The 199,383-nt window shown below is 56.5% G+C and carries 196 protein-coding genes, 1 tRNA gene and 2 pseudogenes (1 of these 199 running past the window's edge); 105 read left to right on the top strand and 94 right to left on the bottom strand.

Annotated elements, in window-relative coordinates:
• Positions 1 to 428 precede the first annotated feature (428 nt).
• On the top strand, positions 429 to 941 hold the full coding sequence (locus AC2FFP_RS12000) for a carboxymuconolactone decarboxylase family protein (protein ID WP_496767320.1): 513 nt from the start codon (positions 429 to 431) through the stop codon (positions 939 to 941).
• A gap of 215 nt (positions 942 to 1,156) precedes the next feature.
• On the opposite strand, the gene AC2FFP_RS11995 is transcribed toward AC2FFP_RS12000, so the two are convergent.
• On the bottom strand, positions 1,157 to 1,477 hold the full coding sequence (locus AC2FFP_RS11995; protein WP_496844605.1) for an acyl-CoA thioesterase: 321 nt from the start codon (positions 1,475 to 1,477) through the stop codon (positions 1,157 to 1,159).
• A gap of 294 nt (positions 1,478 to 1,771) precedes the next feature.
• Between AC2FFP_RS11995 and AC2FFP_RS11990 the strand changes: the two genes are divergently transcribed.
• Positions 1,772 to 3,328 carry an AMP-binding protein gene (locus AC2FFP_RS11990; RefSeq protein ID WP_496881072.1) on the top strand — a complete coding sequence of 519 codons (1,557 nt, stop codon included), beginning with the start codon at positions 1,772 to 1,774 and terminating at the stop codon, positions 3,326 to 3,328.
• 464 nt (positions 3,329 to 3,792) lie between these two features.
• Positions 3,793 to 4,071, top strand: coding sequence for a hypothetical protein (locus AC2FFP_RS11985; RefSeq protein WP_496881071.1), 279 nt, complete (start codon positions 3,793 to 3,795; stop codon positions 4,069 to 4,071).
• 470 nt (positions 4,072 to 4,541) lie between these two features.
• Here AC2FFP_RS11985 and AC2FFP_RS11980 read toward each other — a convergent pair whose 3' ends face one another.
• From AC2FFP_RS11980 to AC2FFP_RS11945, 8 genes are all read right to left on the bottom strand, one after another.
• Positions 4,542 to 5,687 (bottom strand): serine hydrolase domain-containing protein, encoded by a 1,146-nt coding sequence (locus tag AC2FFP_RS11980; RefSeq protein ID WP_282119703.1) that lies wholly within the window; start codon positions 5,685 to 5,687, stop codon positions 4,542 to 4,544.
• Positions 5,684 to 7,774: an acetate--CoA ligase family protein gene (locus AC2FFP_RS11975; protein ID WP_282119702.1), complete on the bottom strand. Its 2,091-nt coding sequence runs from the start codon at positions 7,772 to 7,774 to the stop codon at positions 5,684 to 5,686. Before AC2FFP_RS11975 ends, AC2FFP_RS11980 begins: the two co-directional genes overlap by 4 nt.
• Positions 7,771 to 8,931 (bottom strand): acyl-CoA dehydrogenase family protein, encoded by a 1,161-nt coding sequence (locus tag AC2FFP_RS11970; protein WP_199913573.1) that lies wholly within the window; start codon positions 8,929 to 8,931, stop codon positions 7,771 to 7,773. The genes AC2FFP_RS11975 and AC2FFP_RS11970 overlap by 4 nt, the downstream gene beginning before the upstream one ends.
• A 12-nt stretch (positions 8,932 to 8,943) precedes the next feature.
• Positions 8,944 to 9,741 carry an ABC transporter permease gene (locus AC2FFP_RS11965; RefSeq protein ID WP_108862254.1) on the bottom strand — a complete coding sequence of 266 codons (798 nt, stop codon included), beginning with the start codon at positions 9,739 to 9,741 and terminating at the stop codon, positions 8,944 to 8,946.
• Positions 9,738 to 10,586 carry an ABC transporter permease gene (locus AC2FFP_RS11960; RefSeq protein WP_058272685.1) on the bottom strand — a complete coding sequence of 283 codons (849 nt, stop codon included), beginning with the start codon at positions 10,584 to 10,586 and terminating at the stop codon, positions 9,738 to 9,740. Before AC2FFP_RS11960 ends, AC2FFP_RS11965 begins: the two co-directional genes overlap by 4 nt.
• A 62-nt stretch (positions 10,587 to 10,648) precedes the next feature.
• Positions 10,649 to 11,755, bottom strand: coding sequence for an extracellular solute-binding protein (locus AC2FFP_RS11955; protein WP_058272769.1), 1,107 nt, complete (start codon positions 11,753 to 11,755; stop codon positions 10,649 to 10,651).
• Between the two features lie 78 nt (positions 11,756 to 11,833).
• The gene (locus AC2FFP_RS11950; protein WP_496881070.1) at positions 11,834 to 12,835 is read right to left on the bottom strand and encodes an ABC transporter ATP-binding protein; all 1,002 of its coding nucleotides are present in this window, start codon (positions 12,833 to 12,835) and stop codon (positions 11,834 to 11,836) included.
• A complete protein-coding gene (locus tag AC2FFP_RS11945; RefSeq protein ID WP_058272684.1) occupies positions 12,828 to 13,718 on the bottom strand; it encodes a beta-keto acid cleavage family enzyme in 891 nt (296 codons plus the stop codon). Before AC2FFP_RS11945 ends, AC2FFP_RS11950 begins: the two co-directional genes overlap by 8 nt.
• 120 nt (positions 13,719 to 13,838) lie before the next feature.
• Here AC2FFP_RS11945 and AC2FFP_RS11940 point away from each other — a divergent pair, with 120 nt between their 5' ends.
• Positions 13,839 to 14,894 carry a GlxA family transcriptional regulator gene (locus AC2FFP_RS11940; protein WP_282119700.1) on the top strand — a complete coding sequence of 352 codons (1,056 nt, stop codon included), beginning with the start codon at positions 13,839 to 13,841 and terminating at the stop codon, positions 14,892 to 14,894.
• Here the strand turns inward: AC2FFP_RS11940 and AC2FFP_RS11935 are convergent.
• Genes AC2FFP_RS11935 through AC2FFP_RS11920 form a run of 4 tightly spaced genes read right to left on the bottom strand, consistent with a single transcriptional unit; the run spans position 14,891 to position 19,179 of the window.
• The gene (locus AC2FFP_RS11935) at positions 14,891 to 15,841 is read right to left on the bottom strand and encodes a 3-hydroxyacyl-CoA dehydrogenase NAD-binding domain-containing protein (RefSeq protein ID WP_282119699.1); all 951 of its coding nucleotides are present in this window, start codon (positions 15,839 to 15,841) and stop codon (positions 14,891 to 14,893) included. The two genes, AC2FFP_RS11940 and AC2FFP_RS11935, sit on opposite strands and share 4 nt — an antisense overlap.
• Positions 15,838 to 16,641 carry a carnitinyl-CoA dehydratase gene (locus AC2FFP_RS11930; RefSeq protein WP_108862257.1) on the bottom strand — a complete coding sequence of 268 codons (804 nt, stop codon included), beginning with the start codon at positions 16,639 to 16,641 and terminating at the stop codon, positions 15,838 to 15,840. Before AC2FFP_RS11930 ends, AC2FFP_RS11935 begins: the two co-directional genes overlap by 4 nt.
• A 4-nt stretch (positions 16,642 to 16,645) precedes the next feature.
• Positions 16,646 to 17,686, bottom strand: coding sequence for an LLM class flavin-dependent oxidoreductase (locus AC2FFP_RS11925; protein ID WP_282119698.1), 1,041 nt, complete (start codon positions 17,684 to 17,686; stop codon positions 16,646 to 16,648).
• Between the two features lie 11 nt (positions 17,687 to 17,697).
• Positions 17,698 to 19,179 (bottom strand): aldehyde dehydrogenase, encoded by a 1,482-nt coding sequence (locus AC2FFP_RS11920; protein ID WP_282119697.1) that lies wholly within the window; start codon positions 19,177 to 19,179, stop codon positions 17,698 to 17,700.
• 142 nt (positions 19,180 to 19,321) lie between these two features.
• Here AC2FFP_RS11920 and AC2FFP_RS11915 point away from each other — a divergent pair, with 142 nt between their 5' ends.
• Genes AC2FFP_RS11915 through AC2FFP_RS11900 form a run of 4 tightly spaced genes read left to right on the top strand, consistent with a single transcriptional unit; the run spans position 19,322 to position 23,225 of the window.
• Positions 19,322 to 19,720 (top strand): RidA family protein, encoded by a 399-nt coding sequence (locus AC2FFP_RS11915; RefSeq protein ID WP_282119696.1) that lies wholly within the window; start codon positions 19,322 to 19,324, stop codon positions 19,718 to 19,720.
• Positions 19,713 to 20,513 carry an alpha/beta fold hydrolase gene (locus AC2FFP_RS11910; protein ID WP_496707697.1) on the top strand — a complete coding sequence of 267 codons (801 nt, stop codon included), beginning with the start codon at positions 19,713 to 19,715 and terminating at the stop codon, positions 20,511 to 20,513. Before AC2FFP_RS11915 ends, AC2FFP_RS11910 begins: the two co-directional genes overlap by 8 nt.
• A complete protein-coding gene (locus tag AC2FFP_RS11905) occupies positions 20,510 to 22,609 on the top strand; it encodes a CoA transferase (protein ID WP_282119694.1) in 2,100 nt (699 codons plus the stop codon). The genes AC2FFP_RS11910 and AC2FFP_RS11905 overlap by 4 nt, the downstream gene beginning before the upstream one ends.
• 13 nt (positions 22,610 to 22,622) lie before the next feature.
• A complete protein-coding gene (locus tag AC2FFP_RS11900) occupies positions 22,623 to 23,225 on the top strand; it encodes an amino acid synthesis family protein (RefSeq protein ID WP_496770597.1) in 603 nt (200 codons plus the stop codon).
• A gap of 579 nt (positions 23,226 to 23,804) precedes the next feature.
• On the opposite strand, the gene AC2FFP_RS11895 is transcribed toward AC2FFP_RS11900, so the two are convergent.
• On the bottom strand, positions 23,805 to 24,974 hold the full coding sequence (locus tag AC2FFP_RS11895) for an AraC family transcriptional regulator (RefSeq protein ID WP_496881069.1): 1,170 nt from the start codon (positions 24,972 to 24,974) through the stop codon (positions 23,805 to 23,807).
• On the opposite strand from AC2FFP_RS11895, the gene AC2FFP_RS11890 reads away from it, so the two are divergent.
• From AC2FFP_RS11890 to AC2FFP_RS11870, 5 genes are all read left to right on the top strand, one after another.
• On the top strand, positions 24,949 to 26,322 hold the full coding sequence (locus tag AC2FFP_RS11890) for a metal-dependent hydrolase family protein (protein ID WP_170568146.1): 1,374 nt from the start codon (positions 24,949 to 24,951) through the stop codon (positions 26,320 to 26,322). The two genes, AC2FFP_RS11895 and AC2FFP_RS11890, sit on opposite strands and share 26 nt — an antisense overlap.
• 183 nt (positions 26,323 to 26,505) lie before the next feature.
• Positions 26,506 to 27,900: a metal-dependent hydrolase family protein gene (locus AC2FFP_RS11885; RefSeq protein ID WP_496881068.1), complete on the top strand. Its 1,395-nt coding sequence runs from the start codon at positions 26,506 to 26,508 to the stop codon at positions 27,898 to 27,900.
• 119 nt (positions 27,901 to 28,019) lie between these two features.
• On the top strand, positions 28,020 to 28,421 hold the full coding sequence (locus AC2FFP_RS11880; RefSeq protein WP_496881067.1) for a hypothetical protein: 402 nt from the start codon (positions 28,020 to 28,022) through the stop codon (positions 28,419 to 28,421).
• Between the two features lie 26 nt (positions 28,422 to 28,447).
• The gene (locus AC2FFP_RS11875) at positions 28,448 to 29,620 is read left to right on the top strand and encodes a dipeptidase (protein WP_170568149.1); all 1,173 of its coding nucleotides are present in this window, start codon (positions 28,448 to 28,450) and stop codon (positions 29,618 to 29,620) included.
• Between the two features lie 76 nt (positions 29,621 to 29,696).
• A complete protein-coding gene (locus tag AC2FFP_RS11870; protein WP_496881066.1) occupies positions 29,697 to 30,950 on the top strand; it encodes a carbohydrate porin in 1,254 nt (417 codons plus the stop codon).
• Positions 30,951 to 31,405: 455 nt separating this feature from the next.
• Here the strand turns inward: AC2FFP_RS11870 and AC2FFP_RS11865 are convergent, their stop codons facing one another.
• Entirely contained in the window at positions 31,406 to 32,284 is an 879-nt protein-coding gene (locus tag AC2FFP_RS11865; protein WP_496844603.1) for a LysR family transcriptional regulator, read from the bottom strand.
• Between the two features lie 75 nt (positions 32,285 to 32,359).
• On the opposite strand from AC2FFP_RS11865, the gene AC2FFP_RS11860 reads away from it, so the two are divergent.
• Positions 32,360 to 33,277, top strand: coding sequence for a DMT family transporter (locus tag AC2FFP_RS11860; protein ID WP_496881065.1), 918 nt, complete (start codon positions 32,360 to 32,362; stop codon positions 33,275 to 33,277).
• 208 nt (positions 33,278 to 33,485) lie between these two features.
• Here AC2FFP_RS11860 and AC2FFP_RS11855 read toward each other — a convergent pair whose 3' ends face one another.
• The 4 genes from AC2FFP_RS11855 to AC2FFP_RS11840 all read right to left on the bottom strand — a co-directional run bounded on the left by AC2FFP_RS11855 (position 33,486) and on the right by AC2FFP_RS11840 (position 37,605).
• Positions 33,486 to 34,265, bottom strand: coding sequence for an IclR family transcriptional regulator (locus AC2FFP_RS11855; protein WP_496739001.1), 780 nt, complete (start codon positions 34,263 to 34,265; stop codon positions 33,486 to 33,488).
• A gap of 11 nt (positions 34,266 to 34,276) precedes the next feature.
• A complete protein-coding gene (locus AC2FFP_RS11850) occupies positions 34,277 to 35,635 on the bottom strand; it encodes a TRAP transporter large permease (RefSeq protein WP_170561336.1) in 1,359 nt (452 codons plus the stop codon).
• Complete coding sequence (locus tag AC2FFP_RS11845; RefSeq protein WP_496725939.1) at positions 35,635 to 36,300, bottom strand: TRAP transporter small permease; 666 nt, start codon at positions 36,298 to 36,300, stop codon at positions 35,635 to 35,637. Before AC2FFP_RS11845 ends, AC2FFP_RS11850 begins: the two co-directional genes overlap by 1 nt.
• A gap of 66 nt (positions 36,301 to 36,366) precedes the next feature.
• Positions 36,367 to 37,605: a TRAP transporter substrate-binding protein gene (locus AC2FFP_RS11840; protein ID WP_496725938.1), complete on the bottom strand. Its 1,239-nt coding sequence runs from the start codon at positions 37,603 to 37,605 to the stop codon at positions 36,367 to 36,369.
• A gap of 109 nt (positions 37,606 to 37,714) precedes the next feature.
• Here AC2FFP_RS11840 and AC2FFP_RS11835 point away from each other — a divergent pair, with 109 nt between their 5' ends.
• The 14 genes and pseudogenes from AC2FFP_RS11835 (at position 37,715) to AC2FFP_RS11770 (ending at position 53,929) form a co-directional block, all read left to right on the top strand.
• The gene (locus AC2FFP_RS11835) at positions 37,715 to 39,310 is read left to right on the top strand and encodes a GMC family oxidoreductase (protein ID WP_496881064.1); all 1,596 of its coding nucleotides are present in this window, start codon (positions 37,715 to 37,717) and stop codon (positions 39,308 to 39,310) included.
• 785 nt (positions 39,311 to 40,095) lie between these two features.
• A complete protein-coding gene (locus AC2FFP_RS11830) occupies positions 40,096 to 40,965 on the top strand; it encodes an AfsR/SARP family transcriptional regulator (RefSeq protein ID WP_496767329.1) in 870 nt (289 codons plus the stop codon).
• Positions 40,966 to 41,253: 288 nt separating this feature from the next.
• On the top strand, positions 41,254 to 42,216 hold the full coding sequence (locus tag AC2FFP_RS11825; RefSeq protein ID WP_496881063.1) for a hypothetical protein: 963 nt from the start codon (positions 41,254 to 41,256) through the stop codon (positions 42,214 to 42,216).
• Entirely contained in the window at positions 42,213 to 42,704 is a 492-nt protein-coding gene (locus tag AC2FFP_RS11820; protein ID WP_496725934.1) for a hypothetical protein, read from the top strand. The genes AC2FFP_RS11825 and AC2FFP_RS11820 overlap by 4 nt, the downstream gene beginning before the upstream one ends.
• Positions 42,701 to 43,516 carry a hypothetical protein gene (locus tag AC2FFP_RS11815; protein WP_496725933.1) on the top strand — a complete coding sequence of 272 codons (816 nt, stop codon included), beginning with the start codon at positions 42,701 to 42,703 and terminating at the stop codon, positions 43,514 to 43,516. The genes AC2FFP_RS11820 and AC2FFP_RS11815 overlap by 4 nt, the downstream gene beginning before the upstream one ends.
• 12 nt (positions 43,517 to 43,528) lie before the next feature.
• Positions 43,529 to 43,930: a hypothetical protein gene (locus AC2FFP_RS11810; protein ID WP_496767340.1), complete on the top strand. Its 402-nt coding sequence runs from the start codon at positions 43,529 to 43,531 to the stop codon at positions 43,928 to 43,930.
• A 171-nt stretch (positions 43,931 to 44,101) separates the two neighbouring features.
• A complete protein-coding gene (locus AC2FFP_RS11805; RefSeq protein ID WP_496844599.1) occupies positions 44,102 to 44,614 on the top strand; it encodes a helix-hairpin-helix domain-containing protein in 513 nt (170 codons plus the stop codon).
• Between the two features lie 2 nt (positions 44,615 to 44,616).
• A complete protein-coding gene (locus tag AC2FFP_RS11800; protein ID WP_496767344.1) occupies positions 44,617 to 46,377 on the top strand; it encodes a S8 family serine peptidase in 1,761 nt (586 codons plus the stop codon).
• 101 nt (positions 46,378 to 46,478) lie between these two features.
• Positions 46,479 to 47,714, top strand: coding sequence for a tyrosinase family protein (locus AC2FFP_RS11795; protein ID WP_496767346.1), 1,236 nt, complete (start codon positions 46,479 to 46,481; stop codon positions 47,712 to 47,714).
• A gap of 29 nt (positions 47,715 to 47,743) precedes the next feature.
• Positions 47,744 to 47,833: pseudogene (locus AC2FFP_RS11790) on the top strand (IS5/IS1182 family transposase); the annotation flags it as partial.
• Between the two features lie 706 nt (positions 47,834 to 48,539).
• The gene (locus AC2FFP_RS11785) at positions 48,540 to 49,289 is read left to right on the top strand and encodes a Tll0287-like domain-containing protein (RefSeq protein ID WP_496725928.1); all 750 of its coding nucleotides are present in this window, start codon (positions 48,540 to 48,542) and stop codon (positions 49,287 to 49,289) included.
• Positions 49,290 to 49,390: 101 nt separating this feature from the next.
• Complete coding sequence (locus tag AC2FFP_RS11780; RefSeq protein ID WP_496844597.1) at positions 49,391 to 51,991, top strand: response regulator; 2,601 nt, start codon at positions 49,391 to 49,393, stop codon at positions 51,989 to 51,991.
• An 18-nt stretch (positions 51,992 to 52,009) separates the two neighbouring features.
• The gene (locus tag AC2FFP_RS11775) at positions 52,010 to 52,375 is read left to right on the top strand and encodes a response regulator (RefSeq protein WP_496725926.1); all 366 of its coding nucleotides are present in this window, start codon (positions 52,010 to 52,012) and stop codon (positions 52,373 to 52,375) included.
• Between the two features lie 6 nt (positions 52,376 to 52,381).
• Positions 52,382 to 53,929 carry an adenylate/guanylate cyclase domain-containing protein gene (locus AC2FFP_RS11770; RefSeq protein ID WP_496881062.1) on the top strand — a complete coding sequence of 516 codons (1,548 nt, stop codon included), beginning with the start codon at positions 52,382 to 52,384 and terminating at the stop codon, positions 53,927 to 53,929.
• 609 nt (positions 53,930 to 54,538) lie between these two features.
• Here AC2FFP_RS11770 and AC2FFP_RS11765 read toward each other — a convergent pair.
• Positions 54,539 to 55,441 (bottom strand): LysR family transcriptional regulator, encoded by a 903-nt coding sequence (locus AC2FFP_RS11765; RefSeq protein ID WP_496767352.1) that lies wholly within the window; start codon positions 55,439 to 55,441, stop codon positions 54,539 to 54,541.
• Positions 55,442 to 55,563: 122 nt separating this feature from the next.
• Between AC2FFP_RS11765 and cuyA the strand changes: the two genes are divergently transcribed.
• A complete protein-coding gene (cuyA, locus tag AC2FFP_RS11760) occupies positions 55,564 to 56,577 on the top strand; it encodes a D-cysteate sulfo-lyase (RefSeq protein WP_496767354.1) in 1,014 nt (337 codons plus the stop codon).
• Positions 56,578 to 56,580: 3 nt separating this feature from the next.
• A complete protein-coding gene (gene cuyB / locus AC2FFP_RS11755) occupies positions 56,581 to 57,297 on the top strand; it encodes a cysteate racemase (protein WP_496767357.1) in 717 nt (238 codons plus the stop codon).
• A 143-nt stretch (positions 57,298 to 57,440) separates the two neighbouring features.
• Here the strand turns inward: cuyB and AC2FFP_RS11750 are convergent, their stop codons facing one another.
• Complete coding sequence (locus tag AC2FFP_RS11750; RefSeq protein ID WP_496767358.1) at positions 57,441 to 58,325, bottom strand: LysR family transcriptional regulator; 885 nt, start codon at positions 58,323 to 58,325, stop codon at positions 57,441 to 57,443.
• Positions 58,326 to 58,592: 267 nt separating this feature from the next.
• On the opposite strand from AC2FFP_RS11750, the gene AC2FFP_RS11745 reads away from it, so the two are divergent.
• The 5 genes from AC2FFP_RS11745 to AC2FFP_RS11725 all read left to right on the top strand — a co-directional run bounded on the left by AC2FFP_RS11745 (position 58,593) and on the right by AC2FFP_RS11725 (position 65,414).
• Positions 58,593 to 59,558, top strand: a complete 966-nt coding sequence (locus AC2FFP_RS11745; RefSeq protein ID WP_496767362.1) for an ABC transporter substrate-binding protein — start codon at positions 58,593 to 58,595, stop codon at positions 59,556 to 59,558.
• Between the two features lie 96 nt (positions 59,559 to 59,654).
• A complete protein-coding gene (locus AC2FFP_RS11740; RefSeq protein WP_496767364.1) occupies positions 59,655 to 60,719 on the top strand; it encodes a quaternary amine ABC transporter ATP-binding protein in 1,065 nt (354 codons plus the stop codon).
• Positions 60,716 to 62,266, top strand: coding sequence for an ABC transporter permease subunit (locus AC2FFP_RS11735; protein ID WP_496767366.1), 1,551 nt, complete (start codon positions 60,716 to 60,718; stop codon positions 62,264 to 62,266). Before AC2FFP_RS11740 ends, AC2FFP_RS11735 begins: the two co-directional genes overlap by 4 nt.
• A complete protein-coding gene (locus tag AC2FFP_RS11730; RefSeq protein WP_496725917.1) occupies positions 62,263 to 62,982 on the top strand; it encodes an alpha/beta fold hydrolase in 720 nt (239 codons plus the stop codon). Before AC2FFP_RS11735 ends, AC2FFP_RS11730 begins: the two co-directional genes overlap by 4 nt.
• Before the next feature lie 377 nt (positions 62,983 to 63,359).
• Positions 63,360 to 65,414: an adenylate/guanylate cyclase domain-containing protein gene (locus AC2FFP_RS11725; protein ID WP_496767367.1), complete on the top strand. Its 2,055-nt coding sequence runs from the start codon at positions 63,360 to 63,362 to the stop codon at positions 65,412 to 65,414.
• Between the two features lie 280 nt (positions 65,415 to 65,694).
• On the opposite strand, the gene AC2FFP_RS11720 is transcribed toward AC2FFP_RS11725, so the two are convergent.
• From AC2FFP_RS11720 to AC2FFP_RS11705, 4 genes are all read right to left on the bottom strand, one after another.
• Positions 65,695 to 67,122, bottom strand: coding sequence for a CAP domain-containing protein (locus tag AC2FFP_RS11720; RefSeq protein WP_496881061.1), 1,428 nt, complete (start codon positions 67,120 to 67,122; stop codon positions 65,695 to 65,697).
• A gap of 252 nt (positions 67,123 to 67,374) precedes the next feature.
• A tRNA-Arg gene (locus AC2FFP_RS11715) sits at positions 67,375 to 67,451 on the bottom strand.
• Positions 67,452 to 67,472: 21 nt separating this feature from the next.
• A complete protein-coding gene (locus AC2FFP_RS11710) occupies positions 67,473 to 67,949 on the bottom strand; it encodes a GNAT family N-acetyltransferase (protein WP_496767372.1) in 477 nt (158 codons plus the stop codon).
• Positions 67,950 to 68,261 (bottom strand): ETC complex I subunit, encoded by a 312-nt coding sequence (locus tag AC2FFP_RS11705; RefSeq protein ID WP_109312827.1) that lies wholly within the window; start codon positions 68,259 to 68,261, stop codon positions 67,950 to 67,952.
• A gap of 154 nt (positions 68,262 to 68,415) precedes the next feature.
• On the opposite strand from AC2FFP_RS11705, the gene AC2FFP_RS11700 reads away from it, so the two are divergent.
• From AC2FFP_RS11700 to AC2FFP_RS11685, 4 genes are all read left to right on the top strand, one after another.
• Positions 68,416 to 68,895: an SRPBCC family protein gene (locus tag AC2FFP_RS11700; RefSeq protein WP_496767374.1), complete on the top strand. Its 480-nt coding sequence runs from the start codon at positions 68,416 to 68,418 to the stop codon at positions 68,893 to 68,895.
• A gap of 80 nt (positions 68,896 to 68,975) precedes the next feature.
• Positions 68,976 to 71,162, top strand: coding sequence for an excinuclease ABC subunit UvrB (gene uvrB, locus AC2FFP_RS11695; protein WP_496767376.1), 2,187 nt, complete (start codon positions 68,976 to 68,978; stop codon positions 71,160 to 71,162).
• A 63-nt stretch (positions 71,163 to 71,225) separates the two neighbouring features.
• Positions 71,226 to 71,906 carry a hypothetical protein gene (locus tag AC2FFP_RS11690; protein WP_496881060.1) on the top strand — a complete coding sequence of 227 codons (681 nt, stop codon included), beginning with the start codon at positions 71,226 to 71,228 and terminating at the stop codon, positions 71,904 to 71,906.
• Between the two features lie 117 nt (positions 71,907 to 72,023).
• A complete protein-coding gene (locus AC2FFP_RS11685; RefSeq protein WP_496844591.1) occupies positions 72,024 to 72,731 on the top strand; it encodes an ORF6N domain-containing protein in 708 nt (235 codons plus the stop codon).
• Here the strand turns inward: AC2FFP_RS11685 and AC2FFP_RS11680 are convergent.
• The 3 genes from AC2FFP_RS11680 to AC2FFP_RS11670 form a co-directional block, all read right to left on the bottom strand.
• Complete coding sequence (locus AC2FFP_RS11680; protein WP_496844590.1) at positions 72,728 to 73,081, bottom strand: MmcQ/YjbR family DNA-binding protein; 354 nt, start codon at positions 73,079 to 73,081, stop codon at positions 72,728 to 72,730. The genes AC2FFP_RS11685 and AC2FFP_RS11680 overlap by 4 nt on opposite strands.
• A gap of 50 nt (positions 73,082 to 73,131) precedes the next feature.
• The gene (locus AC2FFP_RS11675; protein ID WP_170414756.1) at positions 73,132 to 73,422 is read right to left on the bottom strand and encodes an antibiotic biosynthesis monooxygenase family protein; all 291 of its coding nucleotides are present in this window, start codon (positions 73,420 to 73,422) and stop codon (positions 73,132 to 73,134) included.
• A gap of 97 nt (positions 73,423 to 73,519) precedes the next feature.
• The gene (locus AC2FFP_RS11670) at positions 73,520 to 73,951 is read right to left on the bottom strand and encodes an excalibur calcium-binding domain-containing protein (RefSeq protein ID WP_496767385.1); all 432 of its coding nucleotides are present in this window, start codon (positions 73,949 to 73,951) and stop codon (positions 73,520 to 73,522) included.
• 114 nt (positions 73,952 to 74,065) lie between these two features.
• Between AC2FFP_RS11670 and AC2FFP_RS11665 the strand changes: the two genes are divergently transcribed.
• Positions 74,066 to 74,569, top strand: coding sequence for a HugZ family pyridoxamine 5'-phosphate oxidase (locus AC2FFP_RS11665; protein ID WP_496881059.1), 504 nt, complete (start codon positions 74,066 to 74,068; stop codon positions 74,567 to 74,569).
• Here AC2FFP_RS11665 and AC2FFP_RS11660 read toward each other — a convergent pair.
• Both AC2FFP_RS11660 and AC2FFP_RS11655 read right to left on the bottom strand, forming a co-directional pair.
• Positions 74,554 to 74,961 (bottom strand): universal stress protein, encoded by a 408-nt coding sequence (locus AC2FFP_RS11660; RefSeq protein WP_496725906.1) that lies wholly within the window; start codon positions 74,959 to 74,961, stop codon positions 74,554 to 74,556. The two genes, AC2FFP_RS11665 and AC2FFP_RS11660, sit on opposite strands and share 16 nt — an antisense overlap.
• Before the next feature lie 65 nt (positions 74,962 to 75,026).
• Entirely contained in the window at positions 75,027 to 75,353 is a 327-nt protein-coding gene (locus AC2FFP_RS11655) for an antibiotic biosynthesis monooxygenase family protein (protein WP_058278712.1), read from the bottom strand.
• 143 nt (positions 75,354 to 75,496) lie between these two features.
• On the opposite strand from AC2FFP_RS11655, the gene AC2FFP_RS11650 reads away from it, so the two are divergent.
• Entirely contained in the window at positions 75,497 to 76,159 is a 663-nt protein-coding gene (locus AC2FFP_RS11650) for a hypothetical protein (RefSeq protein ID WP_496778850.1), read from the top strand.
• Positions 76,160 to 76,180: 21 nt separating this feature from the next.
• Here the strand turns inward: AC2FFP_RS11650 and AC2FFP_RS11645 are convergent, their stop codons facing one another.
• The 3 genes from AC2FFP_RS11645 to AC2FFP_RS11635 all read right to left on the bottom strand — a co-directional run bounded on the left by AC2FFP_RS11645 (position 76,181) and on the right by AC2FFP_RS11635 (position 80,418).
• Positions 76,181 to 78,469 carry a glycosyl hydrolase family 28-related protein gene (locus AC2FFP_RS11645; protein ID WP_496844588.1) on the bottom strand — a complete coding sequence of 763 codons (2,289 nt, stop codon included), beginning with the start codon at positions 78,467 to 78,469 and terminating at the stop codon, positions 76,181 to 76,183.
• 228 nt (positions 78,470 to 78,697) lie between these two features.
• Positions 78,698 to 79,861 carry a tyrosine-type recombinase/integrase gene (locus tag AC2FFP_RS11640; RefSeq protein ID WP_496881058.1) on the bottom strand — a complete coding sequence of 388 codons (1,164 nt, stop codon included), beginning with the start codon at positions 79,859 to 79,861 and terminating at the stop codon, positions 78,698 to 78,700.
• The gene (locus AC2FFP_RS11635; protein ID WP_496881057.1) at positions 79,858 to 80,418 is read right to left on the bottom strand and encodes a hypothetical protein; all 561 of its coding nucleotides are present in this window, start codon (positions 80,416 to 80,418) and stop codon (positions 79,858 to 79,860) included. Before AC2FFP_RS11635 ends, AC2FFP_RS11640 begins: the two co-directional genes overlap by 4 nt.
• Positions 80,419 to 80,546: 128 nt before the next feature.
• Here AC2FFP_RS11635 and AC2FFP_RS11630 point away from each other — a divergent pair, with 128 nt between their 5' ends.
• The 4 genes from AC2FFP_RS11630 (at position 80,547) to AC2FFP_RS11615 (ending at position 84,472) form a co-directional block, all read left to right on the top strand.
• Entirely contained in the window at positions 80,547 to 80,750 is a 204-nt protein-coding gene (locus tag AC2FFP_RS11630) for a helix-turn-helix domain-containing protein (RefSeq protein WP_496881056.1), read from the top strand.
• A 65-nt stretch (positions 80,751 to 80,815) separates the two neighbouring features.
• Entirely contained in the window at positions 80,816 to 81,028 is a 213-nt protein-coding gene (locus tag AC2FFP_RS11625) for a helix-turn-helix domain-containing protein (RefSeq protein ID WP_496881055.1), read from the top strand.
• A gap of 142 nt (positions 81,029 to 81,170) precedes the next feature.
• The gene (locus tag AC2FFP_RS11620; protein WP_496881054.1) at positions 81,171 to 83,513 is read left to right on the top strand and encodes a DUF3631 domain-containing protein; all 2,343 of its coding nucleotides are present in this window, start codon (positions 81,171 to 81,173) and stop codon (positions 83,511 to 83,513) included.
• A 479-nt stretch (positions 83,514 to 83,992) separates the two neighbouring features.
• Entirely contained in the window at positions 83,993 to 84,472 is a 480-nt protein-coding gene (locus tag AC2FFP_RS11615) for a hypothetical protein (protein ID WP_496881053.1), read from the top strand.
• Between the two features lie 47 nt (positions 84,473 to 84,519).
• Here AC2FFP_RS11615 and AC2FFP_RS11610 read toward each other — a convergent pair whose 3' ends face one another.
• Positions 84,520 to 85,872: a hypothetical protein gene (locus AC2FFP_RS11610; protein WP_496881052.1), complete on the bottom strand. Its 1,353-nt coding sequence runs from the start codon at positions 85,870 to 85,872 to the stop codon at positions 84,520 to 84,522.
• Positions 85,873 to 86,197: 325 nt separating this feature from the next.
• Between AC2FFP_RS11610 and AC2FFP_RS11605 the strand changes: the two genes are divergently transcribed.
• The 4 genes from AC2FFP_RS11605 (at position 86,198) to AC2FFP_RS11590 (ending at position 87,663) form a co-directional block, all read left to right on the top strand.
• A complete protein-coding gene (locus AC2FFP_RS11605) occupies positions 86,198 to 86,443 on the top strand; it encodes a hypothetical protein (protein WP_496881051.1) in 246 nt (81 codons plus the stop codon).
• On the top strand, positions 86,440 to 86,601 hold the full coding sequence (locus AC2FFP_RS11600) for a hypothetical protein (protein WP_496881050.1): 162 nt from the start codon (positions 86,440 to 86,442) through the stop codon (positions 86,599 to 86,601). The genes AC2FFP_RS11605 and AC2FFP_RS11600 overlap by 4 nt, the downstream gene beginning before the upstream one ends.
• 33 nt (positions 86,602 to 86,634) lie before the next feature.
• Entirely contained in the window at positions 86,635 to 86,850 is a 216-nt protein-coding gene (locus AC2FFP_RS11595; protein ID WP_496881049.1) for a hypothetical protein, read from the top strand.
• 450 nt (positions 86,851 to 87,300) lie between these two features.
• Positions 87,301 to 87,663, top strand: a complete 363-nt coding sequence (locus AC2FFP_RS11590; RefSeq protein WP_496881048.1) for a hypothetical protein — start codon at positions 87,301 to 87,303, stop codon at positions 87,661 to 87,663.
• A gap of 236 nt (positions 87,664 to 87,899) precedes the next feature.
• Here AC2FFP_RS11590 and AC2FFP_RS11585 read toward each other — a convergent pair whose 3' ends face one another.
• From AC2FFP_RS11585 to phhA, 9 genes are all read right to left on the bottom strand, one after another.
• On the bottom strand, positions 87,900 to 88,742 hold the full coding sequence (locus tag AC2FFP_RS11585; protein WP_496881047.1) for a hypothetical protein: 843 nt from the start codon (positions 88,740 to 88,742) through the stop codon (positions 87,900 to 87,902).
• A 329-nt stretch (positions 88,743 to 89,071) separates the two neighbouring features.
• Entirely contained in the window at positions 89,072 to 89,266 is a 195-nt protein-coding gene (locus AC2FFP_RS11580) for a hypothetical protein (protein ID WP_496881046.1), read from the bottom strand.
• A gap of 31 nt (positions 89,267 to 89,297) precedes the next feature.
• Positions 89,298 to 89,906, bottom strand: coding sequence for a hypothetical protein (locus AC2FFP_RS11575; protein ID WP_496881045.1), 609 nt, complete (start codon positions 89,904 to 89,906; stop codon positions 89,298 to 89,300).
• The gene (locus tag AC2FFP_RS11570; RefSeq protein ID WP_496881044.1) at positions 89,906 to 90,955 is read right to left on the bottom strand and encodes a zinc-ribbon domain-containing protein; all 1,050 of its coding nucleotides are present in this window, start codon (positions 90,953 to 90,955) and stop codon (positions 89,906 to 89,908) included. Before AC2FFP_RS11570 ends, AC2FFP_RS11575 begins: the two co-directional genes overlap by 1 nt.
• 18 nt (positions 90,956 to 90,973) lie before the next feature.
• Positions 90,974 to 91,261: a hypothetical protein gene (locus AC2FFP_RS11565; protein ID WP_496881043.1), complete on the bottom strand. Its 288-nt coding sequence runs from the start codon at positions 91,259 to 91,261 to the stop codon at positions 90,974 to 90,976.
• 554 nt (positions 91,262 to 91,815) lie between these two features.
• Entirely contained in the window at positions 91,816 to 92,217 is a 402-nt protein-coding gene (locus tag AC2FFP_RS11560; protein WP_496778854.1) for a DUF4864 domain-containing protein, read from the bottom strand.
• A 48-nt stretch (positions 92,218 to 92,265) separates the two neighbouring features.
• Positions 92,266 to 93,840, bottom strand: a complete 1,575-nt coding sequence (locus tag AC2FFP_RS11555) for a lysine--tRNA ligase (RefSeq protein ID WP_496881042.1) — start codon at positions 93,838 to 93,840, stop codon at positions 92,266 to 92,268.
• A 121-nt stretch (positions 93,841 to 93,961) separates the two neighbouring features.
• Positions 93,962 to 94,315 (bottom strand): 4a-hydroxytetrahydrobiopterin dehydratase, encoded by a 354-nt coding sequence (locus AC2FFP_RS11550; protein ID WP_496725901.1) that lies wholly within the window; start codon positions 94,313 to 94,315, stop codon positions 93,962 to 93,964.
• 7 nt (positions 94,316 to 94,322) lie between these two features.
• Entirely contained in the window at positions 94,323 to 95,123 is an 801-nt protein-coding gene (gene phhA / locus AC2FFP_RS11545) for a phenylalanine 4-monooxygenase (protein WP_496767398.1), read from the bottom strand.
• Between the two features lie 108 nt (positions 95,124 to 95,231).
• On the opposite strand from phhA, the gene AC2FFP_RS11540 reads away from it, so the two are divergent.
• Positions 95,232 to 95,699, top strand: coding sequence for an Lrp/AsnC family transcriptional regulator (locus tag AC2FFP_RS11540; RefSeq protein WP_496767400.1), 468 nt, complete (start codon positions 95,232 to 95,234; stop codon positions 95,697 to 95,699).
• 81 nt (positions 95,700 to 95,780) lie between these two features.
• Complete coding sequence (locus AC2FFP_RS11535; protein ID WP_058273455.1) at positions 95,781 to 96,203, top strand: tellurite resistance TerB family protein; 423 nt, start codon at positions 95,781 to 95,783, stop codon at positions 96,201 to 96,203.
• Between the two features lie 2 nt (positions 96,204 to 96,205).
• On the opposite strand, the gene dacB is transcribed toward AC2FFP_RS11535, so the two are convergent.
• The 3 genes from dacB to AC2FFP_RS11520 all read right to left on the bottom strand — a co-directional run bounded on the left by dacB (position 96,206) and on the right by AC2FFP_RS11520 (position 98,870).
• Positions 96,206 to 97,684, bottom strand: a complete 1,479-nt coding sequence (dacB, locus tag AC2FFP_RS11530; protein WP_496725898.1) for a D-alanyl-D-alanine carboxypeptidase/D-alanyl-D-alanine endopeptidase — start codon at positions 97,682 to 97,684, stop codon at positions 96,206 to 96,208.
• Between the two features lie 65 nt (positions 97,685 to 97,749).
• A complete protein-coding gene (locus AC2FFP_RS11525) occupies positions 97,750 to 98,370 on the bottom strand; it encodes a nicotinate-nucleotide adenylyltransferase (protein ID WP_496767402.1) in 621 nt (206 codons plus the stop codon).
• 32 nt (positions 98,371 to 98,402) lie between these two features.
• Positions 98,403 to 98,870 carry an MOSC domain-containing protein gene (locus AC2FFP_RS11520; protein WP_496767404.1) on the bottom strand — a complete coding sequence of 156 codons (468 nt, stop codon included), beginning with the start codon at positions 98,868 to 98,870 and terminating at the stop codon, positions 98,403 to 98,405.
• 103 nt (positions 98,871 to 98,973) lie between these two features.
• On the opposite strand from AC2FFP_RS11520, the gene AC2FFP_RS11515 reads away from it, so the two are divergent.
• Positions 98,974 to 100,260: a KAP family P-loop NTPase fold protein gene (locus tag AC2FFP_RS11515; RefSeq protein WP_496767406.1), complete on the top strand. Its 1,287-nt coding sequence runs from the start codon at positions 98,974 to 98,976 to the stop codon at positions 100,258 to 100,260.
• 88 nt (positions 100,261 to 100,348) lie between these two features.
• Positions 100,349 to 102,004: an energy-dependent translational throttle protein EttA gene (gene ettA / locus AC2FFP_RS11510; RefSeq protein WP_496738966.1), complete on the top strand. Its 1,656-nt coding sequence runs from the start codon at positions 100,349 to 100,351 to the stop codon at positions 102,002 to 102,004.
• A 240-nt stretch (positions 102,005 to 102,244) separates the two neighbouring features.
• On the opposite strand, the gene AC2FFP_RS11505 is transcribed toward ettA, so the two are convergent.
• Positions 102,245 to 102,601 (bottom strand): hypothetical protein, encoded by a 357-nt coding sequence (locus AC2FFP_RS11505; protein ID WP_496844583.1) that lies wholly within the window; start codon positions 102,599 to 102,601, stop codon positions 102,245 to 102,247.
• 218 nt (positions 102,602 to 102,819) lie between these two features.
• On the opposite strand from AC2FFP_RS11505, the gene AC2FFP_RS11500 reads away from it, so the two are divergent.
• Positions 102,820 to 102,948: a hypothetical protein gene (locus AC2FFP_RS11500; protein WP_496767410.1), complete on the top strand. Its 129-nt coding sequence runs from the start codon at positions 102,820 to 102,822 to the stop codon at positions 102,946 to 102,948.
• Between the two features lie 175 nt (positions 102,949 to 103,123).
• On the opposite strand, the gene AC2FFP_RS11495 is transcribed toward AC2FFP_RS11500, so the two are convergent.
• Positions 103,124 to 103,333 carry a hypothetical protein gene (locus tag AC2FFP_RS11495; RefSeq protein WP_496738963.1) on the bottom strand — a complete coding sequence of 70 codons (210 nt, stop codon included), beginning with the start codon at positions 103,331 to 103,333 and terminating at the stop codon, positions 103,124 to 103,126.
• Between the two features lie 326 nt (positions 103,334 to 103,659).
• Here AC2FFP_RS11495 and AC2FFP_RS11490 point away from each other — a divergent pair, with 326 nt between their 5' ends.
• Positions 103,660 to 103,866, top strand: a complete 207-nt coding sequence (locus AC2FFP_RS11490) for a cold-shock protein (RefSeq protein ID WP_058273677.1) — start codon at positions 103,660 to 103,662, stop codon at positions 103,864 to 103,866.
• A gap of 178 nt (positions 103,867 to 104,044) precedes the next feature.
• Entirely contained in the window at positions 104,045 to 104,605 is a 561-nt protein-coding gene (locus tag AC2FFP_RS11485; protein WP_058278724.1) for a L,D-transpeptidase, read from the top strand.
• A gap of 5 nt (positions 104,606 to 104,610) precedes the next feature.
• On the opposite strand, the gene AC2FFP_RS11480 is transcribed toward AC2FFP_RS11485, so the two are convergent.
• Positions 104,611 to 105,225 (bottom strand): SOS response-associated peptidase, encoded by a 615-nt coding sequence (locus tag AC2FFP_RS11480; protein WP_496767412.1) that lies wholly within the window; start codon positions 105,223 to 105,225, stop codon positions 104,611 to 104,613.
• 4 nt (positions 105,226 to 105,229) lie between these two features.
• The gene (locus AC2FFP_RS11475; RefSeq protein ID WP_496725891.1) at positions 105,230 to 105,856 is read right to left on the bottom strand and encodes an arylesterase; all 627 of its coding nucleotides are present in this window, start codon (positions 105,854 to 105,856) and stop codon (positions 105,230 to 105,232) included.
• A gap of 66 nt (positions 105,857 to 105,922) precedes the next feature.
• On the opposite strand from AC2FFP_RS11475, the gene AC2FFP_RS11470 reads away from it, so the two are divergent.
• Together AC2FFP_RS11470 and AC2FFP_RS11465 are read left to right on the top strand one after the other, a co-directional pair.
• Positions 105,923 to 106,618: an ABC transporter ATP-binding protein gene (locus AC2FFP_RS11470; RefSeq protein WP_496706040.1), complete on the top strand. Its 696-nt coding sequence runs from the start codon at positions 105,923 to 105,925 to the stop codon at positions 106,616 to 106,618.
• The gene (locus tag AC2FFP_RS11465; RefSeq protein ID WP_496881041.1) at positions 106,615 to 109,143 is read left to right on the top strand and encodes an ABC transporter permease; all 2,529 of its coding nucleotides are present in this window, start codon (positions 106,615 to 106,617) and stop codon (positions 109,141 to 109,143) included. The genes AC2FFP_RS11470 and AC2FFP_RS11465 overlap by 4 nt, the downstream gene beginning before the upstream one ends.
• Here AC2FFP_RS11465 and AC2FFP_RS11460 read toward each other — a convergent pair.
• Complete coding sequence (locus AC2FFP_RS11460) at positions 109,140 to 109,592, bottom strand: RrF2 family transcriptional regulator (RefSeq protein WP_496881040.1); 453 nt, start codon at positions 109,590 to 109,592, stop codon at positions 109,140 to 109,142. The two genes, AC2FFP_RS11465 and AC2FFP_RS11460, sit on opposite strands and share 4 nt — an antisense overlap.
• A gap of 95 nt (positions 109,593 to 109,687) precedes the next feature.
• On the opposite strand from AC2FFP_RS11460, the gene AC2FFP_RS11455 reads away from it, so the two are divergent.
• Entirely contained in the window at positions 109,688 to 110,257 is a 570-nt protein-coding gene (locus tag AC2FFP_RS11455; RefSeq protein ID WP_496778871.1) for a gamma-glutamylcyclotransferase family protein, read from the top strand.
• 50 nt (positions 110,258 to 110,307) lie between these two features.
• Here AC2FFP_RS11455 and gltX read toward each other — a convergent pair whose 3' ends face one another.
• Positions 110,308 to 111,633, bottom strand: a complete 1,326-nt coding sequence (gene gltX, locus AC2FFP_RS11450; RefSeq protein WP_496778873.1) for a glutamate--tRNA ligase — start codon at positions 111,631 to 111,633, stop codon at positions 110,308 to 110,310.
• A gap of 60 nt (positions 111,634 to 111,693) precedes the next feature.
• Positions 111,694 to 112,128 carry a DUF1801 domain-containing protein gene (locus AC2FFP_RS11445; protein ID WP_496881039.1) on the bottom strand — a complete coding sequence of 145 codons (435 nt, stop codon included), beginning with the start codon at positions 112,126 to 112,128 and terminating at the stop codon, positions 111,694 to 111,696.
• 116 nt (positions 112,129 to 112,244) lie between these two features.
• Between AC2FFP_RS11445 and AC2FFP_RS11440 the strand changes: the two genes are divergently transcribed.
• Positions 112,245 to 113,177 carry an MBL fold metallo-hydrolase gene (locus tag AC2FFP_RS11440; protein WP_496767422.1) on the top strand — a complete coding sequence of 311 codons (933 nt, stop codon included), beginning with the start codon at positions 112,245 to 112,247 and terminating at the stop codon, positions 113,175 to 113,177.
• Between the two features lie 4 nt (positions 113,178 to 113,181).
• Here AC2FFP_RS11440 and AC2FFP_RS11435 read toward each other — a convergent pair whose 3' ends face one another.
• From AC2FFP_RS11435 to AC2FFP_RS11425, 3 genes are all read right to left on the bottom strand, one after another.
• Entirely contained in the window at positions 113,182 to 114,510 is a 1,329-nt protein-coding gene (locus AC2FFP_RS11435; RefSeq protein WP_496881038.1) for an NAD(P)/FAD-dependent oxidoreductase, read from the bottom strand.
• 154 nt (positions 114,511 to 114,664) lie between these two features.
• Positions 114,665 to 114,949 carry a hypothetical protein gene (locus tag AC2FFP_RS11430; RefSeq protein WP_496725882.1) on the bottom strand — a complete coding sequence of 95 codons (285 nt, stop codon included), beginning with the start codon at positions 114,947 to 114,949 and terminating at the stop codon, positions 114,665 to 114,667.
• A 285-nt stretch (positions 114,950 to 115,234) separates the two neighbouring features.
• On the bottom strand, positions 115,235 to 116,893 hold the full coding sequence (locus tag AC2FFP_RS11425; RefSeq protein WP_496767428.1) for an NAD+ synthase: 1,659 nt from the start codon (positions 116,891 to 116,893) through the stop codon (positions 115,235 to 115,237).
• Positions 116,894 to 117,040: 147 nt separating this feature from the next.
• Between AC2FFP_RS11425 and AC2FFP_RS11420 the strand changes: the two genes are divergently transcribed.
• Complete coding sequence (locus AC2FFP_RS11420; RefSeq protein WP_496778880.1) at positions 117,041 to 118,498, top strand: 2-isopropylmalate synthase; 1,458 nt, start codon at positions 117,041 to 117,043, stop codon at positions 118,496 to 118,498.
• A gap of 5 nt (positions 118,499 to 118,503) precedes the next feature.
• On the opposite strand, the gene AC2FFP_RS11415 is transcribed toward AC2FFP_RS11420, so the two are convergent.
• Positions 118,504 to 119,169: an SDR family NAD(P)-dependent oxidoreductase gene (locus tag AC2FFP_RS11415; RefSeq protein WP_496725879.1), complete on the bottom strand. Its 666-nt coding sequence runs from the start codon at positions 119,167 to 119,169 to the stop codon at positions 118,504 to 118,506.
• A 288-nt stretch (positions 119,170 to 119,457) separates the two neighbouring features.
• Here AC2FFP_RS11415 and AC2FFP_RS11410 point away from each other — a divergent pair, with 288 nt between their 5' ends.
• Entirely contained in the window at positions 119,458 to 121,032 is a 1,575-nt protein-coding gene (locus AC2FFP_RS11410; protein ID WP_496778882.1) for a 2-isopropylmalate synthase, read from the top strand.
• A 55-nt stretch (positions 121,033 to 121,087) separates the two neighbouring features.
• On the opposite strand, the gene AC2FFP_RS11405 is transcribed toward AC2FFP_RS11410, so the two are convergent.
• The 3 genes from AC2FFP_RS11405 to AC2FFP_RS11395 form a co-directional block, all read right to left on the bottom strand.
• Positions 121,088 to 121,585, bottom strand: a complete 498-nt coding sequence (locus tag AC2FFP_RS11405) for a DUF2141 domain-containing protein (protein ID WP_496767436.1) — start codon at positions 121,583 to 121,585, stop codon at positions 121,088 to 121,090.
• An 18-nt stretch (positions 121,586 to 121,603) separates the two neighbouring features.
• Positions 121,604 to 122,503 (bottom strand): sterol desaturase family protein, encoded by a 900-nt coding sequence (locus AC2FFP_RS11400; protein WP_496767438.1) that lies wholly within the window; start codon positions 122,501 to 122,503, stop codon positions 121,604 to 121,606.
• 176 nt (positions 122,504 to 122,679) lie between these two features.
• Positions 122,680 to 123,471 carry a 23S rRNA (adenine(2030)-N(6))-methyltransferase RlmJ gene (locus AC2FFP_RS11395; RefSeq protein ID WP_496767441.1) on the bottom strand — a complete coding sequence of 264 codons (792 nt, stop codon included), beginning with the start codon at positions 123,469 to 123,471 and terminating at the stop codon, positions 122,680 to 122,682.
• 155 nt (positions 123,472 to 123,626) lie between these two features.
• Between AC2FFP_RS11395 and AC2FFP_RS11390 the strand changes: the two genes are divergently transcribed.
• From AC2FFP_RS11390 to AC2FFP_RS11365, 6 genes are read left to right on the top strand one after another with little or no spacing between them, the layout of a single operon-like run.
• The gene (locus tag AC2FFP_RS11390) at positions 123,627 to 124,673 is read left to right on the top strand and encodes a rod shape-determining protein (RefSeq protein WP_039523195.1); all 1,047 of its coding nucleotides are present in this window, start codon (positions 123,627 to 123,629) and stop codon (positions 124,671 to 124,673) included.
• A 59-nt stretch (positions 124,674 to 124,732) separates the two neighbouring features.
• A complete protein-coding gene (gene mreC, locus AC2FFP_RS11385; protein ID WP_108860807.1) occupies positions 124,733 to 125,635 on the top strand; it encodes a rod shape-determining protein MreC in 903 nt (300 codons plus the stop codon).
• Positions 125,628 to 126,164, top strand: coding sequence for a rod shape-determining protein MreD (locus AC2FFP_RS11380; RefSeq protein ID WP_496778884.1), 537 nt, complete (start codon positions 125,628 to 125,630; stop codon positions 126,162 to 126,164). The genes mreC and AC2FFP_RS11380 overlap by 8 nt, the downstream gene beginning before the upstream one ends.
• Complete coding sequence (gene mrdA, locus AC2FFP_RS11375) at positions 126,161 to 128,110, top strand: penicillin-binding protein 2 (RefSeq protein WP_496844568.1); 1,950 nt, start codon at positions 126,161 to 126,163, stop codon at positions 128,108 to 128,110. The genes AC2FFP_RS11380 and mrdA overlap by 4 nt, the downstream gene beginning before the upstream one ends.
• A complete protein-coding gene (gene rodA / locus AC2FFP_RS11370) occupies positions 128,107 to 129,246 on the top strand; it encodes a rod shape-determining protein RodA (protein WP_058273483.1) in 1,140 nt (379 codons plus the stop codon). The genes mrdA and rodA overlap by 4 nt, the downstream gene beginning before the upstream one ends.
• A gap of 15 nt (positions 129,247 to 129,261) precedes the next feature.
• Complete coding sequence (locus tag AC2FFP_RS11365) at positions 129,262 to 130,194, top strand: 2-hydroxyacid dehydrogenase (RefSeq protein WP_496778887.1); 933 nt, start codon at positions 129,262 to 129,264, stop codon at positions 130,192 to 130,194.
• A gap of 5 nt (positions 130,195 to 130,199) precedes the next feature.
• Here AC2FFP_RS11365 and AC2FFP_RS11360 read toward each other — a convergent pair whose 3' ends face one another.
• The 6 genes from AC2FFP_RS11360 to AC2FFP_RS11335 all read right to left on the bottom strand — a co-directional run bounded on the left by AC2FFP_RS11360 (position 130,200) and on the right by AC2FFP_RS11335 (position 136,790).
• A complete protein-coding gene (locus AC2FFP_RS11360; protein WP_496767449.1) occupies positions 130,200 to 132,215 on the bottom strand; it encodes a M3 family metallopeptidase in 2,016 nt (671 codons plus the stop codon).
• A gap of 105 nt (positions 132,216 to 132,320) precedes the next feature.
• Entirely contained in the window at positions 132,321 to 133,370 is a 1,050-nt protein-coding gene (locus tag AC2FFP_RS11355; RefSeq protein ID WP_496767451.1) for a HesA/MoeB/ThiF family protein, read from the bottom strand.
• Positions 133,370 to 133,825, bottom strand: coding sequence for a dUTP diphosphatase (dut, locus tag AC2FFP_RS11350; protein ID WP_496767453.1), 456 nt, complete (start codon positions 133,823 to 133,825; stop codon positions 133,370 to 133,372). The genes AC2FFP_RS11355 and dut overlap by 1 nt, the downstream gene beginning before the upstream one ends.
• Before the next feature lie 15 nt (positions 133,826 to 133,840).
• The gene (gene coaBC, locus AC2FFP_RS11345; protein WP_496767456.1) at positions 133,841 to 135,037 is read right to left on the bottom strand and encodes a bifunctional phosphopantothenoylcysteine decarboxylase/phosphopantothenate--cysteine ligase CoaBC; all 1,197 of its coding nucleotides are present in this window, start codon (positions 135,035 to 135,037) and stop codon (positions 133,841 to 133,843) included.
• 62 nt (positions 135,038 to 135,099) lie between these two features.
• A complete protein-coding gene (locus AC2FFP_RS11340) occupies positions 135,100 to 135,915 on the bottom strand; it encodes a ChaN family lipoprotein (RefSeq protein ID WP_496767459.1) in 816 nt (271 codons plus the stop codon).
• Positions 135,912 to 136,790: an RNA polymerase factor sigma-32 gene (locus tag AC2FFP_RS11335; protein WP_496738943.1), complete on the bottom strand. Its 879-nt coding sequence runs from the start codon at positions 136,788 to 136,790 to the stop codon at positions 135,912 to 135,914. Before AC2FFP_RS11335 ends, AC2FFP_RS11340 begins: the two co-directional genes overlap by 4 nt.
• A gap of 49 nt (positions 136,791 to 136,839) precedes the next feature.
• Between AC2FFP_RS11335 and cobU the strand changes: the two genes are divergently transcribed.
• Genes cobU through AC2FFP_RS11315 form a run of 4 tightly spaced genes read left to right on the top strand, consistent with a single transcriptional unit; the run spans position 136,840 to position 140,490 of the window.
• Entirely contained in the window at positions 136,840 to 137,412 is a 573-nt protein-coding gene (cobU, locus tag AC2FFP_RS11330; RefSeq protein ID WP_496844564.1) for a bifunctional adenosylcobinamide kinase/adenosylcobinamide-phosphate guanylyltransferase, read from the top strand.
• Positions 137,409 to 137,987 carry a histidine phosphatase family protein gene (locus tag AC2FFP_RS11325; RefSeq protein WP_496767461.1) on the top strand — a complete coding sequence of 193 codons (579 nt, stop codon included), beginning with the start codon at positions 137,409 to 137,411 and terminating at the stop codon, positions 137,985 to 137,987. The genes cobU and AC2FFP_RS11325 overlap by 4 nt, the downstream gene beginning before the upstream one ends.
• 58 nt (positions 137,988 to 138,045) lie before the next feature.
• Complete coding sequence (locus AC2FFP_RS11320) at positions 138,046 to 138,930, top strand: glutathione S-transferase (protein WP_496767462.1); 885 nt, start codon at positions 138,046 to 138,048, stop codon at positions 138,928 to 138,930.
• Positions 138,931 to 138,975: 45 nt separating this feature from the next.
• Entirely contained in the window at positions 138,976 to 140,490 is a 1,515-nt protein-coding gene (locus AC2FFP_RS11315; RefSeq protein ID WP_496844562.1) for a YifB family Mg chelatase-like AAA ATPase, read from the top strand.
• On the opposite strand, the gene gshB is transcribed toward AC2FFP_RS11315, so the two are convergent.
• The 3 genes from gshB to rsmI form a co-directional block, all read right to left on the bottom strand.
• Positions 140,487 to 141,419, bottom strand: coding sequence for a glutathione synthase (gshB, locus tag AC2FFP_RS11310; protein ID WP_496844561.1), 933 nt, complete (start codon positions 141,417 to 141,419; stop codon positions 140,487 to 140,489). The two genes, AC2FFP_RS11315 and gshB, sit on opposite strands and share 4 nt — an antisense overlap.
• A 61-nt stretch (positions 141,420 to 141,480) precedes the next feature.
• The gene (locus AC2FFP_RS11305) at positions 141,481 to 141,852 is read right to left on the bottom strand and encodes a YraN family protein (RefSeq protein ID WP_496844560.1); all 372 of its coding nucleotides are present in this window, start codon (positions 141,850 to 141,852) and stop codon (positions 141,481 to 141,483) included.
• A 1-nt stretch (position 141,853) separates the two neighbouring features.
• Complete coding sequence (gene rsmI, locus AC2FFP_RS11300; RefSeq protein ID WP_496844559.1) at positions 141,854 to 142,711, bottom strand: 16S rRNA (cytidine(1402)-2'-O)-methyltransferase; 858 nt, start codon at positions 142,709 to 142,711, stop codon at positions 141,854 to 141,856.
• Positions 142,712 to 142,799: 88 nt separating this feature from the next.
• Between rsmI and AC2FFP_RS11295 the strand changes: the two genes are divergently transcribed.
• Genes AC2FFP_RS11295 through murJ form a run of 3 tightly spaced genes read left to right on the top strand, consistent with a single transcriptional unit; the run spans position 142,800 to position 148,289 of the window.
• A complete protein-coding gene (locus AC2FFP_RS11295; RefSeq protein ID WP_282120139.1) occupies positions 142,800 to 143,972 on the top strand; it encodes a penicillin-binding protein activator in 1,173 nt (390 codons plus the stop codon).
• A 7-nt stretch (positions 143,973 to 143,979) separates the two neighbouring features.
• A complete protein-coding gene (locus AC2FFP_RS11290; RefSeq protein WP_496881037.1) occupies positions 143,980 to 146,751 on the top strand; it encodes a [protein-PII] uridylyltransferase in 2,772 nt (923 codons plus the stop codon).
• On the top strand, positions 146,748 to 148,289 hold the full coding sequence (gene murJ, locus AC2FFP_RS11285) for a murein biosynthesis integral membrane protein MurJ (RefSeq protein ID WP_496767476.1): 1,542 nt from the start codon (positions 146,748 to 146,750) through the stop codon (positions 148,287 to 148,289). Before AC2FFP_RS11290 ends, murJ begins: the two co-directional genes overlap by 4 nt.
• Here the strand turns inward: murJ and AC2FFP_RS11280 are convergent, their stop codons facing one another.
• Positions 148,290 to 148,976 (bottom strand): rhomboid family intramembrane serine protease, encoded by a 687-nt coding sequence (locus tag AC2FFP_RS11280; protein ID WP_282120136.1) that lies wholly within the window; start codon positions 148,974 to 148,976, stop codon positions 148,290 to 148,292.
• A gap of 86 nt (positions 148,977 to 149,062) precedes the next feature.
• Here AC2FFP_RS11280 and trpS point away from each other — a divergent pair, with 86 nt between their 5' ends.
• From trpS to AC2FFP_RS11215, 13 genes are all read left to right on the top strand, one after another.
• Positions 149,063 to 150,091: a tryptophan--tRNA ligase gene (gene trpS, locus AC2FFP_RS11275; protein ID WP_496767478.1), complete on the top strand. Its 1,029-nt coding sequence runs from the start codon at positions 149,063 to 149,065 to the stop codon at positions 150,089 to 150,091.
• A gap of 59 nt (positions 150,092 to 150,150) precedes the next feature.
• Positions 150,151 to 151,014: a branched-chain amino acid aminotransferase gene (locus AC2FFP_RS11270; protein WP_496767480.1), complete on the top strand. Its 864-nt coding sequence runs from the start codon at positions 150,151 to 150,153 to the stop codon at positions 151,012 to 151,014.
• 65 nt (positions 151,015 to 151,079) lie between these two features.
• Positions 151,080 to 151,535: a universal stress protein gene (locus AC2FFP_RS11265; RefSeq protein WP_058273504.1), complete on the top strand. Its 456-nt coding sequence runs from the start codon at positions 151,080 to 151,082 to the stop codon at positions 151,533 to 151,535.
• Positions 151,536 to 151,544: 9 nt separating this feature from the next.
• Positions 151,545 to 152,138, top strand: coding sequence for a 2-hydroxychromene-2-carboxylate isomerase (locus tag AC2FFP_RS11260; protein ID WP_496767483.1), 594 nt, complete (start codon positions 151,545 to 151,547; stop codon positions 152,136 to 152,138).
• 69 nt (positions 152,139 to 152,207) lie between these two features.
• Positions 152,208 to 152,771 (top strand): NifU family protein, encoded by a 564-nt coding sequence (locus AC2FFP_RS11255; protein WP_058273506.1) that lies wholly within the window; start codon positions 152,208 to 152,210, stop codon positions 152,769 to 152,771.
• A complete protein-coding gene (gene tsaB, locus AC2FFP_RS11250; RefSeq protein ID WP_496725852.1) occupies positions 152,761 to 153,345 on the top strand; it encodes a tRNA (adenosine(37)-N6)-threonylcarbamoyltransferase complex dimerization subunit type 1 TsaB in 585 nt (194 codons plus the stop codon). Before AC2FFP_RS11255 ends, tsaB begins: the two co-directional genes overlap by 11 nt.
• A complete protein-coding gene (locus AC2FFP_RS11245; RefSeq protein WP_496725851.1) occupies positions 153,345 to 153,758 on the top strand; it encodes a GNAT family N-acetyltransferase in 414 nt (137 codons plus the stop codon). The genes tsaB and AC2FFP_RS11245 overlap by 1 nt, the downstream gene beginning before the upstream one ends.
• A gap of 159 nt (positions 153,759 to 153,917) precedes the next feature.
• Positions 153,918 to 154,916 (top strand): BMP family lipoprotein, encoded by a 999-nt coding sequence (locus tag AC2FFP_RS11240; RefSeq protein WP_282152454.1) that lies wholly within the window; start codon positions 153,918 to 153,920, stop codon positions 154,914 to 154,916.
• Between the two features lie 89 nt (positions 154,917 to 155,005).
• Complete coding sequence (locus tag AC2FFP_RS11235; RefSeq protein ID WP_496767489.1) at positions 155,006 to 156,535, top strand: ABC transporter ATP-binding protein; 1,530 nt, start codon at positions 155,006 to 155,008, stop codon at positions 156,533 to 156,535.
• 1 nt (position 156,536) lies between these two features.
• Entirely contained in the window at positions 156,537 to 157,631 is a 1,095-nt protein-coding gene (locus tag AC2FFP_RS11230) for an ABC transporter permease (RefSeq protein ID WP_282152456.1), read from the top strand.
• Complete coding sequence (locus tag AC2FFP_RS11225; RefSeq protein ID WP_496767491.1) at positions 157,631 to 158,599, top strand: ABC transporter permease; 969 nt, start codon at positions 157,631 to 157,633, stop codon at positions 158,597 to 158,599. Before AC2FFP_RS11230 ends, AC2FFP_RS11225 begins: the two co-directional genes overlap by 1 nt.
• A gap of 346 nt (positions 158,600 to 158,945) precedes the next feature.
• A complete protein-coding gene (locus AC2FFP_RS11220; RefSeq protein WP_496767492.1) occupies positions 158,946 to 159,866 on the top strand; it encodes a sulfite exporter TauE/SafE family protein in 921 nt (306 codons plus the stop codon).
• A 2-nt stretch (positions 159,867 to 159,868) separates the two neighbouring features.
• A complete protein-coding gene (locus tag AC2FFP_RS11215; RefSeq protein ID WP_496767494.1) occupies positions 159,869 to 160,633 on the top strand; it encodes a TIGR02186 family protein in 765 nt (254 codons plus the stop codon).
• Between the two features lie 7 nt (positions 160,634 to 160,640).
• Here the strand turns inward: AC2FFP_RS11215 and AC2FFP_RS11210 are convergent, their stop codons facing one another.
• The 7 genes from AC2FFP_RS11210 to AC2FFP_RS11180 all read right to left on the bottom strand — a co-directional run bounded on the left by AC2FFP_RS11210 (position 160,641) and on the right by AC2FFP_RS11180 (position 167,554).
• Positions 160,641 to 161,369 carry an SDR family oxidoreductase gene (locus AC2FFP_RS11210; protein ID WP_496767496.1) on the bottom strand — a complete coding sequence of 243 codons (729 nt, stop codon included), beginning with the start codon at positions 161,367 to 161,369 and terminating at the stop codon, positions 160,641 to 160,643.
• Positions 161,366 to 162,898: an ATP-dependent DNA helicase gene (locus AC2FFP_RS11205; protein ID WP_496881036.1), complete on the bottom strand. Its 1,533-nt coding sequence runs from the start codon at positions 162,896 to 162,898 to the stop codon at positions 161,366 to 161,368. The genes AC2FFP_RS11210 and AC2FFP_RS11205 overlap by 4 nt, the downstream gene beginning before the upstream one ends.
• Before the next feature lie 60 nt (positions 162,899 to 162,958).
• Positions 162,959 to 163,597: an acyl-homoserine-lactone synthase gene (locus AC2FFP_RS11200; protein ID WP_496738923.1), complete on the bottom strand. Its 639-nt coding sequence runs from the start codon at positions 163,595 to 163,597 to the stop codon at positions 162,959 to 162,961.
• An 84-nt stretch (positions 163,598 to 163,681) separates the two neighbouring features.
• Positions 163,682 to 164,401 carry a helix-turn-helix transcriptional regulator gene (locus tag AC2FFP_RS11195; RefSeq protein ID WP_496778913.1) on the bottom strand — a complete coding sequence of 240 codons (720 nt, stop codon included), beginning with the start codon at positions 164,399 to 164,401 and terminating at the stop codon, positions 163,682 to 163,684.
• Positions 164,340 to 164,558 carry a hypothetical protein gene (locus AC2FFP_RS11190; RefSeq protein WP_058278773.1) on the bottom strand — a complete coding sequence of 73 codons (219 nt, stop codon included), beginning with the start codon at positions 164,556 to 164,558 and terminating at the stop codon, positions 164,340 to 164,342. The genes AC2FFP_RS11195 and AC2FFP_RS11190 overlap by 62 nt, the downstream gene beginning before the upstream one ends.
• A gap of 207 nt (positions 164,559 to 164,765) precedes the next feature.
• Positions 164,766 to 166,052, bottom strand: a complete 1,287-nt coding sequence (ccrA, locus tag AC2FFP_RS11185) for a crotonyl-CoA carboxylase/reductase (RefSeq protein ID WP_496725843.1) — start codon at positions 166,050 to 166,052, stop codon at positions 164,766 to 164,768.
• A gap of 113 nt (positions 166,053 to 166,165) precedes the next feature.
• Entirely contained in the window at positions 166,166 to 167,554 is a 1,389-nt protein-coding gene (locus AC2FFP_RS11180; protein WP_496767502.1) for a 1-acyl-sn-glycerol-3-phosphate acyltransferase, read from the bottom strand.
• A gap of 141 nt (positions 167,555 to 167,695) precedes the next feature.
• On the opposite strand from AC2FFP_RS11180, the pseudogene AC2FFP_RS11175 reads away from it, so the two are divergent.
• The 3 genes and pseudogenes from AC2FFP_RS11175 to deoD form a co-directional block, all read left to right on the top strand.
• Positions 167,696 to 169,666, top strand: a pseudogene (locus tag AC2FFP_RS11175) (protein meaA); the annotation flags it as partial.
• 124 nt (positions 169,667 to 169,790) lie between these two features.
• The gene (locus AC2FFP_RS11170; protein WP_496734370.1) at positions 169,791 to 170,105 is read left to right on the top strand and encodes an H-NS histone family protein; all 315 of its coding nucleotides are present in this window, start codon (positions 169,791 to 169,793) and stop codon (positions 170,103 to 170,105) included.
• 24 nt (positions 170,106 to 170,129) lie between these two features.
• Complete coding sequence (gene deoD / locus AC2FFP_RS11165; RefSeq protein WP_496725840.1) at positions 170,130 to 170,840, top strand: purine-nucleoside phosphorylase; 711 nt, start codon at positions 170,130 to 170,132, stop codon at positions 170,838 to 170,840.
• 554 nt (positions 170,841 to 171,394) lie between these two features.
• On the opposite strand, the gene AC2FFP_RS11160 is transcribed toward deoD, so the two are convergent.
• The gene (locus AC2FFP_RS11160) at positions 171,395 to 172,174 is read right to left on the bottom strand and encodes a succinate dehydrogenase iron-sulfur subunit (RefSeq protein WP_058273522.1); all 780 of its coding nucleotides are present in this window, start codon (positions 172,172 to 172,174) and stop codon (positions 171,395 to 171,397) included.
• A gap of 163 nt (positions 172,175 to 172,337) precedes the next feature.
• Here AC2FFP_RS11160 and AC2FFP_RS11155 point away from each other — a divergent pair, with 163 nt between their 5' ends.
• Entirely contained in the window at positions 172,338 to 173,393 is a 1,056-nt protein-coding gene (locus tag AC2FFP_RS11155; protein ID WP_496778917.1) for a glycosyltransferase family 4 protein, read from the top strand.
• Between the two features lie 6 nt (positions 173,394 to 173,399).
• Here AC2FFP_RS11155 and AC2FFP_RS11150 read toward each other — a convergent pair whose 3' ends face one another.
• The 9 genes from AC2FFP_RS11150 to AC2FFP_RS11110 all read right to left on the bottom strand — a co-directional run bounded on the left by AC2FFP_RS11150 (position 173,400) and on the right by AC2FFP_RS11110 (position 180,226).
• Positions 173,400 to 173,693, bottom strand: a complete 294-nt coding sequence (locus tag AC2FFP_RS11150) for a hypothetical protein (RefSeq protein WP_496881035.1) — start codon at positions 173,691 to 173,693, stop codon at positions 173,400 to 173,402.
• Between the two features lie 346 nt (positions 173,694 to 174,039).
• Positions 174,040 to 175,848: a succinate dehydrogenase flavoprotein subunit gene (gene sdhA, locus AC2FFP_RS11145; RefSeq protein ID WP_496767513.1), complete on the bottom strand. Its 1,809-nt coding sequence runs from the start codon at positions 175,846 to 175,848 to the stop codon at positions 174,040 to 174,042.
• A gap of 24 nt (positions 175,849 to 175,872) precedes the next feature.
• Positions 175,873 to 176,244 (bottom strand): succinate dehydrogenase, hydrophobic membrane anchor protein, encoded by a 372-nt coding sequence (sdhD, locus tag AC2FFP_RS11140; protein ID WP_496767517.1) that lies wholly within the window; start codon positions 176,242 to 176,244, stop codon positions 175,873 to 175,875.
• 11 nt (positions 176,245 to 176,255) lie between these two features.
• On the bottom strand, positions 176,256 to 176,639 hold the full coding sequence (gene sdhC / locus AC2FFP_RS11135; protein WP_496767521.1) for a succinate dehydrogenase, cytochrome b556 subunit: 384 nt from the start codon (positions 176,637 to 176,639) through the stop codon (positions 176,256 to 176,258).
• Between the two features lie 200 nt (positions 176,640 to 176,839).
• Positions 176,840 to 177,502 carry a DUF1194 domain-containing protein gene (locus AC2FFP_RS11130; RefSeq protein WP_496767523.1) on the bottom strand — a complete coding sequence of 221 codons (663 nt, stop codon included), beginning with the start codon at positions 177,500 to 177,502 and terminating at the stop codon, positions 176,840 to 176,842.
• A 57-nt stretch (positions 177,503 to 177,559) separates the two neighbouring features.
• Positions 177,560 to 178,588, bottom strand: a complete 1,029-nt coding sequence (locus AC2FFP_RS11125) for a MaoC family dehydratase (protein WP_496767526.1) — start codon at positions 178,586 to 178,588, stop codon at positions 177,560 to 177,562.
• On the bottom strand, positions 178,588 to 178,794 hold the full coding sequence (locus tag AC2FFP_RS11120) for a DUF1737 domain-containing protein (RefSeq protein WP_496767528.1): 207 nt from the start codon (positions 178,792 to 178,794) through the stop codon (positions 178,588 to 178,590). The genes AC2FFP_RS11125 and AC2FFP_RS11120 overlap by 1 nt, the downstream gene beginning before the upstream one ends.
• Positions 178,795 to 178,807: 13 nt before the next feature.
• The gene (locus AC2FFP_RS11115) at positions 178,808 to 179,362 is read right to left on the bottom strand and encodes an NnrU family protein (protein ID WP_496767534.1); all 555 of its coding nucleotides are present in this window, start codon (positions 179,360 to 179,362) and stop codon (positions 178,808 to 178,810) included.
• Between the two features lie 6 nt (positions 179,363 to 179,368).
• Positions 179,369 to 180,226: an HpcH/HpaI aldolase/citrate lyase family protein gene (locus tag AC2FFP_RS11110; RefSeq protein ID WP_496767537.1), complete on the bottom strand. Its 858-nt coding sequence runs from the start codon at positions 180,224 to 180,226 to the stop codon at positions 179,369 to 179,371.
• A gap of 170 nt (positions 180,227 to 180,396) precedes the next feature.
• Between AC2FFP_RS11110 and AC2FFP_RS11105 the strand changes: the two genes are divergently transcribed.
• Positions 180,397 to 180,696 carry a hypothetical protein gene (locus AC2FFP_RS11105; RefSeq protein WP_496881034.1) on the top strand — a complete coding sequence of 100 codons (300 nt, stop codon included), beginning with the start codon at positions 180,397 to 180,399 and terminating at the stop codon, positions 180,694 to 180,696.
• Here AC2FFP_RS11105 and AC2FFP_RS11100 read toward each other — a convergent pair whose 3' ends face one another.
• The gene (locus AC2FFP_RS11100) at positions 180,697 to 181,452 is read right to left on the bottom strand and encodes a sulfite exporter TauE/SafE family protein (RefSeq protein WP_058273684.1); all 756 of its coding nucleotides are present in this window, start codon (positions 181,450 to 181,452) and stop codon (positions 180,697 to 180,699) included. It lies immediately after the preceding gene.
• Between the two features lie 160 nt (positions 181,453 to 181,612).
• On the opposite strand from AC2FFP_RS11100, the gene mdh reads away from it, so the two are divergent.
• The 10 genes from mdh to lpdA all read left to right on the top strand — a co-directional run bounded on the left by mdh (position 181,613) and on the right by lpdA (position 193,073).
• Positions 181,613 to 182,575: a malate dehydrogenase gene (mdh, locus tag AC2FFP_RS11095; RefSeq protein WP_058273532.1), complete on the top strand. Its 963-nt coding sequence runs from the start codon at positions 181,613 to 181,615 to the stop codon at positions 182,573 to 182,575.
• A 363-nt stretch (positions 182,576 to 182,938) separates the two neighbouring features.
• Complete coding sequence (gene sucC, locus AC2FFP_RS11090; RefSeq protein ID WP_058278788.1) at positions 182,939 to 184,132, top strand: ADP-forming succinate--CoA ligase subunit beta; 1,194 nt, start codon at positions 182,939 to 182,941, stop codon at positions 184,130 to 184,132.
• An 83-nt stretch (positions 184,133 to 184,215) separates the two neighbouring features.
• Positions 184,216 to 185,097 carry a succinate--CoA ligase subunit alpha gene (sucD, locus tag AC2FFP_RS11085; RefSeq protein ID WP_496725829.1) on the top strand — a complete coding sequence of 294 codons (882 nt, stop codon included), beginning with the start codon at positions 184,216 to 184,218 and terminating at the stop codon, positions 185,095 to 185,097.
• Between the two features lie 120 nt (positions 185,098 to 185,217).
• Complete coding sequence (locus AC2FFP_RS11080) at positions 185,218 to 185,802, top strand: hypothetical protein (protein ID WP_496881033.1); 585 nt, start codon at positions 185,218 to 185,220, stop codon at positions 185,800 to 185,802.
• A 34-nt stretch (positions 185,803 to 185,836) separates the two neighbouring features.
• Entirely contained in the window at positions 185,837 to 186,379 is a 543-nt protein-coding gene (locus tag AC2FFP_RS11075) for a DUF805 domain-containing protein (RefSeq protein WP_496725827.1), read from the top strand.
• Positions 186,376 to 189,333 (top strand): 2-oxoglutarate dehydrogenase E1 component, encoded by a 2,958-nt coding sequence (locus tag AC2FFP_RS11070; RefSeq protein WP_496767546.1) that lies wholly within the window; start codon positions 186,376 to 186,378, stop codon positions 189,331 to 189,333. The genes AC2FFP_RS11075 and AC2FFP_RS11070 overlap by 4 nt, the downstream gene beginning before the upstream one ends.
• 3 nt (positions 189,334 to 189,336) lie before the next feature.
• Complete coding sequence (gene odhB / locus AC2FFP_RS11065) at positions 189,337 to 190,851, top strand: 2-oxoglutarate dehydrogenase complex dihydrolipoyllysine-residue succinyltransferase (protein WP_496767547.1); 1,515 nt, start codon at positions 189,337 to 189,339, stop codon at positions 190,849 to 190,851.
• 2 nt (positions 190,852 to 190,853) lie between these two features.
• The gene (locus tag AC2FFP_RS11060) at positions 190,854 to 191,123 is read left to right on the top strand and encodes a hypothetical protein (protein WP_058273540.1); all 270 of its coding nucleotides are present in this window, start codon (positions 190,854 to 190,856) and stop codon (positions 191,121 to 191,123) included.
• Between the two features lie 82 nt (positions 191,124 to 191,205).
• The gene (locus tag AC2FFP_RS11055; RefSeq protein ID WP_496881032.1) at positions 191,206 to 191,595 is read left to right on the top strand and encodes an MAPEG family protein; all 390 of its coding nucleotides are present in this window, start codon (positions 191,206 to 191,208) and stop codon (positions 191,593 to 191,595) included.
• An 89-nt stretch (positions 191,596 to 191,684) separates the two neighbouring features.
• A complete protein-coding gene (gene lpdA / locus AC2FFP_RS11050; RefSeq protein WP_496881031.1) occupies positions 191,685 to 193,073 on the top strand; it encodes a dihydrolipoyl dehydrogenase in 1,389 nt (462 codons plus the stop codon).
• 19 nt (positions 193,074 to 193,092) lie between these two features.
• On the opposite strand, the gene AC2FFP_RS11045 is transcribed toward lpdA, so the two are convergent.
• A complete protein-coding gene (locus AC2FFP_RS11045) occupies positions 193,093 to 193,671 on the bottom strand; it encodes a TetR/AcrR family transcriptional regulator (RefSeq protein WP_496881030.1) in 579 nt (192 codons plus the stop codon).
• A gap of 102 nt (positions 193,672 to 193,773) precedes the next feature.
• Here AC2FFP_RS11045 and AC2FFP_RS11040 point away from each other — a divergent pair, with 102 nt between their 5' ends.
• Positions 193,774 to 194,367, top strand: a complete 594-nt coding sequence (locus tag AC2FFP_RS11040) for an NAD(P)H-dependent oxidoreductase (protein ID WP_496767555.1) — start codon at positions 193,774 to 193,776, stop codon at positions 194,365 to 194,367.
• A gap of 126 nt (positions 194,368 to 194,493) precedes the next feature.
• Here the strand turns inward: AC2FFP_RS11040 and AC2FFP_RS11035 are convergent, their stop codons facing one another.
• The 5 genes from AC2FFP_RS11035 to AC2FFP_RS11015 form a co-directional block, all read right to left on the bottom strand.
• Positions 194,494 to 195,531 (bottom strand): sterol desaturase family protein, encoded by a 1,038-nt coding sequence (locus AC2FFP_RS11035; RefSeq protein ID WP_496778933.1) that lies wholly within the window; start codon positions 195,529 to 195,531, stop codon positions 194,494 to 194,496.
• Positions 195,532 to 195,618: 87 nt separating this feature from the next.
• The gene (locus tag AC2FFP_RS11030; protein ID WP_496778935.1) at positions 195,619 to 196,224 is read right to left on the bottom strand and encodes a pyridoxamine 5'-phosphate oxidase family protein; all 606 of its coding nucleotides are present in this window, start codon (positions 196,222 to 196,224) and stop codon (positions 195,619 to 195,621) included.
• Positions 196,211 to 196,951 carry a lysophospholipid acyltransferase family protein gene (locus AC2FFP_RS11025; RefSeq protein ID WP_496844547.1) on the bottom strand — a complete coding sequence of 247 codons (741 nt, stop codon included), beginning with the start codon at positions 196,949 to 196,951 and terminating at the stop codon, positions 196,211 to 196,213. Before AC2FFP_RS11025 ends, AC2FFP_RS11030 begins: the two co-directional genes overlap by 14 nt.
• Positions 196,951 to 197,850 (bottom strand): cell division protein FtsX, encoded by a 900-nt coding sequence (locus AC2FFP_RS11020; protein ID WP_282120101.1) that lies wholly within the window; start codon positions 197,848 to 197,850, stop codon positions 196,951 to 196,953. Before AC2FFP_RS11020 ends, AC2FFP_RS11025 begins: the two co-directional genes overlap by 1 nt.
• Positions 197,847 to 198,524 carry a cell division ATP-binding protein FtsE gene (locus AC2FFP_RS11015; protein WP_496725816.1) on the bottom strand — a complete coding sequence of 226 codons (678 nt, stop codon included), beginning with the start codon at positions 198,522 to 198,524 and terminating at the stop codon, positions 197,847 to 197,849. Before AC2FFP_RS11015 ends, AC2FFP_RS11020 begins: the two co-directional genes overlap by 4 nt.
• Before the next feature lie 184 nt (positions 198,525 to 198,708).
• Between AC2FFP_RS11015 and AC2FFP_RS11010 the strand changes: the two genes are divergently transcribed.
• A protein-coding gene (locus tag AC2FFP_RS11010) for a zinc-ribbon domain-containing protein (RefSeq protein ID WP_496844545.1) crosses the window boundary here: on the top strand, positions 198,709 to 199,383 show its 5' portion. It continues 45 nt past the right edge of the window; the window shows 675 of its 720 coding nt (coding positions 1–675); it begins with the start codon at positions 198,709 to 198,711; its stop codon lies off the right edge, out of view.

The following is a 199,383-nucleotide window of genomic DNA, read 5'->3' as shown; positions in this document are numbered from 1 at the left end:
GCAGATCGCCTTGGCCCTGGACAATCTGGAAGCCGTAATCAAAGGCGCCGGCATGGATCTGAGCAATGTCGTCAAGTAGTCAACAATAAGGAGGGCCGATGTCCGCTATGCGGAGAGGCTGTGTGAAAACTCGGGCCCACGAACTCTCTCGTCGCGCTCGTTTTCAGCGCCTGTGCGAATGGTCTCTCATAAGCGCGAGAGAATGCACATAAAAGGAGTTTTCGGCATGTTTCGCCGAACGGTCAGAGTTTTCACACAGCCTCCGGACTAAGCAGTCATTTGTCGATCAAGCGAATACTGTTAGACTTAAATCCATGCGGCCATCCGGGCAACACGTACGCCTAGGCATCATTGTTTTTAGAGGTCATCAATTGAAGAGGCTATTTCCATCCCTTCCCGAGGACGCAACGCTTGGCAGCGTCTTTCAAATGTTTCCGGACAAACTTTCACTCTGGTGCCAGTACGAGAGCCTTGTGATGCGAGGAGCGAGTGAGCTTTCCGCCTCCGAACGAGAGTTAATTGCTGCATACGTTTCCGGGTTGAATGCCTGCTCCTATTGTCACGATGCGCATACTGTATTTGCCCACGCCTACGGCATTGATCCAAAACTGGTTGAAGCGCTGATGGAAAACCTTCATTCAGCGCCCGTCGATCAACGATTCAAGCCCGTCCTGGCTTTTGTAAAAAAGCTCACGCTATCGCCTTCCCGTATGACCGAGGCGGACGCACGGGCAGTCTATGAAGCCGGGTGGTCGGAGAGTGCGTTGTTTGATGCGGTACAGGTTTGTGGTGTGTTCAACTTGGTGAACCGCCTAGTTGAGGGGACAGGTATAAGCAAAGTTGCTCGGGACCCTGAAACGATTGATGGGGAAACCGTCGCAAAGTTGACCAGTACGTCATTCTATACTGACTTCGGCAGGGCCAACGGGCTCGATGTGTGACCAAATGGGTTGGCTTGGGGCTCCGAACCGGAGCTTTGAGAAAACCCAACCGTACGTGATGCGAGTCCAGCAAAGGATGCAAAGTTCGGTAGTGCCGATGGTTCAGAAGTTTATGTCTCTGGTTCCAACCAATGTGCCGCTGTTAAACGGACCTCGTCTGGAATCTCAGCAGCTCTCCGGGTCTCTAGGCTCAATAGAACACATTTGAAAACTGTCTAGAAAGCGATGGTTTCTCCTTCTGACCTGATAAGCTGATGTCTAAATGTCATAGACTTGGAGCCAATCTCGATGACAGATGTCTCCAACCTTATCGCATCACCTGCAGACAGTTCGGCACGAAAGTCGCTTTGTGCGTTGACGACGGCAAATGAAAGTCGTCGACCGTCTCGCATATCATTTGCCGTCAGTCCCATTTCCGATTGGATGGCAAAAACACCGTCTGAGCAGGCAGCAAAGTAACGGGACACGTTCATGTGACCGAGAGAATCACAGTCAGACGGGTCAACTACAGAGCGAAAGGAAATCATCGCTGGCATCAACTCACTCCCAGATATAGTTCGGGGATCATACAGTCCTGGAGGCCTCCGACAAAGATCAGTTCTGGGCTCAAAGCAGACTTCTGAGTGATTTTGTCGGATGTCAGCTCAGAGACGGAAATGAACCCGTGTCAAGAAACGCCAAAACTGACGCGAGCACTGGTCAGCTAACTGACCAAAACACAAGGATTGCAAACCGAGCCCAACCAGATCTCAGTTAAATACTGAGGTATGCTCCACAGCATTTGGGTGTAAACTCCTTTGGGTGCAATATCGGCTCGGAGGACCAGATTCATGACCATCCACAAAAGCGCCTATCCGGATATCGCTCTAACTGAAAAAACGGTTACTCAGCGCGTTTTCGAGGGAATCGATCCAGAGAAGAAGATATTAATCGACGGTCCATCTGGGCGTGCAGTGACCGGCGCACAGTTCGTGAGCGACGTCAAAGCTATAGCTGGTGGACTTGAGGCACGTGGATGGGGCGCAGACAAAATCGTCGCTTTGATGGCTCCGAATATTCCGGAATTCTGTATCGTTTATCATGCTTCAGCCTGGGCAGGCGGAACTGTAACAACAATCAACCCAACCTACACCGCTCATGAAGTTAACCACCAGCTTATTGATGCTAAAGCCGACGTCTTGGTCACTATCGCTGCGTTCGCTGACACTGCAAGGGAGGCTATATCAGGCACTTCCGTCAAAGAAATCGTTATTATGGGTGACGCCCCTGAAGGAATGATCCCGCTTTCCGAGGTAGTTGGCACGCCTATTGGGGAACAGGCACCAGTTGATGTAAGTACGCATGTGGTTACGCTGCCCTACTCCTCTGGTACAACCGGCCTGCCGAAGGGCGTGATGCTGACCCACCGCAACTTGGTAGTCAACATTGACCAAACCCTGCGTTTGGCCGATGTCACAATGGGCGAATTGACGGTCGCTTTCCTTCCGTTCTTTCACATCTATGGCTTACAAGTTTTGCAGAACATTTACCTCGCCGCGGGTGGTGGGTTGATCACCATGCCACGCTTTGACATTGAGATGTATCTAAATCTGGTCACCGAGTATCAAACTCCGAGACTCTGGATCGTGCCGCCTGTGGCGCTGGCGCTGGCAATGCATCCAATTGTCGATAAGTTTGACCTTTCTCATTTAGAACAGGTCAATTCCGCGGCAGCACCACTGGGTGCCGATGTGGCAGAAGCGATGGCCAAGCGGCTTGGAACCAACGTCACGCAAGGTTATGGCATGACAGAACTCTCACCCGTTAGCCATGTATCCCCATTCGGGAAGGGCAAACCCGGCGCGTCCGGCGTAGCGCTACCAAACACCGAAAGCCGGATTGTTGATCCCGAAACCCACGAGGACCTGCCTCTGGGACAGGACGGCGAACTCTGGGTGCGCGGACCTCAAGTTATGAAAGGATACCTCAACAACCCAAATGCCAGTAAAGAGGCCATCGTCGAAGACGGCTGGCTCAGAACTGGCGATATCGCGCACTTTGACGAAGAGGACTACCTCTTCATTACTGATCGCCTTAAGGAATTGATCAAATTTAAGGGATTTCAGGTTGCGCCTGCCGAGTTAGAAGCGGAGCTAGTCTCTCATCCGGCTATCGTCGATGCTGCAGTAATTGGTATACCCAATGACGAGGCGGGCGAGTTGCCTATGGCCTTCATCGTTCCTCCACCGGGCCAGGCTGCGCCAAGTCTAGAAGAAGTGCAGGACTACTTAAGTGATCGGCTTGCCCACTACAAACAAATACATCTTATGCATGTCGTTGAGGAGATTCCGAAGTCCGCCTCCGGTAAAATACTTCGACGGCTACTAAAGGATAAAATGGTTGCGTGATGAGCACGAACAAATCGAAACGATGACTCCTACCTTTGGTGGTACTATGCCATTCGTCGCGACTTACTCAGTGAACCGCACGAGCTATTACTACGCACTCATATACTAGGTGATTGATACGTCAATACCGGCCTTTCGTCTTGTCGCTTACGCTTTTGAGTACGCTTTGATAGAACGCGCCTTGCGCATCTTCGCCCATGGGCCCGACGACGCATTCCCACTCCAATTTTAGTGCTCCTGCGAGTACGATTTGCCGCGCTCTTTCAGGCGGTGCGGTTTCGTCAGTCGTTCCATTCATACAATCGTGAAAGGCTGATGAATATCGAACGGCCGCCCCTCTAGTCGCTCCATCGCGAAGTGCCTACTGATTAAGAATAGATAACGTTCGCGCAATCCTTAACAAAGCTTCGAGCACCAACTCCATTGTACTTCATATCACTGGATTAAAAGGGTTTTGTCGCAAAATGGTTTATGAAATCGGTGTAGACATGGCGCTCTCAGCCATGAATGTATCTTCGGTTGTAAGTGAAAGAGATGACCAACTCTACGCAATGGGAGTCTTTGAGGCGATGGGACTTACACCTCGTGAAGCCGCCTTAATAATTCTAGCTAAAGATAGTGAATATGTTAGGCCCAAGGAAATGGAAATATGTATCAAAAAATGGGCGCGCGAAGGAAGTTTGAACCCGACAGAACCTGCTGTCGCCAGTGCGCTTTCGAGGCTTGGCTATAACGAGATTTAAGTATCCGACATAGTCTCACTTATTCAGATGCCTCAAGTTTGCAATGTGGACCGCGATGTGATCCGGGGGACAAAGCTGGACGAGTTTCATTGCGGTCCTTTCTGTTATTTTATGTGCCGCTCCTGCTCTGCGGACAAAGCGTTCTTCGAAACAGGCCGCAGCGAACGGCTGGTGTGAGCCCAAGAATACCGGATGCTGCACCTCGCACCAATGGCTTGGAATCGCGGAAAGCCGACATTGGCTCCAATCAAGGCGGCACATTACCGGGCATTCATTTGTGATGCCCAAAAAATTTCTGATTTCAACGAACCGGTCGTTCGTTCATGAATCTCAGAGCTTCGCAAGAGGTAGCCTGAAAACAGAAGGATACACACGCGCTGCGTCAGGAAAAGTGTTCTTCCAGATGTCATTTATGATAACGGGCGAACTTGGAAAAGATGGCGCGAGACATTTGCTACTATACCTGAATCCTATGCGGTTTCGGCGCAGCAGACGTGTCGCAGAACCTGCGCGACGTTGCTCATGAAGGTGTCATCATACCCGGCGTCGTTTTCGAGAACGCTCAGGAACGCGCATGACGTGCCAGTGACCGTGTCCACCATCAGGAACTGGCCACCGTAACCGGCATGCGCAACCACCCGTCCGTCGGTCATGATATGGTTGGAGTAGCGCAGCCATTCTTTTGGCGGTGTCAGAGATGGTGCTGAGCGGGTCAGGCTTTGGCGGAGGAAATTTGCATTGGCACATGCGTTTCCAGACAGATCAAGACCGCCGCGCGCAAGAAATAGGCCAAACCGTGCGAGATCCCGAGCACTCAGGCAACCCCCACCGGAAAAGGCAGGGAAACCATCTTTGCTCAGGCTGATGTGAAAGGCGCCCTCGTAACCAACGGCATCTGCAATCCGTTCAATTTGTGCTGTAAGTGGGACGGGGCAAACCTGCGCTGCGATCAATGTCAGCACATCTGTGTTGGCCGACTTGTACTCCGCTACTGTTCGCGCCTCTGTCTCTCTGAACCCCCTAATTCTGGAAGCAAAGTCCTTGAGCGAGATTTCCTCCTGATCCTCGGTGGGTAGGCGCCAGCCCAGGGCAATCTCTTCATCATAGCAATCCGCATGCGGGTCATCATAGTCTTCGGTAAAATCATTGCTGACTGCCATATCCAGGAGAGCCTGAACGTTAACCTCGCGGTAGCCAGATCCAATATCGGGCAAATACTGTGCAACCTTTGCGTCAGGCGAGACGAACCCTTGGCCGATCAACTGTCCCATAATCAGGTGAATGTGCAGTTTTGTAATGGATTGGATCGAATGCGGTCGGTCTGTCCCAAAATCTGGTGCGGCCTGTTCCATGATCACCTGCCCGTCCCGTAGGCAGCAAAACGCAGAGAAGGCGGGATGTGCCAGAAGGTCCGCCAACGCGGGCACGGTTGCTGTCAGGTCCTGGTGGGCCTCTTCGAGCATCAACACATTTCGCGAACGCACCATCAGGGTGCGTCGGAACAGGCGGTGCGCGTTGTGAAATCCATGGCGGCGGTGGGCAGGCTGATTCCAACGCTGCTTGTTGTCTGGCCCCACGGTCAGATCGGGGTTGGGGGCTACCTTCAACCTGCTCATGTGCAATTCTCGTGGATCAACGCGTCGACGGCGACAACGTGGTCAGCATAGACAAACATCGGATTGATCTCAATTTCGCTGACCTTTTCGCGGGCCTGCAGGAAAGCATCACAAAGGTCGTTCAGCACGGTGACCACCTTGTTTATATCGGCGCGTGGACGGCCTCGAAAGCCTTCCAACAGGTGAAAAATCTTGAGCGATTTCAGAGCACTGGCGATATCGTCCTGCGTGGAGGGCAGAAGGACCGTTGTGGCATCCCCAACCAGTTCGGTCAAAACTCCGCCACTGCCCAGCACCAGTGCTGCGCCAAACTGCGGGTCATTGCGCAAGGTGACAATCATCTCTGCAACAGGCGTGGGCGACATGGCCTCAATCAGGTAGCTATCGCTCACGGCCTGCTTATCATAGGCAGTGACAGCCGTGTTCATTTGATCAAGTGCTTGCTTTAACGCGGCGCCATCGGCAATGCCCAGAGCAACCGCGCCTGCCTCACTCTTGTGGGCCAGCCGGGTAGACATCATCTTGAGCGCGACCGGATAGCCGATCTTTTTTGCGGCCACCTCGGCTTTTTGAGCCGTCGTTGTCCGGCCCGAAGGGACCGTGAAACCGCGCTCTGCAAGCCAGGCCTTGCCCGCGTCCTCAGTCAGCATGCCGAGTGAGCCAGGCGGGGTTCCGGCAATCAGTGGCTCCGGCCTTGTCGCCAGAATGCGATTACGTCGCGCGGCCCAAATGCTGGCGCTTTGCATGGCGTTGAGCGTTTCGTGAATGCCCTGCATCGGCGCGACTCCGATCGAGATCAGATAACGGCGGGTGACCTTGTCCAGATTCTCCGGCAGGGTCGCACAAATCGCTGCCGGGATTCCGCGATCGCAGGCAGCCTGTGCAAAGGCGCTGGCATCGTTTTGGTAATAGATCTTGGAGGCATCTAGCCCTTCTGCAGGATAGTCCTGCACCAGAACTGCCGCTTCGGCCCCTACGGCGTCCATCGCTTTGACGAAGACCGGATAGGTCAATTCGGCCTGCCCCCAGATCGGTGTGGTGTAATCCAGCGGGTTTGACACTGTTGCGATGTCTGGCAGCAGATCCACCAGGGCCGCATGCTCCGTTGCGCGGACAGCCGAGAACGTGAGCCCGATCTTTTCCGCGTGATCGGCCAGCATCGTCGCGCCGCCCCCCGAACAGGTGAAACCCGCAACGCTTGGCCCCTTGGGCGCGCCGACCACACAAAGGTACTTCAGCGTTTCCAGAAACTGCGCGGGGCTGGTGACACTGATCACGCCCGTGCGCGCAAACAACGCCTCATAGAGCGCGTCTGACCCCGACAGCGATCCCGTGTGACTGACAGTCAGAGCTGCGCCGATTGAAGAGCTGCCTGTCTTGAGCGCAACCACAGCCACGCCTCGCTCAATGGCTTTCAGGGCGGCGCGTTCAAAGGCGGGAATATCTTGAAGGCCCTCAATATGCAGCCCGATAGCACGCACTGCCGGGTCATCAGCGAAGGCGTCAAGAAAGTCCTCTAACCCCAGAACCGCCTGATTGCCTGCCGATACCATATATGCCAGTGGCAAGGAGCGCGCAGACATGGTGATGTCAGAGGAAAACATGCCCGATTGGGTGACAATCGCTGCACCGTAACCGGGTGACCAGCCACCGTGTTCGAAAGACCAAAGTGCTGCGTTGTCGATGTAGTTGATCAAACCGTAACAATTGGGACCGATGAGGGCCATGTCACCGGTTGCCTCGATCAGCGCCTGTTCTGCCGCCGCATCGCCGGTTTCCTTGAATCCTGCAGAAAAACAGACCACGCCACCGACGCCCATCTCAGCCAATTCGCCCAATGCGGCGACAATACCACCTGCGGGAATGGCCAGATAGACAGCATCAGGCGCTTCAGGCAGATCAGCGATACAGGGCACGCAAGGCACCCCCTTCAGATCTGTTCGCCTGGGGTTCACCGCCCACATTTGCCCTGCAAACCCACGCCTGCGCGCCTCTCTTACGGCAATGGTCGCATCCCGCCCGCCGATAAAAGCGATGGAGCGCGGCTTGAGAAGCCGCTCAAAGTTGGCGCGTCTCTTTGGGGTCATGCACCCAGGGGCCGCAGGATGGAGCGTGTGATGATGTGGCGTTGAATTTCAGAGGTGCCGTCCCAGATCCGCTCAAGTCGGCTGTCGCGCCAGAAGCGTTGGATCGGCATTTCCTCCATCAGCCCCATGCCACCGTAGATCTGCACCGCATCATCGGCGATCTTGCCCAGCATTTCTGAACAAAAGACCTTGATCATCGCCGCATCCGCATCGCTCATCACGCCCTGTTCGGCACGCGCCACGGCGTCTTTGACCATTAGGTCGGCTGCGCGCAATCCAATAGCGCCATCTGCAAGCCGGAAACCGGTGGCCTGAAACGCCCCGATGGGTTTGCCAAACTGCTTTCGGGACGCGGCCCATTCGGTGGCCATCTCCAGTATGCGCTCCGCCTTGCCACAACAGGTCGCCCCCACCCAGATGCGCCCCATGCCCAGCCATTTGCCAGAGAGTTCAAGACCACGCCCTTCTTCCCCCAGCACCTGCCCCGGACCAAGGCGCACATTATCGAAGTGCAGTTCAAACGTCTTGTAGCCGCGATAGCTGACACATTTGGTGCCTTCGCGGCAGTCAAAGCCCGGTGTGCCAACGTCCACCAAAAAGGCCGTCACCCGTTTGCGCGGTCCACGTGGCGTTTCGTCAGCACCCGTCGCAGCAAAAACGATCGCAAAATCGGGCATACAGGGGCCAGAGATGAAATGCTTTGAACCATTCAGGATCCAGTCATCTCCATCCCGCCGGGCGTTGGTTTTCATACCCATTACGTCCGACCCCGCGTCCGGTTCCGTCAGGGCGAACAACTCTCGTTTTTCACCGCGCACCGCGGGGAAAAGGTAACGTTCGCGCTGATCGCCCTCGCAAGCCATGAGCAGTTCCGTGGGACGCGCAGCCCAGCTTTGCAGGGCATGGCTGGTCTTGCCGTACTCGCGTTCAATCAAGGACATAGGCCCGTAACCAAGGCCTCCGCCCCCGACCTCTTCGGGCAAGTTGCAGGCAAACAGTCCCAACTCCTGGGCCTTCGCCTCAATCTGACGGCCAATCTCTTCGGGGACATAGCCCATCTGGTCCACTTCCTCCTCGTGTGGATACATTTCTGTTTCCACAAAGCGGCGGACGGTGCTGATCAGCAGGTCGGTTTCAACACTGGCTTCCATGTTCATAAGGCGCCTCCTTTATGGGGCTTCGGACTTGTCGTTACGACGGGACATGATCGAAAAGATCACGAAGGCAATAAGCGTGATGGCGATCAACACCACAGCGGCGGCGGCTACCGTCGGATCGGTGTTTTCGCGGATGCCGTTCCACATGCGGCGCGGCAGGGTGTAGACGGTGTATTTGGAGATGAACAGCGTCACGACAATTTCATCCCAGCTGAGAATGAAGGCAAAAAGCGCTCCGGCAAAGACCCCCGGTTTGATTGAGGGCAGGATCACCAGGCGCATTGTGGTCCAGTTCGAAGCACCAAGGTTCTTGGAGGCTTGTTCCAATTTGGGATCAAAGGTCGCCAGCGAGGCGCTGACTGTGATCAGCACCATGGGGGCTGCCAAGATCGTATGCGCGAGGATCAGCCCGGCGTAGCTGTCCAACAGGCCAAGCGGGATCCACAGTCGATAGAACGCCATGGCAGAAATGATCTGCGGGATGATCAGCGGCAGCAGCAGGAAGGCGCGCATCAGCTCGGAATACTTTGAGGATACCCGCCACAGGCCAATGGCACAGAGCGTGCCAAGGAATGTTGCCAGCAGTGAGGTCGAGACTGCGATCACGCCACTTTGGAAAAAGCTCGACAGCCATTCCTCGGAAGTGAACAGCTTTTGAAAATGGCGCAGGGACAATTCGCCCTTTGGCATAGACAGAAAACGCTTTGGCGTCAGTGATACGGGAATGGCGATCAGCGCGGGCGTCACCAGAAACAGCAACAAAACCCATGCGCCCACGCGGTTGAACTTGGAGAACAGACCTGATGTCATCGTGCAGCCCCCCCAAACACGGTGCTGAGCTTCATGAAACGCGACATGATCCACAGCATCGCCAGAACGCCCGTCAGCATGATTGCCGCCAGCATCGCGGCTGTGCCCCACTTCAGGGTGACCAGCAATTGCACAGAAATGTACTCTGCCACCATGAGCACTTTGCCACCGCCTAATACGGCAGGGGTGACGTAAAACCCAAGGCTCAGGATGAAGACCAGCAGGGTCGAAGCCACCAACCCTGGCAGGGTCAGTGGCAGGTAAATGCGCCAGAAGGTCTGCGTGCTGCTGGCGCCCAGATTGCGCGAGGCATCCATCACACGCGTATCAAGCGATTGCATCGAGACCAGCAGTGGCAGTACCGCATAGGGGATCATGTAATGCACCATGCCGATCAGCACGCCCAACTCATTGCGCATAAAGGCGATGGGCTCGGCAATCAGTCCAATGTTTTCCAGCGTACCGTTCACCAACCCTTTGCGCCCCAGCAGCATCAGCCAGCTAAAAGTGCGCACAAGGATGGAAATCCAAAAGGACACAAGAAGCAACGTCAGCATATAGTTCTTCTGGCGTTGGTGGCAGTGCACCATGGCATAGGCGATGGAATAGCCCAGCGTGACACTGAACATCGTGGTGATGATGCAGATGCGCACCGTAGTCCAGACAATGCGGATCAGCGCATCGCTTTCCGCCAGTTTGGCGTAATTACTCAATCCAGGTTCCGGGTCCGTGACGCTGAGCCACAGGATGTTCAGGATCGGCCCCAGATAGAGCGCTATGACCATCAGCATCAAAGGTGCGATGATCAGCCAGCCGGGGTGGATATGTCGGGTGAAGGCTTGCATGAAATGTCCTGGGCCAAATCGATGGCCGCCCGCAGGAAGACACGGGCGGCTATCAGGCGTGTTTAGCTGATCGCCTCAAGGAAGGCGTTCACCGCATCACCGCCGTTTTTCCCCCACCAGTCGGGATCGTTATAAACGATTTTGTCGATGTTCATTGCCGAGGTGATCGCATAAGGCTGCTGATCTTCGGGGATCTGGCCGAAGGCTTCGGGGTTAGAGGGCGTCATACCAAGGCAATCAAGCAGCGCCAGCTGTGCAGGCACCTCTTGCGCTGTGGCGATGAAGTCCATTACGGCCGCACCTGCGGGGTTGCCCTTGGGCACGATATAGGCCCCCGGCATCGCCATGGCCTGATTGTTCACCAGCTTGTAGCGCCCATCGGTGTCATTTTCGATGTTACGTCCCCGGTTCTGCCAGACCATGCCGAGCGAGACTTCGCCATTCACTACCATGGAATGCGCCTCGGACCCTGAGCCCCAGTAAAGGCTGTTGTCCTTGATCGATTTGATCTTGGCGAGGGCGCGATCCATGTCCAACGGGTAAAGCGCATCGCCCGCAACGCCATCCGCCATAAGTGCTGCTTCGAGCGAGCCATTGGCCCATTTGTACAGCGAGCGCATGCCCGGGAATTTGGCGGTATCAAAGAAATCCGCCCAGTTCTGCGGGGGATTATCGCCATAGGCTTCGGTGTCATAGACAAAGGCATAGCCATAAAGGATGATCGAAACCCCATATTCCAGCGCATAGCCTGGCAGGGTCTTTTCCTTGGAAACAACAGAGTAATCAATTGGTTCCAGATGGCCTGTTGGCCCAAGGGACACGGCATTGAAAAGGTCTGCGTCCGCAACGTCGGCAGTGACATTGCCGCTGTCGACCATTTCCTTGATCTTGCCTTCCAGAGGGCCGGAGGTGTCAAATTTCAGTCCCTTGCCAGTCTTGGCGGTGAAGGCATCGCCAATGGCGGAGCCGTGGCATTCTTCAGACTGGCCACCCCAGTTCCACATCACCACGTGATCAGCAGCGGCTTCGGCATCACCTGCCATCACGGCGCTCATCGCCACGCCCGAGGCACCACAAAGCGCCAGGAACGTGCGGCGATCCATGCGGCCTTTCTTGTAGGCCTGCGCGCTGTCTTGCAGCATCTCTTTCTTGAATTGTCTATCGTGCATTTTCATCCTCCTATTGGGTTCGGGAGTTCCCGGACTTTTGCTCAATGGCACCTTTTGGCGGCACACGTTTTTGGGGCTTTAGCCCGTTTGTAATTCCACAGCAGCTTCGTCTTTCCACAACAGGTCCACGGTATCGCCTTCGTTCAAGGCTTCGCTGTTGCGCCAGACATCGATGTCCACTTCGATTTCGGTACCATCGCTGGCATCCACGATGACGCGCTGCATTGAACCAAAGTAGGTAATAGAGCGCACCACCCCACTCGTCTGTGCCTCCGCATGGCCCGCGCCTTTGCGCAGGTCGATTTTTTCGGGACGCAGGGCGTAAGTTTTGCCGTCTTGCTGAATGAAGTTGGATTTGCCCAAGAAACTGGCCGTGAACTGGTTCACTGGCCGCTCATAGAGCTCCTGAGGCGTACCAATCTGTTCAATCGCCCCGTCGCGCATGATCACGATGCGGTCCGACATGGACAGCGCTTCTTCCTGATCATGGGTGACGTAGATGAAGGTCGTGCCAACTCGGCGGTGAATATCCTTGAGTTGCTCCTGCACCTCGACCCGCAGTTTCTTGTCAAGCGCGCCAAGCGGTTCGTCCAACAGCAACACCGGTGGCGCAAAACACAGCGCACGTGCCAGCGCGACGCGCTGTTGCTGCCCGCCGGACAGCTGCCCCGGCTTGCGATCCGCGAAATCCTGCAGCTGAACCAATTCCAGCATCTCGTCGACCCGCGCCCTAATCTCTGACGTGGGACGTTTGCGCACACTCAAGGCGTATCCGATGTTGTCTCGCACGCTCATATGGGGGAACAGCGCGTAGCCCTGAAATACCATGCCAAAATTGCGTTTTTCCGCGGGGGTTTGCGCGATGGAGGACCCATCCAGCGCAATGTCCCCTTCAGAGATATCGAGGAACCCCGCGATCATCATCAACAGCGTGGTCTTGCCCGACCCCGAGGGGCCCAGCAGAGTCAGAAACTCACCTTTCTGAATATCCAGACTGATGTTGTTGACTGCCCGTAATGTCCCGAACAGTTTCGAGACATTACGCACCTGCAAACTGCCTGTATCGGCGAGGTCAGCCATCCGCGCCTCTCAACTTCAGCTTGTTGCGCGCCTCTTGCGGGGTCAGCACACGCCCCCCCATGCGCTCAATGATCTCGCGGGCACGGGTGACAAGCTGGCCGTTGGTCGCCAGAACCCCGCGCTCCAAATAGATGTTGTCCTCCAGCCCTACGCGCACATTGCCACCCAACGCGACAGAGGCCGCTGCCATGGGCATTTGACCGCGTCCAATCCCGAAGCTGGCCCAGCTGGCCCCGGCAGGCAGTTGCGCTTTCATGGCAGCCATGGTTTCGACGGTCTGATCCGCGCCCCAGGGAATGCCCAGACAAAGCTGGAACATGGGAGGCGCATCAATCAGCCCCTCATCCACCATCGCCTTGGCGAAGCGGATATGGCCAAGGTCAAAGACTTCCAGTTCCGGCTTCACCCCCCATTCCTGCACCAATGCCGCCATACGCCGCAGTGTTGGCGGGGTAGAGATATAGATCATGTCCGTGTCAGAGAAATTCAGTGTCCCGCAATCCAGTGAACATATATCGGGCAAGCATTCCTTGATGTGAGCGAGCCGTTCCTCGGGGCCGATCATGTCCGTGCCGGGGCCCGGCATCGCTGGGTTGGCCGGGTCCGAGATCCAGTCGCCGCCCATCCCGGCGGTCACATTGATCACCACATCGGTGTCACTGTCGCGCACCCGGTCCACGATTTCCTTGAAAAGCTTCGGGTCGCGTGAGCCTTGGCCCGTCTCGGGATCACGCGCGTGAATATGCGCGGCGGAGGCCCCTGCCTTGGCCGCCTCAATCGCCGCATTAGCGATCTCTTTCGGCGTGACGGGCACATGCGGACTTTTGCCCGTGGTATCGCCCGCGCCAGTCACGGCGCAAGTCAGGACAACCTCATAGTTCATCTGGCAAACCCCCTATTTTTTTCAGCTTGACGCGGGAAAGGGTAAGAAAGATGTCGATTATCCGACAGTCTTTCGGCTATGCTGGCGAAAAATCGCACTATGCAATCTGGACTTTAGCTCATGCAAATCGACATGACCCAGCAGACGCCCCGCGCTGTGCATCATGCCATTTTTGTGGTGGTCCCACGGTTCAACATAACCACATTGATCACCATGACCGAAACGATGCGGATCGCGAATTATCTTTCGGCAGAGCCCCTGTTTTCTTGGGACATCGTGTCCTTTGACGGCACTGAAATCGTGGCCAGCAATGGCATGACAACCCGCGTTTCAGCAGAGCAGGACAACCTGCCGCCAGCGGATTACATTTTTGTTTTGGGCAGCTGGGGGACGGAGCATTACGATAACCGCGCGCTTACCGCTTGGCTGCGCAAGCGCGCGCGGGCGGGGAGCAGTATCTGCGGGGTTGAGCTTGGCTGCTATATTGTCGCGCGGGCGGGTCTGTTGGACGGAAAGCCGGCGACGATCCACTGGTCCTGGCTCAGCGGTTTTCGCGAAAGCTTTAACCGGGTGGATGTGCAGGAATGCCTGTTCACCATCGAGGGCAAGATCATGACCTGCTCGGGTGGGCTCGCGGGCGTGGATCTAATGCTTCGTTTGATCGAGCGCACCCATGGCAGTGGCTTTTCGGGCGAAATTGCCGATCAAATGTTGCATCACCCGATCCGCAACGCGGGTGCGTCACAGCGGTCCACCATGGGGCGCAGCACGGAGACCATGCTGCCGCTGGTGCGTGAGGCGATGACGCTGATCGAAGGGAACATAGAAGAACCGCTCAGCGTGCCGGAGATCGCTGATAAGCTGGATGTCTCGCAGCGACAGCTAGAGCGGAAATTCAAGAAACACGTCGGTTGCACTGTGGTGCAGTTCGGTTTGTTGCGACGGTTGCAGAATGCGCGGTTGCTGCTGATCTCCACCGATCTCAGCGTGCGCGAGATTGCCACCGCGTCAGGGTTCAACACCCTGTCCCATTTTGCCTATTCCTTTGGCAAATTCTTTGGTCGCCGCCCTTCGGAATACCGAGAGGCATGGCCTGCAAATGAACCGGCGCCGAGTTGGCCCGGTTCCCTGTCAGATTTCCTTTCAACGCTTAAGGAGATTCCGGGCCGTCCCTAATCCAACCGCGCCTCGCGCAACGCGCGCAACACTGCGACAATCTCTCGATCGCGCTGCGCGGCCATATCCTCAAAGTGGCGATCTCCGGCGATGTCATTGCAACCATCGACCATGCGGCCACGCAGCTCTCGGGTGAGTTCTGGTGCCTCCAGCCGAGTCCAGGGCAGCTTTAGCGCGGGGCCAAACTGATCCAGATTGGTCGCCATGCCGCCCGCGCCACAGGCCACGTGAAAGGCCATACACTGACCTTGGGACACCATGCGCGGCGCAGGCCCATTCATCAAGGCAATGTCGATGTCTTCCGGCGTCGCCTCGCCATTGGCAACCATGTGCAAGGCCTCGCGCCAGAGCGCTTCTTGCAGGCGCGTCGCGACGAAGCCGGGGATTTCTTTTTTCATCAACAGCGGCGCTTTGCCCGCAATTTCGTAAAACTTCCCGGCCCATACCACGGCATCCGGCGCAGTTTTGTCACCGCCCACAATCTCGACCAGCGGCAGCAGGTAGGGCGGATTGAACGGGTGTCCGATCACGCAGCGTTCAGGGGTCGCGCATTTGGCTTGGATCTCGCTCATTGTCAGACCGGAGGTTGAGGAGCCGATGACAACGTCAGGCGGCAGCACCTCTCCCATCTGTGCGTAAAGCGATTGTTTGATCTCCAACCGCTCCGGTGCACTTTCCTGCACGAACTGCGCACCCTCCAGCGCCTGTTCAAGGTCGGTGACAATGCGGAGACGGTCCAAAGACGCGCCCTCAGCCAGCCCCAGATCCGTCAGACTGCCCCAGGCGGTGTTGAGGATCGAATGGAATGCTTCAGTTTCACTGGTGTCATGCAGATAGGCCGTCACATCATAGCCACGGGCCAGAAAATGCGCCGCCCAGCCGCCGCCAATTGGGCCCGCGCCAATGCTGGTGATGCGGGTGACGCTGATAGGATCAGGATACATCATTCACCTTTGAAGTTGGGTTCGCGCTTTTCCACGAAAGCCGCCACCCCTTCGGCAGCATCATCTGATTTGAGCATCTTGCGATAGATCGGCATCGGGTCCGTGCGCATCTTGTGAAACGCCTGCTCCAGTGGCACGCATTCGATTTCGCGCTGCACCTCTTTGACGGATTGCATCGCAAGCGGTGCCGACCAGGCAATCGAAGCCGCCCATTCGCGCGCAGCATCCATCAACTGCTCTTTCGGCACCACCTTGTTGACCAGCCCATAGTGCGCTGCTTCCTGCGCGGTCATGCGGCGGCCCAGCAAGAACATCTCCATCGCAATGTTGTGCGGAATGCGGCGCGGCAATCGTTGCAGCGCGCCCGCGTCCGGCACGATGCCTAGGGGCATTTCCGGCAGCCCGAATTCCACGTGATCGGCGGCGATCAGCAGGTCGCACCCCAACGCCATCTCGAACCCGCCACCAATGGCCAACCCATTGATCGCAGCAATTACGGGCTTGTTCAGCGCCCAGTTTTCAGTGAGCCCGGTGAAGCCGCCAAAGCCGTAGTCATCGGTCTCCCACCAATTATCGAGCTGCATCTCTCCGTCATTGAGCGCCTTTAGGTCCCACCCAGCCGAGAATATCTTCTCTCCACCACCGGTCAGGATCGCGCAGCGCAGATCCTTGTCTTCGTGCAGCTCCTGAAAGGCTGCAGCCAGCGCCTGTGACGTGGGCACATCAATGGCATTCACCTTGCCGCGCTCCAGCGTGACTTCCAGAACATGACCCTCGCGGTGAACCTTAACGCCGTCTGACATCTGCTTATCCCTCTTTGAATTCTGGCATTACTTCGTTGACGAACATGCGCAGGGATTTCTGTTGTGAAGCGTGATCGAGCCCCATGGAGGCGTAATAGATGTACTCATTCACACCCAGCGCCTGATAGCGCTTCAGCTTTTCGATGACCCGGTCGGGAGAACCGAACATCAAGTTCTCCTCCAACATCACGGGGTCGTATTGTTCCCGTCCCTCCAGTTCATCCAGCGGGATGGAGGCGGGGAAGCCGTCCTTCACATCGCCCAGATTGCGAAACAGGTTTTCGAACTGGCTCAGCAGGCGGCGGATCGCCCGCATCGCGTTTTCACCATCGGCTGCGTTGTCATAAACGCATGAATGGCGCATCAAGGCGAAGCGTGGCACCCAGCCGTTGTCGGCCTTTTCAATCGCCTCATCCAGTTGTTTCTTGTAGAGTTCGGCCTCTGCAAAGGGACGTGTGAACGGCCAGCAGTTCACATGGCACCTTTCCCGCATAGCGTAGTCATAGGTGATGGGTGAGCGCGCAGAGACCCAGACCGGCACCTCCTTCTGAAGCGGCTTTGGCACTGAGGTCGAGGTCGGGAATTGCCAGTATTCCCCGTTGTGTTCGTAGTCGCCCTTCCAAAGCTCACGCACCGCAGGCAGCATTTCCTGCATGTAACGCCAGGCATCAGATTGCTTGAGCCCCGGTCTCATTCGGTCAAACTCGCGCTGATAGGCCCCCGAACCGATGCCGAATTCCAACCGCCCGCCGGTGATCAGATCGGTGAACGCCGCTTCGCCCGCCAGGTTGATCGGGTGCCAATAGGCCGCCGTCGCAACGGCCGTGCCCAGACGGATGCGGCTGGTTTCGGCAGCCCACCAAGTAAGGATCTGGAAAGGGTTTGGCGCGATGGTCATTTCCAACGCGTGGTGCTCGGCGGCCCAGACGATATCAAACCCACCCTCTTCGGCGATCTGCACCATCTCCAGCGTGTGACGGGCGACATCCTGCATGTCCAGATTGTCGTCGATCCGCTCCATGTTCACGGCAAGTTGGAATTTCATTGTTCTCTCCCTCAACGCATTACAAACGGATTGGCCATCGGTTCATCAGACGTGTTCATCCAGATCGTCTTTGGGCGGGTATAGTCGTAGATCGCCTGGAACCCGCTTTCGCGGCCATATCCCGATCCTTTGTTGCCCCCGAACTCCGCAATCGGAGACACCACCCGATAGGTGTTCACCCAGACGATACCGGCACGCACTGCCCCCGCCATGCGCAGGGAGCGCGCGCTGTCGCGGGTAAAGATACCTGCTGCCAGCCCATGTTCGCTATCATTGGCCAATGCGAGCACCTCTTCCTCGGTTTTGAACCGCTGCACCGACAGAACCGGGCCAAACAATTCAGTGTCGACAATGCGCAGATCCTGACGAGGGACTTCGATGATCGTGGGTTCATAGAACAGGCCAGACATCCCCTTTGGCTGCTTGCCGCCGACCAGCACTTTGCCGCCTTCTGTTTGGGCATGCGCCACTTCTCGTTGGATATGCTCTAACTGTCCGGTGGTGCACAATGGCCCCATCTGGGTCTCATCCGCCAGCGGGTCCCCAATCACGATCTGGCGGGCCAGCGCGGTCATCTGCTCAAGGAATTGATCGGCAATGTCTTCGTGCAGGTAAAGCCGTGACCCAGCCACACAGCTTTGCCCCGTGGCGCCAAAGATGCCCGCGATAGAGGCGTTTACAGCGCTTTCGATATTGGCATCGTCAAAGACGATGAACGGGGATTTGCCCCCCAATTCCAACGACACTTCGGCAAAATTTCGTTTGACGTTCTCCAGCACATGCCGCGCGGCATTTGGCCCTCCGGTAAAGGACACACGGGCCACGAGCGGATGACCTGTGAGCGCACGGCCGCAGGGCTCCCCATGGCCGGTGATGATGTTGACGACGCCGGGGGGAATGCCCGCCTCTTCAATCAGCTTACCAAACTCCAGCATCGCCGCACTGGCATGTTCAGAGGCTTTCAGCACGACGGTATTGCCAGCCGCAAGCGCCGGGCCAATCTTGACGGCCACCAGAAACAGTTGCGAATTCCACGGCACCACGGCAGCCACCACCCCAAGGGGTTCACGCCTCGTGAAGACGAACATGTCGGGTTTGTCGATGGGCAGTGTTTCGCCGCTGACCTTGTCGGCACAGCCTGCAAAGAAGTGAAAGAACTCGGCGATATACGTCGCCTGCCAGCGGGTCTCCTTTAGCATCTTGCCGGTATCAATGGATTCCGTGCGCCCCAATGCTTCTGAATGTTCCGCCAGCAGATCGCCCAGCTTGCGCAGGCACTTGCCCCGTTGCGTCGGCGTCATGCCTGCCCAGGGTCCGGTTGTGAATGCGGCATGTGCGGCCTCAACTGCACGGTTCACGTCAGCCTCGGTCGCTTCGGGCACACGGCTCCAGACGTTGCCATCAGCGGGGTTCACGCTGTCAAAGGTGCCGCCGTCCTCTGCATCACACCACTGTCCGTCGATCAGCATTTGGTAGTTGGTGATTTCACCCATGGCCTGCATCCCCCCTCTGTTACCCTCTCATTCATCTCCGCTTTTGCGTCACATGTGCACGAAATTACGACAAAGGTTGTCGAAAAATCTGAAAGCGCTTTTGATGGATCAAGGCAGGCTTGCCGCAAGGGAGGCCGTATTTATGGCGAAGAAAAAGCAAGTGATTGGCGGCCCGCTTGAAATTGGCGGGCGGGTCTTGTCCCTGTCGCGTGCCATACGGGCGGGTGATTTTGTGTATCTGACCGGGCAAATCCCCATGAAAGATGGCGCGCCTATGACCACCGGCACGGTAAAGGAGCAAACCCGCGCCGTGCTGGATGACATCACCGCCACGCTGGCGCTGGCGGACTGCACCCGCGATGATGTGATCAAAGCGATGGTTTGGTTGCGGGATCGCAGCGACTTTCCCGGTTTCAATGCGGTCTACGGGGAGTACTTTCCAATAGAACCGCCCACTCGGTCGGCGGTGGTCAGCGATCTGCTGGTCGATGTCCGGGTAGAGGTCGAGGTGGTCGCCTACCGCCCGTTAGACGATGCTTAAGGCGCCTGATGGTACTGCCTACAGCTGGGCTGGGCCTGGGGTTGGGCCGGTCGTGGTGATGATCCACGGCCTGGGTCTGAACCATGACTGTTGGCAGTGGACGACCCCCGCGCTGAGTGATCAATACCGCGTGCTGCACTATGACCTTTTCGGACATGGACAAAGTACACCGCCGCCCGCGAGGCCGAGTCTATCGCTGTTTTCGGATCAACTGGCGGCCCTACTGGATCACTGTGATGTCCGCTCAGCGACCTTGGTGGGGTTTTCCCTTGGCGGCATGATCGCGCGTCGGTTTGCGCAGGACCGTCCGGCCAGGGCGGACGCACTGGCAATCCTGCACTCACCCCACAAACGCACCGATGCGGCTCAGGCTGCTATTCTAAAACGTGTCGATCAAGCCCGCCGAGACGGACCACAAGCCACTGTGGAGGCCGCGTTGGAACGCTGGTTTACGGCAAATTTCCGACAGGCCAACCCGGCAATGATGGACACCGTGCGCGGCTGGGTAAAGGCAAACGACATTAGCATTTATCACACGATCTATCGTGTATTGGCGGATGGCATCGACGAAATCGTGGCCCCAACGCCGCCCATCAGCTGTCCTGTACTGGTGATCACCGGCGACGAAGACTATGGCAACGGCCCCGAAATGACCCGCGCCATAGCCGCAGAGATTGAGCAATCAAAGGCTGTTATCCTTTCGGGTCTCCGTCACATGGCGCTGGCCGAAAACCCCGACGCCGTGAACGCCCCCCTGCGCGGCTTTCTTGATGGTCTGGAAATGGCCATATGAGCACACAAATCCTGAAAGGTCTGCGCGTGCTGGATCTGAGCCGCATGTTATCCGGCCCTTACTGCACCATGCACCTTGCGGATCACGGTGCAGAGGTGATCAAGATCGAAGCGGGTACGGGCGATACGAGCCGTGGCAATGGCCCATTCCGCGACGATGATCCCGATCACAACTGGGCCGGTTACTTCGTCAGTTTGAACCGCGGCAAGAAGAGCATCCAACTGGACCTGAAATCAGATGGGGGAAAGAACCAGTTTCGCGCGCTTGCCGCCACTGCGGATGTCATTGTCGAAAACTTTCGGCCCGGCGTGATGGATCGCCTGGGCCTTTCTTATGAAACACTCGCCGAGCTGAACCCAAGAATCGTCTATGCGGCAATCAGAGGATTTGGCGATCCGCGCACAGGGACAAGCCCATATGCGCACTGGCCGTCCTATGACGTGGTAGCGCAAGCTATGGGCGGATTGATGTCCATCACCGGGCCGAACGCCGACAGCCCCACCAAGACCGGCCCCGGCGTCGGCGACATCTTCACCGGCATGATGATGGCTTTTGGCATCATGGCCGCCTTGCGCGAGGCGGAAGCAACCGGCAAAGGACAGTTCGTCGACGTGGCCATGTACGACGCCATGATCTCTTTGTGCGAGCGCATGGTCTACCTTCATGATTACACCGACAAGGTGCCGGGGCCCGAAGGCAACGGGCACCCCTTTCTCAGCCCGTTCGGATTGTACCCGGCAGCGGACGGGCACGTGGCGCTTGGCATCGTCGACGATGCGTTTTGGCGCCGTTTGACTGAGCTGATGGGGAAGCCTGCCCTTGGTACTGATCCCCGGTTTGCCTCGCGCAGCGCACGGGCTGCCCACGCGGGTGAGGTTGACCGCCTGGTCTCAGGCTGGTTCTCAAAGCTGAGCAAAGCTGAGCTGACCAAAACACTGGGCGGTGAGGTTCCCTTTGGCCCATTAAACACCATTCAGGACATTGCCCGCGACCCCCATATCGAGGCTCGTAAAATGCTCACACAGGTGCACGGCCCGGATGCTGAAACGAGGCCCTGGACGGTTGCCGCCAACCCGCTGCGCTTTGGCGCGCACGGGCATGGGACATTGAACCCGCCACCCGCTCTGGGGGCGGACAATGACGTGCTTGAGACCCTGACGCCAACCTCATCACCCATGGCACCGGAAACCAAGCGCACCCTGCGCGACGCCTTTGGGCGTTTCGCCACGGGGGTCACGGTTGTCACGACCCGCCAGTCTGACGGCACGCCGCGTGGCTTTACGGCAAATTCCTTCTCTTCTGTCTCGCTCGACCCACCACTCTTGCTGGTCTGCATCGGCAAGGCTGCACTTTCCTGCGACACATTCGCAACCTGTGATCATTTCACGGTCAACATTCTGGCAGATGATCAAAAGGAGGTTTCGGGCCTCTTTGCCTCGCAGTCGCCAGAGAAGTTCAACAGCGTCAAATGGCATCCCAATGCGCAAGACATGCCCGTTATCGATGGTGCCCTTGCCAGCTTTGGCTGCGCGCAACATAGGCTGGTGGATGCAGGGGATCATCTGATCCTTATTGGTTGTGTGCTCGACTTCGAGACATCCGATGGGGATCCTCTGGGGTACTACAAGGGCGCATACTTTGATCTTGGGTTGGACCGTGCGGTGACCGAAGCAGCAACCAAAGGTGATGTGACAATCGCGGCTGTTTTGGCACACGAAGGCGGGTTGCTGCTGAAAGAAGAGGCTGACGGAAGTGTGACGCTGCCATCCGCGTCCTCGACACAGGCCTTACTCAAGGCTCTGGGCGATGAATTGATGAAGGCAGAATTGACGCAACTTTATGCTGTCTATCAGGTCACGGAAACGGGTGCGCAACGCATCGTCTATCACGCGCGCGTGCAGGGCGATGCCGATACCGGGTTGACGTTTTTCTCCCTTGATATCTTGCCACTGTCGCGGGTGTCCGACGATGCCGAGCGTTCTCTCTTGCGCAGATACGCGCAAGAGCACCGGCATGGCACCTTCGGCATATATCAGGGAACCGAAGTCGAAGGCGTTGTGCACAGACTGTCCGGAAATCACAAATATCACATCTGACAGGAGAATTCCCATGATACCCGAACTGCGCAAAGTCATTACATTTGACGAAGACATCCATACCGAAGGCGGACGTGCCTCTGACCCTGTCTTGCGCATGATCGGAGTGGCAGCCGTAGTGGAAAACCCCTGGGCGGGGCGTGGGTTCGTCGAAGACCTGCAGCCAGAGATCCAGCGCATGGCTCCCGTTCTGGGCAAAATACTGACCGATCGCCTGATTACATTGGCAGGTTCGGGCGACGCAATAGAGGCCTACGGAAAAGCCTGCATCGCCGGAACCAGCTGCGAAGTGGAGCACGCTTCGGCGCTGATCCACACTTTGCAGTTTGGCAATTTCTACCGCGAGGCCGTTGATGCCAAAAGCTATCTTGGTTTCACTAACACGCGCGGACCGGCAAACACCCAGATCCAGATCCCGTTGATGGACAAACATGATACGGGTCGGCGCTCGCATTATCTGACCGTTCAGTTTTCCATCTATGACGCACCTGATGTGAATGAACTTGTCGTCGCATTGGGGGCCGCGACCCGAGGACGTCCACATCATCGTATCGGAGATCGATATTCTGATCTTGCAGCCTTGGGGCGCGACGTAGAGAACCCTGCCGGTGTTTGAGCAGACGCGATCTGCACGCGATCAAACCAAGGCGTGCAATGACCTCGCCCAAACTATAGAGGTGGGTTTGGACTACCCTAGTGGGAATTTCCCAAGCTATGAATAAAAAGGCGAACGTCGGCTTCGGTGGCTCGATAGTTGCCCATCGCCCTCGCAGCGAAAGGCCACTTTAGCCCGACGTGCTTTTCGCTGCGGGTGCAAAGCACATGAAGCGGTCATTGAGAGCGAAAAACTTAACGGCAGGTCTGTCCGCATATCGGTCATTTGGCGAAAAACGCTCAAAGTCTGCTGTGCAGGACAAAGCCACCATTTGATCAATGACCGCTTTCCAGAAGTGCGCTTCGTTCGCGGGCTTAGCGTATTTGTTGGATCGTTTGAAAGCTGCGGGGGCCGTATCAGCCCATATCCGAAACGCCCGTGAGAAGCCTGTTGAGTCGGTATGGCCGAGTCTTTACGCTTTTCGCGGCGTTGAAGTCCCACGGAAAAACGCCGGATATCCGAAGCGAGCCAACGCCTGCAGTAAGTTGGGACTTGCGTCGTCGCTTATGAATCTTGGAGCGGTAATCTTTAGCTTAACGATCAGTCAGAGTTGCATATCTGATTGCGTTTCTTGAATTCATTCGGAGTCATCCCGGTCCATCGCTTGAAACTCCTGTGAAAACTGGGTTGGTCCAGAAGCCCAACACTTTCACCAATTTCTTTTATCGAAAGTTGGCTGTTTACAAGCAATGTCTTCGCTCGCTTCGCCCGACATCTTTCCAGTTCTGCTTTGAAGCTTGTACCATTGGCTCGGAAGGTGCGTTTCAAACGGTCGGGGCTTTGCGAATACAACTCGGCAAACCAGTTTAGGGTGGCAGGTTGCTTGTCGAGATGCAGTTCAAGCAAATCGCGGGTTTGCTGAAGAAAGTCGTCGGCGCCTGTGACGTTCTCCGGGAGATTCTGGCTTTGCCCACCCCCGGACCGAAGCAGCAACCAGTTCGCTGGAAACTCGATGCGAGCGCCCAAGCGATTGGTCTGGCGTACCGAAATCTCCTTTTTCTGCCAATCAGGTATGCAATCAGGTTTGCAAACCCAGAAATGTAGCTTTTTGGAATCCCAGTCGGGACCGCAGACGGATCGAACTAGTCGAACCATAAATCCCAGATAATAGCCGTCGACTTGGCCAGGTGGAGAAGATGGCTTGAATGTGCGTTTTGCATCTAACCTGGCGACATGACCGTCGGTCTCGAGATTGTAGGTCGCCATGGACGAAATCCTGCCCACGTCCACAACTAGCGATATCAAAAGGTCACCGAGCGACGCGCTTTGAGTTTCAAGGATCGACAGGTTGGGCAATGTCTTGAGAGCCGCATTCGCACCGACGTCAAACCCCAAATGCGGGTTACTCAATGCCTTCGCGAAATTGTCGATCAGATCGTACCAATGCTGCCCTGCCATGAACGCTTCGCCGCGCTGCACGTCCTTCAGACTGAGGCCGGATGGCTCAAGAAATTTGTCAACTTCAAGGCCATGGCTGAGGGCAAGGGACACAAAAGGTTGCGCCATCGAGCATTCAACAGTTGGGAGTTTCATTTGTCGACCCGAACACTCACAGTTCAATTTTTTCATTCGCATTTTCGAGCATTTTTTTATGCATTTCAACCACAATGCTAATGACAGTCTGAGCGCCACACGCAAAGATACAATCGTGCAGAGCAGTGCATTGCCACGAAGGAACTCCAAAATGTTCAAAAGTTTAACGGTCGCCACTTTTCTTTCAGCGGTCGCAACATATTCATTTGCTCAAGAGGAAAGCTTTCCGATCCTCTTCACCAACGTGCATGTCTTTGACGGCGTGAACGAAGAGCGGATCGAAAATGCCAATGTTCTGGTGGTTGACAACCTGATTGCCGAAGTTTCGACCGAGCCTCTGGCTGTAGCGAATGTCCAGATCATCGACGGCGGTGGGCGCACGTTGATGCCGGGTATGCATGACCAGCACGTGCATCTTACAGTATTCAATCCGCTCAGCGACGGGTTACGCCAGAATATCACGCCCTTTCATCTTGGCGGCGTCGCCACGATCCGGTCCCAGCGCATTCTCATGAACGGGTTCACAACCGTGCGCGACCTTGGAGGACCGGCCAAATCCATCGCCCGCATAATTGACACCGGAATGTTTCCGGGCCCACGTATCTATTCCTCGGAAGCGTTTATCACCCAGACATCCGGCCATGCTGATTTCCGCAAACTAAACGACCGGCATCCCACATTGTCGGGTCAGGGGCCGTCGCATTGGGTCGAAACGGACATGAGCTTTATCGCCGACGGACCTGAGCAAATCCGAATGGCTGTGCGTGAAAACCTGCGTCGCGGGGCAACCCAGATCAAGATCATGGTCAGCGGCGGGGTTACGTCAGAGTTCGATCCGCTGCACTCACTTCAGTATCAGGCTGACGAGATTCAGATGGCGGTCAAAACGGCCGCGCAGTGGGGCACCTATGTCACCTGCCATGTGTTCACCGAACAGGCGATCCGCAACTGCATCGACAATGGTGCCAAGACGATTGAACACATCCCGTTCCTAACCAAGGAGGCTGCCGAGATCATGGTCGAAAAGCAGATCATGTTCGCGACGGCGGTGGCCCCGGTCTACTCGGTGACCACCGAACAAGCTGAAGCCTTTTACACGCCAGCGTCCTTCGTGAAATGGAAAAGTGTGCGGGATGCTGCGGCCAATATGATCGAAGTGATCCAGACGACGCCGGGCATGATTGATCTCTACACACTGGGCACAGACCTTGTGAACAACTGGGATCAGACGCTTGAGCAGGACAAGAAGATGAACGACGAAATCGGATATCTGCACGAAGCGGGTTTCAGCGCATATGACATTCTGCGCATCGCAACGTCGAACGGCGCCCGCATGAACCAACTGACCGGCTTGAACAACCCGTATCAAGACGGCCCCCTCGGCGTGGTCGAGGAAGGTGCCTATGCCGATCTTCTGCTGGTCGATGGCAACCCGCTGGAGGACATCCTGCTGCTGGCCGAGCCGGACGCCAATCTGAAAATCATCATGAAAAACGGCGTGATTTACAAGAATACACTCGATTGAGTGTCGCGCGGGGTGAATTAACCTCGGCACCCCGCGCACCCCGATAGCGGAAGGGAAAGGAAGCCTATGAAATACCTCGGCAAATCTACAATGATGGCGAGCGCACTGGCTCTCACAACAAGCGCGGCTTTTGCACAAGAGGCCACAGGTGACATCCCCCCTGTTACACTTTTCAAGAATGTGATGGTTTTTGATGGAGTGAATGACGGACTCAAGGACGTCGACGTGCTCGTGGTAGGCAACAAGATTCACAAGATTGACGCTGACATTCCTGAGGGCGGGAAGTGGGAAGTCGATGTGCGCACCGGGGGATCCAAGCGGTTGCCTGATCCAGTCGGCGGCATCGACGGCTACTCCTTCACCGTTCAAACGGAACGCGGCATCGAGACCAAAGAAGTGGATGTGACCGTCATTGACGGAGACGGTCGTACGCTCATGCCTGGACTTATCGACAGCCATGTGCATGTGAACATGTACAAGAACGGGACTATCCCGGGGCTTCAGGACACCACATGGGAAGAGATTGGCGCACGTGCTGCCGCATTCGCGCAGGAAATGTTGGCGATGGGCTTTACAACGGTTCGCGATATGTGCGGCGCTCATGGTGGGCTGAGAGCGGTTATTGATGAAGGATCACTTCCCGGCCCAAGAATTTATTCCTCCGGCGCATGCCTTAGCCAAACGGGCGGACACGGCGACTGGGGTATCGCTGGTCAGCGCAAGAACGAGAGCAATCTTGAGCGACTGGAGATCACCAGATTGGTGGACGGGCCCGCCGAGGTGCTTCAGGGTGCGAGGAGGAATTTTGCTTTAGGGGCAAACTATCTCAAGATCATGGTCAGCGGTGGCGTGACATCGATCAAGGACCCGATATATCAGTCTGCTTTCACAAACGAAGAGATTTCTGCTGCAGTAGAGGTTGCAGGCGATATGGACTCATACGTCGCTATGCACGTATTTATGGACAGCGACCTGTCCCGTGCGCTCGATCTTGGTGTCAAAGTGGTAGACCACGGCCTGACCATTACCGAACCGACGATGCAGAAGCTGGTCGAAAAAGAGGCGTTCTTTTCGCCCAACCTGACTGCGCTTGCGCCCGAAGCTCTGGAACACCCGATGCATCAGGACCCGACTTTCCCGCCGACGGCGAAGTTTCTGTGGTTGCGGGAAAACAGCAAGCAGCTGATGGATCTTGTAAAAAAATACAAGCCGAAGATGGTGTTCGATTCCGATTACGTGCTTCTCACGGGTGTCCCTTATCGCCAGTCAATGGATTTTACGAAGGCGTTTGTCGCGCGTGAGTTTGGCAACCTCTGGGCATTGCAGATGATGACCTCAAATGGTGGCGAACTGGCGGCGCTGACCGGGCGAGGAAACCCTTACCCTGAAGGCAAGCTTGGTGTGATCGAAGAAGGCGCCTACGCCGACATTCTGATCGTAGACGGGAACCCACTTGAAGACATCTCGGCCATCGGCGCGGTGGACACATGGTTTGATGCGCCGCCACGCGGGCAGGATGTCCCAAGCATTCGAATGATCATGAAAGACGGCGTGATCTACAAGAACACGCTGGAGTGATAAGCAGAGGTTTTTTGTACTCTGCCTATGCCTGCGCCGGATCGCGCCTTTTTTGGCGCGAGCATCCAAACAGTAGCCTGTTTCGTCTCGCCGCAGGCTCAGCATTGAAAGGACGCACAATGAAACATCTTATGCTGGGCGCTCTTCTGGCGGGATACGCCACATTGGTCAATGCAGAAGACAGCCAAAACATGCGCACATTTCTCTTCATCGGCACGTCCAACAGTGCCGCGTGGGAAATGCAGATCGCAAATCCAGGTGATCGCGCAGCTAGCGTCAAAGGTGGAATTGAGGCGCTTGGCGGGGAGCTTCTCAGTTACTACTGGGGCCTCGGAAACGGGAAAAACCACATCACCGTTTCGCTACCTGACGATCCCACGTTCATTCAGGCGTTTTACGTCAGCCGTCTTGGGGATGGGCTGCTCGATGACTACCAGATGATCGAACTGATGAGCAGCGCGGACATGGCCGAAGCGTTGTCCCGCGTACCTGAGATCAAAGCGCAGGATGATCTGAAGTAACGGGTCGTGAAAAAGGAGATGAAAGCATGAAAAAGGTTACCAAACTTGCTCTTGCAGCGGTGGTTTTGAGCGGTCCGGTTTTTGCACAAGCACCGCCAAGCGAAGAGGAAATCGCCGCGCGTATCGAGAAACTTGTGGAAATGGCTGATCCCCGCGGGGATGAGGCGAGGCAGGGCGATTTGGCATATCGGGAGCGGTATGTCGACGCCCTAATGATCGATGCGCTTGCGGTCGGCTCGCCCGGGTTCGAGAGTATCGACTTCCTGCTCAAGGATTGGGAGAGCCTTGCCAATCATTACGAGGAGTATGGATACGCTGCGTTCAGCACAACGATATCCAACGGCTCCGAAGGTGCTCTCGCCGTTCTCGAACGGATTGATGTCATGAAGGCGTGGATTGACGAAAACTCTGACCGTTTCACGCTGGCGACGACAGTTCAGGATTTGATTGATGCCAAGGAGGCAGGCGTTGTTGCTGTGATGCTGAACTCGCAAAGCATGGATATGCTCGACGAGGATATCGCGAACGTTCAGCGCTATTGGGATCTCGGAATCCGCCAGATGAATTTTTCGTACAATCAAACCGGCCCCTATTCTGCTGGTATGGTCGACAATGACCCCTTGGCGAGTGACATGGGCGTTACCGAGCTGGGCGCAGCTGTGGTCGCCGAGATGAACCGTGTTGGCATGATCGTCGATTGCTCACACTCTTCATGGGAAACTTGCATAGAAGCAGCAGAGCTTACCACCAAGCCGATGATGATTTCGCATAGCAACTCGTACGCGTTGTACGAGAACCTTCGAAATGTATCGGATGAAGCAATCCGAGCCGTCGCTGCTACCGGTGGCGTTGTATGCGTGAATTTCCTTGGTGGCTTTCTGAATGGGCAAGTTCAGGCTACGCCGGAGGCCATTGCCAAGCATATCAACTACATCGGTCAACTTGTCGGAAAACAGGCAACCTGCTTCGGCGTCGATTATGTCGAGAACTATGCCGTCGCACTTGGTCCAATTATTGGGAATCCCGAAAAGTACCCGCCGGAACAGGGATATGGTCTGCCAACTCAGATGGCCCCGCCCGCCGACGCATGGGCGGTTTCCCGAGTTCTGGAGGAACAGCACGGTTGGAGCGAGAGCGAAATCCGCGGATTGATGGGTGGCAATCTGATGCGCCTTTATGAAGCGAATTGGGGAGAGTAGGTCGCTTTGAAAATATGCCGCGCACGGGCCGGTTGATTCGTGAATGACCCGCTGCCACCCTAAACGAAGGACGAGTATGACCAAGAAGCACATCAAAATAGTTGCTTTCTTATTTGCCGGTGCCATCGCTTCGGGCGCGTCAGCCCAAGAAAACAGCACGGTACGGCAGTTGGAGGCGGCTGCCACCGCATCGCTTGGGGGGCCAGCGTCGGCTCAGGCGCAATTAGAGCAGGACAGGCTCCGGCGTCTTGAGGATTCCAGATTGCCGGGGCTGGATCGGTTTTTCGATCCCCTCGAACAGTCGCGCGAGGCTTTTGCCAAACGCACTGGGTTGAATTTGTCCTTCGACTACCAAGCGCTCTACCAGAAGTCTTCAGACAGCCTGAGTGGCACCGACGAGGCCGCTTCGGGGCAGGCGCGGATCATTGGCAACTGGGAATTGCTGAATCGTGGGACCGACAATGCAGGCAGTTTCGTCTTTATCCTCGAAAACCGTCATCGTTTGGGCACGGATATCGCGCCGGGCAGTCTCGCGGGCGAAATTGGGTATCTCGGTGTCACGGCAACGACATTCAGCGACACGGACTCTACACTGTCGGTCGCGTATTGGTCGCAGGCCCTGTCCGGGATCAACGGAGGCTTCGTGGCCGGTCGCATTGACCCCGGCGACTATTCCGATATCCTTGGCTACGTGAACCCGCGCACGACTTTTTCGAATTTTTCAATTCTGTTCAGTCCAGTCCTTCCCATTCCCGATCCTGGCTTTGGCGTTGCTGGCGGAGGTTACTTTACAGATCAGATCTATGCGCTTGGCTTGGTCAGCGATGCCAATGGATCATTGACGGATGTAGACTGGTTTCCCGGCGGTTCGGAGTTTTTCACCTACGGTGAGATCGGCTGGACGCCTGCCAGAGACCAGCGATACCTCACCAATGTTCATCTCGGTGTATTCCATGTGGATGACAGAGATGACGCTGGTGTGCCCAGCAGTCTCGGAGCGATGCTGTCAGGCAATGTGACCCTTGACGAAAGCATTATGCTGTTCGGTCGCCTTGGCTGGTCCGACGGCGATGCCCCGATTGCCAGACGTGCGGTCAACGCCGGGGTCATGTGGCGCCCCGGGTTTTATGACGACTTGATCGGGTTTGGCGTGACGGTCGCCGACCCATCCGATCAAAACCTTGACACGCAAACCACCGTCGAAGCGTTTTATCGCTTAGATATTTCCGACAACCTCGCGCTTACGGCAGATGTCCAGTATCTGAACAATCCCGGCTTCACCGATGATGATCCTCTGGTGTTCGGGCTGAGGTTGAGATTCAACTTATAAGACAGAAAAAACACGAAACCTCATCCTCATACTTGGTATTCTGTAGGCCAGCTTCCGCTGATTAACCCGCCCGTCAAGTCAATGCAGAGTTGCAGGCTAATTATGATTGGAAGGCTTCTCTGACAAAGTTGAAAACTCCGTTTTCGAGAAGCTTGTCACAGTTTTAGCAACACAGGTTCGCGTTGAAAGCCGAATGTAGCGTAACTCCCTTTCGAAACCCGGTGCTCAAAACCACAACCGTAGCCCGAGTTCAGTGAGAGAGAGGGCAAAGCAGACGTTCGCAACCTATCCTCCAGCGGCAAGTTTGGGCTCACAGCAGACATTCGATAGTCAACAATGAGGAACACCGATGTCCGCTGTGCTGGGCAATCCTCTAGTTCAAGAGGTGTTTTCTTATGTTCGAATTGAATCAAAAGTTCAAATCGAGATGTCGCTTCTTTCCCTTGCACACGTCGTCAAAGATCGTCTCTACTTTCTTTTACGACCTCAACAAAAGCGACCGCCGCAGGGGATGGTGTTGCGTGCGGATGCATCGCTAGCCCAATCTTTCGTGTCCTGACTGAATTGAGCGGTTTGCTGACCCAGCCCTCTTTTCCGTTCGTTGGCGGCAAGGCCATCTCGGCCACGACCGAGACGCCTTGATTGCGTGCCACCATGGTCAAAGTACTTAGCATCTGCGATGTCCGATACCGCACATTTGGGCTAAGACGGGACTGCGTGAACAGACGACGGATGATCCGGGCAGAACCAGAACCCGGCATGATGAATGGCATTTCGCACAGTTGCTCCAATCGGATTGAGGATTGCTTGGCCAAAGTATTATCAGCAGCAACCAAGGCGACAAACTGGTCCTGTGCCACAGGCCAGGTCCGGAAGCGTTCATCTGGTAACACGACAAAACCAAGATCAATGCGCCGGTCTTCGATCCAACGGATAATCTCATCGTCAGCGGCTTCTTCAATCAGTACTTCGATACCGGGATGGGCAGCATGAAATGCTTCGAGAAGGCGCGGCAATATCTGCAATGATGACGTTGCACCAAAAGACCCAATGCGCAGTCTGCCGGTCTGCACTCCACGATATTCCGAGGCCTCCTGATGCATAGCGTCGGCTAGCCCAAGAATTTCGCGTGCGCGGGATAGAAGTCGTTCGCCCAACGGGGTCAGTTCGATTGGGGAGACGGTGCGATTAAAAAGCGTGATGCCAAGCTCATCCTCAAGACTCTTGAGGGCATGAGACACTGCGGGCTGACTTATCCCAAGTCGCAATGCAGCAGCCGTAAACCCGCGCGTTTCGGCAAGAGTGACAAAAATATCAAGCTGGCCAAAAGTCATAAGTAAATACTCATTTGACTATAACATAGTATAACTGAAATTCGGCATGGGCAATCCGATGTTTTAGGTGTTTCCATGTCCCAAGCCCTGTCATATCCCATAGCGTCGCAGAGCGCTTTGCTTTACGTCCGGCTCTCAATGGTGGCCTTCCTGTGGGGCGGCACATTTGTTGCCGGCCGCGTCGTTTCGGGTGAAATGCCCCCTCTGGTCGCGGCAACTGCTCGGTTTGGCCTGGCGTCTCTGGTATTGCTTTATCTTGTCTGGAAAGCGGAAGGTGGTTTGCCCCGCCTCACCTGGCGGCAGAGCGTGTTGATGGGGCTTCTGGGACTGTCCGGCGTCTGCCTTTACAACCTGTTCTTCTTTGCCGCTCTAGCTGAGATGCCAGCTTCGCGAACGGCACTGTTTGTTGCCTTCAATCCGATAGCCGTGGCTCTAGCCGGGGGGCTGATTACGCGACGGCTCCTACCGATTGCGCAAGTTGCCGGGATTTGTGTGGCACTAGCCGGGGCCGTGATCGTGATTAGCGGAGGGGACGTTGCCGGACTGATGACTGACGTCCGGCAGAGTTTTGGGCAGGGAGAATTGTTCATGCTGGCAGCGGTGGGTAGTTGGGTGGGCTATACGCTTCTTGGACGCAAAGCCTTAGGAAGCCTCTCGCCACTGGCGGCAACCACCTGGGCTGCACTAATTGGGTTTGTGTTTCTGGTATTGGGGTTGCCGCTCGCCGGTCCCGTGCAACTGTCGCAATTGCCCACGTTCACCTGCACTTTGGCCATCATCTATCTGGCCATTGGTGGAACAGTCGTGCCATTTGTTTGGTACTATCGGGGGGTACACTCGCTTGGACCTGAGCGTACGGCAGTATTCACCAATCTCGTCCCCGTCTTCGGGGTAGCCCTTGGGGCGGCTATCTTGCGCGAACCGGTTGAGGTTTCCATGCTGGTGGGCGGTGCGCTGGTGATAGCCGGAGTTTCACTCACCAACCGAGGATGACATTATATATGCCAAGAAACAGGCGGCTAGACAGTTTTTCGTAGATTGATTGCTGGCTGTCGCAGCGGACCTCAACGTGTTCAAACATCCGGGGCAATAACGGTAGATCGTTGCTTGGCCGAGGGCCGAAATCTCCCAAAGGGTAATTGGCAGAAGAAACGATCAGATTTGTGTCGCTTCAAAGGGCAGCTTAAATCCCGACGCTTTTCTATGACGAAAGCAATCCCGATAATTTGCTTGCTCCAAACTGCAAGAGCGACAGAAACTGCACTAAACTTTGCATTTCGTGACGCTGGGTTGGCGCGTGAACAGACAATGTTGCCACAAGCCGATTGTGTTTATCCAGGACGGGGACAGCTATTGCGGTCATCCCGGGCATGAATTCCTCGTCGTCCGTTGAGTATCCTTTTTGGGCGATACCCAAGATTTCTGCGCGCAATGCTTCTGGGTCAGTTATTGTTTTTTGGGTGTTCGGGTTCAGCTTACGGGCGGAAAGAAACCCATCCAGCGTGTTTTGACGAAGCGTGGACAGGTACATCTTTCCGCTGGCAGTGCAATGAAACGGAACCTGAGTGCCAATCGGCAATTGAATCCTCAAGGGCCATTCCGTTTCCACCCGGTCCAGATAAATCATTCCTTCCCGATCCGGGATGGCGAGGTTGCAGGTTTCGCCAATTTCGTCGGCGACGCCCCGAAGGATCGCGAGACGAGCAGTTCGAAGATGCTCCGATGACACCGTGTTTACCGAAAGCTCTCGCAACCGTGGTCCGGGTCCATACGATCGGCCATCGAGGTCTCGTTGAAGGAACCCTTCGGCCTCGGCCGTTTGCAGCAACCGATGGACCGTTGGTTTTGCCAGACCCAATGATTCAATCAGGTCTGACGGTTTGACTGCGACACCGCGCCTTGCAACCTCTTCAAGGAGAAATAGCAAACGCAGGTTCGTCGGGATTTGGGTTTCTTTCTCTCGTGTATCTGCGTTTGCCATTCCGCTAAACTCTAGTTGTTTGGCAGAAGTATCAAGGCCAGATCAGGCACCAGAGAAACCAAAATCCATACAGAGAGCAGAGCCACAAGGTACGGAACGGTGTAGCGCAGCAACCGGAAGTACGGCACGCCTGTCACACCTGACGCAACATAGAGGTTCAGACCATAAGGCGGCGTGATAAACCCAATCGATGCACCCACAAGGAAGATCACCGAAAAGTGGATCGGGTCCACACCCACCGACGCAGCAATTGGTGCGAGGATCGGCGCAAGGATAATCGTCACGGGCAAGCTTTCCAGCACCATGCCTGAGAAGAAGACAATGACCATCGATGTGAACAGAACCGCGTAATATCCCCCCATCGAAGTCACGAAATCTCCGATCGTTTGTTGTGCGCCAAGCAACGACAAGATCTGTTGCATGACAACCGAGATCGCAATCAGAGGGGCCAGAATGCCGGTGATCTGGGCCGAACGGATCACGATCGAAGGTATCTCAGGGATCGTAAACCCTTCTACGACGAACATTTCAGCAAAGCTCTTTTCGGTGGGTGAAACATCGTCGCGCGCACCCATTATTCTGTTGATCGGATAACTGACCAATCCGGCGATCACACAGAAGCCAACTGTGACGCCCGCAGCCTCGGTGGGGGAGAATTTGCCAGTATAAATGCCCCAAAGCACAAGCCCGATGGCAAAGAACCCAAGCCAGGCGCCAAAGGCGGTTTTTAGGATCCGGTTCAGTTGCAGCGGGATCAAGTGGCCCCAGCCGTTGATCCGGCAAATGATCCAGCATGCAAACTGCATGCCAAAGACCATCAGCGCGCCAGGCAGGATACCGGCGACAAACAGCTCGGAAATAGGAAGGTTCATCAAGAACCCGTAGACGATAAAGATGATGGATGGCGGGATGATGATCCCGACCGTACCGCCCGCCGCCGCCGTGGCCGCGCTAAAGCGTTCGTCGTAGCCGCCTTTAACCATCTCAGGGTGCAGCATTGAACCGATGGTTGCGGTCGTTGCAGAGTTCGACCCGGAAATCGCCGCAAACAATCCACATGCCCCAAGCGATGCCATAGCCAGCCCGCCGCGTATCCAGCCTAAACAGGAATAGGCAAAATCACTCAGCCGCCGCGCGATCCCCGACTTGTTGATTAGGTCCCCGGTCAGGATGAACAGCGGCATCGCCAACAGGGCGAAGCCTTTGTTGAACACGTTCAGCAGCTCTGCACCCATGTTGTCGAGTGTCAGGCCCAGAACGAATGAGCATCCGATCACCCAGTATCCGATGACAAGCAGTACCGGTACGCCCAACATGAACAGAAACGTCACGCCCAGCGAAATAAGTGTAACTAAAGTTCCGTCTGTCATCAGTCTGCCCCTATCACGGCCTGCTTGATCAGCGGCTCTCCGGTTTTCCAGTTGTGCAAGTCGTCAGCAAGGTTTTGAAACACTCGGCCAACCATCAGAAAGAAGGACACGGGCGCGGCCAACAGAAACCACCACTGCATGATGTTGTCTGTCCCAAGCACGATCTGGAAGTTCGAGGCCGACAGCGCCACGAGGCGTGTTGTGGTCACGATGACGATTACTGCAAAGATGAACCACAAAATGGCATCCAAAAACAAACACGCCAGTTGACCGCCGCGTGGCATCGCGGTGCGAAACTCGCTGAAGCTAAGATGCGTGCGCAAGCGGACATTATAGGACGCACCAAACCAGGCCATTATCATGAACAGAAGCGGAGGAATGGTGGTGGACCAGGGTTCCTGATCGTTGAAGACAAAGCGATCAATCACACCCCAGAAGATGATCAACGCAATGGCCAGATAGGAATAGACCATGATCGACCGTTCGAAGTGGCGTTCAACAAAGGGCACTTTGCGATAGATCAGCATCACGAGAAAACCGCCGAGCGCAGCGGCAACAGTGCCGACAACCCAGGCGGCGTCAGATTCCAATGCGGATTGGATTTCGAATGAATCGCGAGTGAGCAAGGCGCTGAAAATTGCCCCGATATCTGCCCAAAATGACATGAACCCCGTCCTCCCAGTCGGTGTTTAGAGAAACCGGCCCACGAGGGGCCGGTTCGAAATGTTAGATCAGGCCGCGCCTTTCCACCAACGGCGGGGCTCAACGTTTTCGGGCAGTGTGTCTGCCGGAATTTCGCGCGCGATGTCGTAGATTTCCTGATAGGTGTCGATGCCACCTGCCCATTTGTTCAGTCGCTCACGCCACTGCGCCCATGGTTCAGGATTGAAGTTCGGCGCGCACATCTCTTCGGCCAGCTTGATCTGATCGTCAGCCAGGAACGCCGCACGAACACCGTTTTCGGCAAAGATCGTGTTGGGCAGCTGCGGATCCGAGAAACCGACCGTGTTCAGCAGTGCAGCTTCGTTCGCACCCTGAATAAGGGCCTGTGTGAAATAGGACGATTCCATAACGGCGTCCTGCAGCTCTCCACCTAGTCCGTCGAACACCTTGGCTGACATCGACGTGTGTTCGGTTCCGCAGAAGAACTTGAGGTTCACAGATTGGGAAACGACCGGAGCCATGTTCGCGTATGCAACGGCTGATGCCCAGGTCTCCGCCCCGTCAATCAGGCCGGTTTTTAGGGCATCCAGGGTTTCTTCCCACGCCACCGGTACCGGATTCAGGTTCAGTAGCTGCATGGCGATCCGGCCTAGCTGTGTCCCTGTCACACGGTTCTTTGTCCCGAACAGTTCTTCCAGTTTGGTGACTGTAGGTTTGTCAGAGAAGGTCGAGCCCATTTGCAGGCCGCGCAGTTCACAATGGGTGAACAGGAACTTCAGCCCGTGGCGCTTTTCGAGGGGGTCTCGCAGAATGCGCTGGCTTTCGGGACTGTAGAAGAAATGATATTGGGCCGCCCTGCTGGGGAACATATAGGCATAGTCCAGCACGTTCAGATATGGCGCACCGCCCGCAGAGTTCTGGGTCGACGCCGCATAGATGTCGACGATTCCCTGCTGCGTCTTCTCAACACAACTCAGCTGTCCGCAGATCTGGTTGTCGCCAATGAACTCGATCCGAATCTCACCGTCTGTGCGTTCTTCCAGATCTCGGGCGAATTCGATGGCCCCTGCCCGTTCGATCAGCAGGTTGCGCGTATTGAAACCTGATGCACCGAATTTCAGCGTGTGCTTGGGTTCTTTCGAGAACCTTTTTTCATAAGTTGATTCTGCAGCTTGCGCCAAATTGGCCAAACTCATTGCGCCGCCAAAGCCACCCGCTGCCAGCAGCGTTGAACTCATGCCATAGCGCCCGGCTACACGGAAAAAATCCCGCCGTGAGACACCGCTTAGTTTCTTACCGATCTCCATTGCTTACCTCCCTGATCGCAATTATTGAGACGTTTTGTATCAAAAAATGCTAGTATAGTTCCAGCAATTTGCATAGTGTTTTTTTCAGTTACCTTGGGAGGAGACCGTCATGGAGGTGGATTATGCAGTCGTCGGAGCAGGCTCTTCGGGCTGTGTCATTGCCAATCGGCTAAGCGCTGACCCCAGCACAACAGTGGCATTGTTGGAAGCTGGCGGACCTGACACCAACCCGTGGATTCACATACCGGTTGGATACTTCAAAACCATGCATAACCCTTCATTGGATTGGTGTTACCGCACTGAACCAGATCCGGGTTTGAATGGACGCTCGATCGATTGGCCGCGCGGAAAGGTCCTTGGTGGATCATCCTCGTTGAACGGGCTTTTATATGTTCGCGGTCAGAAAGAGGACTATGACCGCTGGCGTCAGATGGGCAACGTTGGCTGGGGATGGGATGACGTCTTGCCTCTGTTCAAACGCAGCGAGGATCAGGAACGCGGCGAAGACGCGTTTCACGGTACGGGCGGCCCGCTGTCGGTATCCAACATGCGCATTCGGCGACCAATCTGTGACGCCTGGGTCGCCGCCGCCCAAGAGGCGGGTTACCCGTTTAATCCTGACTACAACGGGGCCGATCAGGAAGGCGTTGGCTACTTTCAACTGACCACTCGTAATGGTCGTCGTTGCAGTGCCGCCGTTGCATACCTCAAACCGATCAGGAACAGGCCGAACCTGAACATCATTACCCGAGCATTGGTGACCAAGGTCGAACTGGACGGAAAAAAAGCAACCGGACTTCTTTATCGCGACCGGTCGGGTGAAGTGAAGTTGATCAAAGTGCGCCGCGAAATCATCTTGTCCGGTGGTGCCATCAACTCACCTCAGATTTTGATGTTATCAGGCATCGGAGATCCAGATCATCTGAAGGCCAACGGCATTGAACCCGTTCACTCGCTACCCGGCGTCGGCAAAGGGCTGCAGGATCACTTGCAGGCACGCCTGGTTTTCAAATGCAACGAGCCAACGCTGAATGATGAAGTGCGTAGCCTGTTCAATCAGGCGCGGATCGCGCTGAAATACGCACTATTCCGGGCCGGACCTATGACAATGGCGGCCAGCCTGGCCACCGGATTTCTGAAAACCCGCCCCGAAGTTCAGACTCCTGACATTCAATTCCACGTTCAACCCTGGTCTGCCGACAGCCCCGGAGAGGGCGTGCACCCGTTTTCAGCCTTCACAATGTCCGTCTGTCAGCTGAGGCCGGAAAGCCGCGGAGAACTGCGTCTGGATGGCCCCGATCCGGCCAGTTACGTCAAGATCATTCCAAACTATTTGTCGACGGAAACTGATTGCACAACGATCGTCGACGGCGTGAACATCGCGCGGGACATCGCCCGGCATAATCCACTGGCTTCTAAGATTTCTGAAGAGTTCCGACCAACCTCGGATCTATCGCGCGATGACTATGAAGGCACTCTAAATTGGGCGCGCTCGAATTCTGTCTCAATTTATCACCCGACAGGCACCTGCGCGATGGGCACCTCGGAAAGCTCTGTTGTGGACCCAAACCTGAAGGTCAAAGGGATCGAAAATCTGCGCGTCGCCGATTGCTCAATCATGCCGGAAATCGTCAGCGGCAATACCAATGCGCCAGCGATTATGATCGGAGAAAAAGCCAGTGAGTTGCTAAGCGCAAACAAGTGAGTTTTGGGCACTACGTATCGTTATGCCGGTCCGACATAGGTAAGTTCCGCAAGTTGGGACACGTCGCAGAAATTGGCACAAACACGCACGTTGATCGCGGTACAACGAAAGTCTGCTTTGAATCGTTTAGCTATACGGATCAAAAAGCGGCTTACTTGTTGGACAGAAATACAGAGATGGCATTGAGAATGCCAAGGTCGGCCTTTTGACCAATATGATTGGAAAGTTAGTCACGCTGTACTGCTCAAGATCGACGACAATGGGTAATGGCTGTCTGCAACCGGCTGAGACTTATTTCTTTGGGCCGCGACCGTAGGAAAAGAGCGCGGTTGGAATGTAACAGTTTTTGAAACAAAAGCTGGTGAAACCGAGTTGCGGAATTTCGAGTTTCCTTAACAAGATCAGTATCTGAAATGAGTGAGTTATCGCTGAAGTCAGATTGCAAAATTGATATCGCACAAACTTTACGGTAGGGATGACTACAATAATTGAATGAGGTCTGCAGGTGTCGGGAACCCATCCATCTCCGACTGGTCTCATAAAAAAATTTCCAACAGTCCGGACTATCGAGGGCTGAGGCTTCCGTAAACGTTGCACTCATTTTGACGACGATCCGCAAACATCGTTCAGCTTTGCTTTACTTGGTTTTTTGAAGCCCAGTTCCCAACCAGCATCAGATTGAGTGCCGGAACCAATGGGACATTTGACCTTTGGATATGGCTTCGCTCTCACCGGTTTTTCGCCTCGTTGATAGGTCCGGAGGCAATAAGAAGTAGAGTATTGTCATGTCTGGCATGGTTCGTGTTCTCGGCCGCGTAGAGATACAAGCTCAAGGTGGTGAAAACCTACCAATTACCAGTATCCGCTCGAAAGAGCTGATTGCGGCCTTGGGGAACCGCCCGGGGCATCCGGTTGAGCGCCGTCAGGTGATGTCCTGGATCTGGCCTGACAAGGATCCAGACAAAGCACGGCGCGCGTTGAACACCGAGGTCTGGCGCCTGAAGAAAGTAGTGGAAACGGCAGGTACTGACCCTTCTGCGCTTATTGATTCAACACCTCGAACACTGACTTTGCGCAATGATGCCGGCTATATCGTTGATATCGACATGCTGGCCCAGGGCGGGAACACTGCGCTTGAGAGTCTTCTTGCAGGTGAAATCCAGATCGGGCGTTTTGCAGAAGGGGTGGAAGCTGAATGGGTAGAAGAGTTGCGCCACGAGACGCAGGCGCGGATATTCAGGTTTCTGAAAAAGACGATCGAGGCCGCGTTGGAAACCAATCGACTGGCAGAGGCTCGATGGGTCGCAGAGAAGTTCCAGCGCGACAATCCCTATGACGAGGCCGCGACGCGCTGGCTGATGAAGATTGACATGATGTCTGGCCAGAATGGCAACGCGATCCAGCATTTCAACATACTCAAAACCGTTCTGAGCGATGAGCTTGGTGTCGTCCCGTCACCGGATACGGTGGCTTTGGCGCAAAAGCTTCAATCGGCAGATCTACCGGTGCCCAGGCCAGGTTTCAGGTTTGAGCCGGCAACTGATCCGCGCATCAGAGCGGCCTTGCGGCGCGTTGATGCGCTCCACGGGTTGGTGAGCGAGTTACGGCTAGAGTTGTCAGCGTTGACAGACGAGTTAGACCGCTTGGACGAGTGAAACTGCCCTAGCATACTTTCCAAGCCTCTTTTGCTGCGAGATATCGCCCCCCACTCACAAACTAAACAACGTCGTCCCGAAGTCGCCAGTGTTGAGGCGATGCAGGCCAGTCCCGAAAAGGCTGATCTACCTGCTCTGAATGCCTGTGCCAGCGGCCGTGTCCTTTTTTCCGCCCAGCTCCTTCGCTCCCACTAAGGTTTTTTCTCAAACCTCCTTTTGTGATCGTTTGCTTGATTGCGTCGTGATTGGCCTGTGATTGCGCCATGCAATGTCTGGGAAGAACGGCAAATGCTGCGCAAGAGAGCAAGGGTGATCAACATGTCCCGCGATGCACGAAACCGGTTTTGGAATGCACCGGCTGAAGACGATTTTGAAGACTTCTTTGACGAAGAGTTCGCGCCAGAGTTTATCGATGCTGATAGCGCGTTCCCGGAGGAAATGGAAAGCGACGCCGAGTGGGGCGCGATTTTCGACGCAGGCTTCTCGCCGGAAGATGTCGCGCGCGAGGCTTTTGCCGAGATTGCTGATGCCCACGACACTGAGGTCAACGAGTTTCTTTTTCAGATGACCGAAGGCATGAGCCCCGAAGAACTGGAGAGCTTTTGGCGGGGCCTGGCCCGGTTCGGGCGCAAGGCGCTCAAGGTTGCGGCACCAGTCGTACGCACCGTCGCCCCGGTGGTTGGCACAGCGATCGGCGGCCCGATCGGCGGTGCTGTTGGTGGATTGCTTGGTCAGGGCGTAGGCGCACTTGCCGGGCAGCTCGGATCGCGTGGGCGGTCCAGACGTGGGCGCAGACGGCCTTCGCGGCGTGGGCGTTCGGTGATGACGCGCAGACCTGCGCGTGGTCGAGTCCGTCGCGCACGTCCCAGAAGACGCGGACGCCGCAGAGCAGGGTTGGCATCGATCGGTCAGCAGGCAGGAGCCATTCTACGAAATCCACAGATTCAGTCGATTTTGGCGGGCCTCATTGGCGGGCGCTCGCGCGAAGTCGTAGGCCGTTCGGGCGAGACGATGTCTGGACCCGTTGCAATCGCAGGGCTTATTGAAGGGTTGACCGAGGCGCTAAGCGAAGCAGAAGCCGCTGGAATCGACCTTGATGATTTTTCCGCAGATTTCGAAGCGGAGGATTTCGAAAGCGCTGCAGATGCATTTGCGCTTTTGGTGGAAATGATTGGAATTGACGAGGACGCCGGCGAGCGTGCCGGCCCCTGCCCCGAGACCGGTGAAGCCATTTGCCGGTGCAACACATGACCGCGCTCAACGAAATACTGCTAAAGGCGCTGACGAGTTCGGGTGAGATCGACCAGGCAGAGATTCTGGCGCATCTCACCGGGGCTGCTCAGGCAGAACAGCCTCACGAAACGCCTGCAGCTATTGATCTTGATGCTTGGCGCGAAGAGGCTGCCCGATCCGAGAAGGTGATCGAAAGCATGAGTGCACAGCTCGACATGCTGGCCTGTGCCTTAGGCGCGTGCCCGTCATGTTGGGGCGACAGCGAAGACTGCGAAGACTGTGGCGGGCAAGGTGCCGGAAGCCCCGGCACATTCCTACCCGACCCTGATTGTTTCAGGGCTTTGATTGTCCCGGTTCTCGAAGTGATGGTGGACCAAGGAAACCGTCGCCGCCGTCCCAGACGGCGTGCGAGGCGGCGTCCTTCGCCTCACGTCTCCGACAAGGTGGCGCATCCATTGACCATAGACGCCACGGTCATTCAACAGAAGGAAAGGTCTGACCCATGAGCTCATCAGGATTGATGGAACAGGACGATCTTTTGCGATTTGCGCTCGCTCAGAGCCAAGTCGCGGAGTTCGACGACGATGATGATGAAGATTTCGACGATGATGACGAAATGTTCGAGTTCGACGACGACGATGATGAAGATTTCGACGACGATGACGAAATGTTCGAGTTCGACGACGACGATGATGAAGACACCGACATGCTGGACATGGCTGATGACTTCGAAAGCGACGGCGAGGACTTTCCTGAACGCCGTCGCCGCCGTCGCCGCCGCCGTCGCTCCTTCCGTCGCCCGCGATTTCGCAGGTTCAGCCGCCGGCGTCGCATGGGCAAGGTCAAGGGGTCACGCTCGACCACAATGCGTGGGCGAAATGGCCGCCGCATGCGGGTGCGCTTTGGCAAGAGCTTTGCCACATCGGCAGAGGTAAACAAGCTGATCGCTTCTACCAACAAACGGTTTGCAGCCGCCATGAAGGAGCGAAAGGCGAACCACAACGCTCTATCCAAGCGAATAGCGTCTGCCACGAAGAACTTAGACGGCAAGGTTTCGTCGCTGCGCAAGTCGGTCAAGACACTTGAGCGGCAAGCCCAGACTTCCAGCCTCTTGGGGCTGTTAGGTGGTGCACCAAAGGCCGAAAAGATCAAGCTTTCGGGTGCAGCGGCAGGGGCTCTTGCTGGTCAGGAGATCGATGCCGAGATCACGTTCAAGAAGCAGGACATCCTGTTGCCGATCCTGGCTTCCGGCGCGTTTGGCAAGTCAGGCGGCGGGGATGACACGCTGATGTACGCCCTTCTCTTGGGCCGGAACTAAGGGGGTGAACAAATGCGACAGAAAGCACTACTGAATATCGTAGCCACACGCGATCTGATCCCGGATCTAACGACCGAGGCATTTCTGGCCTCCCGTGATGGGGTGCTCGGTGTCATGGGGCTCCAGCGTATCGCAGAAAGCCACGCCGAAGTGACCAAGGCGCGCGACACCGCCCTTGGAGAGGCTTCCAAATGGTACAAGGCATTGGAGAATGGCGTGAGGCTGCTTGAGCAGATGCCCGGTGGCACAGCGGTCACGCCAGCTCAGGTAGATGCGCTTGTTCAGCGGCTCGCTGAAACAGTGGCGCTGGATCCCGACAAACGGCCTGACGGTGTTGGAGATCCAGACGACGACGATCCTCAAAACCCACCTGCTGGTGGCCCCGGAGATTTATCCAATCCCGATCCTGATTGATTATCAAATGCTTTCAGACAGGGCGGCGCTGTCGCCCTGTCTTTCTTTTACGCAGGAGGACCGGCCATGTGCGGGTGTCAGTTGATACGTCTGGAGGATGTTAAACCGGTTGCACGGCACAAGCCCCTGAAACCTGGTGACTTCGGCGGGCCTTTGAAATCGTCGCCGCCAGTGCCCAAACCGCTTCCAAAAGGTCGGTTCTTTAGCTCGGGAAAATTGCCCAGGCCGCGCGCGACGATCGAGGCAGTGGCCACCGCTTTTCGTGCGCGAGAGGCCTTCGCGCGGGTGATGCAGCTTTTTCGTCAGCACAAGATCGAAAACGATGATGTTGACCAGGTGGCCCGCGCCATTTTGGCGGTGCCCGAGATGAGCCGCGACGAGATTGCAAAGACTCTTGGTGTTTCGGTCGATCAGATCGAAGAACTAAGCGCGGGCCTGAAAGCCCACGAAACTGCACTTCATGACGCATTAAAGAGTTTGCGAGCGTCAGAGCATCAGTTGACGACGATTAAAGGGATAGGCCCGAAAATTGCCAAACGGCTTCGGGAACATGGTGTCAAAGACTTGCGCCATCTCGCAGGCATGGACGATGCCGCTGTCGAGGCATTGGATCGGGATATCGATGCGCCCACTCAGGCCAAGAGCTGGCGCAACGAAGCACAGCAGATCCTCGAGGAACCCTAGCCATGGACCCGGCGCTGCGTGAACTTCTGGGCAGCGGGCGGCGGCGCGACAGCGTCGAGGCGATCCTCCGCCTGCACCCTGGAGCCAAAGTGCCAGAGAAATGGGTCAGACCGGTGACACGGTTCGGCGACATTCTGACGGTTCGGCTCAGGCGCGGCGACATTTTCCAAGTTTGGTCGCACCCATCGGTAAAATCACTGAAAGCAGCGCGTGTCTTTGGGCAAAGTCGAGAGACACCTCCAACGCCTGAGGTGTTTTCGCGTACGCGCGCGCCCACCCGTCAGGCCCACCCGCGCCACCGTGGGCAAGGTGTTGTGCTTGGAGTGATCGATTGGGGGTTTGATATTGCTCATCCGGCCTTTCGAGACGCCGCAGGTCAAAGTCGGGTACTGGCATTGTGGGATCAACGTGAACCGTCGCGCGGCGTGCAGCCGAAGCCATACGGATACGGTCGCGTCATTACCCGGCGAGAGATCGACCGAGCACTTACAACGTCTCGGCCCTATGAACGCCTTGACTACCATCCCGGTGACGCGGATCGGGGGCGGGGCGCGCATGGAACGCACGTTGCGGATATTGCTGGCGGTTCGCCGCGTTCAGATGGTGAAGGCGGATTGGCCCCAGAGGCTGATCTGGTGTTCGTACATCTCTCGGCGGCGCGTCTGGGCGGGCTTTCAGATCTTGGAAATTCTGCGCGGATCATCGAAGCGGTGGATTTCATTCGTCGCCTGAGCCGGGGGAGAGGTTGCGTCATTAACATGAGCCTCGGTCGACAGGGAGGAGCAAAGAACGGCACCAGCCTGGTGGAACGTGCACTTGATGCCTTTGTCACTGAGCGGGACGATGCAGCTATTGTGCAATCTGCAGGCAATTATTTCCTGGCCAATTGTCATGCCGCAGGAGTGCTGCCTCCGGGCCATATGCGCTGGATCGGGTGGGATATTTCCCGTCACGACCCAACCGACAATGAGATGGAGATTTTTTATTCGGCGCGCGACCGGATGCGTGTAAGTCTGCGGCCGCCAGGACAAGAGGCGATTACGGTCCCCTTGGGTGACACACGCAGCCTTCGCGACGTATTTGGGCGCGAAATTGCACGGGTTTATCATCGCGCGCTTGAGCCGAACTCGGGTGATCATCACTGCGATATTTTTGTCTACGCGAATGCACCCGGCGGGCGCTGGACAGTGGAAATCAGCGCGGATGTCGTAACCGACGGGCGCTATGACGTCTGGATCGAGCGGGACGGCTCTGGCCCGCGCCGTCAGTCCCGATTGGCCCCCGGCGAGGCCGATCAGACCTGCACCATCGGGTCGATCGCTTCGGGCTACCACTCAATCGTAGTCGGCGCCGCGCAGCAAGGCCGGGTGGGCGCTCGGCCTGCGCGTTTTGCCTCGGCTGGTCCCACCCGCGATGGCCGGACAAAGCCGGACGTTGTGGCACCTGGTGTGGCGGTGCGGGCCGCCCGCAATACACCGCTTGGCGAATCCCACCCGCGACCACGTCATACCCATATGTCTGGCGCAAGCCAGGCTGCCCCGTTTGTCGCGGGTCTTTTGGCAGCCTGTTTATCGGCTGCTGGCCCGGGGCAAGGCATTCACGATTTACGCAGAATGATCATTGGTACCGCCCGCCCGCAAGCGGCGCACAAGCTGGTTGACCGTCTGCGTCTGGGTGCGGGTCTGGTCGATCCGCAAACCGCGCTTCGTGTTGCTGAGCACAGTTCCTCACACCCCATAAGAGACAGAGGATTGGTACGATGAAATATGACAGAAGTTCATTCGGACATCGCAGACGCACCTATCGGCGCGGACGAATGGGAACTGCTGAGGCCGGTGGCCATGCTCATCATGGGGGGCACTCCATGACCTTTTGGGTTGATCCCAATCTTATGCGAGACAGGCCAGCGGAAGTGCGTGGATTTGAAGAATCCGGGCCACGCCAATTTACCCATTCGCGATTCAGAAACGATAGCTTTCTGACCCAGGTCCTGAATGGTCGACGTACCATGCGACGTGGGGCACGAGGCGCGTCTGTTCGCAAGGTACAGCAAGCGCTGATCGATCTTGGTTTCCAACTTAGGTTCGGCGCAGATGGTGATTTCGGGCGCGAAACAGATCGAACTGTCCGGGCTTTCCAGACAAATGTCAGAGCGCACAATTCCAGCTTCCTTGTCGATGGAATCGTGGGCGAGAATACCATTGCGGCCCTTGATGCGGCAATCAATCGCTTGCGGTTGCGAAAGGATGTCACTGCGCTGACCGCGACGGAGCAGGCCGCACTTGCTGGAGCGCTTCAGGCGCTGAATGCTGCGGATGAACGCAGGCAGTTCGTCGTTGACCATGCAAGGAGGGCTATCCATGGAAACGCAGGGTTCCTGCCCTGGCACAGGCAGTTCATCCTGAATTTTGAAAGCCGTCTGCGCCGCCATGATGACCGCGTGTCGCTGCCTTACTGGAACTGGTTCACTGACCCCGGGCAACGCGGAGGTGTGCGTATGTGGAACCGCGCGATGGAGCGCATATTGGGTGGCGATGGAGATCGGACCAGACCGGGGAATCGCCGCATCGGCTTTCCTGTCGTGTCAGGACCAATTGGGAGTGGATGGTCAAGCTTCACCGCGACTGGATCAGTCGATGAACCTTTTCTGCGAAGGGTATTTGGGGAACATCGCGGACGACCAAGCGGAGGCGTAACCCGCGCCCGTGTGATGCGGGAAAGAGTGTACGACGTGACGCCATTCGACTCGAGCGACCGACGCGGCTTTCGGCATGTTCTTGAATTTGGCCCGCATGGCGCCGGGCATATGTGGACCGGCGGGCAAATGGCCGATATCACACTGTCGCCAAATGACCCGGCGTTCTTCTTCCATCACTGCATGGTGGACAAAGTCTGGGCGGACTGGCAAGCGGGGAAACCGGCGGCTGCGGGCTATTTACCCAATACTCCTGTGGGTTCGGTGCCGGGGCGGAACACTTCTATGGAGGTGTTTGAAACCAATCGGCCAAGCCCTGGCAGCGTGACGCCTGCAGCGACACTGGATCTCACCAACCAAAGCGATAATCTGGGAAATACAGGGCTCTTGGTTCGGTACGTGTGAAAGCCGCATTGAGTTCTTGGATTATGTATTGGAGGCGAATGGCAACCCGCTATGCCCGGTGCACCAAAACCTTCTTTTCTGCTATCGCTCTCGCGGCAACCGTCATCTATTGGGCATGACGATTGATCGTAGTACGTCGAATGTGTCTTGAGTTCAGGATGCTGCACCGTGGGCCAACGTTCGACATGGAAACAAAAGCATGGGTCCAAGCCTCCAGTTGAACCCTGCCGCCTCTTCGGACACGCCCCACAGCTTTGTTATGACCGCTTATTCGTCAGCGTGGGGATGCAGAGTGCCTTTACCCTCTTGAAATCAAGCCGGAAAGCGATGCGGTGCGATTTAGCTTTTTTGATTTCGTTGCATATTCAGTAACCGATGAAATGTTTGCTCAACATTGCGATCATGAAGATTCTGAGGGTGATTGGCTTCAAATCTTTTCGAAGTCGTTCTTCATAGAATTTGTGGAACGAAGTACTTGGGCGACGCCAGAATTCCCCGGCAAATTGACACACTATCAGATCAATACACTTGATCACACGATTAACATCGCAACGCGCTACTCTCCTGAAATTCTCAAATTTGCACATTGAGGCAAAGTAAGTTCGGACCCGGTGCAGACGTTCACCAAATTTCGCTCACCATCTGATTTGCGGGCAACGTTGTTTGGCGTACCAGCGGCGCGGTTACCAGATCGACCGTCGCCTATTACAATCCAATTTTGGCTGTACAAATTCGGGCGGGCCGAATTCCTAGGACAGTTTGGAGTTTTTTTGCTACCCTAGCTTATTGTCACTGCACTTGGCTTTGCGTGGGGGCGCTGGTCTATTGAAAAAACCAATTTTTACAGCAGCGGTCATTTTGAGTACATTTTGTCCGCTTAGTTCAGATGATGTAGCGGCGGAAACCGCAGAAGAAGTTGAGACGGGCAACCGACTAGCAGCGGTGTTGCGAGCCGGTAGAAGTGTCGTGTCGAACAGTCAGGACCTAATCAACAATCCGGATGTCACGGACAAAGGGCTGTCCGGTGAAGTGTTTTACGAGAAAGTTATTGAGGCCTACTCGGAGGCTAACGGTGAACCACCGCTGCATGATGGGCTGGACCCACTAGAGCGTAAACTTACAGAAACGCAGCTGGACGCTATGGTCACGGTAATCGACGCAAACCAAGAGATAATAAATGCCGAGGGAGTGGCATTTAAAGGATTTATTCCAGCCGTATTTGCGCGGCTGGTAAATGAACAGTTCGCAGATGAAATTGGCACGTCTGCTGTGGTCAAGGTAACGGCGCCCTCGGAACTTGTCCGCAATCGCATGGCCCGTCCGGATTCCTGGGAAAACGCGATCATCGAGGAAAAGTTCAAGGACTCCTCTTGGGCCGAAGGGCAGCCATTTTTCGAAGAAACTGACGTTTCAGGAACACCCGCTTTCCGTATGCTGATCCCCGAATACTACTCTGAGTCCTGTCTTTCATGCCACGGATCGCCAGCGGGTGAAACGGATGTGACCGGTTTCCCAAAGGAAGGTGGGCAACTTGGGGATCTGGCAGGTGCAATCAGCATAACCCTTTTTAGATGAAACAAGATTCTGGTTTGAGTAACAATTGGAAGTGGGTGTCCGAAAACACTATTCCGGTGCGCATTGGGTCACTGTCAGCGCTATTGTTAACCGCTTTGGTCGTGAGCACCATTGTGATGGTCTACGATCTGGCGCGTAACCAAGCCCGCATACAAGACGCAAATACTGAGTTTCACCGGCTGGAAGTAGCTGGCCAGGCCGACCGTCATTTTGGCGAGATGAGGTATTGGCTGACGGATCTTTCTGTCAGTTTACTGACCCTTTCGGAGCGGCGCGCCAACGAAGCAAGGACGATGCTCAATAGCAGCCTCGAACAGCTCGCCGCTTTTGCACCAAAGTCCGCAGCCAGTGTACAAGAGCAGGCAAACTCCTACTACGAAACTTCTATGCAAGCAGCCGATGCTTACACAGATGGTAACCGGGTGCTGGGAAACACTCTACTGGCACAGGCCCGAGTGGCCAGTGATGCCGTCGACAAGACGTTGACGCAATTGGTCGATGACCTATCTGAAAGCGCCGACCGAACCAGAAATGAAGCAACGGTTGCCGCCAAGGCTGCGATGAACCGAGCGATCATTGCGTGTGTCGTCATTGTGATATTGGGAGCGCTTCTTACGTGGCGCGCTCTGAGGTCGATCGTTGTGCCGCTGCATGCAATCAACATCGCGATTTCAGGACTGATCCGGGGTGAACGGGATGTTACTCTGCCGCCCGAAGGCCCTGATGAGCTGGGCCGGATGTCCCAAGCGCTAAGAGCGCTTCGCGACAGCCAGGACAAACGGCGCGAACTAGAAGAAGAAGCGCGTGCGCAGCGCAATACGATTCTGACAGCAATTGAAACAATTCCAGACGGATTTGCGTTGTTCGACAACGAAGACCAACTCATACTCTTCAATGACCGGTTCCGCAGCATTTTTGCACATGTAGACGACATACTTGGGCCGGGCACGCGGTTCGAGGATATCTTGCGGCTGCAACTGGAACGAAAATCGGTTGATACCGATGGTGTGCCTGACGAAGAGTGGATTAGCAGCCGGCTTGCACGACATCGCAGGCCTGACGGAGATCGCCAAGAAGTCTTGCTGGGTGGCGCATGGATTCAGGTGTCAAAACGCCAGACCCCCGACGGGGGCACGGTCGCTGTTTACAGCGATATTTCTGACCTTAAGTCCAAACAGGAACAACTTGAAGAAGCCAACGCGCAGGCGATCGCTGCCAGCTCTGCAAAAAGCCAGTTCCTGGCTTCCATGAGCCACGAGTTGCGCACTCCTTTGAACGCGATCATCGGTTATAGCGAAATGCTGTCCGAGGATGCGCAGGACATGGGATTCGAGACTGCGACGGATGACCTGGAGAAGATCATGGCATCCGGGCGACATCTGCTCTCGCTCATCAATGACGTTCTTGATCTGTCCAAGATCGAAGCGGGCAAAATGGAAATGTACCCGGAACGCTTCGCACTGCGGCCCTTGTTGGACGAAGTCGCGTCGACCGTGGTTCCCTTGGTGAGCAAGAACAGAAATGAACTGGTTCTCTCTTGTGATCTCGCAGACACTGACGAGATCGAAACTGATAAAACCAAGCTCCGGCAGAACCTTTTCAACCTGTTGTCCAACGCGGCGAAGTTCACCGAAGGTGGTAAGATTGAGCTTCTCGTCTCTAAACTCCGGAAAAATGATACAGATTTCTTTCGATTTGCGGTGCGAGATCAAGGTATCGGAATGACGCCGCAGCAACGCGACAAGCTGTTCCAAGCGTTCGTGCAAGCTGATCAGTCTACTACGCGGAATTTCGGAGGCACAGGGCTAGGGCTCGCCATTGCGCAGGAATTTACGCGTATGATGGGCGGGCATATTACTGTCGATAGCAAAGAGGGTGTTGGATCGACCTTCTCTTTCGAAATCCCAGCCCGCTACGATACCATTTCTACGTCGACTAACGAATACAGCGAAACGTCACCGGACACTGCTTTGGGCCGCGTTCTGATAGTGGATGATGAAGAAGACGCACGGAACGCGGTGGCAAAAATCGTGCGCGAGGAGGGGTATGATGTCTTGCTGGCATCGAACGCAGCGGCGGGCATGGAAATCGCGCGCTCGCAAAAGCCTGACGTCATTCTTCTGGACGTTATCATGCCTGAACGCGACGGCTGGTCTATGTTGAAGGAACTCAAGGCAGACTCGAAGCTGTGCGAAACGCCCGTTGTCCTAGCCACGATTGTCGCGGATCGCGACATGGGCCTTGCCTTCGGAGCGATCGAACACCTAATTAAACCAATTGATCCAGCGCGGCTGATCGCAACGTTGGATGCTATCGCCTCCGGACGCGACAAGGACGTGCTGATCGTTGACGACGATATGTCAACGCGAAACCTGTTTCGCCGCATCCTAACGCGCAACGGATGGACGATACGCGAGGCGGCAGACGGTCACGGCGCGCTCAGCCAATTGAAATCCAAAAGACCGACACTGATGGTATTGGACATTATGATGCCGAATGTGGACGGTTTCGATGTTCTCAAAACGGTTCGCACAACTGATGAGCTTGCAGATTTGCCGGTTATCGTAGCCACGTCCAAGGACCTGACGCGGGACGAACTGGATTGGTTGAAAGCCCATTCAGATGAGGTCATCCGCAAAGGAGATACCGGTCGAGGTGATCTGATTGCGGCACTGAAACGCCAGTTACAAGATTATTCATAAGTCGGAAAGATTAAGGCGATGGCAAAGATACTTATTGTGGAAGACAACGATATGAACCTCGATATGCTGTCGCGCCGGCTGCAGAGAAAAGGCTACGAAACCGTATCTGCCCGCGATGGTCAGGCCGGCGTTGAACAAGCCCTATCGGATAAACCGGATCTGATTTTAATGGACATGAGCCTGCCCGTAATCGACGGGTGGGAGGCGACCAGACAGATAAAAGCAAACCCAGATACAAACGCTATCCCAGTTGTCGCTTTGACCGCCCATGCGATGCAGAGTGATCGTGACAAGGCCATGGATGCCGGTTGCGACGAATTCTATACCAAACCGATCGAACTGCCCGGGTTGCTGGAAATTATTGAAAAACTGCTGGACGGGTAGCGCGGCATGGTTTCAGAGACCCGAAAAGACAAGTTGGCATTAGCCACCCGCATTTCCCAGAACCTCAATGGGCCGTCAGAAGCGATTGTTGGGTTTCATAATCTGCTGATCGAGGAAGTACGCAGATCAGGACCAGAGGCTGCGCTAGAGGATTTGCAAAAGATTGGCGCCGCCGCCAGCAACCTTGTTCAGTTGGTCGAACTGTTAGGGAAAAGTGCGCACCAAGTCACCGCCGACAAAGACGCGCAGGCAAAATTACGGCATGATTTACGCTCTCCGATCAATGCGATCATTGGGTATTCGGAAATGGTTCTGGATGATTTCGAGGCAGATCTGAAGCCTTCCGCTTGCAGCGACATAAACGCGATCCTGAGCGAAGCGCGCAAGCTGGCGCTACAGATCGACAGCACCATCAGTGATGCAGACATTCAGAATAACGCTGAGGACAGTGACCGGGATCAGGAAATTGCGGCCAACCTTGAACGCAGCCTTGCGAACTCTGATGCCGGTCGCGAAACCCTGACCGGACGTATCTTGGTGATTGATGACGAGGCGGCCAATCGGGAAATCCTGACCAGGTTACTAGAGCGCAGAGGGCATAGTGTGCGGTCCGTCGGCTCGGCCAGGGAAACTTTTGAGGCACTAAACCGCGAGGGATTCGACCTTGTTCTGTTGGATATTCTTATGCCAGAGGTGAATGGCATCGATGTCCTCGAAAATATGAAAAAAGATTCGTCTTGGCGCGAAATACCCGTAGTCATGGTTTCCGGTCTTAACGAGACCGACGCAATCGCCAAGTGCATTAGTGTCGGCGCCGAGGACTATTTGCCAAAACCTATCGACCCAGTGTTGCTGCATGCGCGCGTCGATGCCTGCATGGAACGCAGCCGCTGGCGCGCTAAGGAATTGGCGCTCGCAAATGAGATAAAATACGAACGTGACAGGGCAGACAAATTGCTACACTCGATGCTGCCCGCGCCAGTTATCAAACGCCTAAACGATGGTGAGACGAACATCGCTGATCGCTTCGCTGGCGCAACCATAATATTCGCGGATATCGTAGAATTCACTCCGCTGGTTGCCCGCATGGACGCTGGTGACTTAATCCGGGAATTGTCAAAATTGTTTACTGCATTTGATGACCTGGCAACCCTGCACGGCATCGAAAAAATCAAGACAATTGGAGACGCCTATATGGCGGCATCGGGGATCCCCGTGCGACGCGAAGACCACGCGCTGGCGGCAGTAGGCTTTGCACGTGACATCCTAAGGAAGATGTCTGACAGCACAGTAAGCAGCGCGGGGCTGCAAATCCGCATAGGTGTCCATACCGGACCAGTCATTGCCGGTCTGATCGGGCGAAAACGGTCAATTTATGATGTATGGGGAGAAACCGTGAACCTTGCCAGCCGTCTCGAGGCCACAGGCAGGTCGGGGCACATCCACATCTCTGCCCAAACCAAAGATGCGCTGGGTGACCATTTGCCCAACGCGGAAGCGCAAACTCATTTTGTCAAAGGAGTGGGTGAGATAACATCCTACTTCGTATCCTAAGGCTTGTAATGCAGCATTGCGTCCTAATCGTTTCGGCGGTTTGATAGTTGAAAACGTCGAATTGGAACTTCGCCGTTCGGCCCAATTTGTGCTGCTAAAATGGGATGATTGCGGTCCAAAACCCTATGCTCAGTATCCACTGAATACCGTTAGGCTTCATTATCCCCGCTTCGAATTTCGAGCGGTGAACATGACTGATCCTGCGATCCGCCATACCCGCCCACAACGACAACCCGACAGTGACGCGAGACACTTTCACTGAATGCTTCCTCACCCCTGAGGCCCGCTTTGAGTCCAAACTAACGGCTTCTACGGTGTGAACGAATTGGCGCAAACCATTACGATTCAGACATTCAAACCTTTAGCCCTGGCCGGGAGAACACCCACTGTTAAAATGATACAGTTCCATTTATTCGCCGCATTTCTGCGCGTCAGTTCAGGGCGCTCCAGGCACCCCAAGTTTTTGTACTTTTCAGCGATGTATTGCCATCCATTCACCCGAATTTTTCGACCTCTATTATCCGTTCTTATTAGTTCCATTTGTTGCGCCGACGATCCCGGTATTCTGACGTACATCTTGCGCAACGAAATTTTTCGTCTACTCGATCGTCAGTTTCCCACTGTCGGGAGTTGTAGATGTTGGGCAAGACGCTGCCATGCCCGTTCAGCATGCTCGGACTGCGCCTCGCGGAGACGTACCAGGCGAATAATCAGAAGTTGCGAAGGTAAGACGTCGTCGATCCGCACCAACCGCCCTTGTGAAAGGTGTTCGACAATCAAGGAGTGCGGCAGCCAGGCAACCCCAATATCCGTTAGCACCAGTTGCAACACCGCCAGTGTCAGGGCGGTTTCGGCGGCCATTGACACGGTGGTGTCCTTGGGCAGGCGCGGATTGATCATCCGGGCGAAAACCTGCCCCAAAAAGACCTCTGACGGGTAGCTAATCGTTGGAAGAACCGCTGAATTGGCCTTGTTGCGGCCGTTCGGCGTTGCGACCGGGATCAAAAGGTCCGTTCCAAGATCCACCGTTTCAAAGGCATTAACCGGTACGGGTGCATCATCACCCGGAAGCGCATACATGATCGCAAAATCGACCTCTCTGGAGATCAAATGCATCAGACATTCATCCTGGTTGCCCGACCGCACCCGTGTCAAAACGTTACCATCCGTACTCAACGCCAGAACCACCTGCGGCGACACTGTGGTGGTCAGCGCATGCTGGCAGACAAAACCCAGTGATTTCGAAGCCTGATCGCTTGCGGTCTGCATGGTTTGGCGCAATTTGTGCATTCTTGCACTGAGATCACGTAACTCGGGCTCAAGCGCCCGTACGCCGGGCAACAGGGTAACCGGTTTGCGGCGGCGATCAAACAGTGCCGCGCCTATGCTGTCTTCAATGAGCCGCACCCGGCGAGTAAAGGCCGACTGCGTCAGAAACCGTTTTTCTGCCGCACGCGCCAAGGAGCCGCCATCAAGCACAGCTAAGATATCGTCTATCCATTCAAGCCGCATGGAACACAGATAGAGCAACCCACAATAACTTGCAATTCTTGCAATATATTGTCGGTATTTCGCATTAGGAGCCGCAATTTTAGACGGATATGTTGAGGAAAGCCAAAATTAGGAGTCTTCTTATGCATCTCGCCCGCTTTCCCCGGCTGCATCTTGCCCATCTGCCCACACCGCTTGAGCCGATGAAACGGCTTTCCAAAGAGTTGGGTTGTGAAATCTGGATCAAACGCGACGATTGCACCGGCATGTCAACGGGCGGCAACAAGACCCGAAAGCTTGAATTCCTCATGGCCGAGGCCGAGAAACAGGGCGCCGACATGGTGATGACGCAAGGCGCGACCCAGACAAATCATGGCCGGCAGACCGCTGCTTTCGCGGCCAAACTGGGTTTTGATTGTCATATCCTACTTGAGGACAGGACTGGCTATCAGGACGGGAACTACAACACCAACGGCAACGTCCTGTTGGATCACCTGCATGGTGCCACAACCGAGAAGTTTCCCGGTGGTCACAACATGGTTGAAGAAATGCAGAAGGCCGCCGAGAAGAAGCGTGCCGAAGGACGCAACGTTTACGTTATCCCCGGCGGTGGCTCAAACCCGACTGGTGCGCTTGGTTACGTAAATGCAGCCTTCGAACTTTTGTCTCAGGCTAATGAGCGGGGTCTTCGGATTGATCGGCTTGTACATGCGACAGGGTCTTCAGGCACTCAGGCCGGGCTGGTCACGGGCATGTGCGCGATGAATTCCATGGTCCCTGTTCTGGGCATAGGCACGCGGGCACCGCAAGCCAAACAGGAACAGATGGTTTATGATCTTGCCTGCAAAACAGCAGAAAAGCTGAGCTGCGCCGGCATCGTCAAGCGTGAAGACGTGATGGCCAATACCGATTATGTTGGCGAAGGCTACGGGTTGCCGACGGAAAGCGGCATTGAGGCGATCCGGATGTTCGCCGAGTTGGAAGGCATACTGCTTGACCCCTGCTATTCGGCTAAGGGCGCAGCGGGCCTAATCGACCTTGCTCGCAAGGGAGAATTCAAGGATCAGCGGGTTGTATTCCTTCATACCGGTGGCGCGGCGGCCCTGGGCGGCTACGAATTTGCCTTCGACCACGCAAATCGCTGGGTTCATATCTAAACCATGGGCGCGCTACGTCCTGTAGGCATACTTGGCGGCATGGGCCCCGAGGCGACAATCCTCCTCCAACGCAAGTTGGTGGAGGCCGTCCCGGCGCGGGATGACAACGACCACATTCCCCTTTTGATCGATATGAATCCGCAGGTCCCGTCGCGGATTGCCCACCTGATCGAGGGGACAGGCATTGATCCAGGGGATACTCTGGCAACTATGGCGCGTCGGCTTCAAACCGCCGGGGCCAAGGCTCTGGCGATGCCCTGTAACACTGCGCACCACTATGCCGGGGCAATCACAGAAGCAGTGGACATCCCCTTACTAAACATGGTCGAACTGGCGGCGGATCACGCCGCACAAAAGCTTGGAGCCGGAGGTTGTGTCGGCATGCTTGCCTCACCAGCGGTACGCCACACCCGACTTTTCGATACCGCTCTTTCAGAACGCGGGCTGTCTGTTGTCTGGCCTGCGAAAGACGATGCCCTGCTGGCGGCCATCCGTACGATCAAGGCCAAGGGTCCAGGCACATGTGCCCGTGACTCGGTGTTCGCAGCTTCGAAAGATCTTGTCAGCGCCGGAGCGGACCTGCAAATCATCGCCTGCTCAGAATTTTCGCTTGTTTCCGACAGTGTCGCTTGGGATGCCAATGTCAGCGATACAGTCGACCTCTTGGTCCAGGCTATCATCGAGGCGGCAACGGCCGACAGCTCCAAAGACATTGGGTAGCGAACGAATGCCTGCTTGCTTCCAACCGTTTACCGGGCGCCGAATTCGCCTGCGTCGAAGCTGCATGAGCGCGTCATGGGCTCAATGTTGAAATTCTCATCACCGCTGCCCGCCGAAACAATAGCGCGTAATATGCAGTTCCGCTAAAGCAGGTCCCACAATTTGCGTGCGGTCACATCAAAGGCGTCAGGGTTAGACAGGGCAGATATGGTTAAAGAGGTGCACCACGTATCGTCGCCAACCGGCACCAGTACTCCATCGGTAAGTTCGGTCGAAATCGCAGTTTCTGGCATCCAGGCAAATCCACTGCCTTTCAAAAGCCGCCGCTTGATCGTTTCGACCAATCCATCGACATAGATCGTCTCGGCATTCAGCATTTGCCGTTCGACTGTGTTCTCAACCACCATTCCCAGAAACGATGATCGCTCATACGCCAGATGTGGAATGGGCGGGCCGTCTGTCTTGCCAAGATCCCATCCGTTGGCCCGGGTTGTTTCAGCGGCGGCGACAGGGACAAGGCGGTCTATTAGTAGGTCTTTTTTTTCGAATGCCGCCTCATCGATCAATGGCGAGACTGAATGGTGATAGTAGCACAGCAAAACGTCGACCGCCCCTTCAACAAGAAGCTCGCAGCAAGTGCTGAGGGAATCAGACACCACACGTGTGCGCAATTCGGGGATTTGTAGCTGCAATTCTTCAATTCGCGTTGCGAGATAATTGACCGAAATTGTGTGAAGTACCGAAAACCGGATGAACCGGCTGTCCCCGCGATCCGCATCCCGTAACAATTGACGGGTCTCGGACAGTTGTGAAATCGCAGCCAAGGCCACCGGCAGAAACTGTTCTCCGGCGTCGGTCAGACGCACAGGATAGGTGGCACGATTAACCAAAGGAAGTCCAACCCAGTTTTCCAAGGCTCTGATTCTTCGGCTGAAAGCCGATTGCGTGATGTTTCTCTCGTCCGACGCCCGGGTAAAATTCAGGGTTCGGGCAAGGCATTCAAAGTCACGGAGCCAATTCAAATCCATTGTGCGTCCCAGTCTGTCTGCTGTGGTTGACGAGTGTAATCATAACTATGCAATGTTGGAATAGTTTGATGAAATGTTCGAATTGGCCTGCGGAATTCGCTTTGCTCTAGACTTTCAAGCAGGAATCGAAGGCCCGGCCTTGCATCGGACCACTGTCCAACAGCCATGAGGAGGTAATTGCTTTCCGGTCAAAGCCATGAGTTGGAGGCACAAAGAGATCAAAAAACTGACGTCGGAACACGGCGCATCTCAACAGAGGAGACTACCATGAGAACCAAACTGAAAACACTGGGTCTGGCGGCTGCAGTCGGCGCGTTTGCGATACCTGCTCTCGCCGCCGAAGAGGTCAAAATCGGCGTGCCCTCCTGGACTGGCGCACAGGCGATTGCTCATCTTCTGGGTGCTGTGGTTGAAACGCGCATCGGTGGTCAGGTTGAATACGTACCGGGCAACAACGCGACGATTTTCCAGGCGATGGATCAGGGCAAGGGAGACATTGATGTGCACCCCGATGTCTGGCTGCCGAACCAGGAAAGTTTCACCAAGAAATACGTTGACGAAGCGGGTACCGTAACCTTGTCGTCCAACCCCTATGAAGGAAACCAGGGCTTCTGCGTTTCGCAGGACTTCGGCAATAAGATGAACATCACCGATATTGCTGATCTGGGCCGCCCGGACGTCGCCTCAGCGATGGATAGCGATGGCAACGGCAAGGGTGAGATGTGGATTGGCGCCCCCGGTTGGGCTTCGGCCAATGTCAACGAGGTTAAGACCCGTGACTATGGCCTTCTTGATTTCATCGATCCGATCCGTGCCGAAGAAAGCGTCAAGACCGCGCGCATCAAGGACAGTATCGCCAAAGGCGAAGGTTATGCTTTCTACTGCTATAAACCACACGCGGTTTGGTACATGTTCGACGTCCAGATGCTGACCGAGCCGACCTTTGATCCGGCCAAATACGTGATGGTACAGCCGTCGGATGACCCTGATTGGTACAGCAAATCCTCGGTTGCCACCAAGGACGCTCTGAAGAACGTTCAGATTGCATGGTCAAATTCGCTTGAAGATCGCTCGCCTGCGATTGCGGAATTCTTTGCCAACTTTGCTCTGACTGCTGATGACGTCAGCGGTTTCGCCTATGAAATCAGTGGCAAGGGCCGTGATCCAGCAGAGGTTGCCCGTGAGTGGGTTGAAGCCAATCCCGACCGGGTCGACGCTTGGTTGGGCCTCTGATCCGGCGTCTGTTAATCATGCCGACACCGTTGATACCATTCGGTGTCGGCTTCTTTCCCCTTTCGCTTTTGCCCCTCAAACTTTGAGATGTCTCGCATGTCCTCTGAACCTGCCGATACCGTTGTCGAAATTTCGAATGTCTGGAAGATTTTCGGCGCGAACCCTCAAGTCGCTTTGCAGGCGATCCGTGACCGAGGCCTCAGCAAGGCCGAGATTCTGGCAGAGTTAGGCGCGGTGGTTGGCGTCGCCGATGTCAGCTTGTCGGTGAACCGTGGCGAAATCTTTTGCATTATGGGGCTGTCGGGCAGTGGCAAATCCACGCTGGTCCGCCATTTCAACCGCCTTTTGGAGCCTACGGCAGGTAAAATCGAAATCGAGGGCACCGATGTCATGGCCCTTGGCCCGAAAGAGCTTCAGGAATTTCGTAACCGAAAGATCGGTATGGTGTTCCAGAACTTTGCCCTGATGCCGCACCGTTCGGTTTTGGACAATGTGGCGATGCCTCTGGAAATCCGCCAGATCGCCAAGAACGAGCGTATGCGACAGGCGGCAGCCATTCTCGATATCGTTGAGCTGGGCGCTTGGGGATCAAAATTTGCTCATGAATTATCAGGCGGCATGCAACAGCGTGTCGGCTTGGCCCGCGCCCTGGCAGCAAACCCAGATGTTCTATTGATGGACGAGCCATTTTCGGCTCTTGACCCTCTGATCCGGCGCCAGTTGCAGGACGAGTTTATTCGCCTGTCCAAAATTTTGAAAAAGACCACGATCTTCATCACCCATGATTTGGATGAAGCGGTTCGTATCGGTGACCGGATAGCAATCATGCGCGACGGCAAGATGGTGCAGATAGGCACCGCTGAAGATATCGTTATGAATCCCGCAGATGACTACGTTGCCGATTTTGTCGCCGGGATTTCGCGGCTTAAAGTCGTGCATGCCCACGCCGTAATGCAACCGCTTGAACAATATACCGCCGCCAACGGACCGGTTCACAGAGATGCTCCACGGGTCGAAGAAGGCGAAACCCTTAGCAATCTGATCAACATGGCGATTGACGACCAAAAACCCATACTCGTGCAGGACGGCGACAGGGACGTTGGCATCATCACACGCGCCGACTTGCTGCGCACCGTGATCGAAGGAACAGAAGTATCATGAGCGAGCTCAACGATCTTGGCGTCAACCCACTTGAAGACACAGAAAGCGAAGCTGCCCTTGCCTATGCCGAGGAACGCCGCGACAACATCCGTGCCTTTGTCCGCACCAGCCCGGATTACTATATACGGAATTTTGATAAGATCGGTGCCTCATCCCGCTTCACACCGACCTTCAACATTATGGCCGGATTATTCGGTCCTATCTGGTTCGGCGCGCGTGGATTGTGGAGCTGGGCGCTGCCGTTCCTGATCATTGAAACCCTGGGCTTTGTTCAGATCGCGCGTGGTTTGTTTGGGGAACTGGCCGCCGACGCCATGCAGCGTATAGCATCCATTGAAGGCACACTTGAGCTGCGCCGCAAACAGCTTGCCGCAGCAATCGAAAGCGGCTCGGACAAGATCGACGTCTATCAGCGCACGGTCGAATCCCTTGAACAAAACATCGGTGGCATTCGGGCCGAAGCCGATGCGCTTGCCGCCCAAGGCCCTATGATCGTTCTAACCGGGATCGTGATCTTGTTGCTGGTTAAAGCAGTGCAATCCATAGTGGCCAATTGGGCGCTTGAGGCGCGGTTTTCCGATTGGCTGTCGGATCGTTCGATCCGGTCGGCAATGCCAATCACTCATATTGTGTTTAGCGCGGTTTTCATGTTTCTGATCGTCACCGCCGCAATGCTGCACTACAGCTTTCCGGGCCGTTTTTCCCTGCTCAGCCATTTTCCCACCGATCCGGCAATTCGCCTGACCAGCATCCAAGGGGTCGAAGACTTCATCGCATGGTGTGTACGCAACAGCGAGGCGTTTTTCGACGGGTTGACCTTTGGCATTCGCGCGCTTCTTGACGCGCTTGAGGTTATCCTGGTTCAGACGCCGTGGATCGTGATTGCCAGCCTGATCGTGCTTTTGACATGGCTCACGGCAGGCATCCGCACGGCCATCTATTCAGGGGCTTTTCTGGCCTATATGGGGCTTTTGGGGTTTTGGGAGGGGGCGATGACAACGCTGGCCCTATTGGGTACGGCGGCCTGTCTGTCCATTGTCATAGGGATTCCCTTGGGCATGTTCGCCGCACGCCGCCCACGTTTTTACGCCTTTATCCAGCCGATCATGGATTTTATGCAGACTATGCCTGCCTTTGTCTTCATGGTCCCGGTAATCGCATTTTTTGGTGTCGGCAAACCGGCAGCGGTGGTTGTCACCATGATTTTTGGTGGCACCCCAGTAGTGCGTTTAACCGTCCTGGGCTTGCGGGGTGTGCCCGAAAGCGTGCGTGAGGCGGCAATCAGCTTTGGTGCTAACAAATGGTATCTGTTGACCAAGGTTGATCTTCCTCTGGCGTCCCCATCAATCCGCGCCGGGATCAATCAGACAATTATGCTGTCACTGGCAATGGTCGTCGTGGCTTCGTTGATCGGGGCCAAGGGATTGGGTGAAGATGTCCTAGAAGCATTGCAATATGCCAATGTCGGACAGGGTATACTCGCTGGCTTCTCGATCCTGTTCTGCGCTATGATCCTTGATCGTATCGTGCAGGGCGGGCGCAAATGACACCGGTCGTTTTTGTGCATGGCTTCATGGGCGGAAGCCGACAATGGCAGGGGCAGGCCGATTCAGCAGTCGGGCACGAGATCATCAGCTTAGATTTGCCGGGATTTGGCGAAAATGCTTGTTGGAAAGCGCTGGACAGTATTGGCGACTATGCTGAATGGGTCCTAGGCCAACTGAGCACGCGCGGCATCGGGCGTTTTAACCTGGTCGGCCATTCGATGGGCGGGATGGTCGTGCAAGAAATGGAGGCGCGCGCGCCAGAGAGAATAGGGCGATTAGTGCTCTACGGTACCGGCGCCACAGGAGTCCTTCCGGGCAGGTTCGAGACCATCGGTACATCCAAACGCCGCGCTCAATTGGACGGACCGCAGGCCACCGCCAGACGGATCGCAGCGACCTGGTTTCTAAATCGGGAATATGCCGATGGCTACAAAGACTGTGCCGCCATCGCCGAGCAATGCAGATTGCCGACCATGCTAAATGGGCTTGACGCGATGGAGAATTGGAGTGGTGTCAAGCACCTGGAGAACATCGAGGCCAGAACACTGGTAGTCTGGGGTGACCGTGATCGAACCTACTCATGGAGCCAGACCGAACAATTGTGGCAATCCATTCCCAACGCCAACCTTCTGGTTATGCCGGAATGCGCCCATGCTGCGCATCTGGAAAAGCCTTGGCTCTTTAACAGTGTATTAAAGGATTTCTTTTCGATCTGATGTGGTGTCGACGTGGACGCTGTGTGTAATCAAGCTGTCATTGACGCAATCACGGCGAAAGTCTGTTTCGTCTGCATCGAGTGTTCGACCTTTCTGGCTGTTACGCCTGCAGCCAATGTTCGGTTTGACCGGCCGCAGCGCGTCGTGGGTTTGGTGTGGCAAAGGTATGAAAAGGGCCGCATGTTCAACAGTGCGAAGCGTCTGGAAAATTTACGAAGGTTAGATACGGCATTTAGTGTTAAGGCGCTCGCTTCAACACAGTCCTTTGCTTCCGCCTAACAGTTGCGTGAGATTTCGGGTCTGGGTTTAAGAAAACTTTGCTCTCTTAGCTGTCTCAACTCAATACTGAAACAAGTAGCTTTTCGGCGGAGATTTAATTGCGATTTAGTGTAGGCATTGCGGTGTCAATTCTGGTGGCTGTGTCTATCGGAGTGTCGACGTTTATTGTCCATTCCCTGTGGTGGACGACAGCGCGCGACAATAGCCGCATGCTTGCGGCAGAAATAAACGGCCAGATCGCAAACACTGTCCGTATCGAGGTGGGCGTGACACTCAGGTCGGCCGAAGCCGCCTGGGCGGCCGTTCGTACGATCTTTGTTCAGAACGTCATCGCGACGCGACAGGCCGACAAGCGGGAGTTTGTTTTTCTGTCACAATTGCAGGCGCAGCCGAATATTTCATGGATGTTCTTCGGCTGGCCTGACGGGAATTTTTTCGCGTCACATCGCCTGGGTGACGGCGGGCTTGAGATGATTGAAATCGATGAGGGAATCCGCGACCGAATGCTGCGGAAAGACCGCTACATCTTCATTCCCGGTGACATACAGTTCGAAGAGCGGACCTTTACCGAAACATCCTATGATCCGCGCGAACACGCCTGGTTTAAAAACTTCATGGGCCTCAATTCCTCTGGGTGGATCGAAGCGCGCGACCTTCCGGATAGTGACAGAACCGTTTACGCCTTTGCCGGTCCGATAGACGTCAATAGAGCGCGACAAGGCGTTCTGGCAGTTGCGATCGAAACGGATCGTTTGTCACGGTTTCTTGCCACGCTTGCGCCCGGCGAATTTGGCGCGGCATTTATCTTGAATGCCGATGGAAAGGTTATTGCGGTCCCCGATGCCGAAGCGGATGAGGTTACTCCGGCGCGCATGGGCGAGGGCAAGCTTTATGAAGTCGCAATGATCTCGGGCGAAAGGCTGTTGGCTGACCCACAAGCAAATGCCTCTGGTACATTGACGAAACGTGTCGTCATTGACGGCGTGCCTTATGCGGTGGCGCTGACGCCTTTGGGGTTTTACGGCTGGCGCGTTGCCACAGTCATACCTGAAGCGGCCTTTCTTTCGGGGATCGACGAGACGCTGATCAATCTGATTTACGTTTTGATCATTGTGGTAGTTGTCGCAACCGGATTAGCGATCTGGCTGATCCGCAAAGTCGTGGCAAATCCGTTGGCCCGCATCGCCGAAGACCTCGGTAAGATTGAGCGCTTTGACGTCGAACAAATTGAGCGCAGACCGTCCAAACTGTCTGAGCTTGCCAATCTTTCTGCGGCCACTGCTAGCATGGCAGCAGGTTTGTCGGCATTCCGAAAATACGTACCTACGGATCTCGTGCGCATGCTGCTTGCTGAAGGTATCAAGATACAGCCAGGCGGAGAGATGAAGCAGATCTCTGTTTTGTTCTGCGATGTCACGGGCTTCACTGGGCTGTCCGAAAAACTTGGCCCCAAGATTGCCCAACTGATGGAGCCCTTCTTCAGCGCAGCCTCGACGGCTATCGCTCACAATGGTGGGACGATCGACAAATTCATGGGTGATGCTGTGATGGCGTTTTGGGGGGCGCCGCGTACGGATGTGAACCACGCTGAAAACGCTTGCCGCGCAGCATTGGACCTTGTCGCTGCAGTGGACGCGTCCGGAATTGAAGATGATGCCGGCAATCCGTTACGTGTCAGGATCGGGCTGAACAGCGGCGAGGCTCTGGTCGGAAATATCGGATCAGAGCAGCGGTTGAACTACACCGCGATTGGCGATGTTGTGAATGTTGCCAGCCGGTTGGAAGGAGCCAACAAAGATTATGGCACGCTGATCCTCATTGGGCCGGAAACGAGACAACAGGCTGCCGGCACAATCGTGGTGCGCGAACTGGACACGCTTACCGTATTCGGACGCATTGAAGAGCTGGTGGTCTACGAACTGATAGCGATGGCAGATGGGTGTGAGGGATCATTTGCCTGGATACAGACCTATGAACAAGGCCTTGCGCACTACCGGGCAGGGCGGTTTGAAAAAGCTGTTGCTGCATTCGAGGTTGCGGACCGAACACGAAACGGAGATCCCGCCTCAGTCGCCATGATGGCCCGCGCCCAGAGCCTGTTAGACAGGCCTCCACCGGAAGACTGGCGCGCAATTACAAGTACCAAAAAATAGTAGTAGTCAGATCCGATCAAATTAAGATGTTCAAGTCCTGGGCTTATTTGCGGAAATGATACCACCTGATTGCGCGCATGAGCGGCAGTGATTTGGGCCGCGTTCGGGAAAGTCCGACAAGCCGCGTGTTTTATGAGCTCAGCACGCCGCGGACTGCACAGTTGCTGCGAATGTCCGGAATACGGGACACGACCGCAGCATAGTTAAACTTGGCCGAGTAACCGGTATGGGCCAAAAGTGAATTACAACACGTTAATCAGCGTGCACTCGGCAATTAGACTTAAACCACCGAAAGCGCGTCATCCTCAAGCCTGGTTACGTCGACCACGACATCCTCGAAATCGGAGTCGCCCCCTCCCGTCAAGTCCTCGAAACCGATGGTCATTGACTGGCCACCCGACACGACACCCGAAAGCGCGTGTTGCTGATCGTCACTGTTCAAGGCCGCCTTTTCGGCATGAAACGTGGTCACGCCAGCAGAGTTTCCGTTCACCGTCAAAACAAAATCAAATTCGTCGTCCACGTCTGCCATGCCACCGTTGCTGGCAACAAAATTCAAGTCATCGCTGTCTGAAAGTGAATTAGCCCAATCTGCACCATCCTGAACGATGAAGAACCCTAGGCGGTTTCCGTCCGCCAAATTACTTAGCTCTACCGCGCCATTCGCTTCATTGGCGTTTTCAAACAGCAGGCGCACATTCGCGATTTCGCCGTTACTTAGAATATCATAAACGCCCAGGACATTGTTGAAGTCAGCTGTTCCGAGGTCGACCATCTGTATCCGAAAATCCGTCGCGCCATCGCCTTCGAGAAAGGATTTGTTCACGATGCCGTCGATCACGCTGCTGTCGACGCGGACCCCGGGCGCAAGGTCAGGCAGAAATTTAGCATAGCTGACCACGGTGTTTCCATCCTTGGTGATGGCAAAAAAGTCGCCGCCCGACTGCCCGCCGTCCAACGAAATCGTCAGATCCGTCCTACCGTCACCATCAACATCGAATTCAACGTTCGAATTATCGGTCAAGCGAATGTTGGACCGACTAAGCTCAACCCCTTCGATGACGAGGGACTTGCCCACTCCAAACCCGCTGATAACACTTTGATCCAGTTCTTCCGGCGTCACTCTAAGGGTATCCCCGTCGCCAAATGACAGATTCTCTTGCGAAGATGTCGAAACCGGATCTGCCGGTTCGCCCGGATCGGGAACGACCGGTATCGGATCGGAACCGCCGGCATCCGATCCTGCGCCAGTGTCCAACTGGACACTCGCCGTGGTGCGGGCAAAATTCTGGGTCACAACGACGGCAGGAATGCCACCAAATGAACCAATCTCAATCCCGATGCCGATGTATGCCAAGTTCGGATTCAGGATGTTTGCGCGGTGATTGGGGCTGTTCAAAAGCGCGTTGTGCAAATCGACGACATCGTCTGAAAACCCCGGCTCTCCGCCCTGACTTTGCCAGGCTATGTTCTCGGCAGTCGCCCAAGATCCGGACAAAACAAAACCCGCATCGCGCATACGCTGGGTGGCCGAGCTACCACCCGCACCCGTGTGCGAGAAGTTACCGGATTCCAGCATCCACTGGCTATGCTCTTCGGCCGAAGCGTTCAAGCGGAGTTCCAGTTGCACAGAATCAAGGCCACGCGATGCACGTTCTGCATTGATCAAATTAAGCATTTCACGCTCAAGCGTGCTGGCTTGCGACATCGTCCATCCCCTGATTCAGCGCAATCGTCGAAGCAAACTCGTTCAGATTTCCACAAACTGCAGTCGAAAAAACGCGCGCAAGCCTTAAACGGCAGAGTTTCGCTCGACGGGGTAGTGCGAACGGCGATATTTTGCGGAACGCGCGTCCGTTGGATGCAGAAGGTTCCCACGTTTACATTGATAGCTGCCCACGAAAGGCGGCTTAGATCAGGCGATCGATGCGGCGATGGTTCCGGGAATGGGGATAATGGTTGGCGATCCCGGAAGGACTCGAACCCTCAACCTGCTGATTAGAAGTCAGCTGCTCTATCCAGTTGAGCTACGGGACCGCTGGGCCCTTCTTGCTGTTTTTACTTCCGGGGTTCAAGAGCCAAGCGCATAAAGGCGCTGTTTGGGTCGCTTTCATATCCAAAAATCGGACCGCAATAGGAATACCCAAGCCGTTCATACAGCTTACGGGCGGCCGCGTATTCCGGCAGATGTTCCGCACCTGTTTCCAGAACCAAAGCCACCATCCCTTGGATACGGGCCTCATCTGTCAGGTGGTTCATCATCCGACGCGCCAGACCGCGTCCACGCGCCTGCAAAGCGATGTGAACAGATTTCACCTCGGCCGTTCCGTCAGGTAACGCCTTTAACGCTCCGCAGCCGACGGGCTGTCCGTCGTCAAACATGGCCCAGAACCTGATGCCCTCGGCAGCCAGAGCCTGTGCATCCATGGTATGGTTGCTTTCCGCAGGTCCGGCAGTTTCGCCATGGGCGAAATGCGCCTCGATCAATGGGCGCAGCGCGTCCGAGGTCGGGTCGGCCTCATGGATTTCGATCATTCAGTGGGTCCAAGGCGCGCGCCGATCGGTGGCGAAATTCTCACCATAGCCGCGCGAACGCAGGTTGGGTTTGCGTTTGTGCGGTTCGCTAACCTGGACTTCGATGCCATTGTCTTTGGCATAATCCAGGGCCTCTTCTTTGGTGTCGAACTTCAGGCGCACTTGAGTTTGCGTATCGTCGGAAGATGTCCAGCCCATCAGCGGATCAACCTCACGCGACGACGCGGGCGCGTATTCCAGAACCCACTTGCGGGTCTTGGCCATCCCCGAAGTCATTGCGTTCCTGGCAGGCTTGTAAATCCGTGCGCGCATGTCGCCTCTCCGTCCTCAATTGGCTGAGATTATTTATGCGTCAGAGCGTGCGCTGGGACAAGAACGGAATTGTCGCGGCCGCGCACGTTCTGATGTCAAAAACTGTCATCAGCGCCCTGTATTGATCGCGCAACCCCACAAAGAGGACAGCAACATGATCCACTACGAAAAAAGCCTGGAAATCGACGCCCGGCCCGAATCCGTTTGGGCCATTCTAAGCCGTTTCATGCATATCGACGAATTCGCGCCACAAGTCGCCTCGGTGGATGCGCTGACGACTGGGCAAAACGGCGTCGGGTCGAAACGGCGTTGCCACTTTGAAAACGGCACCTCGCTGGTCGAGGAAGTGACCGATTGGCAAGTCAACAAAGGCTATCGCGTACGCTTGTCAGAGATGCCGGCGATGCCTTTGACCCAAGCACATGCGGCCATCACCATCGAACCCCTCGCGAATGGCCATTCGCGAGTCGTCTGGAGCATGGATTACCAGATGAAATATGGCCTGCTGGGCTGGCTGATGGGTCAAACGCTGATGAAGGCGATGATGGGCCGGGTTCTGGAGAGCAATCTGAAAGCGCTGGCCGACAAGGTGCAATCGGTTCAAATCCCCGATGCACAGTATGCCTATTACTGAAACTGAGTTTCTGAACCGGATCAGGCCTTGCAGTTGGACAAAATAAGAACAAATGTAAGGGCCTGACCCGGAGCCTGCCTATGCCCTATGCCCATTCCGACAAGACACAGCTGACCGCTGATGACGTTCGCGCGCGCCTGAAACTCGAAGGCGGCAAGCAGTTCGTCATGCATACCGAGTTCGCGCCTGCTGGTGATCAGCCAACTGCGATCAAGGAACTGACCAGCGGTATCTTTGACGGCGAAAGAGAACAGGTTCTGCTGGGCGCGACGGGGACCGGTAAGACGTTCACTATGGCCAAAGTGATCGAAGAAACCCAACGCCCTGCGATCATCCTTGCGCCCAACAAGACGCTGGCGGCCCAGCTTTATGGCGAATTCAAAGGCTTCTTCCCGGAAAACTCGGTCGAATACTTCGTCTCTTACTACGACTATTACCAGCCCGAGGCCTATGTCGCGCGGTCGGATACCTATATCGAGAAAGAATCCCAGATCAACGAACAGATCGACCGGATGCGCCACTCGGCCACCCGCGCGCTGCTGGAACGCGATGACGTGATCATCGTGGCCTCGGTCTCGTGCATCTACGGTATCGGCTCGGTCGAAACTTACGGGGCGATGACGCAGGACCTGAAGGTCGGCAACGAATACGACCAGCGCCAGATCATGGCCGATTTGGTGGCTCAGCAATACCGCCGTAACGATCAGGCGTTTCAGCGCGGCTCGTTCCGCGTGCGCGGCGATTCATTGGAAATCTGGCCTGCCCACCTTGAGGATCGCGCCTGGAAGTTCTCGTTCTTCGGCGAGGAGCTGGAAACCATTACGGAATTCGACCCGCTGACCGGCGAACGTGCTGCGTCGATGGAGCAGGTGCGCGTCTATGCGAACTCGCACTACGTGACGCCGAAACCGACGATGAACCAGGCGATCATTGGGATCAAAAAGGAACTGCGCATCCGGCTGGATCAGCTGGTGGGCGAGGGCAAGCTGCTGGAGGCCCAACGTCTGGAACAGCGCACCAACTTCGATCTGGAAATGCTTGAGGCCACTGGCGTCTGCAACGGGATCGAAAACTACTCGCGCTATCTGACCGGCCGCGCACCGGGTGAGCCGCCCCCGACGCTGTTCGAATTCATCCCCGACAATGCCATCGTCTTCGCCGACGAATCCCACGTCTCCGTGCCGCAGATCGGCGGCATGTATCGGGGCGACTATCGGCGCAAGTTCACGCTGGCCGAACACGGCTTCCGCCTACCGTCCTGCATGGACAACCGCCCCCTCAAGTTCGAGGAATGGGACGCCATGCGCCCGCAATCTGTCTTCGTTTCCGCCACGCCTGCGAAGTGGGAGATCGAACAGACCGGCGGTGTCTTCACCGAACAGGTGATCCGCCCAACAGGCCTGTTGGACCCCGAGGTCGAAATCCGCCCTGTCGGCATGCAGGTCGACGACCTACTGGACGAGGTGCGCAAGGTCGCCGCCGATGGCTATCGCACGCTGGTCACCACCCTGACCAAACGCATGGCCGAGGATCTGACCGAATACATGCACGAACAGGGCATCAAGGTCCGCTACATGCACTCGGATATCGACACGCTGGAACGTATCGAAATCCTGCGCGACCTGCGTCTGGGGGCGTTCGACGTGCTGATCGGCATCAACCTGCTGCGCGAGGGGCTCGATATCCCCGAATGCGGGCTGGTCGCCATTCTGGACGCGGACAAGGAAGGCTTCCTGCGATCCGAAACCTCACTGGTTCAAACCATCGGTCGCGCCGCGCGGAACGCCGATGGCCGTGTGATCATGTATGCCGACAAGGTCACCGGCAGTATGGAGCGCGCCCTGAACGAAACCAACCGCCGCCGCGCAAGACAGATCGCCTATAACGAGGAAAACGGCATCACGCCTGCGACGGTGAAGAAAAATGTCGAGGACGTTCTGGCCGGTCTCTATCAGGGCGACGTCGACATGAACCGCGTCACCGCCACCATCGACAAACCGATGCACGGCGCGAATCTCGAGGCCCATCTGGACGGGTTGCGCGACCAGATGCGCAAAGCCGCCGAGAACCTTGAATTCGAAGAGGCTGCCAACATCCGGGATGAAATCAAACGTCTGGAAGCGGTCGACCTCGCCGTCGCCGACGACCCCATGGCGCGCCAATGGGCGGTCGAGAAAGCCTCGGAGGACGCGGTGAAATCGCGCGGACGGTCAACGGCTGGCAGGCCGGGGCAGCGGGGTGGGAATGTGAAGCGGCGGAAGCAGTAGCCCTAAAGCGAACAAATTGTGAGCTGTTTAATCGAAACATTTAACTAAAAGTTGTTCGATCTCATGGGTGCTATAGTCGCCATCTGCCTGTTTTTTCTTCTCGCGCTCAGCATAGGCATAACAACAATTTGGGTATGGCTCAGTGTTTTTACCGGGAAGCGAGAACCGACAATCGTTCGATCCATTTTTTTGCTGGCATCTGCGTTTTCAATTACTGCAATACTGTGCTTTGGCAACCCGATAGGCGATCCATTTTCGCACCTACTGACACTGTTTTTGTGGCCCTTCGTCTGGTTTTATGCGCTTCCAGATCTCGTTGCCGCAAACCTTAACTACTTTTTGGTGGGCGCCCTAGTAGTCTTGATGGCAACACTGGTTCTCGCATTCATGACCGCAAGGATTACACGAGTTTTGGTCACTTTTGCAGGTTCTATCTTGGCCGTTTTTGTACCCGTCTCAATTGAGAACTCAATTGTGAAAGAGCGAATGGCGTCACAAGCAAAAGAAGCCGACTTACTAGTCTTCGAGCAATACTCTTTTTTTCGATCCGCCAGAGAAGGTTATTCGGACAACAGAAATCCCCATGGTTACGCATGTGATTCTAGCGACTGGCCCTATCTTTGGAGCTATAGGCAGCGGGACTGGGTTTCGTTGCCGCCTGACTCTCGGTTTGGTCGGGGCAATCCTGAATTGGCCAGGTTCTACTGCAAGCAAAGCCGACGCAATTTAGTGGATAGTTCTTAAGGCAACCGTGGACCGAGCTTCCGATACATCCATCGCGCTCCCCCACGCTTCAAACTTGCAGCCCAGCGCGCATTCCTCCACGTTTGAAATCACAAATTGTGATTCCAATCGGTTGCCATGACGAAACCCAAAAATCTGCCCAGCACGCATGAGGTCCAAAGCGCCATTCACCGGGTGCGCGGCACCCGCGTGGTGCTGGCCGAGGATCTGGCGCAGTTCTACGAAAAATCCGTCAGCGCCTTCAATCAGGCCGTGTCGCGTAACAAGGACCTATTCGAGGGGTATCGCTTTCAGCTGACCGATGCCGAGGTCGCCGATTTGCAATCACAGAATGTGATCTCAAAACCCAAAGGCCGTGGTGGGCGACGGGTCAATCCGTGGGTCTATACGGATTACGGCGTGGCCATCGCATCCGCCCTGTTCAAGGACCCGCGCGCGATCAAGATCACGCGGATGATCACCGAAGCCTTCGTCGACGGCGCAAATGCTCTGGCCGAGACCCCGCGCAGCGTGCCGGAAATTCTGCCGCCCGAGGACGCCCCCGCCCCGCTGCTGCCCAATGGCGATCAGCTGCGCGATCTGGCCGAAAACATCCTCGATTCCGGGCAACAGAGCCTTGTCGACTATATCGCCAACCCCACCACCAAGCGTCAACAAGCGGTGGCGATGATCATGAAAACTCTGGCTGAGACCGCAGGCGAAGAGGTGCGCACCCAGCAAGAACGCCTGCGCCTGCGCATTGCCGAGCGTCTGGCCACCGGTGACTACACGGATGACGGCGACCGAAAACAACTGCTGGAATTGCTGCAGGCGATGAAGGGCTAAACACCCAATTCCGCCCGCAATTTCTTGGTCAGCTTCGCCACGACCAACTCGTAGGACGTCACGATATGCTCGCGCAGCGACGCATCGCTCATTCCGCGTTCGTCATAGACCTGCAGCCATTTCATGCCCCGCGACGCCAGATAGGGCGCTGGGCGGATGCCGTGTTCGCTGCCCAGCACCTCAAAAGCCAGATCGGTTGCTTTGAAAGTGAAAGCATCCTTGCCGTCGTTCCAGCCACAGAGCGCAAAAACCTTGCCGCCTACTTTCCATACATCCGCATTACCCCATTGCACCACATGGCTGGTGGCTTTGAGGTTGGCACAAAAGCTGTTGAATTCATCGCGGGTCATCAGCCCAATTTTGGCGATTGGGTGTGGTTTGGCAAGCGCTGGGCGAGGTTTTATCCCTTGTCCCAGTGGACCACGACGTCATACCCCGCAGGCGATGGTGGGCCTTCCAGAAACTCGGCGAAATGACCCCAAAGCTTGGCCACTTTGGATGCGTTGGCGTTTGATGTTTCCTCGCTTTGGACAACTGCGACGACAAATCCAGTGCCGTCTTCATTCATGACATTGGTAAAGCTGTGCATGCCTTCCATGCCCATAATCTGGTCTTTCAATTCATTCATTTTGGCCTCGGCAGCATCCCGCATGCCAGGCTTCATTTTGAACTGCGTAATACGTGCAAACATGACTTTCCTCCCTTTCAGGGCGAAATCCCCCACTGACGGCCGAAGCGGCGCGTCACGCGCACTATAGCATAGATTCGAATGTTTCGGATCGAGGTGATCAGGGCCGGACGAACTTGGCCGAACCCACCTGCCGTTGAGGCGCCGTCGCAGCCGGTTGAGGGTCCGCAGCCGGTTGGGGGATTGCGAACTGAGGAGCCGTCGCCCCGCAGGCCACACCATCTCCATCCGTATCGTTGCGCGTGTGGTATCCCGGCTCACCGTCCCAGTACGGCCCCGGCACCAAGGCTTCGGCGGCCTGGCAGCCAGCCAAGGCCACCAGATGCAACAGGGCATCGGGGCCTTCGAATTCTGATGTCCGCAAAAAAACACCCACCGCGATCGCCGCAGTGGTCGCGGGCAACATAAGGATCATGATAATAATACGAAAAGGCGACAGCGCCCGTCTGCGCTGCGCATCCGCGCGCCGATGTCGCGCTGCGGCTCTTGAGTTTTTCTTATTCGAGCCTTGCTCGGAATCATTGAGCGCCATACCGGACACCTAACCCGGATTTGTGGCAAAACCGAGACCCGAATGTCCCTCTCGCGTATAGGTCGCTATGCGGATAATGTTGCATCCGGATGTACCCCCAAGGCTAAAATACCGATGACCAAAACCGACCCGTATCGCCCGGTTGATGAAACAGCCTGCCAAATGGCCCGCGACCTGATCGAAAACGCGACGTTCGGCGCGCTGGCCGTGTTGCACCCTGATACGGCGTTACCTTCTGTGTCGCGCGTAGCCCTTGCAACGGATGATCGAGCGCGGCCGGTCACGTTGATCTCAACCCTGGCCGACCATACCCAGGCACTGACCACCAATCCGGCCTGTGCGCTGTTGATTGGTGAGCCCGGTGATACAGGCGATCCGTTGACGCACCCAAGGCTGACGCTGCATGCCAACGCGCAGCTCGTCGCCAGAAAGACAGAGAAACACGCCGCGCTGCTCGCCCGGTATCTGAGCCTGAGGCCCAAAGCCAAGCTTTATGCGGACTTCACCGATTTCGGGTTTGTCACGTTCACCATTTCCGATGCCGTTTTGAACGGCGGCTTTGGCAAGGCATGGCGCCTTGCCCCAACCGATATCTGGACCGATCAGCGCACCACATGAACGGCGCAGGCCGCATGGCGCACCACATGGTTGGTCGTAGAACCCAGCAACAAATCCTGCATCCCGGGACGGTGAGACGCCATGATGATCAGGTCGGGCTTATGTTCGACCGCCCAATCAAGAATTGTCCGGCCCGAATGACCCTCGACCAGAACACCATTGGCGTTGGGCAGTTTTTCGGCAAGCGCGTCCAGTTCCATCTGCAGCGCCTTGCGTGCCTCGGCCAGATACTCTGGCGGCATGTAGGAAATGGCGTAACTCGGGATGTGTTCGACCACGTGCAGCAACGTGACCTGCGCATCCGATGTCGCCAGTATTTCGGCCAGCTTCAACGGCCCCGAGATATCCCTTTCGGCATCAAAGGAAATGGGGACAAGAATATTGTGATACATGACGCGCACCTCCGTTTTCACGCCTGAATCCTGCACCATCTCAGGCTGTTAGGCATTGATTCAGATCAGGCTCCACCAAAAGTCCCGGCCACCTCATACATCACCGGCTCAAAACTTTTGCACAGCTCGTTAATCTGCCGATTGCGGTTTCGCATTTCCGTGGTGCGCAGCATGGCCAGAAAATCCTCGCGGCGTTCCCATTGCGAATAGTTCGCGATCCGCGTCTGCGCGTCATTCACGTGCAGTCCCGCAGCGACAAATCCGGGCTGTTTCGAGATGAATTCCGCATAAGCGTCCGTCAGAGCTTCCAGCAAGTCCTGGCAGGTGCCAGGCGTCATCTCAAAGGTCGTGATAACTGTCTGGACGCTGGCGTCTTTGGCAATCTTCGGCATCTGGATTCTCCTCTATCTGTTTCAAACTTAACATAGGTTTTGAAAAGGTCTTGTGTTTCCTTTGTCATTCAGCGGCATAGAATTCCTGCAGAATTCGGCCAAATCCTAACGATCCGTTAACCATGCTGGCGGATGCTGCGCGCATGCGCCAGGTTTCAATCCTTCTGATTTTGTTGTTGGCAGCCTCACCAGCCTGGTCTGGCGCTTGGTTGCGGGACAAGGGCGCAGCTTTTGTATCGACTGCCGTAACGGCGTTTAAGGAACCGGATTACGGATACGACTACAAAGGGTCATTTTATGCCGAGTACGGGTTGCGGGAGAAGCTAACGCTTGGCCTGGACGTTGAAGAGCACCGCGACATTTATGGGCATGCTCTGGTGTTTGCCCGCTTGCCTGTCGCCGAATTCGAAAAGTCAGGGCGCTTTGCTGCCGAGATTGCAATCGGTGCCCATCATCGCCAGATGCGAGCCTGGGCCTTGTACAAAGCCACGCTCTCGTACGGCAAGGGGTTTCAGACCGGCTGGGGCAATGGCTGGATCGCCATTGACGCTGCACTGGAATTTCGAACGCATGATGCGGTATATCGCAAGTTGGACCTTACTGCAGGCCTGTCATCCCCGCGCCTTATTAACCCCCTGCTGCAGATCGAAACCGCGTACCAAAGCGACCACCCCCTGCACTGGAGGATCAAGCCCTCAATCATGATCCGCACCAAGGACAGCCCCACCACATGGGTTCTGGGCTTGGAACGCAATGATGCCCGCAAGAATACGGGCATCAGGCTGGCTATCTGGAATACATTCTAAGACGCCCGTGATGGGGGCCGCTTAGTATTCCATACGCATGATGGCCGACACCGACCCACTGACGGGCAAAGGCCAGCGCATTTGGATGGTGTCCTGATTTGCGCCCTGCTCTAGCTCGACATAGGGCGTGGCATGAACGATCTGCCCGCCCGCATTTCTGAGCGGCCCCAACACCGTAACCGCATCGCATCCGCGTGCCTTGCCGCCAAAGGGCAACCGGCCGTCAGCAGGAATGGTCCAAACCGAAGATGCCGATTGTTGCGAGCGTCGGATCCGCAACGGGTTTTCCACCTTTGCGTTGATGCCATTGAACGTGTTGTCTTCGAAAATCACGTTCAGATGCGCCGAATGGTTCAGATCGGCAAAGCTGGTATCGACGCGGTCGGCCCGGTCGATACGACCGCTGCTTGACCTGAATTTGTTCCCGGTCACGACCACTCCGTTCAGATAGTGCCCGGCCCCATGAGGGCGAATGACGATCTGACTGAACCACGGCGCGACTTCGCTGGCATAAAAGATGTTGTCCGAAATTGTCATCGAACTGAAGGAATATCCGCTTGTGTAGACCGGGTTTGCATCCCGCTCGTTGGTCCATTCGACAAAGCAGTTGTCGACATAATTTTCGGAAATGGTCGAGCTGTTATAAGTCCCGGTCATGATCAGCCCGGCACTGCGGATACCCTGCGGAATGCTGTCACCCTGGAAAAAGTGGTTGCCTAAGATCAGGTTGTTGGATCCGGCCAACACAGCAAAATGCAGAAACCGCACGGCGCGATTGTGCCGTAGTTTGATATCGTTTGCATTGGCATTCAACGCGATGGATTTGCGGTCGGACACGTTGAAGGATTCTTCGGTCGACAGGAACTGGCAATTGTCGATCAGCATCCCCTGACATCCGGTCCCGTGCGAGCTGATGCCGCGATCTTTGGGCCGGCTGATAAAGCAATTCGTCACCGCGAAGGTACTGCCAGACGGCGCAAGCCGGATCGCACTGCTGCGGCCGTTGCACTGAAATTCGATCTCTTCCATGCCAAATTTGCGCAACGTACTGAAGCCGCTGAAGTCCAACAGGTATTTGAACGACTGGAACGTGAAGGTTTGCGTCCCCGCCGCATCAAAGAGCGGGTCATTCAGCCTGATCTCTCCGGCACCGACATCCTTGGAGCGCACATAGATTTCACGCCCAACACCATTGCCCTGCACCAGCGCGCCAACCGGAATGTTGGCGATGTTCTCCACATTGGTCAGCTTGGTCGAATCCGCCGGGTTGTAGGTTGCGACCGAGGTGAAGGTCTCGGTATCCCAGGCCGCGCTGCTTTTGACATCGAACTGCCCGTTACGGACGATGCGCCGGGTCGAAAAACCGCCCTGCCGGTTCGGAACGGCAGCGGCCATGTCAATTGGCGCTGTGACCGAGATTTTGCGCCCGCCCATATCCAGCGATTCATGATCCGAATTGTTCAACAACGCCTGAAACGCTTTTTTGAACGCAAGCTCCTCGTCCCCGAATGCTGCGATGTAAGCCGGTAGGTCGAAATTCTTTGTCAGCAACAGCATCTTGTCGTCGGGCATGTTGATAGTGCCCTCGAAATCTATCTCGGACGACATCGACGTGTTCTGCGCCAGAAAATAAGTGCCTTTCGGGACATAAATCCTGCGACCGCCAGCCGCCTGATCCGCTGCTTCGAACGCTACGGAATCGTCGACCACACCATCGCCGATTGCACCATAGTCACGCACGTCGACAGTGCTGATCATTTCGCGCAAGAAGATACTGGTGACATCGGTAATCTCGATATCATCGACCCGAATGACCGAACCATTGGCACCATCGATATTTAAGCCAAAATGCCCATAAAGCGCAGCAACGCCCCAGGGCATGTCGACGCCCGAGCGTTGACCATTGCCAACGATAGCTGTGATTTCATGGACGGTGCCATAGCCCGATAGCTGCGTGACCGGTCCCTGTTCGACCACACCGTTTACCTGCAGGTCACCTGCCCCGCCAGCCCAGGCCGCAATACGAACCTGCGGCAAGGGACCGCTGATGGCTTTGACACGTGCTTTAATTTGCAAATAGCATCCCGGGATCAGGGGCGTCTGTCCCATATAGCGAAGCTGTTGCGTGGCCTGCACTTTCAGGATTTCCAGACAGCCGCCGAAATCCGGGTCTGCCGGAACGAATGCCCCATTTGGTGCCCCGTTATAGGTTGGCGAACCCGGTGTCCCGTCGCCTCTGGACCAGACGCTCAGACCATTCGCAAAAGCAGGCGGCATGAAGACGATGCCGTCGGTGATTGCCTTGTTCATAGAAATCCCTTTCCCAATTGCGCGCAGCAGGTCACCGCGCGCACAAACCCAGTGTCCGGGGCTGCCCGAACGCAAAAGTCTGAGTACCGAATAGGGGTGAATGAAACGGTGAACCCTGCGAACTGTGGGTTCACGAAGTACGAACGGGCTGTGTTCTAGCGTACTCCGTATGCTTCGATGGACGGTCTCTGCGAACTCTCCGAACCCGCTGTCCCCGTCCCGCGCCCGTCACTTTTTCGAGTAGAGCGATGCCACGTGCGACACTGCTTTTCTCTGATCGTCGCTGTCTGGTCGGATGTAGTGCTGCTGCGCAGTCAACGGTGTGTGGCCCAGTTGTTCCGCAACAACATTGATCGGCACACCGGCCCTTACCATCTCCGTACCCATAACTTTCCTCCAGACGTGGGTCGGTTGGAAGGCCGGGAGTTCGAGGCCGCGTCGGATGTCTGCCAACGCCTGTGTGTAGGTGTCGGTTCGGACCGCGTTGCCCTGCCCGTCCACGAAAACCAGTCCCAGTCCTTCGGTGTCCCAAGTCCCAGGATTTGCCCGCAGCCGGTTTTCCCGGTTGGTCCGGATTTGCTCGGCCAACACCTCGACTGCTTCGGGTACCAGTGACAGGGTCCGCAGGCTGGCTTGTGCCTTCACCGGGGCAATCTTGTAGTAGACCCGCCCGTCTTTCGCGATCCGCATCAGCGATTGTTCTATTCGGATGGTCCCGTGCTGCAGATCGACCAGCCGTTCCGGCAATCCGAACAACTCGGACCTCCGCAACCCCGTGTACAACTGGAACCGGCCCGGCAACCGCCACTTGGAATCGTCTATCTCGTCTAAGTACAAGTGCAACTCGGCCCGGGTTGGCATCGGCATCCGGGGTTTGGGTTGGGCTTTCGGGGCTTTCGCGGCCTCAGCCGGGTTCCACGACAACAACCGCTGTGCACATGCGTCCCGGAGACAGACCCGCAGCAGACCGAGAACGGCACTGACGGTTGGCACGGCCAACGGTTTCTTGGACAGCGATGCTTCCCCAGTGGTCAGGGCCACGAGGAATTCTTCGATCATCTGCGTTGTCAGTTTCGATAGCGGCAGGTGCCCGAAGTAGGCGCACCACGCGTCCACCCGCGTCTTGTGGGCGTAATGTGTGTTTTCGCGGATATACCCGAGTTCAAGCCGCTTCTGCAGCCAGTCCCGAGAAAACCCCTCAACAGTGTCGCGGGTTTTGCGCACACCGTCTTGGTAGTCGGCGTCATACGAGACCGCAAATTCCTTCGCTTCGGCGTGGGTCTTGAACACCCGGGTCTGGCGCACTCGCTTCCGCTTGATGGGGTCCCAATACTCGGTTTGGACCCGCCAACGCGGGCCGGTTTTGCGTTGCACCTTCTGGATCGAACTCATGGCGCTGACCTGTTCTTGCGTTGAATGTATGTGTTTTTGTGGCGGGTGCTGCAGAAAGTCCGTCGCCCGGTCGGGTTGGTGAACACGCCCTCGCATTCGGGGCAAACGTCCATCCGGTCTTGTTGCTCCACCGTGAGGAAGGCATCGACCAGCACATCGCCCTCTGGCCTCAGAGCCACCCAACCGTGTGCACCGGGCACGGGTCCCGAGGGCTGGAAGGCCACGAGAGGGGCTTCACCCGCCATCAGGCGTCCCAAGGCCCCCGACAGGCTAACAACGCTCTTTTTCGGATAGGTCCATTCGTCGGGTGCCTGGTCGAAGATCGACCTCAACTCGCTGCACACGGCCACCAAGTCCCGGGCAACGTCGCCCATCAATTCGCCGGGGGTCCCACCGTACAACTCCTGTATCGCCAGTGACACGGGCAACCACTCGGGTTTGTCGGTGTCGAGGTCGCAATCTCCTATGTCGAACCAGATGGCATGCTTGCGTTGCGGAATGTCTTTCGCGGCCCGCAATCGCTCGACAAGGTCGGATGTACCGTTCGTAGTGTTCATTGAGTTCTCCTTAGCAACACAAACTAACAACATATCACAACAATACCCCATTGACAATTATGTATGTCAGCCAATCTAATTGATCAAACGAATCAATGAGTGCCTTTTAATATAGGGAAAAGTTGACAATGACACTGAAACTGCACGGAATCGGAGAGGTCCTTACCCCAGCCGAGGCTGCAGCCCGCGTTGGACAGACTGCAACAACCATTCGCCGCTGGTGCCGCCAAGGGAAACTGACCCGCGTGGCCGTGGCAAACAAAATCTACATCCTGCCCGACGAGTTGGATGACCTGATCAAGGTCGAGCCCCGAACCGTCGCCGCCGAATAACCGCCATCCCCAAGGGTCGCGGGGTAAGGCGATCCATACCATCATCAATCGCAAGGGAACCCAATATGCGATATCTACCACCAGAGGACCGCCGTTTGACAACGGCGCAGGCCGCAACCATCGCCGGGGTCGCACCCGGCACTATCACCCAGTGGGCTTTGAAGGGGCTTCTGCCCCGCTACTCAAAGGCCCCCAAGGGTGTCAACACTCAACAGTATTACTACGACGTCCGCGATGTCGAAGCGCTGTTCGAGGATGAACCTGTAGCTGCTGAATAAGGAAAAGGCCCCGGGGAACCAATCCGGGGCCTTAACAATTGGCGCTTTCGAAGCAGCGCTATCACCAATCTAGGGATACTGGAACATGGTGGGGTGGGTCCCGTCAATTTCCTCGTTTCCACAGTGATTCATAGGGGAAAGGATGACTATGCAACCAGAACAAAACCCCGAACCAGAATTGTGTCGGGGCCACGGCATCAACGACAAGCCCGGGACATCTTTCAACAGCATCACCATCTCTGGTATCCGCCAGCGGGCCGCAAACCCGCAGCAGGTACCCAAGGACAAGGCCGACTGGGTGATACCTTCGACCTATCGGGGGGCCGATGCCCGGTCTGCCATGCCCCAACTCAACAAAGGCGAGTTCTGGGCGCTCGTAGTTGATGTTGATGACGGCAACCCCAGTCTGGGCGAGGTCCGGGACGCGGTGGTCGAGGTTCTGGGCGTCTGCCAGACCATCATCTATTCGACCGCTTCGGCCACGAATGAACTGCGCAAGTGGCGGGTGATGATCCCGCTCAAGGTGTCTATCGGTGGAGGCGAATACGAACTGTTCCAGCAAGCGTTGGTGGAGATGCTGGACGCCGCAGGGATAGAAATGGACATATCCGGCACCCGGGTCGCCCAGTTGTCGTACCTGCCGAACCGGAGGCCCGATTTCTACGAGGCCCAGTGCACCGACGACCCGGTGTTGTTCTTGGACCCGAAGCACCGGCTGCGCAAAAAGGCCGACGCCATCCGAAAGGCCGCGCAGGTGGCCAACGAGGCCGCGAAAGCACAGCAAAAAGGTGGCATCCCGAACCAGATACAAAGGTACAACGACGACCACCCCGTCGAGGCCGAACTGGAGCGTTTCGGGTACATCAAGCAACGCGGGAAACTGTGGCGCTCGCCCTACGAGACCCGAGGGGCTGGAACCTCGATTCCGGTCCCGGGTCGCTGGGTTTCGTTCTCGGGCAAGGATGCCGACAACAAGGTCGGGTTCGGCACCAAGTCGGGTTTCCGGTCAGGCGATGCGTTCGACCTGCTGGTTCACTATGGACATGGGGGCGACCGCGAGGCCGCGTTCAGGGCCATCGCCAAGGACTATCCCCCGTTGTCCAAGCACCCCGAAAGGGATGCTATCGTGTCCGAGATTGCCAAGGACCATGACCCCAAAGGGCTGTCGTCGCTCGGGGATGCCGTGGCCGAGATTGAAGCCCGGTTCAAGGACGCGGGTATCCGGAAGCACAAAAAAACCGAGATAGAAGCACTGGTCAAAGCCGTCTGGGCGCGCGAGTTCGCGCAGGAGGAGGCGAAGGGGTTACCCGACGCCGTGTTGGAGTGGCCCAAACTGGAACCTAAAGGCACCACGGTGGTCCTGCCCGACCTGCTGGATGCGCTCGTGGACAGGTTCAAGGGCTACCTGTCGCTGGATGAACGAATCCTGGACCTACTGGCCCTGTGGGTCGTGGGCGCAGGTAACGCAAACCTGTTTTCTCAATACCCGCGCGTTTTGGTCAAAAGCCCCGAACCAAACTCGGGCAAAACGACCGTGTTGGAACTCATGGCCTTTATCGTGCCGCAGGCTGTGATTTTGGACCGGTCAACGTCCGCGTCTGTCATCGCCATGTTCGATATCGCCAAGGGTTCGGTCACGTTTTTCCTCGACGAGTTGGACACGTGGGTTGCCACGAAAGAAGGCAACGACGACATGACTGGTATCTGGAACTCCGGTTTTGAGCGGGGCAAACAATCCGCGAAGATGGAGCAAATGGGGAACACGTGGCAACCGGTGTTCCGGTCGCTCTACGCACCAGTCGCCGGGGCCTCGCTCCACGACCTGCCGCCCGCGAACGAGAGCCGTGCCTACGTGGTCCGCATGTTGCCCGACCGCACCGGGACCAAGCGCAACATCCGCAAGGAAAAGAACGTCCTTGGTGCCAACCCGCTGGACGACCTGCGACAACAGGTGGTGGATTTCTGGGCCATGGAACCCGGGGTAGAATTGGCCCCAAGCAACGAGGACCTTGATGAGCTGGGTGGTCGCGAAGCCGACAAGGCCGTGCCTCTGATCCTGCTGGCCCGGTTCGCGGGTGGCGACTGGTACGACCGACTTCGGGCTGGGATGGCCTTCATCAAAGACTGCGATGACCCAAGACAGGGGCCAAGTCGGGAACTGCTGGAGGATCTTTGCCGGGTGTACGTTGCAGGCCATCCGGGACACCTCCCGAGTTCGGACGCAGTGTCACGCCTGACAAACATGTCCGACCGACCGTGGGGCGACCGGAACGCCGGGATGGGTATCACGCAGGCCGAACTGGCAGATCTGCTGCGGCCCTACGACCTGCGCCCCAAGAACGTTTGGGTGGATGGCAAATCGCCCAAAGGGTACAAGCAAGAAGAACTGGAACACGTGTTCGAGGTGTACCTTGGCCCCGACTGGCCCAGCGTGTATCTGGAAGAACCTGTGGAGGACCCGTACCCCGACAGACCGACGTTCTAGCCGCTAGGGAGACGCCCCTAGCATGGCCTCTGGCGAACATACCGCTAGGGGCCCAGACCCCCGACAGAACAAACCCCGTTCGTGCTTTCGAGGCTGTCAACAGGGGGGTTGCTAGCGCCCTAGCGCCTCTCCGGGGTACAGAAAAAGAACGCAGAAAGCGAGCAGCCCAAAACCCCGAGAGACACACGCATAGGCTGTTTTACCCCCAGAAAGACCGCTAGGGCGCTAGGCGTGTATATTTTAATAAATTATAAAAAAATTCCGTCTGGGCTCTGAAATATTTCGAGGCCCTAGCACCCCCCATCGCTAGGTGGGGCTAGGGACAACGCTCTATCTATGTTCGTGTCCATGCCTGTGCTTTTTTGGTCGGGACAAGGGGCGCATTCTGTAAGGGGGGCGGGTTCGACGCTAGCTGCTAAAACACGCCAGCCACACCCGCCTAGCGTCTCCCTATCAAGCTATGAAGCGAGGATATTCGAATGCCAAAAGGAAGTGGTCTGACAACACGGAAAAGTGTCGCGACATCGTCTGAGCTTTGGAAACATATGGGTGATGATCCCATCGGATGGCCCGCGGATGTGGAGCCGTGGCAGCACGACCAAGCGAAGGTCGAGCGCGTTTTCCAAGAGGTGTTGTTGGGTCGTCCAAGATCTCGGTGGACCGGAACAGATGTCCATCTAGCCGCGATCTACGCTCGTACGCTTGTCGAACATGAATACACGCATCGAATGGTGCAAAAGGAAGGTCACCTAACTCAAAACAGCAAAGGCGATTGGGTTCGGTCGCCATGGCTGAGCCTTCACATCAACCTGCAGTCGCTTCTGATCGCCCAAGCCAAACAGTTGGGCATCGTGGCGCGTCCCGGAAACAACAAAACAGCAGACGATGAACGAGCATCAGCCGAGGCGGCAATTCGAAAACTCAATGAAAAAGCCGTATCCGAACAACTACTCGCCTAGTTTGTGGAATATTAAAAACATTTAACTCCTGTAAAGAGTACAAAATCTCAAACAATTGTGGCGGCAAAGGAAAGACAAATCATCGCCGTTGTTATTGGATGCCTCATTATTTTTCCAAAAATTGGTATACTCGAAATCATCTTTCTTCGGACCCATAAGCCCATAACGGAAGCGTAAAATAAAAGCGAAGCAAGTATAGAGGAAAGGTAAAATGCACTATAAGGAATTTCTTTTGATAGATAATCAGTGGCATGCTGATGAACTATAAGCTCTTCATCTGGAGTATTGTAAATGACAGTAATAATGGAGCTGCACTTTTCCCCTTCGTTCTCACTAACGCAGTAATTTCTAATTTTTGGCGAAGACAATCCATTACCAAAATCGTAGAAGTACCCAACATTAAGAAAAAACACATCCCTATAAACCGCCTTGTGGAACAAATTTTCCAGAACGTCGTACTGAGCAAACGAGCTCTGGTAAATTTCCCAAAACGTCTTCTTTATTGGTTGCTGTTCGATCCTTATACGAACCTTCGTTTCCTCTTTGGCTTCAAAATCATCACTCAGAAAGGGAAACGCATCCTTAAGGTCATCTTTGCCTGGTAGTTGGCTTTCAGATTGAATCTCCTCCCACTTTAGATGCCGAAACAGCGCGTTGATAGAAAAATCTCGATCAAGATAATCTGGCACTGCCGAATATAGGACTCTAAATTCCGCAGACCGCCCGTCAAACAATTCTAAATTGGCTTCGGCGAAAACGGACTTCCCAACTTCAGTGTAGTCAACAACGGTCGTAACCTCCAACTCGTAATCCTCGACATTATCGTTTACCTCCGTTACGGACATCTTCAACGCAAGAAACATAAATATTGGCATCACTAGCGTAAATATTTTGATCGAGGCCACGACATCTACAAATGCCAGTATATAATACCTAACCCGAAAGAGGGTTAGCGGCCTCCAGCCTATGGCATTTGAGCTCAGCGAGGGTTTTGTAGTCATAAATGAAACTACAGTTGAAGTTTGGAAGTATGAAATTGAATCTATTACACAATTTCCGATTAATAGACAAATAAATATAATTGGCGCGCTTAGATATTCTTTAAAGGAGCTTAATAATTTTTCTTTCTCATCCACAACCAAGTTAATTTGAAATAAAATAATTAACAGGGTAAAAATGATAGAAACCTGAAATGATCGTAAGATGTATGGCTTAATGCCTTTTTCAGAAAACAAAAACCGTAAAAAAATTTCTTCTTCAACAGCTCTAAGCGTTGAGGGAAGACTTAAATTCTCCGAACCGATTTTTTTATCGATCTTTGCGATTTTGGCATCGACAAATATACCGAAAGCGACAAACCCACTTGCCAAACTGAAAAATTCTTTAAAAAACTCATCCATTTTGAAGACCGTGATATATCTCCCGAAGTCGATCAAGTTTTTTTTTGACTTTTTGCTAGAGACTTCCAGCGACAGCCTATTACGAGTTCCTAGAGTGTATCGTACTTGCGGCGCGTAGGACCATGGTTTTTGGGTACCAAATTTTCTTTGTCTTTCACTACAGCGCGTCGCGCAACAACATGGATTTTCTTTCTTCTAACACGGCAGCACATCGCTAGGGCCCAATGCCGAGCGTAAATACCTCCACAACTCCCACCGCTGTCAATCTATTCAAACATATGATTTTGTTGATAAGATTTCTTCATCACGCCCTGACGAGGTGCCGATGTTGCTGACTGCGACCACTGCCGAAAAGCATTTACTGTCCTTACACAAGGACGGTGTAAACCTGCGGCATCGCTTATCCAAGGCCAGCACAGCCGAGGAGCAAGGCACCCATGGTTCCAGCGAAACCCGCGCCCGTATCTCGTCCGAAATCCGTCAACAACACGCCTTTGCAGCTGCCGCGTGCTTTGCCCCAGAACGCCGGGGCTTTGATGTCCGCCAAGCGGCTAGCGTTTTGCGTAAATGAACCAAGCCCTTCACGGCATCGCCAGCCAAGCGGTCCTAGACGCCACCGTCGCCACCAAGTTGGGCGTCCCGATGGACGACAGCGAGATTCAGGCCCGGGTTGCTGAAACCATGGCCCTGATACGAGTCGAAGCGCTCGAATCCACCGACCCACCATAGGGTCAACAACACAGCGAAAGAAGGAAACGACCAATGACCGTAAGACGTAGACGAGACACTAGCCAGAACCCCGGACCGACCATCCATGTTGGGGTTGAGTATCGCAAGAACCGCGACCCGTCGCTCATCGTGACGGACCCCCGGACGGGCAAGGCCCACAGGATTGCTTTGAAGGAGGACGGGCCCGAGGTTCGAGGCCTGTGCCGCAACAACCCGGTGACGTTCCGGAATTTTGAAGTCCCAATTTAGTATCCAACGGCTGGATATCGGTTTATCGGACCCCGAGGCTATCTCTTGTTGGCTTTGATCAACAATAAATCATTCATCCAGCGTCTAGGCTCAGGAATCATTAATCCGAAATCTGCGCTCTGCTTGCAAAGCGGACGTTCAGGCAGACAGCAGTCGTAGGTTTCGGATGTAGCGTCTGTCGGTGAGGGCAAAAGCCGACTTTCGCTGCAATCTGAACAAAGTGCTGCAACGCGGAACAAAGCGGAGGCTGGCTGATTGCAAGGAAATCTTGCTGGCGCCCGCAAAGCTTTCGTGCTTCGGTGCGTCTGAAATTGGAGAGGCCTATCAATCAGAAGAGAAAGTTGCTTTAGAACAATGAATAGATTTCTGGTAGTTGCAGCGATAATGTCAGCATCAGCTCTTAGCGCGCAGGAGAATCTTGACCCCAGAGACCTAGGGCTATCTCCAGACATGATCCGATCCATTCAACTCCGGATTGCTGATAATGCCACCGGAGCCTGTTGGACAAATCTGAAGGAAGTGCGTGAATACGCTGAGGAAAAGCTACGTGTTAAGAACTACAATGTCGTCGATAACCTTCAGTTGGCATTAGCTCCCGACTTTTGGTTTTGGGTTGGGGTAGCTGCTCAGCGTGATCAAATCGATACTTGCGACGGCACAATCAGTGTGAGTGTGCAGACCATGGCTGGAGTAGACCCGTTTTTCGGAAGACTTGTTTTGACACCGGAAGTTAACACAAGCATATCCGGCGCGGGTGATAACTTAAACCGCAGGGTCCTTGAGGCGGTGCGAGAAATGATAGACCAGATGTAGTTGGTGGTCGGGCTATTACTTCATCAAATGGCCTGCTGATTAAGCATGAATGGCTGGTCAGGGCCGGAAACTGCCCTTAGTGGGAACAAACCCAACGACTGCAAAGTCAGCACAGCAGACATTGGGCGGACTCTTCTGAATGTCTACTTCAAGCCCAAACGCACCAATGCTGCGCGATGCCCCAGTTAAAGCAATGTGCAGTAAGCGGACTTCGTAAAGTTTCAGACCATGAAGACCTAACAACTTGGCTTAGAAACTCTCAACCGACGACTTGTCTTTAATTTTTCGTTAATCCCACATGTGCAAAACCAGACTTCGTCTAATGACGACGGCAGAAATGAAACTTTAGAATTTTCATTTAAACTAGTCTGAAAATCTATTCCCAAACAATTGACCAGCAAAAGGTTTGGCTTGTGGTTTTGCAAGCCGTTACTTTTAGCTTTGCTGAGCAAAATCTCATCTCTCAACACAGGCCAGGAATCGTTTGGGTCGCCGTGACTATTGGGTCTAGCGGTATAGTAGCCGGGCCCATCAAGTAGCACGACAAAATTTCCGAGTTCGCATACTTCAATAGGTGTTTCGATTTGCGCCCGCTCTTTTAGTTTTGCAAGTCTTTCTGGGTTCAGATGTTTGCGTAGCTCAGCCAACACTTCTACGACAGCCTTATCGGGATTACCAACGAAACGGTTTTTTTCGTATTTGAGATTGTGCATGCGTTCGATGCGCAAATCTTTGTCCAAAGCAGATAGTAGGTCTTCAACCAACTGCTCGGTCCCCCACCACTTCGTGTAGTGATAACACTCAACATAAAGTTCCGAACCATCGCCATACTTCACATGGATGTCTGGCTTTGCCTTTGTCTTCGAGTATGGGAATGATACCTTGCCACCTTGGTCGGCAAAGTACTCATAGCACTGCAGCATCCACAAAAACTGATTAAACCTGTTCCACTTTATAGCCCAATGGTCTTGCTCAGAATTCCAATTTGAGTATTCGCGTTTCCAGCCTTCAGCTTCATAAGCTTGCGACAAAAGTTGCTCCCATCGAAGGAATACACTCTCCCCGTTGTACGTCGCCATTCGAAACGCCAAGCTGTGAAAGATCGACGGGCCGCCGTCGATCAGAATTCCTTCGAGACATGATGGCAAACACCCCAGCTTGGTGAGTAAAGGGTACGCGTTCCGTCGAGATTCAAAACGGTGTTGATCCGCAGCGTTCTCTAAGGCTTGCCATACGAGTGACCGCGCTTCTGCACTAAGTGCTGAGTTTGACACGTACTTGCTCCGAATTTTGGGCCGAATAGCTTATCAATGGCAGATACACCAATGGCAGCAAAGGGCTCCGGTATGAATATAGCCCCGGATGTGCTTTCGCCCCCGGAAGTACTTCCCGTTGGCTTCCTTGGGCATCAGACGGCGTCATCCCGATGGCCGGGTAGCTCCGGTTCGCGGGGCAAGGCGTCCGGAGCATCCACCTCGTGTTTCGTCAGCCACTCGCGGATCGTAGTCCATTCGTCCTGCAGGCTGGGCTTCGAGCGCCATTCCTGCAGTTGTTCGAGTTTGCATTTCAGGTCAAACGGGATAGTTCGGGGCCACTTGGTCATGGTATTTGTTCTATATTTGTTCTTATTCTGGTCAAGCGACATCTCGTGCGGCCAACCCCTTTTTTACTGCTTCCGCAACTCGGTCTAACTCCGCTTCTGACCGACTGTGCCATCTGTTGTAGGCCGGTGGAGCCAGCGATGGCATTTCGATGACGCAACTATTGGAGATGTCCAAACGAGCCAAATCCTTGGCCGCACCGCGACCGTGTACAACGACCACCTTGGGCGAAATTCGGTTGTGGACCCACTCGAAAATCTTGGTGCCGACCCTGCGCTGATCTTCGGTCAAATCGGCGCTCATGGGCGTGGAAAAGCAGATCACGTTGGTTTCCAGCACCTTTGCTCCAGCGCGTTTCAGGCGCTCCGATAGTCGGTCGATGTTTGTCCGAGTCGGGGATGTCTCGCACAGTTGTTCGTAGAGGCCACGACACGTTTGGCCGTTGCGATTGAACAGGGCATCAACATGCCGCTCTTGGTTGCCAACGAGGTCCACAGCGTAGCCATTGCGCTGGTTGCGCCCGACGATGAAACAGTTGACTTCGGATGGGTCCGACAAGTCGGTCATCCAAGGGCGTGGATATTGTCCGTCGATGGGTGCCGTGTAGGCGAATGCCTCCTGATACATACTATGTGCGTCCATCACGCCGCGTCCTCTGCAACGGGTCGACTGACCACGAAAGTCTCGGTGCTGCCGCAGACCGCGCCAAGGACTGCTGGGTCCGCGTTCTCATAGCCTTCGAACTCGACGAGCGCGATATCTTCTGCGGCCTCCGCTTCGCGGCCCGTGTCAAACTGTTGGGTGTCCAACACCGTCATTTCGGTCGTTTTGGGTAGCAAGTTGAATCGCTCCTCAACCGCCCTGTTGGTGACGCCCACCTTGATGTGGTCGATGCCATTAAGGGTGTCGTATAGGGCGACCCGGTACAGGATGGCCGGGGCCGATCGGTCAAACCCGGTATAGGCGCACTTGGTACACCCGGTGCCGCTGTTATAGACGGCGTTGGCCGTAGTGACCCACTGGTTTCCGCACTTACATTCGAACGTGTGATGGTCGTCAATTTTCGTGTATTCACCGACCAGCCAAATGCCCCGTGGTGCAATTCGCTCGTTGACCATTTCGGTCGTGACGTACATGCCTCGGCAGTGCGGGCACCCTTGACCGCGCTTTGTGACCTTGTCGGGGGTGTTCTGCCACTGGTGCCCCTTGGCGCATTCCCACGTCATCAACGTCCGGGCAGTTGTATACTCGCCCAACATGCGAATACCTCGACACGCCACCCGTTCGTTGATTTTGGTAGTGTTGAGTTGAGGTCGACCCGCGCATTCTGGGCAGCCCTGATTATTGCCGATAATGCTTCTGGCGGTCGACACAAAAGTGTGACCCTTGTCGCAAGTGAAGGTCAGTTTTGACGTAGAATTCTGATAATCGCCTTCAGCTTTGAAACCCCTAGGAGCCAGACGTTTGTTTACGGTCTCGATGCTGTGCTGGAATGCTTTCCGAAGGATTTCTTTACCGCAGGCTGGACACCCAAATTTACCCATCACCGAACTAGGGACGGCCTTCCAGTGGTGACCCTTGGTGCATTCGAATTTAGCCTTGATCTTGCTGTTGGTGTAGGGGCCCACGAGTTTGATGCCCTTGTGGGCAATTCGTTCGTTTACGATTTCTGCCGTTAATTTACGTGTCATGGTGGTTCCTCAATAATGTTATAGGGTTAGCCGGTCAGATTGGCTTGTGATTTTCTGCCAGTTTTTGGCTTTGCGCCTCTGGCGCGCGTTGCGCTGCAACTCTTGCCATCGCTCGGGGTTGGCCTCTTTCCATCGGCGCACCCGCTCCCGGTGCTGCCCTGGCTTGGCTTTGACCGCCGCAGCATTTTGGGCTTTCACGCACTCGGCACATGCAGACCGCTTGCCATCGGACGCGCGTTTGTCGTTGTAGAAAGCGGTCAGGTTTTTGACCTCCCCGCAGACTGTGCAGCATTTAATATCGTCCATTGTGGTTCTCCTTGGTTGTGTGAATCTTACATTCAGCAATGTGAATTTAAAAATCATGCGGGAACCACGGACACAATATATATTGTTGTAAATCAATTATTTACCGTTGTCACAACGGTGTTTGACAACGATGGATTGACCCGGGTATCGGGCCTGTGATTTCTGGAGGTGGGCTTTGGTCGGCCCGCTTTCGCTGGAAGAAACAAACGCCCCGGGTGAGTGGTTCCCCCGGGGCGTTTGCTTACACGACCTAATTCACAAAATGGCAGTTTACATGTTTGGGTGGGGATGCGAACGCCCCCGAATAGGTGCAATGCGTTTTCCTGTTAGGGCCCCGGTTGGCGGGGCGCTCCCTGTGCTTGGATGTTGCATCATCCGTCCTCAAGTGCCGGGAGCGTCCGAACGCCCGCCTCGCCCCGTCTTTTCCCCGTCCGAAATCTGGGCCCACGGCCCTCAGAGCCCGTAGCAACGGGGCCTTAAGCATATCGCCCAAGGCCCCTGTTAATCGAATAGGGATTAACCGCCGCTCATATCACCGTGACGGTGGTGTTGCATCAAGCGGCCGGATCTGAGTTTCCCAGAAGTTGCACACCATTGATCTTCCAGCCGTTTTCCTGCTGAATCATCTGATAATCCAAAACGTGCAATTGCCCATTGCCATCCGTAATCATGACCTTCTGCCACAATGCGCCAGCAACCTCTCGCAGTTCCAGAAAGCGAACTTCGGCAGGTCTCCAAACCATGGGATAACCATTGCGGACCATGGCTCCGAAGTTCTCGGGCGTCCCAAAAAAGTTCTGGATGTTGGGACTTGCAAAGGTAAAGGCCGTGACAAAGTCATCCGCCTTAAACGCCTGTATTTGCGCCGCAATATTTGCCTCGATCTCGGCACTTTGGGCGAACGCGCCCGTGGCCAGTCCGGCACTGAGCGAAACAGCAAGTAGTAAACGACGCATGGGGCCACCTCCTGTTGAAAGAGTAGGCCCATGCGGTTTCAGGTCAAATCAGGCCAGATCCCCGGCCAAAGCCTTGTCGATCAATGCGATGGTTTCCGGCACGCCGTAAAGGGCAATAAACCCGCCAAAGCGTGGACCCTGCGAGGCACCCAGCAGCACCTCATAAAGCGCAGTGAACCAGCCGCGCATCGGGTCGAACCGTTCCCGCCCGATGGAATACACCACCGATTGCAGCGACTCGTCCTCGACCGGGCCATCGTACGCCTCAAGCGCGGCTTTCAGAGCCTCCAGCGCTTCGCGTTCCTGATCGGTCGGCGCGCGGTGCTGGCGGGTGGGTTTGACGAAATCGTTGAAGTAACGCACGGCAAAGCCAGCAGCCTGATCCAGATCCGGGTGCGTGTCGGGCGTGGCCTCGGGCGCATAACGACGGATAAAGCCCCACAGCGCCTCTTTGTCCTCGGCCCCGGACACAGACGCCAGGTTCAGCAGCATCGCGAATGGCACGATCAGGGTGGATTCCGGAACGTTCCCGCCATGAATGTGCCAGACGGGATTGTTCAGCTGTGCTTTCAGATCCTGTCCCGGATACGCCCTCAATTGCTGATGATATTCATCATATGCCTTCGGGATCACGTCGAAATGCATCCGCTTGGCCGTCTTGGGCTTTTGATACATGAAGTAAGTCAGGCTTTCGGTCGGCGCATAGGTCAGCCATTCGTCGATCGACACACCATTGCCCGAAGATTTGGAGATCTTCTGACCGTTTTCGTCCAGGAACAGTTCATACGAGAAATGCTCGGGCGCGCGGCCACCCAGCGCACGACAGATCGCGTCATAGATCTTTTCGTTCGTGGCGTGTTCCTTGCCGTACATCTCGAAATCAACGCCCAGCGCAGCCCAGCGCGCGCCGAAATCCGGCTTCCACTGCAGCTTGACGTGGCCGCCTGTGACAGGAACCGTCCATTCTTTACCGGTCTCATCGTCAAAGGTCACGGTGTAGGTCTCAGCACAGACCTTTTTCATCGGCACATACATGACCCGCCCGCTTTCGGGGTGCAGCGGCAGGAAGATCGAATAGGTCTGCTTACGTTCGTCCCGCAGGCTTTTGAGCATGATCGCCATGATCTCGTCATAACGCTCAACCGCACGCTTCAGGATCTCATCAAACCGTCCGGACTCGTAGAATTCCTTGGCCGAGTAGAATTCATACTCGAAACCAAACGTATCCAGAAAACGGCGCAGCATCGCGTTGTTATGTTCGCCAAAGCTGTCATGCGTGCCGAAGGGATCTGGCACCGAGGTCAGCGGGCGCTGCAAGTGCTGTTCCAGAATCTCGGGGTTTGGCACATTGGTTGGCACCTTGCGCATGCCGTCCAAATCATCCGAGAAACAGATCAGCTTCGTCGAGATGTCCGACAGCGCCTCGAACGCGCGTTTGACCATCGTCGTTCGCGCCACTTCGCCAAACGTGCCGATATGCGGCAGACCTGAGGGACCATAGCCCGTTTCAAACAGCACGTATCCCTTTTCCGGAGCACCTTTCTGATAGCGTTTGAGCAACCGGCGCGCCTCTTCAAAAGGCCAGGCCTTGGACGACATCGCGGTTTCACGCAGTTCAGACATCAGATTTGCTCCATCGGGAAAAACAGTGTCGGTCGCCCGATGCAACCGACCGACCCCTCCTATTGTGCCGGTGCAGCATGAGTCAATAAAGCGCGCTGTTTTTCCTGATGGAAAGGACGATTTAAGCTGTCAACTGGTCCAGTTTCGCAGCCCAGATAAAGTCATTTTCGCTGAGGCCGCCGATTTCGTGGGTCGTCAGTTTGACATCCACATATCCCCACCCGAAGCAGACATCCGGATGGTGCCCCTGCTGATCGGCCAACCAAGCGCAGAGATTTGCAAGATAGGTCGCCTTGGCAAAGCCTTTGAACTTGAAGTGCCGGCTCAGCATCTTTGCATCCACGTCCAGTTGCCAGTCGGACGAGAGCTCCGCAAAATGGGTGTTGGCCTCATCGCGAGTCAAAGCCGGGACGCCGCCGGAACAGGGCACACAAGTACGGTCCGACAGACTGCAGGTTTCTCCTGATGTGGTCATGATCCGTTTACTCCGCTGCGGTTGCTTTTTCCGGAAACTTGTTCGGCAGCAATCCAAGGGATTGAGCTTTGCGCACGTCCTGCAACAGGTCGCGCTCGGCAGCTGCAAACAACTCCTCAGGTGAGTTTAACACGAAATAGCCCATTTGGTGCATGTCGATCCGATAGGGCGTGCGCAGGATTGCCATAATGTCGAACGGGTCCCGATCGGGGATATCGCTCTCGACAGCATAGACAAGCTCGGTCGGCGAAGACGCAAGCCCTGAGCCCAGTGCCCTGATCTCACCATCCTGACGACGCAGACCAAATTCGATTGAGAACCAGTACAGTCGGATCAGCCAAGAGTAATCCTTGTCGCTGGCCTGTACCCCGGCCTTCCCAATGGCATGGCTGAAAGCCGCAAAGCGGGGATCGCTCAGCAGGGGCGTATGACCGAAAATCTCGTGAAAGATGTCAGGCTCTTCGATATAGTCGAAATCTTCGCGCGAGCGGATAAAGGATGCGGCGGGAAAGACCCTGTCCGCCAGCATGCCGAAAAAAGTCTTGAACCCGATCAGCGCAGGCACCGGTTGGACCCGCCAGCCGGTCATATCCAGAAGCCGTTCAGAGATATCGGCACAAGACGGCACGGTGGTTTTGGGCAGATCCAGTCTTTTCAACCCGTCCAGATAGTCCTGCGCCATATAGCGCTGAACATTTTCCTCTTGGGCTGCGTAAAGGTCGGCCCAAACCGCATCCTCTTCTGACGTGTACGCGATATGGCCGCGCGCATCGGCGATCTTGGCGATATATTTGGTCGACTTGGGCATCACTTTTTCTCCTTGTGAAGAGTTTACCCCCTTGGATTGAGAAAATTGGTTTATAGTCGCACATAAATCTGAAAGTTTTGGCAAATACATATCGCGGAGTGATTTTTTATGAAACAAACGCTTCAAGTTGCCGACATCGCCATTTTGCAAGAGCTTCAAATGGATGGCCGCCAGTCCATGCAGGACCTAGCAGATCGCACAGGGCTATCCGCGTCGCAGTGCTGGCGGCGAGTGCGCGACCTTGAGGCCACTGATATAATCTCTGGCTACACAGCGCAGGTGCGCGCCAAATCCGTTGGGCTGAACGCCATCGCCTATGTCCACGTGGCTTTGCGCGAACATCAAGAGGACAGCATCAATGCGTTCCTGCGCCTGATTGAAACCGAACCTCAGATCGTCGAGTGTGCCTCGATCACCGGAGATCATGATTTCATTCTGAAAGTCTACGCCAAAACCCCAGAGGAACTTGAGCACTTCATTATGCAGCGACTATTGAAATCCGGCCTTGTGCGCGACACACGCAGCAATTTTGTACTGCGGCAAACCAAAACGCGCGGTCCTTTGCCCATTCTCTAGCCTCGCCGAAGCGAAACCCGTTGAACCTGCCCGCTTGCCCACCTATCGTGCTGACGCAGAAAGCCTAATCAGGACGACACCATGACCGAACAAGTACCCCATCCAATGTCCCCACAGGATTGCCTTGTAGCGATCATGGTTGCAATCTCTGCGTCTGATGAGACCATCCGCACCGCTGAGCTGGTCAAGATCGAAGGCGCGGTCAATATGCTGCCGGTTTTTGCCGAGTATGACATCGACCGAACCCGCCGCGTTTCGCAAACTGTGTTTGACCTGTTTGAACAAGAAGACGGGCTGGATGCGCTGTTCGGCCTGATCCGTGACAACCTGCCCGAACGGCTGAACGAAACCGCCTATGCGCTGGCCTGTGATGTGGCCGCCGCCGACGGCTCGTTGGCGGAATCCGAGCTGCGCCTGCTTGAAGAAATTCGTTACGAGCTGAGCATTGATCGCCTGCATGCCGCCGCGATCGAACGCGGCGCTCGGGCACGTCACACTACCTGATCTTAGCTTCCGGCCATAGACCCCCAGCGCTCGATCAGTGCGCGTTGGAGTTTGCGCGAGCGATTGTTCCAGCTTCGCGCGCCTTGTGGTCGTTCGCGCTGCGCGCGCGGAATCGTGGCACGGTGGTCGACATCTGCAGTAAAAATCGCAAAGGCAAGTTCGGAACCGCCCGGCGCTGTGATGAAACCTCCAAGGCCGGATACGAAGTTCAACGTACCGGTTTTAGCATCAACCTTGATCGGGTGGTCTTGAACGGGCCGTCCCTGACTGTCCGCAAGGGTGAATTTTTTCAGCAAGGGTTTCAATGCGCCCGCCTGTTTCGCAGCAACCAGAGCTGTTACCAAATCTCCCGGTGCCATTCGGGACGCATCACCCAGGCCCGAGTGATCCACCATGGCGATCCCAGTCACACCGTATGTCTCGGTCGCCCAACGGTTCATCTCGGCCGCAGAATCCGCCAATGATTGCAAGTTGGCGCCGCGCGCTTGCGAGGCCGCCATACCAACCATCTCAGCCGTCAGGTTGGTCGAATACTTCAACATGCCGCGCAGTATACTATCCAGCGGGTCACTGTGATGCACCACAAGCAAGGTTCCCTTCGGTGTTTCGCGCATGACCTGCACGCGACCCAATTGGATCCCATTCGCGCGCGCCAGCGTCCTGAACACATCCCCCGCATAAAGCGCAGGCTTGCGCACCGGCAACCACCGCGCCCCACCAGTACCAAGCGCCCCTTGCGCCACGGTCCAGCGGTCCTGCCGCGCGCTGGATTCATAGGTGTAGATAGGCGCTTTTCGTTTCTCAATCTGCATAGAGGCCACATCGACCGACGGTTTGTACCGCGCGCTGCGCGCATCCATGGACACGTCATAGCGGGTACCATCACGTTTCCACTCAAAGTGCACCCGGTTGAAATTCAACGATATGCCACTGATTGAAGGACTATAGCCCAGATGATCCGGCTGCCCCGGATCGATACTGAACACATAAGGCAGCGCCCCCTCATAAACCTTGAACGCACCCTGAACTTCGGAAATCCCAGCCTCGCGCAAATTCGCCGCCAAATTGGCCAACGCATCGGTGTCCAGCAGCGGGTCGCCACCTCCCACAAGGATCAAGTCACCTTTCAGGATACCATTTTCGATCGGTCCATCCGCCATCAGGGCGGTCTCGAACCGGTAGTCCGACCCCAAGACATCCAACGCATAAAGAGCTGTCAGCGCCTTGGCCACGCTTGCCGGCGGCAGCCCCTGATCGCCGCTGAACTCTTCCAGCTGCGTGCCCGTTGTTGCATCCGCCACCGCGAACACCACCTCACCACGTAACCCGGCCGCTTGGACAAGTCGCTCGACCCCGGTCGGTACGTCGCCTCGCAATTGAGGGCGCAACGAGACCAAAGGCGCCTCGGCCAGCACAGCAGAAGGGATCAAAGCTGCCCCCAGCCCTGCTAAAAATCCACGTCGAGAAAATCGATCAGTCATAAGTCGAATAAAATCTCACAGATTAAATACGCACAACCACAGATATAGATTATGCGCGCATGGGGCTATTCCGGCAACACCTCAGCGCCCCAGCCACCGCGCTCCCGGATTTGGCTGGAACTTACATCGACCATCGGTACGTTCACGAAACACCACGCGGGCGCATCGGCGCGCCCCAGCAGACGCCGCGCCTGCCCATCTATGCGGTACTTGGCGTAAAGCCGCGCAGCAGGGGACATTCGCGCAGAAATCCGGTCGCCGGGGCGCGCAATCACACCGACAGGCACGCTGTCCATGATCAACCGCCAATTCTTCCACTTATGGAACTGCGCCAGATTATCCGCGCCCATGATCCAGACAAACCGCACTTTGGGATAAAGACGCCGCAGTTCGGCCAACGTATCCGCCGTGGCCCGCGTCCCAGTCTGCGCTTCGATATCCGTCACCTCGACCCCAGGGTGTTGCATCAGCCCACGCGCCGCCGCCATTCGCTGCGCAAGCGGCGCAGGCCCCCGCGCCTTCAAAGGGTTGCCCGGAGACACCAACCACCACACCCGATCCAGTCCAAACGCCTTCATCGCCTCAAGCGTGACATGCACATGCCCCTGGTGCGGCGGGTCAAACGACCCTCCGAACAGCCCGATGACCTGCCCGGGCCGCGCGTATGGAATACTAAAACGATCCATGCCTTGCTGATGTTCAGAACTGGACAACGTTGTCAATCAATCGGTCGAACCTCATCGCCCAGCTTGCCCCGCCCGGGCCGCAGCACTTCGGCGCACCATCCCCCATGGCCGCGCACGGCAGAGTACCCGCCTGTGCCCAGCGCCTCTTCCATCCGGCTGCAAGGCGCACAGATGATGGTGATGCGTAAAACGGCCTCCCCCACCTGCACCTCGCGCCCCTTGAGCGCCGCCAGATTGATCCCTGACACCACCAGATTGCGCCGTAGGATGTCCGGGGAGACGGCACCCCGCCCAAGATAGGATCCGATCGCCGCCAGATGTTCTTGCTGAATCAAAGTCACCGCCCGCTTGCCCGCGCGGCTGCGGTCGCCGTCGAGACCGTCATTGGAAATCACGACCTCGTTCACAACAACCATCTCCGACCGCCGCTCAGACCGAAGACCGATCCATTCAATATGACCCGGCTGCGACCAACCGGCAATGAGATCTTTTAAGGACAAAAAAGGCTCCGAGAATTTCACACCTCCCCTCATCTAGCAGTCTGGCCGTTCCCGAGGCAGCCGCTAATAGCAGCGCTGATTGATTTGTGAATTGGAGCCAAACATGCGCCCGACCATTCCCGAACCCAAAATCAAGCTTTACAAAGATGGGTTTGACGAACACGACAAACTCTCACGCAAACCCACCGGCGAAAAACTATCGGAACTGGTTGAGCGCGTCGACGACCCACTTGTGATTGCTTTGGACGGAGCGTGGGGGGGCGGCAAATCGTTATTCCTAAAGTGTTGGGTTGGAGAGCATCTGAAACGTGACGGGAACACGACTCAAACCGTTTATTTCGACGCGTTCGAACATGACTTTCTGGACGATCCTTTGATTGCGCTGACCGGAGCGATTGCCGAACGGTTCGAAGAAGCAGATGACAAAACCGCTCAGAAGGCTTGGAAAAAAGCCAAACAAGTCGCCCCCGCCCTCGGCCGCGCGCTTGTGCGCACTGGGGTTTCAGTGGCAACGGCGGGCCTCGTAACTCAGGCAGACGAATTGGCAGATGCCGCTATCAACACCGTTTCCAGCGAGCTAGACGGCGAAATAGCCGAGTTCTGGAAAAGAGAGAGCGGAAAACGCGTAGCTATGGAAGGTTTCCGTCAAGCACTTATTGATTTGACAGAACCAAACGAGGATGAAACCCCAACACGAAAACTCATCGTTGTAATTGACGAGTTGGACAGGTGCCGCCCGGACTATGCACTTTCGCTGCTGGAGATCATCAAGCACTTCTTCAACGTATCAGGCGTTCACTTCGTATTGGGGGTAAACCTATCGGAATTGGAGAACAGTGTTCGTGTACGGTATGGGAGCAAAGTAGATGCGGCGACTTATCTTCAGAAGTTCTACTCTATCGTTATGAAACTGCCGCGACGCATTCAGTACACTCAGGACTATGAACTCTACTTCCTTCACGCGTCTGGCCAAATGCAGATACCCAAATCCATTCACGAAATAACAGGTGCGTTGCTAAAGCTTTACAAAGGTCCGACACCTATGACCCCAAGGACTATTCAACGGATCCTGTCAGTTCTTGCCTTGCTTCCACCAAACAGGCCGCAACACATTTCAGACGAGATATTGGTCACTGCAGCAATCGTGAAGGTTTGCGCTCCTGGCGTGTACGAAGCGATGAGACGGAACGAGGTAACGGTACAAAACCTGCAACAGGTTTTTAGCTTTGGTTCGGACGAACAGCACCTGTGGAACCTTGTATTGAAGGCTGCTTCTGGAAGCCAAGTGGAATGGGGACCAGGCCAGCTATTGATATCCGAGTATCTCCTTCCAGAAACATGTGACGAATATCTGGAGGTCTTTGACTCTAGCGCACTGGAAATCAGATAGTGCCGTTGCAATCATCCGCGATTGCCCCCACCCAAAGCATCCGCTATCACACCGCCCAACTTGATTTCCCCGACCCAGAGGACGCGACATGGCCGCCTATCAATATGTCTACCACATGCAGGGTGTCTCCAAGACCTATCCCGGTGGCAAGAAGTGCTTTGAAAACATCCACCTGAGCTTTCTGCCCGGTGTGAAAATCGGTGTTGTAGGCGTCAACGGCGCGGGTAAATCGACGTTGATGAAGATCATGGCGGGCCTCGACAAGGACTTCACCGGCGAGGCCTGGGCCGCCGAGGGTGCCAAGGTCGGCTATCTGCCGCAGGAACCGAAACTGGATGAAACCCTCAGCGTTCGAGAAAACGTCATGCTAGGCGTGGCCGAAAAGAAGGCGATCCTTGATCGCTATAACGAACTGGCGATGAACTACAGCGACGAAACCGCTGATGAGATGGCCAAACTGCAGGACGAGATCGACAGCCAAAACCTGTGGGACCTCGACAGCCAGATCGACGTCTCGATGGAGGCGCTGCGCTGCCCAGCAGACGACGCCAACATCGCCAACCTGTCGGGCGGTGAGAAACGCCGGGTCGCGCTCTGCAAACTGCTGCTGCAGGCCCCCGACATGCTGCTGCTCGATGAACCGACCAACCACCTGGACGCCGAAACCATCGCCTGGCTGCAGCAACACCTGATCGACTACAAGGGCACTATCCTGATCGTCACCCACGACCGCTATTTCCTGGACAGCATCACCGGCTGGATCCTTGAACTCGACCGTGGTCGGGGCCTGCCTTACGAGGGCAACTACTCCGCATGGCTGGAACAAAAGGCCAAACGATTGGAACAGGAAGCCCGCGAGGACAAGTCCAAGCAGAAAACCCTGCAGCGCGAACTGGACTGGATGCGTCAGGGCCAAAAGGCCCGTCAGGCCAAATCCAAGGCCCGGATCAACGCCTACAACGAGCTGGCCGAACAGTCCGAACGCGAAAAGCTGACCCGCGCCCAGATCGTCATCCCCAACGGCCAGCGCCTTGGCGGCAAGGTGATCGAGGTCGAGGGTCTGTCGAAACACATGGGCGACAAGCAACTGATCGAGGGGCTGGACTTTGCCCTGCCCCCCGGCGGCATTGTCGGTGTAATCGGCCCCAACGGCGCCGGTAAATCGACCCTGTTCAAGATGCTCACCGGTCAGGAACAGCCCGATAGCGGCACCATCACGCTGGGCGACACGGTCGAGCTGTCTTATGTCGACCAGTCCCGCGACGACCTTGCCGACAGCGACACCGTGTGGGAGGCGATTACTGGCGGTGCCGAGATCATCCAACTGGGCGACGCGCAGGTCAATTCTCGCGCCTATTGCTCGTCCTTCAACTTCAAGGGCGGCGATCAGCAGAAGAAAGTCTCGTTGCTGTCCGGCGGTGAGCGCAACCGCGTCCACATGGCCCGCCTGCTGAAAGAGGGCGGCAACGTCCTGCTGCTCGATGAACCAACCAACGATCTGGACGTCGAAACCCTGCGTGCGTTGGAAGACGCGCTGGTCGATTTCGCCGGCTGCGCCGTGGTCATCTCGCACGACCGCTTTTTCCTGGACCGGATCTGCACGCATATTCTGGCGTTCGAGGGCGATGCCCATGTGGAATGGTTCGAGGGCAACTTTGAGGATTACGAAGAGGACAAAAAGCGCCGCCTTGGACCGGATGCGCTGGAGCCCAAGCGGTTGAAGCATAAGAAGTTTGCGCGGTAAGAACTTAGATTGAAGCCCGGAACCAACGTATTTGATTCCGGGCCTCAAATAGCCTGATTGAAATGAGTAACAACGTAGATATCGGTAATACGGTTTGACTGGCGTGTGCGGCTGTTATTCTAAGCTTCTCCAGACCATTTGTGAGCCTTAAGCAGCCGGTCGGAGTTCAGCCTCTCACAACACAAGTCACGTTGTCCGCGCGTTCTCGATCTGTGCCTTACAACAGTCTACGGAAGTCAGTTACTTTTGCGACTGGCCGACTGGCTGTTGGTTTTCACCACTCCGAACCTGCTTCTCGTTCAGAACATCTCCAAAAAGCACAGTCAGTTCCTTTTTGTTAACCGCTCCAGAGTTCGCAATTTGCGTTTTCCCGGCAAGCTCTTTTGGCACCGAATTTTCCTGCTCCGCTGATTTGAAAATGTGGTCTAAGATCGACTTGAAAAACATATCTTTCACCGTGCGTGTTGGGTTTCTCGAAATTGTTAAAACTGAATATTCGTTGCAATGTTCCGCTGCGGGCCGATCCGAGCGTGCGGTGGACGTCGGCTCAAGGACCGTGTTTCCGTGAGTGGCCACCCGCAGCGGTGCAGCGTACATATGAAAGAATGATCAAGTGCCAACGGGGAAGAAATCCGCGTTCTGCGTCATTTTTGAACAGCCAGTCAAAAAGTCTTTTTGTGATGTGGCTTTGCGAACTAAAGCTCATGCCACCGCCCCTATCGTGACGTTACGGCACTATTTTTTGCTGATAGTTTTAAGTGCTTCTTTTGCGGATTGTCGGGGTTCTAAACTTAGGTTCTGCAGAGGAGTGATGGGTGAAATCACCCATCCTACGGTTCGACAATCTCCCTTTTGGTGGCGATGCCACTCCATTCCAGATCAACGCGACCCGCACCAATATCGTGGTGAATGGACGAATTCGGCCTATGGGTTGGAAGCTCTAAAAACCGTGTTTGACAGGATTACCCCAGCAATGTGCCATGTGATTACGAAAATCTCGCTCATCACGGATCCAGTGCTCCGAAAACCTGCGTTGCCAAATCCCACGTTTCTATTCGACAACTTTCGACCCGCCCCGCGGACCGAATACGCCGACACCCCGTACAAACCGAATTTTGGTCAACCGCCACCGTGTCGAATAATCCACATCTCCCGGCGGCAAGGTTCAAACCGCGTGCCGATGATCCGGCAACACAACAAACGCGTCACCACAAAGGCCGCGCGCAATTGCTCCAACTCGCGTACTAACAAATCCGATAATCGATCGGCCAGAGACGCGGCAAAAAAGTACTTGGCTCCGGGAATGCGGATGCGGCAGTGATTGCTCATGCTGCAACCTGATCACAGGCTTGGTTGGAGTTTTCTAGATGCCCACTCAGCGCACAGATCGCATGGCCTTTCCTTATCAAAGACCGCTGAACCAATAGCCAAACCCATCGGCGGATTCTTGTGCAAATCGGGAAACTGGCCCTCAAACCCTTGTACGAAACGCACAAAATCCCTTGTCACACGCCCACCCCGATGCCATATCAATGGGGCTTACGTTTTTCTATTTCGACCCACTGTCACCGTTTCCGGCGCTCAGTCTATCGATACAGACAACGACGCCGGGCTGCCGCAACTCCGTGGGCAGCACTAAACAGGAGACAACGGATATGCCCACAGGCACCGTAAAATGGTTCAACACCACCAAAGGTTTTGGCTTTATCGCACCTGAGGATGGCGGCAAAGACATCTTCGTTCACATCTCGGCTGTCGAGCGTTCGGGCCTGACCGGTCTGGCCGACAACCAGAAAGTCACGTACGAGCTGCGCGCTGGTCGTGACGGCCGCGAAAGCGCCGACGATATCGCACTGGCCTAAGGCCATGAAAGGGCAGAGGTTACCTCTGCCCTTTTCACATCACGCGGGACAAAACTGCAACACAAGTGTGTCCCTGCGATTACATCACAATACGGTTACTCTTGGCAGATGATTGACCAGATCGGTTATCATTCCGACACTGGTTTACGATTTTCCTGTTGTCCTTAAGAGAACCGATATGTTCACACGTCGCACTTTCCTTGCAGCATCTGCTGCCGCTGGCCTGACACCCGGTATTGCTTCGGCCAAGAAGAAAGCCGTTGAATACGACCCCACGCCCCAGTTCGTTCGGGTCAAGAAACAATTTCTGCCGGGGCAGCTTCTGGTCGCGCCACGGTCCTTCTACCTGTATCTCATCACAGAACCGCGCAAGGCGATCCGCTATGGGTGCGGCGTTGGCAAGGCAGGTTTGGAATTCACCGGCACAGCCACGATCGACGTCAAGAAAGAGTGGCCGACATGGCGCCCCACGAACGAGATGATCGAACGTGAACCGCTGACTTACGCCAAGTTCAAGGACAATGATTATGTTCAACCGGGCGGAGATGGAAACCCGCTGGGGGCACGCGCGCTCTACCTGTTTCAGAATGGGGTCGACACCTATTTCCGTATCCACGGCACGACGCAACCGCAAACCATCGGGCGCGCGGCCTCAAACGGATGCATTCGGATGCTGAACGCCCATGTCATCGACTTGTATGAGCGTGTACCGGTGGGAACTGTGGTCACGGTTGTCTGAGGCGGTCACGACCCGGACCAGTCTACGTCCGTCGCCTCTTCGATCTGCAACAACCCGTCCGGCCAAGGTTGCGCCAGAGCCTTGGCGTCGTCCTCGGTTCCTGTAACCCATGTCTGAATGTCGGCAGGTTGCAGCAGGACGCCCATTCGATGGTGTATCGGCTCCAGATCAGCATTAGGTGGGCAGGTCACAGCTGCAAACTGGTCAACCCGCAGACCGCCCGGAGCCTGCCAACTGTCGGTGATCGCAGCGAAGAACAGAGGTGAGCCATCCGCCGAGGCGATGCGCCATGCTGTTTTTCGACGTTTTTCGCCTATCCACTCGTACCACCCGTCGACTGGAACAACGGCTCGGCCAACGCCATCGAAGGCGGTTTTGTCAAAGACGGTTTCGGATCGGGCGTTGATTATGGTTTCCATCACCGGTCGACCGCGCGCATTGACGCGCCCAACCGGGATCATGCCCCAACGCATGGGCGTCAGACCTTGGGTAGTCAGAACGATCAGTTCCTGACCCGGTTGAATGTTCCTTCGCGGCGGCTGTGGGTCCACGTCACACTGGACATTCAAAAACTGGGCGATCTCAGACATTGGCCGTGTCAGAAAAAATCGCCCGGGCATCTTCTCAATCCTGCTTGGTCGAGGTTTCGACCAGCTCCAGCACGTAAGGCCCAAGCGCTGCTACAATCCGCGCCACGCCTTCTTTGTTGGGGTGAATTCCGTCCGGTTGCATGAACTGCCGGACTGCGCTCGGGTCGCCGTTTGGCTGCAACCCTTCAAAAAAGCTTTCCGCAAACACAAGCTGATATGCCTTGGCCAGATCCGGGTACATCGCATCAAAGGCCTGCTTGTAATCGACCCCGTAATTCCCCGGTGCCTGCATTCCGATCAGCAACACCTCAACCTCCGCCGCCCGGGCGGAGGTTACGATTGTCTCAAGGTGCGCGCGCGAGACAGCCGGGTCGATACCGCGCAGCAGATCGTTGCCGCCCAGCGCTACGATCATCGCGTCCACGTCAGGTGTAAGCGTCCAATCCACACGGGCCGCGCCGCCAGCTGTCGTATCCCCGGAAACTCCGGCATTGATCAATTGCACGTCTGCGCCCTGATCCTTCAGCCATTGATCCAACTGTGGTACGAACCCGTCCTGTTCCGGCAGCCCGTATCCTTGTGTCAGCGAGTCCCCGAGGGCCGCGATGACCAACGGTTCCGCTGTGGCGGCAAAGCCGCAACACGCAAACAGTAAAGCCATCAGAGCCTTGCGCATTTTTTGAACAACTCCATATCCCAAAATGACCGTCTCCTTTTGGACGTACTTATGACGACACCAGTTCTTTCGCTCCAAAATGCCGCTTTGTCGCTGGATGGCAATGCCGGCCGGGTCAATATCCTGCACGATATTACCCTGACCGTCGCCAAAGGCGAAACGCTTGGGCTTGTCGGACCGTCCGGGTCCGGCAAATCCTCGCTGTTGATGCTGATGGGCGGGTTGGAACAGGCAAGCGCGGGCAAGATCACAGCCCTTGGCCAGGATCTGACTGGCATGGATGAGGATTCTCTGGCCCGTTTCAGACGCAATGCGATGGGGGTCGTCTTTCAGAACTTTCATCTGATCCCAACAATGACCGCCCTGGAAAATGTGGCCACGCCGCTGGAATTGGCCGGACACAAGGATGCGTTTCAACGCGCTGCGGCAGAACTTGACGCGGTTGGCCTGTCGCACCGCCGCGATCATTATCCGGCGCAATTGTCGGGCGGCGAACAACAACGCGTTGCGCTGGCCCGGGCCGCCGCGCCGCGTCCGCAAATTTTGCTGGCGGATGAACCGACAGGAAATCTGGACGAAACGAACGGCGCGGCTATCGTCGATTTATTGTTCGGCCTGCGCGACAAACACGGCGCCACTCTGGTGCTTGTAACCCACAGTCATAGTCTGGCGCGCAAGTGCGATCGGGTTGTACGCTTGCGCGACGGGCGAATTTCGGAAGACAGCCAGCAAAAGGCTGCGGAATGAGCTTTCGGCTGGCCGGGCGTCTGGCACGCCGTGAACTTCGGGGCGGGCTGCATGGGTTTCGCGTTTTCCTCGCGTGTCTTGCGCTGGGTGTCGCCGCAATCGCAGCAGTTGGATCGGTGCGCCACGCGATCCAAGCTGGATTGGCCGAAGAAGGCGCGGCCCTGTTGGGCGGGGATGCGCAACTGGAATTCACCTACCGATTTGCCACAGATGACGAACGCGCCTGGATGGACCAGACCGGGACAGCTGTCTCTGAAGTGGTCGATTTTCGCTCTATGGCTGTTGCTGATCAGGGCGCTGAAACGCAACGCGCGCTGACACAGGTTAAATCAGTCGACGACACCTACCCGTTATTGGGGTCTCCGGTTTTGAAGCCTGCAATGCCCCTGTCGGTGGCTTTAGGGACACATCAAGGTCTTCCCGGCGCGGTAATGGATCCGTCGCTGATTGACCGGTTGGGTCTTTCCGTCGGAGATCGCTTTGCACTGGGGACGCAAGAATTCATCCTGACCGCCGCATTGATCCATGAACCGGACGGGGCGGCAGATGGCTTTGGTCTGGGCCCTCGCACGCTGGTGCGGACCGAAGACTTGCAAGCATCCGGCCTGTTGGCACCGGGAACCCTGTTTTCCACCAAATACCGCCTAGCCCTGCCATCAGGAACCGAGCTGCAATATCTAGCGGTAGAAGCGCGTCAGAACTTTGAGGGTACCGGTATGCGCTGGACCGACGCGCGCAACGGTGCGCCGGGGATTGCCGAGTTTGTCGGGCGGCTCAGCGCATTTCTGGTTCTGGTCGGGTTGTCGGGCCTTGCAGTCGGCGGTATCGGAGTATCGGCGGCTGTGCGCGCCTATCTGTCGCAAAAGACCGAGACTATCGCGACATTGCGCACTCTGGGCGCTGACAGGGCGACAATTTTCCAAACTTATATGATCCAGATCGGTGTCCTGTCGGGGATCGGGATCTTGCTGGGCCTTGCCTTGGGCGGGTTGCTGCCGCTGCTGCTGGCCCCCTTGATTGAAGCCCGGTTGCCTGTACCCGCGGTTTTCTCATTTTATCCGGCACCGCTTGCCGAAGCAGCGTTGTACGGTTTTCTGACGGCCTTTCTGTTCACGCTCTGGCCCCTTGCCCGCACCGAAGACGTCCGCGCAGCGACCCTGTTTCGGGATGCTCTGACCTCGGCACGTGCGGTTCCACGAGGGGTGTACCTCATCGCAACTGGTTCCGGCCTCGCGCTGCTGATCGCGTCAGCTGCCTGGTTCAGCGGCTCGGCGCGCCTGACGTTCTGGACCGCCGGAGGGTTGGTGGGCGCGTTGCTGCTGCTGTCCGCTGCGGCCTATGCGGTGCGCCGGCTGGCTCGGCTTAGCGCCCCATCAGCGCGCGGGCGTCCGGCCCTTCGGTGGGCCTTGTCGGCCATTTCCGACCCTCGCGAGGGCGCTGCATCCGTTGTACTGTCTCTGGGTCTTGGGCTTTCGGTTCTGGCGGCCGTTGGGCAGATCGACGGCACCTTGCGCAATGCAATTTCCGGCAACTTGCCGGACGTTGCCCCGTCTTACTTTTTCGTCGACATCCAGAAGGACCAAATGCCGGGTTTTAACGACAGGTTAACCACCGACCCCGGCGTCAGCCGGATCGAAAGCGCACCGATGCTGCGCGGGATCATAACGCAGATCAACGACAAGCCCGCCCGCGAAGTGGCAGGCGATCATTGGGTACTGGATGGCGACCGGGGCATCACCTATTCCGTCCGGCCACCTGATAACGCGCGCATAACCTCGGGCGAATGGTGGGCCGAAGACTATACCGGTACCCCGCAGGTGAGTTTCGCAGCCGAGGAGGCGGAAGAAATGGGCCTTAAACTCGGCGACCAATTGACCGTGAATATTTTGGGCCGGGACATTACCGCAGAACTTACATCAACGCGCGAGGTTGATTTTTCAAACGCAGGTATGGGCTTTATCATGTCCATGAACCCATCGGCCCTTGCAGGTGCCCCGCACAGCTTTATCGCGACGGTCTATGCCGAAGAACAGGCCGAAACTGCAATTCTGCGCGATTTGGCCGGGAAGTTCCCCAACATAACGGCGATCCGGGTGCGCGACGCGATTGACCGCGTCTCGGGCCTGCTGGCGGGCATCGCAGCGGCAACGTCATACGGCGCGGGTATTTCTCTGCTGACCGGCTTCTTGGTCCTTATCGGTGCTGCCGCGGCCGGGGAACCCGCGCGCCGATATGAGGCCGCGATCCTCAAAACACTGGGCGCGGACCGGCGGCGCATCCTGTTCAGCTTTGCCCTGCGCGCCGCGCTGTTGGGCGCGGCTGCTGGTGGCGTTGCGCTACTGACCGGCATCCTAGGTGGGTGGGCCGTTGCCACCTATATTTTCGACACGAAATTCTCGGTGATCTGGCCGTCTGCAATCGGAATTGTTCTGGCTGGCATCATCGTGACACTTGGCGCGGGGCTGATCTTTGCCCTGCGTCCCCTGGCCGTCCGCCCTGCCCGCATCCTGCGTGCCAGCGATTAACCTGCACGCTCGCAGGCAACCGGTTGCAGGATCTGCAGCAAAGGATCGTTGTCGCAGATCAGGGCTTCCAGCGTAATCTCGTCCAGTGAGGCATAGAAGACCTCAGCCGCGTCCTGAAGCGCCATCCGCAATCGACATGCATCCGTCAATGGGCAGGTGTTGTCGGCATCCGCAAAACACTCGGCCAGCGGCAGGTTGCCTTCGACATCACGAAACACCGATCCGATCCGGATCTGTTCGGCCGACCGGGCCAATACCATACCGCCGTTGCGACCGCGCTGAGTACTTAGATAGTCCAATTGGCTGAGCTGATTGATGACCTGTGCCAGATGGTTCTCGGAAATATTGCAGACTTCGGCAATCTCGGACTTGGTAACCAGCCTATCCTGATGCGCTGCACAATACATCAGCAGCCGTACCGCAATGTTCGTCCGTTTGGTTATCCGCATCGTGACCTCCCAAGTTTCAAGATGCAGACTTATTGCATGTCCGGCATAAAAGCGGTTTGACATACATCAATCGTCAGGAAAGGACACGCAGGCCCATGGCAGATCCCTATTTCTTTGGCTACGGCAGCCTTGTGAATCTGTCGACCCACGACTTTCCCGATCCGCATCCTGCCCGTCTCAAAGGCTGGCGGCGCGCATGGCGGCACACTGACCTGCGACCGGTCGCCTTTCTGACTGCGGTACCAGACCCCGCATCCGAGATAGAAGGCATGATTGCACATGTGCCGAAAAATGATTGGATCGCGCTAGACGAACGGGAGTGGGCCTATAGCCGAATTCCCGCTACACAATCCGTCACGCACCCTATAAAGCACGAGGTCGAGATTGCCGTCTACGCTGTGTCTCCTGACGGGCACAGCGCTCCAAGCAATCACCACCCATTGCTACTGAGTTACATTGATGTGGTCGTGCAGGGATACCTGCGCGCATTTGGTGAAAAGGGTGCAGATCGTTTCTTTGCCACCACAGATGGATGGGATGCACCGATCCTGAACGACCGGGCCGAGCCCCGATATCCGCGCCATCTACAGTTGAAATCGGTTGAGACTGAATTCGTGGATGATCGTCTCAGCCTTCTCTCAGCCCGGATTGTGCAGAACGCATAGAAAAAAGCGGGATCGAACGACCCCGCTTTTCCTCATTCTCTCTAATACGCTCAAGCTTTTGCGCGGATTACCTGCAGCAGTGGCAACAGAGTGGCCATCTCAGGCCCGCGCTCCATGCCGGTCAGGGCCTTGCGCAACGGCATAAACAGGCCCTTGCCCTTACGGCCGGTCGCTTCTTTTACCGTGCTGGTCCATTTGCCCCAGGTTTCGCCATCGAACGGACCTTCGGGCAGCAAGGTCATCGCCTCTGCGATAAAGTCACGATCCTCATCCGCGATCAGCGGCTCTGCTCCGTCGCGGCACAGCTCCCACCAGCCCTTGAGATCAGCCAAAGTGGTGATGTTCTCGCGCGCCATCGCCCAGAAGGGTTCGGCCAGATCGGCAGGAACACCAGCATCAGCCACAGCCTCGGCCACGTCGGCCAAAGGCAGGGACTGCAAATGCTTTGCCGTCAGCGGGAACAGGTCTTGCACATCGAACTTGGTCGGGGCAGCGCCAAAGCGGTTCACATCGAATCCTTCGATCAGTTCTGCCATGTCCGAGCGCAGCTCAACCGGATCAGACGATCCAAGACGCGCCATCAGACTCAGCAACGCCATCGGCTGCACGCCCTGTTCACGCAGATCACGCAGGGCCAGCGTGCCCAACCGTTTTGACAGGGCCTCTCCTTGCGGACCGGTCAACAGCGAATGGTGCGCAAAACGCGGGCAGGTGCCGCCCAGCGCCTCGATGATCTGAATCTGGGTCGCGGTGTTGGTCACATGGTCCGAGCCACGCACCACATCGGTGACGCCCATTTCGGTGTCATCCACCACCGACGCAATCGTGTAGAGAACCTGACCGTCGCCACGGATCAGAACCGGATCGGACACGGATGCCGCATCGATCGAGATGTCGCCCAGAATGCCGTCATTCCACTCGATCCGCTCGTGATCCAGCTTGAAGCGCCAGACGCCGCTGCCACGCTCGGCCCGCAGCGCTTCTTTCTCGGCATCACTGAGGTTCAGCGCCGCGCGGTCATAGACCGGCGGCTTGCCCATGTTCAGTTGCTTCTTACGCTTGAGGTCCAGCTCGGTCGGCGTCTCGAATGCCTCATAGAACCGGCCCATCTCGCGCAACTTGTCTGCGGCTTCGGCATAACGGTCCAGACGATCCGACTGACGCTCAACCCGGTCCCAGTGCAGGCCCAGCCACTCCATATCCTGCTTGATCGCATCGACATATTCTTCCTTCGACCGCTCAGGATCGGTGTCATCGATGCGCAGGATGAACGTACCGCCGGCCTTGCGTGCGATCAGATAGTTCATCAGGGCGGTGCGCAGGTTGCCCACGTGGATGTAACCGGTGGGCGACGGGGCAAAACGGGTGGTTGTCATAGGTGTCTCCTGTTGGCGCGGCTCATGTCACAGGATTGGTCGATTGTCCAGCAAAGGCGTTCAGGTCGGCTGGACCGGCCAGTGCTGATTCAAGTCCTTTAGCCCGGCGCAGATCAGTTCAGACAGAACATTCGTGTTAATATCCGCCAGCTTGTTCACATAGAGACAGGACTTGCCCAGCTTGTGTTTACCCAGTCTGGATAGAATATCCCCGAAATCCGCGTAGCCGGGCATGATGTAGATCGACAGAGCCGTTTTGCTCGGGGAAAACCCGGTTGCCAGAAACTCTCCTTCACGCCCGGACTTGTAGCGATAATGGTAACGACCATAGCCCACAATCGACGCCCCCCACATAACGGGTTCAAACCCGGTCGCGTGCCGAAAGAGGGCATCCAACGCCCGGGCATCATCTGCCTTCTTCGCCGGTTGAACAGCCGCCAAAAAGCCCTCGACGCTTTGCCCTGTGGGGGCAGTTTTATTCCCAGATCGCGCCATAAACAAAAATTAACACGTAATGTTCATCCACGCAGCCCATTTGAAAAGGGTATACACTGGCAAGAGACTCGCGCCGATCTAATTCACCTATTGGTGTTCTGACAGGGAGAACCAACATGACCATCAAATTGACACGCCGCGCAGCACTGGGATCAGCGGCAGCTTTACCTTTTGCCGCAGCCGCCGCACCGGTTCTGGCAGCCGGAGCCGAGACCAAGGCAAATTCTACCATCGCCAAATCGTTCACTTTAGGCGATTTCACCGTCACGACGTTGCTGGACGGCAGCCTGCCCCGTGACGGAGCGCAAGAGATATTTGGCGGCGGGGCATCTGATGAAGACTTTGCAAAGGTCTCAGCAGACAATTTCATCTCACCAGATGTCGCGCAATTCTTCTTTACCCCGACTTTGGTCAATACCGGGTCGGAGTTGGTCTTGTTCGACACAGGGCTGGGCCAAGGTGGTATTCAAGCGGCACTGGCTGATGCGGGTGTTACCCCGGATCAGATCAATGTCGTCGTCATCACCCATATGCATCCCGACCATATCGGCGGCATGACAACAAATGACGCGCCGACATTCCCGAACGCGCGCTATGTTACCTCCTCTCCGGAATATGACTTCTGGGCGGCGCAGGACGCAGGCAATCGTGTCGGGGATCTGGTCGCTGCCAAGGTCACGCCATTGGCCGAGAAGATGACCTTTGTTGAAAATGGCGGTGAAGTCTCGTCGGGCATCACTGCTGTTGCAGCTTATGGCCATACGCCTGGTCATACGGTCTATCATCTGGAAAGCAATGGGCAGCGTCTGGTTCTGACGGCCGATCTGGCCAACCACTACGTCTGGTCCTTTGCCCACCCCGAGTGGGAGGTTCGCTTTGACATGGATAAGGCCGCAGCCACGGCGTCGCGCCGCGACGTGCTGGGCATGCTGGCCGCCGACAAAGTTCCGATGATCGGCTATCACATGCCATTCCCGGCGGCTGGCTTCGTTGAACCCCGTGGCGAAGGGTTCCGCTTTGTGCCGGTCAGCTATCAGATGATGGGATAGTACCCTAGTATCCCGGGTCCGGCCGCACCTTTGAACCATCCGTAAATCGGGACAGGCGAAAGGCGGTCGGATCAACGCATGGCGTGGTTTCACAAACCAGATCAGCCATTAAACGCCCCGCTCCGGGGCCGATCCCAAATCCATGACCTGAAAACCCCGTGGCGACAAACATTCCCGGCATGGTATCGACCGAGGATATCACCGGAATGGCGTCCGGGGTGACGTCGATCAAACCTGCCCAGCTTTGAATGATCTCTGCCTGCTCCAATACCGGGAACCCTTTGCGCGCGCGTGCCCATGTCTGCCTCAGGACCTTGGCAGAGGGCTCAGGATCTAGCACCCGGCAATGTTCGAATGGCGTGACGTCGGTGTGCAACCATGATCGGTCCTCGCCCGCCTCTGCCGCCCAGCGCTTGGAAAGCCTGAACCGCAGGGATCGCCACTCCTGCCGGAACGCCGGAACAAACTGCATTGCAAGCCGAAAACTGTCCGGGACAATATCCACGGTGTTCTCGTGCCCGGACGCAATTGTATAGCCGCCATCGGCCCTTTTTCGCATCGCAAAGTCATCTGACCATATTGCCGTTTCCGGCCCATCCACCGGGGATGTGCGTAAGACCGTGTTGAGAACCTTAAGCTGTGGCAGGTCAATCCCCGCATTTCCCGCAAAAAGGCGCGACCATGCACCCCCGGCCAGAACCACTCGCGCACAGGCCACCCGACCACGCTCAGTAAACACACCCGAGACATGACCGTTCTCAACATCCACGTTGCGCACAGCGCAGTTGGTCATCAGGCACGCCCCTTTGTCACGTGCGCCTTCAGCGATCGCAGGGGCGGCCCATTGCGGCTCAGCTCGTCCATCCCTTGGCATGTGCAGGGCAACTTTCAGGCCCGATTGATTGTCGGGCAGTAAGCTATCCAGTTCAGCACCCGAAACCATCTGAGCGCCAGTTTGCAAACCTTCAACATGGCGCATCCAGCGTCCAAGATTTGCATGATCCCGTTTCCCCGATGCACCAAAAAGGATGCCGGAACGCGTAAAACCGGTTTGGCGTCCGGTGCGTTGATCCAGGCCCTGCCAGATCTGCTGCGCCTCTAACATGAGCGGGATTTCCCGGGGGTCTCGCAGCCCCAATCGCACCCATCCCCAGTTTCGCGAACTTTGTTCGCCCGCGATATGGCCTTTTTCGCACAGCAAAACCGACGCGCCCCGTTCTGTCAGCTCTAAAGCCGTTGATGCGCCGATGATTCCGCCGCCTATGACCACAACGTCAACAGACTTGGGCAGATGCAGATCGGGTTCTACAGGAGTTGGTTTTGGACCGGGCATCCGCCGCTCTTACTTCATTGCTCGGACCGCAATGAATGCGCGGTATCAGACAATAGGCAACATGTCGCCTGACGCGCCGATCACAATTTTCAGAAGCTGTGGTTATAGTGCCAGAATGATCTCTGGCACTGTTCAGTTCAGCGGGCTCGGGCCGTCAAGCAGCGCCGCAGAGTTCCGCCCATTTCTGACGCAATGTGGCTGTAAGCCCAGCATCGTTGTCGGCAGAGTCTTCGGACATGCTTTCTTGTGAAAGCAGTTCAGGAAGAATCGAAAAAGCCACTGATTGCCCTGGTGCCGTTTTCTGCTCTGGCGGCGTCTCAGCCCCCAAGAGGTCGGCAATGGCAGAATCGACCTGATCTTCGTCTATTTCATGACCCTCAGATTCCATCGAACGCCACGGAAGCGGCGAGTGGAGTGGTCTATCGTATTGCTCACGCATTTTCACACCAAATCGTTAACACAGACACGCAATTCACGATGCGTAACAAACAAACCTCGATCATAAACATCGAGACACTTAAGAATGCGCCGCATCTGCCCCACATGAGGCGGCAATTAAGCTAAAATGTGTCAGAAAAATGTCCTGATTTCAAGCGTGTTAAACGGCCTAAGCCGAATCTAGATATGCACTGTCCCCACCACAGGGACAATGAATAAAAGCGTGCCCTCAAGCACCCTTTTTTGGAAACGATCGGAGACTTAAAAAAATACGCGTGGTTTCAGCTCAAGACCGGTCACGCCAACGATTCACAATCGGGTATCTGCGGTCCAGCCAGAAGGCTCGCTTGGTCAAGCGCGTACCTGGTGCGGACTGAAACCGCTTATATTCGCTGATATAGATCAGATGCTCTACGCGACGGGCGACATCTGCTTCGAATCCTGCTGCTTCGCAATCAGCGATCGAGCCATCGCGGTCGACCAGGATTTCCAGGATCGCGTCCAGTTCCGGGTAGTCCGGCAGGCTGTCACTGTCTTTCTGGTCTTCGCGCAGCTCAGCACTGGGGGGTTTATCAATGACCGACGGTCGGATCACCTCGCCTACGGGGCCCATCATCCAGTCACGGTGATTGGCATTGCGCCAGCGGCATGTTTCGAACACGCGCGTTTTATACAGATCCTTGATCGGGTTATAGCCGCCATTCATGTCGCCATAGATGGTCGCGTAACCCACAGCCACCTCGGACTTGTTGCCCGTGGTCAGCAGCATTTCGCCAAACTTGTTCGAGATCGCCATCAGCAGCAAACCGCGCAGGCGGGATTGGACGTTTTCCTCGGTCAAATCCGCCTCGCGGCCCGCAAACAACGGGGCCAAAGTGTCTGTCACCGCCGCCCGACTGTCCGAGATCGGAACATAGTCGTAATGCACGCCCAGCGCCTTGGCGACGGCTTCAGCGTCATCCAGCGAGGCCTGGCTGGTGTATTCCGATGGCAGCATCACGCAACGGACGTTTTCCGCACCGATTGCGTCAACGGCAATTGCCGCGACCAACGCCGAGTCCACTCCACCCGACAGCCCCAACAACGCCTTTTTGAACCCGGTCTTGCCCATGTAATCGCGCAGGGATTGGACCATGGCACGATAGTCCTGCTCCCATTCGTCCGGCTGCGGCACAACTTCAGCAGGCACAATACGCCAGCCCTCATCACCGTGTTCCAGATCGACATGTGTTACGGCCTCATCAAAGACCGGCATTCGAAAGGCCAGTTCTCCGCCCGGGTTAAGGCCGAAAGTCGCGCCATCAAAAACCTGATCGTCCTGACCGCCCACCATGTTCAGGTAGATCAGCGGCAAGCCGGTCTCGACCACACGGGCGACCATGTGATTGAGGCGCACATCATATTTGTTGCGGAAGTAAGGTGAGCCATTGGGGATCAGCAGAAACTCGGCCCCGGTCTCTTCCAGTGTTTCCGAGACATCCGGGTGCCAACTGTCTTCGCAGATCGGGCTACCGATCCGCGAGTTACCAACCGAGTACGGCCCCCCCAACGGGCCCGCGTCGTAAAGGCGAACTTCGTCGAACACGGTTTCATTCGGCAGGTGATGTTTCAGCACCTTGCTGCCGATGCGACCGCCCTTGAGGATCAGGTAGGCATTAAAAAGCTTGCCGTCTTCCGTCCACGGACCACCAATTGCAATGGCAGGGCCATCGGCACATTGTGCAGCCAGCGACTGAACCGCCGCCATGGCCGCTTGATGGAACACCGGCTTCATCACCAAATCCTGCGTGTTGTAACCGGTAATGAACATTTCGGGGAAAGCCACAAGGTCGGCACCAGCTTCGCGCCCCTGCTCCCACGCCGCAAGCGCTTTGTCCAAATTGCCTTGGATGTCCCCAACAACGGGATTGAGTTGTGCCAGAGTAATGCGGAAACGGTTGGCCATGCTGCCCTCTTGCCCTCGTCAGTCCTAATGCCATTTAGCAGATCGCACCGCGAGTGAAAGTCAAATGCGGCAAAACACGTTGCTCTGTCCGCACGGGTATCTTAGTTTTGCTTTAAAACGTGACAACCGGGCAAGGCAGGAAAAACCATGAACGCTATCCGCATTTCTTTGGCCGCCACGGCGATGGCTTTGCTGGCCGCATCCGCCTTTGCGCAGGACGGGCAGGTCATCGTTGCGGATGATGATGTTGGCGGCGTGTACGAGGGCACATTCCTGAACGGCCTGCGCCACGGCGAAGGCACTTACCGCCTGCCAAACGGGTTCGAATATGTCGGCGAATGGGTCGAAGGCGAAATTCAGGGCAAAGGCATAGCGCGCTATGTCAACGGCTCGGTCTACGAGGGGATGTTCGCGAAGGGGCAACCCGAGGGGCAGGGCAAGATCATATACCCCGACGGAGGCAGCTATGAGGGGGAATGGGCCGAAGGGTCCATCAACGGGACCGGAGTTGCAATATACACCAACGGCGTCCGATACGAGGGCAGCTTCAGCGACGCGCGCTATCACGGCAAAGGCGTTCTGACCGACCCCAGCGGTTACGTCTACGATGGCGACTGGAAGGATGGCGTCAAGCACGGCGAGGGCAAGATCACCTCGACGCAAGGCAGCGTCTATGAAGGGCAAATCAACAACGGATTGCGCGATGGCCAGGGTACTCTGACCGTTCCGGATGGCATGACATATACCGGTGATTGGTCTCAGGACCGCATGACCGGCAAGGGCCGCTTGTTGCAGGCCAATGGCGACCTTTACGAGGGCGATCTGGTTGATGGCCGCCGTCAGGGCAATGGCAAGGCCACCTATGCCAACGGTGCGACTTATGAGGGCGAATATGCCGATGACCGCCGCCACGGAAAAGGACGCTTTCTTGGGACCGACGGGTTTGATTACACCGGCGAATGGGTGGACGGCCAGATCGAAGGACTGGGTGAGGTCACCTATCCTGATGGCGCGACCTATACTGGTGATTTCAGCGCAGATCTGCCGCATGGCAAAGGCGTTCAGACTTATCCGGATGGCACCGTCTATGACGGCGAATGGACGGCTGGCATCTTTGAGGGCAACGGCAAGGCCACGTATCCCAACGGTGTTGTTTACCAGGGACAGTTCAAGAATGGCCTGAGCCATGGCACGGGCGTTCTGACATTCGCAAACGGGTATCGCTACGAAGGCGACTGGGTAGATGGCGCGCGTCAGGGCAAAGGCAAGGCGACATTTCCGGACGGAACGTCCTATGAAGGCGATTTCCAAGACGGTCAGCGTCACGGCGAGGGAACTATAAAAACCCCACGCGGATTCAGCTATACCGGCGGCTGGGCCGAAGGCAAAATCAGTGGTCAGGGTGTGGCAACCTATGCCACCGGCGACGTGTACGAAGGCACCTTTCTGGATAACAAACGCCACGGCAATGGCACGATGCGTTATGCCAATGGCCTGGAAGAAACCGGCGTTTGGGAAAACGGCGTCCTACCCAGTGAGAACGTAAGCGCGCCCGACGCGACGGATACCGAAACCGAGCCTGATACATCCGCCTCTGACGGGTAATCAATCTACCAGGGCACTGGCTTTCCCGCCCAGTCAAAAAAACCACCCGTATCAGCCGCATTTAACGCGGCTGATACGGATAGCAGGTTCCGGGCGGCCTCATCAGGCGTAACCGCAGGGTGCCGCCCAACATATTTCCGGGTGAATGCTGTCGTGACCGTACCGGGGTGCAAGGCGACACAGATCGCCTGTTTATGGCTCCGGGCAAGCTCGATCGCGGATGTGCGGACAATCTGGTTCAGCGCCGCCTTGGACGTCCGATAACTGATCCATCCACCAAGCCGGTTGTCACCAATCGACCCCACTCGCGCAGACAACACGGCGAAGACGGCGCGCCGGTCGCGCGGCAGCAAGCGCGCGGCATGCGCAAGAACTAACGCAGGTCCGACCGCATTCAGCGCGAACTGATCCATCATCGCCGGAGCGGATAGCAGTCTGATGGTTTTCTCGGGGGTGGCACCATTAACCTCAAGAGCGCCAGCCGCGACCAGGATCAGGTCGAACGGACCGGAAACGCCCGCCAGCGTCCGATCTACGATCTCGGGGTCGGTCAAATCAAATCCGTCCTGTGACCGGGACAATGTGGTGACGTCGACCGACTGTTGCCGAAGCCGGTTGGCAATTGCACCTCCGATCCCACCCGAGGCGCCGATGATAAGTGCTGTTTCCATGCGGGTTGAACTAGCCGTCGGCAATGCGTGATCAACACATGTGGGAAAAAAGAAATCTCTTCATATGCCGGAGGAAAATTCGTTCTTTTCATTCCCGCCGCGCGATGTATAACCTCAACCCCATGATCAACCGCGCAGATATCCTGATTGCCGACACCGCCCTTCGCGGTGCGTCTCTGCGTGGCCTACTGATCCTAATCCGCCTCTGAGCGTGCCATCCGGCGCGCCCGCTCAGAGGAGGACGCCCGCGCGCCATAGGCTTTAGGACAGAAGAAGAAAGAGAATCCCATGACCAACGTGACCGACCAAGACCGCGTCTTGATCTTTGACACAACCCTGCGCGACGGAGAGCAAAGCCCCGGCGCAACTATGACCCATTCGGAAAAGCTGGAGATTGCCGAGCTGTTGGACGACATGGGCGTCGATATCATCGAGGCCGGGTTCCCCATCGCCTCCGAAGGTGATTTCAAGGCCGTGTCCGAAATTGCCGAACGGTCAAAGAACAGCCGTATCTGCGGTCTGGCCCGCGCCAATTTCGCCGATATCGACCGGTGTTGGGAAGCTGTGAAACATGCAGGTAAAAGCCGCATCCACACCTTCATCGGCACCTCGCCGCTGCACCGTGCCATCCCGAACCTGACACAGGACGAGATGGCCGACAAAATCCACGAAACCGTGAGCCATGCGCGCAATCTGTGCGAAAACGTGCAGTGGTCACCGATGGATGCGACGCGGACCGAGTGGGATTATCTGTGCCGCGTGATCGAGATTGCGATCAAGGCTGGCGCAACGACGATCAACATCCCTGATACAGTCGGCTATACGGCACCGATGGAATCCGCCGATCTGATCAAACGTCTGATCGAAACAGTTCCGGGCGCGGATGAGGTGGTCTTTGCCACCCACTGCCACAACGATCTTGGCCTGGCGACCGCTAACTCGCTGGCTGCAGTTGCGGGTGGTGCACGGCAGATTGAATGTACCATTAACGGCCTTGGCGAACGTGCCGGTAATACCGCGCTGGAAGAGGTGGTGATGGCCCTGCGCACCCGCAATGACATCATGCCTTGGAGTACGGGCGTCGACACGACCAAGATCATGCATATCTCGCGCCGGGTCGCGACGGTGTCGGGCTTCAACGTGCAGTTCAACAAGGCCATCGTCGGAAAGAACGCCTTCGCGCATGAAAGCGGTATCCATCAGGACGGCATGCTGAAGAACCGCGAAAACTTTGAGATCATGCGCCCTGAAGACATCGGTCTGTCCGGCACGTCTTTGCCGCTGGGCAAGCACTCGGGCCGTGCGGCGCTGCGTGATAAGCTGAACACGCTGGGTTATGAGGTTGGTGACAACCAGCTCAAGGACATTTTCGTTCGGTTCAAGGAACTGGCCGACCGTAAGAAAGAAGTGTTCGACGACGATCTGATCGCGTTGATGACGCTGGATGATGACGGCGGCAACGATCACCTGCAACTGGTTTCAATGAAGGTTACCTGCGGAACCGTCGGCAAAGCCGAAGCCACTATCGAAATGGAAGTGGGCGGCAAGGAAATCATCGCCACTGAACAAGGCGACGGCCCGGTCGACGCAGCATTCCGCGCCATTCGCGTTGTGCATCCGAATACGGCGCACCTGCAGCTTTATCAGGTGCACGCCGTGACCGAAGGCACAGACGCGCAAGCCACGGTATCGGTGCGTCTGGAAGAGGACGGCATGATCGCAACCGGCCAATCCGCCAACACCGATACTGTCGTGGCCTCGGCCAAGGCGTATATCCACGCGCTGAACCGCCTGATCGTGCGCCGTCAAAAGGCGGGTCCGGGCGCAGATACCCGAGAAATCAGCTACAAAGATCTTACTTGAACAAAAAAGGGGCGGTCGATTGTCGACCGCCCCTTCTCAAATATCTCCAGCCGCTTTACGGCCAATAGAACAAGGTCAGATCTGCTGGCTTCTCTGTCCCGATCAACGAGTAGTCATACACCGGCGTGTCGTTGAGATCGTTCAGCCCCGATACTGCATACCCTTCGGTTGGTATGTAGTTCGCGTCATAGTTCAGATCGTAATCCCCGTTTTCATCGTGAAACGCGATAACAGCGAAATACACATTGTCGAGGTCGGGAAAGTCGAAACGGAGCGGGTCCCCGGACGCTGGTGCCTCAAGATAACCGGCGGCTTTGGTGTAATCCATGTTGTCGAACGCCGTCGCCTGGTCAAAAGCCATGACAATCACGTTGCCCTTGGTGCTGCGCGCACCGTGCAGATTGACGGTCAGACCCTTGTCTTGCGAGGTCCCTGTGGTGGAAGCCGCTGCTTGGTCAATATCTGTGGTGAAACCAGAGGCGACCCAGGCGCCTCCGACGAACAGACCTGCCGTTACGATGGCCGCCACGATGCGTTGTGTGTTGCTTGGCATCTTTTGCGCTCCTACGCCTTACTTAGCGGGTTTACTCTGTTTACGACCGTTCTTTGGCTGCCAGCCCGGAGGTCCGAAGAAAACACCCAGCTTATTGCCGAACCCCGGCATGTTCCGGACATCCTTGAACAGGCGGGCAAAGCCGTGAAAGAAGGCGACGAAGGGATTGATCGAGTCGATCGGTTTGACGAGGCCGTAGACCACCTCTTCCTTTTCGTCCTCGAACGTTCCGAACATACGGTCCCAGATGATCAGAATCCCGGCATAGTTCTTGTCCAGGTATTTCGGGTTTGATCCATGGTGAACGCGGTGATGCGACGGCGTGTTGAAGATGTATTCAATCGGGCGCCACAGCTTTTTGATAACTTCGGTATGCAGGGCCGTCTGATACAGTTGCACCAACAGTTCCGCGACCAGCACCATGAATGGGTTGAACCCCAACAGCACAAGCGGCAAGTGGAAAAACAACGGCCAAAAGCCATCCAACGGACCATGGCGATAAGCCACTGATATATTGAAGAAGGGAGAGCTATGGTGAACCGAATGCGTTGCCCAGAGGAAGTTGATCCGGTGCAGAATCCGATGCTCCCAGTAATAGGCCAGGTCTGCAAGGATCAGCACGATGATGAACGAAGCCCATGTTGTCGGAATATTGAACACCGCAAATTGCGAAGCCCAGACATAGGCACCGATATAGAAACCAGCCAACAGAACAAAGCTGATACCGATGAAGAAAACGAGCGTGATGAAATTGGTGACGGTGTCACCCATCATCTGCCAGTTCAGTTTTTTGACGACTGCGTATCGGATCAATTCGAAGGCCAGAAAGGCCATGGCGAAGACGAAGAACCAATCGTCAATCAAGGTTTCCCAGTAATTCAGATGAAAGTCACTGATATGGCGGCTTAGGAAGTCCATCGAAGCAAACCGATTCCCATTTGTTGTCACATGTGACAGCCTATTTACGAGATCATCGCCAGAAATCAAGGTCCCGGCGTTGAAAAAACGGTTTTTCCTGAAAGCCCATTGCTGTCACAGCAGATTTTATACCTGCGAGGCCTACTTTAGGAAAATCACATGTGATCACTGATTGCTCATCCGCGCAGTTTGCCAAACAGGCCGTCCAGCGTTTTGGCGCACTCGTTCAGACCATAGGGCGCGTTCACAACAAACATTCCCGATCCAACCATACCATGCCCTTCGCGTGCGGCCGGAAAGTGGACCTCGTCGTGTAGAACCTTAGGGAAATCCCGTTTTGTCAAAGCGTCGCGCATGGCCTGATGCCGCCCATTGGCCAGTATCGGATACCATAACGCGATCACACCCACGTTCCATTTCCGATTCAGCGAAGCCACGATGCCGGGCAGCCTGTCATAATCGGATTTGACCTCATAACTTGGATCAATCAGCAAAACGCCACGGCGCGGCGTTGGCGGCAGCAGGGACTGGGCCAGTTCAAAGCCATCCTGCTGATAGGTCCGGGCACCGGTCGTGATCATGGCGTCAGACAGCGCGCGGTATTCCTGCGGATGCAATTCAGCAAGGTGCATCTTGTCCTGCGGGCGCAAAAGATTCGCCGCGATCAGCGGCGACCCCGGATACGCCGTTTTGCCATGCCGATCATGCACAGCGGCGATGGCCCTGCTCAGGGGATGATCGGCGTCAAACCAGCCTTCGGTCAACGCACGTTCAATTCCCGCAGCTGCTTCACCGGTCTGAACGGCCTGATCCGAGTCCAACTGGTACAACCCCCGCCCCGAATGGGTTTCGATGTAGCTTAGCGGTTTGTCCTTTTGGGTCAGATAGGCCAGCGTTTCTGCCAAAATTGCGTGCTTATGGACGTCCGCAAGGTTACCTGCGTGGTAAATATGTTGATATGAGAGCATGATGCCTTCTAAAGTCCCTGCAATTAAGGCGGAAAGGTGCTGATTGTCGCGGAATCAGCCCTTTTACCGGGCGAGTTGGCACCCTATAAGTCATCCGTCCCGGAACCGTCGAGTCGCGGGCAGTAGAAAACTGACATACAGGATCAGGGAAAAATATGGGGATCTTTGGCAATCTGGGCGGCCTGTTCACAGCGGACATGGCTATCGACCTTGGTACAGCGAACACGCTGGTTTACGTCAAGGGTCGCGGTGTTATCCTGTCTGAACCCTCCGTGGTGGCGTATCACGTCAAGGACGGCGTAAAAAAGGTTCTGGCCGTTGGTGAAGACGCCAAACTGATGCTGGGCCGGACCCCCGGTTCGATCGAAGCCATACGCCCCATGCGCGAAGGCGTGATTGCCGACTTTGATACCGCCGAGGAAATGATCAAGCACTTCATCCGCAAAGTGCACAAGCGGTCTACCTTCTCGAAACCCAAAATCATTGTCTGCGTCCCTCATGGCGCGACACCCGTTGAAAAACGCGCGATCCGTCAGTCGGTCCTGTCCGCAGGCGCCCGCCGCGCCGGTCTGATTGCCGAACCTATTGCAGCCGCGATTGGTGCAGGTATGCCCATCACCGACCCGACCGGCAACATGGTCGTCGATATTGGTGGTGGTACAACCGAGGTGGCCGTTTTGTCGCTGGGTGACATCGTTTACGCGCGCTCGGTCCGCGTTGGCGGCGACCGGATGGACGAGGCCATCATCTCGTACCTGCGCCGTCAGCAGAACTTGCTGGTTGGTGAATCCACGGCCGAGCGGATCAAGACCACCATCGGCACTGCGCGCATGCCCGACGACGGCCGCGGCCAGTCGATGCACATTCGCGGACGCGACCTGCTGAATGGTGTGCCCAAGGAAATCGAGATCAGCCAGGCCCAGGTGGCCGAGGCGCTGTCTGAGCCTGTCCAGCAGATTTGCGAGGCGGTGATGACCGCTCTGGAAACCACCCCGCCTGATCTGGCGGCGGACATCGTGGACCGGGGCGTGATGCTGACCGGCGGTGGCGCGTTGCTGGGCGATCTCGACCTTGCCTTGCGCGAGCAGACTGGCCTGGCCGTGTCAATTGCCGACGAAAGCCTGAATTGTGTGGCTTTGGGCACCGGCAAGGCGCTGGAATACGAAAAACAACTGCGCCACGCGATTGACTACGAAAGCTAAGGCGCGCACCCTTTACCACATAGGGTAAATTCGGCACGAGCAGCACGGGAAGGAGTCCTGTGGCAAAAGACCGATCACAGCGCGATGAATACACAACCCCCTTGCGCCGCCTGCTGCTGGGGATTGTTGTGCTGTGTCTGCTGGGAATCTTTCTGATCTGGCGGATCGACAGCCCGCGCGTGGAACGGTTTCGCGCACAGGTCGTGGACAGTGTTGTGCCGTCGATGGAATGGGCTATGGTTCCTGTCACCGCCGCCGTCAATCTGGTGCGCGATTTCCAAAGTTATCAACGACTGAGCGATCAGAACCAAGAATTGCGCAGCGAATTGCGCATCATGCGCGCCTGGAAAGAGGCCGCGTTGCAGCTGGAGCAGGAAAATGCCCGGCTTCTGGACCTGAACAATGTACGTCTTGATCCGCGCCTGACCTATATCACCGGGGTGGTCATGGCCGATAGCGGCTCGCCCTTCCGCCAGTCGGTCCTCCTGAACGTGGGTGAGAGAGACGGGATCAGGGACGGCTGGGCCACCATGGACGGGATTGGCGTCGTCGGGCGTATCTCGGGCGTTGGCCCCGACACCGCGCGTGTTATCCTGATGACAGATGCTTCCAGCGCAATTCCGGCCACAATTCAACCGTCTGGCCAAACCGCCCTGATCACCGGCGACAACACGCAATCCCCATCGGTGGAGTTTCTGGAAAACCGCGAACTGGTACGCCCTGGCGACCGCGTTGTAACCTCGGGCGATGGTGGCGTGTTCCCCGGAGGGTTGCTGATCGGGCAGATCACCGAGGACCCCGGCGGGCGTTTGCGTGTGCGCCTGTCCGCTGATTTCGAACGGCTTGAATTCCTTCGCGTTCTACGCTTCCACTTGGCCCCGGTGATCTCGGATCCTGGCGGCATCGTGGGTCCACGGCAGCCCGAGGCCGCCCTGACCCCGCCGGAGGTCGGCGATGGATAGGCAAACCTCTCATCTTTGGCTTAAACGCAGTTTGTACGTGTTTCTGGCATTGCTGATCATGTTCCTGCATCTTCTGCCGTTGGACACGCAGCCGGATCGCTGGCCGTTTCCGGACATGCTTATTGCGTTAACGTTCGCCTGGGTACTTCGCCGACCGGAATATGTTCCCATTTTTCTGGTTGCTGCGGTGATGCTGATGGCCGATTTGCTGCTGCAACGGCCTCCGGGCCTGCTGGCAGCACTTGTGGTTTTGGGATCGTCGTATCTGCGCTCGGCCGCGCCCGGAATGCGCGACGCCGGGTTTATGGCTGAATGGACAACGGCCGCTGTGGTGATCGCGGGAATTTTCATATTGAACCGTGTCATTCTTGCTATTCTATCGGTACAGCAAGCAGCTTTGGGTCCTGTGGTGATACAAGTGGTTCTGACAATTGCGGTTTATCCTCTCGTCGTACTTCTCAGCCAGAATGTGCTTGGCGTTCGGCGCGTGTCAGTGTCGGACCCCGGCACAAGAGGGGCCAGGGCATGAAACAACGCAATCCCAAAGCGCAAGGATTGGCCTATAAACGCCTGCCGCGCCGCGCGTTGATCCTGGGTGGGTTGCAGACTGCGTTTATCGGCGGCCTGGCAGCGCGAATGCGCTTTATGCAAGTGGATCAGGCTGACGAGTACCGTCTGCTGGCTGAAGAAAACCGGATCAACATTCGTCTGATCCCGCCAACGCGCGGGCGCATCTATGACCGCAACGGCCAGATCATCGGACAAAACACGCAGTCCTATCGTATTGTTATGGTCCGCGAAGATGCGGGCGACGTCGACAAAGTCATCGCCAAACTTTCAGAGCTTATTCCGCTAACTCAGGAAGAGATCGACCGCGCCAAGACTGAGATGCGCCGCTCTGCCCCGTTCCTGCCAGTCACACTGGCCGATCAGGTCACGTGGGAGGATATCTCCAAGGTCGCTGTCAATGCGCCCGCCCTGCCCGGCGTTACGCCTGAGGTGGGCATGGCCCGTCAGTATCCCCGCTACGAGGATTTTGCTCATGTCGTTGGTTACGTCGGGCCGGTCAGTGACTATGATCTCAGCCTGATCGAAGATCCCGAACCGGTGCTGCGTATCCCCCGGTTCCAGATCGGCAAGGTCGGTCTGGAGTCCAAACAGGAAATCAGCCTGCGCGGAAAAGCTGGCGCAAAACGTGTCGAGGTCAACGCCACCGGTCGCATCATGCGCGAGCTTGACCGGCAAGAAGGCGAGGCCGGGGCCGATCTGCAATTGTCCGTTGATGCGGACCTGCAGCAATACGCCCAGGCGCGCCTGGCCGATGAAAGCGCGGCTGCAGTCGTCATCGACTGCGAAACCGGGGATATCCGGGCCATCAGTTCTGCACCCAGTTTCGACCCGAACCTATTCGTGCGCGGGATATCGGTCGCGGACTACCGGGCATTGACTGAAGATAACTACCGCCCGCTGGCCAACAAGACGGTTCAGGGCACCTACCCGCCGGGTTCGACCTTCAAGATGATCACTGCGCTTGCCGCACTTGAGGCCGGAGTTGTTGGCCCCGGCAACACCGTCTATTGCCCCGGCCACCTGAAGGTCGGTAGCCGCCGCTTCCACTGCTGGAAGCGCGGCGGGCATGGGACAGTGGATCTCAATTTGTCGCTAAAGCGCAGCTGCGACGTCTACTATTACGATGTCGCGGTGCGTACCGGCATCGACAAAATCTCTGAAATGGCGCGCAAGTTCGGACTGGGCGTCAAGCACGACATCCCGATGTCAGCTGTCGCTGCCGGTTTGGCCCCCAATCAGGAATGGAAAGAGCGGGTCCATGGTGAAGGCTGGCTGGTAGGCGACACGGCGAATGCCTCGATCGGCCAAGGGTTCATGCTGGCCTCGCCCCTACAGCTTGCGGTCATGACGGCAAGGATCGCCACAGGCCGGGCCGTGAAGCCGCGTTTGGTGCGGTCCGTCAATGGCGTCGAGGAACCGTCAGGAGCAGGTGAGCCGCTGGACGTCAATCCGTACAACCTGAATCAGGTGCGCAAAGCGATGTTCTCGGTCTCAAACGACAGGGCTGGCACCGCCTATCGCAGCCGCATCATCAATGATGAATTCCGCATGGCCGGTAAGACAGGGACCAGCCAGGTGCGCAACATCACCAAGGCCGAACGCGCGGCTGGCGTAATCCGCAACGAAGACCTGCCGTGGGAACGGCGCGACCACGCGCTGTTCGTCAGCTATGCGCCGTACGACAATCCGAAATACGCCGTGGCAGTGGTGGTGGAACACGGCGGTGGCGGATCCAAGGCAGCGGCCCCGGTCGCGCGGGATATCATGCTTCAGGCTCTGTACAACGGCACCCCGCCGCTCGAGGCTTATCCGGTTGCAGATCGTGACCGCATCAAGGAACAACAAAAACGGCTTGAGGGCGACCGCCGCCCCAAAGCGCGACCTGATGAAAAGGACCGCGCATGAGCTATCTTGAGTACGCCGTCAAATCCACGCCAACAGGGTTTCGCAAATTCCTCTATATGAACTGGCCGCTGACTTTGTTGCTGATCAGCGTCGCCAGCGCCGGATTCCTGATGCTGTATTCGGTCGCGGGCGGGTCCTGGATGCCCTGGGCCGAACCCCAGATTGAGCGGTTTGGACTGGGACTGACCGTTATGTTCATCATCGCGTTGGTACCGATCTGGTTCTGGCGCAACATGTCCGTTTTGGCCTATCTCGGCTCGATCGTTCTGCTGATATTTGTGGAACTCTTTGGCACCATCGGCATGGGTGCGCAGCGTTGGATCGACCTTGGTTTCATGAGGCTCCAGCCTTCCGAAGTCATGAAGATTGCGTTGGTCATGGTTCTGGCTGCCTACTACGATTGGTTGCCGTCTCATAAGACATCGCGACCGCTCTGGGTGCTTATACCGGTCATCCTGATCCTGATCCCTACGGCAATGGTCCTAAAACAACCCGATCTGGGCACCTCGATCCTGTTGTTGGCGGCGGGCGGGGGACTGATGTTCCTGGCTGGTGTGCACTGGGCTTATTTCGCCGCCGTTATCGCGGCGGTGGTCGGCCTAATTGCCACCGTGTTCAACAGCCGGGGCACCGAGTGGCAGTTGCTCAAGGATTACCAGTTCCGCCGAATAGATACCTTCCTTGATCCCTCCACCGATCCGCTGGGTGCAGGCTATCACATTACCCAGTCGAAAATCGCGCTGGGGTCAGGCGGCTGGAACGGGCGCGGGTTCATGCAAGGGACACAGTCGCGCCTGAACTTCCTGCCCGAAAAGCACACGGACTTCATCTTTACCACGCTGGCCGAGGAATTCGGGTTTGTCGGAGGCATCACTTTGCTGACCCTTTACGCCCTGATTATTATCTTTTGTATGGTCACGGCTTTGGCGACAAAGGACCGGTTCTCATCCCTGGTCACCTTGGGCGTTGCGCTCAACTTCTTCCTGTTCTTTGCGGTCAATATGTCCATGGTCATGGGCCTTGCGCCGGTTGTGGGCGTACCCCTGCCGATGGTCAGCTACGGCGGGTCCGCCATGCTGGTTCTGATGGCTGCCTTCGGCATTGTTCAAAGCGCGCATATTCACCGCCCCCGCTGAATTGAAAGGCCCATCATGCCCGTAAACGTCCTGTTTTCCGCGCGCCCAGAACAATGGCCCGTGTATGAACCTCTACTTACAAAAGGGCTGTCGCAGGCCAATCTGGACTTCCGTCTGGCAACTGAGTTTGAGCCTGACCAGGTCGACTACGTCGTTTATGCACCAACAAGCGGGTTGCTGGATTTTTCACCCTACACACGATTGAAGGCGGTTCTGAGCCTTTGGGCCGGTGTTGAAAAAATCGCGGGCAACGAAACGCTGACCGTGCCGTTGGCCAGGATGGTTGACCACGGGCTAAAGCACGGCATGACGGAATGGGTCGTCGGTCAGGTGCTGCGCTATCATCTGGGCATGGACCGCTACATCACGGTGCAGGACGGTGTCTGGACACCTGACGCCCCGCCGCTTGCCAGCGAGCGGGATGTGTGTGTGCTGGGCCTTGGTGCATTAGGAGAAGCCGCCGCAACGGCGCTGGCCGCGCTGAATTTCAAAGTCACGGGTTGGAGCAGAACCGCAAAGGACATCCCCGGCGTGACCTGCCTGCACGGCACTGACGGCTTGCGTACCGCTTTATCTAGTGCCGAGATCGTGGTTCTATTGTTGCCCGATACCCCGGCGACGGTGAATGCACTGAATGCGGACACTCTGGCCTTGCTGCCCAAGGGCGCGCGGATCATCAACCCCGGGCGCGGACCATTGATCGACGACGATGCACTGCTGGCCGCGCTGGATTCGGGGCACGTTAGCCACGCCACGCTAGACGTGTTTCGCGTGGAACCCCTGCCGTCAGAGCACCCCTACTGGGCGCATCCCAACGTGACGGTCACGCCGCATATCGCGTCCGAAACCCGCCCGGCGACCGCAGCTCAGGTGATCTGTGAGAACATTATCCGAGGCGAGGAAGGAAAGCCCTTCCTGCACCTCGTTGACCGCCATCTGGGCTACTGATCCGGTCAGGCCGCAACTAGCCCACGGCCTTTCAACAGCGCTTCGACCCCTGGCAAACGTCCGCGGAACGCAAGATACAGGTCTTCGGCTTCGCGGGACCCGCCTGTGGATAAAATATTGTCCTCAAGGGCCTTTGCCCGTTCCGCATCAAAGGCTCCGCCAGCTTCTTCGAAGGCCGCGAATGCGTCTGCATCCATGACCTCGGACCACATGTAGCTGTAGTAGCCAGAACTATAGCCGTCGCCCGCGAAGACATGCGCAAAATGCGGTGTCGCATGGCGCATACTAATGGCTTTTGGCATTCCGATATCGGCCAGTACCTCGACCTGTTTTGCCATCGGGTCAGATGGTGCTGCGCCATCATGGAATGCGAGATCAACCAGTGCCGAGGCCACGTATTCCACGGTCTGGAACCCTTGATCGAAATTCGCCGCCTTCAATACCTTGTCCAGCATGTCTTGAGGCATCGGCTCACCGGTTTCAGCATGGGTCGCAAATTCCGCCAGGACCTCGGGTACCTCCAGCCAGTGTTCATAGAGCTGACTGGGAAGTTCTACGAAATCACGTGCAACGCTAGTACCCGAGATGCTTTCGTAGGTCACGTTGGACAACATCTGATGTAAGGCATGGCCAAACTCGTGGAACAGCGTGCGCGCATCGTCATACGACAGCAGCGCGGGGTCACCTTTGGCGAAATTGCAGACGTTGATTACGATTGGGGCCTGTTCCTTGGGGAACTTTGCCTGACCCCGCATGGCGCTGCACCATGCGCCCGAGCGCTTGGACCCACGCGCAAAGTAATCGCCAATGAAAACCGCAATATGCTGCCCGTCGCGCGTCACGTCCCAAGCCCTGCAATCAGGGTGATAAAGCGGCACGTCCAGCGTGGTGAACTCTAACCCGAATAGCCTGTTGGCACAGGCAAAGGCAGCCTCGATCATGCGATCAAGCTGCAGGTAAGGTTTCAGCGCTGCCTCATCCAAATCATGTTCGGCCTTGCGGCGTTTTTCGGCGTAGTAGCGCCAGTCCCAAGCCTCGAGCGGGCCATTCACGCCATCCTCCTGCATCATGGTGGTCAGGATTTCTGCATCCGCGTCCGCCCGCTTTTTTGCCGGTTCCCAAACCTGCATCAATAGATCGCTAACACGGTCTGGCGTTCGAGCCATTTCGGTTTCCAACTTGTAGTCCGCGAAACTGGAATAGCCCAAAAGCTTGGCCCGCTCTTCGCGTAGGCTCAGGATCTCGGCAGCAATCTCGCGGTTGTCCGTTTCACCGCCATTGGCCCCGCGTGCTGTCCAGGCGCGGTAGGCTTTCGCTCGCAAATCCCGGCGGGGAGAGAATTGCAGAAACGGAACGATCAGCGACCGGGATAGAGTGACGACAGGTCCATCAGCCCCCTTCTCATCCCCAGCGGCCCGCGCCGTATCCACAACGAATTCCGGTAACCCTTCCAAATCATCTTCGGACATGTCCATTGACCATTCCCGTTCGTCCGCCAGAAGATTTTGGGTGAACGAAGTCCCCAGCGAGGCAAGGCGCGACTTGATCTCCTGCATGCGGGTGTCATCGTCGCCATCCAATGCGGCACCTGCACGCACGAAACCACGATGCGTTAACATCAGAACGCGGGCTTGTTCGTCGGTCAGCTTCAACTGATCCTTGCGCGCCCACAGGTCCGCGACCCGCTGAAACAGTGCTTTGTTCGAAGAAATCCCTGAAAAATGCGCCGACAGTTTGGGCGAAAATGCACGCTGCAGCTCTTCCCGCGCCGGGTTGCTGTCAGCCCCAGCAACAGTAAAAAAGACAGACAAAACCTTGTCCATCTGCTCTCCGGCCGCTTCAAGTGCCTCGATTGTATTGGCAAAACTGGCCGGTTCGGGGTTGTTTGCAATCGCGTAGATCTGCGCGTTATGGGCTGCCATCGCCTGTTCCAAAGCAGGAGCGAAATCGTCATCCGAAATCCGGGCGAATGGCGCGATTTCAAATGGGGTGGTCCAGTCGGACAGGATCGGATTGGTCATGCGGATCTCCTTTGCTGGTCAAGCTAGGGAGGCGGGGTGGAATGGTCCAGAGGCCGTGCCTGCAATACATCGAAATTCTACTGCAATGCTGGCGCGACGATTGCCCTACGCGTCTTCTGCTCGGCAGATGGGGCAATCTGAGCGTCGGGTCAGTGTGATCTTGCGGCTTTCGCCATAAAGCGCGTCATAGATCAGCATTTCGGCGCGCAGCGCCTGCCCGGCGCCCGTGATTACTTTGATCGCCTCAACCGCCATCATCGAGCCCACCACGCCGGGCAACGGGCCAATGACACCGGCCTCGGCACAAGATGGGGCCAAGCCAGGAGCCGGGGCCTCGGGGAAGATACACTGATAACACGGGGCACCGTTGGCCGGGTCAAAGACGCTCAGTTGGCCTTCCCATTGTGACAGAGCACCCGAAATCAGCGGTTTACCCAGCGCCACCGCAGTGCGATTGGCCAAATAGCGTGTGTCGAAATTGTCGGTCCCGTCGAGGATCAGGTCAAAATCGTCGAACAGGTCCGCTGCGATTTCATCGGTCAGGCGGCGATGGTAAGGCAGGACAACGACGTTTGGGTTCTGGGCCTGCATGGCCTGCTGGGCCGAGAAAACTTTAGGCATCCCGATATCGGCGTCGCGATGGATCACCTGCCGCTGCAGATTGGCGTTTTCAACAATATCGTCGTCGATCACGCCGATGGTGCCCACCCCAGCCGCCGCAAGATACTGCAATGCAGGCGCACCAAGACCGCCCGCGCCGATCACCAGCACACGGGCCTGTTTCATCTTTTTCTGCCCCGGCCCGCCCAGTTCGCGCAGGACGATGTGGCGGGCATACCGCTCCAACTCGGTCTCAGAGAACTTGTCAGACTGCATCGCGGTTTCCTCGGCTGGCTGTGGCGCGGCACGGTTGCGCAGCGTTTTGAGCACCTTGCCATAGCTCAATACCAAAACCGCTGCGCCCCCCAGGATCAACCACAATGCCGCAGACCCGCCGGTTGCCTCGCGCAGCGGGTGCCCACCCGGCAACGTCACTTGGATAACAAGTACTCCGATCAGCAAAACGCTGACCGACACGGAGCGAGCAGTTCGGGACACCCCCGCTACGTACCCAATGCCCCATAGAGCACCGGCAAGGATCAGAACTAGAAGCATCAACCGCGTCCAGTCGAGCCAAAACCGCCTGCGCCGCGATCTGTGTCGCTGAGCACCTCAACGGGTTCAAACGCAGCCTGCACGACTGGGGCGACGACCAGTTGCGCGATGCGTTCACCATGCGCAATCTCAAAACTTTCCTGACCGGCGTTCAGCAGAATCACCCCCAGCGGGCCGCGATAGTCACTGTCGATCGTGCCGGGCGTATTAGGCAGGGTAATCCCGTGTTTCAGCGCAAGGCCAGACCGGGGTCGAACCTGCACCTCGTACCCGTTTGGGATCTCGATCCGTAACCCCGTGGGGACCAAGGCGCGTTGTCCCGCCGCCAGCGTGATAGGCGCGCCATCGGGCAGGTTTGCCCGGACGTCCGCCCCCGCCGCTCCGGTCGTTTCATAAGACGGCAAAGCGATGGCCGGATCAGCCCCGTCTTCGCGGATCACACGAATTGCTACCATCACTGCACCTCTTGTTCAGCTTGCCAAAGCGTCGGCGATCTTTTGCGCCAGACGTTGCGCCACGGCATCCTTGCCCATACGCGGCCATTCTTCAGCCCCATCGTCCGAGATCAGGGTAACCGCGTTTTCCGAGCCCCCCATGATGCCGGTCGCCGGGCTGACATCATTGGCGACGATCCAATCACAACCTTTTCGCGCACGTTTTGCGGTCGCGTGTTCAAGCACGTTGTCAGTTTCTGCGGCAAAGCCAACTACCAACGTCGGCCGCCCCGCATCCAGCCTGGACACGCGTTTGAGGATGTCCGGGTTCTCAGCAAACTCAAGCACCGGAAGACCATCGCGGCTTTTCTTAAGCTTCTTGTCCGAAGCAGCCGCCATGCGCCAATCCGCAACCGCAGCAGCAAACACACCCGCATCTACCGGCAGTGCAGCGTCGACCGCGTCAGACATCTGCTGCGCGGTTTCCACGCGGATCACCTGCACACCTTCGGGCGGCGAAACATCGGCAGGGCCGGTGACAAAAACCACATCAGCACCCAGCGCAGACAACGCCCGTGCCACCGCAGTGCCCTGCGCGCCCGAGGACCGGTTGGCGATGTAGCGCACAGGGTCGATCGGTTCATGTGTCGGGCCGGAGGTGACCAGAATGCGCTTGCCCTTCAGCGGACCGTTGCCGAGTTGCGCCTCGACCGCGGCCACAATCTCAAGAGGCTCCGACATTCGACCTGGGCCGTACTCTCCACAAGCCATGTCGCCTTCATTTGGGCCAACGAACCGGATGCCATCTGCCTGCAGTTGCTTGAGGTTGCGCTGTGTTGACGGATGGTCCCACATGCGAACGTTCATCGCCGGTGCGCACAAAACCGGGGTATCTGTCGCCATCAGCAGGGTCGAGGCCAGATCGTTGGCCAGCCCAGCCGTCATCTTTCCCATCATGTCCGCTGTTGCCGGTGCGACCACGATCAGATCGGCGGACCGCGATAGTTGGATATGGCCCATCTCGGCCTCGTCCGTCAGGTCAAATAGATCGCGATAAACCTTCTCTCCAGCCAGCGCCGAGACCGACAGCGGGGTTACGAACTCTTCTGCCGCGCCTGTTAGAACCGGTGTTACCGAAGCACCACGTTCTTTAAGCCGCCGGATCAGATCCAGCGACTTATAGGCCGCGATTCCAGCGCCGATGATTAGAAGAATGCGTTTCGATGCCAGCATATTGTGCCCTTCCCGTCCCGGTCGGCCCGACATTAGGCAAGGCCGACGGACAGTTCCAGCGGTTAATTCTGTGTCTCAAATGCCAGACAAGGGTCTTCACGTTCGTTGCCGGGGCTGTCGATCACAGCGTCGAACTCACCGTCGATGACGCCATCCTCGGACTGACCCAGTACGAAAACTTTCAAACCGGGGCGTAGTCGGGACAGAAAGGTTGGAATCCCTCTGTCCTTACGGGCATGACCATTGCCGGTGATCACTGCAACAGGTCCGCCCGTATCATCCGAAGCGCGCAAAATGGCCCTTGTCAGAACCGCATCCCGCAACCGTTGGATTGCGACCAGTTGCGGCAGCGCAGTCTCTGGTATTGCGTTGCAATGGGCAGCGAGTTGATCAGCCTCACGCTCGGCCTGCTCATCCTTCGGCAGTGGCACCGTCAATCCATAACGGGCAGCATCAGCACCCAGAGCCGTGGCGGCGCCACGTTCCATTGCCGCGCGGGCCGCCGCACGCGGAACCATGGCACCGTAAACCGGCGCGTCTGAGGCCTGAAAGACCGGGTAGTACATGCTAAGCGGCGGCCAACCGGATTCGAGCCACTTCAGAATTCTGGCAAGCTCTTCCGGATCGGAAATGGCCTTGTCCGCCAATCTCTGAGCACCTTCTTCAGTCACCATTTCCCAGACAACCGCCGAGGGATTGATGGCCTTCAACGCCTCGGCCTGAATGATGTGGTGCTGCGGGTTGTCGTGAATTTCGCCTAATATGACGACGTCCGCAGACGTCATCGCAGACACAACGTCGTCGGGTATCAACTCATCGGCATGGCCAGGGTTGGCCATAACCACCAGTACACAAAGCAGAATCGCAAGATGTTTCATGCGATGAAGTGTTGCACCTCACGCGATTGGGCTTCAAGGTTCTTGCGCATTTTCACAAAAGCCGCAGCCTCAAGCTGACGCACGCGCTCCTTGGACAAACTCAGTTCCTGACCAAGGCTTTCCAGCGTTCGGGCGGGTTCGCGCAACTTGCGTTCGCGGACAATGAACCTCTCGCGATCATTCAAAGCCTGCATTGCCGTCACCAGCCATTCACGCAATTGCTGGGTATCGTGACTGTTTTCGACCGCCTCCGCGGCTTGTTCGCGCTCATCTTCCAGCGCATCGATCCATTCCCGGCCGTCTTCATCTGCCGATTGAACGGCATTCAACGAGAAATCAGAGCCTGACAGGCGGCCTTCCATCATTTCAACGTCCCGCAGCGGCACGCCTATTTCGGCGGCGATCATCTGATGCAGCTGATGCCGGTCCAGATCCATGCCATCGGTTGCGGCCTCACGCTCTAGTCGGGCTTGCACACGTCGCATGTTAAAAAACAGTGATTTTTGCGAAGATGTGGATCCGGTCCGAACCATGGACCAGTTGCGCATCACATAGTCCTGAATGCTCGCCTTGATCCACCAGACCGCGTAGGTCGAAAACCGCACCCCCCGATCGGGATCAAACTTGTCGGCGGCCTTCATCAAGCCCAGACCTGCCTCTTGGATCAGGTCATTCATCGGCGCGCCATAGCGTTTGAACTTGGCCGCCATTGAAATAGCCAGGCGCATATAGGCTGTGATCAACCGGTGAAGGGCCTGTTCATCGCGGTCATCCCGCCACGCATATGCCAACTTCAATTCTGTTTCCGCATCCAGAAGTTCAGCTTTCATTGCCCTCCGGGACATCGAGAAGTCGTTCGCATTGTCCAGTGCCATTGAAATCTCCCCTTTTCACAGGCGCGGGCCGGGGTTGCTTTGCCGACCTATGAACGATACGCAAAACAAAACCGGGTGGATCACATGGAAGGTAATTATCGTGAGTCCGGATTTAACCTTTGTGTTGGGCGGCGCGGCCTCGGGCAAGTCGGCTTTTGCCGAACATCTTGTTGTTTCATCAGGAAAAAAGAGAGTTTACCTAGCGACATCACAAGTGTTTGATGATGAGATGCGAGGTAAGGTTCAGCGCCATATTTCCCAACGGGGCGAAGGCTGGAAGACGATCGAGGCACCGCTTGACCTTGGCCCGACATTGGCAGATTTGTCCCCGAACTCTGTTTGTCTGATCGACTGCGCCACCATGTGGCTGACCAATCACTTGCTTGCAGAAAACGATCTGGAGCAGGCGCAAAGCGCGCTCTTGCAGTCCCTACGCTTGTGTTCCTCACAGGTCGTCATCGTCTCGAACGAGGTTGGACACGGGATCGTCCCGGACAATGCGCTATCCCGTCGGTTCCGCGAGGCGCAGGGGCGGCTGAACATCGCGTTGGCCGCCGAGGCCGATCTGGTGGTGCAGGTAACGGCCGGATTGCCAATTGTAGTGAAGGGACAACTGGATTGACACGTCTGCATCTTGTGCGTCATGGCCCAACTCATGCCAAAACGATGGTCGGTTGGTCCGACCTTCCCGCCGATCTGAGCGATCGCGCAGCCGTTGCCCGCTTGCATGATCACCTACCCGCCAAGGCACTTGTTGTTTCCTCTGATCTGAGCCGGGCCGCAGATACCGCCTCAGCCATACAGGGCAGTCGCCAGCGATTACCGCATCGATCCGCGCTGCGCGAAATCAATTTCGGCACGTGGGAACTGCGTGCTTTCAAAGAGATCGAGGCCGAAGACCCCGAGCTTGCATTCGCATATTGGGATAGCCCCGGCGACGTACGCCCCCCCAACGGGGAAAGCTGGAACGAGGTTCGCGGACGCGTCAACGCAGCCGTAGACGAACTAATCGCGCGCCACAGCGGGTGCGATATTGTGGTCGTGGCGCATTTTGGCGTGATCCTGACACAGGTCCAAAGGGCGCTGGACGTCGACGCGCAAGAGGCTTTCAGCCATCGCATCGACAACCTTTCGGTTACCGAAATCACGCATCACGGAAAACACTGGTCCGTTGGGCAGATCAATCATCTTCCGTGATGCAACCGCGCACAAATCACTGATTTACTGAACGGGTCGGCCACGCCATCCTTACCGTATGACTTATGAATTGTTTATTGGAGACCGCCTGTTTTCCAGTTGGTCCATGCGCGGGTGGCTGATGCTTGAGAAGTTCGGTCTGCCCTATCGTTCCCATATGATCGGCCTTTATTCGGGGACCATGGCCGAGGATATGAAACCCCTCGCCCCTGCGCGCCTTGTCCCCGCCCTGCGATTGCCCGATGGCACCGTTGTTGGGGAAAGTCTGGCGATGGCGGAAACGCTGGCCGAGTTGCATCCGGAAGCCGGGTTGTGGCCCGAAGATCCTGCCGCGCGCGCCACCGCGCGATGGCTTTGCGCGGAAATGGTAGCTGGATTTGGCGCATTGCGCGGGCAGTGTCCGATGCAACTCAAACAGTGTTGGCAAGGGTTCGTTCCTTCGTCAGAGACGCGCACCGATCTGGCAAGGATCGAGACCTTGTGGGCTCGTGCCCGTGATGTGTCAGGCGCAAATACCGGTCCTTTGTTCGGTCGCTATTCGCTGGCTGACGTGTTCTACACACCAGTCGCAGCGCGGATCATCGGCTACGGCTTGCCCGTGTCTAATGCCAGTCGCGAATACTGTCTTGAGTTGCTGTCAGATGGACCCGTCCGCCAATGGCGTGCGATGGGACTGACGGTCGAATACGACCCGTTTCCCTACCCAATGGATCTGCAATCAAAACCTTGGCCAATCGGCGGCACGTCGCAGGCAAAGGCGGTGCATGGCACGACGTCAATCAATGACACCTGCCCCTATTCCGGCAAAGCCATTACTGCAGTTCTTGAACTCGACGGCCAACGCTGGGGGTTCTGTAATTCGTTCTGCCGTGACAAAACTGTCGCTGATCCCGGAGCCTGGCCGAAATTCACCGAAATGACCCGCGTTGTTAACGATTCTTAAACCGCGACCGTGGCAGCAACGACCTGTTAACCAAAAAGGTCATTCATGGTTGCCCGCGCCCATACTGTTGCTTTTCAAGGGGTTGATGCCCGCCCGGTCGAGGTGCAATGCGCCGTCTCGCCGGGATTGCCCGCCTTTTCCATCGTAGGATTGCCCGACAAAGCTGTGTCCGAAGCGCGGGACCGCGTCCGCAGCGCGTTAAGTTCCATGGCCATCGCATTGCCGTCGAAACGGATCACGATCAACCTGTCACCCGCCGACCTGCCCAAAGAAGGCAGCCATTTCGACCTTCCCATCGCGGTCGCGCTGCTATCTGCGTTAGAGATCATTCCTCGGGACGCCGCCGAAGGGTCGGTGTCGCTGGGCGAACTGTCTCTGGACGGCTCTCTGGTACCTGTTGTTGGCGCCTTGCCTGCCGCAATGACCGCTGCAGCAGAGGACCGCGCTTTGCTTTGCCCGCGCGCGTCAAGCGCCGAGGCTGCTTGGGTCGATGCGACGCAGGTCATCGGGGCTGGGTCTCTTGGGGACGTGGTGCGGCATTTCTCGGGCCAGTCCCCTCTGCCCGCCGCGCAACCCGGCGAAGTTACACTTGAGCCCAGCGCGAGGGATCTGCGCGACGTCAAAGGGCAAGAGCGCGCCAAACGCGCCTTGGAAATCGCCGCGGCCGGGCGACATCATCTGATCATGACCGGCACGCCCGGATCAGGGAAATCTATGCTGGCTGCTAGGCTGCCCGGAATTTTGCCGCCGCTCACGCCAGCAGAGGCCTTGGAAACCTCAATGATCCAATCTCTGTGCGGGCTCTTGGACGAAGGCGGAATCAGTCGCAGCCGCCCGTTTCGCGAACCTCATCACACGGCGTCCATGGCGGCGATCGCTGGTGGCGGCAGGGGGGCAAAGCCGGGCGAGATTTCGCTGGCCCACAACGGCGTTCTGTTCATGGACGAGTTCCCGGAATTTCCGCGCACGGTTCTGGAGACACTACGCCAGCCGATTGAAACTGGAGAGGTCATGGTCGCGCGTGCAAATGCCCATGTGAAATACCCCTGCCGGTTCATGTTGGTCGCGGCGGCCAACCCTTGCAAATGCGGCTACCTCACCGATCCCGGGCGCGCTTGTTCCCGCGCACCTGTTTGCGGAGAGGATTATCTGAGCCGAATCTCCGGGCCGCTGATGGACCGGTTTGATTTGCGGATTGAGGTGCCCCCGGTCAGTTTCACCGATCTGGACCTACCACCCTCGGGTGACGGTTCCGCCACCGTTGCCGCGCGCGTCGAACAAGCCCGGTCGATTCAGGCAGAGCGGTTTCGCGACACACCTTCCACCCGTCAGAACGCCGATGTCGAGGGTAAATTGCTGGATGAAATCGCTGCCCCGGATGCTGAAGGCAAAGACCTGTTGCTGAAGGCGGCCGAGCGATTTGGCTTGTCCGCCCGCGCCTTTCACCGAATCCTGCGTGTGGCGCGTACCATCGCTGATCTGGACGGGGCACCGGATGTCCGGCGCCCTCACATTGCCGAGGCGCTCAGCTTTCGTATCAGCGCCAAGGCCGCGTCTTAAAGCTTGGCCTCAATCGCCTGCCAGATCTTTTCAGCGACGTTCACGCCGTTAAACCGCTCAAGTTCCTGAATGCCGGTCGGCGAGGTTACGTTGATCTCTGTCAGGTAGTCGCCGATCACATCGATACCCACAAAGATCTGGCCTTTTTCTTTCAGCAACGGTCCAATCGCGGCACAAATTTCCAAATCGCGCTCAGACAGGCCGATTTTCTCAGGGCGACCGCCCACATGCATATTCGAACGCGTTTCGCCCGCGGCCGGTACGCGGTTGATCGCACCGACTGCGTCACCATCGACCAGAATCACACGCTTATCGCCATTGCTGACATCCGGCAGGAATTTCTGAACAATCAAAGGCTCACGCGAGAACCCGGTGAACAGCTCATGCAAAGAGGTCAGGTTGCGATCATTCGCATCCAGTCGGAAAACTCCTGCACCACCGTTTCCATAAAGCGGTTTGAGGATGACGTCGCCGTGCTTTTCCTTGAACGTCTTAATGGTCTGCAGGTCGCGCGCAATTGTTGTCGGTGGGGTCAATTCCGGGAAATCCAGAACCAGCAGTTTCTCGGGGTAGTTCCGTACCCAGAACGGATCATTCACAACCAACACTTGGCCCTTAAGACGGTCCAGCAGGTGGGTCGATGTGATATAATGCATGTCAAACGGCGGGTCCTGACGCAGCCAGATCACGTCGAACTCTGCCAGGTCCACTTCATGTTCCGGGCCAAGTTCAGCCGGATTGCCTGCCACGCGCTGAACTTTCATGTCCTGACCGCGTGCGGTGATCCGCCCCTCTTGATATGCCAGTTGATCCGGGCTGTAGAAAAACAGCGAGTGTCCGCGCGCCTGCGCCTCTTCGGCCAGACGGAATGAGCTGTCGGCATTGATATCCACGGCCCCGATCGGGTCCATCTGAAAGGCGATTCTCATGGCGTGTCCCTCAGTTTCACGCCAGATACATGGCCCAGCCACGTCGGGGGTTCAATGGGGATCAGGTTAAACCGAAGGCGTTTTCGATAATTTGAACGGCGCCCGAAGCATCCACCAAAGCCGCGTCAAACCGCACATTGGTCAATTGCCCGTTTGGTTCGGTTTCCAGGAATTGGGACGCCGATGCGCAGATCCTATCCATTTGGCGCCGATTGATCCGGGCGGCGGCGGCATCGAAACTGACACTTTTTTTCACTTCGACAAAGACAATCCCGTGAGCGTCGCGCGCAATAAGATCGATCTCCCCACCGGCGCCGCGCCAGCGGCGATTCAGGATGAAATAGCCGCGTTGTTCATAATTTGACGCAACCTGCTGCTCCGCCGCCTGCCCGGCATGATAGGACACCGAACTTCGAACGGATCGTGCAGCCATGTCATCCCTTTCCCAATTTCAGAGCCTTCTGATAGATCGGGCGGCGCGGCAGCTTGTACATCTCTGATACCAGATCGGCCGCGTCGCGAACTGAATGGGTTTCCAAGGCTCGTTTCAACGCCTCTTCTACGTCGGATTCGTTAACAGTTTCTGAATGTCCGCGGTCCACGAGCAGCACAATTTCACCTTTGACTGTCTGCCCATGCAGGTTGGCCGCCAGTTCTTCCAACGTCCCGCGACGAACCTCTTCGAATTTCTTTGTCAGTTCGCGGCACATTGCGGCCTGACGGTCATTGCCCAGCACGGTTGCAAGATCCGACAAGCACGCCGCCACGCGTTTCGGAGATTCGTAAAACACCAATGTGCCCGGCACGTCTCGCAATGCCTCGATCCGCGACCGGCGCGCGCCGGTCGCGTTCGGCAAAAAGCCCGCAAAAAAGAACGCATCTGTCGGCAGCCCGGCCAGTGTCAGCGCCATCAGCGCCGCTGACGGTCCCGGTGCACAGGTCACCGTATGACCCGCTTCGGCGGCCTGCTTCCCCAAATCGTATCCCGGATCGGCAATCAGCGGCATTCCGGCCTCGGAGGCATAAGCGACAGACTTCCCGTCCTGCAACGCATCAAGGATTTTGCCGCGCGCGCCTACGCCGCTGTGATCGTGATAGGCCAGGATTCGCCGCCTATCCAGCGGGACTCCGTGAATCTCCATCAACCGGCGCAGGCTGCGCGTGTCTTCGGCGGCGATGACATCCGCCGAAGCGAGCACATCCAGCGCTCTAAGCGTGATATCGCGCGCCGCACCGATCGGAGTGGCAACAAAATACAGGCCCGCGCCCAATCTTACTTTTTGAAAATTCAAAGCTGGACCCTCACAGCGTGACGTTTATTATCGCGGCATAACAGATTGGTGGTACCCCAAGCCGCCGGGACAGGGAGTTTTCATTTAGATGTTTACCGTTTGCAAGCCCGTTCGCAAGCTGGCGAAATCCGCCGCGATCCTGGCAACCGCCGCATTCCTCGCTGCATGTGAGCCCGGCGGCCTTGGCGGAGGCCCGTCAATCAACACGTCCAAACCCGTTCCGGTCGCACTTTTGGTTCCAGCGGGATCGGGAAATTCCGGCGACGCCGAACTGGCGCGGAGCCTTGAGAACGCGGCGCGTCTGGCCATGGCTGATCTGCAGAATGTTAAGATTGATCTGCGCGTTTATGACACGCGGGGCAGCTCGAACACGGCCGCGACAGTGGCGCAACAAGCCGTCGCGGATGGGGCGAAGATCATCATTGGCCCGGTTTACGCGCAGGCGGCAAACTCGGCAGGTCTCTCCGTACTGAATAACAAGGTCAACGTGCTGTCCTTCTCGAACAATACCAGCATTGCAGGCGGCAACGTCTTTGTTCTGGGCCCGACCTTTCAGAACACGGCCAACCGTTTGGTCAACTTTGCCGGTTCACAAGGCAAGACCAGCATGGTCATCGTCCACAGCAACGATGCAGCCGGGCAGCTTGGTCAATCAGCGATTGCAACTGCGCTTGCCAGCAGCCGCGTAGCGAACGCGGGTACGGTTGGCTATGACCGGTCCCAGCAAGGCGTCATCAATTCGGTTCCAACGATCAAGGCAACCGTGGATGCTGCCGGTGCGGATTCGGTGTTTCTGACGGCAACGACAGCTGGCGCACTGCCGCTGTATTCGCAGCTGTTGCCAGAAGCTGGTGTGTCGTCGGCCACCACCCAGTTCCTCGGCCTGACGCGCTGGGACATACCGGCACAGACGCTGGAACTGCCGGGTGTTCAAGGGGGCTGGTTCGCCCTGCCCGACCCGGCAAAGGCGCAGGCGTACCGTCAGCGGTATAACAGCACCTATGGTGAGGCTCCGCACCCGATCAGCGGTCTGGCCTATGATGGCATTGCAGCGATTGCGGCTTTGGTGAGCCAGGGAAAATCCGACGCGCTGACCGCATCTGCCCTGACACAAAATGCCGGTTTCCAGGGCGTTGGCGGCATCTTCCGCCTGCGATCAGACGGCACGAATGAACGCGGTCTGGCCGTTGCCACGATCCAGAACAAACAGGTAGTAGTGATTGACTCCGCCCCTCAAAGCTTCTCTGGCGCCGGTTTCTGATCAGCCGATGCTGACGCTCACCCCCAAGGGTGAGCTGATCTGCCCGGCCGATGAAATTTTCGACAGTACCGCCATCCTGGTGCAACTGTCGGAAGCCTTTAAAAATATTCAAGACAATGCCGCGCGGCGGAATGAAACCGTGCGCATCCTGCGCGATGCCCAAAAGGCTGGGCGCAAGACCATTGCGGATGCCTTCGCTAAACGCCCCTTTGACGCCAGACCTTTGACCCGGTCCTACACCTATTTAACCGACGGGCTGGTCTGCACAGCGATGCAAGTGGCCAGCACCTATCTACATCCGCTGGCAACCCCGACGCAGGGCGAAAAGATTGCGGTTCTTGCTGTTGGTGGATATGGCCGCGGCGAAATGGCCCCGGCTTCGGACGTCGATCTGCTTTTTTTGACACCCTACAAGATCACCGCCTGGGCCGAGAGCGTCATCGAGTCCATGCTCTACATGCTTTGGGATCTACGCCTGAAGGTTGGCCATTCATCCCGAACGATCAAGGATTGCCTGCGACTGGGCACCGAGGATTTCACCATTCGCACCGCCATGCTCGAGCAACGCTATCTGGCTGGGGACGCGGCTCTTGCCGAAGAACTTGACGACCGTCTGAAAACCGAGCTGTTCAAGGGCAGCGAGCGTCAATTCATCGAGGCTAAGCTGCAGGAACGTGACGAGCGCCACCACAAGCAGGGCGAGCGTTACATGGTCGAGCCCAATGTAAAAGAGGGCAAGGGTGGGCTGCGCGATCTTCAATCACTCTACTGGATTGCAAAGTACATCTATGGCGTTCAGGACGTGGCTGAACTGGTCCCTCTCGGCCTGTTTGAACCCGAGGAATTCAGCACCTTTGTAGAGGCCGAAGAGTTTCTGTGGGCCGTGCGTTCACATCTGCATCTAGTGACCGGGCGCGCAACAGAACAGCTGACCTTCGACCTGCAGGTCGAGGTTGCCGACCGTATGGGTTATGAAGACAGGGCCGGGCGACGGGCTGTTGAAGTGTTCATGCAACGCTATTTCCGCGAGGCAACGCGCGTTGGTGAACTGACCCGGATATTCCTGACCAAACTCGAAGCGTCACACGTGAAAGGTGCCGCCCTACTGGAACGCATCTTTAGGCGTCGACCGCGTGTCAAAGCAGGGTACAAGGTCGTTCACGGTCGCTTGGATGTAGCGGACGCCAAGAAGTTTCTGTCCGACAAGCTGAACCTTCTGCGTCTGTTCGAGGAAGGTCTTCGCACTGGCATGCTGATCCACCCGGATGCGATGCGGCTGGTGACAGCCAACCTAAACCTCATCGACGACGACATGCGCCAAAACAAAGAGGCGCAGCGCATTTTTCTGGACCTCATGCTGAAACACGGCAACCCGGAACGCGCCCTGCGCCGTATGAACGAATTGGGAGTATTGTCGGCGTTTTTGCCAGAGTTCGAACACATCGTGGCGATGATGCAGTTCAACATGTATCACAGCTATACAGTGGACGAGCACACGATCCAGACCATCGTCAACCTGGCCCAGATTGAACGCGGTGAATTGGTCGAGTCACTACCGCTGGCCTCATCGATCCTGAAACGCGGGGTTAATCGCAAGGTCCTCTATGTGGCCTTGCTGCTGCACGATATCGCCAAGGGGCGACCCGAGGACCATTCCATTCTGGGTGCACAGATCGCACGCAAGGTTGCTCCACGGTTGGGTCTGAACAAATCGGACTCGGAAACCGTGGAATGGCTGGTGCGATATCACCTGTTGATGTCCGACATGGCGCAGAAACGCGACATCTCGGACCCGCGCACAGTGCGCGATTTTGCCAAGGCGGTTAAGACGGTCAAACGGTTGGATCTGCTCACGGTTCTGACCGTGTGTGACATTCGCGGCGTTGGGCCCAACACCTGGAACAACTGGAAGGCCACCCTGCTGCGCGCCTTGCACGCTGAAACCAAACGGGCGCTTGAAACCGGTATGGAAGACCTGAACCGGGCCAACCGTGGCGCAGAAGCCAAAAAGGCGCTGCGTTCGGCGCTTGGCGATTGGTCGAAGGCTGACCTGAAGGCCGAAACAGGACGACACTATGCGCCCTATTGGCAGGGCCTGAACCTGTCTACGCATATTGAGTTCGCGAAAATGCTACGCGCTCTGGAAGACAGCGGCGACCCCGGCGCGATGGAAATTCACCTGCATCCGGATGACGATCGCGACGCCACCCGCGCGTGTTTTGCCATGGCAGACCATCCGGGGATTTTCGCCCGCATCGCCGGGGCGCTTGCGTTGGTTGGGGCCAACGTGGTCGACGCCCGTAGCTATACCACCAAGGACGGGTACGTCACCGATGCGTTCTGGATTCAGGATGCCGAGGGCCACCCTTTTGAGGCAAGCCGTTTGCCGCGACTGACACAAATGATCCAAAAGACGCTCAAAGGCGAAGTCGTAGCGCGTGACGCTCTGAAATCGCGCGACAAGATCAAAAAACGCGAACGCGCCTTTAATGTGCCGACCCATATAATCTTCGATAATGACGGGTCCGAGATCTACACCATCATCGAGGTTGATACCCGCGACCGTCCAGGCCTGTTGTATGACCTGACAAGAACACTGGCTGCGGCCAATGTCTATATCGCCAACGCCGTGATCGCGACCTATGGCGAACAGGTTGTCGATACTTTCTACGTCAAGGACATGTTCGGCCTGAAGTACCATTCCGAAAGCAAGCAACGCGGTCTTGAGGCCAAGCTGCGCAAAGCCATTACTGAGGGTGCGGAGCGCGCGATCTCATGAAACAGATCCGATTGTTTTCAGGCCTGTTCACGGTCGGATTCTGGACGCTGGCCAGTCGGATTCTGGGATTTCTCCGCGAGATTCTGTTAACCGCCTATATCGGGCCCGGTCCGGTGATGGACGCCTTTGTCGCCGCTTTCCGCCTGCCCAACATGTTTCGCCGTTTCTTTGCCGAAGGGGCCTTCAACGCCGCCTTTGTGCCAATGTTCTCGAAACGACTGGAGGGCGAAGAAGACGCCGAAGGGTTTGCTCAGGATGCCTTCAACCTGTTGGCGGCGGCTGTTTTGGCACTGGTTGGATTGGCGATGGTTTTCATGCCTGGACTTGTCTGGCTGACCGCCGAAGGGTTCTATGGCGATGAACGCTTCGACATGGCCGTCGACTACGGTTACGTCGTTTTTCCCTATATCCTGTTCATGTCGCTGGCCGCGCTGTTTTCCGGCGTTCTGAATGCCACCGGTCGGTTCGCCGCTGCCGCTGCCGCGCCTGTCTTACTCAATATCTTTGCCTGTACTGCTTTGATCGCAGGCGCGCTGTCTGGCGGCGACGTAATCTGGTGGCTGATCACGGTCATTCCGCTGGCAGGGGTCGCGCAACTGGCGCTGGTTTGGGTGGCGACAGAACGTGCAGGTATTCGCATTCGTCCCGGCCTGCCCAAGCTCAGCCCGGAAATGCGACGCATGGTTCGCATTGCAGTGCCCGCCGCTTTGGCGATGGGCGTCACGCAGGTCAATCTTGTGGTTGGCCAGTTGGTCGCGTCCAAAACCGAAAAGGCTGTCAGTTGGCTGTTCGCAGCGGATCGGCTGTATCAATTGCCATTGGGCGTGGTCGGTATTGCGGTGGGGATCGTCCTACTGCCCGATCTGTCGCGCCGCTTACGGGCCGGGGACAAGGACGGGGCGCGCAATGCCTATTCCCGTGCCGGAGAGTTCACACTGCTGCTGACCCTGCCGTCCACCGTTGCCTTTCTGATCATTCCAATACCTCTGGTGTCGGTCCTGTTCGAACGCGGCCAATTCAGCCCCGAGGACACTGCAGCCACTGCCTTGGCCGTAGCTATCTATGGCGTCGGCCTGCCCGCTTTCATGCTGCAAAAGCTGCTGCAGCCCTTGTTCTTCGCGCGCGAAGACACCCGCTCTCCGTTTCGCTATGCCGTAGTTGCGATGGTGATCAATGCCGGGCTGGCCTTTGGTCTTTACCCGTTGGTGGGGTGGATCGCACCGGCGATCGCGGCTTCGGCTGCCGGTTGGGCGATGGTCGCCTTGTTGGCGATTGGAGCGCGCCGTTTCGGCGATGAAGCACGGTTTGACGACCGGTTCAAACGACGCGCCGGGCGTGTCGTCGCGGCATCGCTGGGTATGGGCGTTGTGCTTTTCGCCGCCCTTCACATTTTTGGCTGGATTTTCCAGGTACCAGGATGGCGTTATCTGGCGCTGCTTGTCCTAATCATAATTGCAGCTGCCGCCTACTTCTTACTCGGTCACCTCTTCAAAGCGTTCGAGCTGTCCGAATTCAGAAAAGCGCTGCGTCGGTCCTGATCAGTCGCGGCGAATACGTCCCACGATCCGCGCCCATCCGCCGGGTGCCAGAAAAAACGACAGGCCGAAACCGGTGGCAAAACCGCCCAGATCGGCAACCCAGTCGGACGTGCCGCCAAACAAAAGCCCAAACACCAGCTGGATGCCCATCAAAACCGCGATCAGGCTGAAAGCACGGGACTGGTTTTCACCGACCAGTGACAACTTGCGCCACAGCAGCCATGTGAACGCGCCGATCAGACCGTAGACCGGTGGGAATCCTCCGACCAGCGGATAGGCGGGATTCAGCAACAGCCCATAGACCAACGCGCCACCGATACCGGACAAAACGAAAATGATCAGCATCTGAAAACCGCCGAACACTTCGGCCACCATTTTGCCCATTGCCAGAACGAAGACACTGACAAAAACCGCCTGGGTAAAACTGCCCGACACGAACGGATAGGTCACGAAACGGATCACATGTTCAAACGGCCAACGTCCATTCTCGATCATCCAGTGAAAGATATCCGGGGAAAAGGTGTAACTTTGCAGGGCATCCAGCCGCCAACCTACCGCTGATGGCCCGCCCACAAGACCACGTGCGCCCAGCGTAAACGCCAATTCGATCCCCATGATGAACAGGACCAACGCCACCACAACGGGCGGCAGAGGGTTCACGGCGGGTGTATAATGCTCACTGCTCATTGGGCTGGCCTTTCGCGGCTGTTGACGTCCCTTGACCTCATGGGTAAGCGACGGGGGCTGATTTTTCCAGACGGGAGTTCCCTTCGATGACCGAAACCAAGTTCACGCCGCGCGTGTTTTCCGGCATCCAGCCTTCGGGAAACCTGCACCTTGGCAACTATCTGGGTGCACTAAAGCGTTTTGTGGATATGCAAGGCGAAGATTTCGAGACCATCTACTGCATGGTCGACCTGCACGCGATCACCGTCTGGCAAGACCCTGCCCGTCTGCGCGAAAAGACCCGTGAGGTATGCGCCGGTTTTATTGCTGCCGGTCTGGACCCTGAAAAGTCCATCCTGTTCAACCAAAGCCAGGTGGCCGAGCACACGCAGCTGGCTTGGATCTTCAATTGTATCGCCCGCATGGGTTGGATGCAGCGGATGACGCAGTTCAAGGATAAGGCGGGCAAGAATGCTCAGAACGCCTCGCTGGGTTTGTTTGCCTATCCGGCGCTGATGGCGGCGGACATTCTGACCTACCACGCGACACATGTGCCGGTGGGCGAGGACCAGAAACAGCATCTGGAGCTGACTCGCGACATCGCGATCAAGTTCAACCATGACTATGGCGTGGATTTCTTTCCGGTGACCGAGCCGGTAATCGGTGGACCCGCGCCGCGCGTGATGAACCTGCGTGATGGCTCGCGGAAGATGTCATCTTCGGACCCGTCCGACATGACCCGGATCAACATGACGGACGATGCCGACGAGATCGCCAAGAAGATCCGCAAGGCCAAGACTGACCCGGATGCCCTGCCTTCGGAAACCGACGGTCTGTCCGAACGCCCCGAGGCGCGCAATCTGGTGAACATCTTCGCCGCGCTCAGCGATCAAACGGCGGAACAGGTTTTGGCCGAATTCGGCGGCAAGCAATTCGGTGAATTCAAACCGATGCTCGCTGAGCTGGCGGTCGCCAAACTGTCGCCGATCTCGACCGAGATGGCCCGTCTTATGGGTGAAGAGGCCGAGATTGACCGGATTCTTGCACGCGGCGCGGAAAACGCGCGGGCGATAGCGGCCCCGATCCTGCAACAGACCTACGACATCGTGGGTATGGTTGGCGCAAAACAAGGCTGATTGCGCTGGACCTTCCCGTGACGCCTTCCTAGGTTGCCCCAAGGGCAAAGGAGGGCGTCATGGCAGTCGGCAAAAATATCCGCACCTATTTTGATGGTCAGTGGCACAACGGGGATGCCCCGATCATGCGTGCGGCAGACCATGGCGCTTGGCTGGGGTCTTCGGTCTTTGACGGCGCGCGATTCTTCGACGGGCTGACCCCGGATCTGGTGGCCCATTGCGAACGGGTCAACCGCTCGGCCGAGGCGCTTTTGCTGACACCGACCGTGACGACCGAACAGATGGTCGAAATCGTCCGCGAAGGGCTGGATGGCTATGCCAAAGGTTCCGCCGTCTATATTCGGCCGATGTATTGGGGCATCGACGGCGATGCGACAGCCATCGTTCCTCAGCAGGACAGCACCGGCTTTGCTATCTGTCTGGAAGAAATACCAATGGCACCGGAAACAGCTTCGGTCACGCTCACCACCACGCGATTCCGCCGACCGGTTCTGGAATCATCCGTTGTGAATGCCAAAGCCGGATGCCTGTATCCCAACAACGCCCGAATGTTGAAAGAGGCCAAGTCCAAAGGGTTCTCGAACGCACTGGTGGCGGACGCCTTGGGTCATGTAGCGGAAACCGCGACCGCAAACATCTTCATGGTTCGCGATGGCGAGGTCTTCACCCCTACGCCCAATGGAACTTTTCTGGCCGGAATCACCCGAGCGCGACATATCAAAAACCTTCGCGCCGACGGCGTGACGGTCCACGAATCCGTCCTCAGCTTTGAAGATTTTCATAAGGCGGACGAGGTGTTTATGACCGGTAACATGAACAAATTAACCCCCGTCACGGCGTTGGAGGACACTCAATATCAGGTCGGACCGATTGCACGCCGCGCGCGCGCGCTCTATTGGGACTGGGCTGCAAGCACTCGGTAGTCATACGCCGTGTTGCCAGCCCGCATTTGGTCGGGCATGATCCCCCTAAATACACGAGGACACCCATGCGTAAGTTTCTAGTCATTCTGGATGACAGCCGCGAATGCCTTAACGCGATGCGTTTTGCTGCAATGCGTGCAGCCCATACCGGTGGAGGGGTAACGATCCTGTCCGTCATCCCACCCGATGAATTCAATCACTGGATCGGTGTGGCCGAAACCATGCGCGAAGAGGCGCGCGAACGCATCCATGCGCATTACGAAGTTTTCGCCAAATGGATGCGCGACAAACAAGGGATCGATCCCGAGCTGTCAATTCGCGAAGGCGACCCTGTCCCTCAGATCATCGAACATGTCCAGTCAGACCCGGACATCGGCGTTCTGGTCCTGGGGGCTGGCATCGAAAAGAAAGGGCCCGGTCCACTGGTGACGCAGCTGACCAAAAACTCGGGCAGCCTGCCGATTCCGATCACAATTGTGCCCGGCGACCTAAGCAAGGAAAAGCTGGAAGCCATCACCTGAGGCCACCCAATGCAATGCCGCATCCAGTTCTGGTTCGAATTCGCATCGACCTATTCCTACCTCAGCGCCATGCGAATCGAACAGGCTGCGGCACAGCATAACGTCGCCGTAGAATGGCATCCCTTTCTTCTGGGGCCCATTTTCGCGGCGCAGGGCTGGAACAATTCTCCGTTTAACATTTACCCGGCCAAAGGGCGCTATATGTGGCGCGATGTGGAGCGTTTGACGACGCAGCGCGGCCTGCCCTTCCGGCAGCCGGACCCGTTTCCGCAAAACGGCCTGAAGGCTGCGCGCCTCACGCTGGCTATTGAAAATCAGACCGACAGGGCGCGATTTGTTCGGGCGGTCTATAAAGCCGAATTCGCACAAGGTCAGAATGTGTCGGACGATGCAGTTCTGGTTGATTGCCTGAAATCCGCCGGTTTGCCTGACGACCTTTTGGACAGAACCCGAGACCCCGAGATCAAGTCAGCTCTGATCGAGCAGACCAAAACCGCACAGGCCAAAGGACTGTTCGGTGCGCCGAGTTTTCTGGTCGGCGACGAACTATACTGGGGAGATGATCGGTTGGATGATGCGATCCGGTTGGCGGCCAACATTTAGAATCGTTCCAAATCTTGACTTATCCGGCCCGGACCCGCATATCAGAAGCAACTGAAACGGAGCCGTGACATGTTCATCCAGACCGAATCCACGCCGAACCCTGCAACCTTGAAATTTCTGCCCGGCCAAACCGTGCTGGAAGCGGGCACTGCGGATTTCCCATCGGCTGAAGCCGGTGAAAAATCACCTTTGGCAAAACGGATTTTTGCGGTTAGCGGAGTAACGGGTGTATTCCTCGGCAATGACTTCGTGACCGTCACCAAGTCCGATGATGTCCAATGGGATCACATCAAGCCTGCGATTCTGGGTGCGGTGATGGAGCATTATCAATCCGGCCAACCGGTCATCGGCGCTGGTGAAACAGCCGCATCGGGCCATGCAGAGCACACCGGCGAGGATGCAGAAGTAGTTAATCAAATCAAAGACTTGCTTGATAGCCGCGTCCGTCCGGCAGTTGCTCAGGATGGCGGCGACATCACGTTCCACGGGTTTGACCGGGGCGTTGTCTACCTGCACATGCAGGGTGCTTGCGCGGGCTGCCCGTCTTCGACCCTGACGTTGAAGATGGGTATCGAAAACCTGCTGCGCCACTACATCCCCGAAGTGACCGAGGTTCGTCCTGTTGCCGTCTGACCCCATTATTTTGGCGTTTGATACATCGGCCGCGCATTGCGCGGCCGCTTTGTTGTGCGGCAACCGGATCGTGACTTCGCGCATCGAAGCCATGTCGCGCGGTCAAGCCGAACGTCTGATGCCGTTGCTGGAAGAAGTTCTGGCCGATGCCGGATATGGGTGGAAAGACCTGTCCGCGATCGGTGTCGGCGTTGGACCCGGAAACTTTACCGGCATCCGAATCTCGGTTTCTGCGGCGCGCGGCCTAGCCCTAGGGCTTGGCGTTCCAGCGGTAGGCGTGTCCGGGTTCGACGCTTTGGCCGAAATGCCTACGGACGCCCTGCCTGCGATCCGCGCCCCGCGTGATCAGGTTTACGTGGCGTTCCCGGACCAAGGTCCGATGCTAATGCCTCAAACTGAGGCAGAATCACTTGGCCCTCTGATCCTGAATGACGACGCCGATGCACAGGTTCGTGCTATTGCCCGGGTCGCCGGGCAAAGGTGGCAAACCGAAACTGCGCAGCCAGCGCCACTCTATGTTCGGCCTGCGGATGCGGCCCCTTCCAAAGACACACCCCCGGTTTTGCTGGACTGATGAGCCCCGAGGAACTTGCCAAAACACACGCGGCGGCATTTACCCAGTCACGGTCGTGGGCTGCGGTCGAATTTGCGGATCTTCTGAACAATCGGTTCATACATATCGTTGGAAATACTCAATCTTTTTCGCTGTTCCAGGTGATCGGCGATGAGGCTGAATTGCTGACAATCGCCACGCATCCAGACGTTCAGCGGCAGGGCCTGGCCCGAGCGTGCATGCAAGAGTGGCATTCCAAAGCAAAGGCTTTGGGCGCGACGCGCGCTTTCCTGGACGTCGCTGCGGATAACCTGCCCGCCATCGCGCTGTATGAACACAGCGGTTATCGCGCCTGTGGTTTGCGCAAGGGGTATTACCTGCGCGAAAACAATCAGAAAATCGATGCTATCGTGATGGAATCCGCGCTGGATTGACCGCTTAAGACATATTTTTTCAACCAAATGGTCAAAAATCTGTTGACCACGGCGGTTGCAAACGTCCTTAATTCCCGCCATCACAACAGTTATGCTCGCTAACAGTGGGTGAACGGGGCTATCTTCGCCCCGACCGATAATAACAAACGGGAGTATAAAATGACCCTGATGAAATCCTTGATGGGTGCCACCGCCGCAGTCGCACTTACGGCTGGCGCTGCGCTGGCAGATCCTGCCCTGATCTTTGATCTCGGCGGCAAGTTCGACAAATCGTTTAACGAAGCCGCCCACAATGGCGCGTCGCGTTGGGCCGAAGAAACAGGCGGCACCTACAACGAGATCGAAATCCAGTCCGAAGCACAGCGCGAGCAAGCTCTGCGCCGTTTCGCTGAATCCGGCTCAAACCCAATCATCACGATGGGATTTGGTATGGCAGATCCGCTGTCCGCCGTGGCTGCTGACTACCCGGACACCAAATTTGTTGCAGTTGACGTCAACTGGTTGGACATCCCCAACATCCGTCAAATCGGTTTTGCCGAGCATGAAGGATCATATCTGGTCGGCATGATGGCCGCGATGGCATCGGAATCCGGCACCGTTGGCTTTATCGGTGGCATGGATATCCCGCTGATCCGACACTTTGGCTGCGGTTATGCGCAGGGTGCCAAGGCTGTAAACCCTGACATCAATGTTGTTGCCAACATGACCGGTACCACCCCGGCAGCATGGAACGACCCGGTGAAGGGTTCGGAATTGACCAAAGCACAAATCAGCCAGGGCGCTGACGTGATCTATGCAGCCGCTGGTGGCACCGGTGTTGGCGTACTGCAGACCGCGGCAGACGAAGGCATCCTGTCGATCGGCGTGGACAGCAACCAGAACCACCTGCACCCGGGTAAGGTTCTCACCTCGATGCTGAAACGCGTTGATGTTGCCGTTTATGATGCGATGTCAGCGGGCGAAGGCCTGGAAACCGGCGTGTTCCAGATGGGTCTGGCCGAAGAAGGTGTTGGCGTCGCCATGGATGACAACAACGCACCTCTGGTCTCGGACGAGATGAAAGGCGCAGTCGACAAAGCGCGTCAGGACATCATCGACGGTAACGTCTCTGTTGTCAGCTATTATGAGAACGACAGCTGCCCGGCACTGCAGTTCTGATATCGCGCAAGGCGGGGGTACAACCTCCGCCTTGCCCCCGACTCTGCCGCGTATGACACCGCGGCCCTTTCGGCAATTGAGGACAAGACATGACCGTCCCCGCCATTGAGCTCAAAGGGATATCCAAAGCCTTTGGGCCGGTTCAGGCCAATAAAGACATTTCTATCAGCGTCGCCCCCGGTACGATCCATGGGATCATCGGTGAAAACGGTGCGGGCAAATCCACGCTGATGAGCATCCTCTACGGCTTTTACAAAGCCGATAAAGGTGAAATCTGGATTAACGGCAACAAGACCGACATCCCTGACAGCCAGGCGGCCATTGCTGCCGGGATCGGGATGGTGTTCCAGCATTTCAAACTGGTTGAAAATTTCACCGTTCTGGAAAACATCGTTCTCGGTGCCGAGGATGGCGGGCTGCTGGCCCCGTCCTTGTCCAAAGCGCGCAAAGAACTGAAAGCGCTGGAAGAGGAATACGAGCTGTTCGTAGATCCCGACAAGCGCATCGACGAGATTGGCGTCGGCATGCAGCAACGGGTCGAAATCCTGAAAGCCCTGTATCGCAAGGCCGAGATTCTGATCCTGGACGAACCCACCGGGGTTCTGACACCGTCCGAGGCTGACCAGCTGTTCCGCATCCTTGACCGCCTGCGGGCCGAAGGGAAGACGATCATCGTGATCACGCACAAGCTGCGCGAAATCATGGAAAACACCGATACGGTTTCGGTCATGCGGCGCGGTCAGATGACGGCGACGGTGAAAACAGCCGACACCAGCCCCCAGGAGCTGGCCGAGCTGATGGTGGGCCGCAAGGTGCTGCTGCAAGTCGATAAAGTACCTGCGCAACCCGGTAAGCCCGTTCTGGAAATTGAAAAACTCAGCGTTTTCGATTCAGCCGGGGTCGAACGGGTCAAGGGTATCGACCTGACCGTTCGGGCCGGTGAAATCGTCGGTATCGCTGGCGTGGCCGGAAATGGCCAATCGGAACTTCTGGAAGTTCTGGGCGGCATGCGTCCGGGTCAGGGTTCGATCAAATTGAACGGCAGCCCGCTGGCGCTTAGCGGTCCGGGATCGGACGGTCAGGCGCGTCGGGCCCAACATATCGCACACGTGCCCGAAGACCGTCAGCGCGAAGGCCTTGTGATGGACTTTCACGCTTGGGAGAATGTGGCCTTTGGCTATCACCGTGATCCTGCCTACCAGAGCGGGATTTTCATGAACAACGCCGCCCTGCGCGCCGATACCGAGCGCAAGATCGAGAAATTCGACGTCCGACCACCTAATGCGTGGCTTACAGCCAAGAGCTTCTCGGGCGGGAACCAACAAAAGATTGTTGTCGCGCGCGAAATTGAACGGAACCCGGATCTTCTATTGGTGGGGCAACCAACCCGCGGCGTCGACATCGGCGCGATCGAGTTCATTCACAAGCAGATCGTCGCGCTGCGTGATCAAGGTAAAGCAATCCTGCTCGTCTCGGTCGAGTTGGAAGAAATCTTCTCGCTATCGGATCGCATCGCTGTGATGTTTGACGGACATGTCATGGGCGAAAGACTGCCCCATGAAACAGATGAAAAAGAACTTGGCCTGTTGATGGCCGGCGTTGCGGGAGAGGCCGCGTAACATGGAAAAGATGCCCAAATGGGCCGATGTGGTGCTGATCCCGCTGATCAGTCTGATATTGGCCGCAATCTTGTCCGCCTTGGTCATTCTGGCCATCGGTGAAAACCCGATCGAAGCGGTGAAACTGATGGTGACCGGTGCGCTCGGGTCGACCTACGGTTGGGGGTATACGCTGTATTATGCCACCAACTTTATGTTCACAGGGTTGGCTGTGGCCGTCGCCTTCCACGCCCGGCTGTTCAACATCGGGGGCGAAGGTCAGGCTATGCTGGGCGGGCTGGGCGTTGCCATGGTATGCCTTTACATCCCGTGGCCGCATTGGAGCGTTGCGCTATTGGCGGCTTGCGCAGGTTCGATGCTGTTTGGCGCCGCATGGGCCGCCATACCGGCCTATCTACAAGCCAAGCGTGGCAGTCACATCGTGATCACAACGATCATGTTTAACTTTATTGCGGCGGCATTCCTGAACTACGTGTTGGTCAATCTTATGCGACCACCAGGCGCGCAAGACCCCTCATCTGCGCGTTTCCCCGAGGCCGTTCACCTGCCCACATTTCAGTCGATGTTCTCAACCGCCGAAAACGTGGTGTTTAAAGGGACCCCTGTTAATATCACGTTCTTCATTGCGGTTTTGGCCTGTTTTGTCGTCTGGGCACTGATCTGGCGGACAAGGTTGGGCTATGAAATCCGGTCCTACGGCAAGACCGAAACCGGCGCCGTCTATGCAGGCATTTCGCCGGTGCGGATCACGATCATTGCGATGCTGATTTCGGGCGCGCTGGCGGGGCTGATGGCCATCAACAACGTGATGGGTGAGGCCGAACGCCTGGTTCTGAACGCAACCGAGGGCGCGGGATTCATCGGCATCGCAGTGGCGCTGATGGGCCGGTCGCACCCGTTTGGTGTGTTTCTTGCGGCGATCCTGTTCGGGTTTCTCTATCAGGGCGGTGCAGAATTGGCTTTCTGGACGTCGATCCCACGCGAACTGATCGTTGTCATTCAGGCCCTGGTGATCCTGTTCACCGGGGCGCTGGACAACATGGTCCGGATGCCACTTGAAAAGCTGTTCCTGAGCCTGCGGAAGGGAGCGCAGTGATGGAGTTCTTTATAACACTCATCCAGGTCCTGGACTCGAGCATCCGTTTGGCCACGCCGCTATTGCTGGCCTGCCTGGCAGGGCTCTATTCCGAACGTGCGGGAATTTTCGACATCGGTCTTGAAGGCAAGATGCTGATGGCCGCCTTCTTCTCGGCAGCCGTCGCGGCTGTGACCGGGTCGGTCTGGTTGGGCCTGCTGGCGGGGATCGCCTCTTCTCTCGTTCTTTCCGGGCTTCACGGTTTGGCCTCGATCACCTTCCGGGGCAACCAATTGATATCCGGGGTCGCAATCAACTTTCTTGCGGCAGGTATGACGGTTCTTGTCGCGCAAAGCTGGTTCGAACAGGGCGGGCGCACGCCCTCGTTGTTTGGCGGCGGTCGTTTCACACCGATCAATTTCCCCTTTGCCGAGTCGCTGAGCGGGGTGCCAATCATCGGGCCGATCTATTCCGAGTTGCTCTCGGGCCATTCGGTCCTGGTCTATGTCGCGTTCCTGATGGTACCGGCAACATGGTGGATTCTGTATCGCACACGGTTCGGATTGCGATTGCGCGCCGTGGGTGAAAACCCCGCTGCCGTCGACACGGCCGGTGTCTCGGTCGTTGGCCTGCGCTATGCCGCTGTCGCCATCTGTGGCGTGTTGTGCGGTATCGCTGGGGCTTACCTGGCCACCGCACTGCAAGCTGGGTTCGTCAAAGACATGACCGCAGGCCGTGGTTTTATCGCGCTGGCTGCACTGATCTTTGCGAAATGGCGCCCCTGGCATGCAATGGGCGCTTGCCTGTTGTTCGGTTTGTTGCAGGCCATCGCGCTGCGGTTCCAGAACATCGATCTGGGCGGCGTGGTCATCCCTGTGCAGGCCATGGACGCCCTGCCTTACGTCCTTACTGTGGTCATTCTGGCCGGGTTTGTCGGCAAAGCGGTTCCGCCGCGCGCCGGCGGTGAGCCCTATGTGAAAGAGCGCTGATAAGTCCAGTTTCGGACTCAGTTCAGTCCTGTTCGCTGCAGAGCGGCATGCGGAGTTGATTTTGCATGCCGCAACCGTTCTAAAGGGGTATGCATGTGTCGCCAATCATACCCTACGACTCGGAATACACCCGGACCGTGTATTTGGGAACGCATGAACACCTCAGTACTGAGGAAAACCAGACATTTAGCCGTATCAGGCTGCTGGCATGACGCCCAGCGATCCGACTTCCGCCATGTGGCCACGGGGCACTGCCGCCGCGCGTCGCATTAAACCTACACCACTTTACCTTGAGGCGGCCCTGATCACTCTCTGTGACCCGCCTACCCTCATCCAGTAGCTCGATATGCAAATTTACCTTCCTATCGCCGAAGTTTCTGTCAACGCCTTCCTTCTACTGGGGCTTGGGGGGATGGTCGGCATTCTTTCGGGCATGTTCGGTGTCGGCGGCGGTTTCCTGATGACGCCCCTGCTGTTCTTCATCGGCATTCCCCCGGCCGTTGCGGTTGCAACCGAAGCCAACCAGATTGTTGCCTCTTCATTCTCTGGGGTTCTGGCGCATTTTCGACGAAAAACAGTCGACCTAAGAATGGGGACCGTCCTATTGATAGGCGGCTTAACGGGTGCTGCACTTGGGGTGGTGATATTCAACTACCTCAAAAGCCTCGGGCAGGTCGATCTGCTTGTGACGTTGTGCTACGTCGTGTTCCTTGGCGTCGTGGGCGGTTTAATGTTCATCGAAAGCCTGAACGCGCTCCGTAAATCCAAGAAAGGCGTGTCCGCACCCCCCAAACGCCGTCAGCGCGGCTGGGTGCATGCGATGCCGTTCAAAATGCGGTTCCGGACTTCGGGCCTGTATATCTCGGTCATTCCGCCTGCGCTGGTTGGCCTGTTCGTTGGCGTTCTGTCGGCCATTATGGGCGTTGGCGGCGGGTTCATCATGGTGCCTGCGATGATTTACCTGTTGGGAATGCCCACCAAGGTCGTGGTCGGAACATCCCTGTTCCAGATCATCTTTGTCACCGCCTTTACGACCATGTTGCATGCCACTACCAACTTTACAGTTGATGTCGTTCTTGCCGTATTGCTTCTGGTTGGCGGCGTCATCGGTGCACAGATCGGAACGGTGATCGGCGCGCGCATGCCTGCCGAGCAGTTGCGGGTGTTGCTGGCAGCGCTAGTTCTTGCGGTTTGCGGAAAGCTGGCTTTGGATCTGCTGATTGAACCATCCGAGCTGTTCTCGCTTGGCACCGGCGGAGGGCACTAATCATGCTGAAACGCTTGCTTGTTGCGCTGGCCCTTTGCGCCAGCCCCGCTCTGGCCGTTGAGGAAGAGGTCGTTCTGGGCCTCAGCCAGGATCGCGTGGCCATCACCGCCAATTTTGACGGATCTGAGATCCTGGTCTTTGGCGCGGTCAAACGCCAAGCTCCCATTCCGCCGGGACCACCACTTGAAGTGATTGTCGCAGTGTCCGGTCCATCCAGTCCTGTCACCGTTCGGCGAAAAGAGCGCAAGCTTGGAATCTGGGTCAATACCGACAGTGTCCTCGTAGACGAAGCCCCCAGCTTCTATGCGGTTGCGACCAGCGCGCCCTTGAATGAGATTCTGTCAGATACCGAAGACCTGCGGTACAGCGTGTCAATCGAACGTGCCATCCGATCTGTTGGTGCTGCGATGAACATCCGCGGCGCGCAGGAATTCGCGGACGCTGTTATTCGTATCCGAGAGAACGAAGGTCTGTATTCCATTCGCGAAGACACCGTGGCCGTTGATGAACAAACCCTGTTCCGTACCTCAATCGACATGCCTGCGGATCTGACCGAAGGCGACTATGTGGCGCGCATCTTCCTAACCCGCGGCGGCGAGGTCGTTTCACAATTTGAGACCACCATCGACGTGCGCAAAGTAGGGTTGGAGCGGTTCTTGTACAACATGTCCCGCCAGCAACCGATCTGGTACGGCCTGATGTCTTTGGTCATTGCCATTGCGGCGGGTTGGGGTGCGTCAACCGCGTTCCGCCTATTGCGCGAGTAACTGATCGTTACCCGCGTCCGATATAGGGCATTGTCGTGGCCATCACGGTCATGAACTGAACGTTTGCCTCAAGCGGCAGGTTCGCCATGTGAAGAACGGACCGCGCTGCATCTTCGACGGCCATTGTTGGGTCGGGCTGCTGCCTGTCGGCAATGGCCGCGTCGACCAGGCCCTGCACCATCTGTGTTCGCGCATTGCCGATATCGATCTGCCCACAAGCGATATTGAAGCCCCGCCCGTCCAAAGACAGGCTGCGGGTCAGGCCCGTAATGGCGTGTTTCGTCGCCGAGTAATGCACCGAGTTGGGGCGCGGCACATGGGCGGCAATTGAGCCGTTATTGATGATGCGCCCGCCTTGCGGCGATTGGTGGCGCATGATCCGAAACGCCTCACGGGCACACAGGAACATGCCGTTCAGGTTGACGGCGACGCTTTGGTACCAATCGTCCAACGCGATCTCGTCAATCGTTCCCCCCGGCGCGAATATTCCCGCGTTGTTGAACAGAACATCCAAATGGCCCGCCTTACCCTGAAAGTCACCAAAGGCGGCCTCAACCGCTTGTGCATCGGTGACATCCGCGACCAATGGAATTGCGTTTGCGTGCTCTGCAGCCATTTCGTTCAGCTTGTCAGCACTGCGCGCCAATAGACCAACCGTCCATCCTTGGGCCAGAAACAATTCAGCCGTGGCGCGCCCTATGCCAGAACTTGCGCCGGTCACAATAATGGATGTCATGTCTCTTCTGCCTCCAAGGTCAGTGAGGCCGCCGGGACAGCGCGCAGGTCGTCCACACGCAGCGGATAAGTCGGCTTGGCAAGCCGGTTGCGTACGACCCAGATCAGCCTTTCCTGCGCGCGCGTGATGGCGACATAGGCCAAACGTTTCCACAGTGGTTGTCCAGCCTCGGTGCGGCCCATACGGGCAGCGGCATAAATATCCGGAGCGAAAACCTGAACAGTGTCCCACTGCGACCCTTGCGCCTTGTGAATGGTGACTGCTGCACCGTGCAAAAAGGTGGCGCCCATGCGCGCGGCAAAGGGAATGAACGGCTCTTCCTCGTCCGGTTTTTCAATCTTGACGATGGATGCGGCGCTGACCTGCGGGTCTTCTGCCCCCATCACGTGCAACCTGGAAAACCCCGGTTTGCGGCCAGGACCCAAATAGATGACCTGAGCGCCCTTGATCAGGCCGCGCGCCTCAAGATCCAGCCGTTTCTTGCGGTGTTTCAAAGGTAATTCGATACCATCGCAGATAAGCGGTTCGCCTTCCAACAATTCGGTATCCGGCGCGCCGTGAACGTTTCGAAAAGCCTGAATCAGCCGAATGCGGGTTGCATTGCGCCAGACCAAAACGGGACTGCGGGCCATCAGATCAACCTCGACCCGCTGCCCCCAGACCACACGGTCGTCCTTCCGGGCAGTCTGCTCAACCATGCGCTCAAAATCTTCGAACCCCATCTGAGGGTCCGACAGCGCATGGGCAAGGTCCAATATCGGGTTATCCGCATCCTGCCGATGAACCCGGTGAAGGATCTGTTTGCGCGGCTCGGGCAATGCTTCGAACACCATGCTGCCCGACTGATTGACCGGCGCCAATTGTGCCGGGTCACCAAACAGTAGAAGTGTTGGGAAGATTTCCTGCAGGTCTTCGAACTGCCGGTCATCCAGCATCGAGGCTTCATCCACAAACCCGATGTCCAACGGCTCGTCCCGGCGCTTCCAGCCGGTGATAAAATCAGAGCCCCGTAACCCTGCCGCGGCCAGAGCACCCGGGATGGACTTGTTGTTCTGGTAAAACGCCGCGGCGCGATCCAGCGCCTCTTCGGTCAGGCCCTCGATTTCGGGACGTTCGTCATTGCCTGCCAGCCATTCGGCGATCCGTTCGTATTCCGGGTCGTAGACGGGTGTGTAAAGGATACGGTGGATCGTTGTCGCTGGCACCCCGCGCAGACGCAATACGCTGGCCGCTTTGTTCGTCGGGGCCAGGATCGCCAGACTGCGTTTTTCACGAGCTTTGCGGCTTTCGAAATCGCCGGACACAATCTGAACGCCGGTGTCCGCAATGGCCTTATAAAGCTCGGCCAGCAGCAGGGTTTTTCCGGACCCTGCCTTTCCAATCACAGCCATCACACCGGATTTACTCGATCCCGGAAGCTTCAGCAGCGCGTCATCGTCAAGGTCAACACCTGCCGATTTCAGCATCTCAGAGATGCTGTCATACGCGGCGGCCTGGTCGTCAGAGTAAGTCACAGAGGGCAAAGACATGGCGCGACCCTACAAGCCCGCGCCAGCTATCACCAGATGTGGAATTCGGTTTTCACCCTGTCAGGCTGACAATGCAAACGGGTGCTGTCTGCCAACGCCGAAAGCCGTCTTGAACCACAGCCGCGACAATTCACGCGGGATGCCCGCGCGCTTGGCCACGCGGTTGCAGTCGTCCGCCGAATACGGCCACATCCCGACCGAGATTTGATCACGCCCTTTACCTTCGGTGCCCAGCACGATCGGAGATGATCCGATCAGGCGATAGATGCGAATCATACGCGCATCGAAAACACCCGCAATGTGGGTTAGACCAAACCCCTCCATCATCTCGCCGCCGCTAAGCATGATGGCCCCGGCCGTGTGCGGGCTTGCCGTGCGCGACAGGCAAAAGCGCGTCACTTCCCAGATCAAGGGGCTGTTGATTGGTTTGCCGCCCGTCAGGTGTCCAAACACCTCGTTCACCATAACCGGACCGGTGGTCGGCATCACGCGCATGGAGCCGCCGTGGCTGCCATCCGGTTCTTCCCAAATGACATAGATCGGGTTCAGATCATCGTACTGATCCCGCTCTTCCCCCTTGTCGTTGACATGAACATCCCAGCCCAGCCGGGTTTTGAATTGATCGGCGCGGTCCCGAAACATCCCCTCAGCCAGTTTTGGATATTTGTGCAATTCGTCAGCATAGACATAGCGCAACATGACTCTTTTCCCCTTGTCGTCCTGTGCAAGAACGAAGGGGGTACAAAGTCGTGGTTAATTTCCGGTTCTTACTGCGCGCGCGCCTTAAACGACTATTAACCCGCGGCTCAAGGCCGTTGCGATAGCATGAGTTGTGTTTTGCGCACCCAGCTTGGCGCGTGCGCTTTCGATATAAACCCTCAGCGTGTGTTCCGAGATCGACAAGGAATGAGCGACCTGCGCCCTGCTATAACCCAGGGCGAGCAAGGTCATGGCGTCCACTTCACGCGGCGACAATCCACGTGCAGAATCGGGCTGACGATCACTTTCAAACTCCAGCGCCTTTCGGTTGAAGTAATGCGCGATCAGGATCAGTTCGCGCCCATGCGTTTTGATGAACCTCTGCCAGGTGTCATCGTCACAGGTATGATTGACAGTAAACAAAGCGAATTGGCCATTCGGTCCGCGGATCGGAATGGAATAACCTTGATTGCCAACGCCGTGCTCTAATGCATCCTTCAAAAATGTCTTGGCAACCTTGCCCGACCAATCCAGCGTCTTCCAGTCCACAGGATGAAACCGTTGGAAACAGCCCAGTATGACCGGATCGATTCTATGATAGTTACGCTCGCGGTACCGTTCGGCCCAGACGTCGGGATAGGTGGTATAGCCGTATTGATCACCGGCCCCGTCGACCCAATGGTAAATCAGGTTTTCAATCTGCAGCCTGTCCCGCAGGCGAATGGCGACTTCGCTTAGTTCGTCAAGCGAGCTGGTGTTTTCCAAGTCCTCCAGAACCTGGCTCATATCGAGTTTTGTTGCCATCCGCTGGTGCCCGAACCTCATTCTTTCTGGACGAGATTTCAGCTGCGGCGATCAGCTTGGTGTCATCCAACTGCTCGGCAAGCGCGGTCAAACCGTTTTCAACAGCAAAGGCGCTGAGGTCCGACAGTACGTCCAGTATCCACTCATTTTGCGCCATCAGCGTCTCTCCGAAACGGTTAACGAAGGGTTAACACAACCATAGCATGAGGAAGTTTTTTTGGCCTATTCACTGATTTCTACTCCCCAAAAACAGCGGGGTATTCTCGCGTAAGCCTTTAAAAAGGTTAAGACCACCGCCCAAAAAGAAACACCCGCGAGCCAGAAAACCGATTCGCGGGTGTTTTGGATTTTGTCTGAGACGAAGTTAGTCGCGTGCGGCCAGAACCTCTTCCAAGGTGCGCATCCCGGTCTGCGGAGCCTGAACCAGCACCGACATGTTGCCCGGCTTATGCTCGTTCCGCAGCATCTTCATGTGCGCCTCGGGCAGATCATTCCAGGTGAACACTTCGGACATGCAGGGATCCAGGCGACGTTCAACCATCAGCTGGTTTGCAGCCGCTGCCTGCTTGAGGTGGGCAAAGTGCGAGCCCTGCAGACGCTTCTGGTGCATCCACATGTAACGCACATCGAAGGTCAGGTTGTAGCCGGTTGTACCAGCGCAGATCACAACCATGCCGCCCTTCTTCACAACAAAGGTCGAAACCGGGAAGGTGCTTTCGCCGGGGTGCTCGAACACCATGTCGACGTTGTTGCCTTTACCGGTGATGTCCCAAATGGCCTTGCCGAATTTGCGGGCTTCTTTGAACCACTCGGCATATTCTGGTGTGTTCACTGTGGGCAGCTGACCCCAGCAGTTGAAGTCTTTGCGGTTCAGAACGCCCTTGGCACCCAGACCCATGACAAAGTCACGCTTGCTTTCGTCTGAGATCACACCAATCGCGTTTGCACCTGCGGTGTTGATCAGCTGGATCGCATAGGAACCCAGACCACCCGACGCTCCCCAAACCAGAACGTTCTGGCCCGGCTTTAGGTCGTGTGGCTCATGACCAAACAGCATCCGGTAGGCAGTCGCCAGCGTCAGCGTGTAGCAAGCGCTTTCTTCCCAAGTCAGGTGCTTGGGCCGCGGCATCAGTTGCTGGGCCTGAACATTAGTGAACTGCGCGAACGAACCATCGGGGGTTTCATAGCCCCAAATCCGCTGGCTGTCCGAATACATCGGATCACCGCCGTTACAATGCTCGTCATCGCCATCATCCTGGTTGCAGTGGATGACGACCTCGTCACCAACTTTCCAGCGGGTCACTTTTGAACCAACGGCCCAAACGATGCCCGACGCATCAGAACCGGCAATGTGGTAAGGGGCCTTGTGGCCATCGAAGGGCGAAATCGGCTTACCCAGCGACGCCCATACTCCGTTGTAGTTGACGCCGGCAGCCATGACCAGAACCAGCACTTCGTGACTGTCCAGCTCGGGGACGTCCACGACTTCCTGAATCATCGCGGTGTCCGGGTCGCCGTGGCGCTCCTTGCGGATCGCCCACGCATACATTTTCTTGGGCACAAAACCCATCGGAGGGATTTCACCCATCTCATAGAGGTCTTTTTCCGGTGCCTCGTACGACGCGATGCCGCTGTCGGTGTCCAGAGCCATGTTGGCCTCCTTCAGTTCTAAACCTTTGCCGCGATGCAGAATCGCGTGCATTAACCGATGGAATATTGGCCTTTAGGAAATAATGCAACCGAAATCGGTGCTGTTTTGTAACTTTATGACCCAGCGGATGCAGAAATTTCCTTCGCATCCGCAGCATTTCCCTCGTCTGGTCCCATCGGAACCGAGGCTGCATAATACTCCAGAAGATCAACCCTTTGACCGGACAGGCATATTTTCCCGTCACTGCGCCTGAGAATTCGCCGTTCGACCAACTGATCAATCGCGGCTTCAACCGATGTCTGGTTCTCTTGGTCCGTCATTCCATTGCGACGCATGAGCTCGACAATCACCTGAACGGCATCGGCCTCCGACATCTCTTTATGCTTTTGCATTAGCCAACACGCGGCGGGTACAGGGACCAGCGGGATTGCAGCGCGGAGTCGCGTCATCAGGTCACGCGCTAAATCGGTCATCAGATCGCGCTGATGATCTGCCCGAAACGCCCGCAAGGAAACGGGCTGACCATATCGGACCGAGGCTAGGCCAAATCGTTTGTAGCGCCCGATCACGCGCCGCCAGAGCTGTTTGAGGATCCATCTGGTGATTACACCGATCCGCGCGCGAAACCGTCGTTCATTGCCTAATGCGGCACGCGTCAGAACAGTATCTTCGAGCACACGATCATAGTTCAGCGCCACGGGGACGAATACAACATCGCGGCCCTCTTCCGAGGTCCCGTCAATAATATATTTGAGCAAACCCAGCTTTGGACGACCCAGGGCACCAGTCAGACTTAGCCCACCTTCGGGGAACATGGCCTGCGTCACTCCTGCCGTGGTCGCGTGGCGCACATAACAGGACAGCACCTGACGATAGAGATCATTGCCGGACTTTCGCCGAATAAAATAAGCCCCCATCGCACGGATCAGACGGCTAAGGGGCCAGACACGGGCCCATTCGCCCACCGCATAAGAAAGGGCCGAATGTTGCGCTGCGAGGTAGGTAACGAGCACATAGTCCATATTGCTGCGATGATTCATGACGAAAACCACCGTGGCGTCGGGGTCGATGTTTTCGACAGCGTCTTCGTCCTGATAGCTAAGCTGCACGTGATAAAACGCATTGCTCAGCAAACGAGCCAGACGGATCGCAATGCTGAAATAGGCAACGGCTGAAAACGAGGGAACGATCTCACGCGCGTATCGCTGCGCTTGCTCGAACGCCACAGCATCGGGGACACCCGTTTCGCGTGCGTGATCCTGAACGGCCTGACCAACCTGCGGGTCATAGATCAGGCGCTGAATCATATCGTGACGGTGCGCCAACTTGAACGGCTGGATCGGCCGCTTCAGGCGCGTGTTCAATCGTTTCACCGCTCGTTCGAGTCGACGCCTGAAAAACCACCGCACCGACGGGAACAGAAAATGTGAAGCCAAAGTGACCACGGCAAACACCAGGATCAGCAAAAAAAGCCAAAGCGGAAGTTCCACGGTCTGAGTCATGCGTGCACCCTGCCACCAAACGCTGCGTCCTACAATCTGAAGAACCTAATATGCCGCGACGCAGCGAATTGACATGTCCCGAAAATTGCGCTTTAGAGGCCAGGAACGTAATTTTCTTGCCCAACCGAGACACGAGGTCCAGCTATGACGCAGACGCAGAAAGATCGCCCCTGGCTCATCCGAACCTATGCCGGTCATTCCACCGCCAAAGCGTCGAATGCGTTGTATCGCGGGAATCTGGCAAAAGGCCAGACGGGCCTGTCGGTGGCCTTCGATCTGCCCACGCAGACCGGTTATGACAGTGATCATACGCTCGCGCGCGGCGAAGTGGGCAAGGTTGGCGTGCCTGTCGGCCACCTGGGCGATATGCGAGTTCTGTTCGACCAGATTCCGTTGGAACAGATGAACACTTCGATGACGATCAACGCGACAGCGCCTTGGCTGCTTGCGCTTTACATCGCTGTGGCCGAGGAACAAGGCGCAGATATCTCCAAACTGCAGGGCACGGTACAAAACGACCTGATCAAGGAATACCTGAGCCGCGGCACCTATGTCTGCCCGCCCAAACCGTCGCTCAAGATGATCGCTGACGTGGCCGAGTACTGTTATACCAACGTGCCGAAATGGAACCCGATGAACGTGTGTTCCTATCACCTGCAAGAAGCCGGCGCGACACCGGAGCAAGAGCTGTCTTATGCGCTGGCCACCGCCATCGCCGTTCTGGACGAACTGCGCCCTCGTGTTCCCGCCGAGGATTTCCCAGCACTTTGCGGACGGATTTCGTTCTTTGTTAACGCAGGTATCCGCTTTGTCACTGAAATGTGCAAAATGCGCGCTTTCGTCGATCTTTGGGACGAAATCCTGCGCGACCGCTACGGCGTAGAGAACCCGAAATTCCGCCGATTCCGGTATGGCGTTCAGGTCAACTCGCTCGGTTTGACCGAGCAGCAGCCTGAAAACAACGTCTACCGCATCCTGATCGAGATGCTGGCCGTGACTCTTTCGAAAAAAGCCCGCGCCCGCGCAGTTCAGCTGCCTGCTTGGAACGAGGCACTGGGCCTGCCCCGCCCCTGGGATCAGCAGTGGTCCATGCGGATGCAACAGATTCTGGCCTATGAGACCGACCTTCTGGAATATGGTGACCTGTTCGATGGCAACCCCGCCGTGGACGCGAAGGTTGAAGAATTGAAAGAGGGCGCACGCGCTGAACTGGCCAATCTGGATTCAATGGGCGGAGCAGTAGCGTCAATCGAATACATGAAGTCACGGCTTGTTGATTCAAACGCTGAACGCCTGAACCGCATCGAACGGAACGAAACTGTCGTTGTCGGTGTGAACAAGTGGATCGAAGGCGAACCCTCGCCCCTGCAGACCGAAGATGGCGGCATCATGGTCGTTGACCCTGCTGTCGAACAAGAACAAATCGCGCGCCTGAATGAATGGCGGCAAGATCGCGATGACACAGCTGTCGCGGCGGCTCTGGCCGCGCTATGCGAAGCGGCGCAAAACGGCACCAACGTCATGGAGCCCTCAATCGCAGCTGCCAAGGCTGGTGTAACCACCGGTGAGTGGGCCGAAGAAATGCGCAAAGTCTACGGTACCTATCGTGGGCCCACGGGCGTTTCGGGCTCGGTCTCGAACAAGACAGAGGGCTTGGAAGATCTGCGGGCCGCAGTGGATGTGGTCAGCGACAAGCTTGGTCGCCGTCTGAAGTTCCTGGTCGGCAAGCCGGGGCTGGACGGTCACTCGAACGGGGCCGAACAGATCGCATTCCGCGCCCGGGATTGCGGGATGGATATCAGTTACGAAGGTATTCGCCTGACTCCCGAGGAAATCGTAACCGCCGCTGCGGATGACGACGCACATGTGATCGGTCTATCTATTCTGTCAGGCAGCCACATTCCGCTTGTGCAGGACGTCATGAACCGGCTGCGCGAGGCCGGGCTGAATCATATTCCGGTGATTGTAGGTGGCATCATCCCCGATGACGACGCCGCAAAGCTTACTGCAATGGGTGTTGCAAAGATCTATACGCCCAAGAATTTCGAACTGAATGCAATCATGGGCGATATCGTCACTCTTGTAGATCCTCAAAACCTGGCTGCCGAGTAACTCCGGTCAATTTGAACTGATCCTGTTTCTATCCCTGAATAAAAGGGGATAGATAATCCTTTTCTTTGGAATTACGGTGTGCCATCGGTAACGCCGTTAATGACTATTTCCTGGGAGAGGGTGAATGTCGGGGACAAATCTGGAAAATATGTCGCGCAAGGATCTACTTGAATTGCGCGATCAGGTGGAAAAGGCGCTTATTGGTGCAGAAAAACGCGAACGCAAAGAAGCGCTGAAAGCGGCGGAAAAAGCCGCAGCTGAATTCGGGTTCTCTTTGTCGGAACTGTCAAAAGACAATCCGATATCTGGAAAAGCCACAAAAGCGAAATACAAAAACCCCGCCAATCCAGAACAAACATGGTCGGGTCGTGGTCGAAAGCCGCAATGGATTCATGACGCATTGAATTCCGGCGCAGATATTTCGGATCTGGAAGTCTAATTTCTAATTGGAACGTACCCCAAAATGACAATTCATATTGGAGCCGAAAAAGGCGATATTGCAGAAACGGTTCTTTTGCCCGGCGATCCCTATCGTGCAAAATGGGCGGCTGAAACGTTCCTGGACGACGTGAAGAAAGTCAATGACGTGCGCGGCATGTTGGGCTTTACGGGACGCTGGAAAGATAATCCTGTCACCATTCAAGGTAGCGGGATGGGCATGCCATCCTTGTCGATATACGTCAACGAACTGATCCGGGACTATGGTGCCAAAACGCTGATCCGTATCGGCTCTTGCGGGGGCATGCAGGACAGTGTGAATGTCCGCGATGTGATCCTGGCGATGACCTCGACCACGCTTAGCACACCGTCACGCGGCATCATGAAAGAGCTGAATTTCGCACCCTGTGCTGATTGGGGGCTGCTTCAGGCGGCGGCTCAGGCGGCTGCGGCCAAAGGCACGCCAACCCATATCGGCGGCATCTATTCGTCGGACGTCTTCTATGACGAACGCCCAGATCTGAACGAACAGATGGTACGGCACGGTATTCTCGGGGTCGAGATGGAAGCTGCGGAGCTGTACATTCTGGCCGCGCGGCACAATTGCCGCGCATTGGCTGTTCTAACCGTTTCCGATCACTTGCTGACCGGCGAATCTTTGCCCTCAGCTGAACGCGAAAGCAGTTTTGGCGATATGGTTGAAGTCGCACTTCAGGCGGCATTCCCGGCAGCGTGAATGCAAAAACGTAGGGTGGGAAGCCGCCCTGCTATTGACCCTTCAGACATTGAGTTGGCGCGTCGCTGCCCTGCTGCTGCGCGCCACAGAATGCACACACCCAAACGCCTTCCTTACGGTGCTGCCGCCAGCGGCAGTCCCGGCTCAGGGACGAGGTGCGCGAGCGCCACAGAAAATAGGCAAACACGCCGCCTGCCAAAATAAGAAGCAAAATGGGCATGACCAATGCATGACCCATTTTGAGTGCCGGCCGCAAGCCTGACGTCGACTTAGGCTGCGTTTGCGTATTCGAAAAGCTCAGGTTCGTGCTTTTCTTCCACCTCTACAGGCTCGGGAGTGTAGTAGGTCCACGCTTGATTTATAAGCTCCAGAGCTTCAACAGCGCTCGTTTTGGATTGTTGTCTTTGATTTTGCATCGGAGCGGTCCCGTTTTCGGTCTCATCACTCCTCCCTGATCACAAAGATAGTCTGGATCAGGGGCCATCGCATTACACAAATCTGCAACTGCGACATGCACTTACCGCAAGGCGGCAAGTGCATGATTTTCATACGCTTTAAACTGCGCGATCAACCATCATCTTTTTGATTTCGGCAATCGCCTTGGCCGGGTTCAGACCCTTCGGACAGGTCTTGGCGCAATTCATGATCGTGTGGCAGCGATACAGCTTGAACGGGTCTTCCAACTCATCCAGACGTTCACCAGTGGCTTCGTCACGGCTGTCGATGATCCAGCGATACGCATGCAAAAGCGCAGCGGGGCCAAGGTAGCGATCCCCGTTCCACCAATAACTGGGGCACGAGGTCGAGCAGCTGGCGCACATCACGCATTCATACAGCCCATCCAGTTTCTTGCGATCTTCGATTGATTGCTTCCACTCTTTCGCAGGACGGTTGGTCTTAGTTTCCAGCCACGGCATGATGCTTGCATGCTGCGCATAGAAATGCGTCAGGTCCGGGATCAGGTCCTTGACGACAGGCATATGCGGCAGCGGATAAATCTTAACGTCACCCTTGATTTCATCCATGCCGTAGATACAGGCCAGCGTGTTGATCCCGTCGATATTCATCGCGCAGGAACCGCAGATACCTTCGCGGCAGGACCGGCGGAAGGTCAAGGTTGGGTCGATTTCATTCTTGATCTTGATCAGCGCGTCCAGAACCATCGGGCCGCAGCTGTCCATATCGACAAAATAGGTGTCCACACGTGGATTTTGACCGTCATCCGGGTTCCAGCGATAGATCTGGAATTTACGAACATTGGCCGCGCCTTCAGGCTTTGGCCAAGTTTTACCTGTAGTAATCCGAGAGTTCTTTGGCAGGGTGAGTTGTACCATTTCCGACCTCGCTAAAATCCTGCGTATAGATATACTCGGCGGGCCGGAAAGCCAACCTTTTAACCTTGAAAACACCCAAGAAAATTGGGCAAGTTCACCACAAAATTCCCACGGCGCACAAGGATCGTGCCGCTGAAGAAACGAGTTGAGTTCAGGACAGCGCATGTCGATTAATGTCGTCAACATACCTTACGGCAATAAGAACCCCTACCAGAACATGCTGTATTCGGCCTGTAAGCCAGAGTTCTGCTTGATTGCTTCCAGAAGCGCTCCTTTGTCCGCGTTTGCAAAGGCTGATTTTCAACCCGATCAAAGCATCATTCATATTCATTGGGACGACCGGTTGTTCCCCAAGCCGGAAACGGAAGCGCAGGCTTCTGATTTTCGGTCTACCTGTGACGGCATGAGACAATACCAGGCCAATGGCGGGCGCGTGATCTGGACCATTCACAATCAGTTCGCGCATTCCGAAGGAGTCAAGACAGATTACTTCCGCAATAACCGCCGGGAATTAGCGGAAATTGTCGACCTGATTCACGTTCACACGCCCCATGCCCGGCAACATATGATTGATGAATATGGCACTGACCCCGATAAACTGCGCCTCATTCCGCATCCGAGCTATCTTGGTGTTTACGAGCCGTCAGAGCAAACGTTGAAACGCCCCCTTCCCCTGCGCGAGCGCACCCATTTCTTAAGCTTTGGAACAATGCGGGGCAGCCGTGAATTGGAACGGTTGGAAGATGCCGCAAAAAAAATGACCAATCGTGGTCACGACTTTCAGGTATCAGTCGTCGGGCGGGTGTATCCGTCCGGCCGCCGCCTGATGCGCCGCATGCGATCAAACCGAAATACTACTGTTATGCCTGAACGAATTCCTGATTCCGAAATAACCCAAGTGTTCTCAAATGCGCATGCATACATGCTGCCGTCGACGACCACTTTTACCTCGGGAACGGCAATGCTGGCGCAGACCTTTGGCTTGCCGATTATCGGCCCCGACATTGATGCGCACAAGCATACTACACCAGAGGCCTGTCATGATCTGCTCTATCCCGCGCAAAACCCAAGAGGCTTGATCCGCATGATGATGCGTGTACTCAGCATGTCCGATGAGGAGTTGGCCAAAAAACGTCAGGCCTGTCTCGACTTTGCGGTTGAACGCAGCCCGCACCGAATATCCGGCGACCTGAAACGTGCGCTGTCTGAGCTGACCTAGATGCGGTCACCCGTTACACGATACCCGTCGTACGCGGTAAAAAACTGATTTCATCCAAACCTGGCGCGTCTTTCTGGTAAAAGTCATGAAGAATGTTTCGTGCTCACCTTCGGTAGGCACGCGCCGAACAAATCCACTGTTCTCGCGATCGATGACCCTGCTTTCAATGCCGTTTTCATACGACCAACGCGCATAACACACATCCACGAATTTCTGGCTGGTTTCCACGTACTTGTAGGGCGCAATGTTACGGCCAAGCGCAACCAATGCCTCTGTTCCCAGTCGGTCCACACGCTGCATGTTTTGTAACAGTTGGCCGAACTTAATTGGTGTTCTTTGATGAACGTTTTCGGGAGCCGTACTGGACTAGGTGGTCCCATGCGTGCCGATGACTACTTTGTCCGCGTCGTGGTTTTCTAGGCATTTGACCATGCGCTGAACATAATCATCGCTGTAGCTCAAATCGTCGTCGCCCAAAAACGGGCAGTTAGACAACCTAAATCTTGCAAGCATTTAATGGCAGGCTGGCTGACCCACAATAAAGGGCCGCAGACATCATGTCAGCGGCCCTTTCTATTCTTCGTTTCACTAATCCGCCGCATGTGCCGTCCGATTAGCGAGCCACTTCAAGGCGGGGTCCGCTTGATCAGAACGTCCGCGCTTTGGGCGCGATTTTCTTCAGGCTGATGCCGCCTTCGTCTTCGGTTGTCAGCGGATCGGCAATGACCGGGCGATAGCTAAGATCAACCTTGTTGCCATCAACACGCGACACTGTGTGGACGCGCCAGTTTTCATCATCACGCTCGGTGAAATCCTCATGCGCGTGCGCGCCGCGGGATTCCTTACGCGCCTCGGCGCCGACAATCGTGGCCAACGCACTTGGCATCAGGTTGGTCAGCTCCAGCGTTTCCATCAGGTCGCTGTTCCAGACCAGCGAGCGGTCGCTGACTTTTAGGTCGTCCATCTTGGCGGCGATCTCCGTCATCTTGTCGACGCCCTCGGCCATGGTTTTTGCTGTCCGGAAGACCGCTGCGTCTTCCTGCATGGTCTTCTGCATCTCAAGACGCAGATCGGCGGTAGCGATTGCACCGCTGGCATTACGTACCGCGTCAAAGCGGTCGAACGCCTTATCGACGGACGCCTGGTTCAGCACCGGGTTCGGTGCCTCGGCATCCACTACCTTGCCCGCTTTGATTGCAGCAGCGCGGCCAAACACCACGAGGTCGATCAGTGAGTTCGAGCCCAGACGGTTCGCCCCGTGAACCGAGGCACAGCCTGCTTCACCCACAGCCATCAATCCGGGGACAACGCCCGTCGGGTTGTCAGCGGTCGGGTTCAGAACCTCACCCCAATAGTTGGTTGGAATGCCGCCCATGTTGTAGTGCACGGTCGGCAGAACCGGTATCGGTTCCTTGGTGACGTCTACGCCCGCAAAGACACGTGCAGACTCGGAAATCCCCGGCAGACGTTCGGCCAGCGCCTCGGCCGGCAGGTGGCTGAGGTTCAGGTGAATGTGGTCGCCACCGTCACCATGGCCGCGACCTTCGCGGATCTCCATCGTCATCGAACGCGAGACGTAATCGCGAGGTGCGAGGTCCTTGTACTGGGGCGCGTAGCGTTCCATGAACCGTTCGCCTTCGCTGTTGGTCAAGTAACCACCCTCGCCTCGCGCACCTTCGGTGATCAGGCAACCCGAGCCGTAGATGCCGGTCGGGTGGAACTGTACGAATTCCATATCCTGCAGCGCCAGACCCGCGCGGGCCACCATGCCGCCGCCATCGCCGGTACAGGTATGGGCCGAGGTCGCGCTGAAATAGGCACGACCATAGCCGCCGGTCGCCAACACCACCATTTTGGCATTGAAGACGTGCATCGTGCCGTCATCCAACTTCCAGCAGACGACGCCCTGACATTGCCCGTCTTCGGACATGATCAGGTCGATGGCAAAGTATTCGATATAGAACTCGGCGTTGTTCTTGAGGCTTTGACCATAGAGCGTGTGCAGGATCGCGTGACCGGTCCGGTCCGCAGCAGCACAGGTCCGCTGCACGGCAGGACCTTCGCCGAATTCGGTGGTGTGACCACCAAACGGGCGTTGATAGATCTTGCCTTCTTCAGTACGGCTGAACGGAACACCGTAGTGTTCCAGCTCATACACGGCCTTGGGTGCCTCACGCGCAAGGTATTCCATTGCATCGGTGTCACCCAGCCAGTCCGAGCCTTTGACGGTGTCGTACATGTGCCACTGCCAGTGGTCCGGACCCATATTGGACAGAGATGCGGCGATCCCGCCCTGCGCGGCAACCGTGTGCGAACGCGTCGGGAACACTTTGGTCACGCACGCTGTACGCAGACCCTGCTCAGCCATGCCCAGCGTGGCGCGCAGACCTGCGCCGCCAGCGCCGACAACAACCACGTCATATTCGTGTGTTTCGTATTCGTATGCAGCTGTCATTTGATTATTTCCTTACCGCGCGTTTCACAGAGCCAGCTTGATCAGGGCAAACAGCCCGGCAGCAATCAATGTGTAGCCAAACGCCGCGACGGCCATGAGGCTCAGCTTTTCTGCGACACCATGAACATAGTCTTCGATCGCAACCTGCGTCTCACGTACCAGATGGATGATAGCGACGACCAAAGTCAGGCCGGTTACAATCGCCGGGAATGGGCGGCTGTAGTAGGTCAGAACCTCTTCGTATGATCTGCCCAATCCGCTTGCGAAGACAAAAACGAAAAGTGGCACCAGAACGACCAGAGCGGCCGAGCTGACCATCATCTGCCAGTGATGATGTGTACCTTCGCCTCCGGCACCGGTACCCTGCGCGCGTTTGCGGTCAGTGAGGTAATTCATGGCCAATCTCCTTAAACCGCAATTGCCGTGATGAAGGCGAGGATGGTGGCCAACACCAGCATGCCGATCCCCATCTTTTCGGAGGTACCGACATCTACGCAATACCCCAGATCCCAGATCACGTGACGCAGACGACCCAGCATGTGATAGAAGATCGCCCAGGTCGCAGCGAACATCACCAGATCACCCAGCCAGCTTCTCATCAGCCCATCGATGAAGTTGAATGCCGTTTCGGATGTTGCCGCCGCCAGGAACCACCAGACGACAAAGAATGCGATCGCTAGCGACGCAATACCCGTGATGCGCACAAGGATCGATGTCATCGAAGTCAGTTGGGGGCGGTAGATCGTGAGGTGAGGTGAAAGAGGGCGGTTGCCCCGATTTACATCGGCCATGTTGGCTCCTTTACGGTTGGCTTCCGAAGGTTTTACTGTTTTTTGCGGTTCTGTCACGTGCTGCAGATGCAAAAAAGTTCACAATTGACGCAAAATGACGGATATTTGCATTATGTGATCACACAAAATAAGCTCGTGATCACAAATTGTTTTCCATCCATCACGATGTTAGCGCCTGCAGATTCGATTCTGTTGTGCGGCTATTTCAAATCAGCGGTTTGCTGGGTCACCTCGCGCAGCAGTTTCTTACGAATCCGCTCGGGGTAATCAGCAAACCCTGAGGCTGAGACGACAAACGCCCCCTCGCCCACGATCACATTTTCAAAGAAATACGCGGTCAGATCCGGTTCGCTTTCTTCGATTGCAATCGCGTTCACCGTTACACCGCGTGTCCGCAGAATTCTGTGCACGTCCGATGGTTCCACCCCCTCGTTCGACACCCCATCGCCAGAGATATCGATCAGGTGGCGTTTGCAATCCGACACCACATCGAAATAGGACATGGTCGTTTCCAGCGCCTCGCCAATTGCGGTGGAAAAGTTGCGCCAGACTCTTGGATCGTTAGCCACCTTCACTGCAAACTGATCAATTGCCTCGAAACTGTCGATCTGTGTCCACGGAACAGTGACCATCTGACGAGAGGACCCTGTCCACTGCACTAGCATCACGCGGGCTTTCCCACGCACCAGCGCCTCGGACACAATTGGATCGCGCAACCCCGCAGCAAGGCCATCCATCTGAATTCGATACTCGGTCGAATCCACCGAGCCTGAGACATCTACAGCCAGCGCTAATGCCAGATCGCAGGCATAAGCGGGTGGCGTCAGACAGGCGCAGGCAACTATCGTGCGAAGCAAGGTCATGACCACAGCCTAACACGATTGGCGCTGGCTGCGATCAAATGAATGTCACCACGAGTATCAGATCGGCATCAAGGCCCAGTAATCCAGATCAAGCAGGACATTGGGCAGATAACGACCGTCTTCGTTTTTCAACTCAAAAGGCGCGCCGCCCTTTGTGGCGACCAGCCGCAGGCGAACCGCACCAACACCCGGAATGGCAGTTTCCGCCTTATCCAGAACTTCGGACCAGGCTTTGATCGTATCGCCGGCAAAGCAGGGGTTCGCATGCGCGCCACCGTTCAGGCCAACGATCATCTGTGCGTTAGCCAACCCGTTGAACGACAGGGTCCGCGCCATGGAAATCACGTGACCGCCATAGATCAGCCGCCCTTCGGGGCGGAAGGTCAGATCGAAATGCACCTTGGCAGTGTTCTGCCACAGGCGGGTGGCCAGCATATGCTCGGCCTCTTCGACCGTGACGCCATCGACGTGATCAATGGTCTCGCCAATCTCATAGTCGCCCCAGCGATGCGCCTCACCAGCCTGAGCGAAATCGTACTGAGAGAAATCAAGGCCCTCGGGCGCGATCAGATCCTTCGCGTCCAGCGCCTTTTTCAGTTCCGGCACCACAGTCTCGGGTGCGGGCGCATCCAGATCCGATTTCCGCACCATGACCCAGCGCACATATTCGATGACTACTTCATCGCGCTGGTTCAGGCCGCGCGTTCTCACCCAGACGACGCCTGTTTTACCGTTCGAGTTCTGTTTGAGGCCGATCACCTCGGATTCCGAACGCAGCGTATCGCCGGAATAGACCGGCTTTAACCAGCGCCCTTCGGCATAGCCCAGATTGGCCACGGCATTAAGCGAGATATCGGGGACAGTCTTGCCAAACACGACATGAAACGCCGCCAGATCATCAATGGGACTTTGCGGCAGACCACAATTCCGGGCGAATTCGTCCGAGGAATACAGCGCATGCCGCGCCGGATAGAGCGCATGGTACAGCGCCCTCTCGCCATTGGTCACCGTGCGCGGCACGGCATGGTGCAACACCTGACCGATGGAATAGTCCTCGAAAAAGCGGCCCGGATTGGTTTTTGCCATTATTGCTGTCCCAGTTTCATGTCAGGTGAATAGTCGGCCTCGACCTCTTTGGTCACGGCCTGCGCGCAGCGCATCATGCGGCTGTTATCGTCATAGGCATAGGACGGGTCGCCATACAGCTCCCACCCTTTTGCTAGTGCGTCTGTTACTTTGTGGCAGAAGGCGGATGTGTCTTCTTCGGTCAACAAACGATAGAGTTTTGCCATGATGTCAGATCCCTTACGAGGCGAACGGTGACGGACCGACCAGCCCGTGAACGTAACCGATGACACCCATCAGCACGATCGAGGCCACAAAGAACATCGCGTCCTTGCCATAGGTGCCGGGTTCACCGGGCGTCCAGTCAGGTTCAGACTTGTTGATTACGATCACCTCAACCACAGCCCAGGCCAACAATCCGCCAAACAGGATGATCGAGGCCAGATCTCCATTCACCAGCAAATGCGCAAAAGCCCACAGCTTGAACCCGCCAAGCATCGGATGGCGGAGCTTGTTCAGAATACGGCCCTTGGTTCCGGCGGGGCTCAACATGAAGATCGCGATCAACACCAGCAGGTTGTTGATGTGAATCATGAAGGTCGGCGGAGCCCAGACATAGATGAAGTCGGTCATGCGATAACCGAAGATCATCAGCAAAATCGACGCGACCAAAGCTAGCGCAACCGCGCCCTTGCCAGCGTCGCCCATTGCGGCGCGCCGCGCCGGCATCACACGTTTGAACAGATGTGCGGCCCACCATAGTGCCACGCCGAGAATCAGAAGAACAAAGCCCATGCTGGCTTACCCCGCTTGCAAAGCTGTAATCGCCTCCGCTTTTGCCAGAATATCGCGGGCAGTTACAACGTGCAGATTTTCCACGATCTTGCCATCGACCACGGCAACGCCCTGCCCTTGTGCCTCGACCTCTTCAAAGGCGGCAATCTGGCGGCGGGCCAGATCAATCTCGGTCTCGGACGGTGCATAGGCTGCGTTGGTGACATCGACCTGCGCGGGGTGGATCAATGTCTTGCCGTCAAAGCCCATGTCTCGGCCTTGCGCACATTCGGTGGCCAGACCTTCGACGTCCTTGAATGCGTTATAGACACCGTCAACAATGATCAGCCCCTCGGCCTTGGCGGCCAGCAGGCACAGACCCAGCGAAGTCATCAGCGGCAGGCGGTCCGGGCGGAAGCGGGTTTGCAGTTCTTTCGCAAGATCGTTAGTGCCCATGACGAACCCGGCCATCAATGGATGAGCGGCGATCTCGGCCGCGTTCAGCATCCCGCGTGGGGTTTCCATCATCGCCCAGATTGGCAGGTCACCGGTAATCGCGGCCAGCGCGTCCACATCGGCAGCCGAATTCACCTTGGGCAGCAGGACCACATCGGCATCCATTTCACGCACGGCCTCTGCGTCTGCACGGCCCCATTCGGTATCCAGACCGTTGATGCGCACGATTTTGACCCGTTCGCCATAGCCGCCCGCGGCCAGAGCCGCCTTAAGCGTTTCGCGTGCATTGCCCTTCTCATCGGCAGACACCGCGTCTTCAAGATCAAAAATGATCGCATCCACAGGCAGGGTGCGCGCCTTGTCCAGCGCCCGGTCTTTCGAACCGGGGATATATAGAACAGAGCGATAGGGGCGCTGGCGCGGGTCCATTGGCTTCTCCCGAAGAAATAAAGTTGCGCGGAATGGGGCATTTTTTGCCGGAAAGTTCAAGCGCAAAATCGCCGCATCGCAGCATTCGCGACGCAACGTGCGTTCCTTTAACGGAATTTCGGTTCGCGGTCGGCACCCTGACCGGCAAATGAAATCGAAAAGGGTCGAACATGCACAAGACACTGCTGAAGATGACGATGGGCCTTGGAATCATGGTTCTGGCTGCACAACAGGCCCACGCCCGCAACTGCGCACCACGTGACGAGGTGATAAAACGGCTGACCGAAACTTACGGCGAAACGCGCCAGGGGATCGGCATCGCGCGTCAAGGCGCGGTGATGGAGCTTTATGCGTCGGACCAAAGCGGCAGCTGGACGATCACCTTGACACTGCCGGATGGAATGACCTGCCTTGTTGCCTCGGGTCAGGCTTATGAAATGATCGCCGATGCCCTGCCGCCCAACGTCTGATCAGGTCAAAGCGTCCCAGATCAGTTTACTGCCCGTGAGCGTCAGCAGCACATAGGCGATGCCAAAGAACAGGCGCTCGGACAGCATGAAATGCGCCCGCACCCCCAACCATGCTCCAAGAATCGCGAACGGGGTCAGCAACAGATCAGCCCAAGCGGTGTGCCACGTGAAAAGGCCGAGATAGGCGTAAGGCACAAATTTCGTGATGTTGATGACCCAGAAGGCCAATACAGTGCTGGCCTGAAACTCGGTCTTCGACAGGCGTTGCGACAGCAGGTAAACGGCGGCTGGCGGGCCGCCTGCATGGCTAACAAAGCTGGTGAAGCCAGCAACCAGTCCAGCGAACAGTCCGGCGGGGGCAGGCAGTCTGTTTGTGAAGCCGCGCACCCAGCCTTTGGATTGACTGACGTGCCAAACGACAAAACCAATGGAAATCCCCCCGATCAGTAGGCGCAGCAGATCATCATCGGTGGCGCGATAAAGCCATGCGCCCAACGCCACGCCAGGCACGGCCCCAAGGATCAACAGGCGCGAATCCGGCCAGCTCCAGCGTTTCCAATAGGGCCCAAGTGTTGCAACATCGATCACCATCAAGATCGGCAGCATGAGAGCCAGTGCCTGCCCCGGCTCCAATATCAACGCCAGAATCGATGAGGACGCAAAGGCCACGCCTGAGCCAAAGCCACCCTTCGAAATACCCGCAAATATCACAGCCGGTATCGCTACAACAAAAAACATCAGGTTCAATTCGAACATGCAGCGCCCCGGTTTCGGCCTGTATCCTTGGCCGTTTAGCGCAATCAGCCCAGGCAGTGCAAACGGTATGCGGTTGCATGCCGCGCCGCTGAACACTTGCGCGAAAGCCATTTAGCGACTAGCACAGCCGCGATTTCAATTCCGACCGGAGATTTTCCAAATGGCCAGACCCAAGATTGCGCTTATCGGCGCTGGGAACATCGGCGGCACGCTTGCGCACCTCGCAGCTGTCAAAGAACTGGGTGACGTTGTCCTGTTCGACATCGCAGACGGGCTGCCGCAGGGCAAAGCGCTCGACATCGCCGAATCCGGCCCTTCGGAAGGGTTCGACGCAGCCATGTCCGGCACCAGCGACTATGCCGATATCGCAGGCGCAGACGTCTGCATCGTCACCGCTGGCGTGGCCCGCAAACCCGGCATGAGCCGTGATGACCTGCTGGGCATCAACCTGAAAGTCATGAAGTCGGTCGGCGAAGGCATCGCAGCCCACGCACCCGACGCGTTCGTGATCTGCATCACCAACCCGCTGGATGCGATGGTCTGGGCTCTGCGCGAATTCTCGGGTCTGCCGCACAACAAGGTCTGTGGCATGGCTGGCGTTCTGGACTCAGCCCGTTTCGCGCACTTCCTGTCGGAAGAGTTCAACGTCTCGATGCGTGACGTCACCGCGTTTGTTCTGGGCGGCCACGGCGACACAATGGTGCCGTCGGTGCGTTATTCGACCGTAGCAGGCATCCCCCTACCCGATCTGGTCGAGATGGGCTGGACCACACAGGACAAGCTGGACGCCATCGTTCAGCGCACCCGTGATGGCGGTGCCGAAATCGTTGGCCTGCTGAAAACTGGCTCGGCTTACTATGCGCCTGCCACTTCGGCGATCGAAATGGCCGAAGCCTATCTGAAAGACCAGAAACGCGTTCTGCCCTGCGCTGCATATTGCAGCGGTGAGCTGGGCGTAGACGGTCTGTATGTGGGCGTACCCACCGTGATCGGTGCCGGTGGTGTCGAACGGATCGTCGACATCAAGCTGAACGAAGACGAACAAGCCGGATTCGACAATTCGGTCAACGCCGTCAAAGGCCTGATCGAAGCGTGCAAGGGCATCGACAGCTCGCTGGCCTGATCCCTCTGCAGCGGTAATTCAGAACCCGGTTCACCATTGGTGAGCCGGGTCTTTCTTTGGACGATTACGGCGCCATTGAATCCACATGTCCCCGGCGCAGCTGCCATGAAAACGTTTGAATCCGCCGTCTCGGCGGACTGGCTAGGTTTAGCGCTAGCTGAAATCTCTCTTTATTCTAAAGGCCGTCATCGACGACGAATCAAAGGGGTGACCTTCATTGCATTTTGTGATCACACCCAAAAAAACCGTGATCACAAATAATGAAAATCTTCGTGAAAAACTGCTTCCCTGTCAAAAAACCCTTTAAACTTGCCCCCTAGACACCCCTATAACGGTGTAACGCAGTCAGACAGGACAGTTTCGATGAACATTCACGAATATCAGGCCAAAGCGCTTCTTCGCAGCTATGGCGCTCCGGTCTCCGAAGGTCGCGCGGTTCTGCGCGCTGAGGAAGCCAAAACCGCAGCCGGTGAGCTGGATGGCCCGCTCTGGGTTGTCAAAGCACAGATCCACGCGGGTGGCCGTGGCAAGGGCTCCTTCAAAGAGGCTGACGCCGGTGAAAAAGGCGGTGTTCGTCTGACCAAGTCGGTGGAAGAAGCATCCGAGGAAGCCAAGAAGATGCTGGGCCGTACGTTGGTCACGCATCAAACCGGCCCCGCGGGCAAGCAAGTCAACCGCATCTACATCGAAGCCGGTTCCGGCATCGAACGTGAACTGTACCTTGCCCTGCTGGTGGATCGCCAGACCAGCCGCATCTCGTTCGTCTGCTCCACAGAAGGTGGCATGGACATTGAAGAGGTTGCTGCTGCAACGCCCGAGAAAATCCTGTCCTTCTCGGTCGATCCGGCAACAGGCTATCAGCCCTATCATGGCCGCCGCATCGCCTTTTCGCTGGGGCTGGAGGGCGCGCAGGTCAAACAGTGCGTCAAACTGATGAGCCAGCTGTACGCCGCCTTCGTCGAGAAGGACATGGAGATGCTGGAAATCAACCCGCTGATCGTGTCCGACAAGGGCGACCTCAAAGTGCTGGACGCCAAGGTCGGCTTTGACGGTAACGCGGTTTACCGCCATCCGGATATTGCCGAGCTGCGCGACACGACCGAGGAAGACCCCAAGGAACTTGAAGCCTCTAAGTACGACCTGAACTACATCGCGCTGGATGGTGAGATCGGCTGTATGGTGAACGGTGCCGGTCTGGCGATGGCGACAATGGACATTATTAAGTTGTATGGCGCCGAGCCTGCCAACTTCCTCGACGTTGGTGGTGGTGCCACCAAAGAGAAAGTGACCGAAGCGTTCAAGATCATCACCTCGGACCCGCAGGTCAAAGGCATTCTGGTCAACATCTTCGGCGGCATCATGCGCTGTGACGTGATTGCCGAGGGCGTTGTCGCCGCGGTGAAAGAAGTCGGCCTCAAAGTTCCGCTGGTTGTGCGTCTTGAAGGCACGAATGTCGAGAAGGGCAAAGAGATCATCAACACCTCTGGCCTGGACGTGATCGCGGCGGACAACCTGAAAGACGGTGCCGAGAAGATCGTGAAGGCCGTCAAAGGCTAATCCCAATTCCGTGGGGTGGGATTTGCCCACCTTTCCGACGAATTCAGGCAGGCTCAGGCCCGCTTAAAACAGGAGAATGCCAAATGGCAGTCCTCATCGACGAAAATACCAAAGTGATCTGTCAGGGCTTTACTGGCTCGCAGGGCACATTCCACAGCGAACAGGCCATCGCGTATGGCACCAAGATGGTCGGCGGCGTGACCCCCGGCAAAGGCGGGATGACCCATCTTGACCTGCCCGTATTCAACTCGGTCCACGAGGCCAAGCATGTGACCGAAGCCAACGCCAGCGTGATCTATGTGCCGCCGCCCTTTGCGGCAGACTCGATCCTAGAAGCGATTGATGCCGAGATGGAGGTGATCGTCTGCATCACCGAAGGCATCCCGGTTCTGGACATGATGAAGGTGAAGCGCGCTCTAGAGGGCAGCAAGTCACGCCTGATCGGCCCGAACTGCCCCGGTGTGATCACGCCCGACGCCTGCAAGATCGGCATCATGCCCGGCCACATTCACAAACGCGGGAGTGTGGGTGTCGTTTCCCGCTCGGGTACGCTTACTTATGAAGCTGTGAAACAGACAACAGACGTAGGCCTGGGTCAGTCCACCTGCGTGGGTATCGGCGGCGACCCGATCAAAGGCACCGAGCATATCGACGTGTTGGAATGGTTCCTGGCCGATGACGAAACCGAGTCGATCATCATGATCGGTGAGATCGGTGGCTCGGCCGAAGAGGAAGCCGCGCAGTTCCTAGCGGATGAGGCCAAGAAAGGCCGCAAGAAGCCGACCGCCGGTTTCATCGCAGGCCGCACAGCCCCTCCGGGCCGCCGCATGGGCCACGCGGGCGCGATTGTCGCCGGTGGCAAAGGCGGTGCCGAGGACAAGATCGAAGCCATGCGCTCAGCCGGTATCGTTGTGGCGGAAAGCCCGGCAACGCTGGGTGAGGCCGTGCTGGAAGCGATTGGGTAAGGCATGACCCTCGACCGGCTCAGCATCCATTGGGGTTTGACCATTTGCATAGGTGCTGTCGTGAACTTCACGAGTCCAGCAGTTGCACAAACCGCCATTGAGCGTGCCGCATTCGCGTGCATGCAATTGGATGAAGAGTCGGCTTACGCCAAATTGCAACGTCTCGGCTGGCAACGATTAATGCCAGTCGAACTCTCGGCAGAAGAAAAAGAAGTGCTTTCGACCGAGCATTTCCTGTTTAAAGCCCAGAGACCTAATAACCCCCATAGGCAGCAATCCTTCGAAGAAACCGCCAAGATTGCGACTAAGCGCGTCGAGCAACAGATGGCTCGCAACGCTTCCGCTTCAGACTTTTCGGGTGGCGCTGTTTTGAGGAACCGTTCCACGCAAGATTTAGTTAGTGTGCAAACTGAAAACCATAGAAAGTTTGAAAGAACATCTTGCACCTTTTTCTATACGCAACAAACTTCGCCGGGTCTCTTCGCACATGTGCAACGAAATCTTAAGTCATCTGGCTCTGGGAACTCACTTGTGGCTCGGATTGGAGCTTGGGACAACTACAAAAATGGTATTGAGCAAAGCGTAGAAGTTTACCTTTGGGACACTGCGCGCATCAGCGTGGCACTCCAACGAGAGTTTCCCGGAGAACTCATGGTTGTAGCCTCGGTTTGGCAACATGCTGAAAACAAGAAGGGGGATGAATAATGTCTCTCGGTCTTGAGATCAGATTGGGACTGCTATGACCTTCTCTGACGCCATCCGCACCTGTTTCTCCAAGTTCTTCACCTTCTCGGGGCGTGCCTCACGGCCCGAATACTGGTTCTTTTTCCTGTTCATCGTGATCTGGAACATCATCGCCGGGATCATCGACTGGCAGTTCTTCACGCAAGTCTCGGTCAGCCAGACCGACGAGGTTAAAGCCGTCACCGCCACGTCCTCTGCGCCAGTACAAAGCATCGTTGGCCTGATCGTATTTTTCCCTCATCTGGCCGTCGCGTGGCGGCGGATGCATGATACCGGGCGCAGCGGGCTTTTTGCCTTGCTACCGATCCTGCTGATCCTCGGTGCCGGGGCGGTTCTGTTCTTCGGCATCGGCCTTGCCTCCAGTTTCCAGCATGGCGGCAATCTGGACATCCTGTTCACCCGCGCCACGTTGCTGGTCGTTATCCCGACACTGCTTGTTTTGTTTGTGTCGCCCCTCCTGGTTCTGTGGTGGCTGACCCGCCCCAGCCAGCCAGGCACCAATCAATACGGTCCCAACCCACATGAGGTAGCCCAATGACCGAACATACGCCCAACTCTGCCTTTCATGCCTCAAGCTTTATGCAGGGGCATAATGCCGAATATCTGGAGCAGCTATATGCCCAGTACACCAAGGACCCGAACGCGGTGGATGCTGCCTGGGTCGAGTTCTTCCGGCAGATGGGCGACGCCACACCGGACGTCCAGCGCGAGGCCGAAGGGCCGTCCTGGGCACGGACCGACTGGCCTCCGATGCCGACGGATGATCTGACTGGTGCATTGACGGGAGAATGGGCCGAAATCGATGCTAAGGCAGCGGGCGACAAGATCAAGGACAAGGCCGAGGCCAAGGGCGTTCAGGTAAGCGAAGATCAGATCAAACGTGCGGTTCTGGACAGTCTTCGCGCCCTGATGCTGATCCGGGCCTATCGCATCCGGGGCCATCTAGCCGCTGAACTGGACCCGTTGGGCATGCGTGCCGCCAGCACTCACCCCGAGCTGGACCCGAAGACGTATGGCTTTACCGAAGCCGACATGGACCGCCCGATCTTTATCGACAACGTGCTGGGTTTGCAGATGGCCAGCATGCGCCAGATTGTCGAGATCGTTAAGCGGACCTATTGCGGTACGTTCGCGCTACAGTACATGCATATCTCAAATCCGGAAGAAGCCGCATGGCTGAAAGAGCGGATCGAAGGGTATGGCAAGGAAATCCAGTTCACCAAGGAAGGCCGCAAGGCGATCCTGAACAAGATGGTCGAGGCCGAAGGCTTCGAAAAGTTCCTGCACGTGAAATACATGGGCACCAAGCGGTTTGGTCTGGACGGAGGCGAGGCGTTGATCCCCGCGATGGAGCAGATCATCAAGCGCGGCGGTGCGCTGGGTGTCAGTGATATCGTCATCGGTATGCCCCATCGCGGCCGGTTGAACATCCTGGCCAACGTGATGCGCAAACCCTATCGCGCCATCTTCAACGAGTTTCAAGGCGGCAGCTTCAAACCCGAAGATGTAGATGGTTCTGGCGATGTGAAATACCACCTCGGGGCCTCAAGCGACCGCGAGTTTGATGGCAATTCCGTCCACCTGTCGCTGACAGCAAACCCGTCTCACCTTGAGGCGGTGAACCCGGTCGTACTGGGCAAGGTCCGCGCCAAGCAGGATCAGTTGGGCGACGAAGATCGCACCAGGGTCATGGGCATCCTGTTGCACGGTGATGCAGCTTTTGCTGGTCAGGGTGTTGTGGCCGAAGGGTTCGGCCTGTCCGGCCTCAAGGGCCACAAGACCGGCGGCACAATGCATATCGTGGTGAACAACCAGATCGGTTTTACCACCGCACCACATTTCAGCCGTTCCAGCCCCTACCCCACAGATATTGCCCTTATGGTTGAGGCACCGATCTTCCATGTAAACGGTGACGATCCCGAGGCTGTGACCCACGCTGCCAAAGTGGCGACCGAGTTCCGTCAGAAGTTCCACAAGGACGTTGTCATCGATATCTTCTGCTATCGCCGGTTCGGGCATAACGAGGGCGATGAGCCCATGTTCACCAACCCGATCATGTACAAGAAGATCAAGACACATAAGACCACGCTGTCGCTGTACACCGAACGTTTGGTCAAAGATGGCCTGATTCCCGAGGGTGAGATCGAGGATTTGAAGGCCGCCTTCCAGGCCCATCTGAATGATGAGTTCGAGGCGGGCAAGGACTATAAACCCAACAAGGCTGACTGGCTGGACGGGCGTTGGTCGCATCTGGACAAAAACAAAGAAGAATATGTCCGCGGCGACACTGCAATTAAACCAGAAACACTGGCCCAAATTGGCAACGCGCTGAGCCACGCACCCGAAGATATCGCAGTGCACCGGACCGTCGCGCGTCTTCTGGATCACAAGAAACAGATGTTCGAAAGCGGCAAAGGATTTGATTGGGCCACTGGAGAGGCACTGGCCTTCGGCTCGCTGCTGACCGAAGGCTATCCTGTCCGCCTGTCAGGGCAGGATGCGACACGCGGGACGTTCAGCCAGCGTCATTCGGGTTTTGTGCATCAGGAAACTGAAGAGCGGTACTATCCGCTGAACAACATTCGCGAAGGCCAGTCTAAATACGAAGTGATTGACTCGATGCTCAGCGAATATGCGGTTCTGGGTTTTGAATACGGGTTTTCGTTGGCCGAGCCAAATGCACTGACCCTGTGGGAGGCACAGTTTGGCGATTTTGCCAACGGCGCGCAGATCATGTTCGACCAGTTCATCAGTTCGGGCGAAAGCAAGTGGCTACGGATGTCCGGTTTGGTTTGCCTGTTGCCGCACGGTTTCGAAGGGCAAGGACCGGAACACTCGTCCGCACGTCTGGAACGGTTCCTGCAGATGTGTGGTCAGGACAACTGGATCGTGGCCAATTGTACGACACCGGCGAACTATTTCCACATCCTGCGCCGTCAGTTGCACCGCACCTTCCGCAAGCCGCTGATCCTGGTGACGCCGAAATCGCTGCTGCGCCACAAGATGGCGGTCAGCAAGGCAGAAGAGTTCACCACAGGCTCTAGCTTCCACCGCGTGTTGTGGGACGACGCACAACAAGGAAATTCGGACACCCAACTGGTCAAGGACGACAAGGTTAAACGCGTGGTGATGTGTTCCGGAAAGGTCTACTACGACCTGCTGGAAGAACGCGATGCGCGCGGTATCGACGATGTCTATCTGATGCGGATCGAGCAGTTCTATCCCTTCCCGGCGCATTCGCTGATCAACGAGCTTGAGCGCTTTAAGGGTGCCGAGATGATCTGGTGTCAGGAAGAGCCCAAGAACCAGGGCGCCTGGACCTTTATCGAGCCGAATATCGAGTGGGTTCTGACCCGCATCGGTGCCAAGCACACCAGGCCGCGTTATGTCGGCCGCGCCACATCGGCCTCTCCCGCGACGGGTCTGGCCAGCCAACACAAAGCCCAACAAGAAGCGCTGGTCGACGAAGCGCTGAGCATTGAAGGAAAATAATCGATGTCCATTGAAGTTCGAGTTCCCACGCTTGGCGAGTCGGTGACCGAAGCCACGGTTGCGACATGGTTCAAAAAACCCGGCGACGCCGTAGCCGTTGATGAAATGTTGTGCGAGTTGGAGACCGACAAGGTCACAGTCGAAGTTCCTTCTCCCGCTGCTGGCGTGATGGGCGAAATCGTCGCCGCCGAAGGTGAAACCGTTGGCGTTGACGCGCTGCTGGCCACTATTGCCGCAGGCGAAGGCGCAGCCCCTGCCCCGGCAGCAGCTCCGGCCCCGACTGCGGCGGCAGCTCCGGTGGCGTCGGGCGGCAGTGTCGACGTGATGGTGCCAACCTTGGGTGAATCCGTGACCGAAGCGACTGTTTCGACATGGTTCAAGCAGGTCGGTGACAGCGTCGCGCAGGATGAGATGCTGTGCGAGCTGGAAACAGACAAGGTCTCGGTCGAGGTTCCCGCCCCGGCTGCAGGCGTTCTGGCAGAAATCGTCGCCCCCGAAGGCGCGACAGTCGAAGCTTCGGCCAAACTGGCGGTGATTGCAGGCGCAGCGGCTGGGTCAGCTGCTGCTCCGGCTCCTGCGGCAGCAACCCCGGCTGCAGCAGCAAGCACCGGCAAGGACATTGCCAACGCCCCGTCCGCCGAAAAGGCTATGGCAGAGGCAGGTTTGTCTGCGGATCAGGTCACCGGCACCGGTCGGGATGGCAGGATCATGAAAGAAGATGTGGCCCGAGCAGCGGCAACAGCAGCTGCCCCGGCGCCCGCTGCGGCAGCTCCGGCCCCGGCACAAGCGCCACGGGCACCGGTTGCTGCGCAGGATGCGGCCCGTGAAGAGCGCGTGCGGATGACCCGCCTGCGCCAGACCATCGCCAAGCGTTTGAAGGATGCGCAGAACACGGCTGCAATCCTGACCACCTTCAATGAGGTGGACATGACCGAGGTGATGGCCCTGCGCAACGAATACAAAGACCTGTTCCAGAAGAAACACGGTGTGAAGCTGGGCTTTATGTCCTTCTTCACCAAGGCGTGCTGCCACGCGCTGAAAGAGGTTCCCGAAGTCAACGCCGAGATTGACGGCACAGACATCGTCTACAAGAACTTCGTTCACATGGGCGTCGCCGCCGGTACGCCTCAGGGTCTGGTTGTTCCGGTCATCCGAGACGCCGACAGCATGTCCTTTGCCGATATCGAAAAGGCCATCGCCGAAAAGGGCAAGCGCGCCCGTGATGGCAAATTGTCCATGGCAGAGATGCAGGGCGGCACCTTCACTATCTCGAATGGTGGTGTCTATGGCTCGCTGATGTCGTCGCCGATCCTGAACCCACCACAATCGGGTATCCTTGGCATGCACAAGATCCAGGACCGTCCGATGGTCATCAATGGTGAGATCAAGATCCGCCCGATGATGTATCTGGCACTGTCCTATGACCACCGGATTGTTGACGGCAAGGGCGCGGTGACGTTCCTTGTACGTGTGAAAGAGGCGCTGGAAGACCCGCGCCGTCTGCTGATGGATCTGTAATCATGGCGACACATGTACTCTGGCAAGCCGACGTGGCCGACTTTGATGTCTGGCTGAAGGTGTTTGAAGAAGACAAACCGATGAGAGAGGCCGCGGGCATCCGCGACCTCCATATCTGGAAAGACCCTGATCGCAAGGACCACGCGGTCGCGTTGTTCGAGATCACCGATCTCGACCGAGCCCAGAGCTTCATCGAATCCGAAGAGCTGGCCATGCACCACGAACGTGGTGGCGTGGCACATATCCAGACCAAGGTTCTGGACCCTGTCTGAAAGCATTAGGCTGCGCCTCCCATTGGGGCGCGGCACAAACGGGTAACGCGATGACTTTCGACAGCTCAAAGGGAACCACTGGATGACCACGGAACTAACCGTCCTGACCCTTGCCGCATTACTTTGGGTCGCGCAATTCGTGGTCTATCTGGCTGCCGGGCACGGTAAGATTGACCTTGGCCTTGCGGTTGGCCCGCGAGATATTCCTTTTGACAAACCGGGGGTTTCGGGGCGTCTGCACCGTGCCCTCAGCAACCACACCGAAGGGTTGGTTCTGTTCGCAATTGCGGCGCTTGTCGTGACGGTTTCGGGCCAGTCGAACGGGCTCACTGCGGCCTGTAGCTGGATCTATTTGATCGCCCGCATCCTCTACGTCCCCGCCTACGCATTGGGTTGGACGCCTTGGCGAACTGTGATTTGGATTGTTGGCTTGTTGGCCAACACTTTAATGTTGCTGGCGGCTGTCTTTTGATTCAGTCGCTGGCGTGGATAAAGTAATGGGGAAACGCCCTGGCGCGCATACAAATGTCGCCATCCCCGTAATCGATAAGGACCTGACACATGGCAAATTATGACGTTATCGTAATCGGATCAGGCCCCGGCGGCTATGTTTGCGCCATCCGTTGCGCTCAGCTGGGCCTGAAGACTGCCTGCGTCGAAGGGCGTGAGACTCTGGGCGGCACGTGCCTGAACGTCGGCTGTATCCCCTCGAAGGCGCTGCTGCATGCCAGCCATCAGCTTCATGAGGCCGAGCATAACTTTGCCAAGATGGGCCTGAAGGGCAAAAGCCCCTCGGTCGATTGGAAACAGATGCAGGGTTACAAGCAGGAAACGATCGACGGCAATACCAAGGGTATCGAGTTCCTGTTCAAGAAAAACAAGATCGACTGGCTGAAAGGCTGGGGCTCGATCCCCGCAGCCGGTCAGGTCAAAGTGGGTGATGAGATTCACACCGCAAAGAACATCATCATCGCATCCGGGTCCGAACCGTCCTCTCTGCCCGGTGTCGAGGTGGACGAAAAGGTTGTGGTAACTTCGACCGGCGCTTTGTCCCTGAACAAGGTTCCAAAGAAGTTGGTGGTGATCGGCGCGGGCGTGATCGGGCTGGAACTGGGCTCGGTCTATCAGCGTCTGGGCGCTGAGGTGACTGTGGTCGAATTCCTAGATGCGATCACTCCCGGCATGGACCCTGAGGTGCAGAAGACTTTCCAGCGCATCCTAAAGAAACAAGGCCTGAAATTTGTCATGGGCGCGGCGGTTCAAAAGACCGAAGCCACCAAGACCAAGGCCAAAGTGACTTACAAGCTGCGCAAGGATGACAGCGAACATGTGATCGAGGCAGACACAGTTCTGGTCGCCACCGGACGCAAACCATTCTCGGATGGTTTGGGCCTGGAAGCGTTGGGTGTTGAAATGACACCGCGTGGTCAGATCAAGGTGGGGGCCGATTGGCAGACAAACGTGCCGGGCATCTACGCTATCGGTGACGTGACCGAAGGCCCCATGCTGGCGCACAAGGCCGAAGATGAAGGTATGGCCGCAGCCGAGCAGGTTGCGGGTAAGCATGGGCACGTGAATTACGGCGTCATCCCGGGTGTGATCTACACATGGCCCGAGGTCGCCAATGTTGGCGAAACCGAAGAGACGCTGAAAGAACAGGGGCGCGCCTATAAGGTCGGCAAGTTCATGTTCATGGGCAACGGCCGCGCCAAGGCGAACTTAATGACCGATGGGTTTGTCAAGATCCTGGCCGACAAGGAAACTGATCGCATTCTGGGCTGCCACATCATCGGCCCCGGTGCGGGCGATCTGATTCATGAAGTCTGTGTGGCGATGGAGTTCGGCGCCTCGGCCGAAGATCTGGCCCTGACCTGCCACGCCCACCCAACTTATTCGGAAGCCGTGCGTGAGGCTGCGTTGGCCTGTGGCGACGGACCGATTCACAGTTAATATTAAACCCCGGCCGCCGTCAGGTTGCCGGGGTTAACCACGCGTCCAGATAGATTTCCAACCTGTCTGAAAAACTCTCTGCTTCATGCAGAGCGCAGAACTTCAGCGACATTGACTGAATAGCAAAAGCCTGAACCCCCTCGGCCAACAAGTCGGGGGAAATGTCCTTGCGCACCTTCGCGGTTTCCAACCAACCAGCGACCAGTCGGACATAGCGTTCGAAGCAACGCGCTATGGGCCCGATCTCGGTGATTGCCGTAGCGCCTGAGTACCGAATGATCAGATCAAACACATAGCGCTCGGACGTCATGAAGGCGTGGATCGGTTGCAGCGCATCGGCGATTTCGGGGGCCGTGCGTGGGGCGGTGCCCTGTTCGACCTGATCGAAACAGGCAACCAGCCTCTCACCAATCAGCATTTCCATTAGCGCGTCTTTGTCCCGGAAATGCGCAAAAAAGGTTCCCTTTGCGACCCCGGCTGCCTGAACCACGTCTTCCACTCGCAAAGCCTGATAGCCGTTTCTTTCGATAACGTCCTCTGCCGCCTCAATTAATCGGGCGCGCGTTTTAAGGGTTCTCTTTTGAACTGTCTTTTGCATATGCCCTGTTCGCATGTTTTTTGACCGTGGTCAAATTTTTTAATTGACCGTGGTCATTTTTTCCACTTATAAACTGACCATGGTCATTTTTGGAGATTCGCGATGCAACCTAAGAAAATCCTGATCCTCGACGGACACCCAGGCGAAACCAGCCTGTCCCGAACATTTGCTGAAACCTATGCTGACGCGGCCAAACGACAGGGGCACGACGTTCGCATGATTCACCTAAGCGACCTGCAATTTGACCATGACTTCGGTCAGGGAAACTATGAGGACTTCAAACCGTTGGAACCCGCATTGGAACAAGTGCTGCAGGATCTTGAATGGAGCGAACACCTTGTCCTGACGGCACCGATGTGGTGGGGCGGCTTGCCGGCCAAGCTGAAAGGTTTGATTGACCGGGCATTCATCCCCGGACGCACCTTCGACACGCGGAATACTACAAGGATCGGCTTTCCAGCACCTATGCTGACAGGGCGCACAGCGCGGGTCATCCTGACCTCGGACACGCCGGGCTGGTTCATGCGTTTGATCTACAGGCAAGCCCTGATCCGCCAGATCCGCGATCAGATTCTGGGATTTGTCGGCTTCAAACCGACCCGGTTCACTTACTTTTCGGGCGCCAGCTATCCCAAACCCGGCAGCGTGGATCGTTGGATATCAAAGGTAGCCCGGATCGGTGCCGCGGCAGCCTGATCCCGTGCTTACCCGACCTATTCAAGGCCGCTCATAAAGTTGCGCTCGCCTACGGCGGCAGGTCGATCCAATAGTGAATTCAATATGGGACAACCCGGGCGCAACCGGGTGGTCGACCGATTAACATTATTCCGCTGGCTCGTTGGTGACAGAGTTAGATTGAGCCGACGGCTTTTTGGGCCGGAACAGACGCCACGCATCCTGGAACGGCAACACGTACAGTTTCAGGCAAGAGTCCAACCTCAGGCCGTTGTCCTTTTCCGTTACACCAAATTTCACGTCCCTGTTGTCTTCAGGCATCACGTAAGTGCCGAAAACCACATCCCAGAATGGGAACATGAAAGCAAAGTTCTTGTCCAGGTGATCCGGGTGACAGCTGTGATGCACGTGATGATGCGCGGGTGACGGAAATACTTTTGACCAAACACCGGGCCAACGCAGCCATATATGGGAATGGCGCAAATTATAGCCCGCGAAGTTAAACAGGAACATAAAAACCGGAACGCCCAAAATAACAGGTAGGTTGGGGTGATACCCCAAGATCCGGAAAGTGAAGCCGGTGATAGCCCCCCCGCCCAAACCAATCAAAATATTGTAAAAAAAATTATCAATCGGATGCTCGCGGAAGTTGGAAATCGGGTGCATCACTTCAGCGCTGTGATGGACTTTGTGAAATTGCCACAAAAGCGGGATTTTATGCTGTAGATAGTGCGCAAAAAAGCCAAGAAAATCTGCGACAAGGAACAGTACAGCCATATACGCAACGGTGATACCGGCGCCTGTCCAACCCTCTAAGGATTGTGCCGGAGCAGCTTCATTGATACTGAACCCGCCGCTCGCCCAATAGTAGGACAGAGCCGCAGCAGCAGCGGACAGGCCAATCATCAAGAAGTGACCAATAAACATATGAAAAAAGAAGTATCGGACATCAAGCCAAGCTGATGGGTGCCTCCAGACCTTTTTAGGGAACAGAAAACCAACAAAGCTCTTTTCGCCCAAAACCTCAGATGTGTTTTTTCGATTTCTGACGTAAATCCAGAACGCGATCAAAACCGAACTGCACAAATAAACGTAGTAGATTCGATTAACGGGATCGAACGGATACATAAGTACATTCCGAACGTGTTCAAAAAACGAGTTCAGAAGGGATTGTAACTGCTGCATTGTGGCCTCGGATCGTTTTTTACATCCTTAATTTTGGCCGAGCATTTGTCCACACTAGTGACAATTCCGTGACGATTTGTGGTCAGTTCACCACATCGTCTTTGCGGCGCGCGCACCCCATTCGCGATCATATTGCGTGCCGCCTTCGTCGCCGTCTGACGCCTCGGCGAGGATTTCACCGACGGTCGGCACATGCGCAGTCTCGTCGCCGCTGACCCAAGTACGGGCCCGCATCAAGGCGCGGGCGCATTGGGTGTAAATCTCAGTGATTTCGAAAACGATCACTGTTGCTGGTCTTTTGCCCTGCTTTTCGAACCGCGCGCGCAAATTTTCATCAGCTGTCACATGCGCCGTGCCATTCAATCGCACGACACTGTTGGACCCCGGCACCATGAACATCAACGACACTCGCGGGTCGCGCACGATATTGCGCAGACTGTCCAGCCGGTTATTTCCGCGCCAGTCAGGCATCGCCAGTGTGTGCGGATCAAGTTCCAGTACAACCGGGCCGTCGTCACCTCGCGGGCTGCCATCGACACCCTCGGGCCCAACGGTGCTGAGGATGCACAGGCGCGACGCCATGATCCACTTGCGATAAAGCGGTGTGAGTTGTCTGGCCACTTTGCGCATTGCAGGCGCGCCCGGCGTCCCGTAGAGCGCCTCGAGCGATTCGATGTCCTTAATGAACTCCATCCGGTTCAAACCCCACTTCTCGCATCAATGCATTGGATCGTGTTTCGATCACGTCTTCCAGACGTCCAAGAAATTGATCCCGCCCCACACCCGGTTCGATCGGGTCAAGAAAGTCGACGATTGCAAGACCAGGTTTGCGCATAACCCCGGTACGCGGCCAGAAAACACCAGCATTCGTCGCAACCGGCACACAAGGAAAGCCCAGTCCTTCATACAGAACTGCCGTCCCAACTTTGTAAGGTTTCTTCGCCCCCGGTGCGACGCGTGTGCCCTGCGGGTAAATCACAAGCTGCCCGGGTTCAGAGAACTCTTTAGCCACGTCTTTGACCATCTTGGCGACGGCAGCACCCTTTCTGCCGCGATCAACCGGTATGCACCCAAGGCGACGGGCATAGAGACCGATAACCGGGGTATACAGCAGTTCCCTTTTCATAATGAACTTGCCGTGCGGAATGGCGCTGAAAATCATGATGATGTCGAGAAAGGACTGGTGTTTGGCTCCAATTACGACCTCGTCCACTGGAACGTTTCCGCGAACCTCACAACGGATGCCAACCATCCAGCTTGCCAACCAGATCGTCGATCGCGCGTAGGATTTACAGGCCTGCAATGCCCCACGTTTTGCAAACAACGCGTAAGGGGCGAAGACGATTCCAAGGATCAGCATCCACGCATAAATCACGATCATGAAGATCAAAGAACGCACCCATTGGACCGCTGTAGCCATCACGAAAGCTCCTTCAATTTGCGCACGGCCGCTGTCCAGGTGGCCAAGAACGCCACCGCAGCCCCCAGCAGAGGTATCAGCGCAGGCAACAGCCAGCCAACCCCCTGAAAACCCAATCCGGTCAGAAACCCGCCTTCAACTGAGGCTTCGGGCAACAGCAGAACACCGGTCATGCCGAACAGCACGCCGACCAGCGCACCGAAGAAAGCGCGATATGTGAACCGCCGTACAAATGCGCTGGCGATGAAACGATCACGGGCACCGACCAGACGCAGGACTTCGATGATCTGCGCATTGGCCGCCAATGAGGCATTGGCCGCCAGCGTGATCATCGCCGCCGTTGCGCCGCCAATCAGCAGGATAGACACCCAGCCCAATCGCCGCAGCGAGTTTGCCGCCTCGACCAGCGGCTCGCGCCAGCGTGAATGGTCGTCCAGCACGGCGCCGGGCACTTCGGCACCAAGTCGCAAGCGCAAGCCAGCGGTATCAAGACCCGGTTCGCCCTCGATGATTTCTATCAGTTGTGGAATAGGCAGCGTATCAAGCGGCAAATCAGGACCGAACCACGGGGACAAAAGCGCAACCTGTTCCTCGGCAGTCAGAGCGCGTGCCGACGCAACGCCTGGGGTTTGGGCCAGCACGGTCAGTGCGGCCTCGGTCTGGGCGGAAAGCTGTTCGGCGGGCGCGTTTATACGCAAAGTGGCAGCCCCTGCTAGTTCCGATGCCCAACGGTCGGCCAGCCGGCCAGATGCCAGCGACAAGGCAAGCGCGAAAACGGCCAGAAAGGCCATCGCGCCAGAAACGAACAGTGTCAGCTGCGCCGTGTAGCCGGATGGTGGAACAACCCGATCTGCGCGTTTGTCGCGCACCAGCATGCTGCGGATGGTGCCCTTGTTCATAGATCCGCCCCCGCCAATTGAATCTGGCGCTGCGATATCCGAAGGACACGGGCCTGAACCTGGCTTTTGGCCGCGCGGATCAGGCTCAGGTCATGGGTTGCGATCAGCACGGTCTTGCCCATTTTGTTCAACTCGACCAGCAGGCGCAGCAATCGCTGGGACATTTCCCAATCCACATTGCCGGTCGGCTCATCTGCCAGCACAACGTCCGGTGACAGGATGACAGCCCGCGCCAATGCCGCGCGCTGACGCTCACCCCCGGAAAGTTCCGGCGGAAGCGCATCGAGCCGTGTGCCCAGCCCGACCCAGTTCAGCAATTCCAGCAGGTCCTCTTTCTGCGCATTCTCGCCTTTGCCGGACACCATCAATGGTAACGCGACGTTTTCAGCCAAGGTCATATGGTCCAGAAATCGGCAATCCTGATGCACAACCCCGATCCGGCGACGCAGCAGCGCCATCTGATCTCGGTCCAGGCGTGCAATATCCTGCTCAAATGCGCTCAGCCGTCCTGATGTGGCCAGCAACGCGCCATAACACAGCTTGAGCAAGGTCGTCTTGCCCGCACCCGACGGACCGGTCAGAAAATGGAACGACCCCGGCTGCAACTGAAGCGATACGTCGCTCAGCAACTCACCATCACCATAGGTGTAGCTGACGTTTTCCAGCTCGATCACAAGGGCCCCCAATTATTGTTGCCGCCCTTCTTGCCCGAGCGCGGTTGTGGTTTCAATGCCTGCACCGGGTCGAATTGGTGACACTTGCCGTGTGAAACCGAAAACACCCTTTGCGGTCAGGTCTTAACGGAATAACATCCCTGAAAAAACTATTATCAGGTCGGCCCCCCGACCGGGAGGCAGCATGCGTCTTACTTGTCCGAATTGTGGTGCTCAGTACGAAGTGCCAGACGAGGTCATTCCCGAGGAAGGCCGCGATGTGCAGTGTTCCAACTGCGAAAAGACTTGGTTTCAGGCCAAATACCCCGAAACTGCATCTGAACCGGTAAGGCCGGAACCGCCCGCGGACGAACCCGCGGCAAAGGCGGAAACGCCAGAGATTGTCGCGAAACCTGTCGAAGAGCCCGAACCTGCCGCAGCTTCCTCGACCGGCAATGTCGACCCGGCGGTTGCCAACATCCTCAAGGAAGAAGCGGCCCGCGAAGCAGACCTGCGCGCCCACGAAGGCAACAGCCTTGAGACGCAGACCGATTTGGCTCTCGACGCGCCGCCCGAAGTGGAAAAAGCCGCCAAGGACCTGATCGCGACAGAAACCGCAAAGGATTTCGGTCAGAAAGACGCGCTGCCGGATGTCGAGGCAATCAATTCCAGCCTGCGCAGCGACGATCCCTTGCCAAAGCTGGACGAGGACATGCCCCCGCCCCGCAAGTCTGGCGGGTTCCGACGCGGATTCCTGCTGATTCTGGTTGTCGGGGTGATCCTGTTGCTGATCTACAGCAATTCTCAGAAGATTTCCGAAGCGGTGCCGCAGGCTGATCCGGTTCTCAACAGCTATGTGTCTCTGGTGGATCAGGCGCGT

Source organism: Ruegeria sp. YTSC004 (assembly GCF_059609805.1).
This window is presented reverse-complemented; position numbering and strand designations above follow the sequence as displayed.

What these genes read in the sequence shown, in the direction of transcription:
- AC2FFP_RS12000 (WP_496767320.1), top strand. Translation starts at nt 429, where the DNA reads ATGTTTCCGGACAAACTTTCACTCTGGTGCCAGTACGAGAGCCTTGTG.
- AC2FFP_RS11995 (WP_496844605.1), bottom strand. Translation starts at nt 1,477, where the DNA reads ATGCCAGCGATGATTTCCTTTCGCTCTGTAGTTGACCCGTCTGACTGT.
- AC2FFP_RS11990 (WP_496881072.1), top strand. Translation starts at nt 1,772, where the DNA reads ATGACCATCCACAAAAGCGCCTATCCGGATATCGCTCTAACTGAAAAA.
- AC2FFP_RS11985 (WP_496881071.1), top strand. Translation starts at nt 3,793, where the DNA reads ATGGTTTATGAAATCGGTGTAGACATGGCGCTCTCAGCCATGAATGTA.
- AC2FFP_RS11980 (WP_282119703.1), bottom strand. Translation starts at nt 5,687, where the DNA reads ATGAGCAGGTTGAAGGTAGCCCCCAACCCCGATCTGACCGTGGGGCCA.
- AC2FFP_RS11975 (WP_282119702.1), bottom strand. Translation starts at nt 7,774, where the DNA reads ATGACCCCAAAGAGACGCGCCAACTTTGAGCGGCTTCTCAAGCCGCGC.
- AC2FFP_RS11970 (WP_199913573.1), bottom strand. Translation starts at nt 8,931, where the DNA reads ATGAACATGGAAGCCAGTGTTGAAACCGACCTGCTGATCAGCACCGTC.
- AC2FFP_RS11965 (WP_108862254.1), bottom strand. Translation starts at nt 9,741, where the DNA reads ATGACATCAGGTCTGTTCTCCAAGTTCAACCGCGTGGGCGCATGGGTT.
- AC2FFP_RS11960 (WP_058272685.1), bottom strand. Translation starts at nt 10,586, where the DNA reads ATGCAAGCCTTCACCCGACATATCCACCCCGGCTGGCTGATCATCGCA.
- AC2FFP_RS11955 (WP_058272769.1), bottom strand. Translation starts at nt 11,755, where the DNA reads ATGCACGATAGACAATTCAAGAAAGAGATGCTGCAAGACAGCGCGCAG.
- AC2FFP_RS11950 (WP_496881070.1), bottom strand. Translation starts at nt 12,835, where the DNA reads ATGGCTGACCTCGCCGATACAGGCAGTTTGCAGGTGCGTAATGTCTCG.
- AC2FFP_RS11945 (WP_058272684.1), bottom strand. Translation starts at nt 13,718, where the DNA reads ATGAACTATGAGGTTGTCCTGACTTGCGCCGTGACTGGCGCGGGCGAT.
- AC2FFP_RS11940 (WP_282119700.1), top strand. Translation starts at nt 13,839, where the DNA reads ATGCAAATCGACATGACCCAGCAGACGCCCCGCGCTGTGCATCATGCC.
- AC2FFP_RS11935 (WP_282119699.1), bottom strand. Translation starts at nt 15,841, where the DNA reads ATGATGTATCCTGATCCTATCAGCGTCACCCGCATCACCAGCATTGGC.
- AC2FFP_RS11930 (WP_108862257.1), bottom strand. Translation starts at nt 16,641, where the DNA reads ATGTCAGACGGCGTTAAGGTTCACCGCGAGGGTCATGTTCTGGAAGTC.
- AC2FFP_RS11925 (WP_282119698.1), bottom strand. Translation starts at nt 17,686, where the DNA reads ATGAAATTCCAACTTGCCGTGAACATGGAGCGGATCGACGACAATCTG.
- AC2FFP_RS11920 (WP_282119697.1), bottom strand. Translation starts at nt 19,179, where the DNA reads ATGGGTGAAATCACCAACTACCAAATGCTGATCGACGGACAGTGGTGT.
- AC2FFP_RS11915 (WP_282119696.1), top strand. Translation starts at nt 19,322, where the DNA reads ATGGCGAAGAAAAAGCAAGTGATTGGCGGCCCGCTTGAAATTGGCGGG.
- AC2FFP_RS11910 (WP_496707697.1), top strand. Translation starts at nt 19,713, where the DNA reads ATGCTTAAGGCGCCTGATGGTACTGCCTACAGCTGGGCTGGGCCTGGG.
- AC2FFP_RS11905 (WP_282119694.1), top strand. Translation starts at nt 20,510, where the DNA reads ATGAGCACACAAATCCTGAAAGGTCTGCGCGTGCTGGATCTGAGCCGC.
- AC2FFP_RS11900 (WP_496770597.1), top strand. Translation starts at nt 22,623, where the DNA reads ATGATACCCGAACTGCGCAAAGTCATTACATTTGACGAAGACATCCAT.
- AC2FFP_RS11890 (WP_170568146.1), top strand. Translation starts at nt 24,949, where the DNA reads ATGTTCAAAAGTTTAACGGTCGCCACTTTTCTTTCAGCGGTCGCAACA.
- AC2FFP_RS11885 (WP_496881068.1), top strand. Translation starts at nt 26,506, where the DNA reads ATGGTTTTTGATGGAGTGAATGACGGACTCAAGGACGTCGACGTGCTC.
- AC2FFP_RS11880 (WP_496881067.1), top strand. Translation starts at nt 28,020, where the DNA reads ATGAAACATCTTATGCTGGGCGCTCTTCTGGCGGGATACGCCACATTG.
- AC2FFP_RS11875 (WP_170568149.1), top strand. Translation starts at nt 28,448, where the DNA reads ATGAAAAAGGTTACCAAACTTGCTCTTGCAGCGGTGGTTTTGAGCGGT.
- AC2FFP_RS11870 (WP_496881066.1), top strand. Translation starts at nt 29,697, where the DNA reads ATGACCAAGAAGCACATCAAAATAGTTGCTTTCTTATTTGCCGGTGCC.
- AC2FFP_RS11865 (WP_496844603.1), bottom strand. Translation starts at nt 32,284, where the DNA reads ATGACTTTTGGCCAGCTTGATATTTTTGTCACTCTTGCCGAAACGCGC.
- AC2FFP_RS11860 (WP_496881065.1), top strand. Translation starts at nt 32,360, where the DNA reads ATGTCCCAAGCCCTGTCATATCCCATAGCGTCGCAGAGCGCTTTGCTT.
- AC2FFP_RS11855 (WP_496739001.1), bottom strand. Translation starts at nt 34,265, where the DNA reads ATGGCAAACGCAGATACACGAGAGAAAGAAACCCAAATCCCGACGAAC.
- AC2FFP_RS11850 (WP_170561336.1), bottom strand. Translation starts at nt 35,635, where the DNA reads ATGACAGACGGAACTTTAGTTACACTTATTTCGCTGGGCGTGACGTTT.
- AC2FFP_RS11845 (WP_496725939.1), bottom strand. Translation starts at nt 36,300, where the DNA reads ATGTCATTTTGGGCAGATATCGGGGCAATTTTCAGCGCCTTGCTCACT.
- AC2FFP_RS11840 (WP_496725938.1), bottom strand. Translation starts at nt 37,605, where the DNA reads ATGGAGATCGGTAAGAAACTAAGCGGTGTCTCACGGCGGGATTTTTTC.
- AC2FFP_RS11835 (WP_496881064.1), top strand. Translation starts at nt 37,715, where the DNA reads ATGGAGGTGGATTATGCAGTCGTCGGAGCAGGCTCTTCGGGCTGTGTC.
- AC2FFP_RS11830 (WP_496767329.1), top strand. Translation starts at nt 40,096, where the DNA reads ATGTCTGGCATGGTTCGTGTTCTCGGCCGCGTAGAGATACAAGCTCAA.
- AC2FFP_RS11825 (WP_496881063.1), top strand. Translation starts at nt 41,254, where the DNA reads ATGCTGCGCAAGAGAGCAAGGGTGATCAACATGTCCCGCGATGCACGA.
- AC2FFP_RS11820 (WP_496725934.1), top strand. Translation starts at nt 42,213, where the DNA reads ATGACCGCGCTCAACGAAATACTGCTAAAGGCGCTGACGAGTTCGGGT.
- AC2FFP_RS11815 (WP_496725933.1), top strand. Translation starts at nt 42,701, where the DNA reads ATGAGCTCATCAGGATTGATGGAACAGGACGATCTTTTGCGATTTGCG.
- AC2FFP_RS11810 (WP_496767340.1), top strand. Translation starts at nt 43,529, where the DNA reads ATGCGACAGAAAGCACTACTGAATATCGTAGCCACACGCGATCTGATC.
- AC2FFP_RS11800 (WP_496767344.1), top strand. Translation starts at nt 44,617, where the DNA reads ATGGACCCGGCGCTGCGTGAACTTCTGGGCAGCGGGCGGCGGCGCGAC.
- AC2FFP_RS11795 (WP_496767346.1), top strand. Translation starts at nt 46,479, where the DNA reads ATGACCTTTTGGGTTGATCCCAATCTTATGCGAGACAGGCCAGCGGAA.
- AC2FFP_RS11775 (WP_496725926.1), top strand. Translation starts at nt 52,010, where the DNA reads ATGGCAAAGATACTTATTGTGGAAGACAACGATATGAACCTCGATATG.
- AC2FFP_RS11770 (WP_496881062.1), top strand. Translation starts at nt 52,382, where the DNA reads ATGGTTTCAGAGACCCGAAAAGACAAGTTGGCATTAGCCACCCGCATT.
- AC2FFP_RS11765 (WP_496767352.1), bottom strand. Translation starts at nt 55,441, where the DNA reads ATGCGGCTTGAATGGATAGACGATATCTTAGCTGTGCTTGATGGCGGC.
- cuyA (WP_496767354.1), top strand. Translation starts at nt 55,564, where the DNA reads ATGCATCTCGCCCGCTTTCCCCGGCTGCATCTTGCCCATCTGCCCACA.
- cuyB (WP_496767357.1), top strand. Translation starts at nt 56,581, where the DNA reads ATGGGCGCGCTACGTCCTGTAGGCATACTTGGCGGCATGGGCCCCGAG.
- AC2FFP_RS11750 (WP_496767358.1), bottom strand. Translation starts at nt 58,325, where the DNA reads ATGGATTTGAATTGGCTCCGTGACTTTGAATGCCTTGCCCGAACCCTG.
- AC2FFP_RS11745 (WP_496767362.1), top strand. Translation starts at nt 58,593, where the DNA reads ATGAGAACCAAACTGAAAACACTGGGTCTGGCGGCTGCAGTCGGCGCG.
- AC2FFP_RS11740 (WP_496767364.1), top strand. Translation starts at nt 59,655, where the DNA reads ATGTCCTCTGAACCTGCCGATACCGTTGTCGAAATTTCGAATGTCTGG.
- AC2FFP_RS11735 (WP_496767366.1), top strand. Translation starts at nt 60,716, where the DNA reads ATGAGCGAGCTCAACGATCTTGGCGTCAACCCACTTGAAGACACAGAA.
- AC2FFP_RS11730 (WP_496725917.1), top strand. Translation starts at nt 62,263, where the DNA reads ATGACACCGGTCGTTTTTGTGCATGGCTTCATGGGCGGAAGCCGACAA.
- AC2FFP_RS11720 (WP_496881061.1), bottom strand. Translation starts at nt 67,122, where the DNA reads ATGTCGCAAGCCAGCACGCTTGAGCGTGAAATGCTTAATTTGATCAAT.
- AC2FFP_RS11710 (WP_496767372.1), bottom strand. Translation starts at nt 67,949, where the DNA reads ATGATCGAAATCCATGAGGCCGACCCGACCTCGGACGCGCTGCGCCCA.
- AC2FFP_RS11705 (WP_109312827.1), bottom strand. Translation starts at nt 68,261, where the DNA reads ATGCGCGCACGGATTTACAAGCCTGCCAGGAACGCAATGACTTCGGGG.
- AC2FFP_RS11700 (WP_496767374.1), top strand. Translation starts at nt 68,416, where the DNA reads ATGATCCACTACGAAAAAAGCCTGGAAATCGACGCCCGGCCCGAATCC.
- uvrB (WP_496767376.1), top strand. Translation starts at nt 68,976, where the DNA reads ATGCCCTATGCCCATTCCGACAAGACACAGCTGACCGCTGATGACGTT.
- AC2FFP_RS11690 (WP_496881060.1), top strand. Translation starts at nt 71,226, where the DNA reads ATGGGTGCTATAGTCGCCATCTGCCTGTTTTTTCTTCTCGCGCTCAGC.
- AC2FFP_RS11685 (WP_496844591.1), top strand. Translation starts at nt 72,024, where the DNA reads ATGACGAAACCCAAAAATCTGCCCAGCACGCATGAGGTCCAAAGCGCC.
- AC2FFP_RS11680 (WP_496844590.1), bottom strand. Translation starts at nt 73,081, where the DNA reads ATGACCCGCGATGAATTCAACAGCTTTTGTGCCAACCTCAAAGCCACC.
- AC2FFP_RS11675 (WP_170414756.1), bottom strand. Translation starts at nt 73,422, where the DNA reads ATGTTTGCACGTATTACGCAGTTCAAAATGAAGCCTGGCATGCGGGAT.
- AC2FFP_RS11670 (WP_496767385.1), bottom strand. Translation starts at nt 73,951, where the DNA reads ATGGCGCTCAATGATTCCGAGCAAGGCTCGAATAAGAAAAACTCAAGA.
- AC2FFP_RS11665 (WP_496881059.1), top strand. Translation starts at nt 74,066, where the DNA reads ATGACCAAAACCGACCCGTATCGCCCGGTTGATGAAACAGCCTGCCAA.
- AC2FFP_RS11660 (WP_496725906.1), bottom strand. Translation starts at nt 74,961, where the DNA reads ATGTATCACAATATTCTTGTCCCCATTTCCTTTGATGCCGAAAGGGAT.
- AC2FFP_RS11655 (WP_058278712.1), bottom strand. Translation starts at nt 75,353, where the DNA reads ATGCCGAAGATTGCCAAAGACGCCAGCGTCCAGACAGTTATCACGACC.
- AC2FFP_RS11650 (WP_496778850.1), top strand. Translation starts at nt 75,497, where the DNA reads ATGCGCCAGGTTTCAATCCTTCTGATTTTGTTGTTGGCAGCCTCACCA.
- AC2FFP_RS11645 (WP_496844588.1), bottom strand. Translation starts at nt 78,469, where the DNA reads ATGAACAAGGCAATCACCGACGGCATCGTCTTCATGCCGCCTGCTTTT.
- AC2FFP_RS11640 (WP_496881058.1), bottom strand. Translation starts at nt 79,861, where the DNA reads ATGAGTTCGATCCAGAAGGTGCAACGCAAAACCGGCCCGCGTTGGCGG.
- AC2FFP_RS11635 (WP_496881057.1), bottom strand. Translation starts at nt 80,418, where the DNA reads ATGAACACTACGAACGGTACATCCGACCTTGTCGAGCGATTGCGGGCC.
- AC2FFP_RS11630 (WP_496881056.1), top strand. Translation starts at nt 80,547, where the DNA reads ATGACACTGAAACTGCACGGAATCGGAGAGGTCCTTACCCCAGCCGAG.
- AC2FFP_RS11625 (WP_496881055.1), top strand. Translation starts at nt 80,816, where the DNA reads ATGCGATATCTACCACCAGAGGACCGCCGTTTGACAACGGCGCAGGCC.
- AC2FFP_RS11620 (WP_496881054.1), top strand. Translation starts at nt 81,171, where the DNA reads ATGACTATGCAACCAGAACAAAACCCCGAACCAGAATTGTGTCGGGGC.
- AC2FFP_RS11615 (WP_496881053.1), top strand. Translation starts at nt 83,993, where the DNA reads ATGCCAAAAGGAAGTGGTCTGACAACACGGAAAAGTGTCGCGACATCG.
- AC2FFP_RS11610 (WP_496881052.1), bottom strand. Translation starts at nt 85,872, where the DNA reads ATGGATGAGTTTTTTAAAGAATTTTTCAGTTTGGCAAGTGGGTTTGTC.
- AC2FFP_RS11605 (WP_496881051.1), top strand. Translation starts at nt 86,198, where the DNA reads ATGTTGCTGACTGCGACCACTGCCGAAAAGCATTTACTGTCCTTACAC.
- AC2FFP_RS11600 (WP_496881050.1), top strand. Translation starts at nt 86,440, where the DNA reads ATGAACCAAGCCCTTCACGGCATCGCCAGCCAAGCGGTCCTAGACGCC.
- AC2FFP_RS11595 (WP_496881049.1), top strand. Translation starts at nt 86,635, where the DNA reads ATGACCGTAAGACGTAGACGAGACACTAGCCAGAACCCCGGACCGACC.
- AC2FFP_RS11590 (WP_496881048.1), top strand. Translation starts at nt 87,301, where the DNA reads ATGATCCGATCCATTCAACTCCGGATTGCTGATAATGCCACCGGAGCC.
- AC2FFP_RS11585 (WP_496881047.1), bottom strand. Translation starts at nt 88,742, where the DNA reads ATGGCGACGTACAACGGGGAGAGTGTATTCCTTCGATGGGAGCAACTT.
- AC2FFP_RS11580 (WP_496881046.1), bottom strand. Translation starts at nt 89,266, where the DNA reads ATGACCAAGTGGCCCCGAACTATCCCGTTTGACCTGAAATGCAAACTC.
- AC2FFP_RS11575 (WP_496881045.1), bottom strand. Translation starts at nt 89,906, where the DNA reads ATGGACGCACATAGTATGTATCAGGAGGCATTCGCCTACACGGCACCC.
- AC2FFP_RS11570 (WP_496881044.1), bottom strand. Translation starts at nt 90,955, where the DNA reads ATGACACGTAAATTAACGGCAGAAATCGTAAACGAACGAATTGCCCAC.
- AC2FFP_RS11565 (WP_496881043.1), bottom strand. Translation starts at nt 91,261, where the DNA reads ATGGACGATATTAAATGCTGCACAGTCTGCGGGGAGGTCAAAAACCTG.
- AC2FFP_RS11560 (WP_496778854.1), bottom strand. Translation starts at nt 92,217, where the DNA reads ATGCGTCGTTTACTACTTGCTGTTTCGCTCAGTGCCGGACTGGCCACG.
- AC2FFP_RS11555 (WP_496881042.1), bottom strand. Translation starts at nt 93,840, where the DNA reads ATGTCTGAACTGCGTGAAACCGCGATGTCGTCCAAGGCCTGGCCTTTT.
- AC2FFP_RS11550 (WP_496725901.1), bottom strand. Translation starts at nt 94,315, where the DNA reads ATGACCACATCAGGAGAAACCTGCAGTCTGTCGGACCGTACTTGTGTG.
- phhA (WP_496767398.1), bottom strand. Translation starts at nt 95,123, where the DNA reads ATGCCCAAGTCGACCAAATATATCGCCAAGATCGCCGATGCGCGCGGC.
- AC2FFP_RS11540 (WP_496767400.1), top strand. Translation starts at nt 95,232, where the DNA reads ATGAAACAAACGCTTCAAGTTGCCGACATCGCCATTTTGCAAGAGCTT.
- AC2FFP_RS11535 (WP_058273455.1), top strand. Translation starts at nt 95,781, where the DNA reads ATGACCGAACAAGTACCCCATCCAATGTCCCCACAGGATTGCCTTGTA.
- dacB (WP_496725898.1), bottom strand. Translation starts at nt 97,684, where the DNA reads ATGACTGATCGATTTTCTCGACGTGGATTTTTAGCAGGGCTGGGGGCA.
- AC2FFP_RS11525 (WP_496767402.1), bottom strand. Translation starts at nt 98,370, where the DNA reads ATGGATCGTTTTAGTATTCCATACGCGCGGCCCGGGCAGGTCATCGGG.
- AC2FFP_RS11515 (WP_496767406.1), top strand. Translation starts at nt 98,974, where the DNA reads ATGCGCCCGACCATTCCCGAACCCAAAATCAAGCTTTACAAAGATGGG.
- ettA (WP_496738966.1), top strand. Translation starts at nt 100,349, where the DNA reads ATGGCCGCCTATCAATATGTCTACCACATGCAGGGTGTCTCCAAGACC.
- AC2FFP_RS11505 (WP_496844583.1), bottom strand. Translation starts at nt 102,601, where the DNA reads ATGTACGCTGCACCGCTGCGGGTGGCCACTCACGGAAACACGGTCCTT.
- AC2FFP_RS11495 (WP_496738963.1), bottom strand. Translation starts at nt 103,333, where the DNA reads ATGAGCAATCACTGCCGCATCCGCATTCCCGGAGCCAAGTACTTTTTT.
- AC2FFP_RS11490 (WP_058273677.1), top strand. Translation starts at nt 103,660, where the DNA reads ATGCCCACAGGCACCGTAAAATGGTTCAACACCACCAAAGGTTTTGGC.
- AC2FFP_RS11485 (WP_058278724.1), top strand. Translation starts at nt 104,045, where the DNA reads ATGTTCACACGTCGCACTTTCCTTGCAGCATCTGCTGCCGCTGGCCTG.
- AC2FFP_RS11480 (WP_496767412.1), bottom strand. Translation starts at nt 105,225, where the DNA reads ATGCCCGGGCGATTTTTTCTGACACGGCCAATGTCTGAGATCGCCCAG.
- AC2FFP_RS11475 (WP_496725891.1), bottom strand. Translation starts at nt 105,856, where the DNA reads ATGGCTTTACTGTTTGCGTGTTGCGGCTTTGCCGCCACAGCGGAACCG.
- AC2FFP_RS11470 (WP_496706040.1), top strand. Translation starts at nt 105,923, where the DNA reads ATGACGACACCAGTTCTTTCGCTCCAAAATGCCGCTTTGTCGCTGGAT.
- AC2FFP_RS11465 (WP_496881041.1), top strand. Translation starts at nt 106,615, where the DNA reads ATGAGCTTTCGGCTGGCCGGGCGTCTGGCACGCCGTGAACTTCGGGGC.
- AC2FFP_RS11460 (WP_496881040.1), bottom strand. Translation starts at nt 109,592, where the DNA reads ATGCGGATAACCAAACGGACGAACATTGCGGTACGGCTGCTGATGTAT.
- AC2FFP_RS11455 (WP_496778871.1), top strand. Translation starts at nt 109,688, where the DNA reads ATGGCAGATCCCTATTTCTTTGGCTACGGCAGCCTTGTGAATCTGTCG.
- gltX (WP_496778873.1), bottom strand. Translation starts at nt 111,633, where the DNA reads ATGACAACCACCCGTTTTGCCCCGTCGCCCACCGGTTACATCCACGTG.
- AC2FFP_RS11445 (WP_496881039.1), bottom strand. Translation starts at nt 112,128, where the DNA reads ATGGCGCGATCTGGGAATAAAACTGCCCCCACAGGGCAAAGCGTCGAG.
- AC2FFP_RS11440 (WP_496767422.1), top strand. Translation starts at nt 112,245, where the DNA reads ATGACCATCAAATTGACACGCCGCGCAGCACTGGGATCAGCGGCAGCT.
- AC2FFP_RS11435 (WP_496881038.1), bottom strand. Translation starts at nt 114,510, where the DNA reads ATGCCCGGTCCAAAACCAACTCCTGTAGAACCCGATCTGCATCTGCCC.
- AC2FFP_RS11430 (WP_496725882.1), bottom strand. Translation starts at nt 114,949, where the DNA reads ATGCGTGAGCAATACGATAGACCACTCCACTCGCCGCTTCCGTGGCGT.
- AC2FFP_RS11425 (WP_496767428.1), bottom strand. Translation starts at nt 116,893, where the DNA reads ATGGCCAACCGTTTCCGCATTACTCTGGCACAACTCAATCCCGTTGTT.
- AC2FFP_RS11420 (WP_496778880.1), top strand. Translation starts at nt 117,041, where the DNA reads ATGAACGCTATCCGCATTTCTTTGGCCGCCACGGCGATGGCTTTGCTG.
- AC2FFP_RS11415 (WP_496725879.1), bottom strand. Translation starts at nt 119,169, where the DNA reads ATGGAAACAGCACTTATCATCGGCGCCTCGGGTGGGATCGGAGGTGCA.
- AC2FFP_RS11410 (WP_496778882.1), top strand. Translation starts at nt 119,458, where the DNA reads ATGACCAACGTGACCGACCAAGACCGCGTCTTGATCTTTGACACAACC.
- AC2FFP_RS11405 (WP_496767436.1), bottom strand. Translation starts at nt 121,585, where the DNA reads ATGCCAAGCAACACACAACGCATCGTGGCGGCCATCGTAACGGCAGGT.
- AC2FFP_RS11400 (WP_496767438.1), bottom strand. Translation starts at nt 122,503, where the DNA reads ATGGACTTCCTAAGCCGCCATATCAGTGACTTTCATCTGAATTACTGG.
- AC2FFP_RS11395 (WP_496767441.1), bottom strand. Translation starts at nt 123,471, where the DNA reads ATGCTCTCATATCAACATATTTACCACGCAGGTAACCTTGCGGACGTC.
- AC2FFP_RS11390 (WP_039523195.1), top strand. Translation starts at nt 123,627, where the DNA reads ATGGGGATCTTTGGCAATCTGGGCGGCCTGTTCACAGCGGACATGGCT.
- AC2FFP_RS11380 (WP_496778884.1), top strand. Translation starts at nt 125,628, where the DNA reads ATGGATAGGCAAACCTCTCATCTTTGGCTTAAACGCAGTTTGTACGTG.
- mrdA (WP_496844568.1), top strand. Translation starts at nt 126,161, where the DNA reads ATGAAACAACGCAATCCCAAAGCGCAAGGATTGGCCTATAAACGCCTG.
- rodA (WP_058273483.1), top strand. Translation starts at nt 128,107, where the DNA reads ATGAGCTATCTTGAGTACGCCGTCAAATCCACGCCAACAGGGTTTCGC.
- AC2FFP_RS11365 (WP_496778887.1), top strand. Translation starts at nt 129,262, where the DNA reads ATGCCCGTAAACGTCCTGTTTTCCGCGCGCCCAGAACAATGGCCCGTG.
- AC2FFP_RS11360 (WP_496767449.1), bottom strand. Translation starts at nt 132,215, where the DNA reads ATGACCAATCCGATCCTGTCCGACTGGACCACCCCATTTGAAATCGCG.
- AC2FFP_RS11355 (WP_496767451.1), bottom strand. Translation starts at nt 133,370, where the DNA reads ATGCTTCTAGTTCTGATCCTTGCCGGTGCTCTATGGGGCATTGGGTAC.
- dut (WP_496767453.1), bottom strand. Translation starts at nt 133,825, where the DNA reads ATGGTAGCAATTCGTGTGATCCGCGAAGACGGGGCTGATCCGGCCATC.
- coaBC (WP_496767456.1), bottom strand. Translation starts at nt 135,037, where the DNA reads ATGCTGGCATCGAAACGCATTCTTCTAATCATCGGCGCTGGAATCGCG.
- AC2FFP_RS11340 (WP_496767459.1), bottom strand. Translation starts at nt 135,915, where the DNA reads ATGAAACATCTTGCGATTCTGCTTTGTGTACTGGTGGTTATGGCCAAC.
- AC2FFP_RS11335 (WP_496738943.1), bottom strand. Translation starts at nt 136,790, where the DNA reads ATGGCACTGGACAATGCGAACGACTTCTCGATGTCCCGGAGGGCAATG.
- cobU (WP_496844564.1), top strand. Translation starts at nt 136,840, where the DNA reads ATGAACGATACGCAAAACAAAACCGGGTGGATCACATGGAAGGTAATT.
- AC2FFP_RS11320 (WP_496767462.1), top strand. Translation starts at nt 138,046, where the DNA reads ATGACTTATGAATTGTTTATTGGAGACCGCCTGTTTTCCAGTTGGTCC.
- AC2FFP_RS11315 (WP_496844562.1), top strand. Translation starts at nt 138,976, where the DNA reads ATGGTTGCCCGCGCCCATACTGTTGCTTTTCAAGGGGTTGATGCCCGC.
- gshB (WP_496844561.1), bottom strand. Translation starts at nt 141,419, where the DNA reads ATGAGAATCGCCTTTCAGATGGACCCGATCGGGGCCGTGGATATCAAT.
- AC2FFP_RS11305 (WP_496844560.1), bottom strand. Translation starts at nt 141,852, where the DNA reads ATGGCTGCACGATCCGTTCGAAGTTCGGTGTCCTATCATGCCGGGCAG.
- AC2FFP_RS11295 (WP_282120139.1), top strand. Translation starts at nt 142,800, where the DNA reads ATGTTTACCGTTTGCAAGCCCGTTCGCAAGCTGGCGAAATCCGCCGCG.
- AC2FFP_RS11290 (WP_496881037.1), top strand. Translation starts at nt 143,980, where the DNA reads ATGCTGACGCTCACCCCCAAGGGTGAGCTGATCTGCCCGGCCGATGAA.
- murJ (WP_496767476.1), top strand. Translation starts at nt 146,748, where the DNA reads ATGAAACAGATCCGATTGTTTTCAGGCCTGTTCACGGTCGGATTCTGG.
- AC2FFP_RS11280 (WP_282120136.1), bottom strand. Translation starts at nt 148,976, where the DNA reads ATGAGCAGTGAGCATTATACACCCGCCGTGAACCCTCTGCCGCCCGTT.
- trpS (WP_496767478.1), top strand. Translation starts at nt 149,063, where the DNA reads ATGACCGAAACCAAGTTCACGCCGCGCGTGTTTTCCGGCATCCAGCCT.
- AC2FFP_RS11270 (WP_496767480.1), top strand. Translation starts at nt 150,151, where the DNA reads ATGGCAGTCGGCAAAAATATCCGCACCTATTTTGATGGTCAGTGGCAC.
- AC2FFP_RS11265 (WP_058273504.1), top strand. Translation starts at nt 151,080, where the DNA reads ATGCGTAAGTTTCTAGTCATTCTGGATGACAGCCGCGAATGCCTTAAC.
- AC2FFP_RS11260 (WP_496767483.1), top strand. Translation starts at nt 151,545, where the DNA reads ATGCAATGCCGCATCCAGTTCTGGTTCGAATTCGCATCGACCTATTCC.
- AC2FFP_RS11255 (WP_058273506.1), top strand. Translation starts at nt 152,208, where the DNA reads ATGTTCATCCAGACCGAATCCACGCCGAACCCTGCAACCTTGAAATTT.
- AC2FFP_RS11245 (WP_496725851.1), top strand. Translation starts at nt 153,345, where the DNA reads ATGAGCCCCGAGGAACTTGCCAAAACACACGCGGCGGCATTTACCCAG.
- AC2FFP_RS11240 (WP_282152454.1), top strand. Translation starts at nt 153,918, where the DNA reads ATGACCCTGATGAAATCCTTGATGGGTGCCACCGCCGCAGTCGCACTT.
- AC2FFP_RS11235 (WP_496767489.1), top strand. Translation starts at nt 155,006, where the DNA reads ATGACCGTCCCCGCCATTGAGCTCAAAGGGATATCCAAAGCCTTTGGG.
- AC2FFP_RS11230 (WP_282152456.1), top strand. Translation starts at nt 156,537, where the DNA reads ATGGAAAAGATGCCCAAATGGGCCGATGTGGTGCTGATCCCGCTGATC.
- AC2FFP_RS11225 (WP_496767491.1), top strand. Translation starts at nt 157,631, where the DNA reads ATGGAGTTCTTTATAACACTCATCCAGGTCCTGGACTCGAGCATCCGT.
- AC2FFP_RS11220 (WP_496767492.1), top strand. Translation starts at nt 158,946, where the DNA reads ATGCAAATTTACCTTCCTATCGCCGAAGTTTCTGTCAACGCCTTCCTT.
- AC2FFP_RS11215 (WP_496767494.1), top strand. Translation starts at nt 159,869, where the DNA reads ATGCTGAAACGCTTGCTTGTTGCGCTGGCCCTTTGCGCCAGCCCCGCT.
- AC2FFP_RS11210 (WP_496767496.1), bottom strand. Translation starts at nt 161,369, where the DNA reads ATGACATCCATTATTGTGACCGGCGCAAGTTCTGGCATAGGGCGCGCC.
- AC2FFP_RS11205 (WP_496881036.1), bottom strand. Translation starts at nt 162,898, where the DNA reads ATGTCTTTGCCCTCTGTGACTTACTCTGACGACCAGGCCGCCGCGTAT.
- AC2FFP_RS11200 (WP_496738923.1), bottom strand. Translation starts at nt 163,597, where the DNA reads ATGTTGCGCTATGTCTATGCTGACGAATTGCACAAATATCCAAAACTG.
- AC2FFP_RS11195 (WP_496778913.1), bottom strand. Translation starts at nt 164,401, where the DNA reads ATGGCAACAAAACTCGATATGAGCCAGGTTCTGGAGGACTTGGAAAAC.
- AC2FFP_RS11190 (WP_058278773.1), bottom strand. Translation starts at nt 164,558, where the DNA reads ATGGCGCAAAATGAGTGGATACTGGACGTACTGTCGGACCTCAGCGCC.
- ccrA (WP_496725843.1), bottom strand. Translation starts at nt 166,052, where the DNA reads ATGGCTCTGGACACCGACAGCGGCATCGCGTCGTACGAGGCACCGGAA.
- AC2FFP_RS11180 (WP_496767502.1), bottom strand. Translation starts at nt 167,554, where the DNA reads ATGACTCAGACCGTGGAACTTCCGCTTTGGCTTTTTTTGCTGATCCTG.
- AC2FFP_RS11170 (WP_496734370.1), top strand. Translation starts at nt 169,791, where the DNA reads ATGTCGGGGACAAATCTGGAAAATATGTCGCGCAAGGATCTACTTGAA.
- deoD (WP_496725840.1), top strand. Translation starts at nt 170,130, where the DNA reads ATGACAATTCATATTGGAGCCGAAAAAGGCGATATTGCAGAAACGGTT.
- AC2FFP_RS11160 (WP_058273522.1), bottom strand. Translation starts at nt 172,174, where the DNA reads ATGGTACAACTCACCCTGCCAAAGAACTCTCGGATTACTACAGGTAAA.
- AC2FFP_RS11155 (WP_496778917.1), top strand. Translation starts at nt 172,338, where the DNA reads ATGTCGATTAATGTCGTCAACATACCTTACGGCAATAAGAACCCCTAC.
- AC2FFP_RS11150 (WP_496881035.1), bottom strand. Translation starts at nt 173,693, where the DNA reads ATGCAGCGTGTGGACCGACTGGGAACAGAGGCATTGGTTGCGCTTGGC.
- sdhA (WP_496767513.1), bottom strand. Translation starts at nt 175,848, where the DNA reads ATGACAGCTGCATACGAATACGAAACACACGAATATGACGTGGTTGTT.
- sdhD (WP_496767517.1), bottom strand. Translation starts at nt 176,244, where the DNA reads ATGAATTACCTCACTGACCGCAAACGCGCGCAGGGTACCGGTGCCGGA.
- sdhC (WP_496767521.1), bottom strand. Translation starts at nt 176,639, where the DNA reads ATGGCCGATGTAAATCGGGGCAACCGCCCTCTTTCACCTCACCTCACG.
- AC2FFP_RS11130 (WP_496767523.1), bottom strand. Translation starts at nt 177,502, where the DNA reads ATGACCTTGCTTCGCACGATAGTTGCCTGCGCCTGTCTGACGCCACCC.
- AC2FFP_RS11125 (WP_496767526.1), bottom strand. Translation starts at nt 178,588, where the DNA reads ATGGCAAAAACCAATCCGGGCCGCTTTTTCGAGGACTATTCCATCGGT.
- AC2FFP_RS11120 (WP_496767528.1), bottom strand. Translation starts at nt 178,794, where the DNA reads ATGGCAAAACTCTATCGTTTGTTGACCGAAGAAGACACATCCGCCTTC.
- AC2FFP_RS11115 (WP_496767534.1), bottom strand. Translation starts at nt 179,362, where the DNA reads ATGGGCTTTGTTCTTCTGATTCTCGGCGTGGCACTATGGTGGGCCGCA.
- AC2FFP_RS11110 (WP_496767537.1), bottom strand. Translation starts at nt 180,226, where the DNA reads ATGGACCCGCGCCAGCGCCCCTATCGCTCTGTTCTATATATCCCCGGT.
- AC2FFP_RS11105 (WP_496881034.1), top strand. Translation starts at nt 180,397, where the DNA reads ATGCACAAGACACTGCTGAAGATGACGATGGGCCTTGGAATCATGGTT.
- AC2FFP_RS11100 (WP_058273684.1), bottom strand. Translation starts at nt 181,452, where the DNA reads ATGTTCGAATTGAACCTGATGTTTTTTGTTGTAGCGATACCGGCTGTG.
- mdh (WP_058273532.1), top strand. Translation starts at nt 181,613, where the DNA reads ATGGCCAGACCCAAGATTGCGCTTATCGGCGCTGGGAACATCGGCGGC.
- sucC (WP_058278788.1), top strand. Translation starts at nt 182,939, where the DNA reads ATGAACATTCACGAATATCAGGCCAAAGCGCTTCTTCGCAGCTATGGC.
- sucD (WP_496725829.1), top strand. Translation starts at nt 184,216, where the DNA reads ATGGCAGTCCTCATCGACGAAAATACCAAAGTGATCTGTCAGGGCTTT.
- AC2FFP_RS11080 (WP_496881033.1), top strand. Translation starts at nt 185,218, where the DNA reads ATGCAATTGGATGAAGAGTCGGCTTACGCCAAATTGCAACGTCTCGGC.
- AC2FFP_RS11075 (WP_496725827.1), top strand. Translation starts at nt 185,837, where the DNA reads ATGACCTTCTCTGACGCCATCCGCACCTGTTTCTCCAAGTTCTTCACC.
- AC2FFP_RS11070 (WP_496767546.1), top strand. Translation starts at nt 186,376, where the DNA reads ATGACCGAACATACGCCCAACTCTGCCTTTCATGCCTCAAGCTTTATG.
- odhB (WP_496767547.1), top strand. Translation starts at nt 189,337, where the DNA reads ATGTCCATTGAAGTTCGAGTTCCCACGCTTGGCGAGTCGGTGACCGAA.
- AC2FFP_RS11060 (WP_058273540.1), top strand. Translation starts at nt 190,854, where the DNA reads ATGGCGACACATGTACTCTGGCAAGCCGACGTGGCCGACTTTGATGTC.
- AC2FFP_RS11055 (WP_496881032.1), top strand. Translation starts at nt 191,206, where the DNA reads ATGACCACGGAACTAACCGTCCTGACCCTTGCCGCATTACTTTGGGTC.
- lpdA (WP_496881031.1), top strand. Translation starts at nt 191,685, where the DNA reads ATGGCAAATTATGACGTTATCGTAATCGGATCAGGCCCCGGCGGCTAT.
- AC2FFP_RS11045 (WP_496881030.1), bottom strand. Translation starts at nt 193,671, where the DNA reads ATGCAAAAGACAGTTCAAAAGAGAACCCTTAAAACGCGCGCCCGATTA.
- AC2FFP_RS11040 (WP_496767555.1), top strand. Translation starts at nt 193,774, where the DNA reads ATGCAACCTAAGAAAATCCTGATCCTCGACGGACACCCAGGCGAAACC.
- AC2FFP_RS11035 (WP_496778933.1), bottom strand. Translation starts at nt 195,531, where the DNA reads ATGCAGCAGTTACAATCCCTTCTGAACTCGTTTTTTGAACACGTTCGG.
- AC2FFP_RS11030 (WP_496778935.1), bottom strand. Translation starts at nt 196,224, where the DNA reads ATGGAGTTCATTAAGGACATCGAATCGCTCGAGGCGCTCTACGGGACG.
- AC2FFP_RS11025 (WP_496844547.1), bottom strand. Translation starts at nt 196,951, where the DNA reads ATGGCTACAGCGGTCCAATGGGTGCGTTCTTTGATCTTCATGATCGTG.
- AC2FFP_RS11020 (WP_282120101.1), bottom strand. Translation starts at nt 197,850, where the DNA reads ATGAACAAGGGCACCATCCGCAGCATGCTGGTGCGCGACAAACGCGCA.